The organism is Pseudomonas sp. NFX98, from assembly GCF_047784845.1.
GTDB lineage: Bacteria > Pseudomonadota > Gammaproteobacteria > Pseudomonadales > Pseudomonadaceae > Aquipseudomonas.
This window is the reverse complement of sequence record NZ_JBLNNF010000002.1, coordinates 56081-286766: the sequence shown is the minus strand read 5'-3', so window position 1 is coordinate 286766 and position 230686 is coordinate 56081. Positions and strand designations below refer to the sequence as shown.

The 230686-nt window shown below is 59.0% G+C and carries 208 protein-coding genes, 2 tRNA genes and 8 pseudogenes (1 of these 218 only partly in view); 110 read left to right on the top strand and 108 right to left on the bottom strand.

Going from position 1 to position 230686, the window contains the following annotated elements; all coding sequences use genetic code 11:
* From ACM110_RS03765 to ACM110_RS03755, 3 genes are all read right to left on the bottom strand, one after another.
* A protein-coding gene (locus ACM110_RS03765) for a sensor histidine kinase (protein ID WP_416126626.1) crosses the window boundary here: on the bottom strand, nt 1–793 show its 5' portion. The gene continues 332 nt to the left of window position 1, outside the view; only the first 793 of its 1125 coding nucleotides appear in the window; the start codon lies at nt 791–793; the stop codon falls past the left edge of the window.
* Between the two features lie 37 nt (nt 794–830).
* Nucleotides 831–1649 carry an alpha/beta fold hydrolase gene (locus tag ACM110_RS03760; RefSeq protein ID WP_416126765.1) on the bottom strand — a complete coding sequence of 273 codons (819 nt, stop codon included), beginning with the start codon at nt 1647–1649 and terminating at the stop codon, nt 831–833.
* Between the two features lie 323 nt (nt 1650–1972).
* Nucleotides 1973–2740 carry a metallophosphoesterase gene (locus ACM110_RS03755; protein ID WP_416126625.1) on the bottom strand — a complete coding sequence of 256 codons (768 nt, stop codon included), beginning with the start codon at nt 2738–2740 and terminating at the stop codon, nt 1973–1975.
* A gap of 172 nt (nt 2741–2912) precedes the next feature.
* Here ACM110_RS03755 and ACM110_RS03750 point away from each other — a divergent pair, with 172 nt between their 5' ends.
* Nucleotides 2913–3773: a hypothetical protein gene (locus ACM110_RS03750; RefSeq protein ID WP_416126624.1), complete on the top strand. Its 861-nt coding sequence runs from the start codon at nt 2913–2915 to the stop codon at nt 3771–3773.
* Between the two features lie 51 nt (nt 3774–3824).
* Here the strand turns inward: ACM110_RS03750 and ahr are convergent, their stop codons facing one another.
* From ahr to ACM110_RS03735, 3 genes are all read right to left on the bottom strand, one after another.
* The gene (gene ahr, locus ACM110_RS03745) at nt 3825–4856 is read right to left on the bottom strand and encodes an NADPH-dependent aldehyde reductase Ahr (RefSeq protein ID WP_416126623.1); all 1032 of its coding nucleotides are present in this window, start codon (nt 4854–4856) and stop codon (nt 3825–3827) included.
* Between the two features lie 122 nt (nt 4857–4978).
* Complete coding sequence (locus ACM110_RS03740) at nt 4979–6385, bottom strand: aldehyde dehydrogenase family protein (RefSeq protein WP_416126622.1); 1407 nt, start codon at nt 6383–6385, stop codon at nt 4979–4981.
* A 163-nt stretch (nt 6386–6548) separates the two neighbouring features.
* Nucleotides 6549–7766: an MFS transporter gene (locus tag ACM110_RS03735; RefSeq protein WP_416126621.1), complete on the bottom strand. Its 1218-nt coding sequence runs from the start codon at nt 7764–7766 to the stop codon at nt 6549–6551.
* 132 nt (nt 7767–7898) lie between these two features.
* Here ACM110_RS03735 and ACM110_RS03730 point away from each other — a divergent pair, with 132 nt between their 5' ends.
* On the top strand, nt 7899–8675 hold the full coding sequence (locus tag ACM110_RS03730) for an AraC family transcriptional regulator (RefSeq protein ID WP_416126764.1): 777 nt from the start codon (nt 7899–7901) through the stop codon (nt 8673–8675).
* On the opposite strand, the gene arsH is transcribed toward ACM110_RS03730, so the two are convergent.
* The 11 genes from arsH to ACM110_RS03675 form a co-directional block, all read right to left on the bottom strand.
* Nucleotides 8668–9354, bottom strand: a complete 687-nt coding sequence (gene arsH / locus ACM110_RS03725) for an arsenical resistance protein ArsH (protein WP_416126620.1) — start codon at nt 9352–9354, stop codon at nt 8668–8670. The genes ACM110_RS03730 and arsH overlap by 8 nt on opposite strands.
* Nucleotides 9355–9365: 11 nt before the next feature.
* Entirely contained in the window at nt 9366–9836 is a 471-nt protein-coding gene (locus ACM110_RS03720; RefSeq protein WP_416126619.1) for an arsenate reductase ArsC, read from the bottom strand.
* A 184-nt stretch (nt 9837–10020) separates the two neighbouring features.
* Entirely contained in the window at nt 10021–11088 is a 1068-nt protein-coding gene (locus ACM110_RS03715; RefSeq protein WP_416126618.1) for an alpha/beta fold hydrolase, read from the bottom strand.
* A gap of 183 nt (nt 11089–11271) precedes the next feature.
* The gene (locus ACM110_RS03710; protein WP_416126617.1) at nt 11272–11658 is read right to left on the bottom strand and encodes a DUF1850 domain-containing protein; all 387 of its coding nucleotides are present in this window, start codon (nt 11656–11658) and stop codon (nt 11272–11274) included.
* Nucleotides 11655–13682: a TRAP transporter permease gene (locus tag ACM110_RS03705; protein WP_416126616.1), complete on the bottom strand. Its 2028-nt coding sequence runs from the start codon at nt 13680–13682 to the stop codon at nt 11655–11657. Before ACM110_RS03705 ends, ACM110_RS03710 begins: the two co-directional genes overlap by 4 nt.
* A gap of 75 nt (nt 13683–13757) precedes the next feature.
* A complete protein-coding gene (locus ACM110_RS03700) occupies nt 13758–14708 on the bottom strand; it encodes a TAXI family TRAP transporter solute-binding subunit (RefSeq protein WP_416126615.1) in 951 nt (316 codons plus the stop codon).
* 84 nt (nt 14709–14792) lie between these two features.
* Nucleotides 14793–16076: a C4-dicarboxylate TRAP transporter large permease protein DctM gene (dctM, locus tag ACM110_RS03695; RefSeq protein WP_416126614.1), complete on the bottom strand. Its 1284-nt coding sequence runs from the start codon at nt 16074–16076 to the stop codon at nt 14793–14795.
* Nucleotides 16073–16705, bottom strand: a complete 633-nt coding sequence (locus tag ACM110_RS03690) for a TRAP transporter small permease (protein ID WP_416126613.1) — start codon at nt 16703–16705, stop codon at nt 16073–16075. The genes dctM and ACM110_RS03690 overlap by 4 nt, the downstream gene beginning before the upstream one ends.
* Before the next feature lie 62 nt (nt 16706–16767).
* The gene (dctP, locus tag ACM110_RS03685; RefSeq protein WP_416126612.1) at nt 16768–17763 is read right to left on the bottom strand and encodes a C4-dicarboxylate TRAP substrate-binding protein DctP; all 996 of its coding nucleotides are present in this window, start codon (nt 17761–17763) and stop codon (nt 16768–16770) included.
* Nucleotides 17764–18001: 238 nt separating this feature from the next.
* Nucleotides 18002–19045: an LLM class flavin-dependent oxidoreductase gene (locus ACM110_RS03680; protein ID WP_416126611.1), complete on the bottom strand. Its 1044-nt coding sequence runs from the start codon at nt 19043–19045 to the stop codon at nt 18002–18004.
* 80 nt (nt 19046–19125) lie between these two features.
* Entirely contained in the window at nt 19126–19611 is a 486-nt protein-coding gene (locus ACM110_RS03675; protein ID WP_416126610.1) for a flavin reductase family protein, read from the bottom strand.
* A 324-nt stretch (nt 19612–19935) separates the two neighbouring features.
* Between ACM110_RS03675 and ACM110_RS03670 the strand changes: the two genes are divergently transcribed.
* On the top strand, nt 19936–21342 hold the full coding sequence (locus ACM110_RS03670; RefSeq protein ID WP_416126609.1) for a purine-cytosine permease family protein: 1407 nt from the start codon (nt 19936–19938) through the stop codon (nt 21340–21342).
* Between the two features lie 102 nt (nt 21343–21444).
* Here ACM110_RS03670 and ACM110_RS03665 read toward each other — a convergent pair whose 3' ends face one another.
* Nucleotides 21445–23034, bottom strand: a complete 1590-nt coding sequence (locus tag ACM110_RS03665; RefSeq protein WP_416126608.1) for a hypothetical protein — start codon at nt 23032–23034, stop codon at nt 21445–21447.
* A gap of 174 nt (nt 23035–23208) precedes the next feature.
* Here ACM110_RS03665 and ACM110_RS03660 point away from each other — a divergent pair, with 174 nt between their 5' ends.
* The 5 genes from ACM110_RS03660 (at nt 23209) to ACM110_RS03640 (ending at nt 28123) form a co-directional block, all read left to right on the top strand.
* Nucleotides 23209–24498, top strand: coding sequence for an NAD(P)/FAD-dependent oxidoreductase (locus ACM110_RS03660; RefSeq protein WP_416126607.1), 1290 nt, complete (start codon nt 23209–23211; stop codon nt 24496–24498).
* A 25-nt stretch (nt 24499–24523) separates the two neighbouring features.
* Nucleotides 24524–25078 carry a helix-turn-helix domain-containing protein gene (locus ACM110_RS03655; RefSeq protein WP_416126606.1) on the top strand — a complete coding sequence of 185 codons (555 nt, stop codon included), beginning with the start codon at nt 24524–24526 and terminating at the stop codon, nt 25076–25078.
* Nucleotides 25079–25101: 23 nt separating this feature from the next.
* On the top strand, nt 25102–26448 hold the full coding sequence (locus ACM110_RS03650) for a glutamine synthetase family protein (RefSeq protein ID WP_416126605.1): 1347 nt from the start codon (nt 25102–25104) through the stop codon (nt 26446–26448).
* Nucleotides 26449–26786: 338 nt separating this feature from the next.
* A complete protein-coding gene (locus tag ACM110_RS03645) occupies nt 26787–27002 on the top strand; it encodes a TOBE domain-containing protein (protein WP_007904463.1) in 216 nt (71 codons plus the stop codon).
* A gap of 101 nt (nt 27003–27103) precedes the next feature.
* A complete protein-coding gene (locus ACM110_RS03640) occupies nt 27104–28123 on the top strand; it encodes an ABC transporter substrate-binding protein (RefSeq protein WP_416126604.1) in 1020 nt (339 codons plus the stop codon).
* A gap of 291 nt (nt 28124–28414) precedes the next feature.
* Here the strand turns inward: ACM110_RS03640 and ACM110_RS03635 are convergent, their stop codons facing one another.
* Together ACM110_RS03635 and ACM110_RS03630 are read right to left on the bottom strand one after the other, a co-directional pair.
* Nucleotides 28415–29047: a response regulator transcription factor gene (locus ACM110_RS03635; protein ID WP_338581271.1), complete on the bottom strand. Its 633-nt coding sequence runs from the start codon at nt 29045–29047 to the stop codon at nt 28415–28417.
* 33 nt (nt 29048–29080) lie between these two features.
* The gene (locus ACM110_RS03630) at nt 29081–30448 is read right to left on the bottom strand and encodes a cache domain-containing protein (RefSeq protein ID WP_416126603.1); all 1368 of its coding nucleotides are present in this window, start codon (nt 30446–30448) and stop codon (nt 29081–29083) included.
* Nucleotides 30449–31181: 733 nt separating this feature from the next.
* Here ACM110_RS03630 and ACM110_RS03625 point away from each other — a divergent pair.
* From ACM110_RS03625 to ACM110_RS03610, 4 genes and pseudogenes are all read left to right on the top strand, one after another.
* A complete protein-coding gene (locus ACM110_RS03625; RefSeq protein WP_416126602.1) occupies nt 31182–31988 on the top strand; it encodes an MBL fold metallo-hydrolase in 807 nt (268 codons plus the stop codon).
* Between the two features lie 28 nt (nt 31989–32016).
* Nucleotides 32017–32139 (top strand): annotated as a pseudogene (locus tag ACM110_RS03620) (electron transfer flavoprotein subunit beta/FixA family protein); the annotation flags it as partial.
* Between the two features lie 297 nt (nt 32140–32436).
* Complete coding sequence (locus ACM110_RS03615) at nt 32437–34494, top strand: carbon starvation CstA family protein (protein WP_416126601.1); 2058 nt, start codon at nt 32437–32439, stop codon at nt 34492–34494.
* 2 nt (nt 34495–34496) lie between these two features.
* Nucleotides 34497–34694: a YbdD/YjiX family protein gene (locus tag ACM110_RS03610; protein WP_034150399.1), complete on the top strand. Its 198-nt coding sequence runs from the start codon at nt 34497–34499 to the stop codon at nt 34692–34694.
* 67 nt (nt 34695–34761) lie between these two features.
* On the opposite strand, the gene ACM110_RS03605 is transcribed toward ACM110_RS03610, so the two are convergent.
* From ACM110_RS03605 to ACM110_RS03540, 14 genes and pseudogenes are all read right to left on the bottom strand, one after another.
* A complete protein-coding gene (locus tag ACM110_RS03605) occupies nt 34762–34965 on the bottom strand; it encodes a hypothetical protein (RefSeq protein WP_416126600.1) in 204 nt (67 codons plus the stop codon).
* 119 nt (nt 34966–35084) lie between these two features.
* Nucleotides 35085–35693 carry a methyl-accepting chemotaxis protein gene (locus tag ACM110_RS03600; protein WP_416126763.1) on the bottom strand — a complete coding sequence of 203 codons (609 nt, stop codon included), beginning with the start codon at nt 35691–35693 and terminating at the stop codon, nt 35085–35087.
* Nucleotides 35694–36185: 492 nt separating this feature from the next.
* A pseudogene (locus ACM110_RS03595) lies at nt 36186–36710 on the bottom strand (Tar ligand binding domain-containing protein); the annotation flags it as partial.
* A 267-nt stretch (nt 36711–36977) separates the two neighbouring features.
* Nucleotides 36978–38285, bottom strand: coding sequence for an OprD family porin (locus tag ACM110_RS03590; protein WP_416126599.1), 1308 nt, complete (start codon nt 38283–38285; stop codon nt 36978–36980).
* 95 nt (nt 38286–38380) lie between these two features.
* Nucleotides 38381–38953, bottom strand: coding sequence for a PPC domain-containing DNA-binding protein (locus ACM110_RS03585; RefSeq protein ID WP_416126598.1), 573 nt, complete (start codon nt 38951–38953; stop codon nt 38381–38383).
* Nucleotides 38954–39078: 125 nt separating this feature from the next.
* Nucleotides 39079–40656 (bottom strand): aldehyde dehydrogenase (NADP(+)), encoded by a 1578-nt coding sequence (locus ACM110_RS03580; protein WP_416126597.1) that lies wholly within the window; start codon nt 40654–40656, stop codon nt 39079–39081.
* 21 nt (nt 40657–40677) lie between these two features.
* Entirely contained in the window at nt 40678–41637 is a 960-nt protein-coding gene (locus ACM110_RS03575; RefSeq protein ID WP_416126596.1) for an amidohydrolase family protein, read from the bottom strand.
* Entirely contained in the window at nt 41630–42589 is a 960-nt protein-coding gene (locus ACM110_RS03570) for an amidohydrolase family protein (protein ID WP_416126595.1), read from the bottom strand. Before ACM110_RS03570 ends, ACM110_RS03575 begins: the two co-directional genes overlap by 8 nt.
* 16 nt (nt 42590–42605) lie before the next feature.
* Complete coding sequence (locus ACM110_RS03565; protein ID WP_416126594.1) at nt 42606–43064, bottom strand: thioesterase family protein; 459 nt, start codon at nt 43062–43064, stop codon at nt 42606–42608.
* A gap of 66 nt (nt 43065–43130) precedes the next feature.
* On the bottom strand, nt 43131–45026 hold the full coding sequence (locus ACM110_RS03560) for a TRAP transporter large permease subunit (protein WP_416126593.1): 1896 nt from the start codon (nt 45024–45026) through the stop codon (nt 43131–43133).
* A 15-nt stretch (nt 45027–45041) separates the two neighbouring features.
* Entirely contained in the window at nt 45042–46088 is a 1047-nt protein-coding gene (locus ACM110_RS03555; protein ID WP_416126592.1) for a TRAP transporter substrate-binding protein, read from the bottom strand.
* A gap of 157 nt (nt 46089–46245) precedes the next feature.
* Complete coding sequence (locus ACM110_RS03550; RefSeq protein ID WP_416126591.1) at nt 46246–47454, bottom strand: CaiB/BaiF CoA transferase family protein; 1209 nt, start codon at nt 47452–47454, stop codon at nt 46246–46248.
* A 1-nt stretch (nt 47455) separates the two neighbouring features.
* Nucleotides 47456–48235 carry an enoyl-CoA hydratase-related protein gene (locus ACM110_RS03545; RefSeq protein ID WP_416126590.1) on the bottom strand — a complete coding sequence of 260 codons (780 nt, stop codon included), beginning with the start codon at nt 48233–48235 and terminating at the stop codon, nt 47456–47458.
* A 93-nt stretch (nt 48236–48328) separates the two neighbouring features.
* Nucleotides 48329–49468: an iron-containing alcohol dehydrogenase gene (locus ACM110_RS03540; protein WP_338581253.1), complete on the bottom strand. Its 1140-nt coding sequence runs from the start codon at nt 49466–49468 to the stop codon at nt 48329–48331.
* A 174-nt stretch (nt 49469–49642) separates the two neighbouring features.
* Between ACM110_RS03540 and ACM110_RS03535 the strand changes: the two genes are divergently transcribed.
* The gene (locus ACM110_RS03535; protein ID WP_416126589.1) at nt 49643–50566 is read left to right on the top strand and encodes a LysR family transcriptional regulator; all 924 of its coding nucleotides are present in this window, start codon (nt 49643–49645) and stop codon (nt 50564–50566) included.
* A gap of 225 nt (nt 50567–50791) precedes the next feature.
* Nucleotides 50792–51859 (top strand): GGDEF domain-containing protein, encoded by a 1068-nt coding sequence (locus tag ACM110_RS03530; protein ID WP_416126588.1) that lies wholly within the window; start codon nt 50792–50794, stop codon nt 51857–51859.
* A gap of 24 nt (nt 51860–51883) precedes the next feature.
* On the opposite strand, the gene ACM110_RS03525 is transcribed toward ACM110_RS03530, so the two are convergent.
* Both ACM110_RS03525 and ACM110_RS03520 read right to left on the bottom strand, forming a co-directional pair.
* On the bottom strand, nt 51884–53449 hold the full coding sequence (locus ACM110_RS03525; RefSeq protein WP_416126587.1) for an aldehyde dehydrogenase (NADP(+)): 1566 nt from the start codon (nt 53447–53449) through the stop codon (nt 51884–51886).
* Nucleotides 53450–53456: 7 nt separating this feature from the next.
* Nucleotides 53457–54080, bottom strand: coding sequence for an isochorismatase family cysteine hydrolase (locus ACM110_RS03520; RefSeq protein ID WP_416126586.1), 624 nt, complete (start codon nt 54078–54080; stop codon nt 53457–53459).
* A gap of 98 nt (nt 54081–54178) precedes the next feature.
* On the opposite strand from ACM110_RS03520, the gene ACM110_RS03515 reads away from it, so the two are divergent.
* From ACM110_RS03515 to ACM110_RS03500, 4 genes and pseudogenes are all read left to right on the top strand, one after another.
* Nucleotides 54179–54709, top strand: a complete 531-nt coding sequence (locus ACM110_RS03515) for a winged helix-turn-helix transcriptional regulator (protein ID WP_416126585.1) — start codon at nt 54179–54181, stop codon at nt 54707–54709.
* Between the two features lie 113 nt (nt 54710–54822).
* Nucleotides 54823–55149, top strand: coding sequence for a hypothetical protein (locus ACM110_RS03510; RefSeq protein ID WP_338581247.1), 327 nt, complete (start codon nt 54823–54825; stop codon nt 55147–55149).
* Between the two features lie 246 nt (nt 55150–55395).
* A pseudogene (locus ACM110_RS03505) lies at nt 55396–56523 on the top strand (cache domain-containing protein); the annotation flags it as partial.
* A gap of 324 nt (nt 56524–56847) precedes the next feature.
* Nucleotides 56848–57384, top strand: a pseudogene (locus ACM110_RS03500) (methyl-accepting chemotaxis protein); the annotation flags it as partial.
* A 38-nt stretch (nt 57385–57422) separates the two neighbouring features.
* Here the strand turns inward: ACM110_RS03500 and ACM110_RS03495 are convergent.
* The gene (locus tag ACM110_RS03495) at nt 57423–58421 is read right to left on the bottom strand and encodes a LacI family DNA-binding transcriptional regulator (protein WP_416126584.1); all 999 of its coding nucleotides are present in this window, start codon (nt 58419–58421) and stop codon (nt 57423–57425) included.
* 177 nt (nt 58422–58598) lie between these two features.
* Between ACM110_RS03495 and ACM110_RS03490 the strand changes: the two genes are divergently transcribed.
* The 7 genes from ACM110_RS03490 to ACM110_RS03460 all read left to right on the top strand — a co-directional run bounded on the left by ACM110_RS03490 (nt 58599) and on the right by ACM110_RS03460 (nt 68644).
* On the top strand, nt 58599–59765 hold the full coding sequence (locus ACM110_RS03490) for a Gfo/Idh/MocA family protein (RefSeq protein ID WP_416126583.1): 1167 nt from the start codon (nt 58599–58601) through the stop codon (nt 59763–59765).
* A 44-nt stretch (nt 59766–59809) separates the two neighbouring features.
* On the top strand, nt 59810–60862 hold the full coding sequence (locus ACM110_RS03485; protein ID WP_416126762.1) for a sugar phosphate isomerase/epimerase family protein: 1053 nt from the start codon (nt 59810–59812) through the stop codon (nt 60860–60862).
* A 45-nt stretch (nt 60863–60907) separates the two neighbouring features.
* Nucleotides 60908–62143: a nucleoside permease gene (locus ACM110_RS03480; protein ID WP_416126582.1), complete on the top strand. Its 1236-nt coding sequence runs from the start codon at nt 60908–60910 to the stop codon at nt 62141–62143.
* Nucleotides 62144–62345: 202 nt separating this feature from the next.
* The gene (locus tag ACM110_RS03475) at nt 62346–62624 is read left to right on the top strand and encodes a LysR family transcriptional regulator (RefSeq protein ID WP_416126581.1); all 279 of its coding nucleotides are present in this window, start codon (nt 62346–62348) and stop codon (nt 62622–62624) included.
* 141 nt (nt 62625–62765) lie between these two features.
* Entirely contained in the window at nt 62766–64010 is a 1245-nt protein-coding gene (gene mexE, locus ACM110_RS03470) for a multidrug efflux RND transporter periplasmic adaptor subunit MexE (protein ID WP_416126580.1), read from the top strand.
* Between the two features lie 12 nt (nt 64011–64022).
* Nucleotides 64023–67202, top strand: coding sequence for an efflux RND transporter permease subunit (locus ACM110_RS03465; RefSeq protein ID WP_416126579.1), 3180 nt, complete (start codon nt 64023–64025; stop codon nt 67200–67202).
* Nucleotides 67199–68644, top strand: a complete 1446-nt coding sequence (locus tag ACM110_RS03460; RefSeq protein ID WP_416126578.1) for an efflux transporter outer membrane subunit — start codon at nt 67199–67201, stop codon at nt 68642–68644. Before ACM110_RS03465 ends, ACM110_RS03460 begins: the two co-directional genes overlap by 4 nt.
* Here ACM110_RS03460 and ACM110_RS03455 read toward each other — a convergent pair.
* Nucleotides 68637–69452, bottom strand: coding sequence for a helix-turn-helix transcriptional regulator (locus tag ACM110_RS03455; protein WP_416126761.1), 816 nt, complete (start codon nt 69450–69452; stop codon nt 68637–68639). The genes ACM110_RS03460 and ACM110_RS03455 overlap by 8 nt on opposite strands.
* A 96-nt stretch (nt 69453–69548) precedes the next feature.
* On the opposite strand from ACM110_RS03455, the gene ACM110_RS03450 reads away from it, so the two are divergent.
* A complete protein-coding gene (locus tag ACM110_RS03450) occupies nt 69549–70505 on the top strand; it encodes a threonine dehydratase (RefSeq protein WP_416126577.1) in 957 nt (318 codons plus the stop codon).
* Between the two features lie 30 nt (nt 70506–70535).
* On the opposite strand, the gene ACM110_RS03445 is transcribed toward ACM110_RS03450, so the two are convergent.
* Nucleotides 70536–72662, bottom strand: coding sequence for a TonB-dependent receptor family protein (locus ACM110_RS03445; protein ID WP_416126576.1), 2127 nt, complete (start codon nt 72660–72662; stop codon nt 70536–70538).
* Nucleotides 72663–72786: 124 nt separating this feature from the next.
* Nucleotides 72787–73731 carry a LysR family transcriptional regulator gene (locus tag ACM110_RS03440; RefSeq protein ID WP_416126575.1) on the bottom strand — a complete coding sequence of 315 codons (945 nt, stop codon included), beginning with the start codon at nt 73729–73731 and terminating at the stop codon, nt 72787–72789.
* A 124-nt stretch (nt 73732–73855) separates the two neighbouring features.
* Here ACM110_RS03440 and ACM110_RS03435 point away from each other — a divergent pair, with 124 nt between their 5' ends.
* The gene (locus tag ACM110_RS03435; RefSeq protein WP_416126574.1) at nt 73856–74599 is read left to right on the top strand and encodes an SDR family oxidoreductase; all 744 of its coding nucleotides are present in this window, start codon (nt 73856–73858) and stop codon (nt 74597–74599) included.
* A gap of 127 nt (nt 74600–74726) precedes the next feature.
* Here the strand turns inward: ACM110_RS03435 and ACM110_RS03430 are convergent, their stop codons facing one another.
* The 4 genes from ACM110_RS03430 to ACM110_RS03415 all read right to left on the bottom strand — a co-directional run bounded on the left by ACM110_RS03430 (nt 74727) and on the right by ACM110_RS03415 (nt 80082).
* A complete protein-coding gene (locus tag ACM110_RS03430; RefSeq protein WP_416126573.1) occupies nt 74727–76763 on the bottom strand; it encodes an LTA synthase family protein in 2037 nt (678 codons plus the stop codon).
* 32 nt (nt 76764–76795) lie between these two features.
* A complete protein-coding gene (locus tag ACM110_RS03425; RefSeq protein ID WP_416126572.1) occupies nt 76796–77407 on the bottom strand; it encodes a hypothetical protein in 612 nt (203 codons plus the stop codon).
* Nucleotides 77404–78702, bottom strand: a complete 1299-nt coding sequence (locus ACM110_RS03420; protein WP_416126760.1) for a sialidase family protein — start codon at nt 78700–78702, stop codon at nt 77404–77406. The genes ACM110_RS03425 and ACM110_RS03420 overlap by 4 nt, the downstream gene beginning before the upstream one ends.
* 186 nt (nt 78703–78888) lie before the next feature.
* Nucleotides 78889–80082, bottom strand: coding sequence for an ATP-binding protein (locus tag ACM110_RS03415; RefSeq protein ID WP_416126571.1), 1194 nt, complete (start codon nt 80080–80082; stop codon nt 78889–78891).
* 197 nt (nt 80083–80279) lie between these two features.
* Here ACM110_RS03415 and ACM110_RS03410 point away from each other — a divergent pair, with 197 nt between their 5' ends.
* Entirely contained in the window at nt 80280–80975 is a 696-nt protein-coding gene (locus ACM110_RS03410) for a tRNA (adenine(22)-N(1))-methyltransferase (RefSeq protein ID WP_416126570.1), read from the top strand.
* Between the two features lie 10 nt (nt 80976–80985).
* Here ACM110_RS03410 and ACM110_RS03405 read toward each other — a convergent pair whose 3' ends face one another.
* A complete protein-coding gene (locus ACM110_RS03405; protein WP_416126569.1) occupies nt 80986–81486 on the bottom strand; it encodes a GNAT family N-acetyltransferase in 501 nt (166 codons plus the stop codon).
* 346 nt (nt 81487–81832) lie between these two features.
* Here ACM110_RS03405 and ACM110_RS03400 point away from each other — a divergent pair, with 346 nt between their 5' ends.
* The gene (locus ACM110_RS03400) at nt 81833–82294 is read left to right on the top strand and encodes a hypothetical protein (protein ID WP_338581226.1); all 462 of its coding nucleotides are present in this window, start codon (nt 81833–81835) and stop codon (nt 82292–82294) included.
* A 76-nt stretch (nt 82295–82370) separates the two neighbouring features.
* On the opposite strand, the gene ACM110_RS03395 is transcribed toward ACM110_RS03400, so the two are convergent.
* A complete protein-coding gene (locus tag ACM110_RS03395; RefSeq protein WP_416126568.1) occupies nt 82371–83399 on the bottom strand; it encodes a D-cysteine desulfhydrase family protein in 1029 nt (342 codons plus the stop codon).
* Nucleotides 83400–83748: 349 nt separating this feature from the next.
* Between ACM110_RS03395 and ACM110_RS03390 the strand changes: the two genes are divergently transcribed.
* Nucleotides 83749–84987, top strand: coding sequence for an MFS transporter (locus tag ACM110_RS03390; RefSeq protein WP_416126567.1), 1239 nt, complete (start codon nt 83749–83751; stop codon nt 84985–84987).
* On the opposite strand, the gene ACM110_RS03385 is transcribed toward ACM110_RS03390, so the two are convergent.
* Nucleotides 84951–85838 (bottom strand): LysR family transcriptional regulator, encoded by an 888-nt coding sequence (locus ACM110_RS03385; protein ID WP_416126566.1) that lies wholly within the window; start codon nt 85836–85838, stop codon nt 84951–84953. The genes ACM110_RS03390 and ACM110_RS03385 overlap by 37 nt on opposite strands.
* 260 nt (nt 85839–86098) lie before the next feature.
* On the opposite strand from ACM110_RS03385, the gene ACM110_RS03380 reads away from it, so the two are divergent.
* Genes ACM110_RS03380 through ACM110_RS03365 form a run of 4 tightly spaced genes read left to right on the top strand, consistent with a single transcriptional unit; the run spans nt 86099 to nt 89724 of the window.
* A complete protein-coding gene (locus tag ACM110_RS03380; protein WP_416126565.1) occupies nt 86099–86413 on the top strand; it encodes a DUF485 domain-containing protein in 315 nt (104 codons plus the stop codon).
* Nucleotides 86410–88083 carry a cation acetate symporter gene (locus ACM110_RS03375; RefSeq protein ID WP_416126564.1) on the top strand — a complete coding sequence of 558 codons (1674 nt, stop codon included), beginning with the start codon at nt 86410–86412 and terminating at the stop codon, nt 88081–88083. Before ACM110_RS03380 ends, ACM110_RS03375 begins: the two co-directional genes overlap by 4 nt.
* Before the next feature lie 54 nt (nt 88084–88137).
* On the top strand, nt 88138–88692 hold the full coding sequence (locus tag ACM110_RS03370) for a cytochrome b (RefSeq protein WP_416126563.1): 555 nt from the start codon (nt 88138–88140) through the stop codon (nt 88690–88692).
* A gap of 3 nt (nt 88693–88695) precedes the next feature.
* On the top strand, nt 88696–89724 hold the full coding sequence (locus ACM110_RS03365) for a nitronate monooxygenase (protein ID WP_338581219.1): 1029 nt from the start codon (nt 88696–88698) through the stop codon (nt 89722–89724).
* A gap of 176 nt (nt 89725–89900) precedes the next feature.
* On the opposite strand, the gene ACM110_RS03360 is transcribed toward ACM110_RS03365, so the two are convergent.
* A complete protein-coding gene (locus ACM110_RS03360; protein WP_416126562.1) occupies nt 89901–90782 on the bottom strand; it encodes a LysR substrate-binding domain-containing protein in 882 nt (293 codons plus the stop codon).
* Nucleotides 90783–90951: 169 nt separating this feature from the next.
* Here ACM110_RS03360 and ACM110_RS03355 point away from each other — a divergent pair, with 169 nt between their 5' ends.
* The gene (locus ACM110_RS03355; RefSeq protein WP_416126561.1) at nt 90952–91599 is read left to right on the top strand and encodes an MOSC domain-containing protein; all 648 of its coding nucleotides are present in this window, start codon (nt 90952–90954) and stop codon (nt 91597–91599) included.
* A gap of 713 nt (nt 91600–92312) precedes the next feature.
* Here ACM110_RS03355 and ACM110_RS03350 read toward each other — a convergent pair.
* Nucleotides 92313–93038 (bottom strand): hypothetical protein, encoded by a 726-nt coding sequence (locus tag ACM110_RS03350; protein ID WP_416126560.1) that lies wholly within the window; start codon nt 93036–93038, stop codon nt 92313–92315.
* Between the two features lie 286 nt (nt 93039–93324).
* Between ACM110_RS03350 and ACM110_RS03345 the strand changes: the two genes are divergently transcribed.
* The 3 genes from ACM110_RS03345 to ACM110_RS03335 all read left to right on the top strand — a co-directional run bounded on the left by ACM110_RS03345 (nt 93325) and on the right by ACM110_RS03335 (nt 96405).
* The gene (locus ACM110_RS03345) at nt 93325–94842 is read left to right on the top strand and encodes a CoA-acylating methylmalonate-semialdehyde dehydrogenase (RefSeq protein WP_416126559.1); all 1518 of its coding nucleotides are present in this window, start codon (nt 93325–93327) and stop codon (nt 94840–94842) included.
* A 107-nt stretch (nt 94843–94949) separates the two neighbouring features.
* Nucleotides 94950–95339, top strand: coding sequence for a tautomerase family protein (locus ACM110_RS03340; RefSeq protein ID WP_416126558.1), 390 nt, complete (start codon nt 94950–94952; stop codon nt 95337–95339).
* Between the two features lie 22 nt (nt 95340–95361).
* Nucleotides 95362–96405, top strand: a complete 1044-nt coding sequence (locus ACM110_RS03335; RefSeq protein ID WP_416126557.1) for an NAD(P)H-dependent flavin oxidoreductase — start codon at nt 95362–95364, stop codon at nt 96403–96405.
* Between the two features lie 18 nt (nt 96406–96423).
* Here ACM110_RS03335 and ACM110_RS03330 read toward each other — a convergent pair whose 3' ends face one another.
* Complete coding sequence (locus ACM110_RS03330) at nt 96424–97344, bottom strand: LysR substrate-binding domain-containing protein (RefSeq protein ID WP_416126556.1); 921 nt, start codon at nt 97342–97344, stop codon at nt 96424–96426.
* Between the two features lie 187 nt (nt 97345–97531).
* On the opposite strand from ACM110_RS03330, the gene ACM110_RS03325 reads away from it, so the two are divergent.
* From ACM110_RS03325 to ACM110_RS03310, 4 genes are all read left to right on the top strand, one after another.
* Complete coding sequence (locus ACM110_RS03325) at nt 97532–98284, top strand: SDR family NAD(P)-dependent oxidoreductase (RefSeq protein WP_416126555.1); 753 nt, start codon at nt 97532–97534, stop codon at nt 98282–98284.
* 15 nt (nt 98285–98299) lie between these two features.
* Entirely contained in the window at nt 98300–98839 is a 540-nt protein-coding gene (locus ACM110_RS03320; RefSeq protein ID WP_416126554.1) for a carbonic anhydrase, read from the top strand.
* Between the two features lie 36 nt (nt 98840–98875).
* The gene (locus tag ACM110_RS03315) at nt 98876–99739 is read left to right on the top strand and encodes an NmrA family NAD(P)-binding protein (RefSeq protein WP_416126553.1); all 864 of its coding nucleotides are present in this window, start codon (nt 98876–98878) and stop codon (nt 99737–99739) included.
* Nucleotides 99740–100000: 261 nt separating this feature from the next.
* Nucleotides 100001–100075: transfer RNA gene (locus ACM110_RS03310), tRNA-Gln, on the top strand.
* A 28-nt stretch (nt 100076–100103) separates the two neighbouring features.
* Here ACM110_RS03310 and ACM110_RS03305 read toward each other — a convergent pair.
* Both ACM110_RS03305 and ACM110_RS03300 read right to left on the bottom strand, forming a co-directional pair.
* Nucleotides 100104–101051 carry a Dyp-type peroxidase gene (locus ACM110_RS03305; RefSeq protein ID WP_416126759.1) on the bottom strand — a complete coding sequence of 316 codons (948 nt, stop codon included), beginning with the start codon at nt 101049–101051 and terminating at the stop codon, nt 100104–100106.
* Between the two features lie 152 nt (nt 101052–101203).
* Nucleotides 101204–101977 carry an alpha/beta hydrolase gene (locus ACM110_RS03300; protein ID WP_416126552.1) on the bottom strand — a complete coding sequence of 258 codons (774 nt, stop codon included), beginning with the start codon at nt 101975–101977 and terminating at the stop codon, nt 101204–101206.
* A gap of 113 nt (nt 101978–102090) precedes the next feature.
* On the opposite strand from ACM110_RS03300, the gene ACM110_RS03295 reads away from it, so the two are divergent.
* A complete protein-coding gene (locus ACM110_RS03295; protein WP_416126551.1) occupies nt 102091–103530 on the top strand; it encodes an HD domain-containing phosphohydrolase in 1440 nt (479 codons plus the stop codon).
* A gap of 3 nt (nt 103531–103533) precedes the next feature.
* Here ACM110_RS03295 and ACM110_RS03290 read toward each other — a convergent pair whose 3' ends face one another.
* Nucleotides 103534–104043: an Lrp/AsnC family transcriptional regulator gene (locus tag ACM110_RS03290; protein ID WP_416126550.1), complete on the bottom strand. Its 510-nt coding sequence runs from the start codon at nt 104041–104043 to the stop codon at nt 103534–103536.
* Nucleotides 104044–104207: 164 nt separating this feature from the next.
* On the opposite strand from ACM110_RS03290, the gene ACM110_RS03285 reads away from it, so the two are divergent.
* Together ACM110_RS03285 and ACM110_RS03280 are read left to right on the top strand one after the other, a co-directional pair.
* Nucleotides 104208–105224, top strand: a complete 1017-nt coding sequence (locus ACM110_RS03285) for a 1-aminocyclopropane-1-carboxylate deaminase (protein ID WP_416126549.1) — start codon at nt 104208–104210, stop codon at nt 105222–105224.
* 159 nt (nt 105225–105383) lie between these two features.
* Nucleotides 105384–105848 (top strand): transketolase, encoded by a 465-nt coding sequence (locus ACM110_RS03280; protein ID WP_416126548.1) that lies wholly within the window; start codon nt 105384–105386, stop codon nt 105846–105848.
* 28 nt (nt 105849–105876) lie between these two features.
* Here ACM110_RS03280 and ACM110_RS03275 read toward each other — a convergent pair whose 3' ends face one another.
* Complete coding sequence (locus ACM110_RS03275; protein ID WP_416126547.1) at nt 105877–106260, bottom strand: hypothetical protein; 384 nt, start codon at nt 106258–106260, stop codon at nt 105877–105879.
* Between the two features lie 44 nt (nt 106261–106304).
* Here ACM110_RS03275 and mdeB point away from each other — a divergent pair, with 44 nt between their 5' ends.
* Both mdeB and ACM110_RS03265 read left to right on the top strand, forming a co-directional pair.
* The gene (gene mdeB / locus ACM110_RS03270) at nt 106305–109004 is read left to right on the top strand and encodes an alpha-ketoglutarate dehydrogenase (protein WP_416126546.1); all 2700 of its coding nucleotides are present in this window, start codon (nt 106305–106307) and stop codon (nt 109002–109004) included.
* Nucleotides 109005–109043: 39 nt separating this feature from the next.
* Complete coding sequence (locus ACM110_RS03265; RefSeq protein ID WP_416126545.1) at nt 109044–110279, top strand: dihydrolipoyllysine-residue acetyltransferase; 1236 nt, start codon at nt 109044–109046, stop codon at nt 110277–110279.
* Between the two features lie 47 nt (nt 110280–110326).
* Here ACM110_RS03265 and ACM110_RS03260 read toward each other — a convergent pair whose 3' ends face one another.
* On the bottom strand, nt 110327–111643 hold the full coding sequence (locus ACM110_RS03260) for an L-fuconate dehydratase (protein ID WP_416126544.1): 1317 nt from the start codon (nt 111641–111643) through the stop codon (nt 110327–110329).
* Between the two features lie 101 nt (nt 111644–111744).
* On the opposite strand from ACM110_RS03260, the gene ACM110_RS03255 reads away from it, so the two are divergent.
* The 12 genes from ACM110_RS03255 (at nt 111745) to ACM110_RS03200 (ending at nt 124469) form a co-directional block, all read left to right on the top strand.
* Nucleotides 111745–112692, top strand: coding sequence for a LysR family transcriptional regulator (locus ACM110_RS03255; RefSeq protein WP_416126543.1), 948 nt, complete (start codon nt 111745–111747; stop codon nt 112690–112692).
* Nucleotides 112693–112968: 276 nt separating this feature from the next.
* Nucleotides 112969–113931: a LysR family transcriptional regulator gene (locus ACM110_RS03250; RefSeq protein ID WP_338581199.1), complete on the top strand. Its 963-nt coding sequence runs from the start codon at nt 112969–112971 to the stop codon at nt 113929–113931.
* 164 nt (nt 113932–114095) lie between these two features.
* Nucleotides 114096–115643 carry a UxaA family hydrolase gene (locus ACM110_RS03245; RefSeq protein ID WP_416126542.1) on the top strand — a complete coding sequence of 516 codons (1548 nt, stop codon included), beginning with the start codon at nt 114096–114098 and terminating at the stop codon, nt 115641–115643.
* Nucleotides 115644–115679: 36 nt separating this feature from the next.
* Nucleotides 115680–117260, top strand: a complete 1581-nt coding sequence (locus tag ACM110_RS03240; protein ID WP_416126541.1) for an aldehyde dehydrogenase (NADP(+)) — start codon at nt 115680–115682, stop codon at nt 117258–117260.
* A gap of 16 nt (nt 117261–117276) precedes the next feature.
* Nucleotides 117277–118332 carry an Ldh family oxidoreductase gene (locus ACM110_RS03235; protein ID WP_416126540.1) on the top strand — a complete coding sequence of 352 codons (1056 nt, stop codon included), beginning with the start codon at nt 117277–117279 and terminating at the stop codon, nt 118330–118332.
* Between the two features lie 73 nt (nt 118333–118405).
* Nucleotides 118406–119623, top strand: coding sequence for a fumarylacetoacetate hydrolase family protein (locus ACM110_RS03230; RefSeq protein ID WP_416126539.1), 1218 nt, complete (start codon nt 118406–118408; stop codon nt 119621–119623).
* A gap of 211 nt (nt 119624–119834) precedes the next feature.
* Nucleotides 119835–121151, top strand: coding sequence for an MFS transporter (locus tag ACM110_RS03225; protein ID WP_416126538.1), 1317 nt, complete (start codon nt 119835–119837; stop codon nt 121149–121151).
* 169 nt (nt 121152–121320) lie between these two features.
* Nucleotides 121321–121569: a hypothetical protein gene (locus ACM110_RS03220; RefSeq protein WP_416126537.1), complete on the top strand. Its 249-nt coding sequence runs from the start codon at nt 121321–121323 to the stop codon at nt 121567–121569.
* A gap of 66 nt (nt 121570–121635) precedes the next feature.
* Nucleotides 121636–122136: a CinA family protein gene (locus tag ACM110_RS03215; RefSeq protein WP_416126536.1), complete on the top strand. Its 501-nt coding sequence runs from the start codon at nt 121636–121638 to the stop codon at nt 122134–122136.
* 6 nt (nt 122137–122142) lie between these two features.
* On the top strand, nt 122143–122661 hold the full coding sequence (locus tag ACM110_RS03210) for a hypothetical protein (RefSeq protein WP_416126535.1): 519 nt from the start codon (nt 122143–122145) through the stop codon (nt 122659–122661).
* A 7-nt stretch (nt 122662–122668) separates the two neighbouring features.
* On the top strand, nt 122669–123115 hold the full coding sequence (locus tag ACM110_RS03205) for a DUF421 domain-containing protein (RefSeq protein WP_416126534.1): 447 nt from the start codon (nt 122669–122671) through the stop codon (nt 123113–123115).
* A gap of 112 nt (nt 123116–123227) precedes the next feature.
* Complete coding sequence (locus ACM110_RS03200) at nt 123228–124469, top strand: zinc-dependent alcohol dehydrogenase (RefSeq protein ID WP_416126533.1); 1242 nt, start codon at nt 123228–123230, stop codon at nt 124467–124469.
* A 5-nt stretch (nt 124470–124474) separates the two neighbouring features.
* Here the strand turns inward: ACM110_RS03200 and ACM110_RS03195 are convergent, their stop codons facing one another.
* Entirely contained in the window at nt 124475–125032 is a 558-nt protein-coding gene (locus ACM110_RS03195) for an ATP-dependent Clp protease proteolytic subunit (RefSeq protein WP_416126532.1), read from the bottom strand.
* A gap of 265 nt (nt 125033–125297) precedes the next feature.
* Here ACM110_RS03195 and ACM110_RS03190 point away from each other — a divergent pair, with 265 nt between their 5' ends.
* The 8 genes from ACM110_RS03190 (at nt 125298) to ACM110_RS03155 (ending at nt 133334) form a co-directional block, all read left to right on the top strand.
* Nucleotides 125298–125660: a KGG domain-containing protein gene (locus ACM110_RS03190; RefSeq protein ID WP_416126758.1), complete on the top strand. Its 363-nt coding sequence runs from the start codon at nt 125298–125300 to the stop codon at nt 125658–125660.
* A 175-nt stretch (nt 125661–125835) separates the two neighbouring features.
* Nucleotides 125836–127212 (top strand): cytochrome ubiquinol oxidase subunit I, encoded by a 1377-nt coding sequence (locus tag ACM110_RS03185; protein WP_416126531.1) that lies wholly within the window; start codon nt 125836–125838, stop codon nt 127210–127212.
* A gap of 11 nt (nt 127213–127223) precedes the next feature.
* On the top strand, nt 127224–128225 hold the full coding sequence (gene cydB, locus ACM110_RS03180; protein WP_416126530.1) for a cytochrome d ubiquinol oxidase subunit II: 1002 nt from the start codon (nt 127224–127226) through the stop codon (nt 128223–128225).
* A gap of 147 nt (nt 128226–128372) precedes the next feature.
* The gene (locus ACM110_RS03175; RefSeq protein WP_416126529.1) at nt 128373–130160 is read left to right on the top strand and encodes a thiamine pyrophosphate-requiring protein; all 1788 of its coding nucleotides are present in this window, start codon (nt 128373–128375) and stop codon (nt 130158–130160) included.
* Between the two features lie 13 nt (nt 130161–130173).
* A complete protein-coding gene (locus ACM110_RS03170) occupies nt 130174–130923 on the top strand; it encodes a DUF72 domain-containing protein (protein WP_416126528.1) in 750 nt (249 codons plus the stop codon).
* A 25-nt stretch (nt 130924–130948) separates the two neighbouring features.
* Nucleotides 130949–131977 (top strand): acyl-CoA dehydrogenase family protein, encoded by a 1029-nt coding sequence (locus tag ACM110_RS03165; protein WP_416126527.1) that lies wholly within the window; start codon nt 130949–130951, stop codon nt 131975–131977.
* The gene (locus ACM110_RS03160) at nt 131974–132738 is read left to right on the top strand and encodes a PIG-L deacetylase family protein (protein WP_416126526.1); all 765 of its coding nucleotides are present in this window, start codon (nt 131974–131976) and stop codon (nt 132736–132738) included. The genes ACM110_RS03165 and ACM110_RS03160 overlap by 4 nt, the downstream gene beginning before the upstream one ends.
* Nucleotides 132735–133334, top strand: coding sequence for an SAM-dependent methyltransferase (locus ACM110_RS03155; protein ID WP_416126525.1), 600 nt, complete (start codon nt 132735–132737; stop codon nt 133332–133334). Before ACM110_RS03160 ends, ACM110_RS03155 begins: the two co-directional genes overlap by 4 nt.
* Here ACM110_RS03155 and ACM110_RS03150 read toward each other — a convergent pair whose 3' ends face one another.
* Nucleotides 133335–133985 (bottom strand): glycosyltransferase, encoded by a 651-nt coding sequence (locus ACM110_RS03150; RefSeq protein WP_416126524.1) that lies wholly within the window; start codon nt 133983–133985, stop codon nt 133335–133337.
* Between the two features lie 316 nt (nt 133986–134301).
* On the opposite strand from ACM110_RS03150, the gene ACM110_RS03145 reads away from it, so the two are divergent.
* Entirely contained in the window at nt 134302–134958 is a 657-nt protein-coding gene (locus ACM110_RS03145) for a trypsin-like peptidase domain-containing protein (RefSeq protein ID WP_416126523.1), read from the top strand.
* 43 nt (nt 134959–135001) lie between these two features.
* Here ACM110_RS03145 and ACM110_RS03140 read toward each other — a convergent pair whose 3' ends face one another.
* A complete protein-coding gene (locus ACM110_RS03140) occupies nt 135002–135889 on the bottom strand; it encodes a LysR family transcriptional regulator (protein WP_416126522.1) in 888 nt (295 codons plus the stop codon).
* 124 nt (nt 135890–136013) lie between these two features.
* Between ACM110_RS03140 and ACM110_RS03135 the strand changes: the two genes are divergently transcribed.
* Nucleotides 136014–137444, top strand: coding sequence for an aldehyde dehydrogenase family protein (locus ACM110_RS03135; protein ID WP_416126521.1), 1431 nt, complete (start codon nt 136014–136016; stop codon nt 137442–137444).
* A 71-nt stretch (nt 137445–137515) separates the two neighbouring features.
* Here ACM110_RS03135 and ACM110_RS03130 read toward each other — a convergent pair whose 3' ends face one another.
* Nucleotides 137516–138733 (bottom strand): fumarylacetoacetate hydrolase family protein, encoded by a 1218-nt coding sequence (locus ACM110_RS03130; RefSeq protein ID WP_416126520.1) that lies wholly within the window; start codon nt 138731–138733, stop codon nt 137516–137518.
* Between the two features lie 26 nt (nt 138734–138759).
* Nucleotides 138760–140544 carry an IlvD/Edd family dehydratase gene (locus tag ACM110_RS03125; RefSeq protein WP_416126519.1) on the bottom strand — a complete coding sequence of 595 codons (1785 nt, stop codon included), beginning with the start codon at nt 140542–140544 and terminating at the stop codon, nt 138760–138762.
* Between the two features lie 198 nt (nt 140545–140742).
* On the opposite strand from ACM110_RS03125, the gene ACM110_RS03120 reads away from it, so the two are divergent.
* Together ACM110_RS03120 and ACM110_RS03115 are read left to right on the top strand one after the other, a co-directional pair.
* On the top strand, nt 140743–141858 hold the full coding sequence (locus tag ACM110_RS03120) for a LacI family DNA-binding transcriptional regulator (protein WP_416126757.1): 1116 nt from the start codon (nt 140743–140745) through the stop codon (nt 141856–141858).
* A gap of 183 nt (nt 141859–142041) precedes the next feature.
* Nucleotides 142042–143394, top strand: coding sequence for an MFS transporter (locus ACM110_RS03115; protein WP_416126518.1), 1353 nt, complete (start codon nt 142042–142044; stop codon nt 143392–143394).
* Between the two features lie 142 nt (nt 143395–143536).
* Here ACM110_RS03115 and ACM110_RS03110 read toward each other — a convergent pair whose 3' ends face one another.
* Nucleotides 143537–143878: a hypothetical protein gene (locus ACM110_RS03110; protein ID WP_416126517.1), complete on the bottom strand. Its 342-nt coding sequence runs from the start codon at nt 143876–143878 to the stop codon at nt 143537–143539.
* A complete protein-coding gene (locus ACM110_RS03105; protein ID WP_416126516.1) occupies nt 143875–145227 on the bottom strand; it encodes an SDR family oxidoreductase in 1353 nt (450 codons plus the stop codon). Before ACM110_RS03105 ends, ACM110_RS03110 begins: the two co-directional genes overlap by 4 nt.
* 185 nt (nt 145228–145412) lie before the next feature.
* Between ACM110_RS03105 and ACM110_RS03100 the strand changes: the two genes are divergently transcribed.
* The 4 genes from ACM110_RS03100 (at nt 145413) to ACM110_RS03085 (ending at nt 147704) form a co-directional block, all read left to right on the top strand.
* Complete coding sequence (locus tag ACM110_RS03100) at nt 145413–145652, top strand: hypothetical protein (protein WP_416126515.1); 240 nt, start codon at nt 145413–145415, stop codon at nt 145650–145652.
* Nucleotides 145653–145810: 158 nt separating this feature from the next.
* The gene (locus tag ACM110_RS03095; protein WP_416126514.1) at nt 145811–146461 is read left to right on the top strand and encodes a hypothetical protein; all 651 of its coding nucleotides are present in this window, start codon (nt 145811–145813) and stop codon (nt 146459–146461) included.
* On the top strand, nt 146461–146889 hold the full coding sequence (locus ACM110_RS03090) for a phage holin family protein (RefSeq protein ID WP_416126513.1): 429 nt from the start codon (nt 146461–146463) through the stop codon (nt 146887–146889). The genes ACM110_RS03095 and ACM110_RS03090 overlap by 1 nt, the downstream gene beginning before the upstream one ends.
* Nucleotides 146886–147704 carry a DUF3618 domain-containing protein gene (locus tag ACM110_RS03085; protein ID WP_416126512.1) on the top strand — a complete coding sequence of 273 codons (819 nt, stop codon included), beginning with the start codon at nt 146886–146888 and terminating at the stop codon, nt 147702–147704. The genes ACM110_RS03090 and ACM110_RS03085 overlap by 4 nt, the downstream gene beginning before the upstream one ends.
* A gap of 128 nt (nt 147705–147832) precedes the next feature.
* On the opposite strand, the gene ACM110_RS03080 is transcribed toward ACM110_RS03085, so the two are convergent.
* Entirely contained in the window at nt 147833–149989 is a 2157-nt protein-coding gene (locus tag ACM110_RS03080; RefSeq protein WP_416126511.1) for an ATP-binding protein, read from the bottom strand.
* A 216-nt stretch (nt 149990–150205) separates the two neighbouring features.
* Nucleotides 150206–150660: pseudogene (locus ACM110_RS03075) on the bottom strand (Hsp20 family protein).
* A 445-nt stretch (nt 150661–151105) separates the two neighbouring features.
* On the opposite strand from ACM110_RS03075, the gene ACM110_RS03070 reads away from it, so the two are divergent.
* The 6 genes from ACM110_RS03070 (at nt 151106) to ACM110_RS03045 (ending at nt 156035) form a co-directional block, all read left to right on the top strand.
* Nucleotides 151106–151990, top strand: a complete 885-nt coding sequence (locus ACM110_RS03070) for a manganese catalase family protein (protein ID WP_416126510.1) — start codon at nt 151106–151108, stop codon at nt 151988–151990.
* A 226-nt stretch (nt 151991–152216) separates the two neighbouring features.
* Complete coding sequence (locus tag ACM110_RS03065; protein ID WP_416126509.1) at nt 152217–153146, top strand: ZIP family metal transporter; 930 nt, start codon at nt 152217–152219, stop codon at nt 153144–153146.
* 142 nt (nt 153147–153288) lie between these two features.
* Nucleotides 153289–153786, top strand: coding sequence for a ferritin-like domain-containing protein (locus ACM110_RS03060; RefSeq protein ID WP_338586522.1), 498 nt, complete (start codon nt 153289–153291; stop codon nt 153784–153786).
* A 107-nt stretch (nt 153787–153893) separates the two neighbouring features.
* Nucleotides 153894–154421 carry a hypothetical protein gene (locus tag ACM110_RS03055; protein ID WP_416126756.1) on the top strand — a complete coding sequence of 176 codons (528 nt, stop codon included), beginning with the start codon at nt 153894–153896 and terminating at the stop codon, nt 154419–154421.
* A gap of 282 nt (nt 154422–154703) precedes the next feature.
* On the top strand, nt 154704–155858 hold the full coding sequence (locus ACM110_RS03050; protein ID WP_416126508.1) for a zinc-dependent alcohol dehydrogenase: 1155 nt from the start codon (nt 154704–154706) through the stop codon (nt 155856–155858).
* 12 nt (nt 155859–155870) lie between these two features.
* Nucleotides 155871–156035 (top strand): KGG domain-containing protein, encoded by a 165-nt coding sequence (locus ACM110_RS03045; RefSeq protein WP_416126507.1) that lies wholly within the window; start codon nt 155871–155873, stop codon nt 156033–156035.
* Between the two features lie 85 nt (nt 156036–156120).
* Here ACM110_RS03045 and ACM110_RS03040 read toward each other — a convergent pair whose 3' ends face one another.
* From ACM110_RS03040 to rfaH, 19 genes are all read right to left on the bottom strand, one after another.
* Complete coding sequence (locus ACM110_RS03040) at nt 156121–156378, bottom strand: hypothetical protein (RefSeq protein ID WP_416126506.1); 258 nt, start codon at nt 156376–156378, stop codon at nt 156121–156123.
* Nucleotides 156375–156677 (bottom strand): hypothetical protein, encoded by a 303-nt coding sequence (locus ACM110_RS03035; RefSeq protein WP_416126505.1) that lies wholly within the window; start codon nt 156675–156677, stop codon nt 156375–156377. Before ACM110_RS03035 ends, ACM110_RS03040 begins: the two co-directional genes overlap by 4 nt.
* 265 nt (nt 156678–156942) lie before the next feature.
* Nucleotides 156943–157482 carry a hypothetical protein gene (locus ACM110_RS03030; RefSeq protein ID WP_416126504.1) on the bottom strand — a complete coding sequence of 180 codons (540 nt, stop codon included), beginning with the start codon at nt 157480–157482 and terminating at the stop codon, nt 156943–156945.
* Nucleotides 157483–157508: 26 nt separating this feature from the next.
* Nucleotides 157509–157748: a DUF1652 domain-containing protein gene (locus ACM110_RS03025; RefSeq protein ID WP_416126503.1), complete on the bottom strand. Its 240-nt coding sequence runs from the start codon at nt 157746–157748 to the stop codon at nt 157509–157511.
* Nucleotides 157749–158090: 342 nt separating this feature from the next.
* Nucleotides 158091–159137, bottom strand: coding sequence for an acyltransferase family protein (locus ACM110_RS03020; protein WP_416126502.1), 1047 nt, complete (start codon nt 159135–159137; stop codon nt 158091–158093).
* 155 nt (nt 159138–159292) lie between these two features.
* Nucleotides 159293–160759 carry a family 16 glycosylhydrolase gene (locus ACM110_RS03015; protein WP_416126501.1) on the bottom strand — a complete coding sequence of 489 codons (1467 nt, stop codon included), beginning with the start codon at nt 160757–160759 and terminating at the stop codon, nt 159293–159295.
* On the bottom strand, nt 160756–161811 hold the full coding sequence (gene galE / locus ACM110_RS03010) for a UDP-glucose 4-epimerase GalE (protein ID WP_416126500.1): 1056 nt from the start codon (nt 161809–161811) through the stop codon (nt 160756–160758). Before galE ends, ACM110_RS03015 begins: the two co-directional genes overlap by 4 nt.
* Before the next feature lie 30 nt (nt 161812–161841).
* The gene (locus tag ACM110_RS03005; RefSeq protein ID WP_416126499.1) at nt 161842–163260 is read right to left on the bottom strand and encodes an oligosaccharide flippase family protein; all 1419 of its coding nucleotides are present in this window, start codon (nt 163258–163260) and stop codon (nt 161842–161844) included.
* 13 nt (nt 163261–163273) lie between these two features.
* Nucleotides 163274–164227, bottom strand: coding sequence for a glycosyltransferase family 2 protein (locus tag ACM110_RS03000; protein ID WP_416126498.1), 954 nt, complete (start codon nt 164225–164227; stop codon nt 163274–163276).
* An 18-nt stretch (nt 164228–164245) separates the two neighbouring features.
* On the bottom strand, nt 164246–165559 hold the full coding sequence (locus ACM110_RS02995; protein WP_416126497.1) for an O-antigen ligase family protein: 1314 nt from the start codon (nt 165557–165559) through the stop codon (nt 164246–164248).
* On the bottom strand, nt 165556–166668 hold the full coding sequence (locus ACM110_RS02990) for a glycosyltransferase (RefSeq protein ID WP_416126496.1): 1113 nt from the start codon (nt 166666–166668) through the stop codon (nt 165556–165558). Before ACM110_RS02990 ends, ACM110_RS02995 begins: the two co-directional genes overlap by 4 nt.
* Complete coding sequence (locus ACM110_RS02985) at nt 166665–167744, bottom strand: glycosyltransferase (protein WP_416126495.1); 1080 nt, start codon at nt 167742–167744, stop codon at nt 166665–166667. The genes ACM110_RS02990 and ACM110_RS02985 overlap by 4 nt, the downstream gene beginning before the upstream one ends.
* 2 nt (nt 167745–167746) lie before the next feature.
* Nucleotides 167747–168451, bottom strand: coding sequence for a WecB/TagA/CpsF family glycosyltransferase (locus ACM110_RS02980; protein WP_416126494.1), 705 nt, complete (start codon nt 168449–168451; stop codon nt 167747–167749).
* Between the two features lie 12 nt (nt 168452–168463).
* Complete coding sequence (locus tag ACM110_RS02975; RefSeq protein WP_416126493.1) at nt 168464–169804, bottom strand: UDP-glucose dehydrogenase family protein; 1341 nt, start codon at nt 169802–169804, stop codon at nt 168464–168466.
* A 48-nt stretch (nt 169805–169852) separates the two neighbouring features.
* Nucleotides 169853–171244: an undecaprenyl-phosphate glucose phosphotransferase gene (locus ACM110_RS02970; protein WP_416126755.1), complete on the bottom strand. Its 1392-nt coding sequence runs from the start codon at nt 171242–171244 to the stop codon at nt 169853–169855.
* Between the two features lie 147 nt (nt 171245–171391).
* Nucleotides 171392–173710, bottom strand: a complete 2319-nt coding sequence (locus ACM110_RS02965; RefSeq protein WP_416126492.1) for a GumC family protein — start codon at nt 173708–173710, stop codon at nt 171392–171394.
* Nucleotides 173711–173712: 2 nt separating this feature from the next.
* The gene (locus tag ACM110_RS02960; RefSeq protein ID WP_338581142.1) at nt 173713–174246 is read right to left on the bottom strand and encodes a polysaccharide biosynthesis/export family protein; all 534 of its coding nucleotides are present in this window, start codon (nt 174244–174246) and stop codon (nt 173713–173715) included.
* 12 nt (nt 174247–174258) lie between these two features.
* The gene (locus tag ACM110_RS02955) at nt 174259–175419 is read right to left on the bottom strand and encodes an outer membrane beta-barrel protein (RefSeq protein ID WP_416126491.1); all 1161 of its coding nucleotides are present in this window, start codon (nt 175417–175419) and stop codon (nt 174259–174261) included.
* A gap of 22 nt (nt 175420–175441) precedes the next feature.
* Nucleotides 175442–175978, bottom strand: a complete 537-nt coding sequence (gene rfaH / locus ACM110_RS02950) for a transcription/translation regulatory transformer protein RfaH (RefSeq protein WP_416126490.1) — start codon at nt 175976–175978, stop codon at nt 175442–175444.
* A 609-nt stretch (nt 175979–176587) separates the two neighbouring features.
* Here rfaH and ACM110_RS02945 point away from each other — a divergent pair.
* The 3 genes from ACM110_RS02945 to ACM110_RS02935 all read left to right on the top strand — a co-directional run bounded on the left by ACM110_RS02945 (nt 176588) and on the right by ACM110_RS02935 (nt 178345).
* Nucleotides 176588–177565 carry an NAD-dependent epimerase gene (locus ACM110_RS02945; protein WP_416126489.1) on the top strand — a complete coding sequence of 326 codons (978 nt, stop codon included), beginning with the start codon at nt 176588–176590 and terminating at the stop codon, nt 177563–177565.
* 136 nt (nt 177566–177701) lie between these two features.
* Complete coding sequence (locus ACM110_RS02940; protein WP_416126488.1) at nt 177702–177920, top strand: hypothetical protein; 219 nt, start codon at nt 177702–177704, stop codon at nt 177918–177920.
* A gap of 119 nt (nt 177921–178039) precedes the next feature.
* On the top strand, nt 178040–178345 hold the full coding sequence (locus ACM110_RS02935; protein ID WP_416126487.1) for a hypothetical protein: 306 nt from the start codon (nt 178040–178042) through the stop codon (nt 178343–178345).
* Between the two features lie 221 nt (nt 178346–178566).
* Here the strand turns inward: ACM110_RS02935 and ACM110_RS02930 are convergent.
* The 4 genes and pseudogenes from ACM110_RS02930 to ACM110_RS02915 all read right to left on the bottom strand — a co-directional run.
* Nucleotides 178567–178788, bottom strand: a pseudogene (locus ACM110_RS02930) (maleylacetate reductase); the annotation flags it as partial.
* 405 nt (nt 178789–179193) lie between these two features.
* The gene (locus tag ACM110_RS02925) at nt 179194–179511 is read right to left on the bottom strand and encodes a DUF6966 domain-containing protein (RefSeq protein ID WP_416126486.1); all 318 of its coding nucleotides are present in this window, start codon (nt 179509–179511) and stop codon (nt 179194–179196) included.
* Nucleotides 179512–179698: 187 nt separating this feature from the next.
* Nucleotides 179699–180526, bottom strand: coding sequence for an EamA family transporter (locus tag ACM110_RS02920; protein ID WP_416126485.1), 828 nt, complete (start codon nt 180524–180526; stop codon nt 179699–179701).
* A 280-nt stretch (nt 180527–180806) separates the two neighbouring features.
* Nucleotides 180807–181877, bottom strand: a complete 1071-nt coding sequence (locus ACM110_RS02915) for a LysR family transcriptional regulator (protein ID WP_416126484.1) — start codon at nt 181875–181877, stop codon at nt 180807–180809.
* Nucleotides 181878–181945: 68 nt separating this feature from the next.
* Here ACM110_RS02915 and ACM110_RS02910 point away from each other — a divergent pair, with 68 nt between their 5' ends.
* The 5 genes from ACM110_RS02910 to ACM110_RS02890 are packed head-to-tail and all read left to right on the top strand — an operon-like array spanning nt 181946 to nt 186242.
* Complete coding sequence (locus tag ACM110_RS02910) at nt 181946–182968, top strand: asparaginase (protein WP_416126483.1); 1023 nt, start codon at nt 181946–181948, stop codon at nt 182966–182968.
* A 51-nt stretch (nt 182969–183019) separates the two neighbouring features.
* On the top strand, nt 183020–183784 hold the full coding sequence (locus ACM110_RS02905) for an amino acid ABC transporter ATP-binding protein (protein WP_416126482.1): 765 nt from the start codon (nt 183020–183022) through the stop codon (nt 183782–183784).
* A gap of 38 nt (nt 183785–183822) precedes the next feature.
* On the top strand, nt 183823–184665 hold the full coding sequence (locus ACM110_RS02900) for a glutamate ABC transporter substrate-binding protein (RefSeq protein ID WP_416126481.1): 843 nt from the start codon (nt 183823–183825) through the stop codon (nt 184663–184665).
* 21 nt (nt 184666–184686) lie between these two features.
* Complete coding sequence (locus ACM110_RS02895) at nt 184687–185319, top strand: amino acid ABC transporter permease (RefSeq protein ID WP_339552300.1); 633 nt, start codon at nt 184687–184689, stop codon at nt 185317–185319.
* The gene (locus tag ACM110_RS02890; protein ID WP_416126480.1) at nt 185316–186242 is read left to right on the top strand and encodes an amino acid ABC transporter permease; all 927 of its coding nucleotides are present in this window, start codon (nt 185316–185318) and stop codon (nt 186240–186242) included. The genes ACM110_RS02895 and ACM110_RS02890 overlap by 4 nt, the downstream gene beginning before the upstream one ends.
* Before the next feature lie 184 nt (nt 186243–186426).
* Here the strand turns inward: ACM110_RS02890 and ACM110_RS02885 are convergent, their stop codons facing one another.
* A complete protein-coding gene (locus ACM110_RS02885; RefSeq protein ID WP_416126479.1) occupies nt 186427–187332 on the bottom strand; it encodes an MBL fold metallo-hydrolase in 906 nt (301 codons plus the stop codon).
* A gap of 196 nt (nt 187333–187528) precedes the next feature.
* On the opposite strand from ACM110_RS02885, the gene ACM110_RS02880 reads away from it, so the two are divergent.
* A complete protein-coding gene (locus ACM110_RS02880) occupies nt 187529–188410 on the top strand; it encodes a LysR substrate-binding domain-containing protein (RefSeq protein ID WP_416126478.1) in 882 nt (293 codons plus the stop codon).
* 11 nt (nt 188411–188421) lie between these two features.
* On the opposite strand, the gene ACM110_RS02875 is transcribed toward ACM110_RS02880, so the two are convergent.
* A complete protein-coding gene (locus ACM110_RS02875; protein WP_416126477.1) occupies nt 188422–189297 on the bottom strand; it encodes a LysR family transcriptional regulator ArgP in 876 nt (291 codons plus the stop codon).
* A 122-nt stretch (nt 189298–189419) separates the two neighbouring features.
* Here ACM110_RS02875 and ACM110_RS02870 point away from each other — a divergent pair, with 122 nt between their 5' ends.
* The 5 genes from ACM110_RS02870 to ACM110_RS02850 all read left to right on the top strand — a co-directional run bounded on the left by ACM110_RS02870 (nt 189420) and on the right by ACM110_RS02850 (nt 193404).
* On the top strand, nt 189420–190382 hold the full coding sequence (locus ACM110_RS02870) for an arginase family protein (RefSeq protein WP_416126476.1): 963 nt from the start codon (nt 189420–189422) through the stop codon (nt 190380–190382).
* Nucleotides 190383–190456: 74 nt separating this feature from the next.
* Entirely contained in the window at nt 190457–191239 is a 783-nt protein-coding gene (locus ACM110_RS02865; RefSeq protein WP_416126475.1) for an ABC transporter substrate-binding protein, read from the top strand.
* Nucleotides 191240–191309: 70 nt separating this feature from the next.
* Entirely contained in the window at nt 191310–191669 is a 360-nt protein-coding gene (locus ACM110_RS02860; RefSeq protein WP_416126474.1) for a hypothetical protein, read from the top strand.
* Nucleotides 191670–191741: 72 nt separating this feature from the next.
* Nucleotides 191742–192335: a c-type cytochrome gene (locus tag ACM110_RS02855; RefSeq protein WP_416126473.1), complete on the top strand. Its 594-nt coding sequence runs from the start codon at nt 191742–191744 to the stop codon at nt 192333–192335.
* A gap of 10 nt (nt 192336–192345) precedes the next feature.
* On the top strand, nt 192346–193404 hold the full coding sequence (locus ACM110_RS02850) for a c-type cytochrome (protein WP_416126472.1): 1059 nt from the start codon (nt 192346–192348) through the stop codon (nt 193402–193404).
* Nucleotides 193405–193734: 330 nt separating this feature from the next.
* Here ACM110_RS02850 and ACM110_RS02845 read toward each other — a convergent pair whose 3' ends face one another.
* Together ACM110_RS02845 and ACM110_RS02840 are read right to left on the bottom strand one after the other, a co-directional pair.
* Nucleotides 193735–193956, bottom strand: coding sequence for a hypothetical protein (locus ACM110_RS02845; protein ID WP_416126471.1), 222 nt, complete (start codon nt 193954–193956; stop codon nt 193735–193737).
* A gap of 33 nt (nt 193957–193989) precedes the next feature.
* A complete protein-coding gene (locus tag ACM110_RS02840) occupies nt 193990–194190 on the bottom strand; it encodes a hypothetical protein (protein WP_416126470.1) in 201 nt (66 codons plus the stop codon).
* 197 nt (nt 194191–194387) lie between these two features.
* Here ACM110_RS02840 and ACM110_RS02835 point away from each other — a divergent pair, with 197 nt between their 5' ends.
* Entirely contained in the window at nt 194388–194846 is a 459-nt protein-coding gene (locus tag ACM110_RS02835; protein WP_416126469.1) for a GNAT family N-acetyltransferase, read from the top strand.
* 81 nt (nt 194847–194927) lie between these two features.
* On the opposite strand, the pseudogene ACM110_RS02830 reads toward ACM110_RS02835, so the two are convergent.
* From ACM110_RS02830 to ACM110_RS02810, 5 genes and pseudogenes are all read right to left on the bottom strand, one after another.
* Nucleotides 194928–195071: pseudogene (locus tag ACM110_RS02830) on the bottom strand (VOC family protein); the annotation flags it as partial.
* Nucleotides 195072–195267: 196 nt separating this feature from the next.
* Complete coding sequence (locus ACM110_RS02825; protein ID WP_416126468.1) at nt 195268–196686, bottom strand: efflux transporter outer membrane subunit; 1419 nt, start codon at nt 196684–196686, stop codon at nt 195268–195270.
* Nucleotides 196679–197857 carry an efflux RND transporter periplasmic adaptor subunit gene (locus ACM110_RS02820; protein ID WP_416126467.1) on the bottom strand — a complete coding sequence of 393 codons (1179 nt, stop codon included), beginning with the start codon at nt 197855–197857 and terminating at the stop codon, nt 196679–196681. The genes ACM110_RS02825 and ACM110_RS02820 overlap by 8 nt, the downstream gene beginning before the upstream one ends.
* A 1-nt stretch (nt 197858) precedes the next feature.
* Entirely contained in the window at nt 197859–201041 is a 3183-nt protein-coding gene (locus ACM110_RS02815) for an efflux RND transporter permease subunit (protein ID WP_416126466.1), read from the bottom strand.
* 178 nt (nt 201042–201219) lie between these two features.
* The gene (locus tag ACM110_RS02810) at nt 201220–202446 is read right to left on the bottom strand and encodes an MFS transporter (protein WP_416126465.1); all 1227 of its coding nucleotides are present in this window, start codon (nt 202444–202446) and stop codon (nt 201220–201222) included.
* A 139-nt stretch (nt 202447–202585) separates the two neighbouring features.
* Here ACM110_RS02810 and ACM110_RS02805 point away from each other — a divergent pair, with 139 nt between their 5' ends.
* Nucleotides 202586–203506, top strand: coding sequence for a LysR family transcriptional regulator (locus tag ACM110_RS02805; protein ID WP_416126464.1), 921 nt, complete (start codon nt 202586–202588; stop codon nt 203504–203506).
* Between the two features lie 37 nt (nt 203507–203543).
* On the opposite strand, the gene ACM110_RS02800 is transcribed toward ACM110_RS02805, so the two are convergent.
* The 7 genes and pseudogenes from ACM110_RS02800 to ACM110_RS02770 form a co-directional block, all read right to left on the bottom strand.
* Nucleotides 203544–203954, bottom strand: a complete 411-nt coding sequence (locus ACM110_RS02800; protein WP_338581436.1) for a cupin domain-containing protein — start codon at nt 203952–203954, stop codon at nt 203544–203546.
* Nucleotides 203955–204231: 277 nt separating this feature from the next.
* A pseudogene (locus ACM110_RS02795) lies at nt 204232–204997 on the bottom strand (transposase); the annotation flags it as partial.
* Nucleotides 204998–205221: 224 nt separating this feature from the next.
* Nucleotides 205222–205461: a hypothetical protein gene (locus ACM110_RS02790; protein WP_416126463.1), complete on the bottom strand. Its 240-nt coding sequence runs from the start codon at nt 205459–205461 to the stop codon at nt 205222–205224.
* A 64-nt stretch (nt 205462–205525) separates the two neighbouring features.
* Complete coding sequence (locus ACM110_RS02785) at nt 205526–205738, bottom strand: hypothetical protein (protein WP_416126462.1); 213 nt, start codon at nt 205736–205738, stop codon at nt 205526–205528.
* Between the two features lie 67 nt (nt 205739–205805).
* Complete coding sequence (locus ACM110_RS02780; RefSeq protein ID WP_416126461.1) at nt 205806–207578, bottom strand: ShlB/FhaC/HecB family hemolysin secretion/activation protein; 1773 nt, start codon at nt 207576–207578, stop codon at nt 205806–205808.
* 5 nt (nt 207579–207583) lie between these two features.
* Complete coding sequence (locus ACM110_RS02775) at nt 207584–211096, bottom strand: MBG domain-containing protein (RefSeq protein ID WP_416126460.1); 3513 nt, start codon at nt 211094–211096, stop codon at nt 207584–207586.
* A 144-nt stretch (nt 211097–211240) separates the two neighbouring features.
* Nucleotides 211241–212962 (bottom strand): response regulator, encoded by a 1722-nt coding sequence (locus ACM110_RS02770; protein ID WP_416126459.1) that lies wholly within the window; start codon nt 212960–212962, stop codon nt 211241–211243.
* A gap of 281 nt (nt 212963–213243) precedes the next feature.
* Between ACM110_RS02770 and ACM110_RS02765 the strand changes: the two genes are divergently transcribed.
* Nucleotides 213244–213504, top strand: coding sequence for a hypothetical protein (locus ACM110_RS02765; RefSeq protein WP_416126458.1), 261 nt, complete (start codon nt 213244–213246; stop codon nt 213502–213504).
* Nucleotides 213505–213698: 194 nt separating this feature from the next.
* On the opposite strand, the gene ACM110_RS02760 is transcribed toward ACM110_RS02765, so the two are convergent.
* Both ACM110_RS02760 and ACM110_RS02755 read right to left on the bottom strand, forming a co-directional pair.
* Nucleotides 213699–215246: a class I adenylate-forming enzyme family protein gene (locus ACM110_RS02760; RefSeq protein ID WP_416126457.1), complete on the bottom strand. Its 1548-nt coding sequence runs from the start codon at nt 215244–215246 to the stop codon at nt 213699–213701.
* A gap of 457 nt (nt 215247–215703) precedes the next feature.
* Nucleotides 215704–215791, bottom strand: a tRNA-Ser gene (locus ACM110_RS02755).
* A gap of 123 nt (nt 215792–215914) precedes the next feature.
* Between ACM110_RS02755 and ACM110_RS02750 the strand changes: the two genes are divergently transcribed.
* Nucleotides 215915–216586 carry a Bax inhibitor-1/YccA family protein gene (locus ACM110_RS02750; protein WP_338581136.1) on the top strand — a complete coding sequence of 224 codons (672 nt, stop codon included), beginning with the start codon at nt 215915–215917 and terminating at the stop codon, nt 216584–216586.
* A 66-nt stretch (nt 216587–216652) separates the two neighbouring features.
* Here the strand turns inward: ACM110_RS02750 and ACM110_RS02745 are convergent, their stop codons facing one another.
* Nucleotides 216653–217090, bottom strand: coding sequence for an Lrp/AsnC family transcriptional regulator (locus ACM110_RS02745; protein ID WP_007987480.1), 438 nt, complete (start codon nt 217088–217090; stop codon nt 216653–216655).
* 136 nt (nt 217091–217226) lie between these two features.
* Between ACM110_RS02745 and ACM110_RS02740 the strand changes: the two genes are divergently transcribed.
* On the top strand, nt 217227–218120 hold the full coding sequence (locus ACM110_RS02740) for a DMT family transporter (protein ID WP_416126456.1): 894 nt from the start codon (nt 217227–217229) through the stop codon (nt 218118–218120).
* A gap of 1 nt (nt 218121) precedes the next feature.
* On the opposite strand, the gene ACM110_RS02735 is transcribed toward ACM110_RS02740, so the two are convergent.
* Nucleotides 218122–219102 carry an FUSC family protein gene (locus ACM110_RS02735; protein ID WP_416126455.1) on the bottom strand — a complete coding sequence of 327 codons (981 nt, stop codon included), beginning with the start codon at nt 219100–219102 and terminating at the stop codon, nt 218122–218124.
* A 104-nt stretch (nt 219103–219206) separates the two neighbouring features.
* Nucleotides 219207–220832 (bottom strand): NADP-dependent glyceraldehyde-3-phosphate dehydrogenase, encoded by a 1626-nt coding sequence (locus ACM110_RS02730; RefSeq protein ID WP_416126454.1) that lies wholly within the window; start codon nt 220830–220832, stop codon nt 219207–219209.
* Between the two features lie 303 nt (nt 220833–221135).
* Between ACM110_RS02730 and ACM110_RS02725 the strand changes: the two genes are divergently transcribed.
* The 10 genes from ACM110_RS02725 to ACM110_RS02680 all read left to right on the top strand — a co-directional run bounded on the left by ACM110_RS02725 (nt 221136) and on the right by ACM110_RS02680 (nt 230586).
* Nucleotides 221136–222023, top strand: coding sequence for a Dyp-type peroxidase (locus ACM110_RS02725; protein ID WP_416126453.1), 888 nt, complete (start codon nt 221136–221138; stop codon nt 222021–222023).
* A 16-nt stretch (nt 222024–222039) separates the two neighbouring features.
* Nucleotides 222040–223008: a Gfo/Idh/MocA family protein gene (locus ACM110_RS02720; RefSeq protein ID WP_416126754.1), complete on the top strand. Its 969-nt coding sequence runs from the start codon at nt 222040–222042 to the stop codon at nt 223006–223008.
* Nucleotides 223009–223184: 176 nt separating this feature from the next.
* Entirely contained in the window at nt 223185–223937 is a 753-nt protein-coding gene (locus tag ACM110_RS02715; protein ID WP_416126452.1) for a GntR family transcriptional regulator, read from the top strand.
* Complete coding sequence (locus ACM110_RS02710; protein WP_416126451.1) at nt 223934–225664, top strand: fumarate reductase/succinate dehydrogenase flavoprotein subunit; 1731 nt, start codon at nt 223934–223936, stop codon at nt 225662–225664. Before ACM110_RS02715 ends, ACM110_RS02710 begins: the two co-directional genes overlap by 4 nt.
* Before the next feature lie 26 nt (nt 225665–225690).
* The gene (locus tag ACM110_RS02705) at nt 225691–225936 is read left to right on the top strand and encodes a 4Fe-4S dicluster domain-containing protein (RefSeq protein WP_003180418.1); all 246 of its coding nucleotides are present in this window, start codon (nt 225691–225693) and stop codon (nt 225934–225936) included.
* A gap of 254 nt (nt 225937–226190) precedes the next feature.
* Nucleotides 226191–227597, top strand: a complete 1407-nt coding sequence (locus ACM110_RS02700; RefSeq protein WP_416126450.1) for an ABC transporter substrate-binding protein — start codon at nt 226191–226193, stop codon at nt 227595–227597.
* 127 nt (nt 227598–227724) lie between these two features.
* Nucleotides 227725–228507 carry an ABC transporter permease gene (locus ACM110_RS02695; RefSeq protein ID WP_416126449.1) on the top strand — a complete coding sequence of 261 codons (783 nt, stop codon included), beginning with the start codon at nt 227725–227727 and terminating at the stop codon, nt 228505–228507.
* Nucleotides 228507–229355: an ABC transporter ATP-binding protein gene (locus ACM110_RS02690; protein ID WP_416126448.1), complete on the top strand. Its 849-nt coding sequence runs from the start codon at nt 228507–228509 to the stop codon at nt 229353–229355. Before ACM110_RS02695 ends, ACM110_RS02690 begins: the two co-directional genes overlap by 1 nt.
* Complete coding sequence (locus ACM110_RS02685; protein WP_416126447.1) at nt 229352–230314, top strand: HEAT repeat domain-containing protein; 963 nt, start codon at nt 229352–229354, stop codon at nt 230312–230314. The genes ACM110_RS02690 and ACM110_RS02685 overlap by 4 nt, the downstream gene beginning before the upstream one ends.
* Nucleotides 230311–230586: a DUF971 domain-containing protein gene (locus ACM110_RS02680; RefSeq protein WP_416126446.1), complete on the top strand. Its 276-nt coding sequence runs from the start codon at nt 230311–230313 to the stop codon at nt 230584–230586. Before ACM110_RS02685 ends, ACM110_RS02680 begins: the two co-directional genes overlap by 4 nt.
* Nucleotides 230587–230686 lie beyond the last annotated feature (100 nt).

The following is a 230686-nucleotide window of genomic DNA, read 5'->3' as shown; positions in this document are numbered from 1 at the left end:
CCTGCTGGAGCTGGATCCGGTCGCCCGATACCTTGGGCGACTGATGTTCGAACGTGCACGACAATCGCACCTGATGACTCTGGATTTCCCGGTCAAGCAGGGCGAGCGAGTCCACTACTACGGATTTTAGATCCACTTCTTCGTAGTGCGAATCGCTTTTGCGCGTCAGGTCGCGAATACGCTTGATCACCTCGGCCGCGCGGCGCGCATTACTGGCCGCCCGGGCGATAGCTGTCCCGGCTTCCTTGATGTCGGGGCTGGGGCGGTCGAGCCAGCGCTGGGCCGCTTCGGCACTGGAAGTGATCGCGGCCAAGGGTTGATTCACTTCGTGGGCGATGGACGCTGCCAGCTCGTCCATCGTGGTGTTTCTGCTGATATGAGCGAGTTCGATTTGCGCACGGTGCAGCTGCGCTTCGACATCACGGGTATGGGCTAGCAAACTGAATTGTTCCTGTAGTTCATCGCTGGTGCGGCGGTTTTTCAAGGCCAGCCAAGTGGCAATGCCGATGGCCGTCAGGCTGACGAGGCAGCGGGCCAGCGCGGCGCTGAACGGATGATCGAGGTGGGAAAAGCAGAACGCGGCAGTCGTCAACACCGCGCAGGTCAGTGCAACCCGGCGCAACCCGCGGATCGAGCACGAGTCCATGGCCATCATGATGACCAGGACGTACAGCACCGCCACCGCGATATCGAGCTCCGTGAGGGTATCGACGACGAAGATCGCGAGCGTGGTTGCCCAGAGCGCCAGGCACTTTGCTTTGGCGCACGGAGAGCCGGCCATGATGTTCATCATGAGCCGGCTCTTGCGGTGCAGTCGCAGCCCAAGGAGGTCAAGCCTTGATGAACGCCAGGAGGTCCGCGTTGATCACGTCACCATTGGTCGTGCACAGGCCATGGGGCAGGCCCGGGTAGGTTTTCAGCGTGCCGTGCTTGAGCAGTTTGATCGACAGGTGCGCCGAGTCGGCGATCGGTACGATCTGGTCGTCTTCGCCGTGCAGCACCAACGTCGGCACATCGATGTTTTTCAGGTCATCGGTGAAGTCGGTTTCCGAGAAGGCCTTGATGCAGTCGTACTGCGCCTTGGCGCCGCCGTTCATGCCCTGGCGCCACCAGTTGTCGATGATCGCTTCGGAAACTTTCGCGCCCGGGCGATTGAAACCGTAGAACGGCCCGCTCGGAAAGTCGCGATAGAACTGGGTGCGATTGTCCGCCACGGCTTTGCGCAAGCCATCGAAGACGTCCAATGGAATGCCGCCCGGATTGTTCGCAGTGCGCAGCATGATCGGTGGTACGGCACCGATCAGCACCGCTTTGGCCACGCGGCCGCGACCATGACGCGCCACATAGCGTGCCACTTCACCGCCGCCGGTGGAGTGGCCGACGTGCACGGCGTTCTTGATGTTCAGGTGCGCCATCAGTTCAGCGACGTCGGCGGCGTAGGTGTCCATTTCGTTGCCGACAGCGGTCTGCGACGAACGGCCATGTCCACGGCGGTCGTGGGCGATGACACGGAAGCCCTTGCTGAGGAAAAACAGCATTTGCCCATCCCAGTCATCGCTGGAAAGCGGCCAGCCATGGTGGAACACGATCGGCTGGCCGCTGCCCCAGTCCTTATAGAAAATCTGTGTACCGTCCTTGACTGTGATCATCCCCGAACCACTGGCATTGCCATCGCTTTTGCCTCCGGTGGAAGCGGGCGTCTGTGCCTTGGTTTGCTGCGCCGCCAGCGCAGGTAGTGTCACCGCCAGGGCTGCTGCCATGGCACCGGTCGTGATCAAGCCACGACGTGAGGTTCCGCTTTTCTCGTCAGTCATTTCTCAATACTCATGTGAGTTCTGGAGGTAACGCATGCACGGCCCGAGGCACTTCCCCGGTTGAGGGAAATTTATGGGCAAAGCCGGGCACTGACCACCAGACATGGGTGTTTGAAACTAACGCTTTGGTATAGGCGGAAACTCCCGTACGGCGCGCCTCAGACCGCCAGCTCGATCACCATTGCGCCATCGAATCCGGGATTTTCGTTGACGCCATCCTTGGCATAACCTCGGGCATTGCACACCACGCGGGTATCGCCCACCCGGTAGTCAAAGCTGCCGTGGGTGTGGCCGTGCAGCCATAGGGCCGGTTGCCATTTCCTGATCCGCTCTTCGAGGTCGGAAACAAAACTCGAATTGATCGGTGAATTGGCAAACATCGGGCTGATGCTCGACCGGGTCGGTGCGAAATGGGAAATCACTACCGTGGGCGTGGTGCTGTCGCGGGCAAAGCAGTCTTCCAGCCAGGCGACGGTCTGCAAAAACACAAGCTGGGATACCGCCGGACTGAACAGGTCTTCGAAATCCGGGGAGATTCTGATGCGGCTGAAGTCCCGCACCAGCGCCGTTGCCAGGTCGATGCCATGGGCTCTTTCGTGTGCATCATCGTAAAGACGATAGTCGGACCACAGCGTGCAACCCAGAAACCGCACGCCGTCGTGGACATACTCCGAGCGTTCCAGCACGTGAATCTGCGTGCCTTGCGACAGCCTGTGCAATTGCTCGTAGGTCGAGATCAGATCGCTGCCGTAAAACTCATGGTTGCCAGCCACGTATACGATCGGCGCGGGGCAGGCCTTGGCCCAGTCAATGGCGGCAGCGGGGCGTGAAATGTCGCCGGCGAGAACGACGATATCGGCATCCACTTCGGGAAACGGAATCGCGTTGACGGACAGGTGGATGTCGGACAGCAAGGCGATGCGCATGGGTCAATTCCTCTCTGAATTAAACGTCAGTTCCATCGAGTGCTTGCCGATTCGCCAACAGTATCGCGTGAAGCGACATACAGTTGTCACGACGGTGGTTTATTTACGAGGCCAACGCCAGTAGATTAGGCGGCGGTTTGCCACCATCCAGCCTCACTTACAAGGAAGCAGCATGAACGTTAACTCATCCTCGTCATCATCCGGCGCGTTGATCGCTGCCTATTCCTCTGCCGCCAATACCAGGGTAGATGGCCAAGGCAAAGTGGCCGACAGCGATCAGGCAGCAGGCAATTCGAAGAATGACGATTCGGTGAGTTTTTCCGGCACGGCCACTGACTACAGCGCTTCCATCGCCAGCAACGCGCCGTATTTTCCGGTGCGCCCGGGGATGAACGCCGACGCGTTGATTCTGGGTGTGGCCAAGCCTGGGGCGATTTCCAGCTCCAAGGACAAAACCTTTGCCGACGTGGCCATCGATGCCCGCAAGCGCATGGATGAAAAATACGCGCTGATGAAAGACAGCGGCAAGCCGTACGACAACAAGAACGTTGAGGATCGCAATGCGCTGATGGGCGATCTGGATCGGCGTTCGCTGTACGCCATCTCCACCAATGAAGGCGGCAAGTTCACCAAGGAAGAACAGACTGCGGCCCAAGACCTGATGCGCCAGCAGGCGCAGCTCGCAACGGGCTACTACGTCGGCCCGGAAGACCAGAAGAAGAACTGGCGAGACCCGTTCGCCAACGACCCGGTCGGTCGCGCCAAGGCCGCCCTGAACTTCCTGGACAACATGAGCCCGGAAGAAAAATCCACGCCGCAATGGCTGACCCAACGTTCAACCATCCAGACCGCACTCGACCAGGCCACCGCCGCCGACCCGGTGGAACTGGCGAAGAAAAAGCAGCTGTACTTCCCGATCCTCGCCGAGATCCTGCAGAACGGCACCAGTTGGTTCGACAAGAAAGAGTCGGACGGCAAGAGTGCTGATGATTTGCTGAAGCAGCTTCAGGCGGTGGTTCAGTCGACCAAGTAATCTGCTGTGCGGCGCGCCAGTGGGATCTTTGAGATCTCACTGGCTGCGCTGTCATTTACTGGCATCCAACACCACGCGATATCGCGCCTTGCCACTGCGCAGGTGATCGATGGCTTCGTTGATGCGGCTCATGGGAAACATCTCGACCTGCGGCACGATCTGGTGGCGTGCGCAGAACTCCAGCATGGTCGCCGTGTTGCTCGGTGAGCCGACCGGTGAGGCGGACAGTGTTTTTTGTTGCGGAATCAGGTCGAACACGTGCACCGGGATTGCACTGGGCACGATGCCGACAAAATGCAGGCGACCCTTGCCGCGCAGGGTGGCGAGGATGGTCGTCCAGTCGAGGTTGGCATTGGCGGTGACCAACAGGAAGTCCAGGGTGCCGGCAATGGCTTTCAATGCGTCGCTGTCGGTCGAGGCGATGACCTTGTGCGCACCCAGGCGCTTGGCTTCGTCCTGTTTGCTCAGCGATGAGGTGAACGCGGTGACTTCGCAGCCCCAGGCATTGAGGAAGCGCAGCGCCAGGTGACCGAGGCCGCCGATGCCCACGACGCCGACCCGATCAGTCGGTTTAATGCCGAATTCCACCAGCGGGTTGAACACTGTCGAACCTGCGCAAAACAGCGGGCCGGCCATCGCCGGATCGAGTCCTTCAGGTATTGGCAGGGCCCAGGCCCAATGTGAGCGCAACCGGTCGGCGAAGCCACCATTGCTGCCGATGATGGTCGGTTGGGCCGTGCGGCACATGTTGTGCGAGCCTTCGATGCAGGACGAGCAATGCATGCAGCTGCCCTTGTACCAGCCTATACCCACCCGTTGCCCCATTTCGAGACCGCGCACCTGTGCGCCGACCCGGACGATGCGGCCGACGACCTCGTGACCGGGAATAAACGGGTACTGGCTGATGCCCCAATCGTTATCGATCAGTGACTGGTCGGAGTGACAGACGCCGCAATATTCCACGGCGACTTCTACTTCTTCTTCACCCAAGGGACCGGGGTCGTAGCTGTAACGCTCCAGTGGCGCACCGGCCGCCGTTGCGGCCCAGCCGGTGAATGTCTTGAGTTCGGTATTGTCGCTCATGGAAGACCTCCAGATCAGGAGACGAGGGTTGGCCGCTGGTGCAGCGGCGACGGAGCCAGAAAAGTGTAGCGGCTCTCTTTCCCGGCGCCATCGCCATTGGCGGCAAACCTCTGAGCGGTCTTTTAGCCACGCACCGCCCGAGAGCGCCAGACCATCATTTTCTCGACCTGCATTTCTTTCATGGTGTGAGGAATACCGCCCACGCCATGTCCGGACAGACGCGCGCCGGCGAACGGCATCCAGTCGACACGGAACAGAGTGTTCTCGTTGACCATCACCGCCGTGGCGTCGAGGTCCTGATAGCACTGCATCGCCGTGTCCAGATCCCGGGTGAATACCGCTGCCTGGAAGGCATAGGGCAGGGCGTTAGCCAACTGGATTGCATCTGCCAGATCGTCGTAGGCGTACACCGCGACCACCGGGCCGAACACTTCCTTTTGCATCACATTGGAATCAATGGACGGATTCAACAACACCGTAGGCGCATAGCAGTTGTTGCCGAGTGCGCGACCACCCGAGATCAAACGGGCGCCACCGGCGACGGCGTCATCCACCCATTGGCCCACGCGGTTGACTTCACGTTCAGCGATCAGCGGGCCGACATCGGTACGCGTATCGGTCGGGTCACCGACAACCATGGCGTCGCCCATTTGGCCCAGGCGTTCGGCGACCTGATCGGCGATGCTGCGATGGCAGAAAATCCGCTGCACGCTCACGCAGGCCTGGCCGGCGTGCCAGAAGCCGCCACGGGCGATGCGCGGCAAGGCATCGTCGAGGTCGGCGTCCGCCGCCAGAATCACCGGTGCGACACCGCCGTGTTCCAGCGCGCAGCGAGTGCCCGGTGCAAGCGTCGAACGCAGCATCCAGCCCACCGCCGCCGAACCGATGAAGCTGAAGAAACCTACTCGCGGGTCCGACACCAGTTTGCCGGTGACGGCGTTGTCGGTCGGCAATACCATCTGCGCCCAACCGTCAGGCAAACCGGCTTCGGTGAGGATGTCGAGCAGCGTGCGGCAACTCAGCGGCGTGTTGGCCGCCGGTTTGACGACCACTGGCGCACTCACCGCGATGGCCGGCACCACCTGATGCACGATCAGGTTGAACGGGTGGTTGAACGCCGAGACCGCCGCAACCACGCCGAGCGGCTCGTACTGAGTGAAGGCCACACGGTTGGCCGACGTGGCGTTCAGCCCCATCGGAATCACATGACCACCCTCGGTGCGCAGCACTTCGATGCAGTTGAGGATGCCGTCGATGCCACGCTCGACTTCAGTGATCGAGTCCTTCAGCGGCTTGCCACCTTCGCTGGCCGCCTGGGTGGCGATCTCGACCTTGCGCGCAGCGATCAGCTCGGCGGCACGCTGCAAGATTTCAATGCGGCGAGGCTTGGACAACCACTGGCTGCGGTCACGAAACAGGCCGTGGGCGATGCTCAATGCCTGTTCGACATCGGCCTCGGTGGAAACCGCCACGTGACCGACGACGGCACCGTTGTAAGGGGAGTGCACAGCCAGGGTGTGTTCAGACATGGGACTTACCTCGAGTAATTCTAAAATGACAACCGCTGGCGTTGGGTCACGGGCGATTCAAGCCGTGCCTGCCAAACCTGGCGCCAAGGTAGTCTCGAGTGAGTTTTTCCAAAACTGAATAATTAAGAAGGCTCCGTTCTTTTTTCGAGAAGACCTGCGAGTTCTAAACCCCTTTGGTCGACGGTAGCAGGATAGTCAGGATCCCCAGCAGCGGCAGGAACGAACACAGTGTGTACACGTATTCGATGCCGTGGATATCCGCCAAGTGCCCCAGCAGCGCGGCGCCGATGCCGCCAAAACCGAACATCAGACCGAAGAATACACCCGCGATCATGCCAACGTTACCCGGCACCAGTTCCTGGGCGAAGACCACGATCGCCGAGAACGCCGAGGCGAGGATGAAGCCGATGATCATGCTCAGCACGCCGGTCCAGAACAGGTCGACATAAGGCAGGGCGAGGGTGAAAGGCGCAGCGCCCAGAATGGAAAACCAGATCACTTGCTTGCGACCGATCCGGTCGCCGATAGGGCCGCCGAAGAACGTACCGGCAGCCACCGCGCCGAGAAACAGGAACAGATACAACTGCGAACTGGCGACCGACAGGTCGAACTTCTCGATCAGGTAGAAGGTGAAGTAACTGGTGAAGCTGGCCATGTAGAAATACTTGGAGAACACCAGCATTGCCAGCACCACCAAGGCGAACGTCACCCGGCCTTTGGACAGACCGTGGGTGGCCTTGCTGCCTTGCTTGAGCTTGAACAGGTTCAGGTGGTTGCGGTACCAGCGGCTCAGGCCGTACTGCACGAGAATGGCGAACACCGCGAACAGGCCGAACCAGGCGACGTACCCCTGACCGTAGGGAGTCACGATCGCCGCCGCCAGCAACGGACCGAATGCGCTGCCGGCGTTACCACCGACCTGGAACGTCGACTGAGCAAAGCCATAGCGACCGCCCGACGCCAGGCGTGCGACGCGGGATGTCTCGGGGTGGAAGGTCGACGAGCCAATGCCCACCAGCGCCGAGGCCAGCAGAATCGCCGGGAAGCTGCCGACCATCGACAGCATGAGAATGCCGATCAGGGTGCAGACCATGCCGGCCGGCAACAGCCACGGTTTGGGATGGCGGTCGGTGTAGTAACCGACCCATGGTTGCAGCAGCGAAGCGGTGAGCTGGAAGGTCAGGGTGATCAGGCCGACCTGGGTGAAAGTCAGGCCGTAAGTGGCCTTGAGCATCGGGTAGATCGACGGCAGCACAGCCTGAATCAGGTCGTTGATCAGATGCGCGAGGGCACAGGCGCCGATCACGCGCATCACCAGAGGACTGGCTTGACTGGCCACCGATGCGGTGGCGGCGGGGGAAGCGGTGGTGCTGATGGACATGGGCGGTCTTCCAGACAAAAAACGCACAGCGGGGCGCCAAAAGCGCTACCCATTTTGGGGTTGAGCGCTATGCTAGGTTTCGCCGGATTGCCTGTCTCGCGCAATTCGGGAATCGACTATCGCAAAAAGGGCATGGTGTTGAAGCCGCTGGATGAATTCCTCAGAGAGATCGACGGGCGAGCCTGCGCAGTCAGCAGCAGCGCGACCGACTACCCGGAAAGCTGGGTGATCGAACCTCACTCCCACGAAGCGCATCAACTGATCTACGCGATCGAGGGCGTGATGGTCGTGCATTCAGGATTGAGCCAGTGGACCGTGCCGCCGAGCCGTGGCATCTGGATGCCGAGCGGGCACATTCACTCGATTCGCTGTGTGGGGCCGTTGAAGATGCGCAGCGTGTTCGTGCGTCCCCAGCCGTTTCCGGACCTGCCGAACGAGCCTCGGGCGGTGAGCATTTCTGCGCTGCTGAGTGAGTTGATCAAGGTTTCTGTCAATGTAGCGCCACCCTACGACCAGGACTCGCGCGAGGGCCGGGTCATGCGCCTGATCCTCGATGAACTGCGGATTCTGCCCACCTTGCCTTTGCACCTGCCTCAGCCGACGGATCAACGTATCAAAGCCATTTGTTCGGCCTTGCAGCGTGATCCCGGCGATGGATCGACCTTGGCGCACTGGAGCGCCCGGCTCAGTCTCGACGAGAAAACCATTCAGCGCTTGTTTCACAAGGAAACCGGAATGACCTTCGGCCAGTGGCGCCAGCAAGCGCGGTTGCTGCTGGCTCTGGAGCGGATTGCAGTCGGAGAGAAGATCATCGACATCGCCGGTGAGCTGGGCTACGACAGCCCCAGCGCATTCACGACCATGTTCAAGAAGCAGTTCGGCAAGACGCCCAGTCATTTCTTCAAATAAGGCGCTGATTGACACGCTGAGTCAGCTCTTGCGCTGACTCCTTGCGTTCCGAGTAGCGGTCGACAAGCTCCGGGTGATCCCTGAGCAGCAGCGTGAACTTCACCAGTTCCTCAGTCACATCCACCACCCGGTCATAGAGCGAAGAAGGTTTCATACGGTTGTTTTCGTCAAATTCCAGAAAGGCTTTCGGCACCGAAGACTGATTGGGGATGGTGAACATCCGCATCCAGCGCCCCAGCACGCGCAATTGATTGACCACGTTGAAAGACTGCGAACCACCGCAGACTTGCATCACCGCCAGCGTCTTGCCCTGAGTCGGGCGCACGGCACCCAGCGCCAGCGGAACCCAGTCGAGCTGTGCCTTGAACACGGCAGACATCGAGCCATGACGCTCGGGTGAGCACCAGACCTGGCCTTCCGACCATTGCATCAGTTCGAGTAATTCCTGAACTTTCGGGTGATCTGCCGGGGCGTCGTCGGGCAGTGGCAGGCCGGACGGATTGAAGATGCGCGTCTCGGCGCCGAAATGTTCCAGCAGTCGCGCAGCTTCCTCCACCAGCAGGCGACTGAACGAACGCGGGCGCGTCGATCCGTATAGCAACAGGATTCGTGGCTTGTGCGGGCCACCGACGCCAGGCCGGATCAAGGTTGCGTCGAGGTTGGGCAGTGAGTCGGTCATGGATGCTCCGTTTACAGTGCGCTGATGCGGTCGAGTTCACTCTTCAATGCATCGCGATCCAGTTGGGCGAAGGGCAGGGCGAGGAACGCCCGGCATCGGGTTTCGATACGCGTCAGCGTTGCGTGAAACGCCGCGCTGACAGTCGCCTCATCACCTTTCACGTCAGACGGATCTTCCAGCCCCCAATGGGCCTTCAGCGCCGGCCCGAAGTATACGGGGCAAGTCTCGCCAGCGGCCTTGTCGCAGACAGTGATAACGATATCCGGTGGGTTGGACTCGAAGGCGTCGTTGCCTTTGCTGCTCAAACCGTCAATGGCAATGCCGGCTTCTTGCAACGTGGTCAGGCTACGCGGCAGTACCTCTCCCTTTGGAAAGCTCCCGGCACTGATCGCCTGGAAACCGTTTGGCGCGAGGTGATTGAACATCGCTTCGGACAGGATGCTGCGGCAGCTATTGGCGGTGCACATGAACAGAACGCGCATGGTGGCTCCTCTGTGAATAGGGCGGCAGGATTGAGCACGGGAATGGCTCGATATATATGGTGGTCCGAATATACGGATATTCATATGTATCAGCAAGCACAGGCTCGGCGCCGCTGTCGGAGGAGAGTAAAAACTGTGAGAGCAAGCATGCTCCCACAGTGTCAACGCTGTGCGGACTCAGGACTCAAAGGTGATCCGCATCGATTACAGCCTTGGCGAACGCCTTCGGGGCTTCCTGGGGCAGGTTGTGGCCAATGCCGCCGCTGATCAGGCGGAACTCGTACTTGCCGGTAAAGCGCTTGGCGTAATCGTCAGGGTTAGGGTGCGGTGCGCCGTTGGCGTCGCCTTCCATAGTAATGGTCGGCACGCTGATGGATGGCGCCGTCGCCAGTTTCTGTTCCAGGGCGTCATATTTGCTTTCGCCCTGTACCAGCCCCAGGCGCCAGCGGTAGTTGAACACGGTGATGTCGACATGATCAGGGTTGTCCAGCGCCTTGGCGCTGCGGTCGAAGGTGGCGTCGTCGAACGCCCATTTCGGCGAAGCCAGTTGCCAGATCAGCTTGGCAAAGTCATGGGTGTTTTTCTCGTACCCGGCGCGGCCACGGTCGGTGGCGAAGTAGAACTGATACCACCACTGCAATTCAGCCTTTGGCGGTAGAGGGTTTTGGCCGGCCGCCTGGTTGCCGATCAGATAGCCGCTGACCGAAACCAGCGCCTTGACTCGTTCCGGCCACAGTGCCGAGACGATGTCAGCCGAACGCGCGCCCCAGTCATAGCCGCCGAGCACCGCTTGCTTGATTTTCAGGGCATCCATGAAGTCGATGACATCACTGGCCAGCGCGGCAGGCTGGCCGTTGCGAACGGTTTTGTCAGACAGGAAGTGCGTATCGCCATAACCCCGTGCATACGGCATCAGCACTCGGTAGCCCTTGGCCGCGAGCAAGGGAGCCACTTCGTCGTAGCTGTGAATGTCGTACGGCCAGCCGTGCAGAAGAATCACCACCGGTCCATCGGCCGGGCCGGTTTCGGCGTACGCCACGCTCAGCAGTCCGGCGTTGACATGCTTCAACGGGCCGAACGGAGAGGGCGTCGTATACGTGGCAGCGGCACTGGTCGCGGCGGGTTGCGCGGCGGCGGTCGTTTGCGCGTGGGCGGTGCCGAGCACACTGAACAGAGTGAGCGCGAGGATCGATGGGCCAACCAGGCGGCGGCGAGTATTGCCGGTGCGGTTGTTCTGCAGTGCCATCTTCATGGTGATGTCTCCGTTGCAAGCCATTGGCCAGGAGGTCTGGCTGATCTCCTTCAAACCTGGCAGGCATTTCAACGCGGTGACGTATCTGAGCTGTGTCCGTATCAACGGCCAGATGAAAGTCTGTGTATCGAGATGGGATGCGGATACGTTGTGATACACAGTGAGCGGACGCAATACGCATTTTTATCCCGACGGGCAACTCCACATCTGCATGAAAGGCTGGCTGTCGGTCGGCGGACCGAGCCACTCGCTCATGAAATGGCAGCGGTCATCGAAGCACAATTGGTAGTCACCTGCCTCGGGGGTTCGTCCCAATCGCAGGGGTTGCTGCGCAGGCAGCAGGCGGCGGTAATGCCAACTGCCGTTTTCCAGTCGAGCGTCTTCCGGGATCTCCATTCCCGCGCCATTGCCGCGGATTCGTGCCTCTCCCAGCACCAGGCCTTGTTGAGTGACACGGTAATCCTCCTCCCAGCGAATCTTTTCGATGGTGTGGTTCCACGCCAGCGTGAAGTCCGAAACCGGCAGCTGGGCCCAGACCACACCGGCCAGGCCCAGGCACAAGCCGATCATGCGTTGGCCACCCCGGCCAGTCTGGATCTCCAGACATGCAGGACAATGACCAGTATCCCGAGTGCGAAGCCGATCTCATCGGTCAACGGCAACGCGACAATCAACAATGCACCGGCGCCAAGACTCAACAAGCGTTCCCAAATGGCCATTTTCTGTTGCAGATATCCGGTGGACGCCATTCCCCAGAGGCCAACAGCCAATACGGTCTTGATCAGCATGTAGGCGGTCATCCACAAGTTGCCGCCTTGCAGCATCAACGCCGGGTTATAGACGGCCATGAACGGAATGACGAAGCCGGCCAGCGCAATGCGCACTGCCCACAGGCTGATCTTGAAACCGCTTTCCTTGGCGATCGGTGCCGCGGCAAAGCAGGCAAGGGCGACCGGTGGCGTCAGGTCGGCGAGGATGCCGAAATAGAACACGAACATGTGCGACACGATCAGTGGCACACCGAGTTCCAACAGGGCCGGTGCGGCGATCGAACTGGTGATGATGTAGTTGGGGATGGTTGGAATGCCCATGCCCAGCACCAGGCAGGTGATCATCGTCAATATCAGTGACAGCAGCAGGTTGTCCCGACCGATGGCCAAAATATACCCGGCAAACGTCGAAGCGACCCCCGTGAGTGACACCACGCCGATGATCACGCCGACCAGCGCACAGGCGATACCCACCGGAACCGCATGGCGCGCACCTTCGACCAGCGCGTGCAGGCAGATGAGCAGCGTTTCCCGGCCGCCCTTGATGAACCAGCACATCAGCATCAGCACCGCGATGACCGCAAAAATCACAGCGATGCCCAACTGGAAAAAACCGGTGCACAGGACGCCAAGCGCGATCCAGAATGCGCAGCGCAAGCCGAAGCTTTGTACCCTGAGAATGATCGCCGAGCCGAGAATCACAATGGCGGTCAGTGCCAGGCCGACCATGCCGGAGAACAGTGGGGTTCGTCCGGAAAACAACAGGTAAACCAGCACCAGAAGGGGAATAAGCAAGTACCAGTTTTCTTTTACGGCGCCCAAAGCGCTGGGGCATTGGTCTTTGGGCAAGCCCTTGAGGTTGGAGCGCTTGGCCTCCAGATGAACCATCCAGAACACCGAGCCGAAGTAGAGGATGGCGGGTATCAACGCCGCCTTGGCGATTTCCACGAACGGCACGTTGATGGTTTCGGCCATGATGAAGGCAACGGCGCCCATTACCGGTGGCATTATCTGGCTGCCCATGCTGGAAGTGGCCTCGACCCCGCCGGCAAACGCGGCCCGGTAGCCAAAGCGCTTCATCAGCGGAATGGTGAATTGTCCTGTGGTCACGACGTTGGCAATCCCGGAGCCGGTGATGGTCCCCATCAGCGCCGACGAAGCCACGGCCACCTTCGCCGGGCCACCGAGCTTGTGCCCGAACAATCCCATGGCGAAGTCGGTGAACAGCTTGATCATGCCGGCCTGTTCAAGAAAGGCGCCAAACAGGATGAACAGAAAAATGTAGGTCGCCGAAACGTAGGTCGGCGTCCCGTACAACCCTTCGGTTCCAAAAGACAATTGATTGATGATCTGGTCGAAGCCGTAGCCGCGATGGGCCAGGTCGCCCGGTAGATATTCGCCGAACAAGCCGTATGCCAGGAACAGGCCGCAGATGATGGGCAGCGCAATGCCCATCACGCGCCGGGCGGCTTCGAATACCAGGACGATCAGCAAGACACCTGTCACCGTGTCTGCTGTCGTCAAGTCGCCGGAGCGCTGGATCAGGTCAGCTTCGAACACCCATTGATACAACGCGGTGACGATGCCTGCCAGGCTGAGCAGCCACGCCAGCGGTTGCCAGGGACGAGCCTTGCCGTGAGCGGGGTAACTCAGAAAGACCACCCACAGCAAAAAACCAACGTGTACCGCGCGTAGCACCTGGCTGGAGATAGGGGAAAAGGCCGCGGTGACGATCTGAAAAATCGAAAACAGCAACGCTACGTAAAACAAGGTTTTTGGCCAGTCCCGCGGATTCGCGGAAATGCCGTGATGCTCATCACTCATTGGCTGCCTGCCTCATGACCACACTGGCTAGAGTTTATGGCGCAGTGGTAATCAGGCCCACTGCGCCTGGTGCGGTTACAGCGCGCCTTTTTCCTTGTAGTAGCGTTCGGCGCCCGGATGCAGCGCGATCGGCAGGTTTTTGGCGGCGCTTTCCAGTTTGATGTCCTTGGCTGCCGAATGTGAGTTACCCAAGCGCGTCAGGTTATCGAACAACAATTTGGTCATCTCATAGGCGACTTCATCGGGCACGTCGGCGCGGGTGACCAGAATGTTGGTGATTGCCACGGTCGGCACTGCGTCGGCCTGCCCGTCATAGGTGTTGGCCGGAATCATTGCACTCTGGTAGGCCGGGTTGCCGATCTTCGCGACCACATCGGTCGGGATGGCGATGTAGTTCAATGGCATGACCGAGGAGAGGTCGCGAATGGCCGCCATGCCCAATCCGGAAGATTGCAGCGTCGCATCCAGTTGCCGGTTCTTGATCAGTTCGACCGATTCGGCAAAGGGCAGGTATTGCACTTTACCCATGTCCTCGTAGGTCAAACCCGCCGCTTTGAAGATCGCTCGCGCGTTCAGCTCGGTGCCCGACTTGGGTGCGCCGACCGAAATGGTTTTGCCTTTGAGATCCGCCAGGGTCTTGATGCCCGATTCCTTGCTGGCCACGATCTGGATGTAATTGGGATAGGCACCGCCAATGGCACGCAATTTGGTCAGCGGCGCTTTGAAACCGGCGTCTTCCACGCCGTTTTTGGCGTCGGCAACCGAGTCACCCAGTGCCAGCGCCAGTTCGCCTCGACCGGCTTGCAACAGATTCAGGTTTTCCACCGAAGCCTTGGTGGCCTGGACTGACGTCTTCGCGCCCGGGATGCCATCGCTGTAGATCTGCGACAAGCCAACACCAATCGGGTAGTAAACCCCGCTGGTCCCCCCGGTCAGGATGTTGATGAACACCGGCGCTGCCTGGGCGGCGGTGGTGAATGCCAGCGTGGCGGCGGCCAACAGGGCAAAGCGTTTTGTCACTCGCATGGGGAACCTCTCCGTCTTGTTATGGCTTTATGCAGAGTGATTCCACTGTAGTAGATCCCGGCGCAGAGCGTGGTGAACGAGACGTCAATTCATGCCCAGCCAGTTCGGCAGCACCAGGGAGATCCACGGCACGTAGGTGATCAGCACCAGGAACAGCAGCAGGATCATCAACCAGGGCATGGCCGCTTTGACCGTTGCCGGTAAAGACATGCCCGTCACAGCAGAGGTGACAAACAGGTTCAGGCCCACCGGTGGCGTGATCAGGCCGATTTCGAGGTTGACCACCATGATGATGCCCAGGTGAATCGGGTCGATACCCAGCTTCATGGCAATGGGGAAAAGGATCGGGGCCAGGATCAGGATGATGGCCGAAGGTTCCATAAACGCGCCGGCAACCAGCAACACGATGTTTACCACCAGCAGGAACGTCACCGGCGTCAGCCCGGCCTCGATCACCCAGGCGGTGATTTGTTGCGGCAACTGCTCGGTGGTCAACACATGGGCGAAAAGCATGGCGTTGGCGATGATGAACATCAACATGATGCTCAGCTTGGCTGACTCCAGCAGGACTTTCGGAGTTTCGCTGAACGTCATGTCCTTGTAGACGAACAAGGCGATGAAGGCCGAGTAAACCGCCGCGACCGCTGCCGCCTCGGTGGGGGTAAACATCCCGGAGTAAATGCCGCCCAGGATGATGACCATCAACAGCAGGCCCCAGATCGCTTTGCGTGCCGTAGCCAGAAATTCACGCAGGGTCGCGCGTGGCAATGCCGGCAGGTTTTTCTTAACGGCGACGATGTAGATCGCCACCATCAGTGCGGTGCCCAGCAACAGGCCTGGCACCACACCGGCCATGAACAGCTTGCCGACGGAGGTTTCGGTGGCGGCGGCGTAGACCACCATCACGATCGACGGCGGAATCAGGATGCCCAGGGTCCCCGCGTTGCAGATGATCCCTGCGCCAAAGGCTTGCGGATAACCGGAGCGGACCATGCCGGCAATGGCAATCGAGCCCACCGCAGCCACTGTCGCAGGGCTTGAACCGGAAAGGGCGGCGAACAACATGCACGCCAATACGGCGGCGATGGCCAGGCCGCCGCGAATATGACCGACACAGGCATTGGCAAAGTCGATCAGCCGGCGCGCCACGCCACCGGTGGTCATGAAGGCCCCGGCGAGCAGGAAAAACGGGATCGCCAGCAGTGTGTAATGCTCCGACGTCTCGAACAGTTTGATCGCCAGGGAACGCACGGAATCGGGGCTGAAAAAAATGATGGTCAGCGAGCCGGCCAGCCCCAGGGAAATGGCAATGGGAACACCGATGAACATCAGGACGAACAGGGCCACGAACAGGAAGGCGATGGTCATGGCTTGTCATCCTCGTGTTCAGTCAGCTTCAGGGCATCGGCGGCTTCGTCGGCCAGGCCGAGGCCCGTCTGGCGGTTGCGCAGGATGCGCACGAGAATTTCGGCGAAGCGAATGAAGACCAGGGCAAACCCCAAGGGGACGATCAGCCCGATGTGCCATTGCATGATGCCGAAGTGGCCGAGGTCTTCTGCGCCAATGCCCGCATTCATCAGGGTCTGAATCCATTCGAAGCTGGCAACGCTGAGCAGTCCTGCGTACGCCAGGCAGCACAGGCAGGCGACGATGCCGATGTATTTCTGCACCGATCGGCTGGCCACCCTGACCAGTGCATCGACGCCGATATGCCCGGCCGTGCGCACGCCGTAAGCCAGGCCGAAAAAGATCAGCCAGCCAAACAGGGCCTTGGTCAGTGCGGTACTCCAGGTCATGGCCTGAGCCATCCCCATGATCCCGTCGCCGACGGCGAACAACGGGGCGCTCGCACCCTCCCAACGCTCGGCCAGCCAATAGAAGAGGCTGTAGAGATTGTTGAGAATGACGTAGACGAAGGTGACCAGCGTCATGGCCGCCAGAAGGAAGACAATAAACCCCTCCTCGAAGTGCTCCCAGATTCGCCGAAGTGCTCTCATGGATGGCATCCCCTGTCGAGTGATGATCGGCAGGCACCGCCGCAGCAGTGCCTGCCCGGCGATCATTGAGCCTTGTTGGAGGCTTCGGCTGCGGAGATCAGATCAGGACCGATATCAGCTTCAAACATCTTCCAGACCGGTTTCATCGCGTCTCGCCATTGATTACGCTCCTCGGGCGTCAGGGTGATGATTTCGGTGGTCTTGGCCGCGATGATCCGTTCTTTGTCACCCTGGTTCAGTTGCTCCGCTTGCTTGTTCACCTGAGCGGTGACTTCAACGACAATCTTGTCCAGTTCACTGCGCACATCCGGTGGCAAGCCGTTCCAGAACTTGGTGTTGGTGATCAGCATGTAGTCCAGCACACCGTGGTTGGATTCAGTGATGAACTTCTGCACTTCATGCATCTTCTGGCTGTAAATGTTCGAGTAGGGGTTCTCCGCACCGTTGACCACACCGGTCTGCAAACCCTGATACACCTCGGCGAAGCTCATTTTGCGCGGGTTGGCGCGCACGGCCTTGAATTGTTCCTCAAGTACGGCCGACGCTTGCACCCGGAACTTCAGGCCACGGGCATCGGCGGGGACGCGCAGGGGTTTGTTGGCAGAGAGTTGTTTCATCCCGTTGTGCCAATAGGCCAGGCCGGTGATGTTTTTGCTTTCCATGGACTTGAGCAGCGCTTGGCCTTGCGGGCTCAGCTGGAAGCGGTTGACTGCGTCGATATTGTCAAAAAGGAAGGGCAGGTCGAACAGTTGCACGGACTTTGTGTACTGCTCGAACTTGGCCAGTGACGGTGCAATCAACTGCACATCGCCCAGCAGCAGGGCTTCCATCTCCTTGCCGTCACCAAACAACGAGGAGTTTGGGTAGACCTCGACCTTGACTTTGCCGGGCAGGCGTTCCTCTACCAGTTTCTTGAACAGCAACGCCCCTTGGCCTTTGGGCGTCTGTTCGGCTACCACATGTGAGAACTTGATGATCACCGGATCGGCTGCCATGACACTGGTGATGGCGCCCAGGGCAAGAGTGCAGGCGAACGCTTTGCAGATGGACTTGAACATCTGGGGGGATTCCTCTTGTTTTAGTTGTTCGTACGGTCCCGTGCTGTAACGCTTGTTCGTACGACGGACAGGAGCAAGTCTAGGCAGAAAATTGCGATTTGCAGGGGAGGGTTGAAGCGGGTTGAAAAAGTGCGGGCAAAACGCCGGGTCGGGCAAAGCCTCAACGCCGGCGTTTTGATGAAGGTTCTAGGTGCAAGTGTCGTAAGTCGACCCTTGTGGAAGTGAGGTGTAAGGATCCTCACCGAAACGCTGGCACCACGTGTTTGATGAACAGCTCCAGGGATTTTTTCTTTTCCGCGTGGGGCAGGCTGTTGTCGCACCAGAAACTGAACTCGTCAACGCCCAGTTCCTGGTAGTACTTGATGCGCGGAATGATCTCTTCCGGGGTGCCGATCATCGCGGTCCTGTGCAGGCTTTCCAGTTCGAATTCCGGACGACCGGCGAATTTCTCTTCCGGGCTCGGCGCGAGGAAACCGTTGACCGGTGTGGTTTTGTTGCCGAACCAGGCATCGAAGGTGCGATAGAACTTCGAGATTGCCTTGGCGCCGACTTGCCAGCCTTCTGGATCGTCAACGGTGTGCACGTGGGTATGGCGCAGCACCATCAATTGCGGGCGCGGCACGTCGGGGTTGTTGTCCAGTGCGGCCTGGAATTTGTTCTTCAGGTCGAGGACTTCTTCATCGCCCTTCATCAACGGGGTGACCATCACGTTGCAGCCGTTGGCCACGGCGAAGTTGTGCGAGTCCGGGTCGCGAGCGGCGATCCACATCGGCGGGTTCGGCTTCTGGATCGGCTTGGGTACGCTGGTGGATGTCGGGAATTTCCAGATGTCGCCGTCATGGGCATAGTCGCCTTGCCACAGTGCGCGCACCACCGGCACCATTTCCCGCAACGCCTGGCCGCCGCTCGATGCGGGCATGCCGCCGGCCATGCGGTCGAATTCGACCTGGTAAGCGCCCCGCGCCAAACCGACTTCCATACGGCCGTTACTGATCACGTCGAGCAACGCGCATTCACCCGCCACCCGGATCGGATGCCAGAACGGCGCGATGATGGTGCCGGCGCCGAGGTGAATGGTGGTGGTCTTGCCCGCCAGATAGGCCAGCAAAGGCATCGGGCTTGGCGAGATGGTGTATTCCATCGAGTGGTGTTCGCCGATCCATACGGTGCTGAAACCGCCGGCCTCGGCCATCAGGGTCAGTTCGGTCAAGTCTTCGAACAACTGACGGTGGCTGACGCTTTCGTCCCAACGTTCCATGTGTACGAACAGGGAAAACTTCATGACGCTTACCTCGGATCTTTTGTTGTTGGCCCGTCGACAGCGGGTCTGTTGACTATTGGAATACCTTGTTAAGTAATAGGTCAGGCGAGAACCGGCAGCGCGCCCATCTTGCCGTGGCAGTACACCAGTGGTCCGGCGTTGTGCTGGGGCACGATCAGGTTCTTCACCGCGCCGACCATGATGGCGTGGTCGCCGCCTTCATATTCGCGCCACAGTTCACATTCAATGACCGCCGTGGCGTTGGCCAGGATCGGGTTGCCCAACTCGCTCAACGTCCACTCGATCCCTTGCGCCTTGTCTTTGCCTTTGCGTGCGAAGGCATAGGCTTCGCTCTGCTGGCCGCCGGACAGCACATGAATGGCAAAGCGTTTGTTCTTGATCAGGATCGGGTAGGAATCGGAGCTGTAGTTAGGGCAGAACAGCACCAGCGCCGGGTCCATCGACAACGAACTGAAGGCGCTGGCGGTCAGGCCGACGATTTGGCCGTCGTCATCGAGCGTGGTGATCACGGTTACGCCGGACGGGAACGAGCCCATGACTTGTTTGTATACGGCGGCATCGATCATTGGTCTGTCCTCGGGTGATGTGACGCGATTCTTATGTGTTTGTAGGTCTGATGGTATACCGTAATACACCGTTTGCAAGATCTTTTTGGATGAACCGATAAACGTAAGGGTTTCATCGGAAACTCAATGTCTACGGGGCTTTCAGCTATTCAGCGGTGACAGGCACTAGGCGGGATGGCGTATCAGATGGGCGTCCACACAGCGGATCAGTCTTGTGAAAATGTTGGAATACCATAATATGGTTTGCATCTGAGGGGCGGCCAGAGAGCCCCCCCGGTTTGGCTTCATACAAAGATAAGAACAGACAAACTCGAGTTCATGCATATGTCCCAGATGTCCCGGCAAGACCCGTTGATCGAGAATCACACGGTCGACTACGTTCCACTCGCAGAGCGCCACGGGAAGGCCCGCGATCTTTTCACTTTATGGTTCAGCACCAACATCGCGCCACTGCCTATCGTCACCGGCGCCATGGTGGTTCAGGTGTTCCACCTCGATCTGTTCTGGGGTTTGCTGGCGATTGCCCTGGGGCATATGGTCGGTGGACTTGTGATTGCCCTTGCGTCGGCTCAAGGGCCACGCATGGGGATTCCGCAAATGGTCCAGAGCCGCGGCCAGTTCGGTCGTTATGGCGCGCTGTTGATCGTGTTCTTCGCCGCGCTGATCTACATCGGCTTCTTCATTTCCAACATCGTGCTGGCGGGTAAATCGATCGTCGGTATCGCACCTTCAGTGCCAGTGCCGGCCAGCATCCTGATCGGCGCCCTCAGCGCCACCGCCATCGGCGTGATCGGCTATCGCTTCATCCACACGCTCAACCGTATCGGCACCTGGGTCATGGGCAGTGCGCTGCTCGCCGGGTTCCTCTACATCTTCGCCCATGATCTGCCGGCGGACTTCTTCACTCGCGGCGGTTTCAATCTGTCCGGCTGGCTGGCCACGGTGTCGCTGGGGATCATCTGGCAGATCAGCTTCTCGCCTTATGTCTCGGACTATTCACGTTACCTGCCGGCCGATATCGGCATTACCCGTCCGTTTTTCGCGACCTATCTGGGCGCGACCCTGGGCACGATCCTGTCGTTCACCTTCGGCGCGGTGGCCGTTCTCGCGACCCCGGAAGGCACCGAAGCGATGGCGGCGGTAAAGCAATCCACCGGTTGGCTGGGGCCGATCCTCATGGTCCTGTTTTTGCTCAACATCATCAGCCACAACGCCTTGAATCTGTATGGCGCCGTGCTGTCGATCATCACCTCGATCCAGACCTTCGCCAGTCAATGGACGCCGAGCATCAAGGTGCGCGTGGTGCTGTCGAGCGTGGTGCTGGCGGGCTGCTGTGTGGTGGCGCTGGGTGCGTCGGCGGACTTCATCTCGCAGTTTATCGGCCTGATTCTGGCGCTGTTGCTGGTGCTGGTGCCGTGGGCGTCGATCAACCTGATCGATTTCTATGTGATCAAACGCGGGCACTACGACATCGCCTCGATCTTCAGCGCGGACGGCGGGATCTACGGACGCTTCAACCTGCATGCGATCATCGCGTATTTCATCGGCATCATCGTGCAGCTGCCCTTCGCCAACACTTCGTTGTATGTCGGGCCGTACGCCAATCTGGTCGAAGGCGCGGACCTGTCCTGGCTGGTGGGGTTGGTGGTGACTTGTCCGTTGTATTACTGCCTGGCGACGCGGGGGCAGGGGCAGGAAAAACGGGCGGCGAAACTGGGTTTCACCGACTGAGACCTCATCCGATGCTTCTGGGAATGAAATGACCGCGTCCCTGTAGGAGCGAGCTTGCTCGCGAAGAACGTCAGGGCAATGCGGTCATTCAGGCAGTGCGCGTTATCGTTTACCTCCATCGCGAGCAAGCTCGGCTCCTACAAGAGTCGGGCCTTCATCCCACAACGCGACCAACCCGCCAAAAGTCCCGACATAAGCCGTGCCGTCAGGTGCAAGGGTGATCGGCGACCAGTTATTGTCGAACGCCTGGCCGACGCCGCTCAGTGCCTTGAACCGGGTTTTGCCGGTGTTGAAATCCAGCGCCGTCAGGTACCAGGCGTTCTCGCCGTCGGGCTGTGCCTCAAACGTGTAGAAGTAGGCCAGGCCATTGCGCACCGAGAGCTTGGGCACCACCGATGGCGAGTGCTCCCGTGATTCCCAGACCAGATCACAGCCTGATTCGTCTTCGCGTATATCCACGCGGTTAATGCCGCCACTCACTGCGTGCCAGTCCTTCTGGGCGAAGGCACTGCTGTAGCCGGAATTGTTCTCGGTGATGATCGAACGTCCCCAGCCGATGGACGAGTTGTCGGTGGCCGACGCGTTCTCGCCGAAGATCGGCAGCTTGCAGATCAGCCGCTTGCCGGCGAAGTCCTGCTCGCGACGATAGACCAGCAGGTTGATGCGCCCGTCGCTGTTGTCGGTGATGGTGACGTAGCGACTGCCGAGCAGGGTGGGGGTTGTGCCGCTGCCCTGATTGATCGCGCCGACCTTGCGCCCGGTACCGCGGTCATAGGTTTCGCGCCAGCCCTGCACGGGCTTGCCTTCGGCATCGGTGCTAAAGCGATACATGGCTTGATCGGACACGATGTAAACGCCGTCGGCAGCGACTGACATGCCGTTCTGGATTTCTTCGTTCGCCAGTTGCGTACCCTGGACCGCGCCGGTATCGGGGTTCAGCGTGCCGATGCGACCGCGTCGGGTGATCCACCAGATCAAGCCCTGATGATCGGGCATGACCCCGGTGATGGGATCGCACTCGCCCTTGGGAAACCAGGACGTAGGCCGAACGCAATCGTGCGGGACTTTATCACTCAGGTCCCAGTTATCGATCTCTTCGAACACCCACGCACCGGATTCGTCCTGGCGATGCACGACGCGCTGGATGTGCTGCTCGGCATCGGCAATCACCACGCGATTCTGCTGATCGACATAGAAGTAGGCGCCGGAGGTGTCCGCCATGATCTTGTCCGGGTCCAGGGTAATCAAGGCATGAAACGTCGACGGGCGCGGTGGCAGCGGATAGCGGGCCAACAGTTTCAGGGTGCGCGGTTCGAGCAGTTGCAGTTCGAATTGCATCAGGTTGGCGCACAGCACCACCAGGCGACCCTGTTGATCAAAGGTATGAATCGGACACATGCCGCCCGGTTTGCGACTGCCATCGCGACTGTTCACTTGCGTATCCCGTCCCAATGGCCCCGGCCCCGGATGCGTGTCGGAACTGTAGCCATCGGAATGCATGTAGCTGCTGCCGTTGCTCGCCATGAAGGGGTTGGCGGGAATGGTTCCGCTCAACGGCTGCGCGACCGTAGCGCTACCGATCAGCATGGTCGCGGCGCTGCCGGTGCTGGCCAGCGGCGTCGGGTCATAGGGTTCGGAACAGGCGCTGAGCAGGCCGAGCAGGGGCAGGGCAAACAGGAGTCGAGCACGCATCGAAGCCTCATCATTTTATTGTTGGAAGTGGTGTGCGCAATTAGTAGCAACAGGGCTGCTTTTGACATCGGCTGTTCGGACTAAAAGGAGCTTTCGTCTTCTAAACATTGCCGATATGAAAATCATCGTGTATTTTTTCATGAAATTAGAACTATAAAATTTCATGGAGCCGGAATGTTTCAGCAATCCACGCAGCATGTCGCCAGCTACTACGCCCATACCTGCGCCGATCGACTGGTCAATCGGCCGGCACTGGAAGGCGAGCAGGATACCGAAGTGCTGATCATCGGCGCCGGTTTCAGCGGTTTGCACACGGCATTGCGCCTGGCGCTGGCCGGCAAGCGCGTAACGCTGCTGGAAGCCAGCCGGGTGGCGTGGGCGGCTTCGGGACGTAACGGTGGGCAGGCCATTCTGGGTTGGTCCTGTGACATGCCGCCGCTGGAAGCTGCACTGGGTTATGAGCGCGCGCGAAGGCTGTGGGACGGCATGCGTTGGGCGGCGCGGGAGTTACGTGAACTGCCTGCGCGCCATGGTTTCGATTGCGACTATCGGGGCGGTCACCTCTGGACGTCGGTGATGCCGCGACGGGTCAGCCTGCTGACTGAATGGCAACACGAGGCCAGCCACAAATGGGGTCACGACGCTTTGCAGTTCATCCCGCGTGAGCAACTGCCGGAGTGGGTCGCCAGCGAGCGTTATCAGGCAGGGTTGTTCGATCCCGAAGGTGGGCACTTGAATCCGCTGAAACTTGCGCTCGGTCTGGCCGCCGCCATTGAGCGAGCCGGGGGCGTGATTCATGAACAGAGCAAAGCGCTGAATTATCACGAGGACGCCAACGGTTACGTGGTCACCACTGAACGCGGTCGCATCCGCGCCGACGTGTTGGTGCTGGCCTGCAACGCTTACCTTGATCGGCTCGATCCGCAGCTATCGAGTTGCGTGTTGCCGGTTGGCACTTATCAGGTGTCCACCGCGCCGCTTTCCCAAGCGCAGGCGACGGCGTTGTTACCGAGCAATGTGTGCGTTACCGACAACCAGTTCGTGCTCGATTATTTCCGCCGCACGCCGGATAACCGGCTGCTGTTCGGCGGTGGCTGCACGTATCTGGGCGGGATGCCGAAGGACATCGCCGGCGCAACCCGGCCGTGCCTTGAACGGGTGTTTCCGCAATTGAAAGGCGTCGAGCTGGAGTTTGCCTGGGGCGGTCACATCGACCTGACCCTCAAGCGCACGCCGGACATCGGTCGACGCGGCGACCTGTACTGGTTGCAGGGCTATTCCGGCCACGGCGTACTGCCGACGCTCGCCGGGGCACGCGCCGTTGGCGATGCGATTCTCGGTCAACCGGACGAGTTGGCGTTGTACCAAGGCTTGAGCAACGGCAGCTTTCCCGGCGGCAAATACATGGCGGCGCCACTGGAAGCCATCGGCAAAGCCTGGTATCGGCTGCGCGACAGCATTTGAAGCAGCAATTTCTGGAAGCCTTTAGATGGACATGCAAGAAGAGATTTCGGCGCTGGCGATCCTGATCCAGGACCTGCGCAAGCACAAGAAATACACCCTCAAGGAACTGGCGGACAAAATCGGCCGGTCCGTGGGGTTCCTGTCGCAGGTCGAGCGCGGGTTGTCCCGCCCGACGGTGGCGGACCTGACCGCCATCAGCGAAACCCTGGGCGTGCCAACCACCTATTTCTACAGCCTGCCCAAACCCAAGGCCCTGCCGTGGGTGACTCGCCCGGACGAGCGTCGCACGCTGTACTACGCCGACGGCATCACCGACATCATGGTCTCGCCGAAAATGCGCGCATCTTTTTCCATGCTGGAAAGTCAGCTCGAACCCGGCGCCAGTAGTGGCGATCGGCACATGAAAGACAGCTCGGAGCAGGGTGGCTATGTCCTCGAAGGGGAACTGACGCTGTGGCTGGATAACGACGAGCCGGTGACCCTGCGTGCCGGCGACAGTTTTCAACTGGCCAGCCATGCCCATTGCCGTTACGGCAATCTGTCCGATCAACTCACCCGCGTGCTTTGGGTTTACACCTGATAAAAACAACAAGGAACAAAATGATGGATGCTGTGTGCTCTGATCTGCTGGCCGAAGTGCGTGGGTTTCGTCAGCGCTACCCCGATGTGCGCTACGTCGACCTGATTTCCCTGGACATTCCCGGGCATTTCTACGGCAAGCGCTACCCGATCGAAATGCTCGAAAAAGTCGCTGCCGGTAGTGCGCTCAAGTTGCCGCAAAACTGTGTGTTGCTCGGCACTCAGGGCGGGCTGTTCAAGATCGGCGACTACTGCTTCAACGACGGTGATCCCGATGCTTTGCGTCGCTTGGTGCCCGGTACGCTGAAACTGGTGAGCTGGGAAAAACAGCCGTTGGGGCAAATGTTGATTACCTCGGACGGCACAGCAAAACCGATCGAATTCGAACCGCGCGAAGTGTTGGCACAAGTGTTGGCACGGCTGGGCCGCAAAGGCATTTTTCCGGTGGTGGCGTTCGAGCTAGAGTTCTATCTGTTCGACAGCCAGTTGCGTGATGGCTTGCCGCAGTTCGCCCGCGATCCGCTGACGGGAGATGCCGATGATCAACCGAACATGCACATCGAGCGTCTGTCGCGGTTTGCTCCTGTACTCGATGAAATGGTCGAAACCGCCCGGGCACAAGGCATCGATGCCACGGTGATCACCGCCGAGTTGGGGCCTGGTCAGTTCGAAATCAATTTCGGTCACTTGGATGACGGCCTGCGCGCCGCCGATTGGGCCGCCCTGTTTTGCCGCAGCACTCGCGGCGTCGCGCTGAAGCACAACTACCGCGCCAGTTTCATGGCCAAGCCTTACTTGCAGCACCCCGGCAGCGGCATGCATGTGCATGTGAGCCTTTACGACGAAGCGGGTAACAACTTGCTGGCGGCGAACGGGCAGCAAGCGCTGCGCCATGCAGTCGCGGGTTGCCTGGATGTATTGCCGCACTGCATGCCGATCTTCGCGCCGAACCACAACGCAATGCGTCGCTTGAGCGGCACGGTAAACGTCGCCTCCCGGGCCAGTTGGGGCTTTGAGGATCGGGATGCCTGCCTGCGAGTGCCGGAGTCGGACGCGAAAAACCTGCGGATCGAACATCGCCTCGCGGGTGCCGATGCCAACCCTTATCTGGTGCTCGCCGCGATTCTGGTAGGGCTGGAGCAGGGATTGGAGCGGGGTCGCGAACCGATTGCGCCGCTCAACGAGGACCGCAACAGCGGTATCGACTTCCCGCTGGAAATGCTTGAGGCCGTGCAGTCCATGCAAGGCAACCCGCAGTTGCGCGAAGGACTGGGCGCGGAATTCGTAGATGTGTATTGCGAGAACAAACGCCAGGACCACTTGGCCTTCATGCACGAGATCAGTGCGCGGGAGTATCGCTGGTTTCTGTAGTTAAAGCGGTTTCGAGGTTAACCTTAAAAAATATCTGGATATTTAAAGGCTTAGAGAATTTAGTAACTGACTGGTTAAATAAAATATCTTGTTACAGCGCGAAACATTGCGTAATATTCGCGCCGCGTTCACCACCACGGTTTATGCATTTTTAAGTCCCGGGCGTCCATCAGCTGCCCGGGATTTTTTTTGCCTGCGATTTGGTTGTCAGATTCCAATATATCCAAAAAGAATAATAAGATAATTATATATTCCTTTTAATGTCATCAAAGGCGGTGCACTTTGAAGGCCTGCCCGGTCACGCGAACGGGCCTCGACATCAGACAGGAAGCCTCATCATGACCATCAAAGCGATCAACGTCCGTAACCAGTTCAAGGGCGTCATCAAGGAAATACTGGAAGGCGAAGTTGTTTCCGAGATCGACGTGCAAACGGCGTCCGGCATCGTCACCTCAGTGATTACCACCCGCTCGGTGCGCGACCTTGAGTTGAAGGTCGGGAGCGAAGTCATTGCCTTCGTCAAATCCACCGAAGTCTCGATCGCCAAACTCTGAGTCCGGTCTCAACGCTTTTCTGTAGCAGCCGAACGCAGGCTTCGCCAGCTGCTACGGATCGCGTGAGGACTTTTGTTCGTTAATTTATTGATGAGGTTGTCATGGTGGGTCGTTTCAAGAACTCAGGGTTGACGCTGTTGGCGGCATCCGTTGCAGCGGTGGGTGTATTGCTCAGCCCGGGTGCCCAGGCCGAAGGCAAGATCAGCATCGCCCAGCAATTTGGCATCGGTTACCTGATTCTGGATGTGGTGCGCGATCAGCAGCTCATCGAGAAACATGGCAAGGAGCAGGGCCTGGACATCAAGGTCGACTGGAACAGCATTTCCGGTGCCACGGCGATGAACGAGGCGTTGTTGGCCGGCGCACTGGATGTGGTGTCGGCGGGCGTGCCGCCGATGCTGACGATTTGGGACCGGACCAAGGGCAAACAGAACGTCAAGGCGATCGCGTCGCTCGGCTCGATGCCCAACTACTTGCTGACCAATAACCCGAATGTGAAGAGCCTCAAGGATTTCACCGAAAAGGACCGCATCGCGGTGCCGGCGGCGGGCGTCGGGTTCCAGTCGCGCACCTTGCAGATCGAAACGGCCAAACAGTTTGGCGATGAGCATTTCAAGAAGTTCGACGACATCTCGATCAGCCTTGCGCACCCGGATGCGACGGCGGCGCTGATCGCCGGTGGCTCGGAAATCACCTCTCATTTCTCCAGTCCGCCGTTCCAGTATCAGGAATTGCAGAGTCCCAACGTGCACAAAGTGTTGAGTTCCTACGACGTATTGGGCGGCCAGGCCACGTTTAACGTGCTCTACACCACTGAAAAATTCCACGACGAAAACCCGAAAACCTACAAGGCGTTTTACGACGCACTGGCGGAGGCCGAGAAAATCATCAAGGCCGACAAGTCTGCGGCAGCCGCGACCTACATTCGGGTCGAGCAATCGAAGTTACCGCTGCCGCTGGTTGAGAAAATCGTCAACGATCCCGAAATCGACTTCACGATTACTCCGCAATGCACAGCTGTCTACGCAGAGAAATTGCAGGCGCTGGGCGTGCTGAAAAACAAGGTCGATAGCTGGAAGGACTATTTTTTTGAAGAAGCACACGGTGGCGCGGGGAGCTGAGTGGTCATCGTCCGGCTGAAGACCATAAAAAACCCGGCTGATCAGGCCGGGTTTGGCGTTTCATGATCGTGTGCTCCGGGGTGTTGTTGGTTGGTATGGAGCTGATGTTACGCCCTGGAGTTTTTAAGAGAACTTCATTGAGTTAATGGTGACTATTGACGCAGTCAATGGTTGCACACCGCTAACTGTAGGAGCAGAGCTTGCTCGCGATGAGGCCGGTACATTCAGAATGTATGTCGACTGATACGGCGCCATCGCGAGCAAGCTCAGCTCCTATAGGTTCATCGGTCGCTAGCGAGAAATAAGTCCGTGATCCAGAGCGTATTTGACCAATGCCGCAGGCTTGTCGATGTTGAGCTTGCGCCGGATGCTCAAGCGATGGGTTTCCACCGTGCGCACGCTGATGTCCAGTTCCCGCGCCATTTCCTTGTTGTTCAATCCTTGCGCCATTTTCACTAACACCTGGCTTTCCCGGGGCGTCAGCTCGTTGTCGGTGTTCTTGTCGGCAATCAGTCGCTGGGCGATTTCGGCGCTGTAGAACGTCCCGCCGCTGGTGATGGCCTCGATGGCCGCGATGATTTCCCGTGACGGCGCATTCTTGAGCACATAGCCACTAGCACCGGAACGCACCGATTCACTGACGTACTCGTAATTGTCGTACATGCTCAATACCAACACTTTGAGCGACGGGTACTGGCTGCGCAGTACGCGGGTCAGTTCCAGGCCGTTCATGTCCCGCAGGCTGATGTCGACCAGCAACAGATCCGGCTGGCAACGCCCGACCATCTCGATCGCCTCGGCACCGCTTTCGGCTTCGCCCACCACTTCCAAGGGCGCCATGACGGCCAGCAACGCCTTGATGCCGTCGCGGACCAGAGAGTGATCGTCAACCAAAGCGACGCGGATCGGGGAGGGCAGGTTCATTCAGCTTTCACTCTTGTTGTTTTCGGGGCGATGTCAGCGTTTGCCGCCGGGCAGTTTCATCGGCAACAGAACATCCAGCTCACTGTGTCCGGGAGTCGAGATCAGGTCGAAGCGGCCGCCGAAATGTTCGACCCGTTCACGGATGTTACGCAGGCCGATGCCGGCATGCCGACGTTCGACTTGGGCGACGTTGAATCCTACACCGTCATCGACCACCGTCAGTCGCACGGATTGTTCACAGCCGCGCAGGGTAATGGAAACGTTTTTCGCCCCGGCGTGGCGTTCGATATTGGTCAGACCTTCCTGCACGATGCGGAACAACGAAACAGCGGCGCCATCAACCAGTTGGCAGTCGAATTCATTGTCGTTGTAAGCCACCGTGAGACCGCTGCGCTGTTCGAATTCCGCCGCCAGTTGGCCGATGGCTGCCGACAGGCCGAGGGTGTCGAGCAACGATGAGCGCAAGTCGTGGGACAAGCTGCGAACCTCGCCAATCGCCTCGCCCAAACGCTCGGTGGCGTCTCTTAACGTGTTCAAACCCTTGTCGTGTGCCTGCCCGCTCTCCAGCAAATGGCTGGCCAGTTCGAACTGAAACTTGATCGAGACCAGCACCTGGCTGATCCCGTCGTGCAACTCGCGGGAGACTCGTGATCGTTCTTCCTCCTGCAGGCTGACGATGCGTTGGGTCAGGCGCTGCAGTTTTTTGTCTGCCAGACGATGCTCGCTGACGTTCAGCGTCATGCCCGTGGCGAACACGAACAGCACCGCGACGAGGGCGACTACGGCTATCGCCATCATGGTCTTGCGAATGCCTTGGGCCACTTCGGCGCGGGCCTGCTGAGTGGCGCGCTCGACGTCTTCGAGGTAGATGCCGGTGCCGAGCATCCAGCCCCAACGATCGAGCATCACTACGTAAGCGAGCTTGTCGGTGACCTGACCGGAGGAGGGTTTGTTCCAGGCGTAGCGTTGAAAGCCTTCGCCTGATTGCGCGCTTTTAAGCAACGCCTGAATCACCGGCAGGCCGTGCGGATCTTTCATGTCCCACAGGTATTTGCCCACCAGCTCCGACTGCCGCGCGTGCATCAGGCTGCGGCCTTCGTGGTCGTAGACGAAAAAATAACCGTTGATGCCAAAGCTGAGCTTTCGCAGTTCTTCAAGCACTTGTTGCTGGGCGTGAGCATCGCCGTGGCCATCGTCGTACAGCGGCTCGATCAGGCTTTTCGCCATTTCCACGTAGTTTTTCAACTCCGCACGCTTGCTCATCAGGATGCTGTCTTCGATCAACTGCGCCTGTTGATCGCCCAATTGGCGGTTGAGCGAAATGACCAGTGCACAAATGACGGCAATGGCCAGCACCAGCGGCAGAATCCCGAGGGCGACGATCTTGTGTTTGAGTTGCATGCTGACTCCTGCCCGCGCGAAGGCTCGGCATCATATGCCAAAGATACGCTCAGCCTGTAGCGTTGCAGGACGGAATGACCGAAGGCCGCAAACGACAGTCAGTTGAAATACAAAACCAATGTGGAAACGAAACAACGCCAGCATGCAGGTAGTTGCGGTCTCGTAGGTTGGCGAGACCGTGCTGCTGGCCTGCAACGAGCCAACCGTGCCTCACTCAAATTTTTCAGATTCTCCTGATGGTTTGACGCATCTGCGTAAAGCACAATCCTGCCCATGACAAAAATCAAAGTGGTTTTGGCGGACGACCATCCTGTAGTGCTTTTGGGGCTGAATGAGCTAATTACCACATGCCAGAGGCATCGATTTACGGCGATGGACTGAAACTGATCAGTTATCTGGCGCGCAACTTTCCGGTGGTTGGCATTGTTGTGTTGACGATGATCTCCAACTCAGAGATTTATTCGCGATTGCAAAAGCTAGGCGCCAGTGTTGTGCAAAAAAACAGATGGTGTTCCTGCCGGGCGCACTATCCCAAACGGGACGGGCAGGGATAATCCGGACGTGCCACCCACCCATTCAGGGAGGGGTGATGCGCGGCCTACTCTGGATAAGCTGCCATTACCCCGAACCCCTTTGCGGGTCATCGGGGCGGAAGGCGTCCAGAGAGGTAAACGTGGTGTATCGCAAATTATTTTCGGTAACAGGCAGCCCCCGCAGGCTCGATGGCGGTGCCTTGTTTGGCACGACTGCGCGCAGCGCCTGGATCGAATGGCTGAGCCCTGATTATGACAACGAGGTGGAGTTGGCTTCCCGGGCGCTGCTGGTGCAACAAGACGGCATGAACATCCTGGTCATGGCGGGCAGCGATGCGTTGTTGGCACCCTTGCCGCGCACTTGTCGCTGCCAGCGCCCAGCGCTGGGCGTACTGGAAGGTTTAGCGCGCCTGGGGGTGGAAGAAACGCAGATACACGCCGTGGTGTTTACCCACTTGCACGCCATGCTCGCGCCACAGGTGCGTCAAGCGGTCAATGAGGGCGATGCACCCCGGCTGTTGTTTCCGGTCGCGCATTACATGGTCAGCCGTCAGCACTGGATGCGTGCGAGCCATCCGCACCCGCGTGATCGAGTGTTATTTGTCTCGCAGATAATCAGTCAGATGCGAGCCAGTGGGCGTCTGCACCTGATCGACGAATGCACCAACGATCTATTGGGGGAGGGCTGGCGCTTTCACCTCAGCGATGGCTATACGCCGGGGCAATTGTTGCCCGAGATCGATATGCCCGGCGGCCCGATTGTTTTTGCCGGTGATCTGGTTCCTGGCCGGCAGTGGCTCGCGCTCGATCTGACCACGGCTTTCGACCGCAACCCGGAAAGTCTGATTGATGAAAAGGAGCGCTTGCTTGATCACGTAGTGGCCGAGGGTGGGCGACTGTTCCTGACCCGTGACCCGACTGTCGCCATGATCAAGGTCGCCCGCGACAAGCAGCACCGTTATCAACCTTTCGATCACCACGCCGCGCTGCATCGGCTGGACAGTTGAAAGATAACCCGTTCACCAGGAGATCCCCATGAAAGTAATGGCTGCTGTAAAGCGCGTGGTCGATTACAACGTGAAAGTCCGCGTCAAGGCGGACGGTTCCGACGTCGACCTCGCCAATGTGAAAATGGCGATGAACCCGTTCTGCGAAATCGACGGTGGCGCGCGTCGCTTTGGGCGTTTGGACTGACTCCACCAACAAAACTTTGAACGTCGAAGCGCCTGCTGCGCACAGCGCGGGCATCAAGGCGCTTCACCTACGCAGCCTTCGCGAGCAAGCCAGTTCCCCACAAGGATTGAAGGCATCTACGTAGAACTACGTAGATGCCACGTACGTAGTAACGCGGATTTATTTGTAGACGGCATGCGCGGATATTGGGCCAGCTCCGCACAGCGGACACAATTATAAAAATTACCGCCGCAGTCACGAGCTGTCGGCAGGAGACCCTCTATGCCCCGTCTGGCTAAACACCTCGCCTGGTTTGCCGTGGCTGTCCTGGGAGCGATTGCGCTAAGTGTCGTGGCCTTGCGCCGCGGCGAAGCGATCAACGCCCTGTGGATCGTAGTCGCAGCCGTCGCTATCTACCTCGTTGCATACCGTTATTACAGCCTGTTCATCGCCAATAAAGTGATGCAACTCGACCCCAATCGAGCGACCCCGGCTGTGCTCAACAACGATGGTCTGGACTATGTGCCGACCAACAAACACGTACTCTTCGGTCACCACTTCGCGGCGATCGCCGGCGCGGGGCCGCTGGTCGGTCCGGTATTGGCGGCGCAGATGGGCTACCTGCCCGGCGTGCTCTGGCTGATCGCGGGTGTGGTGCTGGCCGGTGCCGTTCAGGACTTCATGGTCCTGTTCATGTCCACCCGCCGCAACGGTCGCTCCCTTGGCGACATGGTTCGCGAAGAAATGGGCCGCATTCCCGGCACCATCGCGCTGTTCGGCTGCTTCCTGATCATGATCATCATCCTCGCGGTGCTGGCGCTGATCGTGGTCAAAGCCTTGGCCGAGAGCCCGTGGGGCATCTTCACCGTGATGGCGACGATCCCGATCGCGATGTTCATGGGCATCTACATGCGCTACATCCGCCCGGGCCGCATCGGTGAAATCTCCATCATCGGAGTGCTGTTGCTGCTCGGTTCGATCTGGCTCGGTGGGCAGATTGCCGCCGACCCGGTCTGGGCCAAGGCCTTTACCTTCACCGGTATCCAGATCACCTGGATGTTGATCGGATACGGTTTTGTTGCGGCAGTGTTGCCGGTGTGGCTGATCCTGGCACCGCGCGACTACCTGTCGACCTTCCTGAAAATCGGCACCATCGTCGCCTTGGCCATCGGCATCCTGGTGACCATGCCCGAGCTGAGAATGCCGGCGCTGACCCAATTCGTCGACGGCACAGGCCCGGTGTGGAAGGGCGGTCTGTTCCCGTTCCTGTTCATCACCATCGCCTGTGGCGCGGTCTCGGGTTTCCACGCGCTGATCGCTTCCGGCACCACGCCGAAATTGCTGGCCAGCGAAGGTCATGCCCGTTACATCGGTTACGGCGGCATGTTGATGGAATCGTTCGTAGCGATCATGGCCATGGTTGCGGCTTCGGTGATCGATCCGGGCGTGTACTTCGCCATGAACAGCCCGGCCGCCGTCGTCGGTGCCGACGCTGTTACTGTGGCTCAAACCGTCAGCAGCTGGGGCTTTGTAATCACCCCTGAAGCGCTGCAAGCGGTCGCCCATGACATCGGTGAAACCACCATCCTGGCCCGTGCCGGCGGTGCGCCGACCCTGGCGGTCGGTATCGCGCAGATCCTCCACCACGTCCTGCCGGGTGAAAACACCATGGCGTTCTGGTACCACTTCGCGATCCTGTTCGAAGCGCTGTTCATCCTCACCGCTGTGGACGCCGGTACTCGTGCCGGACGTTTCATGCTGCAAGACCTGTTGGGGTCCTTCGTGCCAGCGCTGAAACGCACCGAATCGTGGACTGCCAACCTGGTGGCAACCGCCGGTTGCGTGGCGATGTGGGGTTACTTGCTGTACCAAGGCGTGATCGATCCGCTGGGTGGCATCAACACCTTGTGGCCGCTGTTCGGCATCTCCAACCAGATGCTGGCCGGTATCGCGTTGATGCTCGGCACCGTCGTGCTGATCAAGATGAAGCGCCAGCGTTACGTCTGGGTGACCTTGCTGCCAGCCGTGTGGCTGCTGATCTGCACCACGACCGCAGGCTTCATCAAGCTGTTCGACGCCAACCCGGCGATCGGTTTCCTGGCCCTGGCCAAGAAGTACAGCGATGCCCTGGCTAACGGCCAAGTCCTGGCCCCCGCCAAGAGCATCGACCAGATGCAGCACGTGATCTTCAACGCCTACACCAACGCGACGCTGACTGCTTTGTTCCTGTTCGTGGTGTTCAGCATCCTGTTCTTTGCGCTCAAGGTCGGCATCGCCGCCTGGGGCACCAAGGAACGCACGGATAAAGAAGCGCCATACCAAGCGCTGCCGGAAGCCTGATCATGTTCAATGACCTGAGTCGTCTCGGCAAATACCTCGGTCAGGCCGCGCGCCTGATGGTGGGCATGCCCGACTACGACAACTACGTCGAGCACATGCAAACCAAACACCCGGACAAGCCGTTGATGGACTACGAGGCGTTCTTTCGGGAACGCCAGGAGGCCCGTTACGGCAGCAAGGCTGGACCGAAGTGTTGTTGAGTGAATAAAAAAACCGGCTGAAAAGCCGGTTTTTTTATGGATGAAAATCAGCTGTTGCTCCCGGCGTTCAGGCCACGCGGCGATCAGTCTCTGCGTTACGGCTCACGCCCTTGCCGGCATCGCTGGGTTCTGCCCGCAGAGGCTGTCGATCCGGAGCCTGAATCTCCAGCGCCGCAAGCGCGACCTTGGCGTTATGAACAATACGACACAGGACGACTACGATGGCGATCGACAGCAGCGGCCAATAGATCAGCAGGGTTTTCAGGGCCATGATTTTTCCTCGAACTGCATGCATTCCTCGCGAACGTCGTCGTCTTCGCGGCATTCAATAATGAATGCCGTCAATTCATCGTAGCGCTTGTTCATGACAATGTTGTTGTCGGAAGTCAGTTACAGGCTGAACCGCTGCAAAATAACCCCCAGTCCGTCGGACATGGCTTTGAGCTCCTGGGTTGTGCGCACGATCCCGTCTTGCGCCGTTGCGTTCTCTTCAACGCTTTGCGCGACTTTTTCGACGTTGCTGGCGACCTGGTCGCTGGCGGCGCGTTGTTCTTGCAATGACAACGAAATGAAGCTCACCGCCGCAATCGATTCGTCCAGTGCGCCCTTGATCCGGCTCATGGATTGCCCGGCGCTCTCGACCAGTTTCTGGCCGTGGGTCACACGCTCGCAGCCGGCGGCCATGCTGTCTTTGGCCTTGACCATGCCGTTCTGGATCGCTGCTACCAACGCCACGATCTCGGTGGTGGACTGGGCCGTGCGAGCAGCCAGGCTGCGGACTTCATCGGCGACCACGGCGAAGCCGCGACCTTGTTCACCGGCGCGTGCCGCTTCGATGGCGGCATTGAGGGCCAAGAGATTGGTCTGCTCGGCAATACCGCGAATCACACCGACAATCAGGCTGATGTCGTTCGACTGGATCGCCAGTTGATCGATGTCGGAAGAGCTTTGCGCCACCAGATCGGCAATCTGCCCCATTTCCTCGATGGACGCCTGCATGACCGCCATGCCTTCACCGGTGATGTCGCCCGCTGTCTGCGCGGTGGTTTGCGCCTGTCGGGCATTGTCGGCGATGTGGTTGATGCTCACGGAAAGCTCTTCGACCGTGGCCGCCATGGATGAGGCGGTTTCGCTTTGCAGCGCGGCACTGCTCAAGCCCTGTTCCGAAGACGCGGACAATTGCAGCGTTGCCCCTTCGATCTGTTCCGACGCCTGGCTGATCTTGCCGATCATGTCGCTCAGGCTGTGGCGCATCGCCTGAACCGAGTGCAGGACGCCGGTTGACGGACCTTGCCGGTCATCGTGCGCGCGAGTGAGTTTGCCCTGGGCGATGTTCGAACTGATGGCGGCCAATTCGGAGGGTTCAGCGCCGAGCTGCCGGGTGAGCAACCGGGAGAAGAACAATGAATAGGCGGCGCCCGCAAGCGTCGCCAATGCCAGGATCAACAGGCACAGTTGCAGATTGGAACGGTAGGCGATCTGGTTCTGTTCGAACTGGTTCTTGGCTTCCACCAGTTGAACCTCGATCAACTCGGAAAACTTGTCTGACAGCGGGTCTATCAGCGGATACAACTGGTCAGTGGCGAATCGTGCCAGCCCCGCTTCGTCGTTCTGGCGCAACATGCCCTGCAAACTTTGCAGGGGCCCACGTGTGGCGTCCATCAGTGGATCGATTTGCGCGATCAGCCGTGTTTCCGCAGTAATCAGCCGCGTCGATTTATAGGATTTCCACGTCTGGTCGATTTCTTTTTGGGCCTGCTCGATCCGGCTCAACGATTCGGCTTTGGTGAAGTTGCCGTTGCGCGCCTTGTGGGTGGCATCGACGATGTTTACTGCATACAGGTCGGCGATTTTTTTCAGGTCCCGCAGCGGGACGACTCGATCCATATACACGGTTTCCAGGCTGTGCACGGCAGATTGCATACCCAAGAGTCCAAGGCCACCGACGCACAACAGTCCCAGCAGTAAAGCACTGGTCAGCAGCAGAAGGTGAGTCCTGATTTTCCAGCTTTCCATAGTCCGGTTTTCCTGAGTCATCATAGTGAAGAGGGGGGCGATCGAAGGGTAGGGCAGTGATTACATGATGCAGTGAAGGCAGATTGGCATCATGTACTGTGTCGACAAAAAAAGCCGCTGCGTTACCGGCGAGAATGTACGAATTAGCGACGTCGGACGACGTATTCCGGCGATAGGGCCAGCCTTGGCCGATCGCAGAAAAAAGGACGCTGGAAAAATGAAAACGCCGCTCGATGAGCGGCGTTTGTTTGCAATGCGCAGGAGTGGTCAGAGCAATGGAATGCTGTAGCTGACGATCAAGCGGTTCTGGTCCTGATTGCGCGACGCCTGACTGTGGGACTCGCCGTTGCGCCAGCCGAATCCAACCCCCTTGAGCGGACCGGATTGCAGCGCGTAGTCGAGGCTGATGTCCCGTTCCCATTCCTTCTGGTTCGAGCCGGTAGTGGTCTTGATGTTGTCGCCGCTGAGGTAGATGGCCGAGGCCTTCAGCCCCGGCACACCCAGGGCCGCGAAGTCATAGGCGTATTGGCCGAACGCGGTGCGTTCGCCGGCGCGGGTGAAGGTCTGGATCAGGCGGTCGGTGTACAGATACAGGCTGGCTCCGCCCGCGCCTTTGTCCGGCAGGCCACCCTGGTTGAGTTGGGTGAAGCCGCTGCCGCTGGAGACGCTTTGATAACCGGCCGTGACGGCATGGCCGCCCAAGGTGTAAGTCAGCGCGGCGCTCCAGGTCTTGTTGTCGATCTCACCATCGTTGCCTTCGGTGTAGCCGCTGATTCTGTAACCCGTGCTGCCGTCGCTGTTTTCACCCGACGCGTCTGTCTTGAAATAGCGCAGGTCGGTTTTCAGCGATTGATTGTCGGCGATTGCCAGTGTGTGAGTCAGACCAAAAAACTGTTGGGTGTAATAGTCGTCCAGGTGCGCGTAGTAGTACTGCGCGGTCAGGTCCTTGGTGACTTTCCAGTCGCCGCCGGCGAAGTCGAACTGGTTGCTCTCGCGCAAGCCACCGGTGGCCGTGAGGCCGGTTTGATCGCTGGAGCCACGGCCGGTGGCGTGTTCAATCTGCCCACCGATCAAGGTCAGGTCCTTGAATTCTCCTGAGGTCAACTGGCCGCCCTCGAAGGTCTGCGGCAATAGCCGACCATCGTTCGACACCAGGATCGGCAGCTTCGGCATCAGCGTGCCCAGGCGCAGTTCGGTTTTCGAGATTTTGACTTTGCCGGTCAGGCCCAGGCGGCTCCATTCATCGACGGCGCTGTTGTCGCTGTCCGACGGAATCATGCTGCTGCCGACGTGGCGGCCTTTGCCGCTGTCTAGCGTCACGCCCATCAACCCCAATGCGTCGACCCCAAAACCGACCTGGCCATCGGTATAGCCCGACTTGTAATCGAGCAGGAAACCCTGCGCCCATTCTTCGGTTTTCGAAGGGGCGGCGGTGCCGTCGCGGTTGTCGTTGTTGAAGTAGAAGTTTTTCAGGCCCAGGGTGGCTTTGCTGTCGCTCAGGAAATCCGCCTGTGCCTGGCTGCCGAGCACGATGCCGCCCAGCGCCAGGGTTGCCGCTATGTGTTTGCTGCTCATTGATGTCGCCCGTTTTTTATCATTGGAAGTTGGGAGCTCCCACAGCTCGGCAAACGCAATCTCGAAGACGCTGTGGGAGTAGCAGATCGCAGAAGTTAAATGCCCAGCACGTTGGCGCCGATGCACGGATCAATCCCGCGCTCCAGACGACGCTGGTGAACGATGACGGTGATTTCCATCGAACCGGTGGTCACTTCGAAGTCGAGGATGTGCCCGCCGTAAGCCTGGAACGTGGCGTCCCCGGCTACACCGTGCATGTGGATCGACGGCTGGTCGTTTTTCCACGCCACGGACCCGGTGATGCTGGCCATCTCAACGTTGCTGAAGGTCTTGGCGTCGAAGTCCTTTTTATCCTTGTTCCAGAAACCGAATTTCACGTTGCCGAAACCAATGCCGCTGATCGAGGCGCTGGGGATTTTTTCGGCGATGGCCAGCTTGGTCAGCTCCTTGAAGGCGTTGTCGCCCATGCGCAGGACCATGAGATAACCGGTGGGCGTTTTGGTGTAGCGCGGGGTGGCTTCGGTTGCACATTGCATGGGCGGGGTCGTCGCGGTGGTGGGGGTTTCGGCCATGGCCGATGGGGCAAGGCTTGAGCTGATCAGCACGGCGGCACCTACCGCCAGCATCAGTGTGGACAAGCGGTGTTTCGGTTGACGTTGCACTTGCATGGGACTTCCTCTGTTGTTGTTTTTGTAGGGATGAAGCGTTTTTCAGGCAAAGCGATGCCCGGCGCCTGTTGGGAAACAGGCGCTGCTGTCAAAGGATCAACAGTGGGCTTTGGCGGGTCGCGGGCTTACAGCGCGTCGCGACTCATGACGCCGTCCAGCAGGCGGGCGATGCCCAGCGGATTGGCGTTTTTCAGGGCATCCGGCAGCAGGCTGTCGGGGCAGTTCTGGTAGCAAACCGGGCGCAGGAACCGATCGATCGCCAGTGTCCCGACCGAGGTGCCGCGCGCATCCGAAGTGGCCGGATACGGGCCGCCATGGACCATGGCATCACTGACTTCGACGCCGGTGGGGTAGCCGTTGAACAGTACGCGACCGACCTTCTGTTCCAGCAGGGCGAGGACATCGGCCAAGGAATCGAGCTCGGCGTCTTCGACCAGCAAGGTCGCGGTCAACTGGCCGCGCAAACCGTGCAGGGCCTGAATCAATTCGGCGTGATTTGCCACTTCGACGACGATGGTGGTCGGGCCGAAGACTTCTTCCTGCAGCAGTTCATCACCGTTGATCAGCAGGCTGACATCGGCCTTGAACACCTGTGGCCGAGCCTGGTTGCCCTGTTGCTCGGCGCCGGCCAAATGAGTCACGCCGGGGTGGGCGCTGAGGTTTTCCAGACCGTGGCAGTAGCTTTTTAGCGCGCCGCTGTTGAGCATCGTTTGCGCGGATTGCTCGGCCATCACCGCGGCAAAGCGCTTGAGAAACGCCGAAAACTCGGGTGAACGAATGCCCAGCACCAGCCCAGGGTTGGTACAGAACTGGCCGGCACCCAACACCACGGAAGCCGCCAGTTCAGTGGCGATCTTGTCGCCGCGAGCCTTGAGCGCTTCGGGCATCAGCAGCACCGGGTTGATGCTGCTCATTTCAGCGAACACCGGGATTGGTTGCGGGCGCGCCGCCGCCATATCGCACAGTGCACGGCCACCGCGTAGCGAACCGGTGAAGCCGACTGCCTGAATCGCCGGATGCTTGACCAGCGCTTCACCGACGCTGCCATAGAGCATGTTGAACACGCCTTTGGGCATTGCGGTTTTTTCTGCCGCACGCTGAATCGCGCCGGCCACGTAGTCGGCAGTCGCCATGTGCCCGCTGTGGGCCTTGAACACTACCGGGCAACCGGCGGCGAAGGCGGCAGCGGTGTCGCCGCCGGCAGTAGAGAAGGCCAACGGGAAGTTGCTGGCACCAAACACGGCGACCGGGCCGAGGCCGGTGCGGTACTGACGCAGGTCCGGGCGCGGCAACGGTTGGCGGCCCGGCAAGGCACGATCGATGCGCGCACCGTAGAAATCACCCCGCCGCAACGTTCGGGCGAACAAGCGCATCTGGCCGCTGGTGCGTGCCCGTTCACCTTGAATGCGCCCGGCGGGCAGGGCGGTTTCGCGGCAGACCAGGGCGATGAAGGTGTCGTCCAGTGCATCGAGTTCAGCGGCGACGGCGTCGAGAAACTCGGCGCGACGTTCGGCCGACAGATGACGGAATGTCGGGTAGGCCGTGGCGGCTGCTTCGGCCGCTGCGTTCACTTCTTCGACGGTGGCCGAATGAAAGCGATACGGCAGGGCTTCGCCGCTGCTGGCATCGAAGCTTTGCAGGGTGTTGGTGCCTTGGGCAGAGCGAGTGCCTGCGACGTAGTTGTGGCCTGAAACTTCAAACATGGGAACTCCTGAAGGATGGGGTCAGTTGAGTCGGTAAAGGCGTCGGGCATTGTCATGGAACAGCGCCAGCCGATCAGTCAGAGGACGGTCGCGGACGATTGTCTTGAAGCCGTCGAGAATCTCGCTCATGCCGTTGACCACGCCATCGACCGGGTAATTGGTGGCAAACGCGCAGCGACTGACACCGAAAATCGATATCGCGTCGTTCACTACAACGCGGTTCGCCTCGACGGGCCATGGCTCGCCGGGGATGCAGATGCCGGAAATCTTCAGCGCGACGTTCGGCTCGCGAGCCAGTAATCCAAGGTTGTTGCGCCAACCCGCCAGGCCTTGTGCCGAACGATCCGATGGCAACGCCGTGTGGTTGACAACGATGGTCACGTCGGGAAAGTCCCTGGCCAGTTCGGCCGCTTCCGGCAGATGCCACCAGGACGCCTGCAACTCGAAATGCAGGCCGTTTTCTGCCAACAGGGCGTAGCCGTCCCGCCAACGGGCGTCGCGCATGGAGCCCGGTGCGGCAAAATTCTCGTGCCACGCTTCAAGACTGGTCACAGTTGGTTTGTGGCGGATGCCTCGCACCAGTGGATGCTGCGCGTATTGGCGCAACAGCGCGGGGGCGTCTTCGCGGTCAAGCCAGGCCTGGGCGACCATGGCTGCCAGCGTCGGTTCGTCCTTGACCAGGGACTCGACGAAATGCACTTCGTCGAGCGGCGTGGCCGGGTCCCATTCGCCCTCGATCAGCACGGTCTGGACAATCCGGTGCTGGCCGCTCAGGCGGCGATAGTCCTGAGGCAAGAAGTTGCGGCAAATCGACGAATAGTCGCCATAACGGAATGGGCGCAATGGGCGGTCGTTCAGCCACGGGTAGTAATGCGCCTGCATGTCGAAGTAGTGCTGGTGTGCGTCGACGATGGGCAAGTCCGCGTCGTCGCCGCTGGCGAGAAAACGTGCGCGCCAGTCGATGGCGTGTTGCTCATTCATGCGCGGTCTCCAGGCGATAGAAACGTTGTGCGTTACCGGCGAACACTGCTTCCTGAACGTTGCGGCCCAGCGGCGCGAGCATCGCCGCCACGCCATCGGCAATGGTGTCGTAAGAGGCGCGCAACCCGGCAACCGGAAAATTGCTGGCGAACATGCAGCGCTCGGGGCCGAAAATCTCCAGTGCGTTGAGCACCACGACGCGGTTGTCCTCAAAGCGCCACGGTGAATCCTTGAGGCCGAACTCCGACAGCTTGATATGCACGTTGGGCTGCATGGCCAGTGCTTCCAGGCCTTTGCGCCAGCGCGCCATGCCTTCGGGGCTGCGGTCCCAGGCGAAACCCGTGTGGTTCAGGGCGATCTGTATGTGCGGGAACATCGCCGCCACTGCGGCGGCTTCCACCAGGTGCCACGGCGGCACGCGCAAGTCCCACGACAGGTTGTAGCGGGCCAACAGCGAAAAACCCTCCAGCCATTTCGAGTCTTGCATCGTGCCGGGGGCGCCGGCAATCGAGACGTCCGGCGAAACCGACGTCAGCGGTTTTGAGCGGATGCCCCGGACCAACGGCCGGGCGGCCTGCGCTGCAAGAATCTCGGCGCTGTCTTCGCGATCGAACCAGGCGTGGGCGACGATGGCGTTGGGAAAACCGTAGCGGACATTCACCTGTTCCAGCCAAAGCGTCTCGGCGATTTGCTCGTCGCGGGCACGTTCGGCCTCGACATGCACGGTGCCGATCAACCGTTGTTTTTGCGTCAGGGCGAGGAAATGCTCGGGTAGGAAATCGCGGCGCAGCGAGTGGTAGTCACCAAGGAAAAACTCCTCATGATATTCCTCCTGCAGCCAGGGATAGCGACCGGCGCCGAGGTCCCACAGATGATGATGGGCATCGACGATCGGCAGCGCATCTTCGGCGGCGAAGTTCGGCAAACCGTTGCGTTCATGCAAGGTGATCATGGCGACGTTCCCGGACTCAGCGCGAAGCGGTCAGGCGCGCAGGGCTGAGCGCGCCGTCATCGATTTCGCCAGCCTCGGCCGCCGCAGCCTTGGCCTGCACGCGGCTGCGCAGCTTGGCGACGTTGACCACCACCCGCGTATGCGCCGCCGTTGCCACCAGTTCCACGTCGTCGCGCACTTCGACGTTGAACGTCACGCTGCGCCCCTCAACCCGAGTCACCGTGGCGACAATGCTCACCGACATGCCCATCAGCGTCGCGCCAACGTGGCGGATATCGACCGCCGCGCCGACGGTGTTTTCACCCTCGTCGAGGAATGTCAGCAGGTAGTCGAGACAAGCCTGTTCGATGTCATCCACCAGGCGCGGGGTGGCGTAGATGCGCAGGTCCTCGCCGAGAAACGAGATGGTGCGTGGCTGGTCGACGATCAGTCGGCGCTCGGTGGTGGCACCGGTTTCCAGTGTGGAGAAATTCATAAGCAACCTCGTGTTTGAGTGCCGACAGTCGCGGTGGCGACCGTCGGCGGGGAGTCAAAAAGTGAGTCAGGACGGCAGGAAACCAATCGAAATCCAGGGCACGGCAATCAGCACGCCCAGGGCTACCACCAGCGCCCCGAGGTATGGCCAGACCCGGCGCATGGCACCACTCGGGTCGACCTTGGCGATGGCGCAAGCCGCGTAGAAACCGACGCCGAACGGCGGTGCGAACAGGCCCAGGCCCATGGCGAAGATCGCGACCATGGCGTAGTGCACATCGTTGATGCCCATGGTCTTGGCAATCGGGAACAGCAACGGCCCGAACAGCACGATGGCCGGGATGCCTTCGAGGAAACTGCCAAGCAGGATGAACGCCACCGCGGAGATGATCAGGAAGCCCATCGCGCCACCCGGCACGGTGGACATCACCTGCGCCAGTTGATGGGAGAACCCCGACTGGGTCAGTGCCCAGGCCATGGCGGTGGCGCTGCCGATGATGATCAGGATTGCGCCGGACAGCGACGCGGTGCTGACCAGGATCGGATACAGGCGTTTCCAGTCAAAGCAGCGGTAGCACAGCAAGCCGACGATGAAGGTGTAGGCCACGCCGATGGCGGCCACTTCGGTCGCGGTTGCGACGCCTTCGACCACGGCGGTGCGGATCACGAAGGGCAGGGCCAGCGCCGGTAATGCGACCAGCAGCGAGTGGCCGATTTCCTTGGCGGTAGCGCGTTGGCCGGTGGAGGCATCGCGTTTGCGGTTTTTCCACCAGACCACGGCGGCCATGGCAATCGCACCCACCACGGCGGGCATGAAACCGCCGGTGAACAGCGCGGAAATCGACACGCCGGTGACCGAACCAATGGTGATCAGCACCAGGCTTGGAGGAATGGTTTCCGACATCGCCCCGGAGGCATTGAGCATCGCCACCAGTTCGTTTTCATCCTCGCCGCGTTTCTTCATTTCCGGAAACAGCGCCGGCGCGATGGCGGCCATGTCGGCGGCCTTCGAGCCGGAAATCCCGGAGATCAGGTAAATCGCGCCGATCAACACATACGACAAACCACCGCGCACATGGCCGATCAATGAGCATAGGAAACGGATCATCGCCCGGGCCATGCCCATGGCTTCGATCAGCGCGCCGAGGAACACGAACAACGGAATCGCCAGCAGGATCAGACTGGCCATGCCTTCGTCCATGCGGCCGACCACCAGGGTCAGCGGTGTGCTGGTCATGGTCGACAGGTACGCCACGGTGGCCAGGCCGAACGCAACCATGATCGGCACGCCGATGACGATCATGCCCATCACGCCGATCATGAAGAACACGATCAGGTTCCAGTTGCCCATCAGCAACAGCGTGCCTTCACCGGCCCACAACAACGCGGCCAGCGAGCCGAGCATGGCCACTGACACGGTGAAGTCGATCAGTCGCGCGCTGGTCAACAGCCGTGCGACGCAGGTCAGCAGCATCAGGCTCAGGCCGACGGCGATGGCCGACACGCGAAAGGCGTTGGGGATTTCCAGGGCGGCGGTGGTGATGATCCACTCGTCGCTGACGAACTCCCAGGCCGGCGAGAACAGCATGACGATGAAGGTGATGACGATTACCGCGCCGAAGGTGTCGACGAAGGCGCGTTTTTCCGCCGGTAGCCGGCCGATGAACGAGGTCAGGCGCATGTGCTCGCCGCGTCGCATCGCCACCACCGAGCCAAGCATCGCCAGCCACAGAAACAGCAACGACGCCATTTCGTCGCCCCAGACGATCGGCTGGTTGAGCACGTAGCGAGAGAACACGTTGCAGAACAGCAACGTGACTTCGAGGATCACCAGCAGCGCGGCGCTGCCCTCGGTCGCCCAGCGCAGGCCGGTATCGAGGGCGCGGCCAAGACGCAGCGCGGCGTGGCGTGGGCTGAGTCCGTCAGCGGGGGAAACATCCGTCATAGGCATTTCGTTTTTCATGACCTTGACTCCGGCTTAGGACAATTGACCCGCGTACTGCTCAAGCAAGCCCCAGGCTTCGTCGCCGTACTTTTGTTTCCATTGGGTGTAGAAGCCTTTCTTTTGCAGTTCGGTGCGGAACAGCGAGCGATCGACCTTGTTGAAGGTGACGCCGTGGGCGGTCAGCGAGGGTTCGAGGCTGGCATTCAGGTCGATCACTTGTTGACGCTGGACCAGCGCGGCGGCGTTGATCTGCCGGGAGACGATTTCCTGTACGTCGGCGGGCAGTTTCGGGAAGGTCTTGCCTGAGCCGAGAATCCAGAAACCGCCCCAGATGTGGTCGGTCAGCGAGCAGTATTTCTGCACTTCGTAGAAGCGCGCCGACTCGACCACCACGAGCGGGTTTTCCTGGCCGTCGACGACCTTGGTCTGCAACGCCGAGTAGGTTTCGTTGATGCTGATCCCCGTCGGCGCGGCGCCGAGGGCGCTGAACATTGAGGTCCACAACGGGCTGACCAAGACGCGCAATTTGAAACCGGCGAGGTCTTCCGGGGTGTTGATCGGGCGGGTCGAGCTGGTGATCTGGCGGAAACCGTTGTTCCAGACTTTCTCCATCGGGATCAGGCCGACCTTGGTGGTCTGGGCGCGCACGTAATCGCCCAGTTTTCCATCCAGTGCGGCCCAAACGCTTTCGTAGTCCTTGAAGGCGAACGGCATGCTTTCAATCGACATGGCCGGCACCAGCGTGGAGAGAATCGCTCCGGGCAGGGGAATGAAGTCCACTGCACCGGCGCGCACCTGGGACAGCATGTCGGTGTCGCCGCCCATGGAGGCGTTGGCGTACACCTGCAAATCGACGGCGCCGTTGGTTTCGGCCTTGATCGCCTCGGACGCGGCCTTCATCTGTTTGTTCAGCGGATGGGTGTCGGGCAGGCTGCTGCTGTAGCGCAAGACGATCGGTTTTGTGGCGGCAAACACGCCACCGGTGGGCAGCAGGCTGGCGGCAAAGGCACCGCCCACGGTGACGCCAGCAGAGACCAGGAATGATCGGCGGCTGACGGCTTCGGTCAAGATACGGCTCATGATGGTTACCTTTTTGTTTTTGTTGTTGTTCTACTTGTGGGAGCGAGCTTGCTCGCGATGGTCGTCAACGATTACGCGTGTTTTCTGGATGAACGCGGCAGTTTCAGGTTCATCGCGAGCGAGCTCGCTCCTGCAGGGTGGTGTTCAGCTTGGTGGATCAAAGGGTCAATGCCAGCACCGACTTGCTGCGAATCAGGTCGTCGATTTCGTCATCGGCGTAACCACTTTCCTTGAGCACTTCGCGGGTGTGCTCGCCGAGCAGCGGTGCCGGGCGGCTGGTTTGTGGCGGGGCGTTGTCCATGTCGGAGAAGTGGATCGGCAGGCCCATGCCGCGAACGCGACCTTCAGTCGGGTGCTCGGTTTCCACCACCATGCCCCGGGCTTTTGTTTGTGGATGGGCGAGGGCGGCGGCGATGTCCAGTACCGGACCGGCAGGCAGGCCGAGGCTGTCGAACAGCACCATCCATTCATCGGTGGTGCGCGCGACCAGCACTTCGTTGAGGATTTCCACCAGTGCCAAGCGGTGCTGCATACGCAGGGCGTTGCTGGCGAAACGCGGGTCGGCTTTCAGTTGCGGCACGGCGAGGGCTTCGACCAGCCGTTCGTAGTTGGCCTGGTTGGCGGCGCCGATGTTGATCCAGCCATCGGCGGTGCGGAATACCTGATACGGCGCGCTGGTGGAGTTGGCCGAGCCCATTTTCGGCAGGATGGTGCCATCGGCGAAGTACGCGGCTGCGGGCCAGAACATCTGTTGCAGGCCGGCTTCGAACAACGAGGTGTCGACCATTTGCCCCAACCCGGTTTTCTGTTTGGCAGCGTAGGCCGCGCAAATCCCGAGGGCGGCGAGGATGCCGGAGTTGATGTCGGCCACTGGCGAACCAGCCTTGACCGGCTCACGCCCGGCTTCACCGGTCATGCTCATCATGCCGCTCATGCCTTGGGCGATCAGGTCGAAACCACCCTTGTCGCCGAACGGGCCGCTGCGGCCGTAGCCAGAGATCGCGCAGTAGATCAGCCCTGGATTGAGGGTTTTCAGCGTGTCGTAACCCAGGCCGAATTTTTCCATGGTGCCGGCGCGATAGTTTTCCGTGACCACGTCAGCGTCCATCAGCAAGCGGCGCAACACGTCGCGGCCGCCGTCGGTCTTCAGGTTCAGGCCGATGCCGCGCTTGTTGCGGTTGACCACCATGAACGAAGCGGATTCGCCGCTGGCCATGATCGGCGAGAAGCGTCGCGAGTCATCGCCGTCGGGCACTTTCTCGACCTTGACTACGTCGGCACCCATGTCGGCCAGCATCATTCCGCACACCGGGCCGGACATGATGTGAGCCAGTTCTACCACGCGCATTCCTGTCAGCGGTCCCATGTTATTTCCCCTTGAATTGTGGTTTGGCTTTCGCGATGAAAGCGTTGAGGCCGATCTGGAAGTCTTCGGTGTCGTAGCAGAAGTAGCTGTGGTCGACCTGTTGGGCGGTGGGTGCCTGGCCGGCTTCAAGCTGACGGGCAGCCTGACGGTGCCAGCGCGCTACCAGCGGCGCGCCATTGGCGATGCGTTTGGCGGTGGCGAGGGTTTCGGCCTCGACTTCGGCATCGGCGACGACGCGGGTCACGAGGTTTTTCACGTAAGCGTCCTGGGCATCAAGGATCCGGCCTTCGAGAAGGATTTCCAGGGTGGTCGAACGCCCGGCCAGCGCGACCAGTCCGGCCATTTCGTCATAGGACATGACCAGACCGAGCTTGCCGACCGGGGCGCCGAAGCGGCTGGACGTGCCGCAGATACGCAGGTCGCACAGCGCCGCAATCTCCAGGCCGCCGCCGACGCACACGCCGTGGATCATCGCGATCACCGGGTGCACGCAATCGGCAACCGCGCGCATGGCCATCGAGGTGACTTCGGCATACGTCCGTGCTTGAGCGGCGTTGGCGCGCACGCTGGGGAACTCGCCGACATCGGCACCGGCAGCGAAGGCTTGTTCGCCTTCACCGCGCAATATCACGCAGCGTATGGACGAGTCGGCCGACAGCTCGGTCATGACGTCGCCCAGGTCCTGCCACATGGACAGGTTCAGGGCGTTCATTTTTCCGGGATTGCTGAGGGTGACGATGGCAAGCGTGTCTTGCCGTTCTATAAGGACGGTGGGCTTCATGGTTGTTCTGCCATCGCCGGTTCCGCGTGAACCCGGCGATGCGGCGGCCTCCTGAATTTTTATTGTTGGATAGCTGTAGGGTGCAGCGATGCGTTAAAGCGACTGCCTGAGCATCGTCAGGTAGTCCGCGCTGGATGCCTCGCGGGGGTTGGTCTTGTGGCTGTGGTCGTGCAGCGCGCCCTCGACGATGTGCTCGAACAGGCTTTCGTCGACACCGATTTCGCTGAGACGGGTGGGCAGGCCCAGGCGGCGGGTCATGTCTTCAATGGCCGAGCCGATGTTGGCGTCGGCCGCAAGGCCCATGGCGTGGCGCAGGCGCTCAAGTTTTTGTTCGTCGCGCACGGTGGGCGCGTTGGCGTTGAAGTCGACGACCGCCGGCAGGAAGATCGCGTTCAAGGTGCCGTGGTGCAGCTTCGGATTGATCCCGCCCAAGGCATGGGAAAGGCTGTGCACGCAGCCCAGGCCTTTCTGGAATGCCAGCGCGCCCTGCATCGACGCACTCATCATGTTCATCCGCGCTTCGCGGTCACCGGGTTCGGCGGTGGCGCGTTCGATATGACCCCAGGCACGCCACAGACCGTCGAGAGCTATACCGTCCGCCGCCGGGTTGAAGGCAGGCGCCATGAAGGTTTCGATGCAGTGGGCAATGGCGTCCATGCCGGTGGCGGCCGTCAGCATCGCTGGCAGGCCGAGGGTCAGTTCCGGATCGCAGATGGCCACACGCGGCACCACGTACGGCGAGATGACGCCCACTTTGCGGCCGTCGTCGAGGATCAGGATGGCCCCGCGACCGACTTCGCTGCCGGTGCCGGCGGTGGTCGGAATTGCGATCAGCGGCGCGGTGGCCGAGGTGATGCGGTCCAGTCCGCCTTCAATCACCGCAAAGCTTTGCAGCGGACCTTCATGCGTCGCGCAAACCGCCACGCCCTTGGCCAGATCGATGGAAGAACCGCCGCCAACCGCGATGATGCCGTTGCACTCGCCCAGGCGGTATTGCGCGACGGCTTCACGCACGGCGTGTTCGTTCGGGTTCGGTGGGGTGGCGTCGAAAATCGTGTAGGGACGGTTGGCGCCGAGGGCGGCGATGACCTTGTCGACGATGCCGGCATTGCGCACGCCCAGGTCGGTGACGATCAGCGGACGGGTGATGTTGGCGCGGTCGGCTTCGGCGGCCAGATGTTCCAGGCTGTCATAGCCGAACTGGATTTTGGTGACGTAATTGATGAGGGACATGGTTCACCACAAGTTATACAGGATTGTTATTGTTGCAATCGGCCTGTAGTTGCAGCGCTGCTGAACGCTGGCCAAACCCATTGCATTGCCTGACTGTGGAGCGGACTATAGGGCCGACGTATTGCCCCCGATACTGACAACTTTCGATACCTCTATAACTTTTAGTTAACCCTGATGACGCCCTCACTCAACTCGATCATGTCCCGTTTGCACATCAAGCAGCTGCGTCTTTTGATAGCGCTTGATGAACACGGCTCCCTGCTGGGCGCGGCCAGGCAGGTGGCGCTGACCCAGCCCGGCGCCAGCAAGGCATTGCAGGAAATCGAAACCACGTTCGGCACTTCACTGTTCACCCGGACTAACCGCGGGCTAGAGCCAAACGACGCCGGACGCTCGGTGATTCGTTACGCGCGACTGATCCAGACTGACCTCGCTCACTTGCGCGAAGAGATCATCGGCATCATGAGCGGCGAGGGCGGACGGGTGTCGGTGGGCACCATCATGGGCGCGGTGCCGCTGCTGACCACGGCGATCAGCCGGGTGATTGCCGACAACCCGAAGATGTCCATCGAGATCGTCGAAGACACCAGCGCCGCCTTATTAAGCCAACTCGACGCCGGCCGCCTTGATCTGGCGATCTGCCGCACGACTGTCAGCAGCACACCTTACCTGTACGAAAGCGCATCATTCGTTGAAGAAACCCTGGCGGTGATCGCCAGCACCCAGCATCCGTTCGCCTATGCCAGGAAGCTGTCGTTGAAGGATCTGGTGGATTACCGCTGGGTGGTCTACCGCGCGAACATGCCGATGCGTCTGTTATTGGAGCGCGAATTTCACGAGGCTGACTTGCGGTTCCCGGTGCATCTGCTGGAAACCACCTCGGCGTTCGCGACGTTGTCGTTGTTGCAGGAAAACCCGTCGCTGGTGGCGCTGGTCTCGACGGATGTGGCGAAATTCTGTTCCGGTTACGGCTTTACCACCACGCTGCCCCTGCCGATTACCTCGCGCAGCGAGCCGTACGAGTTAGTTTCGCGCAAAGGCGTGCCGGATTCACCGGCGGCCAGGCTGTTGCGTCAGGCGTTGCTGAATCTGGGTTGAGCTGCTCCGCACCCTTGTGGGAGCGAGCTTGCTCGCGATAGCGGAATATCATTCGACATTTTCGGCGACTGACACGCCCTCATCGCGAGCAAGCTCGCTCCTACTGGGGTACTCGACGTTACATAAATTGTCGTTCCAGCCCATCGCGGGATAGCCGTTTGTCAGGCGTATCGGTATGCTCTGCCGGCTGCCTGAATGCCAATGATTAACAACCACAGTGAAACCATGAGCCAATCAGAATCGCGTGCGAATGTTCTAGCGCTTTATCCGGAAGACTCCCGCGAGGCAGCGGCGTTGCTCAAGCAAGCCGTTCCACTGATGGTTCGCCATAATATTCCGCCCAATCCGGTGCATTACGCGCTGTGGTACACCTACAGCAAAGGCCAGGATCCGGAACTCAATCGTCATCTGGACCGGGTTGTCCGGGACTTCGACGGTTGCCCGCCAGAGTCGGCGACCAGGCTTTTTCGCGAGTACATCATTCGTGACGAGCTGGAAGATGCCCGCGCCGAGCAGCAGCAAGTCATCAGCCTGGTGGATGGTATGGAACGCGACGTTTCGCGCAGCGTGAAGGGCAGCCAGAACTTCCAGAACCGTCTCGGGCAGTGCCTGGAAATGCTCGACGAGCCAGTCAGCGATCGCTTGCCGGGCATTCTCAATGAGCTGCAACAGAGCACTCGGCTGATGCAGAGCCAGCAGGAACAATTCCTCGGCCAGTTGCAGTCTGCGCAAAACGAAATCAAGACCCTGCGCGACAAACTCGAACGCGCCCAACTGGCCGCGACACTCGATGGCCTGACCGAACTGCTCAACCGCACAGCGTTCACGCGGTTGCTGGAGCAGGCGTTGGGCAAAGGCTCCCGACGTGTAGCGCTAGTGATGCTGGACATCGACCACTTCAAGCAATTCAACGATCAGTACGGTCACCCGTTGGGCGACCGGGTGTTGCAGCATGTCGGCCAGGTGTTGCGCGGCGCGCTGGTGCCCAATGCCTTTGCCGGGCGTTACGGCGGCGAGGAGTTTTGCGTGGTGCTTGAAAACTGCGTTGATCTCGACAGTGCCTGCGCCTTCGCCGAGCAGCTGCGGTTGAAGGTCCAGTCATTGCGGATCAAGGCGCGGGGAACCGACACCGTGCTGGATACGATCACCGCGTCTTTCGGCGTCGCCTTCGTTCAACCCGGCGACAACCTGGAAAGCCTGTTGACCCGTGCCGATGACGGCCTGTACCAGGCCAAGCGCAACGGGCGTAACCAGGTGTTCGCCATGCACAAAGGCCCGGCATCAGTGGCGTGAACCACGCCGGGCCTGCGTTGGCGCTTACTGACCGTCCACGCTACGCGGCAGCCCGAGCGGATTGAGGTCGCGCAATGCCTCGGGCAGCAACGCATCCGGGAAACCCTGATAGGTAATCGGGCGCAGGAAGCGTTCGATGGAGGTCATGCCCACCGAGGTGAAGCGGCTGTCCGACGAGGCCGGGAACGGTCCGCCGTGGATGGTCGCGAAGGACACTTCCTGGGGATGCGCAAAAGCGTTGACCACGATGCGTCCGGTCCGCCGCTCCAAAACTGGCAGCACATGCCGGGCCAATTCCAGATCACCGTCCTCAAGATGCAGGGTTGCGCTGAGCTGGCCGCGAAACGCGCGGGCAACCGCGAGCAGCTCAGCCTCATCCTTGACCTTCAATAGCAGCGCTGCCGGACCGAACACTTCGTGCGCCAGTGCCGGTTCGTTGAGGACGCGCTGGCCGTCGACTTCCAGCAAGGCTGACTGGCCCTGTAGATCTGCCGTCGCGACCGAACCTTCGACGACAGCTTTTGCCCCGGCGCTGTGCAACTGGTCCAGACCGCTGAGGTAAGCCGCATGAATCCCCGGCGTCAGCATCGGACGCGCCGGTGCATCGCTCACGCGCTTGATCATCGCGCCGCGTAACGCTTCAAACCCGGTACCTTCAATCGCAATCAGGATCGCCGGTTTGAGGCAGGCCTGGCCGACGTTGACCAGCATGCGTTCGGCAAATCCATCACCGATCTGCGCACCGCGTGCGGCCAGTGCCTGGGGCAAGATGAACGTGGGGTTGACGCTGGTCATCTCGGTAAACACCGGGATCGGATCCGGGCGCCGTTGCGCACGCCGATACAGCGCCATGCCGCCTTGCTCGGAACCGGTGAACGTCACGGCCTTGATCAGCGGATGATCAACCAGCGCTTCGCCAATCGTGTTGTCGCCGCCACGCACCATAGAGAACACGCCTTCGGGAAAGCCGCTTTCCTGCACGGCTTTACGGATGGCCCGCGCCTGAATTTCCGAGGCGCCGGGGTGAGCGTTATGCGCCTTGACGATCACCGTCGCGCCCGCCGCCAGCGCAGAGGCGACATCGCCGCCGGCCACCGAGTAACTGATGGGGAAATTGCTCGCGCCGAAAACAGTCACCGGGCCGATGGCGATTTTTTGCAGGCGATGATCCATGCGTGGTCGTGGTTGACGATCAGGCTGTGCCGGATCGATGGCCAGTTGCAGGAACCGTCCTTTGCGCACCACATCGGCGAACTGGCGAAACTGGGTGGCGGCCTTCGCCGCTTCGCCCTGAAGCTGTGCCTCGGGCAGACCCGTTTCCAGCGCGGCCCGTGCAGCAAGCTCCGGGGTCACGGCATCGAGATTGGCGGCGATGCGCTCAAGGAATGCCGCACGTTCCGCCAGTGAGGTATGGCTGTAATGGTCGAACGCTTCGTCGGCGAGGTTCGCCGCCATGTCCACTTGCGCGCCGCCGCCGAAAGCGAAGTCGGGCTCGATGAGTTGGTTGGTCGCGGGATTGAGCGCTTTCATCGTCCCTTCGCTCGCGGGGACTTCTTTGGCGCCGATCAACAGGTTTCCGGTCAGTTTCATTGTGTGTTCACTGCTTAAGGGTGGCGATGAGTTGCTCGGTGGTCACGATCGAATGCGCGTAGGTCGGGCCGTTCAGTTCGTGGGCGGCGTGCATCATTTCCGGTTTGAACGCGGCGGTGGCATCGCGCACCAGGGTGACGTGGTAGCCGAGTTCCTGGGCGTAACGGGCGGTGGCCTCGATGCAGGTATTGGCCAGCAGGCCGACGATGATCACGTGGGTGATGCCTTTCTGCTTGAGGCGAAAATCCAGGTCGGTGTTGGCAAAGCCGCTCGAACCCCAATGCTCCTGGACGATAGTGTCGCCTTCCTGCGGGGCGAAATCGGGATGCCATTCGCCGCCCCATTCGCCCCGTGCGAAGTGGTGCATGTGCTGGATCTTGCATTGGGTGGGGCTCGGGTGATCCCAGTTTTCGTAGTCGCCGTGTTCCCAGCGACGGTGCGGTACGATGACCACCGGAATGTCGAGGGCGCGGACAGTGCGATCCAGCGTGCGCAGGTTATCGAGCAGGCCGACTTGTTCGGCAATGGGCTTGAGCAGGGGGAAGATCTTGCCGCCTTCGGACAGGAAATCGTTGTAGGGATCGACCAGCAGGTAGGCAGTTCGATCGAGCGGGTAGGCTGCGTTGGACATGACGAATTCTCCAGGAGTTTTGACTGACCTTTGCCAGGGCTTGCCCCGGCATCGTGTTGATATGATAATCATAGTAACTAGGAAAGAGGCAAGCTCGCATGGCGGTAAAGAAGAATAGTCCCGAAACTTTGTGCCCGATTGCACGGGCCGAAGACATCGTCGGCGATCGCTGGACCGTGCTGGTTTTGCGTGAGTTGTTCATGCGCAACCATCGATATGACGAGATCCAGGCGCAGACCGGCGGAACCCCGCAGATGATCGCTACGCGTCTCAAAAGCCTGGAGGCGGACGACATGATTGAGCGCCGCGCCTACAGTGAGCGACCGCCGCGTTACGAGTACCACCTCACCGCCAAAGGGCAGGCGTTTTACTCGGTGGTGTTGGCGTTGCGTGCCTGGGGGGAAACCTGGTGCAAATCCGAAGGGGAAGGGTTGGCAGTGCGCTATACCCACCAGACGTGCAGGCATCACGCCGGACTCGGACCGCTGTGCGAGCATTGCGGCGAGTTGCTGCGCCGGGAAGAGCTGATCAGCGAGCCTGCGCCGGCTTACGCCGAGGAACGTAAGGCACGCCGTGAAGCGTTCAAGGGCAAGCGCGGGGCCGAGCCGATCGAAAACCCTGAGCAATAAGGATTTTTACTATTCGTTCGAGTAATAGTGACCATCACCGATCACAAGTTCTGTTGCTTGCGGGAAACAAGGAAAATCGCGCCCATCTAAACGCTTCTACCGGAACCGGCGCGATGAAAAATTTTACTCGACTGGCCCTTTTCGCACCCTTGCTGTTGGCAGGTTGTGCGTCAACGCCAAACGACCCGACGTTGACCTTGCAGACGAAAAAAGCACCTGAGGATTACGCGCAGTGCGTACTGCCGAAACTGCATGAAGGCGCACTGCATACCACCGTTTCGGAAACCCAGCGCAGCTACCGTATCGTGGTTACGAGCAAGGTCGCTGCCAACGATGTACTCGAAGCCTACAAGGGCAAGGTGTTCCTGTATGAGCGCACCTTATTGGCCTCGACATTCGGACCTTCCAGGCTTGAACGCGCCGCGCAGGAATGCCTTTGATGGGTGTCTAGCCGGCGCGTTTGCGCCGCATCGGTACACCTGAAACAAGTGTGCCGTTGTTGATTGTCGTCCCGGGCTTCTTCCCTCCGTTTTCAAAACTGATCGTACGTTCAATTGTGTTGCGTCGGGGGCGTTTGCCTCGATATAGTGGCCAAATAATATCAATTATAAATCACCTGCCAGCAGGGCTGCGGCACTCTCGTTTTTGCGTGGTCTGTTGCTGGTTGACGAATCGCACCTTCGAGAATGTTCATGCCTAATCGCTCACTGCACTTCAAGTTGTTCTGGACGGCGCTGATTGGCACCGTCGTCGTCATGGCGCTGCTGTTGGGGTCCATCGCCTATATCGCTTATGGCTCGTCGGTCAAAGAGACCTTTGCCCTGGTCGACACCATCGTCAAGGCCAATGCCAAGGAAGTCGAAGTCGAACTCAGTGTCGGTTTTACCGTGGCCGAATCCCTGGCCGGTGTCGCCACCGCGATGCAGCAACAACAGGTCGATCGCAAGACCGCTGATGCCCTGACACGTCAACTGTTCGAAGCCAATCCCAAGTTGTTGGGCCTTGGGCAGTACTGGGAACCGAACGCTTTCGATGGCAAGGACAGTGAGTTTGCCAATCAACCGAACACTGATGCCACGGGTCGTTACCTGACTTACTGGAACCGTGCCAGTGGCTCGGTGAAGTCCGAGGCGTTGAGCGGTTACGAGCCGGAAAATGCCGACAACCAGTATTACTACCGACCGCTGCATACGCGTCAGCCGTGGGCTTCCGAACCCTATGCCTACAGTATCGGCAGTGGGCAGAAGGTGATGCTGGTGTCGATCATGGTGCCGCTGTTGCAAGGTGGCAAAGCCCTGGGTGTGGCGGGGGTCGATATTCCGCTGGAAAGCATCAACCGCCAACTCGCGACCATTGACGCATTCAAAGGCTACGGCGCGCTGATCTCCAGCGATGGCCTGTACGCCAGCCATCCAGATGCCAAGCGTTTAGCCCAGCCTGCCGACGAATTGCCGGCCGCTGCGAAGGACGCGATCAAGGCCGGCCAGCCCTACAGTTTCGAGCACGATGGGTGGGGCTATGTGCTGCAACCGGTGCACATCGGCAAGTCGCCGAACAATTGGGCGTTGATGGTCGCTTATCCGCTGGCTGAAGCCATGGCCGGGATCAATCATTTCCTCTACACCGCCGTGATTATCGGACTGGTCGCGTTGCTGGTCCTGGCCATCGTGCTGTGGCATTTGCTGGCGTGGCAGATTCGTCCGTTGTCAGGCCTGACGGTTGGCATTCAGGCGTGGGGTGGCGAGTTGGGGTTGCGTTTCGAACAGCGCAGCGGCGATGAAACCGGCAAATTGGCCGGGGCGTTCAACCAGTTCATTCAGCGCCTTGGCGATCTGGTGGGCTCGATCCGTCACAGCAGCACGGCGCTGATGCAGATTTCCAATCATCTGGGCGATACCACGCAAGCCGTCGCTGAACGCGCGACTTCGCAACACACCGCCACCGAAGAAATGGCCAGCGGCGTGACGGCACTGGCGCACTCGGTGACCGAGATGTCCCAGCAAGCCGAAGACGTGGAGCAACTGGCACGCAACACTGAAGTGTTGACCAAGAACATTTCCGGGGACATGAGCCAAACTCTCGCAGGCATCACCCACATCGACCAGACCATGGACGTGGTGGCCGGCGCGGTGGGCGATCTGGAAAAACGCTCGCAACAGATCGCCGGGATCATCGCGGTGATTCGTAGCATCGCCGACCAGACCAACCTGCTGGCCCTCAACGCGGCGATTGAAGCGGCGCGGGCCGGGGAGCAGGGGCGTGGTTTTGCCGTGGTGGCCGATGAAGTGCGGCAACTGGCGGAGCGCACCAGTCGCTCGACCGGTGAAATCGGCGAGATGATCGGCGCCATCGGTTCGGACGTGCGCAACACCGTGGCCAACGTTCAGCAGGTCGGCGAAGCGGTGCGCCAGGGTGTGGTGCAACTGACCACTTCGGCCCAGGGCGTGGATCAGATCCGTCAGCATGCCCAGGATATTCTGACGCGCATCAGCGAAGTCGCCCGTCAGACGCAAAGCCAGGCTGCTACCGGCGAGCAACTGTCGGTGGCGATCCAGGGCGTCAGCCGCATCTCCGAACAGAACGATCACGCGATCCGCAGCCTGCTTGAACAGTCGGTGCAACTGCGTGATCAGGCTGGGTCGCTGAGCCAGCAATTGACGCAATTCCGCGATTGACCTGAACCTGTGGGAGCCTGATCGCTCCCACAGGTATTTTACTTTCGCGCCGCCGTGCTGCTGCGTAACGTCAATTCAAACGGCAACACCACATGCCGCTGCGCCAGCGGCTTCTTCTCGATCAGTGCAATCAACATCTCGACGGCTTTCTGGCCGAAGACTTCGGCCGGTTGCGCGATGGTCGTCAGCGGTGGATCGCAGTACGCCGCGAAGGGGATGTCGTCGAACCCCACCAGCGAAATATCCTCCGGTACGCGCAAACCCAGTTGCTTGATGTGCTTCAACGCACCGATGGCCATCTCATCGTTTTCGCAAAACAGTGCCGTTGGACGTTCGGCGAGTTTCAGCATCGCCGCCGCGCCGTCATAACCGGCCTTCAGGCTGAAGTCACCGTGACAGATCAGGACCGGGTCGCTGGCAATACCGGCGTGCTGCAAGGCGTCCTGATAACCGGCCACGCGATCGCGGGTCAGCGGGCTGCTTTTCGGGCCTTTGATCAGGCCGATGCGACGGTGGCCGAGTTCGATCAGGTGTTCGGTCATGGCCTTGGCGGCGGCGCGGTTGTCGAGGCTGATGGTCGGATGGCGACCGCCCTGAATCACCTCGCAGGCGTTGACGATGGGCGGTAGTTCAGCGCTGGGGAAGGGCGCTTCGAACGGATCGTAGGCGCGCAACTGGATCACGCCGTCGGCCTGATGGTTGTACACCAGCTCGGCGAATTCCCGTTCGATTTCCTCGCGACCCTGGGTGTCGCACAGCAGCAAGCGATAGTTGGCAGCCTGTGCAGCTTGTTGTGCGCCGCTAATGACCCGGGCGAAAAAGGTGTTGGCAATGGCCGGCACCAGAATCACCAGGTTGCCGGTCCTGCGCGAGCGGAATTGCACCGCCATCAGGTTCGGGCGATAGCCTGCTTGCTCCACGGCGGCGTTGACCTTGTCGCGGGTTTCGGGGAGCACGCGCTCGGGCGACTTCAGCGTTCGGGACACAGTGGCCACCGAGACACCGGCGAGCCGGGCTACTTCACGGATATTGGACAAGACCACCTCGTTATCGAACAGCGCGGCCGGCGAGCTTACCGCAGGTCGACGCTGCCCTGAAATGTTCGTGGATGTTAATCCGGGGTTTGACAGCACCCCGAACTGAGCCTAAATTTCCGCCACGATGTAACCGGTTACATCATGACCGGATTCCAGTCCAGATAGAGAAAAAATGCAATGAACGCTGTCGTGCCAAAAGTAAGAATGGGATTTGTCGGAGGTGGCGAAGGGGCCTTCATCGCCCAGGCTCATCGTCAAGCCGCAGGGCTCGATGGTCGCTTCGAACTGGTGTGCGGCGCATTCAGCCGTGATGCTCAAAACAACCAGAGCACCGGCGCAGCGCTGGGCTTGCCGGCATCACGCTGCTACAGCGACTGGCGGCAAATGATCGAAGCCGAGCGCGCCTTGCCCACCGAGCAGCGCATGGAGTTGGTGGTCATCGTCACTCCCAATCATCTGCATGCGCCGGTGGCCAGCGAAGCGCTGAACGCCGGTTTTCATGTGTTCAGCGAGAAACCTGCTGCGCTGAATCTGGGCGAGTTGCTGGCCCTGAAAGAGGTAGTCGAGCGCAGCAATTGTCTCTACGGCCTGGCCCACACCTATCTGGGTTACCCGATGGTCTGGCAGGCGCAGGAGATGGTGCGCAGCGGCGTGATTGGCGCGGTGCGCAAGGTGATCGTCGAGTACCCCCAGGGCTGGCTCAGTCAGGACGTGGCCGGGCAGGGCAACAAGCAGGCCGCATGGCGTGATTTGCCCGAGCAGTCCGGGTTGGGCGGTTGCATCGGTGACATTGGCACCCATGCCTTTTCCCTCGCCGAGTTTGTCGCGGATCAACCGATCAAACAGTTGTGCGCCATGTTGGGCGTGCACATCGATGGCCGGCAGTTGGACGATGACGCCTCGATGCTGTTCAAGATGGCGGATGGCGCAAGTGGTGTGTTGATCGCCAGCCAGGTCTGCGCAGGTGAAGAGAACCCGCTGAAAATCCGTGTCTACGGCGACAAGGGTGGGTTGGAGTGGCGTCAGGAGGAGCCCGCCAGCCTGATCCACCGCGCCCTCGATCAACCCATGCGTGTCTTGCGTTCCGGCGTCGGCCAGCCGTGGTTGTGTGAGGCCGCCAGCCAGCGCATGCGTCTGCCCGCCGGGCACCCCGAAGGCTATCTCGAAGCCATGGCCAATCTTTACGGCGACTTTGCCAACGCGATTCGCGCTGACGTTGCTGGCCCTGATGCGCCCGGCGTGCCGGGCATCGGCGTCGGTCTGCGTGGCATGGCATTCATCGAAACGGTCATCGCCAACCATCGCGGCGACGCCAAGTGGACCGAACTGGTCTGCACCCCATGACCCTGGAGACTTCCGTGACCGATACCTCTCAAACCTCAACCGGTATGCGCGGCCCGGGGATTTTCCTCGCGCAGTTCATGTCCGCCGAAGCGCCGTTCGACACCTTGGCCAACATCGCCCGCTGGGCAGCCTCCCAAGGCTACAAGGCCATTCAGTTGCCGACGCTGGGAACGCAATTCATCGACCTTGCGCGTGCCGCCGAAAGCCAGGATTACTGCGACGAATTGAAAGCCGTCTGCGCCGAGGCCGGTGTCGAGATCAGCGAACTGTCGACCCATCTGCAAGGCCAATTGGTGGCGGTGCATCCGGCGTTCGACACACTGTTCGACGACTTCGCGCCGGAGCATTTGCGCGGAAAGCCTGAGGCGCGCACTGCATGGGCCATCGATCAGTTGAAACTGGCCGCGCGCGCCAGTCATCGCCTGGGCTTGAAGGCTCACGCGACATTTTCCGGGGCGCTGCTCTGGCCCTACATGTACCCGTGGCCGCAGCGTCCGGCCGGTTTGGTCGAGCAGGGTTTCGCCGAACTGGCCAAGCGCTGGTTGCCGATTCTCGATTGCTTCGAAGCGGCCGGTGTCGACCTGTGCTACGAAATTCACCCCGGCGAAGACCTGCATGACGGCGCCTCGTTCGAGCGTTTTCTCGAGGCGGTCGATCACCATCCCCGCGCCGCCATCCTTTACGACCCGAGTCATCTGTTGCTGCAGCAGATGGACTATCTGGGTTTCATCGACCGCTACCACGACCGCATCCGCATGTTCCACGTCAAGGATGCCGAGTTCCGCCCGGACGCGCGTTCCGGTGTGTATGGCGGCTATCAAGGCTGGGTCGAGCGGCCGGGGCGTTTCCGCTCACTGGGCGATGGCCAGATCGACTTCAAATCGATCTTCAGCAAACTGACCCAGTACGACTTCGCCGGTTGGGCCGTGCTGGAGTGGGAATGCTGCCTGAAGGACTCCGCACAGGGCGCCGCCGAAGGTGCTGCGTTTATCGAGCGGCACATGATCACCAAGACCCGCAAGGCCTTCGATGATTTCGTCAGCGTGTCGTCCGACGAACAATTCAATCGACGGTTGCTGGGCTTGCCCGACGCCTGATCGCTTCGAACACTCGCAAAAAACAACAATAAGACGGTGACTGTTATGACCACGATGACCGCGCGATTAAGCGCAATGATGTTCCTGCAGTTCTTTATCTGGGGTGGCTGGTTCGTCACCCTCGGTACGTTCCTCGCCAGCAACCTGGGCGCCAGTGGCGGGCAGATCGGCATGGCGTTTTCGACCCAGTCCTGGGGCGCGATCATTGCCCCTTTCGTGATTGGTTTGATCGCTGACCGTTTCTTCAACGCCGAACGGATCCTCGCGGTGTTGCATCTGGTGGGCGCGGTGTTGCTGTATCAACTCTATCGCGCGCCGGACTTCAGCACTTTTTACCCATTCGTGCTGGCCTACATGATGATTTACATGCCGACCCTGGCGCTGGTGAACTCGGTCGCGTTTCGCCAGATGAGCGACCCTGCACTAGAGTTCTCGCGCATTCGCGTGTGGGGCACCATTGGCTGGATCGTGGCCGGTGTAGTGATCAGTTTTGTGTTCGCTTGGGATTCCCAAGCGGCGATTTCCTCCGGCGGGTTGCGCAACACATTCCTGATGTCGGCCATTGCCTCGCTGCTGCTGGGGCTCTATAGCTTCACTTTGCCACGCACCGCGCCACTGAAGCCGGAAGCGGGGCGTGTCGGCCTCAAGCAAATGTTGGGGCTGGATGCGCTGGGATTGCTCAAGGATCGCAGTTATCTGGTGTTCTTCATCGCCTCGATTCTGATCTGCATCCCACTGGCATTTTATTACCAGAACGCCAACCCGTTCCTGGCGGAAATCGGCGTGACCAATCCCACGGCGAAGATGGCCATCGGGCAGGTGTCTGAAGTGCTGTTCATGCTGCTTCTGCCACTGTTCATCCACCGTTTCGGCATCAAGCTTGCGCTTTTGGTGGGCATGCTCGCGTGGGCGTTGCGCTACCTGTTGTTCGCCTACGGCAACAATGGCGACCTGGCGTTCATGCTGTTCACCGGCATCGCCTTGCACGGCATCTGCTACGACTTTTTCTTCGTCTCGGGGCAGATCTATACCGACGCCAAGGCTTCGGAACGCTTCAGAAGTTCGGCTCAGGGTTTGATCACCTTGGCGACTTACGGCTTGGGCATGCTGATCGGATTCTGGGTGGCGGGGCAGGTGACCGATCACTACGCCGCGACAGCCGGCAGCCACGACTGGAAGCACATCTGGCTGTTCCCGGCAGGTTTTGCGTTGGTGATCTTTTTCTGTTTCTCCCTGGCGTTCAAGGGCCGGGAAGCGGCGGTGGTGCAGACATCGCCTTGACCCTGTAGGAGGGAGCCTGCTCGCGAAAAGCGCCCAGACAACGCGTTCATTCAGACAGCGCGTTATCGTTGGCGACCATCGCGAGCAGGCTCGCTCCCACAATGGCTACAAGCAAGTCGTCGGCTGAAGGCTTGTAATGATTATGGACGTAATATATTGTCTGCGCAAATGCCTCGTGGACACTATCTGGCGGGCCTGACTCATGAAAAGAAATGAACTGCGCAACATCGACCTGAACCTGCTGGTGGTGTTCGAAGCCCTGTTCCAGGAGCGCAACGTCACCCGGGCGGCGCACAAGCTTGCGCTGAAACAACCGGCAGTCAGTAATGCCCTCAGCCGCTTGCGCGGTCTGTTCAACGATCCCTTGTTCACGCGCACGGGCCGGACGATGGAGCCGACACCCCGCGCGTTGTGGGTTGCGCAGCTTCTGGGACCGGCGCTGGATTCGGTGTGTCATGCGCTCGCCGATACGCGGGCATAAGCGGGACAAATCCCTTTTTTTGTCCTTATACATGACGCTCATCATTAATAGTAATAGCCAAGTTCACTCAATTCAATTCGTCGCTGCCTCGCGCGAGGCCGAGACTCCGCAAACTTCTCAACCGTCTGGCGGACACCCCTTATGGAACAGTCACTCAAACCTTTTCGTTATCCCTTTGCCGCGTTGGCCCTCACGATGCTCGCCGCTTGCGATCGTGCGCCCGATGTCGCCAAAGCACCGGGGGCGCCGCACGTTACCGTCGCCAAGGTGATCGAACAGCCGATCACCGAATGGGACGAAGTCACCGCGCGCCTGGAAGCTCCGGAAACGGTCGAGGTCCGTCCTCGTGTGTCGGGTCAGATTGAACGTGTCGCCTTCACAGACGGTGCGTTGGTGAAGAAAGGGGATTTGCTGTTCCAGATCGATCCACGGCCGTTCGAGCACGAAGTCGAACGGTTCCAGGCCCAACTGCAACAAGCCCGGGCAACGCTGGTTCGAACCGCCAATGAAGCGCAGCGCGGCCAGCGTCTGCTTGGCAGCAACGCGATTTCCGCCGAACTGGCCGACACCCGCACGACCACCGCGCAGGAAGCCAAAGCCGGGGTCGATGCCATTCAGGCGCAGCTCGACCTTGCACGCCTGAACCTCAGTTTTACCCGCGTCACCGCGCCGATCACCGGTCGCGTCAGCCGTGCGGAAATCACCGCTGGCAACATCGTCACCGCCGACACCACGCCGCTGACCAGCGTCGTCTCCACCGACAAGGTCTACGCCTACTTCGATGCCGACGAACGCCTGTTTCTCAAGTACAGCCAACTGTCTCGTCAAGGCCAGCGCGGCCAGACGACACCGGTTTACATGGGCTTGTCGAACGAGGAGGGCAACAGCCATCAGGGGCAGATGAACTTCGTCGACAACCAGGTCAATCCCAAGACCGGCACCATCCGCGGGCGCGCGGTGTTCGACAACGCCGACGGCCAATACACCCCCGGTTTGTACGCACGCCTGAAACTGGTGGGCAGCGCCGCTTACGCTGGACTGCTGATCAAGGACGAAGCGGTGGGCACTGACCTGGGCAAGAAATTCGTGCTGGTGATCGATCAGGAAAACAAGGCTGTGTACCGCAACGTCGACCTCGGGCCAAAGCTTGAGGGCTTGCGCATCGTGCGCAGCGGTTTACAGAAAGAGGACCGCATTGTCATCAACGGCCTGCAACGGGTTCGTCCCGGCGCCGTGGTCGCCCCTCAGGACGCGCCAATGGCCGATCCGGAAACCGTCGCGACGCTCACCCGCCAACGGCAGGCAATCGAGGCCGGCAATCATCCTGCACCCGTGAAATCACCGGCCCTGGTGAAAACCGATGCGGCTGTCACTCCTCGCGGATAAGGGAACATCGACATGAAATTCTCTCAGTTCTTTATCACGCGACCGATCTTCGCAGCGGTGCTGTCGCTGTTGATCCTGATCGCCGGCGGCATCTCGCTGTTCCAATTACCGATCAGCGAATACCCCGAAGTGGTGCCGCCGACCGTGGTGGTGCACGCCAACTATCCGGGCGCCAACCCCAAGGTCATCGGCGAAACCGTCGCCGCGCCGCTGGAGCAGGCGATCACTGGCGTGGAGAACATGCTGTACATGTCCTCGCAGTCGACGGCGGACGGTCGCTTGACCCTCACCGTGACCTTCGCCCTCGGCACCGATCTGGATAACGCCCAGGTCCAGGTGCAAAACCGCGTGACCCGCACCGAGCCGAAGTTGCCGGAAGAGGTGACGCGCATCGGCATCACCGTCGACAAGGCCTCGCCGGAGCTGACCTTGCTGGTGCACCTGGTGTCGCCGGACAAACGCTACGACATGCTCTACCTGTCCAACTACGCGATCCTCAACGTCAAGGATGAGCTGTCGCGTCTGAACGGTATCGGCGATGTGAAGATGTTCGGCATCGGTGACTACTCGCTGCGGATCTGGCTCGACCCGGACAAGACTGCCTCGCGTAACCTGACTGCCACCGACGTGGTCAACGCCGTGCGCGAGCAGAACCGTCAAGTCGCTGCCGGGCAACTGGGTTCACCGCCCGCACCGAATGCCACCAGCTTCCAGATGTCGATCAACTCCCAAGGGCGATTGGTCACCGAGGAAGAGTTCGAAAACGTGATCATCCGCAGTGGCCCGAACGGCGAGATCACTCGCCTCAAGGACATTGCCCGGATCGAGCTGGGTTCCAACCAATACGCATTGCGCGCCTTGCTCAACAATCAGGAAGCGGTGGCCATGCCGATCTTCCAGCGCCCCGGTTCCAATGCCATCGACGTTTCCGACCAGGTTCGGGCGAAGATGACCGAGCTGAAGAAAAGCTTCCCGGAAGGCATGGACTACGAGATCGTCTACGACCCGACCATCTTCGTGCGCAGCTCGATTGAAGCGGTGGTTCACACCCTGTTCGAAGCGCTGATTCTGGTGGTGCTGGTGGTGATTCTGTTCCTGCAAACCTGGCGCGCCTCGATCATTCCGCTGGTCGCGGTGCCGGTGTCGCTGATCGGCACCTTTGCCGTGATGCACTTGCTCGGCTTCTCACTCAACGCGCTGTCGCTGTTCGGTCTGGTGCTGGCGATCGGCATCGTGGTCGACGATGCGATCGTGGTGGTGGAGAACGTCGAGCGCAATATCGAATCCGGTCTGGAACCGGCTGAAGCGACCAAGAAAGCCATGGGCGAGGTGACCGGGCCGATCATCGCCACGGCGCTGGTGCTGTGCGCGGTGTTTGTTCCTGCGGCGTTCATCTCCGGCCTCACAGGGCAGTTCTATAAACAGTTCGCGTTGACCATTGCCATCTCGACGGTGATCTCGGCCTTCAACTCCCTGACCCTGTCGCCAGCGTTGGCGGCGGTGCTGCTCAAGGCTCACGGCGCGCCGAAGGACCGGTTCTCCAAGGTGTTGGACAAGTTGTTCGGCGGCTGGCTGTTCAAGCCCTTCAACCGTTTCTTCGAAAAGGCCAGCCATGGCTATGTGGTTGCCGTGGCCAAGATCATTCGTGGCAGCAGCGTGGCCTTGCTGGTTTACGCCGGGCTGATCGCCATGACCTACATGGGCTTCAGCACCACGCCGACCGGCTTTGTGCCGACCCAGGACAAAAAGTACCTGGTGACCTTCGCGCAATTGCCGGATGCGGCCAGCCTTGATCGCACGGAATCGGTTATCCGGCGCATGAGTACCATCGCCATGAACGAACCGGGTTTCGACAGCGCCGTGGCGTTCCCCGGCCTGTCGATCAACGGCTTCACCAACAGCCCGAACGCCGGTATCGCCTTCATCGGTTTGCGCCCATTCGATGAGCGCAAGGACCCGAGCCTGTCCGCCGGGGCGATTTCCGCTTCGTTGAACGCCAAGTTCGGCGGCATTCAGGACGCCTACATCGCGGTGTTCCCGCCACCGCCCGTGCAAGGCTTGGGCACCATCGGCGGTTTCCGTTTGCAGATCGAAGACCGGGGTAACCTCGGATACGACGAGCTGTACAAAGAAACCATGAACATCATTACCAAGAGTCGCAGCGTTCCGGAGCTGGCGAATCTGTTCACCAGCTACACGGTCAACGTGCCGCAGGTGGAAGCGGCGATCGACCGCGAGAAAGCCAAGACTCACGGCGTGAAGATCAACGACATCTTCGACACCTTGCAGGTGTACCTGGGCTCGCTGTACGCCAACGACTTCAACCGTTTTGGCCGGACCTATCAGGTCAACGTGCAGGCCGAGCAACAGTTCCGCCAGGAGCCGGAGCAAATTGGTCAGTTGAAGGTGCGCAATGATCGCGGCGAGATGATCCCGCTGGCGACCTTCGTCAAGGTCAGCCCGACGTCGGGGCCAGACCGGGTCTCGCACTACAACGGTTTCGTCACCGCTGAAATCAACGGCAGTGCGGCCCCGGGCTACAGCTCTGGTCAAGCACAGGCTGCGATTGAAAAGCTGCTCAAGGAAGAATTGCCCAACGGCATGACCTACGAATGGACCGACCTGACCTACCAACAGATCCTGTCCGGCAACACCGCGTTGCTGGTGTTCCCGCTCTGCGTGCTGTTGGCGTTCCTGGTGCTGGCGGCGTTGTACGAGAGCTGGAGCCTGCCGCTGGCGGTGATCCTGATCGTGCCGATGACCCTGCTGTCGGCGATTGCCGGGGTGATCATTTCCAAGGGCGACAACAACATCTTCACCCAGATCGGCCTGATCGTACTGGTAGGTTTGGCGTGCAAGAACGCGATCCTGATCGTTGAGTTTGCCAAGGATAAACAAGAGCAAGGCCTGTCGCCGCTGGATGCTGTTCTCGATGCTTGCCGCATGCGTCTGCGGCCGATTCTGATGACCTCGTTCGCCTTCATCATGGGTGTGGTGCCGTTGGTCACGTCCACCGGTGCCGGTTCGGAAATGCGTCGCGCCATGGGTGTGGCGGTGTTCTCCGGAATGCTCGGCGTGACTTTCTTCGGCCTGCTGCTGACCCCGGTGTTCTTCGTCCTGATCCGCCGCTATATCGAACGCAAGCAAGCGCGCAAGCAAACCAAAGCGCTGAATCTGGAGGTGCAACCATGAATGCCCTGAAGTTGTTTCTACCCAGCCTCCTGGTGACTGCACTGGCCGCGTGCACGGTCGGACCGGATTTCAAAACCCCCGATACCACACCGGCAAACAGTGTTTATGCCAAGGCGTCCAACTACGACCAGTCGCACTTCGAACGGGTGTGGTGGCAGCAGTTCGACGACCCAACGCTCAATCAGCTAGTGAGCAAATCCTTTGAGGGCAACCGCGATCTGCGCGTGGCGTTTGCGCGCTGGAAAGCAGCCCGGGCGATTCGTGATGACATCAGCAACGACAATCTGCCGGTGGTCACCAGTCGCGTCAGCAGCCAGCAAGGTCGTTCGCAGGTGCCCGGTCAAACCGAGAGCCGTGTCAATCTCGAACGCTATGACCTGGGGTTGGACATGGCCTGGGAAATCGACCTGTTCGGCCGCATCCAGCGTCAGCTCGAATCCAGCGACGCGCTGGAAGACGCTGCGGCGGCGGATCTCTATCAGTTGCGGGTGACCATGATTGCCGAACTGGTAGATGCCTACGGGCAACTGCGTGGCGCGCAACTGCGGGAAAAAATCGCCTTGGCCAACCTGAAAAACCAAAGCGATTCACGCGCAGTCACGGTCAGCCTGCGCGATGCCGGCGTGGGTAACGAACTCGATGTGGTACGTGCCGACGCGCGCCTGGCGGCGGTTGAGGCGAGTGTGCCGCAGCTGCAAGCGGAACAGGTCCGGCAGAAGAATCGTATCGCGACCTTGCTGGGTGAGCGCCCGGATCAGTTGAGCGTGTCCTTGAGCCCGGCGGATTTGCCGGCGATCGCCAAGGCGCTGCCGATCGGTGATCCGGGCGAGTTGTTGCACCGTCGGCCGGATGTACTGGCGGCGGAGCGCAGACTGGCGTCCGCCACGGCGGATGTCGGCGTGGCCACGGCTGACCTGTTTCCTCGGGTCAGCTTGAGCGGCTTTCTTGGTTTCACCGCCGGGCGCGGTTCACAAATCGGTTCCAGCGCCGCGCGTGCCTGGAGTCTCGGTCCGAGCATCACCTGGGCAGCCTTCGATCTGGGCAGCGTGCGCGCCCGCATCCGTGGGGCGAATGCCGATGCCGAAGGCGCGCTGGCCACCTATGAACAGCAAGTGCTGCTGGCACTGGAAGAATCGGAGAACGCCTTCAGCGACTACGGCAAACGCCAACAACGCTTGCTGTCGCTGATCAAACAAAGCGAATCGAGCCGTGCGGCCGCAGACTTGGCGGGCATCCAGTATCGGGAAGGCTCGGTCGACTATCTGGTGCTGCTCGATGCCGAACGTGAGCGTTTGAATGCCGAGGATGCGCAGGCCCAGGGTGAGATTGATCAGTACCGGGGGATTGTTGCGATCTATAAAGCGCTCGGAGGAGGGTGGGACAGTGGCGGCAACAAGGTCGTGGACGGGAAGCTTTCAACCTTTGCGCACGTTTCTAACTGAACCGCGAACGTAGTTGCGCCGGACTGACGCCAAGGCGTTGTTTGAAGACCGTCGCCATGTGCGCGTGGGAGTTAAAGCCGCAGATGTGGGCGATCTCCGTCAGCGTGGCTGCCGAATCGCGCATCAGGGCACGGGCCTTGGCGAGGCGGCGGTCGATCAGGTAGCTGTGCGGGCTCATGCCTGTCGTGTTCTTGAATGCCCGCATGAAATATCCTTCGGACAATCCCAGCAACTGCGCCATCGCCGGAACAACCAGCGGGCCGTCGAGGCCCGCGTCGATGAATTCATCGAGCAGGCGCATCCGACTGCCGGTTATCGCACCCTGGAACGGAGCCGGCAGCGCCTGGTTAGCCTGCGCCCGTTCAGCCAGTGCGAGCGCCCAGGCTTCCCAATCATCGTCCACCGAGGCCCGTAACAGCGCGCTGCGTATTCGCAGGGCGAGGGCGGTCGCCTGTTGATCGATTTGATTGTTGAACGGACGATTTCCCTCCAGTGCAATACCGTCGGTGCGGATCACCCGCAGGTATTCACCGCCCTTGGGCGACTCGGACAATACGTCACACCCGGTGGGTACGAACGCCAGGCTGTTGGGTACGGCATCGAACGGTTGTATTCGGTCGCTGCCGATAGCATGCAGGCCGCGCTGGCTATCGAAGGCAAAGCCAATCGCCGATTGGGTCGCTACGTATCGGGTTTCGTAAGCGGCGCCCGGCAACAATTCAATCGCCCATGGGCCGGCCTCGACCCGGCGGACCGGTTCGGAGGGGGGCAGCAGAGGCAGGCGGTTTCGATGGCTCATGAATCGCATCATAGTGAAGACGAGACATAAAAGTCAGGTCAGTTTTCTGAAAGCCAGGAGACACTGACCGTGCCTACACTGGGCAAAATCCCAGGGAGACCACTCATGCACAGACTGACTCGCGACGATATCGAACAGGCGGCCCGCAAGGTTTATCAGGTGATGCCTGCCACCGCCCAATACCGTTGGCCCTTGTTGGCTGAGCGGTTGGGTTGCACGGTGTGGGTCAAGCATGAAAACCACACACCGACCGGCGCATTCAAGGTGCGCGGCGGCATTACCTTCATGCACTGGCTCAAACGCGAACAACCCGAGGTGAAGGGCATTGTCACCGCCACGCGCGGCAACCATGGGCAGAGCCTGGCGCTGGCGGCGAGCGCGGTGGGCTTGCAGGCGCTGATTGTCGTTCCGAAAGGCAACTCGCTGGAAAAGAACAATGCCATGCGCGGCTTCGGCGGCGAAGTGGTGGAGTTCGGCCGTGATTTTGATGAGGCCCGCGAAGAGGCCGCACGCCTGGCGCAAGCGCATGGGCTTTATCTGGTTCCGCCGTTTCATACGGAACTGGTCAAAGGCGTGGCGACCTACGCACTGGAACTGTTCAGCGCGGCACCGGACCTGGACACTGTCTATGTGCCGATTGGCTGTGGATCGGGGATTTGCGCGGTGATTGCCGCCCGCGACGCGTTGGGCCTGAAAACCGAGGTGGTGGGAGTGGTTTCCACCGAGGCGGCGGCCGCGAAACTGTCGTTCGAGGCAGGCGCCATTTGTGAAACCCCCTCGGCGAATACCTTCGCGGACGGCCTTGCCGTACGCCGGCCGATTCCTGAAGCCTTTGCCGTCTACATGGCCGGTGCAGCGCGGATCGTGTCGGTCAATGAGGCGCAGATTGCCGAGGCCATGCGCGTGTATTACACCGATACCCACAACCTCGCTGAAGGGGCCGGTGCGGCGGCCCTGGCAGCGCTGATGCAGGAGCGCGAAGCAATGTCAGGAAAAAAGGTGGGGGTGATTCTCTCCGGCGGAAACATTGACCGGTCGGTGTATGCGAAAGTGATTGCGTGAGCGACGGGGGCTGCCGTCACCACCCAAGCCTCAGAGCAGACTCCACGACACGCCGACATACATCGCCATCCCTTCACCCGGCGTGGACCGTGCCGCGTCCAGCCCTTTGTCGTCGTAACCCGGGGTGACGGTGGCGGCGTAGTGCTTGTCGGTCAGGTTGCGCATGTCCAGCCACGTTTGCCAGTCACCCTTGGGCGCGTTGTAGCCGAGGGTGGCGCCGAATATCGCGTAGGGATCGGCGTAGTAGCTGTTGGCGTAATCCACGGCCACCTTGGACACCAGCTGCGTATTGAGCGCGGCGAAGAAGCCTTGGGTCCAGTCGTAGCGCAACTCGCCCTGGTAGTAGTGCATCGGCAGTCCCGGCAAGCGGTTGTCGCCGAAGCGGTCGTCGTCGCGGTAGTGGAAGTCACTGAAGGTATAGCTCTGGCGCAGGCTCAACTGGCCGCCATCGCCCGGCGACCACAGGTTGCTTTGCAGGCTGGCTTCCACGCCCTGGTGCACGGTGGGGCTGGCGTTGAGTTCGTAGGGGGTGACGGCGTTGGCATCCGGCAACACCGAGAGCAGTTCGTTGTGCACTTGGGCGTAATACCAGGCCAGGCTCCATTGTCCCAGCGCACTGTCGCCACGGCCGCCGATTTCCAGAGTGGTCGCCGTCTGGTTTTTCAGCTCGATCGGGTCTCGCTGGGTGCCGGTGGCGGGGCCGCTGCCTGCCGGGAAGCGCTGGTTGGCGCTGTAGATCAGCGACCACGGGTGCGGCGCCTCGACCGAGCGACTGAGGTTGCCGAAGATTTGCAGGTCGGGTGTCAGCTGGTAGCGCAGGCCCAGACGCGGTGCGTAGTCCCAGTCGCCGAGACTGGTCTTGCCACCTCCGTCCGGATACGTCACGGCGCTTTCGCGGCGGGTATAGATGGCGGCGAGGCCAGTGGTCAGCCACAGGTCGTCGGCGATTTCCAGATCATTGCCCACATGCAGAACGGAATCCGAGCCCTGGTAGGTGAAGTTGCGCATGTGCGTGCCCGGCGCGTAGCCGGCAGTGTTGCCGGTGGGGATGCGCACCAGTTCGCTGGCCCCGGCATTGGGCAGGTGCTTGGTCACCCGCAGGCCAACCGTGCTTTGGCTTTGCAGCCCCCACAGGGTGTCGCGACGTTTGTAGTCGAACGTGCCGCTGACATCCGTGTACGCCACTTTCAGGCGGTTGGGGCCTTCGCGCAGGTCCATCGGGTAGTCGTGGTAGACGAGACCGGTCTGGATGCTTGAATCGTCATCGATGTAGTAAGTGGTCTTGTTGCCGATGAAGGTGCTGCCCGGTTGTTCACGGCTGTCGTCCCGCGTCACGTAGGCCGGGTTGGCCGCGCGTGGGTCGTGCTCGATGGAGTGTTTGGTCACCCGACCGGCGAGGTCGTTGTCGGTCTGGCGGTAGCGCAGGTAGAACCGGGTTTCCAGGTTCGGGTTGAAGCGATAACCGAAGTTGGCGATCACACCCTGGCTGTCACTGGCCGTGTGGTCCTGATAGCCATCGGCATTTGAATCGGTCGTCGACAGGTAGTAATCGAAGTCGCCCAACACCTGCCCGGAGCTGACCTGGCGCTGCTGATAACCATGGCTGCCCGTCGCGTAGCGCACTTGCAACTTCGGTGCGTCGTAGCCGGTGTGGCTGACGTAATCAATGGCGCCGCCCAGGGCCAGTGCGCCGCGATCGAAACCGTTGGCGCCGCGCAGCACTTCCACGTGGTCAAGCCACAGCGGCTCCAGCAATTCATAGGGCGTGCCGCCGGGGCCGGTCAAAGGCAGGCCGTCGAGCATGGCGTACAGCCCCGAAGCATGGGCGCCCGGTGCCCGGTTGATCCCCGATCCGCGGATCGAAATCTTCACCCCTTCATTGCCCGCCGACTGGGCATAAACCCCAGGCTGATACGCCAGCACATCCTGATTGCTGGCCACGCGACCCTGCAGCGGGCGGCGCATGTCGACCACGTTGGTGCCGCCGGGCACCTGGGCCAGCCGCGCCTTGGCGTCCTCGATTCTCTGGTCTTCGTCGCTCTGGTCCTCGGCGCCGATCAGCACTTGCCCCAGCTCCAGGCCTTGGGCTTCGGTCATGGCCGGACAGACAAGGGCCAGACCCATCAGCGCGGCGGACAGGGAGTTGGGCGAGGGCATTGAGAATTCTCCAGACGTACAGGAACGGGCAGTGAACACTGCGACGTATGGAAGAACGAAGTGAGCACATCGCAATTTTGTTTTTTTTGCCGAACGCTGCAAGTAATAAGGCGATTGATCCAAATCATCGGCCTGCGTGCGGTTGACGCGCAGTCCGCGCATGATTGGCCTCGTCAAAAGTATCCTTGAGGTATTGGGCCAAGTGGTCATACACCAGCCGTACCCGCGCAGGCACCGGGCCGCGTTGGGGGCGGTAAATGAACAACTCCAACGGAACAGGCGCACAGTGCGGCAGCAGAGCGATCAGTCGTCCGTTGGCAAGGTGTGTGGTGATCAGATAGTCGGGAAGTTGGGAGATGCACAGGCCCGAGAGGACAGCTTCGCACTCGACTTCCTGATCATCGCAGGTAAAGGCGGGTTGACTGGGCACGAACTGTTGCTCATCGGCAAAGTACCAGGGCCAGATGCGGCCGTTATTGCGGTCGACCAGCGCGGATAACGGCAGGCGTTGCAGATCGAGTGGACTGGCGGGGAGACCGCAGCGTTGCACCAGCTCCGGCGTCGCCACGACCTGCAAACCGATGGGCGCGATCACGCGGGCAATGTAGCTGCGGTCGCGGACAAAGCCGACGCGAATGCCTATGTCGATTTTTTCATCGACGGCGTCCACCATCACATCGTTCACACGCAGGTCCAGTTCGATTTCAGGATGTTCACGCAGCAGCGGAGCCAGCAGCGGCACCAACATGCGGTGGCCGATTGACTGCGTCACGGTGATCCGCACCCGACCTTTCACTTCCTGATCACGGGCGCGACTGTGTTGGCTGAATAGCTGCTCGATGCCGCTCAACGCCGGGCGCGCCTGTTCCGCCAGGCGCTCACCGAACGCGCTGATCTGCACCTGGCGGGTGTTGCGATGGAACAAGGGCTCGCCAAACATGCCTTCCAGCTCTTTGATCGCGCGGGTCACGGCCTGCGGTGAGATGCCCAGGGAGTTGGCCGCTTCGCGAAAGCTGCCTGATTCGGCGGCGCAGCAGAATATACGGAGCAGTTCGGTGCGATTGAGCATGGGATTGTTCCTTTTTCTGGAATTCCGAAATCCTATCTATTCCATTCATTTCACTAAAGCTTTTTTCCATACTCCGGGCCATGCAGAAATCGTTCTGCTCTTTTCCAGGTGTAAGGAGATCAACATGAGCAACAACATCAGCGGCAAAGTTGTGGTTATCACTGGCGCCAGCAGCGGACTGGGTGAAAGCACCGCCCGTCACCTGGCCGCTCGCGGCGCCAAGGTCGTATTGGCAGCGCGGCGTGAAGAGCGTTTGCAGGTGATTGCCGAAGAAATTCGTGCGGCCGGTGGTGAAGCGCTGGCCGTTGCCACCGATGTCACGGTGCAGGCACAAGTGCAGGCGCTCGTCGCGGCCACGGTCGAACAGTTCGGCCGTATCGACGTGATGGTCAACAACTCCGGCCTGATGGCGATTGCACCCATGGCTCAGGGGCGCACGGATGAGTGGGACCGGATGATCGACATCAACATCAAGGGTGTGCTCTACGGCATCGCCGCCGCGTTGCCACACATGCAGCAGCAAAACAGCGGGCACATCATCAACATCGCCTCGGTGGCCGGGATCAAGGTGTTCGCGCCGGGCGGCACGGTCTACAGCGGCACCAAGTACGCGGTACGGGCCATCACCGAAGGTCTGCGCATGGAAGTCGGCGGCAACATCCGCACGACCTTGATTTCCCCCGGCGCAGTGGACTCGGAACTCAAGTACGGCAGCGCGGACGAAGCGTCGTCGAACAACGTGAATGAGTTCTACAAGCAGGCTATCCCTGCGGACTCTGTTGCACGGGCCATTGCCTACGCGATCGAACAGCCCGCTGAAGTTGATATCAGCGAAGTGGTGCTGCGCCCGACCGTTCAGGAGTTTTAAAAAAATCTGACCGGTTCAATACAACGCCAAAGGCCCCGGACACTGCGAAGTGCCGGGGCCTTTTGATTTTATGGCTTGTCTGCGCAGGTGTGGCCTTCCATCACCCCGGCTGCGTTGGTACTGGTCGTTACTCGCGCACGTTCTGATACAGCATCAACCTTGAGGTTTCATGCATGGCGCGGGTCAACTCCACCAGGCGCTTGAACTCTTCAGGGTTTTGCTCTGCCACGTTGTCCAGCGGCGTCTTCGAGGCCAGGTCGTGGAGCGAAGGCGAGCTGCCGTCGTGCTCCATTTGCACCATGTAATGCTGCGTCACGCCAGCAATCAACGGGAACGTTCCCTCACGCAATACCAGTGGTACCACACGCTCACCTTCGGGCGCAGGCTGCTGGATATCACGACCCATGCCGCCGTTGCGGAACTCAAGACCGGCCATGCCCGCCACGGTTGGCAGCAAGTCCACCAGGCCAACCGCTTCCTCGACCTTGCGCGTCCCGAGCAAGCCCGGGGCGTGGATGATCATCGGCACCGCGTTGCTTTCCAGGCCCAGTTGTTCATAGGCAGGGGCCAGGAAAGGGATCTGGGCGATACGGGTATTGTGGTCTCCAAACAGCACGAAAATGGTGTTGTCGTAGTAGCCGCCAGCCTTGGCGATTTCCATCAGGCGTCCGATGTTGAAGTCCAGCAGGCGCACGGCGTTGTATTGCTCGACACTGCGCGATCCTGCGGCCTGGACTTCTTCGAGGGTAGGGTGCTTGACCTCGAATCCGTCATTGGTCTTGGGAATGGTGAAAGGGCGATGGTTACCGGCAGTCTGCACATACGCAAAGAACGGTTTGTCCTTGGGCAGCGCTTGCAGGAGCTGATCGGTTTCCTTGAACAGGTCCAGATCGGAGATGCCCCAGACATCCACCACCGGGGATTTCCAGTCCCGCTCTTCGTACAAGCGAACGCCGTCGATGCTTTGCCGGATCAGGGCATTCATGTTGGCCCAGCCGGAGTTGCCGCCGATGGTGTAGATCTTCTCGTAACCGGTGAAGGCATTGATCAGGGAGTGCTGTCTGGTGATCAACGGGTTACGCGTTGCCGATTCCTGGCGCGTGACGTCAGGGATCCCGGTAATGCTGGCCCAGACGGTTTTGGCAGTTCCCGTCACCGGCACATAGAAGTGTTCGAAGAACCAGCTCTGCGTGGCCAGGCGATCGAGATTGGGCGTTGGATTGATCGGGTTGCCGTAGGCGCCGACGGCACTGGTGCCCAGCGATTCAAGCATGACGAACATCACGTTCGGCGGCCGGGAACCCGGTACTTTGTAGGGTTGTGGAGCCTGGTGGCGCACGAAGTTGAGGGTTTGCGGGTCGGGCTGGTCGACGCCCAGGTAGTTGGCCATGACCGGGTAAAGTTCGCGCACCTGCGCTTCGTCATAGCGCGACTGGCCGACCTTGACCGTGTCATAGAGGAAAATCACCGGGTTCAGGCCCAGTGCGGCAATCTGGTTATTGCCTGAGAAGAAAGCATCGCTCCAGCGCAACGGCACAGGGTTTTCCAGGTTCATGTGCTCGACACGACCTAAAATGCCCAGCAACACCACCACAAGCATTACCGCACCACCCCATGTGGCGGAGAGCGGGTGAACCGGCTTGCGGGGGCGGTCCAGCGTCACGCGTTCCAGACGCACCAGCGCCAGTGTCACCAACGCGACCGTTGCCAGCCACCCCAGGGAAATCCAGACAACCGGGTAGGTTTGCCAGACCATGTCGCGGGATATTTGTGCATCGTCGATGAAGCGCAGGACGGTGGCGTTGATCCTCACGCCCAGGTACGCGTAATGCCCGAAATCGATGATGTAGACCAGCAGCAGGGCACCCAGGGCCAGCACAATGTATACGCGTGCGATCAGGCGGAGCAGACGGCTGCCAACGAGGTTCCAGCGAGGAATCGAGGCCAGTAGAGCCAGCGGCAGCATCACCAGGATGGCCAGGCGCAGATCGAAACGAAAGCCGATGCCCAAGGTTTCCAGGACGGCATCCTGGTCGATCAGGGCTTTGGCGTCGAAACCGGAAAAGCCGAAAAAGAACACCACCCGTAGCAGGGCAAACAGCACAAACAGAATCGCTGTTGCGCCCAGCCAATAGTGCAAACGTCTCGAATGCAGCCAACCCATCCATGTTCCCCTGTTAAAAGTGTTGTTGAGTCTCAAGCCGTTCGGTTGCGCACTGAGCCGCGTCGATTGTTCAGGCAGCCATACGTCCAGCGTGTGAAAAGCAGCACAAGTGCCGCGCAGCAATACAGACCCAGTAGCGGATCAACCAGGTAATCCCAATAGTTTTGCGAAGGTTTGATCCCGGCGATGAAAGCGAGGGTCGCGCCGGCCAGCATCACGACGGCCAGGCCATTGCGCAGGTAAAACAGACCCAATGTCAGCAGGGCGAAGAAAATCAGCATCGGACGCGGGCTGTAGCCAAACCGGTAAGGGTCCAGATCACTTAGACCCAGGGTTGCCGGGTATAACACCAGCGCCAACGCGGCGAACAGGATCAATACGCTGGTTCTATTCTGCTGCGCCGGCGGCAAGAAGCCCAGCCGCCGTAGACAACCCCATGCCATGAGTATCAGCGTCGTGATCGCCAGGTCGTCAATGTGGCTGCGCAAATACACGGCCAACGACAACCCGTCCACGGGTATGAAGCTGGCGGCCAGCAAGGCGGCCAGCAGGGCGATTCGCCAGCTCCTGTTCAAACCAAAAGACGGCAGCAGCAGGAAGCTGATCATCGCGAAGCTGACATGGGCTTGCCAGAGGTTAATCATTTAAGACGCTCGGACAGCCACGCTTCGTTGAAGCTGACGTGCTTGATGAACGTGTTATTCCAGGAGTAAACCAAGTGATACATGCCGTCTGGACTACGAATGAAGTAGGGGTATTCATATTCAAACTCGCAGCCTTTGCTTTTGCAGACGCGCTTATCGAGGTTGTCCAGAAATTGCGCCGCCAGCGGTTGGCGCAGCGCTCCACTGGAACCGCGGAACTCATTGCCGATGATTTCCTTGTAGGCCTCGGGCGAGAACGGGTCACCCTCTGGATCAGGCGACTTGTCCAGGTCACGCAACGAGCGCCAATCGTCCATTTTTGCGTCGGTGCCATAAAGACTCAGCTTGAAACGCCCCTCTTGCAGGTCATTGAGCGCTACCAGCAAGCCATGCTCGGGGGTTGCGACGGCCGCCAGCGAGGAATTCGGATTCCATGGCTCGAGCGGATACGGTTCACTCCACGTTTGCCCGGCGTCTTCAGTGCGGGTCGCCAGGACACGGTGGTGGGTGTTGCCCGCATAACGCAACAAGGCGATGCCGCGCTGCCCGTCCAGCGGAACCACGGTAGGTTGCAATGAGTTCTTGCCGTGGCTGATGCGGTACTTGTCGATCACATTGCCGTCAGCGCTCAAGTACAGGTACTCGGCGAACTTGCCCAGGAATTCGTGGTAGACCGGAAGACCGATGGAGCCGTCGGCATGAAACACCGGTGCCGACCGGACCAGGGTGCTGATGTTCAGAAAAGGCGAGGTGATCAGTTGGCGTGGAGCGGACCAATGTTCGCCAAAGTCGTCGGAAACCATCACGTTCACCGCACTCCCGGCCCAGCCACCCATGGACACGGACACGTAGAACAGCCACAGGCGATTGTCCGGCGCGAGTGCGATTACCGGATTGCCCAGCTTGCGAATGTATTTTTGGGTGCCCTGTTGGGTCGAATCCCGAGTCGCCAGTACCTGTTCGGCACCCCATTCGCCGGTTTTTGCATCGAAGCGGGCGGAACGCACCTGCACATCGGCGGCGCCTTCACGCGTGCCGGCGAACCAGGCGGTCATCAAGCTACCATCAGGCAAGGCTGTCACGGCTGAGGAATGCACGAAGTCGACGAGCCCGGAGGAGGCGAATCGGCTGGTATAAATGGGCTTGGCCACTTGGTCGGCCACGGCCAGCACAGGCTTCATCAATGCAAAGGAAGAGTGTGTGTTGGCAGGATTGGCGAACCATGCGGCCGCAAAGAGGCACGACAGTGCCAGATAAGCACCGAGAGCAGGTATACCGGGTAGTTTGATGCGCATTTTAAGGCTAGGCATCTCATGGCCCGATCAGGAGGCGTAACCTATCACTTGTAGTCGCTAACCCGATTTTTAGCGAACGGTTTATTTGTAAGCAAATGTTTGCAGGTCTGATCGCGACGTTGATGAACTGGCTCGCAGCGGGATGAATCACTATTGCAATCAGTGGGATGCACTTGATTGTTTGATTCATGCCCATCGGAATTGAGCCGGGAATCTTGCGACAAAACAGGTTCCCGCCTCCAGCGTCGAGGAGACACTCAACGTTCCGTTATGGGCGGTAGTAATCTGGGAGGCGATGTAAAGGCCCAGTCCCAAGCCTTCACCGCGTTGCCCGGCTTCCGATCGGGTAAAAGGCTCAAACAACAGCGGGATTAATTGAGCAGGAATAGGCGCACCCTGATTGGTGACGGAAATAACCACCTCTTCACCCTCGGTATAGGCCCGCACGTTGACCGGCTCCGCATCGGAACCGTGGGTAAGTGCATTCCCCAGAAGATTGGATAACAACTGGCTGATGCGCAGGGCGTCGCAATAGACGCCCGCCGGCAGGTTCAGTTGCTGTACCAGGTTCGCCTGGGGAAGCGAGGCTTGCACTTCTTCCACAGTCAAGCGCAGGGTGCGCTCCAGGTCATCGACCAGTTTGCGCTGGATCGGTATTCCGCTACCCAGCCGTCCGCGCGCAAAATCGAGAACATTTTCAATCAGCACGCCCATGCGGATCGAGCTGTTGCGAATGGCCGAAATCAGGTTCAGGGATCGCTTGTCTGCTGTTTTGGTTTCCAGCAGATCAGCACTCATGCGGATTGCGCTCAATGGCGTTCGCAGGTCGTGCCCGAGCACCGCGATGAACTGCTCGCGCAGCCGCCCCAGCTCTTTGGCATTGACCAGTTCGGCCTTTGTTTCTGCCAACCGGTGCTGAGTGTCGAGACTCATCGCGATCAATTGGGCGAAAAGCGTGAGGGTCTGGGCAATGGCGGGCTCATCCAGGTTCGCAGGCACCGAGTCAATGGCGCACAAGGTGCCGAAAAAATCGCCGTTGGCCCTGATGATGGGAATGGAGATGTAGCTCTCCAGTCCATAAGTCCTGGGCGTATGGTGCAACGAAAACACAGGATGAGCGCTGGCGTGACCGAAAATCACGGGCTGTCGGTGTTGCCGAATCTCATGACAAATCGTCGACTCAAGCACCAACTCACCACCGGGTTTCAACCCGAAATCGATGGAATCATCGACGGCGCATGCCACCCAACTCCTTTCCGTAACTCTTGCCACCGCCGCGAAACGCATCCCGGTGAGATGTTTGACCATGCTCAAGATCACCGGCACAGCATCAATGCTACTGATGGCGTCAACGTCTACTGAAAACTCTGGGTTGGTCATGGAATAGCGATTCAGAAAGGAGATAGACCAGCGTATCTCTTATTCGCCAACCTGGCCAACCAGCGCGATTTGGATGACGAATTGGGTCAGAACTATGGCCCCGGTCGCATAAAGTTGTAATACGCGGCATTGCTCGACAGAATCGCGTCCCGATCCGGCCAATGGTGCCGGACGTTCGGGGTGAAAAGGGGTTGCAGTTGAACGAACAGACATTGTCCATGCGCCTGGAGCGTGTGGCGGCGCATGTGCCCGCAGGTGCGCGCTTGGCCGATATCGGATCGGATCACGGCTACCTGCCAGTGGCGTTGATGCGCCGTGGCGCCATTACGGCGGCGGTGGCGGGTGAGGTGGCATTGACGCCGTTTAGCGCCGCCGAACGCACGGTGCGTGAGAATGGCCTGGACCAGCAAATCACCGTGCGACTGGCGAGCGGCCTGGCGGCGATCGAGCCGGCAGACGAGATTACCGCGATCAGCATTTGCGGGATGGGCGGCGAGACGATTCGCGACATCCTTGACAGCGGCAAGGCGCGCCTGAGCGGCCAGGAACGCCTGATCCTGCAACCCAACGGCGGCGAGCAGCCACTGCGCCAATGGCTGATGGACAATGGCTACCGCATCCTCTGCGAGGAACTGCTGCGGGAAAACCGCTTCGACTACGAAATCATCGTCGCCGAGCGTGCCGGGCCGGTGGAGTACACCGACGAAGAGCTGTACTTCGGCCCGCTACAGATGCAGGCCCGCAGCCCGGCGTTCCTGGACAAATGGCGGCGCATGCTGCATCAGAAGCACAAGACGCTGGCCAGCTTCGCCCATGCGCGGCAGGCCGTACCCGAGGACAAGGTGCAAGACCTTGCCCGGCAGGCCCGGTGGATTACTGAGCTGCTGGCTTGAGCCCGATTATCTAGATCGAAAGGACGAATCGGCGTTCGTCCCCGGCCTTGGCGCTTGTAGGTGGCGGTTCAAGCAGGAACCCGCACCGACCCAGTACTTTCTTCGAGCCGATATTCGCCTCATAAACATAAGCAACCAATTGCGTAAGCCCCCAACGCATCTGTGCCTTCTGGATCAGATGATTTAGCGCCAGTGTCGCCAGACCCTGCCCGCAAGCGCGCTGATCGATCCGATAGCCTACTTCTGCAGTGCTGTTCGCTGCGTCAATGTTTTTCAAATTGGCTCGACCGACGATTTCGCCACTTGCGTCCTCAATGACAAACGGATGCCAGGCGCCGCAAGCAAAGTCGGACAAGTAACTTTGAATATGCTCGGTGACACCCTGCAGTGTGTAAAAGGCAGGGGCGCGCGCATCGATATGGGATTCGAACCATTCACGGTTCTGAATTTCGAAGGCCAGCAACGCTTCGGTATCCGTACTGTTCAGCTCGCGCACTCTGAATGGCTTCATTGATCACACCTCCTGTGCTTTAGGCCGAACGCAGACGATTGCGACGTCACCTTAGAAAACGCCAGGTGCCTCGTCAATTTTCCTGAGGTGTCATCTCGTGCAGACAGCCTGCGCAGCCCGCTTGTGCAAACAAAGGTCCGGGGCATGTGTATCGCTGTGTATCCGAACCCACTGTACGGAGATTGGCTTACAAATGCCCCTCGAACCGGATACATCCGGGATACACGGCTGCAGTCAAATAGCCCTGCCTTAGCGAGAAAGCAAACGCGCCTCGCACCACGGCTTATCGCCCTTAGTGGCAATGACCTTAGCGGCCTGGCCGCACACAGTAATCCGGAGAATCACCATGTCCCGTATGTCGAACAAATCCCGTATTGGCCTGATCGCTGTTGCACTGGCCGGCAGCATGAACCTCGCTTCCACCGCTTTTGCCGCAGAAGCGCTGCCTCAAGGCTACCAACTGGCCGCCGCCGAAAAGACCGGTGAAGGCAAGTGTGGCGAAGGTAAATGTGGTGCTGAAGAGTCCGGCGCCAAAGTGACCAAGGCTGGCGAAGGCAAATGCGGTGAAGGCAAGTGCGGCGACGCTTCGTTCGCCCGTACCGACACCGACCACGACGGTCGCGTTTCGCTGAAAGAACTGCTGACCGTGGCCCCACAGGGCGGTGAAGAGTTCAAGGCGATGGACACCAACAACGACGGTTTCCTCTCCGAAGGCGAAGTCTACAAATTCCGCACCAACCAGTTCACCTCCAACGGCAAGAAAGTACCGACCGAACTGTTCACCAAAATGAGCAAAGCCCAGGGCTGATCACTCGATACCGATGTAAAAAAACCTCCCCGGGTTCGCGCCCGGGGAGGTTTTTTTATGGCCGCTGAAATACCTGTCAGTCGAATGCGCTGCGATAGGCGAACAGGCCGGGCAGGCCACCGGTCATCACGAACAACAGATTGCTGCCCGCCGGGTAATCGCCCCGGCGCGCGGCGGCCAGCAGTCCGGCGAAGGCTTTGCCGCCGTAGACCGGATCAGTCAGCAAACCTTCCTGGGACGCGAGCAGGCGCACCGCTTCGAGCATCGTTTCGGTCGGCGCGCCATAGGCCTCGCCGCGTTGACTGCCATCCACGCGAATCGCGCTGTCGGCCAGCGTTGTGGACTTATCAAGCAGCTGCAAAACCTGTCGGGTTTTTTCCAGAGTCGTGGACGTGGCCTGCTCCTCGGTCGCCAGCACCGAATAGGCGAGGATCTGCGTCGTCGCCCCGGCCAAGGTGACACCCGCCAGCAGTCCCGAGTGCGTCCCGGCGCTGCCATTGGGCACGATGATTTGCTCGAATTGCACACCCAGCGTGTCTGCCTGGCGCAGGATTTCGGCCGCACAAGCGGCATAACCCAGGCTGCCCCGCGGACTGGAACCGCCCAACGGCATGACAAAGGGTTTTTTACCCAGACTCTTGAGCTGCTCGACCAACTGCGCCGCATAGGCATCCGGCATCACCCCTCGAGGTAGCCGATGAACCTTCGCGCCAAACAGGCCGTCCAGCAGGACGTTGCCGTTGTGGCAAAAGTCGTCATCGGTGCGCACGGCGGACGGGGTCAGAATCAGTTCGCAGGCCAGGCCTTGGCGGGCTGCCACGGCAGCGGTCAGTCGCGCATGGTTGGACTGAAAGCCGCCCCAGGTCACCAGCGTGTCGGCGCCTTCGGCCAGTGCTTCGCCGAGCAGGAATTCCAGTTTACGCAGCTTGTTGCCGCCACCGCCGAGTCCGGTCAGGTCATCGCGTTTGACGTAGAGGTTGCAGCCATTGAGTTCGGGCAACCGGCTCAATCGGGACAGTTTCTGGATCGGTGTCGGGCCTTCGAGCAATGCCACCCGAGGGTAAGCGGCCAGCGCGGCATCAAGATGATTCAAATCGTGGGGCATGAAGGTTCGCTCGTGGAGTGAAAGAACGCAGTGCGTCGGCCACTGTAAAAAGCCCCAAAGTGAAGATATACGGTCATCCGGGAATTACTGTTGATACACCGTGTAATCAAATGACGTGATCCGACGGATGTACCCAAACCCTGTGGGAGCGAGCTTGCTCGCGATGGCGGTGTATCAGGCGCCTTGGTGGTGACTGTTGTGGCCTCATCGCGAGCAAGCTCGCTCCCACAGTTTTGATATCTTTTTTACAGATATCACTTGCCTGATTAATTCGCTACTTGAGATATCTGCTCGCGCGTAGTGTCGGCGGCGAATCACTTCAAATTCGTCCGCCGGAGCACCTGTTCACGTGAATTATGCCGATCGCAATCTTTCCTACTGGCGTCGCAACCTGGCTGTTTGTGTGTTCGGTTCGTTCACCACGCTCGTGAGCCTGAGCATGCTGTTGCCGTTCCTGCCGCTCTATGTGCAACAACTGGGTGTCACCGAACAGGTCGATGTGGTGCAGTGGTCGGCCGTGGCTTTTGGTGCGACGTTCTTTGGCACGGCGATTACCGCGCCACTATGGGGCCGGTTGGCTGATCGTTTCGGGCGTAAACCGATGCTGGTTCGCGCGGCTATCGGCATGGCGATCGTGATGTCGCTGATCGGGCTGGCGCGGGACGTCACTGATCTGGTGGTGTTGCGCCTGATCGCCGGGCTCATTGGCGGCTACGCATCGGCTTCGATCGTGATGATCGGCTCCCAGGTCCCACGGGAAAAAGCCGGATGGGCATTGGGTGTGCTGTCGACGGGAGCGTTGTCCGGTAATCTGATCGGGCCGCTGGTGGGGGGATTTCTCCCGCAGTTGGTGGGTATCCGTGGCACTTTTTTTGTCGGCGGCGCGATGATCGCTGTCGCGGCGATTACCACCATCGCGCTGATCCGCGAGGACTTCGATCGTGGGACGGATGGGGCCCGGCGCGACAAAAAATCCGCGGTCGAAGGCGTCAGTTCTCGCTGGCCGATCATCGGGGCGCTGTTGATGACGGCCATGATGGTGCTGCTGGCCAACATGTCGATCGAGCCGATCATCACCGTCTACATCGGACACTTGGGCGTGGCCTTTGATGATCAGGCGCGGATCGCCGGCGTCGTGATGGCTTGCTCGGCGCTGGGCAGCATTCTGACCGCCGCCAAACTCGGTGCACTGGCGGATCGGGTCGGCAGTTGGAACGTGATCATCGGTTGTTTGGTGTTGACCGGCATCGTCATGGTGCCCCAGGCCTTCGTCACGCAGTGGTGGCAACTGGCGGTGTTGCGTGGGCTGATGGGCATGACCATCGCCGGGTTGCTGCCGGCCATTGCCAAGCTGATCCGGCAATCGGTCGAGGATCACAACACCGGAAAGATCCTCGGCTATCTGCAATCGGCGCAGTTTTCCGGGCAGGTGATCGGGCCGCTGATCGGTGGCCAGATCGGTGCGCATTTCGGATTGCACCACGTGTTCCTGGTGACCGGCGCGCTGCTGGTGGTGTGCGCCGGAATCAACGGCTGGATTAAAAGTCGCTTCTACGCAGTCTCGGCTGCTACGGCGCCCTCCAGATGAACGCTGTGCAGAAAGGTGGCCAGCGCGCTGGAGAGATAGCCGTCGATGCGCCGCACGAACACTGTCTCCACTTCCGCCAATTCGGCGGGTAGTTCGTGCACGGTCACCAATCCCTCGCGTGCAGCGTTCGCGATCACGCCTCTGGGCAACAACGTAACCCCGACCCCGGCCGACACGCAGGCAATAATCGCCTCGATCGAGCCGAATTCCAGCGGCTCGGGCGCCAGTACGCCGAGGCTGGTCAACAGCGTATCCAGACGCTGGCGATAGGAACAGCCGAGGCGAAACACCACGGTCTTCAGGTTGTCGATGCCAGCGACATCTTCCAGTTTTTGCAGGGACGGTGAGGTGACCAGCACCAGTTCTTCGCGAAAGGCGACTTCAGCGTGCAGCTCCGGGTGATTGACCGGTCCGACCACGAACGCACCTTCGAGCTTACAGTCGATGACGCCCTGGATCAGGCTGCACGTGGTGCCGGTGCGCACCACCGGGCGAACCTCGGGATAAGCCTTGGCAAACCGGGCGATCAGGTGCGGCAGACGCAGGGCGAGGGTGGTTTCAAGCGTGCCGATTTCCAGCACGCCTTTGGGATGGCCGTCATCGCGGGCGGCGCTGGAAGCATCGTGCAGCAGTTTCGAAAGCCGGGCGGCGAAGGGCAGGATGCGCCGGCCCGCAGGCGTCACCTGCACACCCTTGGCGCTGCGTTGGAACAGTGCGACGCCGAGCTCGTCCTCCAACGAGCGAATCCGCGCCGACACGTTGGACTGCACGGTGTTCAGCTCGCTGGCGGCCTTGTTCATGCTGCCGTGGCGCGCCACCGCGTCCACCACCTTGAGATCCGTAACATCCATCGAACTCACCTATCTCAAAAAGTAATAGCCAGCTGTGAATCTAAAGCATGGAAAAGATTAGGGCTGGCGTCTTGGAAAGACAAGCAAACGGTCGCTTTTGATTCACCAAAAACGATCAATGGAATCATAAATGATCATTTTACATGATCAAGGGGCGGGCATAGGTTGAAGGGGCACAGATACCGCAGCCAGTGGCGGATCGAGTCTGAATCTGAGGCTGTGGAACAACAATAACGCAACCACTGCTACACGGAGTCAACGTGAATCATGCATCTGAGTCAGCCAGAATCCGTAACCACCCCCGGTACAAGGACTTGGTCTCACGGCAGCGAAGATTCGTCGCCAGTCTTACCGCTGCAACCCTTGTCCCGTACTTCACGTTCATCCTCGTCGCTGCCTTCGCCCCTCAGCTACTAGCGACGAAACTTTCCGCCACCAGCATCATCAGCATCGGTTGGCCTTTAGGCGCCGTGTTCATTGTCGGCGCCTGGTTGTTTACCGGGCTCTACATCCATCGCGCCAATGGCGAGTTCGATGACCTGACCGCAGAAGTCCGCGCGGGGGTCATCGTATGAAGCGCGTCCTTGTGAACCTCATCCTTCCCGTGCTGCTGTGCGTATTCGCCGCTCGCGCCATGGCCGGCGACGTTATCCAGAACGTCGAAAAGCAACCGATCAACATTACTGCCATCAGCATGTTCCTGGTCTTCGTCGTGACGACACTTGGCATCACGTACTGGGCCGCCTCAAAAACCAAATCCATGGACGATTTCTATACGGCCGGCGGTGGCATCAGCGGCTTCCAGAACGGTCTGGCACTGGCCGGTGACTACATGTCGGCGGCGGCATTGCTGGGCGTTACCAGCATGATCTTCTTCAACGGCTTCGATGGCGTGCTGTACTCGATCAGCTTCTTTGTCGCCTGGCCATTGCTGCTGTTTCTATTCGCCGAGCGCATCCGCAATCTGGGGCGCATTACCATCTCTGACATCGCTTCTTTTCGCCTCGATCAAAACCGTATCCGCACGATGACGGCCTTCGGCTCGCTGACGGTGGTGTGTTTTTATCTGGTGGTGCAGATGGTCGGGGCAGGGCAGTTGATTCAGCTATTGTTCGGTCTGCCGTACAACTATGCAGTAATTGCCGTGGGTCTGTTGATGGCGGTCTACGTCACTTTCGGCGGCATGGTCGCTACCACATGGGTGCAGATCATCAAGGCCGGGTTGCTGCTGGTGGGCGGGACGCTGCTGGCGTTTTTGGCGCTGAGCAAGTTCGGTTTTTCGTTCGACTTGCTGTTCGAGAAAGCCGTGGCCGCGCACCGCGATGGCGAGCGGATTCTGCTGCCGAGCAAACTGGTGGCTGACCCGCTGTCGCTGATCTCGTTGTCGCTTGGACTGGTGTTTGGCACGGCAGGACTGCCGCACATCCTCATGCGCTTCTTTACCGTGCCGGATGCCAAGCAGGCGCGCAAATCGGTGTTCGTCGCCACGGGCTTCATCGGCTTTTTCTACCTGATCGTGGCGGTGCTGGGCCTGGCGGCCATTGTCATCGTCGGGCAAGACCCGGCCTTCTACGAGGGCGGCAATCTGGCGGGCAAGTTGATCGGCGGCGGCAACATGCCGGTGATGCACCTGGCCAAAGCCGTGGGTGGCGATCTGCTGCTGGGCTTCATTTCCGCCGTGGCGTTCGCGACGATTCTGGCGGTGGTGTCGGGGCTGACCATGGCCGGCACCTCGGCGATCTCTCACGACCTGTATGTGATGGTGGTCAAAAAGGGCAAGGCCGAGGCCAAGGACGAACGCCGCGTATCGCGCATCGCTTCGGTGGGCATCGGTATTGTCGCGGTGGTGTTGGGGATCTTGTTCAAGGACCAGAACATCGCTTTCCTGGTGGCGCTGACATTCGGTGTGGCGGCCTCGGTCAACTTCCCGATCCTGGTGCTCTCGATGTACTGGAAAGGGCTGACCACTCGCGGCGCGTTGATCGGCGGTGTCGCCGGGCTGGTGAGTGCGGTCGGGCTGGTCATTCTCTCGCCGGCCGTGTGGGTCAAGGTGCTGGGCAATGCCGACGCGATTTTCCCCTATGACTACCCGGCGATCATCTCGATGAACGTGGCGTTCCTGTTCACCTGGCTGGGCTCGGTCACTGATCGCAGCCATGGGGCAGGGCTTGAGCGCGAGCGTTTCGATGATCAGTTGATCCGCGCCCAGACCGGGCTCGGCGCCGCACAGGCGGTCAATCACTAAGACCTTCGCGGTCAATCCTTTCCTGATTTGCACACTCTGCAAAAGGAGTCAGCCATGCAACTTCGAGACAATGGCCTGAGATTTTCACCCATCACCGTCGCCCTGCACTGGGTCGTGGCGTTTGCGCTGCTGGCGATTTTCGGCCTGCAACTGTTGATTGGCCAAGCCTCCAGCGCGGCACAGCAACTGGAACTCGGCAGGCTGCAAAACCTGCTGGGCCTGATTCTGTTCCTCGTCTCGTCTTACCGTTTCTGGGCGCGGATCACCTCTTACCATCCGTTACCGGTGGGCACGCCGAACCCTATCGAAGTGATCATCAGCCGCTCGGTGGCGGTGTCGCTGGCCTTGGCGATGGTGCTGTTGCCGATTGCGGTATGGGCATCACGCTCTGCTGCCGGCGAAGTCGTGGAGCTGCCCGGCGGCTTGTGGATTCCGGCAATCCTACCCGTCAATGAGGCGTTGAAGCATGTGGTCGACGTGCTGTTCAACATCGGCGCCTCGGCGTTTCTCGCCGGGCTCGCGCTGCATATTTTCGGCGCGGTCAAAAATCACTTTCTCCTGAAGAACAACACGCTCAAGCGGATGCTTGGCAAACATGTGGAGCTGTGAGTCATGAACCAGGACAGATTCGATTTTGCCGGCAACGCCATCACCCGGCTCTGCGGCGTGAAGTACCCGATTTTTCTTGGCGGCATGGCGGCGATTTCCGGTCCGCAATTGGTGGGCGCCGTGGCCAATGCCGGCGGCATGGGCGTTATCGGCGGCTTGCGCCTGCCGCCCTTGGCCTTGCGCCGCTGGATACAGGAAACCCGCGCTCTGACCGACCAGCCCTTCGGCGTGAACCTGGTGCCGCAGTTCGGTGGTCCGGATGTGTTCGAAGCGCAGTTTCAGGTGATCCTCAAGGAAAAGCCCAAGCTGCTGTCGCTGTTCTACGCCGAGAAGTATGCCGCCGACATGATTCCCCGGGCCAAGGACGCCGGGCTGATCGTGATGGTGCAAGCGGGGTCGGTAGAGCTGGCCCACATCGCCATCGCCCAAGGCGCGGACATCATCATCGCCCAGGGCAGTGAAAGCGGCGGGCATCTCAATCGAGGCACGATCGGCATCATGCCGTTGCTCACCTCTATCCTTGCCGTCTCGGAAGGGCGACCGGTGCTGGCGGCGGGTGGCATCACCCACGGCGACGACGTGCGGGCGCTGATGTCGCTTGGCGCATCCGGGGTGGTGGTGGGCACGGCGTTCATTGCCACCGATGAGTCCAACGCCCATCCGTTGTACAAACAAAAAATCGTCGAGGCGACCACCGACGACACGGAGTACCGCACCGGTTATTCGTTCGGCTGGACCTACGGCACGCCGCACCGGGTGATCCCCAACCGGGATAAATGGAACCTGCTGCGCTTCATCGGCGGCGGCGCCCGGGCGATCGACAAGCCGCGAATGGCCGAGAAATTGTCGCTGTATGCGGGGCAGGGTGTGGGCAAGATCCACAGCGTTGTGCCGGCGGCGGAACGGGTGGCGGAGCTGGCTCGTGGTTTGTTGGATGTGCCGGATCGGTCGTCGGTCGCGGAGATTGGTGTAACCGACTATGCCGCGACCGGGCGGTTTTTGAATGAGCAGAGAAGGTCGCTCGGCTGGTAGTGAGCCGGCATCCATGTTGAATAGGCCGACCCCTTCGCGGGCAAGCCCGCTCCCACAGGGTTGATGTCGTTCACAAACATTGCGGTCGACACAAAAAACTGTGGGAGCGGGCTTGCCCGCGAAGGCGTCAGGTCAGTCGATAAGAATGTTGACTGACCCGACCCACAGTTTCTGATTTATACCGCCGCCGGCCGGGCAATCTGCTGCTGCGCCAACCCAATGAACGCACTCATCGCCGAAGTAATCATCGTGTCATTGCGGCGAATGAACACCGTGGAAACGTTAGCGAACTCCGGCGGCAACGTGTGGCAGCGAATCGCATGCCGAACGCTGCAATTTTCCGCGATCGACTTGGGCAACAGCGTCACGCCCATGCCCGCCGCGACGCACGACAGAATGCCATCCAGCGTGCCCAGCTCCATGATCTGGTTCGGCACAAGCCCCACTTGATAGAACCAGTTTTCCAGTGTCGAGCGATAGAAGCAGCCGGTGCGAAACACCAGCACGGTTTGCTGGGGCATTTTTTCGATCAGCGCGTGCAGCGTTTCGAATTGGTTGCTGCTGACCAGCACCAGTTCTTCGTTGAACACTTCCTCCTGGGCCAACGCCGAGTTCTGGTGGAAACCGCCGACAAACGCGCCGTCGAGCCGATGCGCTTCAATCGCCTTGATCAGCTCCACCGTGGTGCCGGTCAGCAGCGACAACTGCACCTCGGGAAACTGCTCGCGGTACTTGGTCAGCACTTGCGGCAGGCGAATGGCGGCGGTGGTTTCCATCGAACCCAGGCGCAGCAGGCCGGTCGGGCTGCCAGTGTCCATCAGCGCGTTGCGGCTCTCTTCGGTCAATTGCAGGATGCGCCGCGCGTAGCCGAGAAAGGTTTCGCCCGCGGATGTCAGCACGACCCCGGATTTCTTGCGGATGAACAGCTCGCGGTTGAGTTCGGCTTCCAGCTCTTTCACGCGCATGGTCACGTTGGACTGCACCGTATTCACCTGCACCGCCGCAGCGGTGAAGCTGCCCAGCTCGGCCACGGCGCAGAAAATCTTCAGTTGGCGCATTTCCATTTTCGTTACCACCCATCATTAAAAGTGATTGTGGATATATTTAATGATCACTTTACGAGCTTTTCTGCGGATTAGTAAAGTGCTTGAAACGATATGAAACGAGCGTAGATCGACCATGAAATTGATTTCAAAAATTGACCATGTGTTTGCAGGAGGCCTCGGGTTGTTGAAACCCGAAGGGCAGCAAACGGGCATCTTCAAGCAACGGCATGCAGGACCGGTCCGCGTAGAAAATCATGGAATCGTCGGCGACCAGCATGGCGATACCCGCGTGCACGGCGGTCCGGAAAAAGCAGTCCATCAGTACGCCGCGCAAAACTATGAACGCCTGGCTCAAGCCTTTCTCCACAGCGCACCGGAACTGATGGCGGGCAGCCTCGGGGAGAATATTTCTGCGTTCGGCCTATCGGAACTCAACGTGCACATCGGTGACGTGTTCCAGGTCGGCAGCGCGGTGTTGCAGGTGTCCCAACCGCGCAGCCCGTGCTGGAAAATCAATCACCGCTTCGATGCCGAACACATGTCGATGTTTGTCGCCAAAGAGCGGATCACCGGTTGGTATTACCGGGTCATTCAGCCCGGGTTCATTGAAGCGGGGGACCGGATCGAACTGCTGGAGCGGCACACTGAGCGCTTTTCCATCGACCAGTTCTGGCAGGTGCAGTTGTCGCATCGGCCTGTCATCGACGATCTGCTGGCATTGGCGGCCACTGCTGGGCTAGCTGAGGACTGGAAGCGGCGTCTGGGTGAGCGGGCGAAGTGGCTGCAGAAACGTCCAGACACCAGCCTCGAGTCTAAATTGGATTTGTAGAGGTGAGCGGTGCGGCGATCTGACTTGTCCTCCAAGGCGATCTGATCGTCGACCTGACTTTTGCGGTTGTCCTCGATTCCTGTGGGAGCTGGCTTGCCTGCGATGGCGATCTGACCGTTGACCTGGATGTTGCTGACCGAATACATATCCATTCCTTCGGTAACGGCCACTTATGGTTCCGCTCTTACAGCGGGTCACTTGGAAGAGCCCCAAGTAACCAAGGGCTCTTGCCCCTTTCGTTCGGTGCCTCGCCTAGGCTCGGCATGCCCTCACTCCGGTCCTGCTCCGTGGGCCCGCCGCCATCGGCCATCCATGGCCGGGGGCGGCTAACCCGGCATCCTTGCCGGGTTGCCCACTGCGCAGAACCTGCGCTCGGCCTCTCGAGGGTGCAAGAAGATCAAAAGCCAAAGCAAAAGCGAGGCGGCCTGCCAGCCGACCTGATTCCAAGTGAACGTCAGTAGGCGCTGCCGAGCGCTGCAGCTGTTGACCTTGGCGGGCCAGAAAATCACTAGATGATGCGAAGACGTACCCGTAGGCAACGGCGCAAGGTTTTGTAGCCCTCATGAAGTGAACGTAAACGTTTTTAAACATGCATATCTCATTGGGTGTTTAATGAGTGATAGCTGCTTTCTGCCTCGGCTCAAACATTGGGAGGTCGGGCAGGTATCTGACATGTATCTAGATTAAATATGCACCCACCAATCTCACGTTGCTCAGCAACCCCGCTTTACTTTAGGCGGTCGGACTGCACTGCGCGTACAGCTTGCCTTTGTCGATTGGCTTTGGTCGGTTTTTGTCTCAGCATCGCACCAGATAGGCTCAGGACTAACTGATATCAGGTACCGGCTTGTAGGAACGAGTTCTTCATCGCGCGGCTTTCCCATCCGACCACCTTGCCCCATTGAACACAGCCAATCAGTGAACGCTCGTATGCGCTCTGCATCATGAATGTATTCAAAGCCCTGTCGATCCATGATGAGCCAAGGAAACTGATCAGCAAACTCCAGGAGTGTTGGCATACGGTTGCCTGCGCCGAAATACCAGAAGCGATTTTCGCCTTCGGCCAAATAAACTTTACGGCCCTGATCTTGCTGAAAGGAATCCACACTGTTGTGCTCAGCCGATGGCAAGCGCCGCCAGCGACCATCCTCACGAAAATACATATTGTCGCCATGTTGTTGCTCTACAGTGCCGTAAGGACTGGGGTGCTTCTCAGGGAATTGGCTGAAGTACTCGTTCATGTCGAGCACCCTCGTCAGTCGCATGGCATACACCAGCCGATGCCCAGTGGCTTTGGACGTATGACCAACAATCCAGTCTCCCCGCTCCAGATTTGCATTCATGTGGTTAGGCGTGCAAAGCGCCAGCGAACATACGCCGAAGTACGGATTCGGCGCCAAACCAGAGTCATGTGTCATCACATACTTGAGTAGTTTCATTTAAAGGCTCTTATTGAGTTTGCGCTAACGATGTAAAGCGTTTCTCGCTGGGCGTGCAAGCTTAGCGCGGCGTTGTGCGGAGGGGGCGGCGCTCCCAGCCACTCTCATAAATTCAGACAGCGAAGACGTTGTGAGCTGTATTCACCATTTATGATCCATAAGATCATTAATCATCATTTTACATGATTCATTGGCGGGCCTACTTTGGCGATGTCGGGGCGTTGAACAGCCACCGGCCTCACAACAAAAAGAGATGGCTCTTATCCACCACCAGGGGACACCCGCCATGAGCAACCAGCCAGCAGACATCGCACATTACATTCACGGTCGCGCCGTGCCGGGCAATTCCGGTCGCGCGCAGAACGTCACCAACCCGGCCACCGGTTCGGTTACCGGCATTGTAGCCTTGGCCAATGTTTCGGAAGTCGACGCGGCGGTGCAGTCGGCCGCAGCGGCGTTCCCCGCTTGGTCGGCCACGCCGCCATTGCGCCGCGCGCGCATCATGTTCAAGTTCCTGGCGCTGCTCAACGAGAACCGCGACACCCTGGCGCGGATGATCACCCGCGAGCACGGCAAGGTGTTCACCGATGCCCAGGGCGAAGTGACGCGTGGCATCGAGGTGGTCGAATTCGCTTGCGGTATCCCGCAACTGCTCAAGGGTGACTACACCGAACAGGTCTCGACCAACATCGACAACTGGACCCTGCGCCAGGCCTTGGGTGTGGTGGCCGGCGTCACTCCGTTCAACTTCCCGGTGATGGTGCCGATGTGGATGTTCCCGGTGGCCATCGCCTGCGGCAACACCTTCGTGCTCAAGCCGAGCCCGATCGATCCTTCTCCCTCGCTGCTGATCGCCGAGTTGTTCAAGGAAGCCGGGTTGCCCGACGGCGTATTCAACGTGGTGCAGGGTGATAAAGAAGCAGTGGATGCGCTGCTCGATCACCCTGAAGTCAAAGCCGTGAGCTTTGTCGGCTCGACGCCGATTGCCAACTACATCTACGAAACCGGCGCCCGCCACGGCAAGCGTGTGCAGGCACTGGGCGGGGCGAAGAACCACATGGTGGTGATGCCTGACGCCGATATCGATCAAGTGGTCGACGCCCTGATTGGCGCGGCGTTCGGTTCGGCCGGCGAGCGCTGCATGGCGATTTCGGTGGCGGTGTTTGTCGGCGACGTGGCCGACAAGGTCATGCCGAAACTGGTGGAGCGCACCCGCACGCTGAAGATTCTGGAAGGCATGAATCTGACTGCCGAAATGGGCCCGATCGTGTCGTCCGCCGCGTTGCAGCGCATCACCGGCTACATCGAGCAAGGCATCGCCGAAGGCGCCGAGATGCTGGTGGATGGTCGCGGCTTTGATGGTGCGCAGGCCGGTGCCGATTGCGCCGAAGGCTTCTGGCTCGGCGGCACGATTTTCGATCACGTCACCCCCGAGATGAAAATCTACAAAGAGGAAATCTTCGGGCCGGTGCTGGCATGCATGCGGGTCAAGGATTTCGCCGAGGCGATCGACCTGGTCAACGCCCACGAATTCGGCAACGGCACCGCGTGCTACACCCGCGACGGCCACATCGCCCGAGAATTCGCTACACGCATTCAGGTGGGCATGGTCGGCATCAACGTGCCGATTCCGGTGCCGATGGCGTGGCACGGTTTCGGTGGCTGGAAGCGCTCGCTGTTCGGTGACATGCACGCTTATGGCGAAGAAGGGGTGCGGTTCTACACCAAACAGAAGTCGGTGATGCAGCGCTGGCCGAACAGCATCGCCAAGGGTGCCGAGTTTGCCATGCCGACTTCCAAATAGACTTTGACGTTTTCGGGTTGGAAGGCGTGCTGGCGCGGGCTTGCACGCTGTTCATTTGTCCCGGGGGGCGAGCTCTTCGCTCCCAATTTTTTCCAAGGTGAATCGCGATGCCATTGCTCAAGTTCGACATCATCCAGGGCCGCACCGATGAACAGTTGCGTACCCTGCTGGATGGGGCGCACCAAGCCATGGTCCAGGCGTTTGACGTGCCGTTCAGTGATCGTTACCAAAGCGTCACGCAACACCGTGCGGGGGAGTTGATCCTGCACGACACCGGGTTGGGTTACTCGCGCTCGGACAATGTGGTGTTGCTGACGGTGATTTCCCGACCGCGCTCACAGGCGCAGAAAGTCGAGTTTTACCGTTTGCTGGCCGAACAGCTGCAAGTCGATTGCGACCTGTCGCCGGATGACTTGATTGTTTCGCTGGTGGAAAACAGCGATGCGGACTGGTCGTTCGGCCGTGGCCGGGCGCAATTCTTAACCGCAGAGCTCTAGTCTTCATTTTTCAGGTGCCGTCATGTCCAATCCTCTGTTATCGCTGTTGAACATTGAACTGCCGATCCTTCAGTCGCCAATGGTTGGTGTATCCACACCGAGACTCGCCGCGGCAGTGTCCAATGCCGGCGGCCTCGGTGCCATCGGTATCGGCGCGAGCAATGTCGAGCAGGCGCGGGCGATGTTGCGCGAGACGGCGGCGCTGACGGACAAGCCCTTCAATGTGAATCTGTTCTGTCATGAGCCTGCGGTGCCGGACGCCGAGCGCGAAACGCAATGGCTGAATTTCCTCGCACCGTTCTTTGCCGAGTTCGACGCAGCCGCGCCAGCATCTCTGCGTGAGATCTACACTTCATTCGTCGAAGACACCGACATGCTGCACATGCTGCTGGAAGAACAACCGGCGGTGGTCAGTTTCCACTTCGGCTTGCCGCCGCAACCTGCCATCGATGCGCTCAAGGACGCTGGCATCGTCCTGTTGTGTTCCGTGACCAATCTGGCCGAAGCGCAGGCGGCGGAGCGTGCGGGTGTGCACGCGCTGGTGGCGCAAGGTTATGAAGCCGGTGGACATCGCGGGGTGTTCGATCCGCAGCAGGACAGCGAGATGGGCACGTTTGCCCTGGTGCGTGTGCTGACCGAGGCGTGTGGTCTGCCGGTGATCGCGGCCGGCGGGATCATGGACGGCGCCGGAATCAACGCCGTCATACAACTGGGCGCGAGTGCCGCGCAGTTGGGCACGGCGTTTATCCTGTGCCCCGAATCCTCCGCCAATAACGCCTATCGTGAAGCGCTGAAAGGCCCGCGTGCTCATCAGACTCAAGTCACCAGCGTCATTTCCGGTCGGCCTGCGCGGGGCATGGTCAATCGCAACTTCACCAGCCTTGAGGCGAATGCCCCGGCATTGCCGGACTATCCCATCGCCTACGACGCCAACAAAGCGCTCAACGTCGCGGCAGCGGGTAAGGCCAACACCGAGTTTGCCGTGCAATGGGCCGGGCAGGGCGCGCCACTGGCTCGGGAAATGCCGGCGGCGGCATTGGTGAAGTTGCTGGCGGCCGAGATGTAAGCCGGATTCGATCCACCGTCAGCGTTTATCGGTCGAATCAAAATGCCGAGGATCACTGGCCAGTTCGCTGGCCAGGAACTCGGCAAACGCGCGCGCCGCCAGGCGTGTGGTGCGGCCCATGGGAAAGTAGGCATGCACCGGCAGCTCGGCCATTTTCCACTGCGGCAGAAGCTGTACCAACGACCCGTTCTCCAACTCCAGTCGGCAAGCCCAGGACGTCGTTGAGACGATACCCATCCCCCCTGCGGCGGCTGCCAGCGCACCGGCGGTGTCGTTGGTGGAAAACTGCGGGCTGAGGTTGACCGACGCCATTTGACCGTCGCGCTCCAATTGCCAGGAAGAGACATGCGCACCGGCCGGGCCGCCGACGATGCGATGCCGTTCCAGTTCTTCGGGGGTGATGGGCGTACCGTGGCGCGCCAGGTAGTCCGGCGATGCCACGATCACTCGACGCATTGTGCCGATCAGCCGGGCGGTCCCGGACAGGTCGGGCAGGTTGCCCACCCGAATGCCGACATCGACGGCTTCCTTGACCATGTCCTGCCATTTGTCTTCGAGCATCAGTTCCAGGTGCAGCAAGGGGTGACGTTCGGTGAAGGCAGACAGCCTAGGAATCACCACGCGGATGCCCATGGTCGAAGGCATGCCGATGCGCAGCAAACCTCGTAGCTCACCGGTTTCACGCACGCTGTTTTCGGCATCGTCGAGGGCGGCGAGGATCGGTTCCATGCGCGCCAGAAACTCCAGGCCGGCCTCGGTCGGGACCACCGCGCGGGTGGTGCGTGACAGCAGTCGCGCGCCGAGTCCCGCCTCCAGTTCGGCAATCATTCGCGACACCTGGGATTGTGTGAGTCCGCTCTCCCGTGCAGCCGCCGAGAAGCTGCCCAGGTGAGCCACGCGGGTGTACAGCCGCAAGCTGAGGATGTCTTTCAAAGGCATGCCGTTTCCTGTGCGAGCGAGCCGTGGCGGCGCGTGCGCGTAAGCGTCGATTAATGCGGAATCAGGATAGATGTTAGCCGAAATCGACCGCTACCGGACGTTCCGGCGGGAAGGGATAGTGGGTCCATCGGCGACGAAGCAGCATGCTTCCCCGAGCGGTCCCAACCCTTTCCAACAGGAACCCACCATGAAAATCGCAAACTCCATTGCCCTGGTGACAGGCGCCAATCGCGGCATCGGCCGCACCTTCGTCGAAGAACTGCTCAAGCGCGGTGTGGCCAAAGTCTACGTCGCCGCTCGCGACACCGCCTCGCTGGCCGAGCTGCTCAAGAATGGCGATCGGCGTCTGGTGCCGCTGCCCCTCGACGTGACTGATCCCGATCAGGTCGCTGCGGCGGCCAGCGTCGCCAGCGATATCACGCTCCTGATCAACAACGCCGGGTATGCCGCGTTCGACGGCGCCATTTCCGCCCCGGATATGCAAGACGCCCGGTTGGAAATGGAGGTGAACTACTTCGGCCCTCTGGCGCTGACCCGTGCCTTTGCGCCGGTCCTGGCGCAGACCGGTGGCGCGGTGCTCAACATGCTGTCGATGTTGTCGCTGATCAGCCTGCCGATGGCCGCAACCTACTCGGCGTCCAAGGCAGCTGGCCTGTCGCTGACCCGCAGTCTGCGCGCTGAACTGGCCGGGCAGGGTACGCAAGTCGTCGGTGTGCTGGCGGTACAAACCGAAACCGCCATGGGCGCCAAACTGCCGGAGCCGCGCCTGAGTCCGCTTGAGGTTGTCACTGACGCCCTGAACGCCATCGAAGCCGGGACCAACGACGAGGTCATCGCCGGGGCCCAGACACGCGGCATCTATCAGGCCTTTACCGCTGACCCGCAAAAGGTCCAGTCGATGATGTCCACCCGGCTGCCGCAACGCCATTCGGCTAACTGACCCTTGAGGTGATTCATGGACTTTCTACAGACCCTTGCCCAGCGCAATGCGGCGTTCGCAGATTCGGACTTTTCTGCCGACCTGAAGATTATCCCGTCGCGCAAAACCATGATCATCGGTTGCGTCGACCCCCGCGTCGACCCGATGGATGTTCTTCAGCTCAAGCCCGGTGAGGCCGCGGTAATCCGCAACGTCGGTGGCCGGGTCAACCCGGCGCTGCTGGAAACCATGGCCATCCTGCGCACCGTTTCGCGGGTCGGTGGTTCTGAGGTCGGAGAGGGCTGGAACCTGATTCTCCTGCATCACACCGATTGCGGCATCAGTGGTTGCCTGCACCACGCCGCCGAACTGCTGGCGAAGCACATGGGCGTTGCGCTGCTGGAACTGGCGGCGCTGGAAATCGACGATCCCTACAAAGCGGTCGCGGTGGATGTGGCGGCGCTGAAGGCTAATCCAAACCTGCCGGGCGGCTTCACCGTCACGGGCCTGGTCTACGACGTGGCCACCGGCCGAATCGATACGGTGGTGCCTGCCGGCCCGTTGAGAACCGAATAAACCAACACCCTTACTTTCTAGTATTGGAGACAGACCATGAAAACGTTTTTGATTACCGGATCTACCGGCGATACGGGCACCCCGACCGTGAAGTACCTGCTTGAACAGGGCCATCGCGTCAAGGCTCTGGTTCGTCGTGAAGATGAACGTTCACAGCAATTGAAGGACTTGGGGGCCGAAATTTGCGTCGGCAACCTGCTGGATCTGAAATCCCTGCGTCCGGCCATGGAAGGCGTCGATGGCGCGTACTTCTGTTATCCGTTGAGCGATGGCCTGGTGGAAGCGGCAGCGCTGTTCGCTCAGGCGGCGAAAGAGCAGGGCGTGAAGCACATCGTCAACATGTCCCACAAACAGTCGCGGCCCGACGCCCGCAGTCAGGCGACGTTGAACCACTGGATGTCGGAACAAATCTTTACCTGGTCCGGCATTCCCGCCACGCACCTGCGAGTGACTTTTTTCGCCCAGTGGATGCTCTACATCGCGCCGTTCATTCGTGAAGGCCGCTATCTGACGCCGTTTGACGCCGACAGCCGCTTCGCGCCGCTTGCCGCCAGCGACATCGCGTTGATTGTCGCCAATATCCTGCTCAAACCGGAAGGACACGGCGGCCAGGCCTACCCGCTGCACGGCCCGATCGAATACAGCCATGCAGAATTGGCCGCTTTGTTGAGCGAAACGCTGGGCAAGCCTGTGCGCTATGAACAGGTTTCTGTCGAAGACTTCGTCAAGCAACTTGGCATCGACGCAGATCCTGCATTTGCCGTGCATTTCAATGCAGTCAAGATCGACCAGCGCGAGAAGCGCCTGGAAGGCCTCGACAGCACCGGCACCGCGATCATTGGTCAGGCGTTGCTGACGCCAGGGCAGTTCATCGAACAGCATCGGGAGCAGTTGGCGTAAGCGAAGGCTGTTGAACACGGGTCGGGTTGGCTGCAAGGCTGTCCGGCCCGTTTTTTTCTCGCCGCGAAATCATGGGTGAAACACGCGAGGTGCGAGGTCTCAAGCGGATTCTTAGTAAGTCGCTGTTTTTTCAATAAAATAAATTTCCGTCGGGGCTTCCCAGGCGTAACAAAAGTTGTTAAATTTCCGCCCACTTTCACACAGCGCCAACGGCGCATGCAGTGAAGGGGAGCAAGCGTTCGCATTGCTCGTATCAGATACAGGGGCGTCGCCAAGCGGTAAGGCAGCAGGTTTTGATCCTGCCATGCGTTGGTTCGAATCCAGCCGCCCCTGCCATTTTTCAAAGCTGACTGATGTTCATGCCCTAAGGCTGACGATCCGCCAGTTCTTCCAGCAGATCTGCTGAAGGCACAAAAAACAAACCACCGGTCACAGCCGTGCTGAAATCCAGCAAACGGTCGTAGTTGCCTGGCGGTTTTCCGACGAACATGTTTTCCAGCATCTGCTCAAGCGGAGCGGGCGAGCGTGCGTAGCCGATGAAGTAAGTACCGAACTCTTTGGCGCCGGGGCGACCGAACGGCATGTTGTCGCGCAGGATTTTCACTTCCTGTCCGTCTTCAGTGATGGTCGTCAGCGCGCTGTGCGAGCTGGTCGGTTTGACCGAGTCATCGAGCTCGATATCCGACAGTTTGGTTCGCCCGATGACCCGTTCCTGCGCCTCGACGGACAAGGCGTTCCATGCGTCCATCTTGTGCAGGTACTTTTGCACCAGCACATAGCTGCCGCCGGTGAACGTCGGATCTTCATTGCCGACGATCGTGAAGTCGACGGCCTTGCAACCCACCGGGTTTTCGGTGCCGTCGACGAAGCCGATGATGCTGCGCATGTCGAAGTAGCGAAAACCCTGGACTTCATCGACCACCGATGCCGCATCGCCAAGCGCTGTGAGCAGTTGCGTCGCCAGCTCGAAACACAGGTCCATATGCTCGGCACGAATGTGCAGCAGAATATCGCCGGGCGTCGCGACAGCTCGGCGGCCCTCTACGCCGAACTCACGAAAGGCATGCAACGAAGCCGGGCGCGGGCCGCCGAACAGGCTGTCCCAGGCGCTGGCGCCAAACCCGCAAATACACGACAAATTGCCCGAGGGCACACGCTTGCCCACCGAGCGTGTGAGGCCTGCGATGTCGGCGCACCAGCCGCGCACTTTGTCGGCCGCATCGCTGCCGGGAACCAGGGTTGCGACGATGAAAATCGCGCTGCGGGTGATGGGGCTGCAGATCGATTGTGGCTCGGGTGTCTCGCTATCCATGGGCATCAGCGTTGTCATAGAACGTTTCCATGAGCGTTGGATGAGTAGCAAGACATTAGCAGAAATCGGATTGACGTCAGTTGCTCCACAACACGAAAGACGCACGCGCTCACGCGATGCGTCTTTTTTCGTTTGAGGTTTTGCTTTCGGTGTTATTGAGCTGCCACCTGGCTCTTGTGGACCGCCTGAATGATCACTTTGGCAACATCGCCCGGACGCGATTGCTGAGGTACATGGCTCGATTTCAGCTCGGTGACTTGTGCGCCGATTTTCTTGGCGAATGCGCGCTGCAAGTCGGGCTGGATCATGTGGTCTTCAGCCGCTACGACGTACCACGACGGTTTGCCTTTCCAGGCTGCGACGCTGGTTTTGTCGTCAAACGCCGAGGCGCGAATCGGTCCCTGCGTAGCCGCCATGATTGCGGTCTGCTGTGCAGGCAGGTCCTGGGCAAAACCTGTCGCCATGCCTTGCGGGGTCATATAGAGAAAGCCGTTTTTATCGGCGGCAATGTCTTTCACGCCAGACGGCGCCGGGTAGTCCTTGCCCAGGTCTTTACTGGCTTGACCGGCATCCGGCGCGAACGCGGCGACGTACACCAGGCCGCTGACCTTCTTGTCGGTGCCGGCCTGACTGATTACCGTACCGCCCCAGGAGTGCCCGACCAGGACCACGTTGTCGCCCTGGTTGTTCAAGACGCGCTGGGTCGCCGCCACATCGTCGGCCAGTGAGGTCAGCGGGTTTTGCACCACGGTGACTTTGATACCTTCAGCCTGCAACAGGGGTACGACTTTGGCCCAGTCGGAGCCATCGGCGAAGGCGCCGTGTACGATGACCACCGAAGGTTGCGCGGTGGCGGCATGGCTTGCAGCGGTAAACAGCGAAGCGGTCATGGCGAGAGCGAGGGCAAGCGTCTTGGGTTTGAACATGGTCAAATCTCCTGTTTTTGGTGAGGTCCAGTTTCATCAATGCCCGCAGGTTCAGGTATCGGTCGTTTATCCGAGGCGAGCGAATAATTTTCAGCGATTGTATGGAGTGCGTTATGCCGGACCGTGACTGCATCGAGCTCGAAGGCGCCATCCTGGCCTTGTCCATGGTCGGTGACTTGAGCATGGGGCAGCCCTTCGACCAGTCACGTCGCACCGCGCGACTGGCCCGATTGCTCGCGCAGTCCTGCGATGGGGCAGGCGATCATCTGGAGGTTGCGCGGCAGGTGGCGCTGTTGCGCTGGTCGGGGTGTACCGCCAACGCCGAGGGCTTCACGCGGTTGCTGGGCGATGATGTCGGCGGGCGTAACGCCATGCTCAGCCAGACACTGAATGCCGCCGGGCAACAGGCGATGCGCAAAACCACGCCCCTGGCGCAAATCCATTGCGAAGTGTCCGGGGATATCGCCCGTACGCTGGGTTTGAATGCAGCGGCTGAACACGGGCTGCGGCATGTGTTCGAACAGTTTGATGGCGAAGGCCGGCCGTTTGGGCTGCGACACCCCGAGGTGCCGGAGGTGGTGTATCAGGTGTTGCTGGCTGGCGATCTGGAAATCATGTCCCGGGTTCACGGGCTGGAGGCTGCGCTGGAGTGGATCACGACCCAGGCTGATCGTCGTTATCCGGCCTCGCTGGCCGCCGAGATTTCGCGCCATGCCGAGGACTGGCTGCAACAACTGCGCACACCGCAAGCCTCTGCATCAGGCTCGACTGGCAGTGGCGCGACAGTCTCGCTCACGCTGGTCAGTGACGTGATCGATCTCAAGCTGTCGTGGCTCGCGGGCTATTCGCGGCGTGCATCGGAACTGGTGCGGGAGGCCGGCAGATTGTCGGGGCTCACAGAGTCATCGGTTGATCAGTTGGGCAAGGCCGCGCTGATTCACGGCATCGGCCGGGCTGCGGTGCCCAATCGAATCTGGAACACCCCAGGTGCATTGCTTGAAGGTGATCTCGAACAGGTACGGCTCGTGCCTTACTGGACATTGCGGGCCAGCACCCAGGTGCCTGAATTGGTCGCACCGGGTCAACTGGCCGCCCACGCTTATGAACGCCTCGATGGCAGCGGCTATTTCCGCAGCCTGAACGGCGATGCCCTACAAACCGAACATTGCCTGTTGGCAGCGGCCCTGGCCTGGCAAGCGCTGATCGCCGACCGACCGTGGCGACCGGCACTCAGTGCGCAACAAGCAGAACAACTGTTGCTCGACGAAGCGGCACAGGGGCGTTTCGATGCGCGTGCCTGTCAGGCCGTCATGGCGGCGGCCCGTGGTGAAAGCAGCGTGGCCCCCGGCAAGGCCAGCGGTGGTCCGCTGTCCGAGCGGGAGACGGAAATCCTGCGGCGTATCAGCATGGGCGGCAGCAACAAGGAAGTTGCGCGCCAGCTCGGCATCAGCCCAAGCACGGTGCGGACCCACGTCGAGAGCGTGTTCCGCAAACTGCAATGCACCACCCGTGCGGCGGCGACGCTCAAGGCGCTGACGCTGGGGCTGATCTGAGTTTCAAAGAGGGATTTGCGGCGTCGACAGCACTTGACGCAATCCCATGAACGAACGGATCTGCCGGACACCCGGCAGGTACAGCAACTGTTCTGCATGCAGGCGGTTGAAGCTCTGGCTGTCCTTGGTCCGCAGCAACATGAAGTAGTCGAACTCCCCAGTCACCACGTGACATTCCATGCAGCCCGAGACCTTTTGCGCGGCGGCCTCGAAGGCGGCAAACGATTCCGGCGTGGAGCGGTCCAGCACCACGCCGATCAACACCACCATTCCCGCATCCAGCGCTTCGGGGTCGAGCAGGGCGACGATGCCCTTGATCAGGCCGGTCTGTTTGAGTCGGTCGACGCGCCGCAGGCAGGCCGGCGGACTCAGTTTCACCTTCTCCGCCAAGGCCACGTTGGAGATCGAAGCATCTCGCTGCAGCGCCTTGAGGATGGCGCGGTCGGTGCGATCAAGCTGCATCGGCTCTGCGGCTTTCTCGCTGGCTTTCTTGTGTTTGTTTGTTGCGTTCATGGTCGTATACACGCAATTAAGTAAAGTTCTGGTTTGATCTGCAATAATAATGCTTCATTTATTGGTGGAAACTTGCAACACAAATTTTCAGGTTTTTTCTTAAGATTGATTCATCGAAGCCCGCTGAAAGAGCTTGGATATCTCAACTTATAAGGAACAACGCCATGAACCTGAATCGCTTCAAACGTTATCCGCTGACCTTCGGTCCATCTCCCATCACGCCCCTCAAACGCCTCAGCGAACACTTGGGCGGCAAGGTGGAGTTGTATGCCAAACGTGAAGATTGCAACAGTGGCCTGGCCTTCGGCGGGAACAAGACACGCAAGCTCGAATACCTGATTCCCGAAGCCATCGATCAGGGCTGCGACACTCTGGTTTCGATTGGCGGCATCCAGTCCAACCAGACCCGCCAGGTCGCTGCGGTCGCTGCCCACCTGGGCATGAAGTGTGTGCTGGTGCAGGAAAACTGGGTGAACTACTCCGACGCCGTGTACGACCGCGTCGGCAACATCGAGATGTCGCGGATCATGGGCGCCGATGTGCGACTGGATGCAGCAGGCTTCGACATCGGCATTCGACCTAGTTGGGAGAAAGCCATGAGCGATGTCGTGGAGCGCGGCGGCAAACCGTTTCCGATCCCCGCAGGCTGTTCCGAGCATCCCTACGGCGGCCTCGGGTTCGTCGGTTTCGCTGAAGAAGTGCGGCAGCAGGAACAGGAACTGGGCTTCAAGTTTGACTACATCGTGGTCTGTTCCGTGACCGGCAGCACCCAGGCCGGCATGATTGTGGGGTTTGCGGCGGACGGTCGTTCGAAGAACGTCATCGGTATCGATGCCTCGGCCAAACCGGAAAAAACCAAGGCGCAAATCCTGCGCATCGCTCGCCATACCGCCGAACTAGTGGATCTGGGCCGCGAAATCACCGAAGACGATGTGGTGCTCGATACGCGCTTCGCCTATCCCGAATATGGCCTGCCCAACGACGGGACACTGGAAGCGATCCGCCTGTGCGGCAGCCTCGAAGGGGTGCTGACCGACCCGGTGTACGAGGGCAAATCGATGCACGGCATGATCGAAATGGTCCGTCGCGGTGAATTCCCCGAAGGGTCAAAAGTGCTTTACGCCCACCTCGGTGGCGCTCCGGCGCTGAACGCCTACAGCTTCCTGTTTCGTAACGGCTGAACCGAGCTTCGGGATTAAACGCAGGTCGGGTGGGAGCGGGCTTGCCCGCGATGGCGGTGGATCAGCCAACCTTGATGTTGAATGTGATGACCCCATCGCGGGCAAGCCCGCTCCCACAGGGCCGAGACTTGGCCCACTAACTAAACCGGGAGTACCGCCATGCATGCCATTTCGCAATCCGCAACCTGGATCAAAGAGCCTCTGGCGGATGTCGGGGTAGTGATCGTCACCAGCGCCGCGCTGCCCAAGTACATGATTGACCGGTTGCACGTGGCAATCGACGACTGGGATCAGGTCGCTTACCTGGTGGTGACGCAACCCAAGGTGTTGATGCACGACTGGTTGCAAGTCAGTTCCGAACTGACGGAGCAGGTTCCGGCCTCCACCTGCCAGGCCACTCGATTGTTGAGTGGCGTATCCAAAGGCTGTTTTTTACTGGATGTCGAGATCACCCCGATACCCGGCCTGACCTGGCTGGGTTCGGTGTGCGGCCACCCGCTGCGTGTGATCAATCCGGGAACGCCGGCGCTATCCGGCGCCGCTATGGATAAGCAGGTGGAGGCCATTTTATCGATGGCCCGGACGCTGGCCAAAAGCGTGCTGCAAGAGCGTTGCGCCCTCTAGAAATCCCGCTGCCCATTCAACGGCTGAATCAACTATTCAAACAAGAAAGACAACGCCTATGAACCGATCCGCCGACTACCGTCATCAAACCATGAAATGGATGCGTGAGCCGTCCAGCTGCACGCGCATCGTGGTCATCGCGTCCGGGCTTGATAGCGACCATATTGACTTGATGCATCATGGTTTCAGCTGTTTCGACAACATCGCCCTTATGCAGGTAGACAAGGCTGACACAGGACCCGAGAAGCTTGTCGAGGTGCAAGCCGACTACAGTTTTGTAGTGTTCGGTCAGCTGGATGAACGCTTGCTGCACGGTAAGCCATGCGTCTACCACGTCACCCACGACACCTGGGCGGAGCGTTCCGTCATTGACGCGGTAGAGCACGTCAAAAGCCTCGCCCGAGTCAGCCATTCACGCCACCTTGAAGCGTTACCCGACAGTTGCAGGAGATGCTCATGAACCCGTCCGATCATCATGCCCAATTGCCGGGCCAGGCCGCAGAAGACAGCGAGGAAGTCGCCGAATGGCGTGACGCCTTGCTGTCGGTCATCGCCCATGGCGGCACTGCCCAGGCCAGACAGATCCTCGACATGCTGGTGGCGGTGGCGAGCAGCGCGGACATCGGCTGGCGGCCCAGCCACGGCACGCCATACATCAACACCATCAGTGTCGAACGCCAGCCGGTCTTCCCCGGGGACCTGGCCATCGAGGAGCGTCTGGCGTCGATCATGCGCTGGAATGCCTTGGCCATGGTCGCCCGTGCCAACCACGCGTATGGCGAATTGGGTGGCCACATCGCCAGTTATGCCAGCGCCGCCGATTTGTTCGAAGTGGGCTTCAACCATTTCTTCAACGCGCGCACCGAAAGCAGTGGCGGTGACCTGGTGTTTTATCAACCGCATTCGGCACCGGGCGTCTATGCCCGCGCCTTTCTCGAAGGACGGCTCGACGAGCAGGACTTGCAGCACTATCGGCAGGAAATCGGCGCCCGCGCCAATGGTGCACGGGGTTTGTCGAGTTATCCGCACCCGTGGTTGATGCCGGACTTCTGGCAATTCCCGACCGGCTCCATGGGCATCGGCCCGATCAGCTCGATCTACCAGGCGCGATTCATGCGTTACCTGGACCACCGGGGCCTGCAAGACACCAAGGGTCGAACCGTCTGGGGCGTGTTCGGCGACGGTGAAATGGACGAGCCGGAAAGCATGTCGGCGCTGACCCTGGCCGCGCGCGAAGGGTTGGACAATCTGGTGTGGGTGGTCAACTGCAACCTGCAACGGCTGGACGGGCCGGTGCGCGGCAATGGTCGCATCATCGACGAGCTGGAAGCGCTGTTCGGCGGCGCCGGGTGGAACGTGATCAAACTGGTCTGGGGTTCCGATTGGGACGGCCTGTTTGCACGGGATGCCGATGGTGCGCTGGTCAAGGCGTTGTCCAGCACCGTCGACGGTCAGTTCCAGACGTTCGCGGCAAAAGACGGGCGCTTCAACCGCGACCATTTCTTCGGCCAGAACGAGGCATTGGCGCATCTGGCCCAAGGCTTGAGCGATGAGCAGATCGATCGCCTCAAGCGCGGCGGCCACGACATCGTGAAAATCCATGCGGCGTATCAAAGCGCGCTGCTCGAAGGCAAGAAACCCACGGTGATTCTGGCGCAGACCAAGAAGGGTTTCGGCATGGGCGATGCCGGGCAAGGCAAGATGACCGTGCACCAGCAGAAGAAACTCGACAAGGACGCGTTGATCGCCTTCCGCAACCGCTTCAACTTGCCGCTGACCGACGAGCAGGCAGAATCCCTGAGCTTCTTCAAACCCGAAGAAGACAGCGCCGAAATGCGTTACCTGCATGAGCGACGCCAGGCATTGGGCGGCTACATGCCTGCACGGCCCACCACCAGCGAGTCATTGGCCGTCCCCGAGATCAACAGTTATGCCGGGTTCGCCATTGCCGCCGAAGGCAAGGAAATGTCCACCACCATGGCGTTCGTGCGGATGCTCAGTGGTTTGCTGCGGGACAAACAATTGGGGCCGCGCATCGTGCCGATCGTGGCGGATGAAGCGCGGACGTTCGGCATGGCCAGCCTGTTCAAGCAGATCGGGATTTATTCCAGCGTCGGCCAGCGCTATGAGCCGGAAGACATCGGTTCGATTCTCAGCTATCGGGAAGCGCTCGACGGCCAGATTCTGGAGGAGGGCATCAGCGAGGCCGGGGCGATCAGTTCCTGGGTCGCCGCCGCGACCAGTTACTCGGTGCATGGCCTGCCGATGTTGCCGTTCTACATCTATTACTCGATGTTCGGCTTCCAGCGCATCGGCGACCTGATCTGGGCGGCGGCGGATCAACGGGCCCGGGGCTTTCTGCTGGGGGCCACGGCAGGGCGCACGACATTGGGCGGGGAAGGGTTGCAGCATCAGGATGGCAATAGCCACCTGATGGCGGCGATGGTCCCCAACTGCCGTGCCTACGACCCGGCGTTCGCCGGCGAATTCGCGGTGATTCTCGATCACGGCATGCGTCAGATGCTGGAACGTCAGGTGGACGAGTTCTACTACGTCACCCTGATGAACGAAAACTACCCGCAACCCAACCTTCCTGACGGCGTCGAGCAGGCGATCATCAAGGGCATGTACCTGTTTGCCCGGCATGAATTCGAGGATGCCCGTGGCCGCGTGCAGTTGCTGGGTTCCGGGGCCATCCTGCGCGAAGTGATTGCCGCCGCCGAATTGCTCGCCAGCGACTGGAACATCGACAGCCAGGTGTGGAGCGTCACCAGTTTCACCGAGTTGGCCCGTGATGCCCGTGAAGTGGAGCGCTGGAATCGACTGCATCCGCAACAACCGGCACGGCAGAGCCATGTGCAAGCGTCGCTCAACGACTCGGCGCCGATCATCGCCTGCACTGATTACGTTCGCGCCTTGCCGCAGTTGATCGGCAGTTATCTGGATGCCCACTACACCGTGCTCGGCACCGACGGTTTTGGCCGCAGCGACACTCGCCACAGGCTGCGCGAGTTCTTCGAAGTGGACCGCCATCAGATCGTCTTGAGTGCGCTGACGGCACTGGTTCACGAGGGAACGCTGGACGCGAGCGTGTGTGCCGAGGCCATCGCCAGGTACGCCATTGACGTTGACGGCGTGGCGCCCTGGGAAGCCTGAAACCGGGCTTGGTGTGAGTCGATTTTTCAGGAAGTGTTTATGAAGAATGTGCGTGAAATTCGTCTGCCCGATATCGGGGACGCCAAGGATGTGGGCGTCATAGAAATCCTCGCCAAGGCGGGCGACACCGTGGTCGAAGGACAGACCCTGATCATTGTCGAGACCGACAAGGCGTCCATGGAAATTCCATCGCCCCATGGGGGTGTGTTGCAGTCATTGGCGGTCAGGCTGGACGACAAGGTCAGCGAAGGCTCGGCGATTGCCAGTATCGAGGTTGATCAGCCAGCGGCACAGCCCGTTGTCGAACCCGCTGATATTCCTGATGAGCCTGCGGTAGTGGCGCCATTCGAGATTGTTGTCTCAACAACGGACTTGCCCCTGGCATCGCCTTCGGTGCGCAAGTTCTCACGGGAACTGGGTGTTTCGCTGCAAAGCATCCGAGGGACCGGCCTGCGCAATCGCATCACCAAGGCTGACGTGTTGGCCCATGTAAAAGCAGCGCTGAGTGCCTTGCCTCAAACCGCCACGGCAACTCAACCCTTGGGTGATTTGCTGCCGTGGCCGGTGGTCGATTTCGCCAAATTCGGGCCGGTGGCAAGCAGGCCGCTGTCGCGAATCAGGAAAATAAGCGGCGCCAATCTGCATCGCAATTGGGTGATGATCCCTCACGTCACCAATCACGACGATGCCGATATCACCCAACTCGAACAATTTCGCGTGCAGGTGAACAAGGAAAATGCCTCGACCGGGGTGAAGATCACGTTGCTGGCGTTGCTGATGAAAGCCTGTGCGGCGGCGCTGAAGCAATTCCCCGAGTTCAATGCGAGCCTCAATGGCGATGGACTGGTGCTCAAAGGTTACGTGCATATAGGTTTCGCCGCCGATACGCCGCAAGGGCTGGTGGTGCCGGTGATCAGGGATGTCGACCAGAAAGGTATTCGAGCAATTGCAACGGAAATGTCGGAACTGGCGGCCAAGGCCCGGGAGGGCAAATTGAGCGCCGCCGACATGAGTGGTGGCTGCTTCTCGATTTCATCGTTGGGCGGCATCGGTGGAACCTACTTCACACCGATCATCAATGCACCGGAAGTGGCGATTCTGGGCGTGGGCAAGAGTGTCGAACGACTGGCCCTGGAGCAGGGCGAGGTGGTCACGCGCAACATGCTGCCGTTGAGCCTGAGTTGGGATCATCGGGTCATCGATGGCGCGGCGGCGGGGCGTTTCAATGCTTATCTGACAGGGGTGTTGGCTGATTATCGTCGGCTGGTTTTGTAGCGGTCAGGTGCCACGCTGCAACAGCAGCGGGCACCGTGGTTCGGCGGTCAGGCGCGGCGGATGTCGACCCACACCGGACCGTCGGGATACTGGTAACGTTCCAGGGTTTCGGCGGTCATTTCGATGCTGTAGCCAGGACGCTGCGGCGGCATATAGCGGCCACGGCGGATCACCACCGGATCGAGGAAGTGTTCGTGCAGGTGGTCGACGTATTCCAGAACACGGTTGTGCAGCGAGGCCGAGACGGCGATGTAGTCGAACAGGGCGATGTTCTGCACGTATTCGCACAAGCCGACACCGCCGCCATGGGGGCAGACCGGCACGTCGAACTTGGCGGCCATCAGCAGCACGATCAGCACCTCGTTGAGCCCGCCCAGACGTGCCGCGTCCAGTTGGCAGAAATCCACCGCGCCGGCCTGGAACATCTGCTTGAACATCACCCGGTTGTGGCAATGCTCTCCGGTGGCGACGCCGATCGGTGCGATGCGCTGGCGGATACTGGCATGGCCGAGAATGTCGTCGGGGCTGGTCGGCTCCTCGATCCACAGCGGTTCGAACGCGGCGAGGCGGCGCATGTTGGCGACCGATTCATCGACGTCCCAGACCTGATTGGCGTCCATCATCAGCGTCCGCTCCCAGCCGATTTCTTCACGTAGAATCGTGGCGCGACGGATGTCGTCTTCGAGATTCGCGCCGATTTTCTGCTTGATGTGGATCCAGCCATCCTCGACCGCTTCGCGGGCCAATTGACGCATTTTTTCTTCGCTGTAGCCGAGCCAGCCGGGCGCGGTGGTGTAGCCGGGATAGCCTTCGCGCAGCATGTGCGCCTCACGCTGGGCCTTGCCCGGCACCTGGCGGCGCAGCAGGGCGATGGCTTCTTCAGGGGTGAGCACGTCGGTGACGTAGCTGAAGTCCAGGCAGCGCACCAGTTGTTCCGGCGTCATGTCGGCCAGCAATTTCCACACGGGTTTGCCTTCGTGCTTGGCCCACAGGTCCCAGACGGCGTTGACGATCGCCGCGGTGGCGAGGTGGATCACGCCTTTTTCCGGGCCCAGCCAGCGCAGTTGGCTGTCGCCGACGGTGATGTTGTGCCAGAAAGCGCCCATGTCGGCGACGATCTCTTCCAGCGACAAACCGACCACCATCGGCGCCAGGGATTGCACCGCCGCCACACAGATTTCATTGCCACGGCCGATGGTGAAGGTCAGGCCGTGGCCTTCAAGATTGGCCGGGGCGTCGGTGTGTAGAACGACGTAGGACGCGGAGTAATCCGGTGCGCTGTTCATCGCATCGGAGCCGTCAAGGGACAGGGAAGTGGGGAAGCGGATGTCGCGAACGCTCAGATGGGTGATTCGAATAGGCATGGCGGGCTCTTGTTCTTGAAGACCATTTGGAGACTCGACTGTAGGTCGACGAGCGATATGTGCATAATCGCGATTTCCTAAGCAGGGATACCGGATTTGATATGTCTTCCAGCCCAGAAGTCGCCACGCTCACGCCGAATAATTTTGGCGCCCTGAAAATTTCCAGCCGACAGATCACCTTGCTTCATGCCTTGGGTGAGTTCGGCAACCTGCGCCGGGCGGCTGCGGCGATGCACACCACGCAACCTGCCGCCAGCTTGCTGTTGCAGCAATTGGAAGAGCGTCTTGGTGTGCGTCTGTTCGAGCGCTTGCCGCGCGGCATGCAGCCAACCTTGTATGGCGAAGTGATGATCCGCTACGCCCAGGGCGCGCTGCATGAGTTCGAGCATGCCCAGGCGCAGATCGCGGAACTGGCACGCGGGGCTGCGGGGTTGGTGCGCATCGGCAGTGTGATGGGGCCGGTGCCCCGACTTCTGACGAAAGCGGTGCTGGCGTACAAGCGCGATTACCCCAAGGTGCGCATTTCGATTGAGGTCGGTACCAGCGATACCTTGCTGCCGGCCTTGCTGCGCGGTGATTTTGATGTGGTATTGGGGCGCTTGCCGGATCAGAGCGACAGCCAGGATCTGCATATCGAGCTGTTCGATCAGGGTGAGCAGATGCGCGTGATCGCCCGGGCCGGTCACCCGTTGGCGGGTTCTTCGCCATTGCAGTTGGCCGACTTGATCACGATGACCTGGATCCTGCATCCCATCGGCAGCCCCATGCGTCGGCGGGTGGAAAGTGCCCTTAAGGCTGGCGGTATGGTGCAGGCGCTGGACATTGTCGAGACCGCTTCGATCCTGGCGACCACGGCGATGCTTGAGGCGTCAGACATGATCGCGGTGGTGCCCAATGATGTGGCCGAGCATTATGCGCGCTACGGGATGGTCACGGTTTTGCCGGTGGAGTTGCCGATTTCCATGGTCAACATTGGTTTGCTGACGTTGCGGTCTCGGCCTAGATCCGTGGTTTTGGATAGGTTGTTGAATTATTTGCGTGAGCAATAATTTTGAGTCGCCGAGGGGCGGGCGGATCAAAAGCAACTGCGCAGATGTATCACACCAAAATGTAGGAGCTGTCGAGTGCAACGAGGCTGCGATCTTTTGACGTTGTTTTTTAAAGGCAAGATCAAAAGATCGCAGCCTCGTTGCACTCGACAGCTCCTACAGAGAATGCGGTTTTTCCAAGTAACCCGCAGCAACGGATATGTACACTGTCCGAGCGCTGGCAAGCCAACTCTCGCAAATAGAACCCTTCACCTTCTAAAGAGGCAACGCCCCCCGATGCCATCGGACATCACCCATTCCAGTTTCTGCAACTGGGTGCGCTTCAAGCACCTGGTGCTGATCGACACCCTGGCGCGCACGCGCAACATGCACGCCACCGCCATCCGGATGAATCTCAGTCAGCCAGCCTTGAGCAAGATGCTGCGTGATCTGGAGGAGCAGTTCGGCTTTGCCCTGTTCGAGCGTCTGCCGCGCAGCATGCCGCCCACGGAGCTGGGCGAGCATGTGGTGCGGTATGCCCAGGGTGCGTTGGCCGATTCACACAAGTTTGTCGATCAGGTCAATCGGCTGCGCAAGGGCGGGCATGGCTTTCTCAAGGTGGGCGGGATTTTTGCGGCGACCTCGGTGGTGCTGCCCCAGGCTATCGCCGCGATCAAGGCGCGCAGTCCTTTGCTGTCGATCGAAGTAGTTGAACAGTCCAGCGACCATCTGCTGGCCATGCTTGAGCAAAACAAACTGGACCTGATGATCGGTCGCTTTACCGAAGAGCGTTACAGCCAGGTCTTCGATTTTCAGCCCTTGGAACCCGAGCCCTTCAGCCTGGTGGTCAACAGTAGTCATCCGCTCAATGAGCTGGACTTCACGCCGCTGGAAGCGCTCGGCGAGTGGCCGTGGGTGCTATATCCGGTCGGTACGCCGATTCGCGATCGCCTGGAGTTGGCGTTCAAGGCCGCAGGCATCACATCGCCGGCGGACAGCGTCAATACCATCTCCATGCAGATGTTCCTGCAACTGCTGCACTCGGGACCGATGATCGCCATGTTGCCCCGATCGATGGTGGCGGCACAGCTGGATAGCGGTCAGTTCAAGGAGCTGAAAACTCCATTGCATCTGGCGCCGCTGGAGTACGGGATCATTACCCGCAAGGACGAGCCGCTCACCGGTTCGGCCCGGGAATTCGCCGACATCCTGCTCGATTTCGCGCGTCAGCGGCAGGAGGCAGAATCGGCGAGCGATTGATTAGTCTCGCGCATTAAGCCAATTCGATAACGTCAGGTTATCGATTGATCGGATCATCTCATTGGGAATGTTGGGGCTGGCTCCCTACAGTTATCGCAGATTCGCCCGTCACGAAACGGGCGACGCCATAACAAGAAGTCAGCCGTACTGCCCTGAGAGGTCCCATGCAACTGATTGCCAGAACCCGGACCGGCGACTCTGCCGTGATCCGCCTCAATCCCCTGGACAACGTACTGATTGCACGGCAGGTCTTGCCTGAAGGCTTGGTCCTGGAAGCCGAAGCGATCACCGTGCGTCAGCCGATTCCCTCCGGGCACAAAGTCGCCACTCAGCGCGTAGAGCAGGGCCAACCCCTGCGTCGTTACGGACAAATCATCGGGTTTGCTTCGCAGGTCATCGAGGCCGGCGAGCATGTGCATGTGCACAATGTGGAGATGGGCGATTTTGCCCGTGACTACGCCTTCGGCGTCGATGCCCACACCACGCCCAGTACCGAAGCCGTGTTCCAGGGCATCGTGCGTGCCGATGGCCGCGTGGCGACCCGCAACTATGTCGGCATTCTCACCTCGGTGAACTGCTCGGCGACCGTGGCCCGGGCCGTGGCCGATCACTTTCGCCGGGACATTCATCCTGAGGCGCTGGCGGCTTTTCCGAACATCGACGGCGTCGTGGCGCTGACCCACGGCGCCGGTTGCGCAGTCGACCCGAGCGGCGAGGCTCTGGGACTGTTGCGCCGCACCCTCGGTGGGTACGCCGTGCACCCCAATTTCGCTGCCGTGCTGATCATCGGCCTGGGTTGTGAAACCAACCAGATCGAGAGCCTGCTCGAGACGCAAGGGCTCACCGCCAGCGACCAGTTGCGCACTTTCACCATTCAAGGCGTCGGCGGCACGTCGAAAACCATCGCCAGTGGCATCGAGCAGGTCAAGGCTTTGCTGCCTCAGGCCAATCAGGTGCAACGCGAGCCGGTCAGCGCTCGCCACTTGATCGTCGGCTTGCAATGCGGCGGCTCGGACGGCTACTCGGGCATCACCGCCAACCCGGCGCTGGGCAATGCCGTTGACCGTTTGGTCGCGGCGGGCGGCACCGCGATTCTTTCGGAAACCCCGGAAATCTACGGTGCCGAACACTTGCTGACGCGTCGTGCCGTGAGCCGCGAGGTGGGGGAGAAACTCATCGCGCGCATCCATTGGTGGGAAGACTACTGCCAGCGCATGAACGCCGAACTGAACAACAACCCTTCGGCCGGCAACAAGGCCGGTGGCCTGACCACGATTCTGGAGAAGTCCCTGGGCGCGGTGGCCAAGGCCGGTTCCAGCAATCTGGTGGATGTCTACCAATACGCCGAAGCGGTCCGGGCCAAGGGGCTGGTGTTCATGGACACGCCGGGCTACGACCCGGTCTCGGCTACAGGGCAGGTCGCCGGTGGCGCCAACCTGATCGCCTTCACCACCGGCAGAGGCTCGGCCTACGGCTGCGCGCCGGCGCCGTCGATCAAGTTGGCAACCAACAACCGGGTGTTCGAACACCAGGAAGAAGACATGGACGTGAACTGCGGCGGCATCGCCGACGGTTCCACCAGCATTGAAGAGCGCGGCGCGTACATCTTCGAACAGATGCTGCGCATCGCTTCCGGCGAGCGCAGCAAGAGCGAACAGCACGGTTATGGGCAGAACGAGTTCGTGCCCTGGCAGATCGGTGCCGTGACCTGATTGACAGCCCTGCAACCTCCACAAGGCGAAAAGCACATGCAAGTTTCCGGATTCAACTTTATCGCGGGCCAACGTAGCGCCCTGGGCGACACTCTGGTTTATAGCGTCGACGCTCACACCGGCGAACAACTGCCCGGCGCATTCCATCAGGCGACTCTGGCCGAGGTCGATACAGCGGTGGTGGCTGCCAGTGCGGCGTTCCCGTTGTTTCGCAATTTGCCCGCAGTACGCCGGGCTGAATTCCTCGAAGCCATCGCCGATGAACTCGACGATCTGGGCGAGGATTTCATCGCGTTGACCTGCCGCGAAACCGCTCTGCCGAGCGCCCGCATTCAGGGTGAGCGCGGCCGTACCAGCGGCCAGATGCGTTTGTTTGCGCAAGTCCTGCGCCGTGGCGATTTCTATGGTGCACGCATCGATCAGGCACTGCCGGAGCGCACTCCGTTGCCGCGTCCTGACTTGCGTCAGTACCGCATCGGTGTTGGCCCGGTGGCGGTCTTCGGCGCCAGCAACTTTCCGCTGGCGTTCTCCACGGCTGGCGGCGACACCGCCGCCGCTCTGGCCGCCGGTTGCCCGGTGGTGTTCAAGGCCCACAGCGGCCACATGGCCACGGCCGAGCGCGTCGCCGAAGCGCTGATCCGCGCTGCCGAACGCACCGGCATGCCGGCCGGCGTGTTCAACATGATCTTCGGCGCCGGCGTCGGCGAGGCGCTGGTCAAACACCCTGGCATCCAGGCCGTGGGCTTTACCGGTTCGCTGAAGGGCGGCGGTGCCCTGTGCAATATGGCGGCGGCAAGGCCACAACCGATTCCGGTGTTCGCCGAGATGTCGAGCATCAACCCGGTGCTGGTCTTGCCACAAGCCTTGGCTAACCGCAGCGCGTTGATTGCCAAGGAACTGAGCGCTTCGGTGGTGCAGGGCTGTGGCCAGTTCTGCACCAACCCCGGCCTGGTCATCGGCATTCGCTCGCCGGCGTTCAGCGCTTTCATCGAGCAACTGACCGGGCACATGGCCGCGCAAGCTCCGCAAACCATGCTCAATGCCGGCACCTTGAACAGCTACGGAAAAGGCTTGCAGGCGCTGCTGGCCCACCCGGGCATCAAGCATTTGAGCGGCCTGGCGCAGAAGGGCAACCAGGCGCAGCCGCAATTGTTCGAGGCCGATATCAGTCTGTTGCTGGAAAACGATGAACTACTACAGGAAGAGGTCTTCGGCCCTTGCACGGTGGTGGTTCAAGTGGCGGACAAGGCTGAACTGTTGCGCGCCGTCGGCGCCTTGCGCGGCCAGCTCACGGCCACGTTGCTGGCTGACAACGAGGACCTGACGGCCTTCGGTGAAGTGTTCGGTGCGCTGGAAGTGAAGGTCGGTCGAGTGCTGCTCAACGGCTACCCGACCGGCGTCGAAGTGTGCGATGCGATGGTCCATGGCGGCCCGTACCCGGCCACGTCCGATAGCCGCGGCACGTCGGTCGGCACCCTGGCGATCGATCGTTTCCTGCGTCCGGTGTGCTACCAGAACGTGCCCGACGCGTTGCTGCCCGATGCCTTGAAAAACGCCAACCCGCTGGGCATTCAACGGCTGGTCGATGGCAAGCACAGCACAGCGACCCTGAACTGAACACGGAGCAGCAAGCATGACTGAAGCAAACCGCTACGACGCGCAAACGCTGACCGCGTTCGTCGAGCAACTGTTCGAAAAAGCCGGGGCCGATGCCGAGGTCGCCCAAGTGGTGACCCGGGTGCTGCTCGAAGGTGAGCTGCTGGGTCATCGCACCCACGGCCTCAACCTGGTTAGCCGCTATCTCGGCGGCGTGCTCAGCGGGCAGGTCAAGGCCAGTGCCGGGTTACTGGAACAGGTCTCCGACAGCGGCATTTCGGCGCTGTTCGACGGCCACTATGTGCTCGGCCCGTATTGCGTCAGCCGCGCCCTGGACTGCGCGGCCAAGGGCGCCACGGCGCAGGGCATCGGCATCGCCGTGGTGCGCCGCGCCTCGCACATCGGTTGCCTCGCCGCTTACCTGAAGCCTTTTACCGACCGTGGCCTGGTGGCGATGGTTTATTCCTCGGACCCGTCGGTTGGTTTGGTCTGCGCTCATGGCGGGATCGACCCGATCTACACGCCCAACCCGATTGCCGCAGGCATCCCGACTCGGGGCGAGCCGATTCTGCTGGATGTGAGCATGTCCACCGTCACATTGGGCCTGATCGGCCAGTGTCGCGATGCCGGCAGCACGCTGCCGCACCCGGTGCTGATGAGCAACGAAGGCCAACTGAGCGACAACCCGGCTGATTTCTTCACCACCCCACCGGGCAGCATCCTGCCGCTGGGTGGCCAGGCCTTCGGCCATAAAGGCTTTGCCCTGGCCATTCTGGTCGAGGCCCTGACCTCGGGGCTGGCCGGTCATGGACGCAAGGACGGCCCGGACCAATGGGGCGCATCGGCTACGGCCGTGGTGATCGACCCGCGTTTCTTCGGCGGGCTGGACGCCTTCACCGACGAGAGTTCGTTCCTGAGCAAGCTGATCCTGGCCAGCCGCCCGGTAGACCCCGAGCGCCCGGTGCGCTTGCCGGGCCAGGCCGGCCTGAAACTGCGTGAGCAAGCCCTGCGCGAAGGCGTGAGTCTGTCGCAGAAAGTGATCGACGACCTCAATCAGAGCGCCGCGCAGTTGCAGCTGCCAGCTCTTTCCTGACAACCCCGCGGTGTTCTCAGGTTTTTCGCGAGCAAGCTCGCTCCTACATACACACAACAACAAGAGTGCAGACATGACAAACCAATCCACAGCACAAGCACCGCTGCCATTGAGCAACAACGCCGCCGTCTTCAACACCGGCAGTTGGGTCGGGCGTGTCTGGCTGCCCGGCGAGGGACCGGCCGTGGTGCTGGTCAAGGCGGGCGCCGTGCACGATATCAGCGCCCATGTTGCGACCGTCTCGGCCTTGCTTGAAGTGACGGACCCGGTGGCGTATCTGCGTGCGTTGCCCTTGGCCGAGGCGTTGATCGAGTTGTCGGCATTGCTGGACAACAGCGACCCAAACCGCCGCGACGAAAGCTTGCCATGGCTGCTGGCGCCAATCGATTTGCAGGCAGTCAAGGCTGCTGGCGTGACGTTCGCCGCCAGTCTGCTGGAGCGGGTGGTGGAAGAGCAGGCCAAGGGCGACCCGGCCAAGGCTGACGCAATTCGCGACACCCTGGCCAGCCGCATTGGCGCCGACCTTTCGCAAATCGTCCCAGGCTCGGCCCAGGCTGAAGCCTTGCGCAAAGTGCTGGTGGAGCAGGGGTTGTGGTCGCAGTATCTGGAAGTGGGCATCGGCCCGGATGCCGAAATCTTCACCAAGGCCCAGCCGCTGTCGTCGGTCGGCCATGGCGCAGACATTGGTATTCACCCCAAGTCGAGCTGGAACAACCCGGAACCGGAAGTGGTGCTGGCGGTGTCGAGCAACGGCACCATTCAGGGCGCCATGCTCGGTAACGACGTCAACCTGCGTGACTTCGAAGGGCGCAGTGCCCTGTTGCTGGGCAAAGCCAAGGACAACAACGCGTCGACCTCGCTGGGCCCCTTGCTGCGCCTGTTCGACGAAACCTTCAACCTGGATGACGTACGTAACGCGCAAGTGGATTTGCGCGTCGAAGGCCAGGACGGTTTCATCCTCGAAGGCCGCAGTTCCATGAGCCAGATCAGCCGCGACCCGCTCGACCTGGTTCAGCAGACGCTCAACGAAAACCATCAATACCCTGACGGCCTGGTGCTGTTTCTCGGTACCTTGTTCGCCCCCAAGCAGGATCGCGATCAACCGGGTAACGGTTTCACCCACAAATTGGGCGATGTGGTGGTGATCAGCAACCCGCAATTGGGCAGCCTGAGCAACCGCGTGACCACCAGCGATCAGGCGCCGCAATGGGACTTCGGCCTGCGCTCGCTGATCGACAGCCTGAGCCGGCGCGGTCTGCTTGAGGCAGCGGTGACGGCGCGCCAACCCTGATGCCAACAACTGAAGGAGCGAGCCTGCTCGCGAAAAACCTGAAGGCGCCGCTGGTTATCTGGCTTTACGCGTTTTCGTTCAAGACCATCGCGAGCAGGCTCGCTCCTACAAGGGTTGCGTGCCAGCCCTGATTTTTCGGTACCGGGGATAAGGATCGCCGCGGCGCTGAAACCGCTGAAACCGCTGAAACAACAATAATAAAGGCCATCAGATGAACTCACTGAAGAAGTATCAAAGCATCACGGTTGTCTTCCTGCTATTGATCGGCATCGTCAATTATCTGGACCGTAGTGCGCTGTCGATTGCCAACACCTCGATCCAGAAGGACATGATGATCAGCCCTTCGCAAATGGGCATTCTGTTGTCGGCCTTCTCCATCGCCTATGCGTTCGCGCAGTTGCCGATGGGCCTGATCATCGACCGCCTGGGCAGCAAGATCGCACTGGGCGCGTCGTTGCTGGCCTGGTCGGTGGCGCAGTCGACGTTCGGCATGGTCAACAGCTTCGCCGGCTTCATGGGCCTGCGCGTGCTGCTGGGGATTGGCGAGGCGCCGATGTTTCCTTCGGCGGCCAAGGCGCTGTCCGAATGGTTCGATGCGAACGAGCGCGGCACGCCGACCGGGATTGTCTGGTCGTCGACCTGCCTGGGTCCATGCCTGGCGCCGCCGTTGCTGACGCTGTTCATGGTCAACTTCGGTTGGCGCGGGATGTTCATCATCACCGGTGCCATCGGTATCGTCCTGGCCTTGTGCTGGCTGACCTTCTACAAGAGCAAGGCGCAGTACCTGGCCGAACTCGCGGCTGAAGGCAAGCCATTGCCGACCGAGAAAAAGCCTCAAGTGCAAACCGTCGATTCGCAGGCACCGAAGGTCTCGTACTTCGCCGGCTGGCTCGACCTGTTCAAACACCGCAGCACCTGGGGTGCGGTGCTGGGCTTCATGGGTGTGATCTACATGCTGTGGCTGCACCTGACCTGGCTGCCCGGTTACTTCGAGCGCGAGCACGGCATGAACCTGTACAAGACCGCGTGGCTGGTGTCGCTGGCCTATGGTTTCGGCGCGGTGGGCACCATCGTCGCCGGGCGTTTCTGCGACATGTTGGTCCGCCGTGGCATGAGCATTCTGGCCAGTCGCAAGTTCGGCGTGATCACCGGCCTGGTGCTGGCGGCGCTATTCACCTTGCCGCTGTCGTTTGTCACCGGCCTGACCGGTTGCATCATCCTGCTGTGCCTGGCGCTGTTCAGCATCAACATGGCCAGTGCCACGGCCTGGATGATCGTCAACACCATCGTCGATAGCCGCCGTGTCGCCTCGTTCGGTTCGATCCAGAACTTCGGCGGCTACATCGCCGGTTCCGTCGCGCCGATCGTCACCGGTTTCAGCATCCAGTACTCGGGCTCGTTCAACACCGCGTTCATGATCAGTGCGGTGGTCGCGCTGTGCTCGGCGCTGGCTTACTACCTGTTGCTCAACGCACCGATCGGCAGTGCCGAACCTGCACCTGAGCACATTGTGGGGGTGACGGAGTAAGACGTTTCGGCCAACCAGCCCCGAAATGACAAAGCCCTGTGTATCAGGGCTTTGTCGTTTTTGGGGCAGGTCGATTGTCGGGGAGAAGTTCGCCTGCTTCTCGTCAGACGTTGTGAACCTATTCTGAAACTGACCGCTCCACCAAGAAATATCCGGGTGGGCCAATGTGATGAACGCCTTCAAAGACCTGCTGACACCTGCTCAAGAGGTGAGACTGCGTGCCCTTGATGCCTGGCATCGCGCTCTGGAAAACAGACAGCTGCGCATGGATTGTCCTGACGCCTACCATGACGAACTGCTTCGTCAGTCCGACGAGATGGATCGGCTGGGTATCGTGTCCTGGACTGAGTGGCGAGATCTGCGCATGGAAGCCGATCAGGCCTATCTGCGTGCAGTCGCCGGTGAGGACTATCACTGAGGCGTTCTCTTGGAATGTTCGGCGTCTTCACCTGTCAACCGAGCAACAACTTCGTGAGTTCTGCTCATGTCCATCGCTGAAGAAACTGTTGACTACCTGCGTGAAAACGCTTTGTTGCTGACAACTGCCGAGTCCTGTACTGCCGGAAAAATCGTGACGCTATTGTCCGGGATCGAAGGCAGCGGTGAGTTCATCGAGTGCGGTTACGTGGTTTATTCACCGCAGGCCAAGCAACGTGTTTTGCACGTCAGCCCGCGCACCATCGAAACCTTCAACCTGACGAGTGTGGAGGTCGCCAGGGAGATGGCGATGGGCGCCCTGCGAGACAGCACCGCCAATGCCGCCATCGCCACAACCGGGATTCTTGGTCCGGAGGATATCGACGGTATTCCCGCAGGCACCATCTGCTTTGCCTGGGCTTTCCAGTCGCATGGGGAGCGTTGCGTGTTCAGCCATGAGCACCGGTTTTTCGGTACTCGCTGCCAGGTGCAAACAGAAGCTACCGAGTACGCCATGCAATGGCTGCCGCACTTCCATCGCCGCGCGCTCCTTGGCGAGCAAGGTTGAAACATAATGAACGACGATGCCGAACATCCGGACTTGCACAGTCGTAAATACCCGGTACGCGAGGACATGGCTTTCCAGTTGCGGGTCTGGCGTTTTGAGCGCTGCGGGTGGTATCTGCTGGTTTTACTGATGGTATTGGGTTTGATGGGCCTGTTTTCTCGCGGTGTCCTGAGCTCCAGAGATGTTCGCAGCGAGGATGGCAGGGTCAGAGTGGAATACGAGATGTTCCACCGCAACGGCTCGACCAACGCCATGAAAATCAGCGTCAGCGGCTCTCCGGAATCCACTGTCGAGCTGGAACTGGTCGGGGAGATCCTGGAGGGTTTCAGCATCGAGACGCTTCAGCCTGAGCCGGCGCGCACCCGCAGTTCTGCTCAAGGCATTCGGTTATGGGTACAGACCGACACCCAGGGACAGGCGGACTTATTTCTCACTCTGCGAGGGGATGGCCTTGGGTTGTTCCACAGCCGCATTGTTTTGCCCGGCACCAGTGACGTGCGACTCGATCAGTTCATTTTCCCCTAGGTGACCTATGGATTCAGTATTGCGTGCGGCAGCGATGTATATGGCGCTCATGGTGCTGTTCAAGATTGCCGGCCGACGCTCATTGGCCGAGCTGACGACCTTTGACTTTGTCTTGTTGATGATGATTGGCGAGGCTACCCAGCAAGCGCTGCTTGGGGATGATTTTTCGCTGACCAATTCGATGCTGGTGATTGTGACCCTGATCGCCATCGACGTCGGGCTCTCGCTGCTCAAGCAGCGTTCCGGCTGGTTATCACGGCTGATCGACGGTGAACCCACGATTATCGTGGAAAACGGCAAGCTCCTGCATCGGCGCCTGCGTCACGCCCGCCTGGTGGAAGCCGATATCATGGAGGCCGCGCGCTCCAGCCAGGGAATCGAGAAGCTGGAAGAGATCAAGTTCGCGATCATTGAGCGCAACGGCAAGATCTCCATCATTGCGCGAGAAAACTGATCGGCAACGGCAACAACCATTGATCAGTTGCCATGGATGGAAAAGGAACCGTTGTTCGCAGGTCATTGCCCTTATTCAAAAGCGATCTCTACGTTAACCGAGGAGTGACGACATGCGAGCAATGACTTATCACGGCGCCCACAAGGTCAGGATTGAAACCGTTCCGGATCCGATCATCGAGCAACCCGACGACATTATTCTGCGTGTCACGGCCACTGCAATTTGCGGTTCCGATCTGCACCTGTATCGCGGCAAGATTCCCACCGTCGAACACGGCGACATTTTCGGCCATGAATTCATGGGCATCGTCGAAGACACCGGACCGTCTGTGACCCAGGTGCAACGCGGGGATCGTGTCGTCATTCCTTTTGTCATCGCTTGTGGTGACTGTTTCTTTTGCCAGCAGCAACTGTACGCAGCCTGCGAAACCACCAACGATGGACGCGGTGCCATTCTGAACAAGAAATCCATCCCGCCGGGTGCCGCACTATTTGGCTACAGCCGGTTGTATGGAGGCGTTCCCGGCGGACAGGCCGAACTGGTCCGGGTGCCGAAAGCCAACACCGGCCCGTTCAAGGTGCCCGGTACGCTGGCAGACGAAAAGGTGCTTTTTCTATCCGACATTCTACCCACCGCCTGGCAGGCGGTGATCAATGCGCAGATCGGCAAAGGGTCGAGTCTGGCGATTTTCGGCGCCGGGCCGGTTGGGTTGTTGAGCGCAGCGTGCGCGCGAATGCTCGGCGCCGAACAGATCTTCATGATTGATCACCATGAATACCGACTCGCCTATGCCAGGAAAACCTACGGAGTCATCCCGATCAACTTCGATGACGATGATGATCCGGCTGACTCCTTGATTCGGCAGACACCGGGTATGCGCGGCGTGGATGCGGTGATCGATGCGGTGGGCTTCGAAGCCAAGGGCAGCACGACCGAAACCGTGCTGGCGACGCTGAAACTAGAAGGCAGTAGCGGAAAAGCGTTGCGCCAATGCATTGCCGCTGTAAGGCGCGGTGGCGTGGTGAGTGTGCCGGGGGTCTACGCGGGATTCATCCATGGCTTTCTGTTCGGAGATGCGTTCGATAAAGGGCTGACATTCAAGATGGGCCAGACGCACGTCCAACGGTATCTGCCCGAACTGCTTGAGCATATTGAGCTGGGTCATCTGCGTCCTGAAGAAATCATCACTCACAGAATGTCTCTGGAGAGCGTCGCCGAAGGCTATGAAATATTCGACAAACGCCAGGAGGACTGTCGCAAGGTCATACTGATTCCCGGCGCGCCAGTGGAACCGTTGACTGAGTCAATCGAACCGGGTGTGGGATTCGCCGATCGCGGGGTTCCCAGTTTGTAGACTTGTCAGCCACCACTGACTTTCCAGTGTTTGACATCATCGGCAAAGACCATCTGCTTCATCTCGTGGGCAATGCCGTAGGCCAGGGACTCGTGCGCGGCGATCACTTTTTCCTCGGCTGACAGGCAGTGGAAAATATCGAGTTTGGTCGCCGCATCAGCGGTTTCCAGTGCGTAGATCTGGACGTAACGCGCGAGGTCGTTGTCGAGACTCGACAGGTATTCGCGCAGGCGTTGGTGATCAACGGATTTCTGGCTGAAATACCAGTTCATCGGGTGAATCAGGAAGCGCGAATGGGGTGAAGTGATGCGACGTCCCGCAGCCAGAAACATGATGATGCCCATCGACTCGATGTTCCCGGCGTTGATCGCACACAGTGGCACAGGCAATGACTTCAGGAAGGTGTAGAGAGTGAACCCGAAGTTTGTGCTGCCGCCGGACGTTGACAGGTTCAGCAGCAACGACGTGGCGCCTTGATCGATGGCTTCAAGACAACAATCCCTGAAGCGTTCGGTCGTTGCCTGGTCGATCTGACAGTGAAAGTGCACGATATGCTCGGTCATCGATTGATCTCCGAAATTCGGCGTTTGTAAACCTTCTTTTGAGCTAGTGAGTCTAGTAAATATTCACCGTTTTCAGAGAAAAAAACGGCTTGAATCGCGCACTCCGACGAATCACACCGCCAGTCTAAAGCCTTTGTTTTCAATGGAACTAACGATGCGAATCCGCTCGTCGCAAGCTTGCTGTTTTTTCCAAACTTTCGATTTTCTGCATCCTCCGAATTACACGGGCGAACGCTCGTACTAACGATGTAAGAGGTGAATGAAAATGGCCAATACAGGAAACAACAATCCCGGCAATTTTTCCAATGACCGAGACAAGGCTTCTGAAGCTGGCAAGAAAGGCGGCCAGGCTTCAGGCGGACAACAATCGCGCGATGCCGATCGTATGTCAGGAGGTGGGCAAGGCAATCGCGGAGGCGAATTTGCTGACGATAAGGAAAACATGAACAAACCCGGGCAAAAAGGTGGTCAGGCATCGGGTGGGCGGCAATCAACCGGCGCTGATCAATCCACTGGCGGTGGTCAGGGAACCGGGCGCGGCGGCAATTTTGCCGATGACCGCGACAAAGCCTCTGAAGCTGGGCGTAAGGGCGGCGAACACAGCGGCGGCGGAGGCCGTAAATCCTGATGCCGTGTGAGTCTGGTCAAGCCCCGATTTATTTCGGGGCTTGATTGAATATGCATAACCTCGATCTGAAGATATTTGCAAAAGAAGCTTTCGTTGCCTGCCTCATGTCGCGTGGCTTGAACATTCAGGCATTTGCGATGTTCTACCGTGACACTGCTCAACACGAGTGACCTCTATGGAAGCTGTCGAGTCGGCGCTTCTGGCTGCGCGTGCCCAGTTCGCGATCACCATCAGTTTTCATATCGTACTGGCAGCACTGACCATCGGTCTGGCCAATTTTCTCATGGTGCTTGAAGGCTTGTGGCTGTTGCGTGGAAGAAAGATCTACCTGGATGTCTATCGTTACTGGTTGAAGATATTTGCCCTTACCGTGGCGGTGGGCACGGCCTCGGGGCTGATTCTGGAATACCAGTTCGGGCTCAACTGGTCGCGGCTTTCGACCCAGGCCGGAGATATCCTTGGCCCGTTGATGTTCTACGAAGTGCTGGCCGCTTTTTTCCTGGAGGCTGGCTTCCTGGGAATCATGCTGTTCGGGTTGAAGAAAGTAGGCCCGCGCGTGCATTTCTTCGCCACCTGCGCCGTCGCAGCCGGGTCGTTGATAAGTGCTTTCTGGATCCTCTCGGCCAATTCCTGGATGCAGACCCCGGCCGGTTTCGCTATCGGCGCCGATGGCCGTTTTATAGCGCAGGATTGGTGGGCGATTATCTTCAATCCATCGTTTCCGTATCGACTAGTGCACATGACATTGGCCGCGATGCTTGGCACCGCCACGCTGGTGGCCGGAGCCAGTGCATGGCAGTTGCTGAAGGAACCTGAAAACCCGCGAGCTCGCCTTCAATACTCCATGGCGCTATGGACGATCCTCTCGCTTGCCCCCGCGCAAATCGTCGTCGGGCATTTCCACGCTGAACACAGCCTCGTCGTACAGCCGCAGAAGGTGGCCGCAATCGAAGGTTCCTGGACACGTCCGCCAGAAGGAGCGGGCGAGCCGATGCGTCTGTTTGCCGTGCCGGATATGGATGAGAGGCGCAATCACTGGGAATTGGCGATCCCTCGAGTTGGCTCGCTGTATCTGCGCTACAACCTGACGGGCACCATCGCTGCGCTGGATGAATTCGCGCCCCAGGATATCCCGCCCGTGCCGATTGTATTTTTCGCGTTTCGACTCATGGTCGGGCTGGGTCTGCTGATGCTGGGGCAGGGCTTGGTCAGTTGGGTGCTGCGTCGCGGGCAACGGCTGTTCAGTGCTCGCTGGATGATGCGAGGTTGCGTGTTGTTGGCTCCCGCCGGTTTTCTGGCCATGCTCAGTGGCTGGGTGGTGACGGAGGTGGGCCGCCAACCGTTCACGGTTTACGGTTTGCTGCGTACGGCTGAGAGTCTGTCTTCGATTTCGCATCGACAGGTGATTGCATCGACGTGGTCGATCCTCGGGTTTTATCTGTTGATCTTCGGCATCGGGCTTTGGGTGCTTTTACGAATCCTGCGCAAACCTGCGCAGGAGGACGAACCCGGACCGCAACCCACGCTGGCGGATGAGACCGGCGACTCCTGAGGGGCGAATCCATGTTGGGCAATGACTGGATCACACTGCTATCCACCGCAGCCCTGGCGTTCTCGGTGTTGAACTATGTCTTGCTCGACGGCACGGATCTTGGGGTGGGAGTTCTTCTAGGGTTCACCCGTTGTAGCAAACAACGGCGGGCCATGGCGGTGACCATCTTGCCGATCTGGGACGCCAACGAGACCTGGCTGGTGCTGGGCGGCGGTGGTCTGCTGGCGCTTTTTCCAATGGCCTATGCGATCTTGCTCCCGGCGCTGTATCTGCCATTCATTGTGATGTTTCTGGCCTTGATTCTTCGTGCGGTCGCCCTGGAGTTTCGCGACTATGCGCCTGATCAAACCATCAAGCGTTGTGTTGACGGTTTGCACATGTGCGGCTCGTTACTCGTCGGCGGAACACAGGGAATTGTGCTCGGTACGCTGGTTCAAGGGCTGCCGAACAACGGCACGCAATACACCGGGGACGGGCGTGAGTGGTTGAGTCCGTTTCCACTGTTTTGTGGCGTTGTGCTGGTGGCGGGTTACACATGGCTGGGGGCGTGCTGGCTTTATTGGCGCACTGAGGATGAACTCCAGCAGCGTTCGAAGCGCCAGGCAAAAAGCCTGGCCGTCGTGACCATCGTGCTGCTGGCGGTGTTGGTCGTCTGGACGGCGAAACTCGATGTTCGGTATGCGCAGCGGCTTTCCGACACGTTTGTCTGGCTGCCCGGCGCCGCGTTGTTTGTCAGCCTGACGGTCGGCTTCATCATCGGCTGTTGGAGCCGGCGAGATTATTTGCCGTTGTTTGCCGCGCTGGGCATCTTTGTCCTGGCCTTCGCCATGATGATTGCAGCGCTTTTTCCACTGATTGTTCCGCCGAACCTGACCCTGCAAGCCGCTGCCTCCAGTCCCGTCAGTCAGGTATTCATGTTGGTTGGATTTGCCGTATTGATTCCGGTAACGCTCATTTACAACACCTATGGATTCAAGGTGTTCAGTGGCAAGGTTCATCCCGTTCGGGATTGAAGGTTGAACACTGACCCATCCGGCAGAGGTCGGTTTCAGGCGTTTTTGTTCGAACTTCAAAGTTGGCCTGATTGTCCAGACCTTTACATCTCCCGCTGGCATGTCCCGACGGGAACGTTTATGGATCGGTAACAGGCGAACAACGACATGACGATGACAGTGGGGGATTTTCTGGTCGAGCGGCTCAGCCAATGGGGCGTGACGAGGATTTTTGGTTATCCCGGTGATGGCATAAACGGGGTGTTCGGCGCGCTGAGCCGAGCGCAGGGGAAAATCGAATTCATCCAGGCCCGGCACGAAGAAATGGCCGCGTTCATGGCGTCGGCGCATGCCAAGTTCACCGGTGAGCTTGGCGTGTGTATCGCCACTTCCGGCCCTGGCGCTTCACACCTGATCACCGGGCTCTACGATGCGCGGATGGATCACATGCCCGTCTTGGCGATTGTCGGCCAGCAGGCTCGCGCGGCGCTCGGCGGTCACTATCAGCAAGAGCTTGATCTGCTATCGATGTTCAAGGATGTCGCCGGTGCTTTCGTGCAACAAGCTTCGGTGCCCGCGCAAGTCCAACACCTGGTTGACCGCGCGGTACGCACCGCGATTGGCGAGCGTCGCGTCACCGCGATCATCTTGCCCAATGACCTGCAGGACGCCGAGTATGAAGCGCCGGGCAGGGCGCATGGCACCGTGCATTCCGGGGTCGGTTACAGCAAGCCGAAAGTGCTGCCTTATGAAGCGGATTTGCAACGGGCAGCCGAAGTACTCAATGCAGGGGAGAAGGTTGCAATATTGGTCGGCGCCGGTGCCTTGCAGGCAACCGATCAAGTGATCGCGGTCGCGGAAAAACTCGGAGCCGGCGTGGCCAAGGCCTTGCTCGGCAAAGCGGCGCTGCCTGACGAACTGCCTTGGGTCACCGGCAGCATCGGGTTGCTCGGCACCGAGCCCAGCTACAAGTTGATGACCGAATGCGACACCTTGCTGATGATCGGTTCCGGATTTCCCTATTCGGAATTCTTGCCGAAAGAAGGCCAGGCACGCGGGGTGCAGATCGACTTACAGCCTGACATGCTCAGCTTGCGTTATCCGATGGAAGTGAATCTGGTGGGCGATGCCGGCGAGACACTCTCGGCGTTACTGCCCTTGCTGGAACACAAGACGTCCCGCAAATGGCGGAAAAAGGTCGAAGGCTGGCGCAGCAGCTGGGAGAAAACCCTGGAAAAACGCGCGATGGTAAAAGCCTCGCCGATCAACCCTCAGCGGGTGGTGTTCGAACTTTCACCACGGCTTCCGGAGCTGGCGATCATCACCAGCGATTCGGGCTCATGTGCCAATTGGTACGCCCGTGACCTGAAGATCCGTCGTGGCATGAAATGTTCGCTTTCGGGTGGGCTGGCCTCGATGGGCGCCGCCGTGCCTTATGCGATTGCCGCAAAGTTTGCCTACCCGCAACGCGCAGTAATTGCCTTGGTCGGCGATGGTGCGATGCAAATGAGCAATATGGCCGAGCTCATCACCGTGGCCAAATACTGGCGGCAATGGGAAAGCCCCAAATGGATCTGTGCCGTGTTCAATAACGAAGACCTCAATCAGGTGACGTGGGAGCAGCGGGTGATGGAAGGCGATCCGAAGTTTGAAGCCTCGCAAAACATTCCTGACGTCCCGTATCACCTTTTCGCCATTTCCATCGGCTTGAAGGGCATTTTTGTCGAGCGCGAAGAAGACGTTGCGGGTGCTTGGGAACAGGCGCTGGCGTCCGACGTACCCGTGTTGATCGAGTTCAAGACCGATCCGAATGTGCCGCCGCTCCCGCCGCACATCAAGCTTGAGCAAGCGAAAAAGTTCGCCACGACGTTGCTCAGGGGCGATCCGGATGAGGCCGGTGTGATTGTGCAAACCGCCAAGCAGGTATTGGGAGCCGTGTTGCCGCGCAAAAAATAGCGAGGGTCATCCTTTGAGCCATCTGCCGATCTACATTGGCTGCGCAGGCTGGAGTGTCGGGCGCGAACAGGCGGCGGCGTTTCCGGTTGAAGGCACGCATCTGCAACGCTATGGCTCGCAATTGAATTGCGTAGAAATCAACAGCTCGTTTTATAGACCGCACCGTCATCAGACTTACGCCCGCTGGGCCGAGTCGGTGCCGCAAGCGTTTCGATTTTGCGTAAAAATACCCAAGCGAATCACCCACGAACTGCGTTTAGTGAACTGTGAACAGCCGCTGGACGAATTTCTCGGTCAATGCTGCGGATTGGGTGGGCGTTTGGGTGGCTTGCTGGTACAGCTACCGCCGTCGCTGGTATTTGACGATGCGATTGCAGAAAGCTTCTTCAGGGCGCTGAAGGCGCAATATTCCGGAGCGGTCATTCTGGAGCCCCGGCACGAATCCTGGGTGGATGCCGCCTCTTTGCTGATGGAGTATCGGATTACCCAGGCGGCAGTCGATCCGTCACGCATCAGCACCGACTCGTCACCGGTCGGAGCACCTGAAGTGCAGTATTGGCGACTGCATGGTTCGCCGCGCATTTATTACAGCGCCTATGACCAACCCTATTTGAAGAACCTTGCCAATCAACTGCGGCTTGCAGCTGCCGAGGGCGTGACCGTCTGGTGCATTTTCGACAATACGGCGAGCGGTGCAGCGATGCGCAATGCGTTGGAACTGTCGACGTGTCACTTGCCTCTGAACATCAGGGACACCCCATAGCAAGTTCAGAACCGGAGAATGGGCCATGAGCAGCTCCGCCATCTTTGAAAATCTGCTGGACACGTTTGCCTCTCGGCCCGTGACTCCCGTGCCGGACAGTGCGCTACAACAGATGATGCAGGAACTCATCGACTGCGGATCAACAATCCTGCCCATGCCTGGACGAGGTCAAACGCTGGAACGATGGCGGATGTTGGCCGCTGTCTCCGCAAGCGACCTGGCCTTGGTCAAGTTGTTCGAAGGCCATACCGATGCGCTGGCGATCATGACGGAGCTTGAACCCGACGCACCCATTGCCACCGGTGCCTGGGGCACTTGGGCTGCCGAACCGTATTTTGCCCGGGTCAACATCGTTGATCGGCAGGGAGATCAGGTGTACTTGCAGGGGCGCAAAGCCTGGTGCTCCGGTGCGCCCATGCTTGATCGGGCCCTGTTGACCGCGCGGGATGAGCAACATCGACCACAACTGGTCGCGGTGGATTTGCGTCAGTCGGGCGTCAGCACAGCGGAAGATAGTTGGCAGGCGGTTGGCATGGGCAGTACAGCCAGCGTTGATGTCGCGTTCGAAGGTGCGCTGGGTCGATGTGTCGGGTTGCCCGGCCAGTATGTGGATCGACCCGGTTTTTGGCAGGGCGGCGGGGGCATTGCTGCCTGTTGGTACGGAGCGGCTTGTACGCTTGCCGGTTATCTTCGGGAGCATTGTCGTCAGCCCCATCACGATGCGCATGCCGCCGCTCACCTTGGCGCTGTCGACGCAGCGTTGTGCGCAGCCTCGGCGTCCCTGAGGGAAACCGCAACGTGGATCGATGCCAACCCTCGGCGGTCGGCTGAGATACCTGTGCGGCGATTACGTGCCCAAGTGGAAACAACGGTCAATAGCGTGCTTGAGCATGTGGGGCGCGCACTGGGGGCTACGCCATTTTGTCGTAACGCTCACTTCGCCCGGCTCGCCGCCGATCTGCCGGTGTTCATCCGGCAAAGTCATGCGGAGAAAGATCTAGCGGCGCTCGGCGAACTGATCGCAGCGCAAGCCGTTGATGGGTGGATATTGTGAAGTGCGCTGAAGCCGAAAATCTCATCCGTGGCGCGGGTACGACGCTGGCTGAATGGCAGGCCAGCCCCTCGCTGGCGTGTGTGCCGACCATAACCCACCCGCAACTGATCCCCACGGGCCATCGCCTGATTGTGGTCGCTCCTCACCCAGACGATGAAGTCCTCGGCTGCGCAGGCATCCTGGCCGGGATGAGGGGCCGGGAGGCCGATGTGGTGATGCTTGCGGTCACCGATGGCGAAGCCAGTCATCCGCGTTCGCAAAAGTGGACACCGTCACGGCTTCGTCAAGAGCGTCCGCTGGAAAGCTTGCGCGCTGTCGACTGCTTGGGGCTCGATGCCAATGCCTTGAGCTGGGAACGATTGGGATTGCCGGATAGCGCTGTAGCGGGGCAGGAAGATCAGTTGGTCGAGCGACTGCTGGAAGTCATTCGCCCAGGAGATCGGTTGATATCGACCTGGCGACTCGACGGGCATTGCGACCACGAAGCGACCGGCAGGGCTGCGGCCTGTGCGGCATTACAACGCAAAGCCTGTTTGATCGAAATGCCGATCTGGGCATGGCACTGGGCACGGCCACAGGACCCAAGGATTCCCTGGGCGCGAGCACGCAAGTTGATGCTCGATGTGCCGGTAGTGGCGAAAAAGCGCCGTGCCATCAACGCCCATGTCTCTCAGGTCACTACAGATGGCCAGACCCCGGCAGTGCTTGATCAACAAACTATCGAACGACTCTTGCTGCCCTTTGAATTGGTGTTTATATGAGCATGTCGCCTGACTACTTCCAGCAATTGTTCAGCGCCAGTGACGACCCTTGGTCTTTCCGGACTCGCTGGTATGAGAAACGCAAGCGTGACCTGGTGCTGGCCACGCTGCCGCGCCAGCGTTATCAACGCGTTTTCGAACCCGCCTGCGCCAACGGTGAACTGAGTGCGTTGCTGGCCGAGCGCAGTGAGTCGCTGCTGTGTCAGGATCTCAATGAGAAAGCGGTGATGCTTGCGCGTACGCGACTGAGTCAACTGCCCCATGTCAGTGTCGAGCAGGCGAGCATTCCAGATGACTGGCCCGACGGTATGTTTGACCTGATCGTATTGAGCGAAATCGGGTATTTTCTGGATGCCAGGGCGTGGCATCAGGTGATCGAAAAAACATTGCTCAGTCTGAGCCCGGAGGGTGGCGTGCTGGCCTGTCATTGGTTGCACCCGATTGACGGGTGTTCGCAGGATGGCCGCGACGTTCATTCGGCACTTGCGGAGCGCCTGCACCTGCATCGTCTGGTTCGTCATGAAGAAGCAGATTTTGTCCTCGAATACTGGAGCCGCTCGCCGACCTCGATTGACCTTGCCGAGACCTGCGACTAGTTACAGCGCCAACGACTTCAGGTAATCGCCAAAACCTTCCCGGCAGCGGCAGTTTTTGCGCGCGCTGGTGGTCACCCGATTGCTCGCTGTCCACATGATGCTCGCGCCGCTACGCTCCAGATCGGCCACCAGTTGAACGTCTTCGTGAGCGGGCAGGGACTGAAAGCCTCCAGCCTTGCGATAAGCCGCCGAGGAGACGCCAAGATTCGCGCCATGGATATGCCGGTGTCCGTCAACGGTGTGGTAACTGGCGTGGTAGCGCTCACGCACCCGTTGTGGATGTTCAGACCAGTCGCTGACTTCAACCAGACCGCAAACAGCATCCACGTTGAACCTGATTTGGTCGGCCAGCCAGGCATCGGGAACGACGCTATCGGCATCGGTGAACGCCAGCCAGCGAGCGTCCGCTCCCAACAGGTGCTCGGCTCCGTGCGCCCGGGCTTTTCCGACGTTGCGATGTGTGCAGGTCAACGTCATCACACCGTAGGATTGGGCGATGTGCAGCGAGGTGTCCGTGCAGTCGTCGAGAACGATCAGGATCTTTACTTCTTCATTGCTCAGGTCCTGGTGAAAAGCCGCCTCCAGCAGTGATTCGATGCATCTGTTCAACAGCCGCTCTTCATTGTGTACCGGGACAATGACTCCGATCATTTGACGATCTCCATGCTGCCTGCAGTTATTACCTGGCTATCCGATGTCGACCGGCACGCATGACGATTGGTTGCAATGAATGTGAAGAGGGGAGTGATGGTTTCTCAGGCGTAGGCGCCGGATATTTGAATCTGTGAAGTTGATCAAAAAGCGATGGGGCTTAGTGCGATTTATTCATACGCGTCATGGCAAACTCAGCCATAAATAAAACAACGTCGAACTGGAGCAAGCGGCGAGTAGTGCTGCAACCCGGCAAAAGACAAAATAATGACAACAAAAAACTGTCGTACTCTCTCTATTAAGTCGGTGATCCATCATGATCAAGGTCATGGCCTGCTTTCTAATAGGAGCTTTAACTGCAGGATGCAATGGCTTCGTTAAGCCCGACTTATCGGGACCTGTTAATGATTCATACTTCCTGGTCTATTCAGGTTTTCCTCTGCCTTATGTATACATGGCCTCTGCCGTGCAATGGAACGATGACTACGCCGTCACCATCCGCCACGTGCCATTCATCCCCAACGTGAAATACAGTTGCAGCACAGGCTGTGACCTGGTCTTCATCCAGCACAAGGCCAACGGTCGCTACCCGTCCTGGCGCGCACCGCGTGCGGGCGAAAGCATAACGGCCGTGGGGGTGAGCCCTTACCTCGTGACCACGACCGGGAAAGGCAAGGTCTATCAAACGCCGTTCGTCAACGCCGATGAGCGCAGCGGTGAGCTCTATGCCATCCATGATGCCCCGCTGATCAAAGGCATGTCTGGAGGGCCGGTCATCACCAGTGACGGCAGTGTCGTCGGCATCAATATCGGTTTCCACTCAACCACGCTAAACGACGTGAGCAATCACTCCGGTATAAATAAAGCTGAAAGGATCAGCATCTTCATTCCTTACTCGATCATTCAACGCGAGTGGGGGATGTTGCAGGCAAAGCTTGGGGATTCGCGGGGCACGAAGTATGTGGCGAAGTAGCTTTCAGTGATCGGTCGGTTCGGTAGCGCCATGATCGCGGCCGTCACAACGCGTGTGCCAGATCAATCAGCGCGCGCAATCGCGCCGGCACGAAGCGATGGCCCGAGTAATAAAGCCTCAGACCGCCAAACGACGGGCACCACGGCATCAGCATCGGCACCAGGGCGCCGCTGGCCAGTTCATCCAGGATGAATGACTCGGAAATGAAACCGATGCCAAGGCCCAACAGCACGGCCTGTTTGATGGCCAGCATCTCGTTGAAGGTGAAGCGCGTCGGCAGGTCCATCTGCAACTTCTCACCGTCTCGCTCCAGTTCCCACTGGTACAGGCCACCGTGGGCCATGCGCATGCCGATGCTCTGGTGAGTGAGCAGGTCTCGCGGGTGCTCGGGGATGCCATGGCGGTCGAGATACTCCGGCGTTGCCACCACCAGCATCCGGATGTCATCTGACAGCCTCACGGCAATCATGTCTTGCGGTACGGACTCTGCCAGGCGAATCCCGGCATCGAAGCCTGCGGCGACGATGTCGACCATGTTTGATTCGCTGACGATGTCGATGCGCACCTTGGGATAGCGCTCAGCGTACAGCTTGAACAACGGCTCCAGTAGCAAATAGGCCGCGCCGTGCGGTGCATTGATACGCAGGGTGCCGCTGGGTTCATCGGGGCCGACGCTGGCCTCTTCACCGGCACTTTTGATCTGCGCCAACGCAGGGGCGATGCGCTCCACATAGCGTTGCCCGATGTCTGTGAGGGCCACGCTGCGCGTGGAGCGATTGAACAGGCGCACCTTCAGGCGCGTTTCCAGGCCGGCCACCGCGCTGCTCACAGCGGTGGTGGACATACCCAATTCCTGTGCCGCGCCACGAAAACTGCTGCGGCGCGCAACGGCCAGCACCACTTCCAGCTCGGTCATTCCTGTTCTGTGCATGCATTGTCCTGAAAATAAGGATGCGTCATGCGCAAAAGGATAGCTTATCGGAACAATCAGTCGCTCATAGACTTCGCTGCATACAGGCTTGATTCAGGCCAGTCGTTTTCAACGAGGAGGCGCCATGCAGCGCATTGATCACATCTACATCAACGGCGAATTTGTCATCCCGCACGGTCAGGAATGGTTCGACCTCCACAACCCGAGCACCGAAGCCGTCATCGGTCAGGTTCGGTTGGGCGATGCACTGGATGCACAGCGTGCCATCGCAGCCGCCAAGGCTGCGTTCCCGGCCTGGTCTCGTACCCGTCGGGAGGAGCGTATCGCGGCACTGCAACGCATGCACCGGGCCGTGGCGGCGAGGGAAGAGGAACTGCTGGAAGCGATTCTCGTGGAATACGGCGCGCCTTCGGTTCGCGGACGCTGGATGGCGACTTACCCGGCAGATGTGATTGCACAAGCGATCGATGCATTACAGGCGTTCGATTTTGAGGAACAGGTCGGCATGGCCAGGGTCATTCTCACGCCCGTGGGCGTTACCGGTCTGATCACGCCCTGGAACAGCAATGCGGGCTTCATCTGCAACAAGCTGGCCACCGCGCTGGCGACAGGTTGCACCGCCGTCATCAAGCCCAGCGAGATGAGCGCGTTGCAGACGCAGGTCGTGGTCAGTGCGTTGCACGAAGCGGGGCTGCCGCCGGGCGTATTCAATGTCGTCAACGGACGGGGCGATGTGGTTGGCGAGGAAATCGCCCGCCATCCCGATGTTGCCAAGATCTCATTCACGGGGTCGTCCGCAGTCGGACAGCATTTGGTCAAGACCGGCGCGGACACCATGAAGCGCGTAACGCTCGAACTGGGCGGCAAGTCTCCCACCGTGGTGCTGGACGATGCGGATTTCCAGGCGGTCATGCCCTTGGTCCTGCAAGCCGGATTTCTCAACAGCGGCCAGGCTTGCGTCGCGGGCACTCGCATCCTTGTGCCGCGCGGGCGGCTGGCAGAGTTCGAGCGGATCGCCACGCAGGGCGTCTCACAGTTTCAATCGGGCGATCCGCGCAACGCCGACACCGACATCGGCCCGATGGTGAGCCAGAAACAATGGGAGCGGGTACAGCGCTACATCCGCATCGGCCTGGAAGAAGGCGCGAGGTTGCTGGCGGGTGGCGAAGGTCGTCCGGAAGGCTTGCATGCCGGCTGGTTCGTCAAGCCCACGATCTTCACTGATGCCAACAATCGGATGCGCATCGCGCGGGAGGAAATCTTCGGCCCCGTGCTGACCATCATTCCCTACGAGGATGACGCTGATGCGATCAGCATTGCCAACGATACGGACTATGGGCTGAGCGCCCTGGTGCTGGGGAAGAGTCCCGAACGCTGTGTGAATGTCGCACGGCAGATCGATTCGGGACGAGTGCTCATCAACACGTTGGCCCATGAGCCGCGTGCTCCCTTCGGTGGCTTCAAACATTCAGGCCTTGGACGCGAAATGGGCAAGTGGGGGATGAGCGCATATCTGGAGCCGAAAACATTGATCACGAATGACCTGTTGCAATGACCATGTGGGATCAGGAAGCAGATCGACCGCAGGAAACGGTTGATCTGCGCCCATGGAAGTTGTGGTTTTGGCTAACGTGGCTTGATCGCGGCAGAAACCAACCCACGGCCCTGCAAGTTGTCGAGCAGGGCGCGATAACCCATTTGCCAGGCCGGAGCGCGATCGCTTGTTGTCACCCGGTTGACCAGCGTGCCGAACTTGGCGCTGCTGATGGCTACCATGTCACCCTTTTTATGGGTAAAGCCTCCGCCGGGCAGGTCGCGATCTTGCTTGGGCGCAAACAGGGTGGCGAGAAACAGCACGAAACCATCCGGGTACTGATGGTTCTCGTTGAGTGTTTGAGCGACCAGATCCAGCGGGTCGCGGCTGATCTGGTTCATGGAGCTGCTGCCATCCATGATGAAACCATCCTCGCCGACGACACGCAGTGCGACTTCTGCTGCGCGTACATCTTCGATGCCGAAGGTTTCATCGAACAGCCGGATAAATGGCCCAAGCGCGGTCGACGCATTGTTGTCTTTGGCTTTGGAAAGCAGCAACGCACTGCGCCCTTCGAAATCGCAAAGGTTGACGTCATTACCCAGCGTTGCACCCTGTACCTTGCCGCGACTGGAAACTGCCAGTACCACTTCAGGCTCAGGATTGTTCCAGCTGGGTTTCGGGTGAATACCGATGTCTGATCCGTAGCCCACCGCTGACAGCGGCTGAGCCTTGGTGAATATCTCGGCATCCGGACCAATCCCCACTTCGAGGTACTGCGACCACATGCCTTGGCTTATCAGCACTTCCTTGAGAGCGGCGGCTTGGGAAGAGCCCGGCACGATTTGCCCGAGGTCAGCACCGATGCTCTCTATGAGGGTTGCGCGAATGCTATCGGCCTTGGCCGGGTCGCCCTTGGCCTGCTCTTCGACCACTCGCTCAAGCATGCTGGTGGCGAAGGTAACCCCGGCAGCTTTTACGGCTTGCAAGTCGATCGGAGCCAACAACCACGGCCGTGTTTCGTCGCGAACGGATGCGTCACTGTTGCTGAGCAGATCGTCAAGACTGATCAACGGATCTTTCAACGGCAAGCTGCGCAGGTAAGCAACGGGATCATCAAGCTCAAGCAACGCCGAAACGGTCGCCACTCGGGTACTGATGTCATGAACCTGCCCGTCTTTGAGCAGCACGACGGCGGGTCCTGCACTGGCGCCAGGAATCCAGGCGCGACTGATCCATGTGCCTTGAGCGAGGTCTTGGGCCGGAGCGTTGAGATCCGACAATGACGTTACAGCGGATGTTTGGGACATGGGCGTTAACCTTTGCAAAGAGCGAATCAGTGGGAGTGGCGTGGATCGCCGCTGCGTGCGATGACCCGCAAGTGCAAGGTCGCGGGCTCCAGGCAACCGCCGGTGGAGAGCTGGCCGACCTGCTGTCGGTAGAGTTCCTGCCACGGGGTTTGCGAAGCCGGGATGGAAGGTTTGAACGCCGCCTGGCGACGCGCCATTTCGCTTTCATCCACTAGCAGATCGACTCGACGGGCATTGAGGTCGACGCGAAGACGATCGTTGGTCTCCAGCAGTCCTATTCCTCCACCCACGGCGGCTTCCGGGGACATGTTAAGAATCGACGGACTTGCCGATGTACCGCTTTGGCGCCCGTCACCCAGGCAGGGAAGGGAATCGATGCCACGTTTGATCAGTGCCGCGGGTGGTGCCATGTTGACCACTTCGGCGCTGCCCGGATAACCCACGGTGCCGCAGCCCCGAATAACCAGAATGCAGCGCTCGTCGATGTCCAGAGCGGGGTCGTTGATGCGGGCCTGATAATCCTCAGGGCCTTCGAAAACGATGGCCCTGGCCTCGAAACTGTTTTCCGCGCCGGGTTCGGACAGATAGGTTTTACGGAACGCTTCGCCCACCACCGACATCTTCATGATGGCGCTGTCGAAGAAATTACCGCTCAACACGATGAAGCCGGCGCGTTGAATCAACGGGTCTTCGTAAGCGTGAATCACATCGGTATCGCTGGCGGCCGCGTTGCTGACGATCTCGCCAATAGTCTTGCCGGAGACCGTGGCGCAATCTTCATGCAGCCGTCCGGCGTTCTTCAGTTCGTGCATCACGGCAGGCACGCCGCCTGCGCGGTGGAAACCTTCACCGAGGTATTTGCCGGCGGGCATGCAGTTGACCAGCAGGGGCACGTCTTCGCCGACGCGCTGCCAGTCTTCCAGGCTGAGGTCGATGCCGGTATGCCGCGCGATAGCGATGAGGTGCGGCGGGCAATTGGTCGAGGCACCCAGTGCCGACGCCACGGCGATGGCATTCTCAAAGGCTTCGCGGGTCATGATTTGCGAAGGACGGATATCCTGACGAACCATGTCGACGATGCGCTTGCCAGTGGCATAAGCCATCTGGCCGCGTTCACGATAGGCTGCCGGAATGCTCGCGCAGCCTGGCAGCGACATGCCCAGCGCTTCGGCCAGCGCGTTCATCGACAACGCGGTGCCCATGGTGTTGCAGTGACCGATCGAAGGAGAGGCCGCAGTGGTCATCTCCATGAAGCCTTCGTAATCGATCTCACCGCTGGCCAGCAGGTTGCGCGCATGCCACAGCACCGTGCCGGACCCAATCAACTGGCCCTTGTGGTGTCCATCGAGCATTGGCCCGCCCGACAATACGATCGCCGGAATATCAACCGTCGCCGCTGCCATGAGACAGGCGGGAGTGGTCTTGTCGCAGCCAGTCGTCAGCACCACTCCATCCAGCGGGTACCCATGAAGAATCTCGACCAGACCCAGGTAAGCCAGGTTGCGATCCAGTGCCGCAGTGGGGCGCCGGGTTTGTTCGGCCATCGGGTGCACGGGGAATTCCATGGGAATGCCCCCGGCATCGCGAATGCCCGCTTTGGTTCGCTGCGAAAGTTCGAGGTGATGGCGGTTGCACGGCGCGAGATCACTACCGGTTTGGGCGATACCGATGATGGGACGGCCCGATTGCAACTCCTCGCGCGTCATGCCGTAGTTCATGAAGCGTTCGACGTAGAGCGCGGTCATGTCCGCATGACTGGGATCGTCAAACCATTGTTGACTTCGCAGGGACCGAGGAGTGTTTTCAGGCATGGTTTTATCTCTTGTTAGGGGCGTATCAGCGGTAAGTGAACAGCCGAAGGAGGCGAGGAAGCCGGTTTTGAAAAGCATCCCTGGGCGTTCGAATGACCTGATGTTACCGGTAACATTTTTTTTGTAAAGGCCCAATATCGATTGTGGAATGGGCGCGGTAATCGCTTTCAACGAGCAGAGGTGGGCCTGTCAGTGGCCATGTATAATCAGCGACCATCCGTGTTGGTGGCGTTGATTTCCATGTCCGCCGGTCATTTTCAGGAAAACAGGACGTTCATGAGTTACGAGGATTCAGGCAAGACCACCACGCCGCCGCGAATGGCCGACGTCGCCAAACTGGCCGGTGTTTCGAAGATGACGGTTTCCCGGGTCCTGGCCGGTCGTGACGTGTCAGAGCGCACGCAAAAGCTTGTCCACGAAGCCATTGAAACGCTCGGCTATCTGCCCGACGCCTCTGCGGGAACCCTGGCCACCGGACGTTCGGAATTTATTGTGGCGCTGGTGCCGTCATTGGCGAGCTCGAACTTTGCCGACACCGTGCGCGGCCTGAATGATGCCGTTAGCGAACACGGTCTGTGCCTGTTGTTGGGGGACACGGATTACCACCTGGAGCAAGAGGCATTGCTGGTGCGTACGCTGCTGCGCCATCGGCCGGTGGGGGTGATGTTGACGGGCAGCGCGCATCTGGACGAAACCCGTAAGCTGCTGCGCCAGGCGCAAGTGCCGGTTGTCGAGACCTGGGACATTCCAGCCGACCCGATCGAGCAATCGGTCGGGTTCAGTAACGTGGCCGCTGCTGCGGCACTGTACGAACACCTCTATCAGCAAGGCTACCGACGAATTGGCTACATCGGCGGTGCGTCGGTACTCGACCACCGTGGTCAGCAACGTCAGCAAGGCTACCTTCAGGCTGTCGCGGCATTGGGGGCAGGGGAGCCCAGGGTGATGGAGTATGGCGAGTCGCCCATCACCATGAGCCATGGCGGAGAGTCCGTGAAGCGGCTGCTGGAAAAGTGGCCGGACACAGACGCGGTGATGTGCGTCAGCGACCTGTCGGCGTTCGGGGCAATCATGGAATGCCATCGACAAGGGCGAGGGGTGCCCGAGGACATCGCGATCGCCGGGTTCGGTGATTTCGAAGTATCACGGTATTGCACGCCGACCATCACCACCGTCTCGGTTGATCCCTATCGAATCGGCCGGCGCGCCGGTGAATTACTGGTGGCCAGCGCTGCTGCACAGCGCCTTGGGCTGCCACGTCCGCGGGAGTTCGATGTCGTCGAATTCAAAATCCTGGCGCGCGAAAGCACCTGATTTTTTTAACCGGGCCCGCTTGCTTTGCTCCGAAACTAATTGCTACATTAAAAATGTTACCGGTAACAGAGTCACTTGCAGATTCCTTTTCCCTTGCGGATTGGCTTAGGTCAGCCCAAGGAACTCAAGGTCGCAAGCCAAAACAAAAACAATCGGCATGACGACATGCCTTGAGGTCAACACATGGAATCAGTATCTCAGCGTCCTCTCGAAGGAGAGGGCTCGGCGGAGCTTACCTCCGAGGATCGTACCTACCGCAAAGTCATCCTGCGTATCCTGCCGATCCTGCTGTTCTGCTACATGGCGGCGTACCTGGATCGGGTCAATATCGGTTTTGCCAAGCTGGACATGCTTAACGACCTGCAATTCAGCAACACCGTCTACGCGCTGGGTGCGAGCATTTTCTTCTGGGGCTATTTCCTCTTCGAAGTGCCCAGCAACCTGTTCCTCCATCGCTTTGGCGCGCGCCTGTGGATTGCCCGCATCATGATCACCTGGAGCATTGTCTCCATGGCTGTAGCGTTTACCGTACCGCTGGCCAGGTTCTTTCACATCGAATCGGAAACCATGTTTTACGTACTGCGCTTCCTGCTGGGGATATGCGAAGCCGGTTTCTTCCCAGGGGTAATTCTCTACCTCAACTACTGGTTTCCGACGCACCGGCAAAGCCGGGTCATGGCGGGCTTCCTGATGGCCATGCCGATCAGCCTGACCTTGGGCGGGATTTTGTCAGGTTGGTTGATGGGGGCGACGCAGGGTGTCCACGGTATGGCCGGTTGGCAGTGGATGCTGATCATCGAAGGCATCCCGTCGTTGATCATGGCCGTTGTCGTGGTGACTTTGCTGGTCGATAAAATCGACAACGCCAAGTGGCTGACGACGGCAGAAAAGAACATGCTCAAAAACAACCTCGATCGAGAAAACACCACAAAGGCGTCGAGCCTTCGGGATGTGATCTTCAATGGTCGGGTGTGGTTGTTGGTGCTGATCCTGCTGACATTCAATACTGGCTTTTACGGGCTGGCGTTCTGGATGCCGACGATCATCAAGGCCACGGGTATCTCCAATACCCTGCACATCGGTTTACTGACGGCAATTCCGTACTCCACCGCCATCGTGGCCATGACACTCAATGCCTGGCATTCCAACAAAACCGGCGAGCGCCGGTTGCATGCGGCTATTCCTGCATTCATCGGCGGTATCGGGCTGATTTGCAGCGCCGTCTTTGCCCATAACCTGCCGGTGTCCATTTTCTTCCTCAGCGTCTCCGCCTCAGGCTTGCTGAGCCTGATGCCAATTTTCTGGACATTGCCAGGCACGGTGTTGTCCGGGGTGGCCGCAGCGGCGGGCATTGGCATGATCAACGCAATCGGCAACCTTTCAGGGTTCACCGGTTCCATGATTACGGCCACCGCTGAGACACTGACGGGCGACATGAACAACGGCACCTACGTGCTGGGCGGTTGCCTGCTCGTTAGCTGTGTGCTGATCCTGCTGATTCCGAAAGCCATGCTTTCCAAAGACATAAAGGGCTGACTGTCGATGGGCTCGACCCTGATCGATGACCAGGGTCGAGGGCGGGGGCGATGTCCTCAATGTCGACTCGTATTGACGTCTATTGGTGGTCTGTCCTTGGCGTAAGGTTTCTTCATAAACAGGTGCTTATAAATTTTTGTTTTTATTGCGTTCCGCCTGCAGCCACGGAACGCCAGGATCCAGTAACGAACCAATCTGCGTAGGGTGAGTTCAAGACCTGTCGCCTATTGAGGTCAGGACTGCCGTCGCTCCACCACACGGGGCCTCGTTCTCCAAGCGCTACCTTGGCTGTCTGGACATGGGCTCTGGCAAGCCTCAACTGGTCAGGATCGCCCGAGGCTTTCGCTGCCTTTACTTCTCGGCGTGCGGACATCAGGTCATTGACGAGGTATTGCCGCACATCTTCATGCAGTGATGGATTGGTGCACCGCCACAGCTGCCCGTTGACTATGAAATATCGGCCATCAGGTGTCGTGAGATTCATTTGTAGATCCCACGTTTATGGTCAGGCCGACCCGATTGCGGGCCACGGCGATTCAAGGCGAACATCAAGCCACCCACCAAAAGCGTCGCACCCACCACGATCGCGAGCGAGGGTCGATGCGCTTTCGCTCGCCACCCACCTTCAACCTGACGTTGAGCGTTTGACGGGATAAACAGATTGCCCGATGTCGAGGTAGCCTGCGGACTGTGTTGCAAACCCAGGCGAGTCAACCATCCAGATAGATACGGAAAACCAGGCAGCAAAAAATGCGCTATCCGTGCCAGGGTTGCAGCTGCGCCCACGGTGGTACTCGGTCTCGGACGTAGCGCGCAAGCCACCATGGCCTCGGCGACGAGATGCGGGTCATAAATGGGAGGCGGGGGTTTCAGTGCATGGCCTGTGAAGTTGCCACCGTCACGAAATCCTGGCGTGTCCATGACCGCTGGATAGATGTCGCAGACATGGATTTGCGGATAGTCATACAGTTCACCGCGCAATGCTTCGCTCAGGCCACGCAAACCGTATTTGCTGGCGGAATAGGCAGCGGCATACGGCTGTGCGACCCAGCTACCCAGTGACAGGGTATTGATCAGGATTCCTCGTTTTTGTTTCTTGAAATATGGCCATGCCACATAGGCGCCGCGCAGGTAACCCAATAGATCTGTCTGCAACACTTGTTCATGCGCTTCAAGCGGCGTCTCCTCGAAGCTACCGACCGCACCAACACCAGCATTGTTGATCCAGATGTCGATACGTCCGTCTCCGAAGGCAGCAGCTTGCTCTGCCAAAGCGCGCATCTGCTCGCTATCGGTGACATCGGTGCGCACGGCCATGGCTGAAGCGCCACGTGCTGTGCATTCTTCGACAACTTCATCAAGTGCGGCCTTGTCACGCGCACCCAACACCAGGCGAGCGCCTTTGTCAGCAAATGCATGAGCCGCTGCGCGGCCTATCCCGCTTGACGCCCCGGTGATCACCACCAGTTTGTTATTGAGCCGCAGACAGTCTTGGCGACCGAGCGGCGTGGGGCGGTTATCGACCTCGGATGCCATTAGTTCTTCCCGAGCGTGATATCGCACCTCGTACAGGTTCAGACGCGCGCCGTCTGCGAGGTTTAGTGTCAGATTTTCAATCGTACCTGCGACTCGATCCGGGAATACCGGCTCTCCGGCAGGATCGAGTTCGTCGTAAAAAAACGTCTGTCCTTCCAGCCATCCGACTGCCGTCATCAACTCGGGGCCCAGGTAGTATTTTCCATCAAGGAAAAAACCTGGAAAGTGTTTCGTGCGCTCCAGACTTTCGACAGCGTACCGCTCGCCTGGCTTCATACCGGTTGATGGATCGAACATGGCGGCATCCTCAATGTGCACTGGTGTTGCGATAGAGGACGACGCTGAGCGCAATGTTCCATCGGGATGACTAAAAGGTTATCTGCAAAGACGTCGACGATCGGTACTGCGATAAATCGAACACTCGAAACTGCAAGCATCTCCAACCTGCATACCCTCAACGTCGAGGGTACTGAGAGGTGTGTATGAACAACGATCCAAAGTTGCAGGGCGGGATGAGTCAAGACGACCCGATGCCAACATCCCCCGATCCTTTGAGTCCTGGCCGCACTGAAGTCGACCCGATGAAGGAGGAGGGCATTGACGAGTTGCCTGAAAACGAAGGTGAGCGTCCGCTTGATGATGACAGCACCGGACTGGATCCCGACCGGGTGCGTGAAGAAACCGATAACGCGGTAATGGATAGGCAGCAGGATCCACGATAGAAACACGTGAAATCGATAAGGAGCCCTATCCCCTCGTCGCATCCATCAATAGCTTCTTTGAACTCCCTACCGGGTGTTCTCGTCCTCTGCTATGAGGGGCTCGGGCAATCCGCCGCGAAGTCCCGTGACGCGTTTTCAACCAGAAGGCGAGCGACGATATGGACACTTCAGATAGCAGGGCTGGAACCAGCAACTGTAATCCAGAGAGCGGCAAACCTGAGCCGGGTTTTCAACATTTAAAAGATGACGTCACGGAGGCGCTAGGCGGCGCAAGGCAACAGGCTGACGCTCAGTTCGGGCAGTACCGTGACACGGCTGCCGATCAGATCGAAGCTTTGGCCCAAGGGGCGAAAAGCTTTGTTTCCGAGTTGGAGGATAAAGACACGCTCGGCATGTCCGACTACCTCACCGACATGGCGGAATCCATGAGCGGGCTGGCGGGAAATCTGCGCGGTAAAAGCGCCGAGCAGCTTTTGCATGACGGCGCCGAACTGGCTCGCAGCAATCCCGCACTGTTCATTGCCGGCAGTATTGCGTTGGGCTTTGGCCTGTCGCGCTTTCTCAAGGCGGGCAGTTCTGCGGCCATGACCATGCAGGGTGAACACGACCCGGCGGCCGGGAGGCCAACACCGCCTGCAGGTGGGTTTGGCGCTCAGCGTCCTTATGAAACGTCCGTTCCGTCTCATACCGACCCGGCGCCGGAATTGGCCTCCGGCTTCATACCGACCTCGCAAAATCCGCACGATCATCCTTCCGACTTCGCTGCGGCAATGCCGCCGGCTTCACCCCACGCCAAAGGAGAACTGTGATGAACAGAGACGACTCAGACCTTCCGGGCACAAGACCGGCCACACCACCTGACGACGCTTCCGTCGTCGGCTTGCTGCGGCAGTTATCCCGCGAGGTACCAGCCTTGTTCACCAAGGAACTGGCGTTGGCCAAGGCGGAACTTCAAGCCAGCCTCAATACGCTCAAGGCGGGCATTGCGGCAGTGGCGGGTGGCGCCATTGTGCTCTTGGCCGGCTTCATCATTCTGTTGATGTCGGCTGTCTACGGCTTGAGCATGTTCATGGCACCCTGGCTGGCTGCGCTGATCGTCGGTGTGGTGGTGATGATCATTGGCTTCGCCATGTTGCAATCGGGGAAAAAACAATTCGAGCCGTCCCACTTCAAGCCTGACCGGACGCTGGACGCTCTGAATAAAGATCAGGAAGCGCTGCGGAGGAAAGTCACATGAAAAGCGAATTGGAGATCGAAGCGGAAAAAAGCCCCGAACAGATCGAGCGCGAGATCGATGCCCAGCGGGCCAGTATTGGCAACATCGTCGATCGGCTGGAAAGCAAATTCACCCCCGGCCAAATGATTGATCAAGCGTGGGGCATGATGCAGAACAACGGCTCGACTTTCCTGAACAACCTGGGCACCAGTGTGCGTAACAACCCTGTACCGGCGGTGCTGACCTCGGTCGGCTTGTTGTGGTTGATAATGAGTCAGAACCGGCCGCCAGTACCACAAACAGGCTATCGAACGGGGCCGGATCAGGTTGGCGAATGGGTCGATGATATCGCCGAGGGCTATGACAGCGTCCGTGGACAAATGCATCAGACCTCCGACTCGCTGAAGGAGGGCTATCAGTCATTGAAGGACAAGGCCACTCACCTGAGCGAAAACGTCGGTGCGGCCACCGAGACCGTGAGCCATGCCATGCATAACGCCGGTGATCGATTGGCGCGAAATAGCCAGATGCTGGGGCAGCAGTTCAATCACTTGCTCAAGGAACAACCATTGGTGGTTGCCGCGGCGGGCATCGCCCTGGGCGCGCTGATTGGCGCGGCATTGCCTGCAACCGCGACCGAGCAGCGTTACATGGGACGTACCAGTGCAGGCTTGGTCGACAAGGTGAAAAGGCAGGCCCAGGAAGGCTATGAAACAGTACGCGACACCGTCACCAAAACGACCGATCAGATGGACGTGACAGCCAGGTCGGATTCACAACAAAACAGCGAAACGGGTGCTTCGGCGGATCTCTCTCGGGGGTTAGGGACTTCCTGATGGTCGCTGCAAATGGGAGGTCTTCATCGGGCCTCCCTGTCGCTCAGCGATGGCAGTCAGCTTGAGTAGAGACTTTTTTCACTTTCATCATTTTGACTACGAGCATCCATCGTCAGGCGTGCTGCAATTCAGGGAGTGTTCAGCAACGAATGCACTCGCGAAGTGAGCTCATTCAGACTAAAGGGTTTGGTTAGTATTCGGGTTGTACTATCGACAGAGACCAGTCGTGAACCTCCAGCAAAGCCGGTAATGAAAAGCACCTTGAGCTGTGGAAATTTTCCCTTGAGTTCGGCCGCTAGGCTCACCCCATTCATCAGTCCTGGTAAACCAACATCGCTCAGCAATAAATCCAGGTGCTCCAGCTTCTGCGCCTCGCTGATTGCAGAAACGCTATCTACCGCTTCAATCACTCGATAACCGATTTCGGACAAAAGCTCCGACGCCATTTGCCGGATAGCCGCTTCGTCGTCCACCAGTAATATGGTTTCGTTCTTCCCCGATGACTCAAGCTTCTGAGTATCAACCAGGTCTACCTCCTTATGTTCCGGCGGAGAATCGTCTACCGGAAAATAAAGAGTCACAGTGGTGCCGACACCAAGACTGCTATGTACTCTGACTTGGCCACCAGATTGCTGAGTGAAACCATAAATCATTGAAAGGCCCAGACCGGTTCCTTCGCCAATTTTCTTGGTAGTGAAAAAAGGGTCGAATATGCGAGACAGGTCTTGCGGAGAAATTCCAGTGCCTGAGTCTGTTACAGAGATGCTCACATAAGAACCAGGTGGCAGCGCGTTTTCGGCGAGGGTCTCAACAATAACGCATCGATCTACCTGAAGGTCGAGCCTCCCACCACCTGGCATTGCATCTCGTGCATTGATCACAAGATTGAGCAAGGCATTTTCCAACTGGTTAAGGTCGCATCTGATTCGATCGGTTGTTCTGAATGAGCACTCGACAGTGATGCTTGGCCCAACCGAGCGCCGAATCATCTCTTCAAGACCCGCAAGCACCTTCCGGGGATCGAGCAGCTCAGGAGTCAGTGATTGCTGCCGGGAGAACGTTAATAGTCGTTGTGTCAATGCAGCCGCTCGCGATGCGGAGGTCATGGCGATGGCGTTATATCTAGTCAGGTCATTGTAACGCCCCGCATCGATGCGTCGCTGCATCAGCTCCAGGCTGCCAATGATGCCCGCCAGCAAATTATTAAAGTCATGAGCGATTCCGCCAGTGAGTTGGCCGACCGCCTCCATTTTTTGGCTTTGTCTTAACTTGGATTCCGTTACAGCGCGTTCACGCTGTTCGTCTTCGAGCTGTTGGGTGCGTTCTGCTATCCGAACTTCGAGCAGAACGTTCCAGTCACGCAGAGCACTCTCCAGCTGCACCCTGTCGTCTATGTCCTCGATGGTGCCATACCATTGTTCGCATTTCCCGGCGACGTCGAGGCTGCACAGCGCAAGGACTCTAAACCAACGGTAATCGCCAGTGTGTTTTCGTAATCGCACTTGCAGATCGAATGGCTGCAGCGTGGCCAGAGATTGATCCCAAAGAGCAGCAATCGACACTTGATCCGCCTCATAGGCAGCATTGGCCCACTGACGCTCTAATGTCTGCTCGAGCGATAGACCGGTGTATTCGTACCAACGCGGATCGATAGAAATAAGGTTACCGCCCTTGTCGGCAGTCCAGGGCCAGAGTGGATTTAGCTCAGCTGCAATGCGGTAATGCCTTTCGCTTTCACGAAGGCGTTTTTCTGTTTCGCGCATAACGTCGAAATTCTTGAAGCGCTTCAAAGCGGCACCAAGCAGGTTGCTATATCCCCGGAGGAAGTCGATATCGCTGTCGGTAAATTGACGAGGGCGTCGACTGTCCACCTCAAATATTCCGAAAGGACGTTCCCCGTTGGCGCCATGTACAAGTACGTTGACGAAGGCTTTCACTCCATTGTTCTTTTGAAAATCGTGATAGCGAAAGCGTGTTTCTGCTGCGATGTCTGTCGAAATGACGGGTGCATTGGTGTTGAGTGAGAAGATTTCCGGACTTCCTTCGCATGCTTGCACACGAACCTTTCCTACCACGTCTGGCGCCCAGCCCACGCCATTTCTCACGAAGAAAGTGACGTCGTCTTCTTCGAGCTGCATGAATTTGGCCAGATTGGTTTCGAGGGCATCCCCGACTAATCGACATGCCTCGTCGAGGATTTGTTCAAGGTCATCTGACGCCAAGGCCAGCTCGCCAAATTTGGCAAGCACCTTACGCTGGCGTAACAACGTGTCCTCGATTTTCATAGACTCACCAGAGGCGTTTCAATATCCGAGGCTTGGGTTTCAGCTAGGTTCAATCGGCTTGGGGTTGCCTGTCCGCTGTCGACGATTGGTAGGTGAGCGTCCGCTTGATGATGACAGCACCGGACTGGATCCTGACCGGATGCGTGAAGAAACCGATAATTCGGTTACAGCTTGGTCGTACAAAAAAGGCGCTCCGAAGAGCGCCTCGTTGGGCTGTTAATTGAGCTGTTTCAGATCAGACTTTCCCGAGCTATCGATGTTGATGCGCTTGGGTTTGGCTTCCTCTGGAACAACCCGCAGCAGATCAATGCTCAACAACCCATTGGCCAGCGATGCATTTTGAACCTCGATGTGATCCGCTAAACGGAAAGAAAGTCGAAATGCCCGTTGCGCAATACCTTGATGTAGGTAAATGCCTCCTTGTCGCTTTCTCGCTTGCCGCCGGCGATGGTCAAAACCTCCTTCTCAACTTGAATGTCCAGATCCTCCTCAGTCAAACCCGCCGCCGCTATGACGATTCGATAGTGATCATCGCCATGCTTTTCGACGTTATGAGGTGGATAGGTAGTCGAGGCCGCCTCGCTGCGAAGCGCGGATTCAAAAAGGTCGTTGAATCGGTCGAAGCCTACCGACTGACGGAACAGGGGGGCCAACGAAAAGGTAGTAGCCATAGCTAAATCTCCTGAGGTTTCTCCAAGTGATTTATGACGCGACCCGGGTTTGGCATCGCGTACAAAATATATAGCGACGACAGAAAACGATTCAAGAAGGGCAAAAATAATTTTTTGTTCTCAAACGGCGAACATTTCAACGAAGTGATTCATATGTCCATGCATCACTCACTAGCGCCACGCCGCCATCTGACCGAGCTGATGCCTGCGCGAATTATTGTTATCTGCAGGATCAACCGAGCGCTATTTTTTGGTGATCGTCTGAGGTGTAGCCGGGCCTCGCGGTATTAAGGATGGGCCAACGTCACCGGAGCACAGCAAAGGTTGATTTTATCCGTCTGTCGTCAGCGTCGAAGGTTTTTGAAATTAACTGCAGGGCAATCGCTTCTCAAACATGTGGGCCCGACATCGGTTTGGTCGAGCCCCTTCACCTGAGGAGATTGTCATGTTCCTACATAACAAAAGGCTTCAATACACCGTGCGTGTTGCCCAGCCCAATCCTGGATTGGCCAATCTTTTACTTGAACAATTCGGAGGCGCACAAGGCGAGCTGGCAGCCGCCTCGCGTTACTTCACCCAAGCCCTGGCGGAAGACGATCCTGGCAGAAAGGATCTGTTGATGGATATCGCGACGGAGGAGCTCAGCCACCTGGAGATCGTCGGCTCAATCATCGTCATGTTGAACAAGGGCGCCAAAGGCCAAATGGCCGAAGGTGTCGAAGAAGAAGGGGAGCTTTATCGCGCCATCAACGGTGCGGGTAACGACTCTCACATCACCAGCCTGTTGTACGGCGCCGGCGCCCCTCTGACTAACTCGGCAGGCGTTCCGTGGTCGGCAGCTTATGTCGACACCATTGGCGAGCCCACAGCTGACATGCGCTCAAATATTGCCGCTGAAGCGCGGGCAAAAATCGTCTACGAACGGCTGATGAATGTCACCGACGATCCAGGTGTGAAGGAAGCGCTTGGGTTCCTGATGACGCGAGAGATCGCCCACCAACTGTCGTTCGAAAAAGCGCTGCATGCCATCCAGCCAAATTTCCCGCAGGGCAAGCTACCGGGTATGCCCGAATTCACCAATGTGTACTTCAACATGTCTCAAGGGGAGGGCAGCACGCGTGGCCCTTGGAACCAGGGAGACGATTGGGAATTCGTGGAAGAACCCACGCCGGCGGTCGATGGCGGGGATGGTATGGCCAGCGTGAAATTAAGTGCTGAAGACGATGCGCTGCTGATGGACCTGAAAGCCAGAACAATGTCCGATCCGGACAGCAACCCGGTGACCGGTGCCGATCTTGGCGCGGGTGTACAGATCGAACCTGGAGCATGAAGAACTCACCGCGTACCGCTTTGGTACGCGGTGCTCCTTAACTCAGCTTGTCGAGGTGAACGTGATGGCCAGCTATTCCAGAACTCAGCGATTCGATGTGGATTCGCCAAACCTGTTTTTTGCGACGGCATTGTCCTTTGAACGTGAGGCCATGCGTGTCTCCAGAGAGCTACGCATTAACCTCAACAGATCTGTGTTCCGTATGGCTAACAGTTAGGAGAGGCGTATGTCTGAACCGTCCGCTCCGCTTCGGTCACCGGAAAGATCCTGGTTTGTCCAGATTTCTCAGTCGGGATGGATGGGCTGGGTCTTTTGGTGCGTGCTCGCAGGCGTCGTCGTTCTGCTGATCATTAGCGGCTACGGCGCTTTCGTGGGTGCCAGAAGAGATTTTTTGCATCTGGCTTTTTTGGGCGGCCTGGCAGGGTTCGCTGCCACGGCATTGGGGGCAATCGCCGCGATCATCCTGCGCGACATTGCCTCCCGCACTCAAGACATTATGTTGGGCTTCGCCGCTGGCATGATGCTCGCCGCCAGTTCGTTCTCGCTCATCCTTCCAGGGATCGAAGCGGCCCGGCAGATATCGAACAACCAGTTGCTGGCGGCAAGCATTGTTGTGCTCGGCCTGGGGCTGGGTGTGGCGTTGATGATTGGTCTGGATCGCTTTGTGCCGCATGAACACGTGGAAAGCGGAAAGCGCGGCCCCGAGGTTCGACGCATCAATCGCATTTGGCTGTTTGTACTTGCCATTACGCTGCACAACCTGCCGGAAGGCATGGCGATTGGCGTCAGTTTTGCGACCGGTGACATGAAGGTAGGACTGCCATTGACGACCGCGATTGCCATCCAGGACATTCCTGAAGGGCTGGCGATTGCCCTGGCTTTGAGAGTGACCGGCATCTCGACGCTCCGTGCAGCACTGATTGCAGTCTGCTCAGGGTTGATGGAGCCGTTAGGAGCCGTTATCGGTTTGGGTATTTCAAGCAGTTTTGCCTTGGGTTATCCCATTGCGCTCGGCCTCGCGGCAGGCGCGATGATCTTCGTGGTTTCGCACGAAGTCATCCCGGAGACCCATCGTAACGGTCACGAAACGCCGGCGACGCTCGGGCTCATGCTGGGCTTTGGGGTAATGATGTTTCTCGATACGGCGTTGGGATGAACACGCAGGTACCACTGTCGCAAAAAATTTTGAACACGTTCCGATGGCCATCGGTCATTTCTTCATGCAGGCCACAAGTGTGGATATGCAAATGATGCGTTCCGCTACGGTGACGCGTACTCAGTGGAGAGGAGTATTTCAAATGGCGAGAAAAACTGTTGAAGACCTGTTTATCCACGAGCTGTCGGACATGTACAGCGCCGAAAAACAGATCACCCGAGCATTGCCTCGTATGGCCAGAGCCGCGACCAACCCTTTGCTCGCTGACGCCTTTACCTCCCATCTGGAGGAAACCCAAGGTCAGATCGAACGCATTGATCAACTGGTGGAGTTGACCGGTATCAAACTCAAAAGAATGAAGTGCGTGGCCATGGAGGGATTGGTCGAAGAATCGAAAGAGTTACTCGAAGAAATAGAGAAGGGGGCCGTGCTGGACGCCGGTTTGATTGGCGCGGCGCAGAAAGTCGAGCATTACGAAATCGCCAGCTACGGCACGCTGATCGCAATGGCCAAGCACCTCAAACTGGATGACGCCGTGACGCTTCTGGCCGCTACGCTGGCCGAAGAAAAGGGTGCAGACGAAAAGCTGACGAAGATCGCGGAGCAGGGCGGCAATCAAGCGGCAACGCTGGAGAAATAATCGCAGAAAGACTGCGTGATCTTCTGTACTACCTGCACGGCGGCGGGTTGTTGGCTGCCGTGTTTTTTTTCAAGCTGCTGCCCCTCATATTTCAGGACTTTATCGTTTTGCCAAGAATATTAACGTCGCAGCCAAGTGACGCCGAGCTGACTGAACACAACGCCAAACTGTTTGGATCGCCTAAAGAGCGCCTCGATTTTTATCGACGGGAAATCCAGTACGAAACCAGCATCCTGGCAAACCGGACGGATGCTTATCTGGCGGCTCAATCCTTCCTGGTCATAGCCTTTGCTTCCTGCATGGCCAACCTGAACCCGCAGTGGGGCAAGCTGTTCACGCTGGTGGTACCGCCATTTCTAGCGCTGCTGGGCGTGCTGAGTTCGTTGAACGCATGGCCTGGTATACGTGCGGCGTACGACATCATCGACCACTGGTATTTCAAACAGAGCGAGCTTCTGCGCAGCGAGCCCATCATGGGCATGGCCTACGATGAATCGCCACTGTTTTGCGAACGTGAATCTACGCATAAGGGCTATCGCAAGGCTTTGCTTTTCTCGGTACGAACACCTTGGATGTTTGCGGCCTTCTGGGTAGTTCTTGGTGGCTGGGCCATTTACATTCAACTCGCGCCCTGAGGTATGCCCTTCTTCGAGCCTTACACCGCGATACACGAATAACTCACTTGGAATTTGCCATTCATGGCGATACCTCCGTCCATTCCAACGCGGCGGTTTCGCGCCATTTCACGTCGGTGATTCCGTACTTTTCAGTCTGCGGCTTGGAAATGACCTTAAGCGGTGGTCGTCCGGGTTCTTGAGTAAACGCCGTTTGTCAGCCTTCCGCTGTTTTTAATGAAACCTTGGCAGCGCCAATTTCTCAACCATCTATGTACTTCACAAAGATGCCGAGGTGAGAAAATGAAAGCTGTCGTGTTTCATGGTGTGGGAGACATCAGACTGGATGATGTACCCGATCCAACCATTCAGTCGCCCACTGATGCCATCGTCAAACTGACTGCCTCGGCTATCTGCGGGACGGATCTGCACTTCATCCGTGGCAGCGCCCCAGACATGCAGCCCGGCACAATTCTCGGTCATGAGGGTGTAGGCATCATTGAGGCCATTGGCGACGACGTGCGCAATCTGAAGATCGGCGATCGGGTACTGATTCCTTCCACCATCGCTTGCGGGAATTGCTCCTATTGTCGCGCCGGATATTTTTCGCAATGTGACGTGGCCAACCCCAACGGCAAAACAGCGGGCACGGCTTTCTTTGGCGGACCTAAAACCACTGGCCCGTTCGATGGATTGCAGGCAGAAAAAGCGCGCATCCCGTTTGCCAACATCGGTCTGATAAAACTCCCTGAACAGATCACCGATGACCAGGCGATCGCCATGTCAGATATTTTTCCGACCGCCTGGTTTGGCGCGGAAATGGCTGAGATCAAGGATGGCGACACAGTCGCAGTGTTTGGTTGCGGCCCGGTGGGTCTTTTCGCCATTGTCAGTGCCAAATTGATGGGCGCTGCCAGGGTGTTCGCCATTGATGGTTTGGAAGACAGACTGGCCCGCGCAAAAGAGCTGGGTGCCGAGTGCATCAACTTCGAAAGCGAAGACCCGGTAAAAACGATCGCTCGACTGACGGGCGACATTGGTGTTGATCGGGCGATAGACGCCGTCGGTATTGATGCCAATCATGCGCATCATGGCGGAACTCACGAGCAAGCGCAGTGGCAGCCAGGGGATGAACCGGCCCAGGCACTGCAATGGGCCGTCGAGGCGGTGGCGAAGGCAGGGACGATTTCCATTATTGGGGTGTACCCGGCGGGATTCGACAGCTTCCCGATTGGCGCAGCAATGAACAAGAATGTCCGAATGAATATGGGCAACTGCCATCACCGTAAATACATTCCAAGGCTTATCGAAATGACCCTCGCAGGTCGCGTCGACCCATCGAAAATTCTCACCCAGACCGAACCGTTGACCGATGCGATCTCTGCTTTCAGGTCGTTCGATAAACATGAGACTGGCTGGATTAAAGTCAAGCTCGAACCGATTACAAGGTGTACGTAAAGGAGATCAGCCATGACCAAACGACAGGAAACCCATCACGGATTTTCCGACGACCCTCAAAAAGTCAAAGAGGCCGGACGCAAAGGCGAATCCAAGACTAACGTGGCCACCGACAAAGCCGAGAAGGCTCGTATCGGTGGGCAGCATAGCCATGGAGGGACGCGTGGCGAACAATAATGCCTCTGCTCGAACTGCTGACCTGCCTGGGTCAGCAGTTCGATATCCGCAAGACATTTTCTGAGTACAAAAGTGTCAATGGGCTTCATACATCAATCTGTAATTCCAGATCACCATTGGCCAATTTACGAGTGTGGACAAGGGTGCCGGTCAAGTGCTGTTTTGACGGCTGAATGACCGTCACCGTGTGTGCCTTATGAAGATCCTCCGGGAAGGGTGCTTGCACCTGCAGTTGAAAGGCACCAGGCGTAATCGGGATGATCACTGCCTCGCATTCCACGCTTTTTGCGATGGGGCCAAGAAATGTATCCAGCAGATAATCCAGGCGTATGCGGCAGCTCATGAACAGACTCCGTCTTTCACCCTGACTTTCGAGTGTGCCCGACTGTGTGTATTTTGCAGCTCCGGTGAGGGGAAATGCTCGTTCAGTAAAGTGATATGGTCCAGCGCTTCTCTGAATTGGTTTTTTGCCTTTTCTCGTAGCAGCAAATAGACAAGAAACATTTCATTATCGAAGTCACTGCGGTCCAGGAGGTCGAGTGCTGACCGATTGATGGCATTTGCCTCCTCGAACAGCTTTTTGTTTTGCTCCATTGCTACGCGGCGGCAGGCAATAATCTGGTCGGCTGAATAGTTAGACATGATGGTTTCTACCTTTAAATCATCCCTGTCATTTAGCAGAACACCCAAATCCCGAAATGGGTGTAGGTTTTAATTCACAGATATTCAGACCGTACGGTCGGCAGGAATGATCAAAGAAGTTGTATTTGAAAAATCGATCATTGCGGCTGGAACACGCAAAAAAACCACTTTTTTAAGCGGGCAGGGCGACGCAGGAATGAGCGAAGGATTGATTGCGTAGCAGCGCTGCCTTGTGTATTCACAGGCTTCTCAATGACTGCAACTTCTATGGCAAGTAAGTACGCAAGAGGTTAATTCTACGGTCAATGGCCTGCTGCAAACGAACGCGATGCGCGTCCCAGACGCCGGAGTCAACAGAGTCAGAGCGCATCAGGGTCAACATTGCCGTTTTGGCAGCAGCATATTCCGCATTGGCATCAAGCATCTTGAGCTTGCGCTGCTCTTGCTCCGTCATCTCCAGGCGTCTGAGTGCAAGCACTGCGTCGTCCGTAATGACTGGACCCAGAGTCAACTGCGGACGGTGGGGTGCACGGAAGGGCTCGCGCTCCAACAGAATTTTCCGTGCACGCTGAAGCCCCCAATTCAATGCGCTATCCAGCCGTTCCAGGCGTTGTCGGTCATGGAACTCCTCGTGCATCGGGACGCCATTTTCGTGATAGATCCCGACAAATATTTGCACTTTCCTGCTGTGCGATACACGTGCTTGTATTTCCACTTGCCGCCCATCCTTGAGCCTCTCTTCGTGCATTTTTGTAGGAAGCTGTTTATTCATCCAAAGCCAGAACTGCGGGCTTCTACGACGCATTCATTGTCCTCCGCGCCTTAATTTCCCTAGGCAAAATGCGCCTGTCTGACGGCTATCTCACTACGTAACTCAACAATGAGATCGGCTATGGCTTGGCTTGACGTCAGTTTGTCTGTCGTCACGCCAGTGACCAACAATTCAACCTGACCGGACGATGGATCGAACACTTCGATCATCAACGAACCATCCGAATTTGCTGTACAGATACAGGAAAACGGAAGAAAGCCGCACTCAATGATGTGGCGTAATTCAAGCATCGATATCATGACCTGCGTCCTCAGAGTCAAGTGAATTGGTCCCCCTGAAATCATAGTAGGCAGCCTGCGACTTGCATGACGCAGGAACAGTCGGTCCGATACCGCTCGTCGATATTCGCTATGAGCGTTCATCCTTCCGATGGTGGCAATGTCATTTCATTTGTCGGGTTTCATGGAGGAAGTCTCGGATTGTCCATCGATTGAGAGGTCAATGTAGCAGCGGTCGGGGGGGATATATCGGCAGAACGCCGTGGAGGGACCGAAAAAGAGTGGGGATTTTTTCGGGTATTCGTTATTACCTGTTCAACTCGGTAAGACTGTTTGCAGCGAGCGCCGGGGTGTCGCGACTAATCAGCTTCGGACGCGGGCGAAGGATAATGAAAGGAATTTCTTGAGGAAGCTGGCCATGGGAGCTTCTATTTTTTTGTGGACCATGTAAGACCCACCTACCATCAAGGCGATGGTGCCCCATAGCAATATGTGCGGGTTCACAGCCGGGTAGGCAACGTTGAAGATCATGAATCCGATCATTTGATGTAACAGATAAAGTGGATAGGTTAGCGCGCCTAACGCAGTCCAGTTCACCAGGCCTATGGTTCCCGTTTTATTCGTTGCGATCAATGAGAACGTCATGAAAAACAGAACAATCATGCCGCATACGATGAGTGGGTTGTAATCGGTCGAGTATTTTGTTTCGAGCAGTTCGGCCCATACAATTGCGGTGTAGCAGGCTAATGCCAACGCACCCAGCAAAAGAAAGGTGCGTGTTTTCGTGACGCCCTTGGCCCATATAATGTAGAACGTTGCGCCTGCGATGAAATAAGCGGCGTAATCGGTAATCAAGATCGAGCGCAATTGTTCAAAGCCCAGTATTTCTGCTGTGGCGGAAATTATTAGCCAGAACACGAGATAAGTTTCTATTTTTTCTATTTTCCTGAAGCCCAATAGAATGGAAATCATCAAGTAGAATTGAATTTCTACAAAGAGCGACCAATAAACGCCATCTATCGCCGGAACGTCCGTCAAGTTGCTAAGGAAAGTCATGTTAATAAGGTATTGATAAAGAGTTGCCGTATATCTTGGCTGTCCGATGGCAAGGGTCACCAGGTAGGTGATAGTGCAGCACACCCAGAAGGCAGGGCAAAGGCGAACGACGCGGGATATGAAAAATACTCTAAGACTATTACCTGACGCGGTCATCAGAATGACAAACCCACTGATCATGAAAAACAATTCGACGCCCAGATAACCGTATTTGGCGGGTTCAGCCAATAGCGGGTAGGGCATTGTCGACATGTCGCCCTTTGCATATCCGCGAAACGCATAGTGAAAAAACACTACGGCGATAGCGGCAAGAAAGCGCAGCAAATCCAGTTCTTTCAGCCGTCGTTTGATCATGACTATGCGCTCCAGACTTGTTAGCCCTGGGTGAAAACCGACCTCCCTATCGATTGAAATCTTGCCCAGGGAATGCTGTAACAGACGTTACGTCTCTTGGGCTTAACTGAAGGTGGCATGCAGATCAGGCTGCAAGAGAGGCGGCTGAATCTTGACTATTGGCGACGTTGCCACACGTAGACATAGTCCACTTCGAAGGTGGAGGGCAGGTCGGCATCGTCGACCACACCGAACCATTTCCACATGGCTTCGCTATCAAAGATCACCTGCATCGGAAAGAAGAAATGCAAGTTCCTTGATTCCCTGACCAGAACACCATCGACGTACCAACGCAGGGTGTCGCGCTGCCAGTCGAAGCCGTAGATATGGAAGTCATCCGCCAGGCGCCATGGACTGATCCAAATGCTGCCATCGGCGATGTGCTCGGTGCTTTGCGGCGTCGCCCACAGGTGGGCATTCATGTTGTACGAGCGGTCGAGAGCTGCGTTTTTGGTTTTGCCGCCGATCTCGAAGATGTCGATTTCGGTGGCGTTGTCCTCCATGCCCGTCCACGCCAGCCAGAAAGCGCTGGAGCCTGCGGAGTTCATGGGTTTGGCGCGGGCTTCATAGTATCCGTAGAGCCCACGTTCATTGGTTCGGACCATGGCTGAGGTGTAGTCCTTGAAGCCCAGCTGGACGTACTTCTGCGGCAAGGTTTCCTTGCGAAAAACAATGTTCAGATTGCCATTGTTGACCGATGCATTGTTTGGCGTGAACAGCGCCGGTTTGCGTCCCAGCGACTCGTTCCCTATGGCGTTGTTGACGTGCCAGCGTTCGCGGTCGAGGGTGGTGCCATTGAAGTCGTCGGACAGTTTGGTGTTGAGAATCCACTGTCCGGAATTGGCTTGATCGGACAGTGGCAGCTTGGGGTTAGTCCGCTGCGGCAATGTGCCCAGTGGCCCGACGCGAGTCCAGGTGTCGGCTTGCTTGGGAATGGCAACGGCCCATTTATCCGCCAGGTACTGAAATGCTTGTTGGCGTTCTGCGAGGGAGCCAAATGCACGGTCGTACACCAACACTTCCGCGATGTCGCCGCGAAAGTTTTCGGAATGGCCGATGGCATTGCGCCCGACTCCATACGGACCAATCGGCACATCGTAAAGCTCCAGGACGGAAACGGTCGCCGCATACGCGGTGGTCTGCTGCAGGCTGATGGCGAAATTCGGCAACACGTTATCGTTGTGGGCGGATTGCGGGCGTGAACTGAACAGGCGCTGCCAGGGATCAACCTCGGCTTGTTCCGGCATTCGACGGGATACGATCAATACCGTTACAGGGCCTTTGGCGCTGCGGATGGTTTTACCCAGAAATCCCGATGCACCACTGAAACGAATCACCGGATGACCGTTGAGGGCGTTTGCCATCCGTTGTGGCTGTGACGCGCCATCGTCGACTGTGGCGTGATTGGATTTGCCGGATTTGTCTTTCCATTGCTGGACAAAGTTCTGTGCATTCAGGGTCATTGTTGACGCATCAGCCGCATCCAGCCACAGCACGAGCCCCGTAGCGGGGGCACCCGATTTTGCGTTGCACACCATCGAAACCGACAGCAGCAGTACCAGCAAAGACACTTTGAATATCATTTGACCGCCATCAGCGCTTGGATCTCGAATGTAGATTGATACCCCTGCGGATTACATGACTGCCACCGCCAGGTATCGACGATCATCTGATGGAGATCGCGTTGTGCGGTCCAGCCCAGCTCCCTTCCGGCCTTGCCAGGGTCGGCCCAGCATTGGGCAATGTCACCTTCGCGTCGCGGTGCGAAGCGGTAGGGAATGGTGATGCCGGTGATGTCCTCGAAACTATGGATGATTTGCAGCACGCTGTAGCCAATGCCGGTGCCGAGGTTCCAGAAATTGATGCCGCTGCTGTGCTGCAACACTTGAAGCGCCTTGAGGTGGCCGATGGCGAGATCGACCACATGGATGTAGTCGCGCACGCAAGTCCCGTCCACGGTGGGATAGTCGTTGCCGTACACCGTGAGCTCGGGCATCCGGCCAATGGCGACCTGCGTCAGGCACGGCAACAGATTGTTGGGGCGGCCTCTGGGATCTTCTCCGATCATCCCGCTTTCGTGAGCGCCAATCGGGTTGAAGTAACGTAATAACCCGATGCTCCAGCGGGGATCGGAGTGGCACAGATCGGTGAGCAACTCTTCGATCATCAGCTTGGTGCGACCATAGGCATTGACCGGTTTGCCGGTGCCGAAATCTTCGGCAATCGGTGTTCGTGTGGGTTCGCCGTAAACCGTTGCCGATGAGCTGAACACCAGTTTGAAGATATTGTTGCGCGCCATGGCCTGGCACAGGTCAAGCGTGCCGGCGACATTGTTGGCGTAGTATTCCAGGGGTTTGCGCATGCTTTCTTCGACGGATTTGAGGCTGGCAAAATGCACCACTGCATCGATGTCGTACCGCCTGAAAATGTCGTCCAGCAGGGTCGAATCACGGATGTCGCCATTGATGAAATCCACCCGGGACAGAGTCAGTTGCTCAAGGCGCGCGATGCACTCGCGACAGCTGTTACACAGGTTGTCGAGCACCAGCACATTGTGTCCGGCATTGATGAGCGCCAAAGCAGTGTGGGAGCCGATGTAGCCGGCCCCGCCAGTAATCAACGTAGTTTTGCGCATGGTGAAGTCTTCCTGTCTCGGGGACTGAACTCAGCGGGCGGTGAAAACCGATTTGAATTCTTGCGGCCAACGCGGATGCATGACGCTGTACGCAACGGCATAGCTCAGCGCACCCACCACAATGTTGCAGATCAGGTGCAGGTAGCCTTGAAAACCCAGCTGCGGTGACACATACAAAACGACTGCTGCCATGACCAGCGAGGCAATCACGCTGCGGTAGTTGGAGTCGAAAAACCGGTGCCAGCCGTAGCCGATAGCCGCGTTCAGTCCGCGGATTTGCAACGGTGTGATGATCAGCATTCGCACCAGCAGAGCGATGGCCGCGGCCATGCCGCCATAAGCGCTGCCGAAGCAGTAGACCAGTGCCAGTGCCAGCGCCGTGGTTGCCACTTCAGCCTTGATCGTGAGGTGGCTACGGTTGACCGCCACCAGTGCGGTGGTGGCGTACATGGCGGTGTTGCCAATGGCCGCCGTGCAGGCCAGCACTTGTAGCAGGGGAATGGCCTCGACCCATTTGGTGCCGAAAATCAACAGAATGAGGTCGTTGGCCGTGAGTGCGATGCCAATGAACAGGGGCGTCAACAGAAAGCTGCTGATGGCAGTTGAATCGCCAATGATCCCGAGAAGTCGCAGCGGCTCTGCGCTGCGCCGCGCGAACGCCGGCAGCGCGTAGCTCAGTAGGCCGTTATAGATGGCCGTGCGCGGCAGTTCGATGATGCGCATTGCCATGTTGAACATGCCGACCGCGTTCGCGCCGGCTGCCATCCCGAGCACCACGTTGACCCCACGCTGCAGTGTCTGGGAACTCAGGGCGTTGATTGCAACCGGTGCGCCGGCTTTCAATAGTTCGCGCAAGAACGGCCCGTCAATGTAAAAGGCAATGCGTCGCGGATCTGCGCGCATCAATACGATGATGGACACCAGTTCCATGATCACGGCCTGGGCAACGACCGCCCAGGCCCCCAACCCCCAAAGCGCAACAGCGATGCCGCCAACGCCACCCAGCACCTTGCCCAGTAATGTGCGCGAGGCCAGCGTCCTGAAGTCGCCGCTGCGGCGCATTTGCGCCACATAGACACGGGCCATCATGGTGAAAAGAATCTTCACCGAGGCCACCGCCGTCATCCATCGCAACACCGGCTCGGAGGTGTACAGCACCACCGCGACCGAGACGACGACGATGGACGCCAGGCTGACCAGTACCGATGCCCAGAACGCCGTGCTGATGTGTTTGTCTTCCAGCCGTTCGAGTCGTACCAGTGGGTCTTCCAGTACCGATGAATAAACCAGGCCGATCAACTCGACAATGGCAATGATGACCGTGCCCACACCCAGCTCGGCGGGCGACAGCAGCCTGGCATAGACAACAAAGGTAATCATCGACAGGAAGATCAGGCCGAATTTCTCGGTGAAGATCCACGTCAATGTAACCAGTCGATGATTGGCCATGGCGAATACCGGTTCAATGAGCGGTGGTTGATGCCGTTGCCTTTCGCAATGTCCGGGCGCGGGCATAGAGGTAGCGCAAGGTCGATTTGCCGTTGTTGAAGATCAGGGTTTGCCAGGAGCACTCAAGCATTCGCCGGTACACGTCGATTACCTCGGCATGCTCGTCGCGTCGGGAAAACGCATTGAGAAAGTCTGAGTGGTTGCCCAGCACGAAATCGATCCGTTGCTGCTTGCTTAACTGCGCGCCGTAGCGGGCGAGGTACACCTCGATGAAGCGGATCTTGTTCTGGTAATACTTTTTCGGTTGCGCGGTCATGTTGCCGCTGTTGACCGTGCGTTCCAGCAGCACCTGGGGCACCGTGTGGATCTCCCAGTGTTCGGCGATGCGCGTCCACATGAAGCGGTCTTCGGAATAACGCAGGCTGGCATCGAAGCCCCCTAGTTGCATGATCACGTCGCGCTTGACCAGCGCGGTGGATACGCCGTTGACGACGTTGGCGTGGATGAAGTCGTAGAAATGCCTGCCGTTCTTGAGAATGTTGTCCAGTTGCCGTCTGCCGTCGCTGTAATTGACCTGGGTGTAGCAGTCGATCAATCCCACGGGGCGGCCCTGTTGACTGAGTTCTTCATACAGGGCCAGCTGCAGTTCCAGCTTTTGCGGACGAAATTGATCATCGGCATCGAGCATTGCTACAAAAGTCTCTTGGGAGTGCCGCATGCCGTGGTTACGGGCGCTGGCCTGGCCTTCGTTGGCTTGCTGCAACAGCGTGAGGCGAAACGGTGCCACGAAATCCCGGACCCGTTGTGGTCCGTCATCGGTGGACCCGTCGTCGACGACGATGACGTGGTCGGGCAGTCGGGTTTGCTCGGCCAGGGACGACAAGGTTTGCTCAATGCTGCCGGCGCCGTTGTACATCGGGATCACGACGCACACGGAATGCGCAAAGGGGGTGGCTTGGTTTGGCACGGGTGGTTCTCCTTTTTGTTACGCCTTGGCTGAATCGCGCTGGAATTCTCGGCCAGCCTGACGCTGGCGCAGGGTTGTCGGTGATGGCTCGGGGTATGTCGCGTGGTGATGCCGAAAGGACAGGGCCAGGGTGCAAAACACCAAAAACTCGGCGGAGCGGTAATTGGGAATCACGTACGCCACATAATTGGTGACGATGAACAAGCCGATGATCACCAGGGCGCTGGCGCGAAACTGTGCGGCCTGGTTGGCCGTTACGGCGCGGTATTGTTTGAGCAGCGCTTCGGCCAGCAGCAAGACGAGCGCAGCCAGCTGGATAGCGCCGCCATTGAGCAGGGTTTCCACGTAACCGCTGTGGGCATTGCCTATATAGCCCCAGCGACGGATGAAAGCATCAGCGTCGGGGCTGGCCCAGAAGGCACCAAAGCCGTAGCCTTTGAGCCATTGATCGTCGATAAATGGCGCGAGCAGCTCCCAGATCAATGTGCGGTCAGTGAGCGACGGATCACGACCGGCCATCTCCAGCAGCCACGAAAGATGGTTGTACAGCAACAGGCAAACCAGCAGGAACGCCAGCGTGCAACCGAAAAACAGCCACTGCGAGCGGTTGATCCGGAGCCGGATCAAGGTGAGGAAATACCAGTAGCTCAGCGTACCGGAAACGATCAATGCCACGCCGGTTGCCGATTGCGCGAGCAGGATGGCGATCAGCGAAAAAAACGAGCAGAAGAGGGCCCAGCGATTGCGTTGGCGGATCGACGGTATCAACAACAGGATGGCGATTGCGTTGAGCCGGGCTCCAGCGTTCTTTTCAGCAAAAACCCCCTTGAATGCACCGTCGCGAATGCCACCGGACAAGAACGCGACGTCAGGCATGACCACGGCGAGTATCAATCCGATCATCGCCGCCACGCCGATGGCACAGCCGAGCATGTAGGTGATTTTTTCAAGTGGGTAGTTATAGGCGATGAAACCGGCAAAAAACATCACGCTGAGCAGTGCGATAAACCGCTTGAGACTCAGCATCGGATCGTTGGACCAACCGATCGATGCAACGACACAGACTATGAACACCAGTAGAAAGAAGTTGCTGCGGTAAAAGGTTTTGCTCAGGAACACTTTGTTGCGGATGAAGAAGAACAGGGGCACCAACAGTGTGATGAGGCCGCAGATCTGATTGGCGACGTTGCCTTCGAGGTCTTTGCTGATGTCACCGAAGCTGGATGCGCCACCCAGACTCAGGACAAACGTGATGACCTGGATGTAGAACAGCACGCCGAACAGAGTGAAGGCGTCGCGCAGGGTGCTATATCTGATCTCCAGCGTACTCATGGCGATGGTCTCCGGAGCAACGCCGCAAGGTAGGTTTCGACTGCGCGGCCATTCATGAAGCGCGCTGCGGCATCGATGCGGGACAGCCGCTGCAAATCTCGTGGTGTCGAGAGTTGCAGAGCAATCGCTTGGGCCAGGGCGGCCGGGTCGTCGACGGCCACCAGTGGCGCGACGATGCCTCCGAGGAGAATGTCTTGCGGGCCATGGGGGCAGCGAGTCGACACCACCGGAGTGCCGGTGGACAAGGCTTCGACCAGCGCATTGGGACTGCCCTCGAAGCGCGACGACAGCACAAAGCAGTCGGCTGCTGCCACTTCAGCCACAGGGTCGCTGGCATAGCCCGGCAGATCGACTCGATCCGCCACGCCGAGGGTTCGGGCCAGGTCTTGCAACGGGACCCTCAGCGCGCCTTCGCCAAAAATGATCAGGCGCGTGTTGGTGTCCGGCAACAAGGCGAAGGCGCTGATCAAGGTGTCGAAGCCTTTTTGCGCCGCCAGGCGCCCCACGGCGACAATCACCTGTCCGGACTTTTCCAGGAGCCAGTGGTGACTGGGCCGCTGCGGCGCTTTGTTGCGAAAGTCGTCATCAAGGACCGGGTTGTCGGCAATGGTCACGTCCCGGCCACGTGCAATGGTGGTGTCGACCAGATCCTGGGCGACACCTCGCGAGACGCAGATCACCGGATTGGGAATCAGCCGATACAGCAGCGGCGCCACCAGATACGCCAGACGCACCATGAAGTCGGGATTGACATGCTTGTCATGGGAAAACGCATTGCGCTCGCTGACATGCAACCGTGTCAGTGTTCCCGACAGCAATGCGGCGACGATGGCCACTACGTTGACGTGAGTCAGGGCGGCCAATTGCGCGTCGAAGCGATTTGTACGCAGAAATCGCGCGAGCGCCGGTACGGCACGCGCGGTACGCGGGCTGCGCAATTCAACCTGTTTGACCCGCGGGTCGAGGTGCGCCGCATGCAGGCCGCCACCGGTGAGCATCAGCAAGGTCACGTCATTGCCGGCGTCCACCAGTGCGCTGGCGAGGCGCGCCATCATTTTCTCGGCCCCGCCTGCGCTGAGGTCATGCAGGATTATCAGCAACTTTTTCATTGGTTCCATACCTGGTAGTACGTTTTCGCAGCGTACTGGCTGGTGTACGGATGGATGGCATCGGCGAGCATTTTTGCGCTCGGCGCAACGCAATCCGGTGAAGTCAGGCTGCGCAGCATTCCATTTGCCAGGGCGGGTACGTCGTTGACGTTGACCAGTTGACCCAGCCGGCCGTTGTCCAGCAATTCCCTCGGCCCGCTCTCGCAGTCGCACGCCAGTACGTGCGTACCCAGCGCCAGCGCTTCGATCAGTACGGTCGGCATGCCTTCCTGCAGAGAGCTCAGAATGAACAGCCGTGCGTGCCTGAGCAGCGGATAGGGATTGCTCAGATATCCGCTGAAGTGCACGCGGTCCGAGATGCCCAATTGCCTGGCCTGGGCGGTCAATGCATCGAGCAAGGGACCGTCGCCGGCGATCACCAGGTCCGGCAGTGCTTTGCTACGCAGCGCCAGAGCGTAGGCATCGAGCAACAGATGAAACCCTTTGGGCTCGACGAGGCGGCCCAACCCCAACCAATAGTCGCGGGGTATGCCGTCGGGCAGCGGCGCCTTTGAGGCTTGCAGCAGTTGGTCGGTGACCACGGCGTTGGGGCAATAACGGATGCGTTGGCGACCCCAGGGCATCAGGTCGACAAGCGACTGGCGCAGGGCCGTTGAAACCGTTACGACCTTGCCGCTGCCGCAGAGGTACAGCGCATAGAGCAGGCGCAAGCTTGAGGGGCCGGTTTTCTGTTCGGAGCAATCCAGTGTCGCGTGGCGGCTATAGATGACCTTGCAAGGAAGGCCCAGCGTGGCGAACCAGGTGCAAAGGTTGGCCTGCTCCTTGGCCGAAATCAGGTGGGTTATGCCCTCACGGCGAATGAGTCGGCGCAACAGCACGATGGACTTGAGCAAGCCCACGATGCCGCCGCCAGCGCCGTTGAGCGTTTGCACACCCGCGGTGTTCGCCGTGTCACCATTCATGACGAAAAAGCTCACGCGTTGGCCGTCCTTGAGAAACTGCTCGGACAACCGTTGCTGGACGCGCTCGATACCGCCTCCCACTCTGAAATCCTTGAGAATGAACAGGATGTGCATGGTCATTCCCCCACGCTGATGGCGACTTTGCGCTGAACGAGTAGCCTCAGCAGGTGTAAAAAATTGCTCGGATAATCGAGGAGGTAGCGTTTGATCGTATGGGGCTCGCGATACATCCGGTAAAACGCGCGCAGATGCAGTTGATTGATCACCGGGGGGTAGTAATTGTGGGTAGCCATGGCTTCCTGGTGAATGAATCCGCCACAGGTAAAGGCGACTCCACGAAAGCCTGCACGCAACGCATCCAGTTCGAACCGTTCCTGTAGCCCGGCACCAAGGCCGACGATCAGGATGTTCGCTTCGCTGCGGCGGATGTCGGCCTGAATGTCTTCGGCCCGGGATGCATCGAAGTAGCCGTTGTGATAACCGGCGATGGTCAGCCGCGGATAGAGCGTCCTGATCTTGCCGATGAACAGCTCCAGCTCAGCCTGCCGGGCGCCAACGAAATACACGCGTTTGCGCTGTTGCTCGGCGCTACCCAGTACCGCGTCGGCAATAGAGGTGAAGTCGAAACTGACTCGGTCGATCGCACAGCCGGTCACTCGGGACATGAACAGCGACATCAGCATACCGTCGCAAAAATAGGCGACGGTGCTCGGCGTCTGCTCGATAAAACTGCCGATGGACGCAAAGTTGATGAACGAATACGCCTGGTTTGCGTCGAGCAATGACGGTGAGTAATGCCGGACTATCTGCAGACTGATCATGGGCAGCTCCTGTCAGTAGACCGGGTGGGTTTGGCGGCCAACGGAGACGTAGGTAATGCCGCGCTTGCTCAACCGCTGTGGATCGAACAAATTGCGCCCGTCAAAAATCAACGGTTGCTTGAGCTGCCGGATGAGCAGGTCGAAGTCCGGTGCCCGAAACGATTGCCACTCGGTGACGATGATCAGCGCGTCGGCATTCTTCAGCGCCGCCTCTTTGGTGCCCGCCAGTACCAGGTCATCGCGCGAGCCATAAAGGCGTTGGGCTTCTTCCATGGCTTTGGGGTCGTACGCCTGGACGCTGGCGCCGGCATGCCACAACGCTTCCATCAAGACCCGGCTGGGGGCTTCGCGCATGTCGTCGGTGTTGGGTTTGAAACTCAGGCCCCACAAGGCGAACGTCTTGCCGCGAAGGGCCCCATCGAAGTGATCGAAAATCCGGGTGTACAGGCTGGCTTTCTGTTCGTGGTTGCGCGACTCGACGGCTTTGAGTACCCGGGCGTCTATGTCGACGCTGGTGGCCACCTGGATCAGTGCCTGCACGTCCTTGGGAAAACACGACCCGCCATAGCCCAGGCCCGGGTAAATGAATTGATACCCGATGCGCGGATCGGAGCCGATGCCGTGTCGAACCATCTCGATATCGGCGCCAAGTTTTTCGGCCAGGCAGGCCATTTCGTTCATGAAACTGATCTTGGTCGCCAGCATGCAATTGGCCGCGTACTTGGTGAGCTCGGCGCTGCGCATGTCCATGACGATGATTTTTTCGCGATTGCGATTGAACGGCTCGTACAGCTCGCGCATGACCGCTTCGGCGTGCGGGCTGTCGGTGCCGATGATTATCCGGTCGGGACGTATGCAGTCCTCGACCGCGCAGCCTTCCTTGAGAAACTCGGGGTTTGAAACCACATCGAAGGTCAGATGGCTGCGACCGTTGTCGGCCAGCACCTGCTCGATCTGTGCGCGCACCCGGTCACCGGTGCCGACCGGAACGGTGGATTTGTCGACGATGATCTGATGGCGGTCCATGTTCAGCGCGATGGTTTGCGCTACCTCCAGCACGTATTTAAGGTCTGCCGAGCCATCTTCATCAGGCGGCGTGCCCACAGCGATCAACAGCACATCCCCATGGTGGACGGCGCTGACAAGGTCAGTGGCGAACTGCAGTCGACCACTTTGATAATTTTCACGTACCAGATTTTTCAGACCCGGCTCGTAGAGGGGCAGCGTGCCGTCCTTCAGCGCCTGGACCTTGGCAATGTCGACATCCACGCAGAGGACGTGGTGTCCGACTTCCGCCAGCGCGGCGCCTTGTACCAGGCCCACATAACCAATACCGAATACGCTCACATTCATGATCTAACCTCGGGTCGTCGTGGCACAGGTCCACGATTGGGCAGGGCGTCAATAGATGTTTTTGGAGAACAGCGTGAAGGGGGTTTTGATGAGGATTTTGATGTCCAGCCACAGCGACCATTGGTTGATGTAATTGAGGTCCTGGGCGACGCGCAGCTGCATCTTTTCCACCGTTTCGGTTTCGCCTCGATGCCCGGTGATCTGGGCCAACCCGGTAATTCCTGGTTTGAGGCGGTGACGAGCCATGTAGGCGCGCACTTTGCCGGTGTAATAAATGTTGTGTGTAACGGCATGGGGCCGGGGGCCGACCAGGGCCATCTGGCCGAACAATACGTTGAACAACTGTGGCAATTCGTCGATGGAACTGCGACGCAGGAAGCGTCCGAGCGGCGTGACACGATCATCGTCACGGGTGGCCTGGCGTACGTCACGGTCGTCGTGGAGGCGCATCGAACGAAACTTCCAGACCGTGATCACTTCGCCGTTGCAGCCATGTCGGTTTTGCGTGAACAGCACCGGGCCGGCGGAGGTCATCTTGACGGCAATCGCTACGCCTACCAGCAACGGGCTGAGGACAATAATGGCGATGGCCGCCAGGCTGCGTTCGAACAGGTCCTTGCAAAAAAGACTGGCGGGATGCGAGCTGATCAGGCTCTCGTTGAGATAGATGGCCGGCATTCGTTCTATTTCGGAAATCGAATGATTGAGCAGCACCATGCTGCCGAAATCCGGGATCCACACCACGTCAACGTTCATGTCCAGCAGATCGATGTACAGCGCTTCGATGGTGGCTGCGTGCGCCATCGTCAGGACGATGTAGACGCGGCGTACTTCCAGTCGGGTGATGATCTCGCGGATCTCATCGACATGGCCCAGCAACGGCAAAATGCTCGGTGCCGGCCCGCTGTCATCGGCTGCGGCGATGAAACCCAATGCCAGGGCACGGTTCGGTCGGGTCAGTTTTTTCGCAAGTTCATGGGCCGTCGGACACGTGCCGATGATCACCGAGCGACGTTCCCTGCAGATCATCCGCGAATGCAGCCGGGCGAAGTAGTGCAGGGGCAGAAAGCTCCCGGCCTGGACGACAAAACCCAAAACCGCCCAGACCATAATGACCTGGCGCGAGTAAATCGCACTGGTCTGGGTGAAGAACGCAATGGCCGCCAGGACCGCCAGCAGGATCAGCCAGGCAACCAGTAGCCGACCGAGCCCGACCACCAGGCCATGACGCTTGTGGTAAACCTGCATCATGCTGTAGATCGGCACTGAACCGAGCACAGTCAGGATTATCAGAATGCGGTATCCGCTGGTCAGACTGCCGACTCGCCAATACACGAGAAGCATCAACAGCGCGATCGCCAGCGTCATCGCACACAACCATTGCCCCCAGAACGTCAGGCCTCGGCGGTGTGCCATTTGATTGGTGTAGAGCGGTGTCATGGGCTTGACCTCAAGGGAGGAAGAATGCATCAGCGCTGAGGGAGCAGACACGGCGTGGCTCCCGCAGGCTTTCCGTAGCTCGGCAGAGGTGAAGCTAATTGTTGTGATGGATGAAACAGGTCCGGTGACAGACCGAGGGACCGGGTTTTACCGGGGTGCGAAGTCGTAGTTATAAAACGACTTGGAATGGTGGTAGCCGTACTTGCGCGCCTTGCGCAGGTCTACCTGATTGAGCACTGCGCCAAATACCGGCACGTGGCTTTGTTTCAATGTGGCTATGCCCCTCTGGACCTGGCTGATCGGCGTGCTGTCGGCCTTGACCACATAGATCACCGCGTCTGAATGCCTGGCCAGCAATAGCGCGTCGCTGATCATCTCCGCAGGGGGTGAATCGATAATGATGTGGCGGTAACGCGATTTCAGCGCCTCAAGCATGCGCTCCATGCGCGGTGAGCTGAGCAGATCCTGCGGCGGAGGCTGGCGGGACGGGTTAAGGGCCTCGGCCGGGGAAGGCAGGCGCGGTGCAGTGAACAGATCCGAGGAAGACGGCATGACCATTCCGGCCGGCAGCATGTCCAGATTGCCCACCGAAACGATGCAGTCTTCGAGCCTCGCAGTGCCTGCAATCACATTGGCCAGCCCCGGACTGTCAGGCGCAAAGTCAAAGTTCAGCGAAAGGGTTGGCTGACGCATATCCGCATCGATCAGCAACACACGCTCCAGCGGAGTGAGCGAGCTGGCCAGGTTATTGGCAATGGTGCTTTTGCCTTCACCGGAAACGGTTGAAGTGACCAGTACCACCTGCGACGGCATATCACTGCTTTGCAACATCAGCCAGGTGCGCAAGTTGCGAATGGTCTCGGAGAAGCGCGGGTTCTCATTGTCCTCGAACAATCGCGCCAATTGCCGCCGGCTTTTTTTCAGGACCAGCGGTACCACGCTGAGCAGCGGAACGTTCAACGTGCTTTCAATCGATTCATCAGTCTTGAAGGTGTTGCTCAGTTTGTCCATGAGCAAGGCCAGCGCCATGCCAAACACCGCCGCGACTAATCCGACGATCCCCACAATCAATTTTTTACGAGGCTTGCTTGCTTCTACGGGAACAATGGCCGAGTCGACAATGCGTACTTTGGTGGAGTCCATGTCGGCGGTGGCGGCGGTTTCCTTCAAGCGGGTGACGAAGGTTTCATACAGCGCGCGGGTGCTGTCGACTTCACGCTGGAACTCGCGCAGCTGGAACTCTTTGCGGGCAATGTCCTGGATCTGCGCCTTGTTGCTATTGAAGGATTGGCGCAGCGAGGCTTCACTGGCCGAGGCGAGCTGGTACTGCCGTTCGATCCCGGCGACCACCTGCTGCACTTGCAATTGCAGGCTCGTGGTGGCCGCGCGCAATTCGGACTGCGCGGAAATCAGGCTCGGGTGTTTCGGCCCATAGCGTCCTGCCAGCTCATCGACCTTGGCTTGAGCCTTGGCCCGATCCGCCTGAAATTGCTGGACCAACGGGTTACTCAAGACTGCCGGCACGCTGGAGAGTCGACTCAGATCGCCGTTGCTCAGGGCTTTCGCCTGACGGTACTCGCTCTCGGCTTCGGCGCGGTTACGACGGGCATCAACCATGCGATTGCCGGTCATCTCCAGTTCGTTGGCGCTGATAGTGGCAACACCGCCGACGTCGACGAGCCCTTGCTCTTCCCGATAGCCCTGGAGCTTTTTCTCGGCGACACGCAAGTTGTCGCGCAGCTTGACCAGTCGTGTGTTCATCCAGGCTGTGGTGGCCTGCGAGGATTTCTCGCTGGTGTCCAATTGACTGTCGGTAAAGCCCTGAGCCAGCGCGTTGGCCGCCGCTGCCGCGAGAACCGGGTCCGGCAGTTCGACCTCGATTTCCAGCAGCTGGCTTTTCCCTACGAATTTGACGCTGGTATTGAGCATGAGATTTTGCGTGACCTGATTGAACACGTCGTCTTCGCTGGGCGCGTTTTTTATCGGTACCCATGTGCTCAGTCCCGGCAGCCATTGGTCTAGCTCGAGCTGTGCCAGCCATTTGCGCGGTGTGAACCAAGATGTCGGTTGCTGGCGCGGGTCGGTGATCGGGTTGGTGGTCAGGCCGAGTTTTTTCACCGCGCGTTCGGCAAGCTCTCGCGATTGCAGCAGCGCTTGTTGCGTCTGCAAGTATTCCGTAGCGTTGCTGCCCGAGTCCTTGACTTGCTGGAAAGACATCAGTGGCGGTGTTTTATCGTTGAACAGCAGGGTGGTACTGCCGATGTATTGCGGGGTAATGGCCGAAACCGCGAGGGCCGCCAACGCACAGCAAAGCAGGACCAGTAAGGCGATGTTCCATTTGGCGCGCCAGATCACCCTCCAGAGCGCGAGCAGGTCAATGGTGTCCTTGTCTTCGCTGTACTGTTGATGCTGATGTACATGCGTTTGAAGAGGACGTTCGACGTAGGTGCTAGGGCTGTTGTCCATGATTAGAAAAAGCCTTGTGCAATGGAAATGGTGTCACCGGGGCCAATCGTGGTGTTTCGGGTCACTTCATCGGTGAGCGTGGCGCCGCCATCACCGCGCACGATGGTTACGCGCTTGATCGAAGCCCGTTCGGTCAAGCCACCGCCCAGGGCAATGGCTTTCTCCAGGGTCAGCCCGGGTATGAATGGATAATTACCGGGTTTTTTCACTTCGCCGTTGATGTAGAACGCACGGTATTCGATCTGGCTCAAGCTGACTTTCGGGTCGGTCAGGTACCCTTGTTTAAGTCCGTCGACGATGATTTTTTCGACTTGGTTGGGGGTCAGTCCTTTCGCGGAAATCTCTCCCAGAAAGGGGTAGGAAAACGTCCCGGCATCGCTCAGGCGGATCTTTTTCATGCTCAACTCCGGCTCGCCGAACACGATGATGCGCAAGACGTCGCCGGCAGCCAGTTTGTACTGAGTGTCGGGATCGGCTGCATAGCTATTGGGTAGAACCGCCAGTGCGAACAACAGGCCAAGAGTATGCGATTTCATGGCGAAACCCTCTTAGAGGCTTACGTTGAAGCTGATCTGAACTACGTTGCGGGTAAAACTTTCGTTGTCGGCATCCGAGTCGTTGTCGCGGAACCGATAGCCGAGTTCGATATCCAGCCACCGGCGCATCGCATAAATCACCGCCAGGTTGTAGTCCTGTAAATCGTCCGTGCGGCTCTGGCCTTCGTAGACATACCGACCGAACCCGGCCTGTGCCACGGTGGTGATCCGGTCCGTCCAGCCATGGCGCCAACCGACCTGGGTAAAGGTCGACTTCACGGCATCGGCACCGTCGTCGCCTTCGGCGAGTGCCTGGCGGGCGACAAAGGTGAACGTTGAATAGGTGCGTGGCTTCCATTGCATGTCCACTTGCCAAGTCGGGTTGTCGAGATCCTTGGATTCGCTGCTGTCGAAGTCTTTTTTCTCGTAACCGAGGCGTACTTTACCGGTGGTCTTGGCCGTGATGTCCCAGGCGGCACCGGCGTATAGCGCGTTGGATTTGCTGCTGCGCGTGCTGTTGGGTTCCTGGTAGTCAAAATCGGTATGGTCGTATTCCAGCAGGCCACGGGTATTGCTGCCGATGCGGTGATACCAGGTACTGGTGAGTGCGGTGGTATTTCGTTCTTTGTCGTCGTTGATGCCGTCGGAATTGTCTGAACGAAGCTCCGCGTAGCTGGCGCCCAAATCGATCTGGTTGTCCGCGCTCTTGGCGCCGAAGGTGTACAGACCACCCACCCGTTTGTTGTTGAACTTGTCATTTTCGCCTTCGACCGCCGTCGATTCGGTGCGCTCCCATTTGCGGTACTCGGCTTCGAGTTTCAAACGGTGCCGGTCGGTGAACTCCATGATGCTGTCCGCCCGCACCCGTTGTGCGGTGTACGAGGCATCTGATTCATCGTGGTAAATGTAGCGGGCGGGCTGCCAGATCAGCCGGGTGGCGCTGTTGCGATCTTCGGCCTTGAGCTCGAAATTGGGCACCAGCTTGGTGACCATCGAGGACTGCTTATCGTTCTCCAGCTCCCGGAAGTTATCGTCATAGCTTTCTGAAACCAGAAAGGTCGGAGTGAAATCGAATCCGTAAACATTGATAGGCGCCGGATCGAGACTCCAGGCCACTCCCGGGTAAAGAGAGACCATAAGCAGTGCAAAAGGGCAGCGTGAACTCAAGGCCATGTCATGGCTCCTAGACAAACAGTCAGATATTGGGGTGAAACGAGGATAGCTGACGTTCGAGATCACGTAGTGGCATGCAAATCGTTTGGTTCCGATTCAGAAATTGAAGCAGGATCATGACGCGCTCCGGCCCCTGCGAAGTAATGAAAACTCCCTCGAGTGATGACAGTGGCCCACGGATTATCTGCAAGTGGTCACCGGGTGTAAGCGGCGGGCCATCGCGAGATATCGATGATTCGAAACAGCGCGCACGCAGATGCTCGATGACGTTCTCGGCCACCGTCGCTGGACCATGATTGAATTCGACGAAACGACTGACGCCACGGGTGGAGCGTATGGGCGCCCAATTGTCGTTACCTCCAAGATGGATAAACAGATAACCGGGAAAAAGGGATTCCCGTACCTGCTGTCGTTTTCCACGAATCACGCGCTCACTCAGCACCTGAGGATGAAAAACGGCATAGTGTTGTTGAAGCAGATTGAGATGGGCACGTTCGTCCTGGTGAGGTTTGCATTGCAACAGGTACCAGTTGGAACGCTCGGAGCTGATTGCGGGCATGCTGGTAAACTCCGTAAAAATCGAAAGTTTAGGCAGGCAGTGGCTCTACTGAGGGCCGATAAGTAATTAAGTCAGGCAGAGTTATTGTTATATGCGATGCTCGTAAGTGTGTATCAGTAATGAGTCACAACTGTTGCATGGATGTAACAGTGAACTTGTCTAGTGCGTTATATCTGACAGTCTTTCGGGTATAACCATTGAGTGGTTTTTTAAAGACAAAGCTACCGCACGGTCCTTGTCAGGGAGCAGGATCAAAACAATGAATTCGTAAGTTGCCTAAGGAATAGAGACTACGAAGAAAACTGTATTCGTATTCTATTTCAACAGACCCGTGTAGTTATTGACCACTCTCGACAAGCTGTCAAACGTTCCTTGTCAAAAAAAATGCCATCCATCCAAAAGTAAAGTTGATTTATTTCAAATATTTGATTTTAAAGACGAATTTTTTTCCGTCGAACGGATTAAACTTTTTTATCTGTCCGTAGTCATGGGTTTGGCTAGTTGCCAAGAGGACACTACCCAATATTGGGGCATGGTTATATGAACTGGATCTTGTGATTAAGCGACGCTATAAATAGCTGCCTGAGGTTCAACAAGCGGGTGGGTATTATGACCATTCTGGTGACAGGTGCGGCAGGATTTATTGGACATCACACGGCTAAACGATTGTGCGAGGAAGGTGTTGAAGTTGTCGGTATCGACAACCTCAACGATTACTATAGCGTAAAACTGAAGCTGGCCCGACTCGCGCAACTGAATGAGTTGCCCGGTTTCCGTTTTCAGACGATGGACATTGTCGACAAACCGGCCTTGATGGCGTTATTCAAAGAAGAGGGGTTCACCGAAGTCATTCACCTGGCCGCGCAGGCAGGGGTTCGTCACTCACTGGAAAATCCGGATGTCTACGCGCAATCGAACCTGGTCGGGTTTTTGAATGTGCTGGAAGCCTGTCGACACTATCGACCTGCGCACCTGATATATGCGTCCAGCAGTTCTGTGTACGGCGCTAACAGCAAATTGCCATTCAGCGTCGACGATGCAGTCGAGCAACCCGTTTCCTTGTACGCCGCCACCAAACGCGCCAATGAGTTACTTGCCCACAGCTACTGCCATCTCTACGGGCTGAAAGCCAGCGGGCTTCGTTTTTTTACCGTCTACGGACCTTGGGGCAGGCCGGACATGGCGCTGTTCAAGTTCACCGAAGCAATACTTCAAGGCTGGCCGATCGATATTTACCATCATGGTCAGATGGCGCGGGATTTCACTTACGTTGACGACATTGTCGAAAGCATTGTCCGACTGTGCCCGAGGCCCCCGGTCCCGGAAACCGAGACCGAAGGCGTCAACCGAATATTCAACATAGGGCGCGGCAAGCCGGTCGCGCTGCTGGACTTTGTCGAGTGTCTGGAATCGGCATTGGGCATTAAAGCTCAGCGCAATTTTTTGCCGATGCAGGCTGGCGATGTCATCAATACATGGGCCGATGTTTCGGCGCTGGCAGACTGGGTCGGTTTTTCTCCGCAAGTGGAGATTGAAGCCGGTGTGCCGCAATTTGTGAATTGGTATCGCCACTTTTATCGGGTATGAGTCTCGCTGGCGTTACGGTTTTCTTGAGTTCTCAGCGGCACATGTCGAGATTACAGCAACCGTTCGTCGGGGCTCGCGCACGAATAAAAGAATGGCAAGTCGATGCAATAGCCCCAAAAAAAGAAGGCAGGTTTCCATGCGACCACTGATCCTTGATTTGCCGAATGGGCGTGAGCTCGCCAATGAGCTTGATCTTGCGATCGAGCAGATGATGTGCATCCCGGTTGAGCACATCGGTGGCGCCTTGTGGCTGGAAGCTTCCAACAGACAGCAGCAAGCTTTCAAAAAATGGCGTGAATATCTGCAGCTCATGGCGGATGGGCGTGTACGTGTCGATACGCTGAAAGTCGCGTGAATCATCAGTGTTCAGGGTTTTTCGTTTTCTGCCATTCGTCCAATGCCGGGCACTCGAACGTGGTGTGACTCTCTCACGTTTAAGCACCGAATTTCCGGGCATGAAGACGGAGAGCCACCATGGAAATTGACGAGAACGCCCCTGGCAACAAATCGCAGCAACCGGAAACACGTATGACCGACAACGAAACCGGTCATGACTCCGAGAGGGATGCGCCCGAGGTCCCACTGCCCCCAGACGACGAGGCACCGGTCGACGAAGATTTGACCGATGTATATGCCAATCGCTCGGTGTCGGATGAGCATCCAGAAACGGGTCCTGACAACCGCGTCGACGATCCCGACCCAGCCCGGATGAACGAACTTGACGACGATGAAAGGGAGCAGCGCAATATGCCGGCTAGCGATCCTGAGTCAGGTGCCTGACCACGTTCGAAACATTCCGATTGCCCCCTTGTCGCGGGCTTCTCTAAGGCGACGCAATCCCGTGTCCCACCCCTGACCGGCAATTCTGTCTGGTCCCATTACTGAAAATCAGACGCTGAGGCAAATTTTCAGAACTCAGCGTAGAACTTCCCGGATTTAATCTTTGCATCACACGGCAAAGCCGAGTGCTTCATCACTCGGTTTGCCTTTTTCTATTTGGATTATTTAGGACGGACACCCTCATAAGCGTCTTGCAGCAATTGACGGATCGCCACCGCTTCAATGGGCCTCGGGTTCCAGTAGGGATTAGACAGTGCGATATCGGTGGCGCGATCCAGGTCGGCTTCGGTCAGACCGAGATCTTTGAGTCGGGTCGGTGCGCCGAGAGAGTTGGACAGATCGAAAAGCGCCGCGGCAGGACTGCAGTCATTCACGTTCAGCGCTGGCTAGCATTCCCAGTCAGCGGAGCGAATGACTTGAGTCGCCTGTCAGGATCGGAGCTGGTCGAAGAGCTTTTGCAGAAAAACATCGCCCGCCACTGAGTCTGAAAGCAAGTAATGCCCAGACCAGTTGTCCCAGCCGGCTGCGAGGCTGAATTCAGAACATTGGAAATTCTGGTGAATACTTTCATCAACGCCTATGACAGGTGACCCCAATCGTTTGAACCCTTGAAGTTGGATCAGGTTTTCAGCTAACGATAGCCAACAAGAGTCTGACAACTCGTTGAAACTGGGTGTCAGTTGTCTATTAGCTGCCGTGTCGAGAATTGGGTTCATCTACCGCCGTCTAAGGATTGACACGAAGGGAATGCACAAACGCGGCTGCAGGGGCGTTGTTTAGGTGCCAGATCAAGCTTGAGACCGTTTTATTGCGTTAGCGAGCTGCTCGGCTTTGTTGCGCAACTCAATGAATCTCTCGTTTAGCTCGACATGACCTGGCTTCCAGGAAAGGGCGCCGTCGACGTAGCTTTGACCAAGAACGAGATCATTTAATGAGCCCATTCCGCCGTAGGCTGACAATAGGTACTCAATTCCAAAGTAATCAGAATCCAGCAATAGTGCCCTTGCCTTACGTATCCAAAAGCTCCAATGGGTGTCTCCATCGCTTTCGAGCAGGATTGTAAGCTGAGCAAGAATGCAGATCAGCTCTTCAGTTTTCGGTCCCATTTCTCGACATCGTCCATAGTGAAGCGCGGCATGGGCGGGGTGAACCGCTGTTGAGTATTTCTCGCCGCTAGCTACATAAGCTACTGTTTCGCCATTAGGGTGTCCACAGGCCCCTTCTGGCCGGTAGTTGCCTGTCGCGAAGGGCGGTAACCGACCCCAAGCTGACCTCGGCTTTGCGCCCTTGCCGTCAGCCAATGATGATCGTGCCGACAGCAATCACCGCGCATGCCAATACCTTTCGGACAGTCAGTGTTTCGCCCAAGAAAAAATATCCAATCAATGCCGCGAACAACACGCTGGTTTCGCGCAATGCCGACACCGCTCCCATGGGCGCGGCGGACATGGCGTAGATGACGATGCCATAGGCCAGAAGTGAAACCAGACCTCCAATGAAGGCCGACATGAACCCCGGTCGCAAGGAACATAAACTTTTCGCGTCGCGCACACCGACATACACCAAAGGCATCAGGACGCCCCACAAGGCGCACATCCATACCGTGTATGCCATCGGCGCGCCGGACAGGCGGACGCCAATGCCATCCGTCACGCTATAAGCCGCAATGAAGCAACCGGTTCCCAGGGCGTAAGGCAGACTGGGAACGGCAAGTTTGCGCCCTCTAAAGGCCAGCGAGATGATGCCGCCTGACACCAGTAAAATGCCGATCATCGCCACTGGCCCAACCGTTTCTCCGGCAAAAAGCGAAGCGGCGAGGGTAATCAGGACAGGCGAGGAGCCCCGTGAGATAGGGTAAGTTTGCCCAAGGTCTCCAACCTTATAGCTGCGTACCAGGAACAAGTTGTAGCCAACGTGCAGCACCGCTGAAAGCGCCGCGTAGAACCAGCTGGCTTGGGCCGGAGCTTCCAAAAACAAGGCTATTGTGCCGCTGGCGATGGCTACCGCCACGCACATGATCGTCATCGACCAAAGTCTGTCGGCGCCACCGCGCAATGCGGCATTCCAACTGGCATGCAAGAGTGCTGCGAAAAGTACGAGCAAGATAATGTGATAGGGCATGTGCCATCCTGAGCAATTGGGCGCCACGACTAAAGCGAAGTCCTCGCATCACTTGAAGAGTAATTCCTCATCCCTCATCGATATCTTTTTCCGAATCGTTTCCGGGCGATCGTCCAGAACTATGACTCACTGGTTTTGGCGTAATAAGTAGCGCATAAGATGATTGATATGCAAAGGCAGCTTCCCTGGTAGACGCGTTCCAGCATTTGCTCGACATCTTCGGACGGGCCCGAATCAGCATCTTTGCCGGAAGCTCGCTCATTTAACCGTGAGCACCTGCTCATGACCGACACTTGAAAAGCTCGGGAGGCAGTTCGCTTATGCCCTTGAGTCGGTCTTGAAGAAAGTCGCGCAGCACCCTGACTTTTGTCGAGTAACGTCGATTGGGAAGGTAAGCCATGTAGATTTGATTCCCGGTCAGTGAATTAACAAACCGATATTCAGGCAACACGATTTGCAATTCACCGCTCAAGAGCTGGTCACGCACCAGCCAGATTTCAAATTCTGCAATACCCAGGCCGCCACAGACGGCTTCAAGCAGCAGCTCCGAGTTGTCCGATTGCAGATTACCCTTGGGGAAAATCGAGTGCTTTACGTCATCCTTGGTGAAGTACCAATGCGGGTCGCTGTCAGGGTGCAGGTAGATCAGGCAATTATGTGAGCTGAGTTCGGCGGGGGTGGCTGGAGGGCCGTTGCGTCTGAGATAGTCGGGTGTGGCACACAGCAATGAATCGTTGCGGCAGATTGGATAGGCAACCAGGTTCGCCAGATGATTTTCGCCCTCGTGAATATCGAGATCAAAGCCGCCTACGATCATGTCATTGTGGTTGTCGGTCAACCGCAGATCCATTTGAATACCCGGATACATCTGGAGGAATGGCGCGATCAGCGGTGCGAGGAACCGTCTGCCGAATGCCACCGGCGATACGAGTTTCAACGGGCCGCTGGGCGCCAGGTTGAGGTCGCTGACGACACGCAAGGTGTCGTCCAGATCCGCGATCATCGACAACGCCCGCGCGTGATAGATCTGGCCCGCTTCCGTGAGGGCGACGATGTGTGTGGTGCGGTGCAGCAGGGTCGTGCCCAGGGATTTTTCCAGCGTCGTGATCATGCGGGTCAGGGTTGAAGGGGAGACGTGCATCTCCCGGGCCGCTGCGGAAAAGGTGCCCAGTTCGACCACTTTGACCAGTGCTCTCATGACCCCCAAGTGATCGATACGTGCCGTTTCAGACGTCATGTTGGAAGTGGTTGCCTTTGCGCTGGATGCAAAACCGAATTCTGTTTCGCGATATTCCATCAGTATTTGACTGAATATAGACTCATTTTTGATCGAAGTGCGCACGTCGTTCATCCAACCGACCACGTATTTGCGATAGGGACGTAGACCCCTGTAGCGAACTTTGGAGTATCGAGATCACCATGGATTTCCCCGCACACGTTCCATTGGCCATTGCTACCCGAAACGAACACGTGGAGCGCATCCACTGGGGATCGGTGGCTGTCGTTGATAACGAAGGAAGTTTGCTGGCCTATGCCGGCGACCCCGGTTCGATGATGTTTTCCCGCTCCACGCTCAAGCCATTCCAGGCCATTCCGTTCGTCCGGGATGGCGGAGTCGAGCACTTCGGCTTCTCCGATGAACAAGTGGCCATAATGTGCGCCAGTCACTCGGGCGAAACCGCACACGTGAATGCTGTGAGTGGCATGCTCTCAAAAATCCAGCGAGCGTCCACTGACTTGGGGTGTGGTTGCCATCTGCCCGATTTCTACACGGCGGACAATCTGCCGCCCCAGGGTTTTCGCTACGATCAGCGCCACCACAACTGTTCCGGCAAGCACAGCGGTTTCCTCGCGTATTGCCGCCTGCATGGTTTGCCCAACGAAACCTATCTGTCCCCCGAACATGCCTTGCAGCGCGACATCCAGCGGGTAGTCGCGGCGTTGACAGGGGTTGCGGAGAATCAGCTCTGGACCGGAATCGACGGCTGCAACGCGCCAAACCTGGGCATGCCGTTGTCGCGCCTGGCCCTGTTGTGGGCGCGGTTGGCCAGTGCCGAGGCGGGGGGTGACGCCAGCCTCGATCCCGTATTGCGGCGGCTGTTCGATGCCATGCGCAGCCATCCGGAAATGGTCTCGGGGACCGGTCGCGCCGACTTGGGCATCACGATGTCTTCGAATGGTGACTGGGTTGCGAAAACCGGTGCCGATGGCGTGCAGACGGTCGGTATCCGCAGTCGTGGCTTGGGCGTGGCGGTCAAGATCAGTGACGGCGATTTCGCCAGCGTGTTCGCGGTGACCATTGCCGTGCTCAAACAACTGGGGGTGCTGGATCAGGACAGCGACAATCCGCTGCTGACGCCCTGGGCCGATCCGGTGTTGAGAAGTTACAACGGTTCGCGAGCCGGTCAATTGAAAGCCACGGTGAATTTGAATTTCGTCTAGTTCGGGGTGCCTGCCGGGCACGTGTCAGATCATTGAGGCAGACCAGAAACCATGCAATCGGCTCAATCGTTCACTCAAAAAACGCCTGCCATTTCACTGCGTGCCGTCAACAAGTTTTTCGGCAGTCAGCAAGTGCTGTTTGATGTCGACCTGGAGGTACAGCCTGGTGAGGTGGTGGTGATCATCGGCCCGTCGGGCTCTGGGAAATCGACCCTCTGTCGTTGCATCAACCGCCTGGAAACCGTCACCGATGGCGATATCTTTCTGCACGGCGAGCGCCTGCCGGAAGAGGGTGGGGCGCTGGCCAGGATGCGCGCAAAGGTCGGAATGGTCTTCCAGAGTTTCAACCTGTTTTCCCATCGCACCGCGTTGCAGAACGTCGCGATGGGCCCGCGAAAAGTCCTCGGCATGCGCGGCGCGGATGCAGACGCATGGGCCTTGCAACTGCTTGATCAGGTCGGCCTGGCACACAAGGGCAAGTCCTATCCCGCTGAATTGTCAGGCGGCCAGCAACAGCGTGTGGCATTGGCCCGGTCACTGGCGATGAAACCCAGCGTGATGCTGTTCGACGAACCGACCTCGGCGCTTGATCCGGAAATGGTCAACGAGGTGCTCAAGGTCATGGTCGATCTGGCCCGCACCGGGATGACCATGGTGGTCGTCACCCATGAAATGGGCTTCGCACGCTCCGCCGCCGATCGCATCATTTTCATGGACGCCGGTCGGATCGTCGAAAGTGCTCCGCCCGAGACATTTTTCAGCGCCCCTCGCTCGGAGCGCGCCCGTGAGTTTCTGTCCAAGGTCCTTGCACACTGATTCACTCAACAACATCACAAGAACAAGAGAAAACAACCATGCGCTTAAAACGAATCGCTTCCCTCGGCGTCTCCCTCCTGGCTACCTGCATGTTCGCCTCGGCCGCGTCGGCCTCTACCGTTGAGCAGTTCCCGGCCGATTCGACCATGGCCAAGGTCCAGAAGCGCGGCAAGCTGGTCGTTGGCAGCTCGCTCAATACCCTGATGTTTTCGTCGCGCAACCCCATGACGGGGGATGTTGAAGGTTTCGAGGCTGACCTGGCCCGAATGCTGGCGAAAAGGCTCACCGGTTCCGAAGACAACATCGAATGGGTCAGCACCACACCGGAAAACCGCATTCCGCTGGTCGAAAACAAACGCGTCGACATGGTCATCGCGACCATGACCGTGACCGATGAGCGCAAGAAGGTCATTGGTTTCGCGGGCCCGTACTACCTCGCCGGCCAGGATTCTCTGGTCCGCGCGGATGACGATTCGATCAAAAAGACCGCCGACCTGGATGGCAAGACGGTCTGCGTTCTGAGTGGCACCACCGTAGAGCGCAACCTCAAGCCATTGGCGCCTGCGGCCAAGATCGTGACGTTCAGCGATGCCTCGGCGTGCGTCGAGGGGCTGATCGACAAGCGCTTCGACGCATACGTCGACGACGGTGCGACGCTGGTCGGTGAGTCCATGCGTCAACCCGGAAAAATGCGCGTGGTCGGCACGCCGTTCACCGAAGAACCGTACGGCATTGCCGTCATCAAGGAGGATACGACCTGGCGTGACTGGCTCAACAGCCAACTGAGCGCCGCCATCGAGAATGGCCAGTGGAAGGAAATGTACGGTAAGGATCTGCAAGAGGGACTCGGTGCGCCTCAGGTGCCAGTGATCGAACAGTAAAGAGAGGCAGAGGTGAGCCTGATGTCTTATATCGAACGCTTCCTGGGGGGCATTGCAGTCAGCGTGCAGCTGACCCTGCTGTCCTTTGCCATTGCGATCGTTCTCGGACTGCTTCTGGCGATCATGAGGGTGAGCCCATGGCCACCCTTTCGCTGGTTTGCCAGCAGTTACGTAGAACTCATGCGGATGATGCCGCTGCTGGCGTTATTGTTGTTGTTCACGTTCGGCTTGCCGAAGCTGGGCTTCATGTACTCGCTGTTCACCTCGACGGTCCTGGTACTCGGGCTGTACAGCGCGGCCTGGATCTGCGAGGTGGTGCGGTCGGGCATCAACACCGTGCCCATCGGGCAGATCGAAGCAGCCCGCAGTATCGGCATGCGGTTTGATCAGATACTGGGCGAGGTGGTTTTGCCGCAAGCGGTGCAGTCGGTGATCGCCCCGCTGGGCAATCTGTTCATCATTCAGATCAAGGCGTCCGCTATCGGTGCTGCGATCGGTGTCGCCGACATCACCTATACCGCGCAAAAAATAAACTTCGACACCGCCTTGGCCGTGCCGACGTTCCTCGGTGCAATGGCGGCCTATTTCCTGTTGACCCTTCCCGCGGGCCTGTTCTTCCGCGTCCTTGAGCAAAAAATGGCGGTGCTGCGATGAGCGCGGACAATCTGCTCTACGAACCGCCGGGTCCTGTTGCAAGGCGGCGGAACCGGATCATCTCGGTGGTTGGCGTGGCCCTGTTGTTCTGCTTTATGTACGCGGTCGGGCATCGCCTGGAGGCGAGTGGTCAGTTCGATGCCCATCGCTGGAAAATTTTCCTGCATCCGGGCACCTTGAAGTTCCTGTTTGACGGACTGATGGCGACCTTGCTGGCTGCGGTGATCAGTACGGTACTCGCCTTCAGCCTTGCAGTACCTCTGGCGATGGCGCGGTTGTCGAACCGATTTTGGGTGCGCACGCTGGCGGCGGGCTACATCGGTTGTTTTCGCGCGGTACCGCTGCTGTTGCTGATTCTGTTTACCGTCATCCTGCTGCCTTCGATCGGGTTGCACTGGTCGGCACTGGGCTACCTGATTTTCGGCATGGTGCTGCATCACAGCGCGATGACAGCGGAGGTTGTACGTGCGGGCATTCTTTCGTTGGGGCGCGGGCAGAAGGAGGCCGCGCTTTCCATAGGCATGCGCGATCATCAAGCGATGATGTGGGTGGTATTGCCACAGGCGCTGAAGCTGATGTTGCCAACGCTGGTCAGTGCCGTTCTGGCGATCGTCCAGGACACGTCTTTGGGGTACATCATTCCGTATGAAGAATTGTTGCGACGTTCACAGCAGATATCGAGCTTCGCGCCGCAGTCGTTGTTGCAATCGGCGTTTATTGTCACGGTGATGTACGGGTTTGTCAGTGCGTTGCTGTTGGCACTGCGTCGCTGGATTGAACGTCGACAGGCTTATGATTCTCGCGGTCAGCGAACGAAGACAACTATCACAGAGGGCAACTTTGTCGAAGCGGTTTCGGCTGCTCCAGTCATGCAGTCGGGATTGCGCTCTGCGCCTGATCGAATGTCGGGACGGGATCAATAGCAGCGCTATCTATTCAGCACTGTTCATCCTGTCAGTCCGCAAGACCGGAGCGGCCGCACCTGTCTTTGAAATACAAAACGCCCGATGCGATGCATCGGGCGTTGGGGTGAAACAGGTGTAAACCTATTTCAGGGCTAGACAGGGTCGCAAGCACAGGCTCAACCCCAAATGCCTGCGTTGGTAATCAGTAGCCATACTTCCTGCCATCCTTGAATTCAATATCCGAAAGAATACTCACCTCTTTATCAACGTTATAAAGATTAGTGTTCTTGACCAAATCAGAGCCAGGGAATGGATCAGGTTTAACAGTTTTGTTCTCAGCCGCTTTCAACTTGTCGCGAATCAGCACAATCTCTTCATAGGTCATCTTTGGAACCAGATTAGGATCTGAGCCCGCGTGAGCGCCATAAATGGCAGTGTCTTTATTAATGACATTCAGCGTTGCCGAAACCGAGGCCACGTAATCTTTCATGTTGCCCACAAAAAGCGACGATGGATAAAGATGGTCGCCTGACAACAGCACGTTGTTCTTTTCATCATAAAGCGCCACTTCATCCTGGGTGTGGCCAGGCATGCTGAGCAGCTTCAGTTTGACCCCACCCAGGTCGATCACTTCATTGGGCTCGACCAGGCGGGACACCTTAAACGGTTCGAGCACAAACTTATCGAAATCCCCTAGATACACGGACTCCGGCACATGGTAGAGCCCATCGTCCTGCTTGAATTTGCGCGTGAATTCGGTATCCAGCAGATAGATGCTGTCGAAGTTGTGCAGGCCGGCGATATGGTCGAAATGCAGGTGCGAGGGCAGCACGGACAGCGGTTTTTGCGTGATGCTCTTGACGATTTTGGTGATGTCTTCTTTTTGCTCGGCGCCGGCATCGAGCATCAAGGCCTTGTCATTGCCGATAATCAGATAAGAATAATTGGCTTGGTAATAAGTCGGTTCGCCAATGGCGTAAAGGTTGTCGCTTAGTTTATGCACGACGAAATTGGATTTCTCTTTTGGGGCGTCTTCGGCGTTAGCGTTTAAAACAAAGGCCGCAGCCAGGGTGAGGGCAAAGGCTATTTTTTTATTATTGATTTTCATGGGTGAAACTTCCTCGTGGTGGAGCGCTCAGTCAAAACCAATACGAGGTCGCCAATCAATCGATAAGTATTAAAGTGTTTATCGTTAGAAAATCTAAACATTGGTCGAAAACGGCGCGGGCCTTTCATTGACGGAGTCTACGGGATCAGTTATTACCTGCCGAACCATCACGATCGACTAACCTGGGCCGTCACCAATGAGCTTGCCACCCCTCCACAGTTTCAAGGTGTTCGAGTGCGTTGCGCGGCTGGGCAACATCAGTGCGGCGGCGGATGAACTGCATGTCACCTCCGGCGCTGTAAGCCAGCAGTTGAAAGCACTTCAAGCCAGCCTGGGCGTGGAATTGTTGGTCAAACAGGGGCGGCAATTGGTGCTGACCGACAGCGGCAGGGTGTTGCAGAAACACGTGGCCAGCGCGATCAGGGAGATCGGCGGGGCGGTTTCGGTCCTGCGCAACGCCACCGTCAGGCCTGATGAGGTCAAGCCGCTGACCCTGTCCATTCCGGGAGCCTATGGTCTTTCCTGGCTGGCGGCGCGGCTGTTTACCTTTATGGATGAGAACCGTCACATCAAGCTCAATGTCATCAGCGAGGTCAGCTACGGTCTGGTTGACTGGCGTCGTGCGGATGTTGCCGTGACCTATGGAACGCCGCCCGGTGCCGGTTTCTGGTGGCGCCTGCTGCACGGCATTCGCATGACGCCCGTATGCAGTCCGCAGTTGTTGCGTGGCGACCGGGCCATTCGTCAACTGTCCGACCTTACCCATCATCGCCTGTTGCATGAAGACGACGGGGCGCAGTGGCGGCGCTGGCTGACCGAAGCCCGTTGTCATGAGCGCGAATACACGGATGTCCATTTCGACGATTTTGGCATGGTGCTTCAGGGTGCTATCGACGGCTTTGGCGTCGCCCTCAGCGATGAACTCGTGTCGGCCAGGGACCTGGATGACGGCCGGCTGGTTCAGCCCTTCACGCTGAGCGTTCCGGCCCTGCATAACTACTACTGTGTGTGTAATGACAGCAGCCGGGGCCGCCCCGAAGTCGATGAGTTTATCGAATGGCTCGGCTCCAGTACCTGATCAGTGCCCCATCAGGCATCGACGGGAATGCTGATGCTTTTGGTGAGCTCTTTCAGCAGTTGGGTATTGAGCTTGAACGCCTGCCAGAACAACTGGATGTCCAGCATCTGCTCAGGGGCCAATTCGATTAGATGACCACTTTCACAGGCTTCGCGAATCAGTTTTTCCGGCGCCATGCACCAGCCCAATCCCATCATTGCCGCTTCGATCAAGCCTCGCGAACTGGGTATGTAGTGCACCGGCATTTGCACTGACTGGCCGAACTGTTGCTGGCAGAAGCGCTCGCTCATGGTGTCTTGCCGATCAAACAGAATGGTCGGCGCACGCTCCAGCGCCTGCCGGGTAAAACCCTTGGCAAAGTACTCTTCCTGGAACGCGCGGGTCGCGACGGCCTTGTAGCGCATGGCCCCGATCGCCTTGATCTCGCAGCCTCTGACAGGCTTGGGATCGGTTGTTATCGCGGCAATGGCGGTGCCATCACGCAACAGTTGATTGGTGTGTTCGTGATCGCCCATGCGCAGGTCCAGCGACACGTCATGGGCCTTGATCACCGGCAGGATAGCCGGCAGGAACCAGGCGGAGAGTGAGTCATCGTTCAAGGCAATCGTCAGCCGGGTACTGACCGTATTATTGGCCTCGCTCAATTCCTGGCGGGCGTCCATTTGCAGCATCCGAACCTGTTGCGCCAAGCGCAGCACGACTTCCCCCGCTGGCGTGACTTGGGTCGGCAGCAAGCGCTTGACCAGCAGCGTGCCGACACTCTCTTCCAATTGCTTGATCCGATGGGATACCGCCCCCGGCGTGACATGCAGCACTCGGGCGGCTGCCTCGAAGCTTTCTTCCTCGATGACGGCCAGGAATGTCATCAGATCACGGGTGTCGAGCATGGTGCCTCTGGTTTAGTTTTTTTAAAGATAGGCTAATTTATTTAGCTTGAGGATACCTGCGGCGTTGAGTCTACTCAATGGGCCGGGCTAACGCGCCACGGCTTCTACAGGAGTCTTCGACCATGAATACGCACACCACCCACGCCCCGGTTCGGCCCTTTCTGAACTGGCCCATCGCAACCAATCCGAGGGCCCAGCCAACCCAAGTGGCGCTGCTCGGGCTGCCGCACAGCGAGCCATATCCGGGCAACCCGCATCCCAATGACCAGGCCCGTGCCCCGGACGCCATTCGCTGGCAATCCGGTCAGTTCTGCGATGGGCAGGAACATTGGGATTTCGATCTGGGCGCCGAATTGTCCAGCGTGCTGCCGCCTCACTGCGTCGACTACGGCAACATGCCCTGGGCCAACGGAAGCTACGACGAACACGCCGCACAGGTCACCGAATTGCTGGCCAGCCTCTGGGGTGATGGGGCGCAGGTGTTCATCCTGGGGGGCGATCATGGTGTGACCATTCCGGCGCTGGATGCCCTGTCGGTACTGCAGACCCCTGTTCACATTCTGCACATCGATGCGCATCTGGACTGGCGGGCCGAGGTCAATGGCGTGCGTCGCGGCTACAGCAGCCCGCTGCGCTGGGCTGGTGAGAAGCCGTGGATTTCCGGAATGACCCAAATCGGTATGCGCGGCACCGGTAGCGCCCGACGCGAAGAGTTCGCCGCGGCACAGGCCTACGGATCGCGGATCTTCACCGCAGAACAGGTTCACGCGGGCGGCATCGAGCCGGTACTGGCCACGATCCCCAAAGGCGCTGCGGTGTATATCACCGTCGACGCCGACGGGCTGGACCCTTCCGGCATGCCAGGTGTGCTGGCACCGTCACCGGGGGGCCTGCGTTTCGACCAGATAGCACCGCTATTGCGGGCCGTTTCGCGCGATTGCACCGTGGTGGGGATGGATGTCGTGGAAGTGGCGCCCAGCTTCGATGCCAGCAATGCCATCACCTGCATCACCGCCGGCAGAATGATCCTGAACGTGCTGGGTGCTTCATGGGGTCATGGCGGCGCTTACCGTCATCGCAAGTGAGTCATCGATTTAAAACCGACGCAGTTGCATCTGCTTACTTTCCCCAAGTCCAATAAAAAACAGGAATATCCATCATGAGTATGATCAAGTTGATCGGACTCTTCGCGCTCGCCCTGACGTCGACGCTGGCAGTTTCGGAAGAGTCCAGAACAGTGCGCATCGGGATAGAACCCAGCTATCCACCGTTCTCCTACAAGACAGCCGATGGCGGCACGGCGGGTTTTGATTTTGATATCGGCAATGCAATCTGCGAGCAGATGAAAGTCAAGTGCGTGTGGGTCGATCAGGAGTTCGACGGGCTGATCCCTTCACTTAAAGTTAGAAAGATAGATGCCATTCTTTCTTCGATGTTGATTACCTCGGAACGCTTGAAGTCCGTGGATTTCACTCAGCAATACTATCGAAGCATGCCGGCCAACCTGGTCATGAAATCGGGATCGGTCATCAATAATCCTCTGGTCGATCTCAAGGGGAAAAAGGTCGGTGTACAGCAAGGCACTACCAACGACCGTTTTGCCTCCGAGGTACTGACCCCAGCCGGGGTCGATGTGGTGCGTTACGGCTCTCAGGGCCAGTTGTTTCTGGATCTGGTGGCGGGGCGACTGGATGCCGGGCTGGCCGATGTCGTGAATATCTACGAAGGCTTCCTCAATACCGACTCCGGTAAAGGTTTCGCAGTGGTCGGGCCTGACTTCGATGACCCGAAATACTTTGGCGATGGCAACGGCATTGCGGTGCGCAAGGGTGATAAAGCGCTGCTGGAACAGCTCAATTCGGCGATTGCTGCGGTTCACGCCAATGGCACCTGCAAACGTCTGCAGGAGAAGTATTTCAAGTTTGAAGTGTGCGGTAATTGAGGGTGTTTAGTTAGCAGAGGCCCCCTGGAACTATGGTTTCAGGGGGTTCTTAACCAAACAAGAGGAATATATGCAGCTCGATGAAGTTGAGTTGTTCGCGCTGGAGCATTTGTTCGACGCGAGCAACACAGGTAATCCGGTTCCGGCGGTCAACGCTGATCACTACAGGGTGCAGGAGCGGGCTATCACCACCGCCGGATTCTTTTCAATCCTCAAGTGCATTCAGCCCTCGGGCGCGGTACCGCCGATACAGGAAACCTGCAAACCGTTCAGTCATCCACGGTTACGAAAAGGCGGCGTGTTTATCTGTTGGGTGGAGAGTGATCTAACGATTTGTCTGGAGGGCGTCGCTGAACGGAAAAAATGGCCATCAGAACTATTGCCGCTTGCTTTGCATCGGTTTGGTAATCATGGCAGTCCCCTTGGGTGATCAATAGAGCGGCCAACTCCCACTACCTGTACTAGGTTGACAGTGACTTCGCTCGTGAGCTGGAGAAACGATATGCCGATTTCAAAGGTGATCGTGCTTTTAGGGGTGTGGGTGATAACGGAGGCCAGTGCTTTGGATGCGCCGCCAGAAGTTCAGGCGTGCGTTGCCTGTCATGGCGCAAAGGGTGAGGGAACGCCCCAAGGTCCAATGCTGGCTGGACTTTCCGAGCCCTACCTCAGTGCCCAGATCGAGAACTTCATTGCCGGCCGGCGTAGCAATGCAGTGATGTCTGCCATTGCGCAAGGCTACAGCGATGTGAAATTACGCAATCAAGTCACAACATATTTCGCCGGGCAGGGCACAACGCTCACGTTGCGCTTACGTGGGGCGCAAGTCGATACGCTGCTTGCTGAGCAACTTTACTACCAGGGTGACTTGCGGCGCGATCTCCCGGCTTGTTACAGCTGCCACGGTCCAAGCGCTATCGGTAGCGGTCCGTTTCCTCGGTTGGCCGGACAACAGGCTGCTTATTTGAAAGAGCAGCTATTGGCCTGGAAAAGTCGTCAGCGAAGCGGTGATCCGGACAACATGATGGGCAACATCGCTCAGAAGTTGAGTGCGCAGGACATCGATGCGTTGTCTGGCTACCTTTCAGGTATTCGATAAGGAGAAGTCGATGATGACCGGGCACAGGTTGATGGCGGTGTGGATGTTTTTTCCCTTGCAGGCCATGGCAGAGGGGCCAGACATGAATGTGCAAGTCCAGGGACAGGCCAAGAGTGTCACGCCCATCGACTTCGCGCCTCGCGCGCTGACAAGCATCCCCAAAGGGGTTTTTGGTGACAAGGTGCGGCGAGGATATGAACTGTTTGTCGATACTCAACAATTGAAAGGAAGTTATGTCGGCAACCAGCTCAACTGTACCAATTGTCATCTGGGCAACGGCGCAAAAGCCTATTCGGCTCCATTGTGGGCAGCCTATCTCGCGTATCCGGTCTTTCGCGTGAAAGATAATCACGTCGACACTTTTGCAGAGCGAGTTCAAGCCTGTTTCAACTACTCAATAAACGGCAAGGCACCTGCCCTGGATTCGCCGGAACTGGTGGCGATATCCGCTTATTCGTACTGGATGCTGATGGGGGGATTGCTGGATAAGTCCGGTATGACTGACGCACCAGTGCCTGAACTGACTGACACGGAGCTTCAGCTGGGTGGCAGCGACAACTCATTTGAACTGCCTGAGCCGATAGCGCAAACGATAAATACTGTCGGCCGTCGGAACATGCCCGGTCGGGGGTTCGCAACGATTCCCGCACCACAGTCCCCACCTTCTCCGGATCGAGGACATCCGGTTTACGTTCAGCACTGTGCTGTTTGTCATGGCGCGAAAGGAGAGGGCACCAAGATGGGGGGCGCGCCGATCATGCCTGCACTATGGGGTGATGATTCCTATAATTGGGGGGCTGGCATGCATCGAATCAATACAGCGGCTCAATTCATTTTCGAGAACATGCCGCTGGGTAAATCCGTCCAGCTCAGTGCGCAACAGGCCTGGGATGTAGCCGCCTATGTAAACAGTCAGGAGCGCCCGCAAGATCCGCGGTTTAAAGGCAACGTTGCCAGCACGGCTAAAACGTTTCATAGCGGGGAGCAATGCTTCTATGGGCAAACTGTGGATGGCGAGATTTTAGGGCGTGAAGCGCTTCCGCTGACGAGTAAACCGAAGGGCAATTAATCGATTTCACTTTAAGACGGTTCGGCAGTGGACTCACAGACTATGGCGAAGCACATTCACGGCTCCTGATTTTGCAGCTGGCGTTCACTGCCCTGTGATCGAGAATTTCTATCCGGGTGGACGACGGCCCTCAGTGCTGCGGCGTAATCCATCAGCAGGCCAGGTGTCCAGGCCATGGTCAGCGCCCTTTTGCGTACTTGCGCTGCACCCAAAGCTCAGGCATGAAAAGAGTGCGCAGGCTGGCTCGCCAATGCTTGCCCCGTGAGGCCAGTACTCCATCGAGAGAGGCCTCCAGTGTGTAGGCGACACTGCTGGAGCAGTTGCGATAAGTCAGGTTGTAGCTTTCATTGCGGCTGTACGTGCGCCAGAAACGTTCCAAGGCGTGATTGTTGTACTGACGAAACAGAATCTTTCGGTCCGAGTCGCACCAATGAGCAGGTCGATCAGTACCCCGGCGCTTCTCAGGCTCCAAAGCAAACCCATCAGCGCGATGAATTTGGCTTTCGTGCGCACGAACTCGGCTCCAAACAACAGCAACGCGATTTGTATCATGCTGATTACCTTTTCGCGTCTTGCAGGAGGGTGTCATAACATGGGCAGTAAAGGCGCAACGGCAAAGACACCCACTGCCTGCATCGCCGCGTTGATTCCAACATACAGCTCGCTGAAACCCGCGGCGGTCAACTTTATGGCGATCAAAGGAGCGCTCAAGCCGTAGCTCAGACCAAATATCATCACGGTCAGGATTATGAGTGACTTGCCATTTCCCGGGTTTGACAAGCTCATCCCTCCTTCGGCTTTGTTCCAGCGGCCAATGCGCCAAGCATCTGTAGTTTCGAGATACTTGCGGGACAGGCCAAGGATGCAGGACGCAATTTTTAGTATAACGTTGGCCGCGCCGTGTCGATGGGCATGCTTGCGGTACTTCTACGGTTACGTTTATTCCAAGCCAGAATCACATAGTTTTTTCATCAGGATTTGCCATGAACGAACGACATATGATCCGCCAGGCAGTTGCAGACGATGAGGTCGCTGTGCGCGCTTGTGCCGAGCAAGCGTATGCCCAGTATGTTTGCGTGATAGGACAAAAGCCTGCACCGATGCTGGCGGATTTCAGGGCACAGATTGCGGCAGGCTACGTTTACCTATCCACTGGAGAACAAGAAGAACTGCGAGGCTTCATAGTCTTCTTTCCGGTGGATCAGCATATGTTTCTCGAAAACGTGGCCGTGTCTGAAGCCGGGCGTGGGAAAGGTATCGGCAAGTCACTCGTTCAATTTTGCGAGGCCCAAGCGTTGCGCTTGGGCCTTGGCAGCGTTCATCTCTACACGAATGTGAAGATGACCGACAATCTGTCTATTTATCCACGACTGGGTTATGTGGAAGTCGAGCGGCGTTCGGAGGATGGATTCGATCGCGTCTACTTTGAAAAAACGCTTTGATTGAGAGGTTTAGCCGACCAAGGGGCGTTGTAGCGAATGAGCGCATATGGCCCAAAGCGGACGCTCGCCTCCAGCCAGTGCTCAGTTTGAACAAACCGGTCGCTCACCCAAACGTTCTACCAATCTTACGAGATAGCCATCGGGATCCTGGACGATGAACTCGCGCTGGCCGACTTCTACATTATCAGCCCGATACCAAGTGTCTTTGCATTCTCGATAGAGTGGTTGCTTACCGGCATTTTCGCAGTTGGGCCTATGGGCACCAACATTATCGGTGCTGTTGCGCTTTCTCCAGGGATTTGGCATTGCGCCGTCCTTTCACACTAACGAGCCCGCGGTTCATTATTCGGCGGTTCAGAAGACCCAGGTAACCGGTTTTTCATATCCGCATTACTGCAGGCTGCACTGGATGAGCCGGACATCACTTGGCTGACAGCTCCTGGGTGTCCCATCCACCACCCAATGCCTTGATCAGGGCGACGCTCGCCGCCAACTGTTGCGTCTGCAAGTCGAGCACGTTGCGCTGGGTCTGCAACGAAGCGGTCTGCGCCACCACGACATCGAGGTAACGGACCGCACCCTGTTTGTAACGGGCCATCGACAGGTTTTCCGTGAACTGCGCAGCCTCTGCCGCCGCGCGCTGATCGTCCAGCGCCGAGCCCAGGCCGTCGATGATCGACAGGTTGTTTTCCACCTGCTGGAACGCGGCCAGGACCTGGGCACGGTATTTGCCCGCCGCTTCGGCGGTGGCGGCCGTGGCCGAATCGATTTGTGCCTTACGCAGACCACCGTCCAACAGCGTAACGGCCAACGACGGGCCGATGGCCCAAAACAGGTTGGGTGCGCTCAGGAGATTGGCGAATTCATTGCTCTGGTAACCCCCTTGAGCACTTAACGTCAGTGCCGGAAACCAGGCACTGCGCGCCACGCCGATGCGCGCATTGGCTGCCTCCACACGCCGTTCGGCCGCGGCAACGTCTGGACGGCGTTGCAACAACGCCGACGGAACCCCGGGGGGCACCATTGGCACCAGCAGCGTGGCGGCCCGTTGTTCAAGACTGAAGGTCGACGCCGAGGTTCCCACCAGCGCGGCGATCGCGTGCTCCAGCAAAGCGCGCTGCACCTGGTTCTGTTTAAGCAGCGATTTTGCCGAGGACAGTTGTGCGTTGGCGCGAGAGACGTCCAGTCCGGACACAATGCCACCGTCATGAAGACCCTGGGTCAGCTCCAATGCCCGGGAAAACGCCGCGCTGGTTTCGCTGAGCAGCCTCGTTTGCTGGTCCAGCCCGCGCAGGCGGATGTAGTTGTCAGCCAGTTGCGCCTGCAGGCTCAGGCGTACCGAGGCCAGATCGGCGCGCGATGCCTGCTCTTCATCGGTGCCGGCGGCCACCGAATCGCGTACGCGTCCCCATAGATCGATTTCATAGTCCACCTGCAGGCCCAGCGTACCGGCGTTGTAAACGTCCCCGGTGCTGCTGGCACGCAGCGGTCGGGTATCGGACTGGCGATTGCGTTGGGCACTGCCGATGCCTTTGACCGTTGGCAACTCAGCGGAGCTGACCTGGCTGACATAGGCCTGCGCCTGCTGATAGTGGGCGAGCGCGGCACTGAGGTTCGGGTTGTTGGCCAGCAACTGCTGTTGCAGGGCGTCCAATTGCGGGTCCTTGTAGACCTGCCACCAGCCGTCGCGGTTGATGTGATCGCTGGGGGTGGCGGTGCTCCAGATACCACGGGTCTTGAATTGCTCCGGCGTCGGCACGGGCGGCGTTTCATAGTGCGGCGCCAACGAGCAGGCGCCGATGACCAACAGCGCGGCGAACAGCAGGCTGTGCTTAACCATGGGGATTGCCCTCGGCGCTGGCCGATGAGATCTGCACCGCGTCCTGGTCGCTCAGGGCATCGGGTGGCGTGTCGATGATCCGGTCGGTCGCGCTGAGACCGCTGCCGATTTCAACGCTGTCACCGAAATCCCGGGCGATGGTCACGGTCTTGAACAACACGCGATCCTGAGCATCCAGAGTCGCGACCCGCAGGCCGCGATCGTCGTATTGCAAGGCGCTGGCGGGAATCCGCAGCGCATCGGCTTGCGCCGGCAGTGCAAAGCGCACGCTGGTGTAAGCCCCTGGCAGCAGACGGGCGGGCTGGTTATCGACTTGCAGTTGCACCAGCGTGGTACCGGACGCCGCACTGACCGAATCGGCGGACGCGATGACCGTGGCCAGGAACACTTCCTTCGGGTATTCCGGCACGCTGATTTGCGCGCTGCTGCCGAGTTTGATCTGCGCCGCATAGGACTGCGGCACCTGCACATAGACCCGCAGGCGACTGACCTCGGACACGGCGAACAACTCTTGTCCGCCACTGCTGTTGCCAGCGTTGATCAGCGCGCCGACATCGGTGGTGCGTGCGGTGACCACCCCGTCAAACGGCGCGACCAGGCGCTGAAAACCCTTGGTCGCGGTCAGTCGTTCAACGTTGGCCTGGGCCGCCATCACCTGTGCCTGTTTCGCCGCCAGATCGCCGTTGCGCTCGTCGACTTCCTGTTTCGAAACCGAGTCCGACGCCAGCATTGCCTGCCAGCGCTTGGCACTGGTGCCGGCCAGGGTCGCATTGGCTTTGGCGGTGGCCAGGTCGGCGCGGGCCTGCAACAGCTGCTGGTCCAGTTCCGGGGTATCGATTTCAGCGAGTAGCTGCCCGGTCTTGACCCGGGTACCGATGTCGGCTTTCCACGACTTCAGGTAACCGCCGACCCTGGCAAAGATCGCCGCCCGCGACCAGGCTTCCAGGCGTCCGGGCAATACCAGCGCAGGCGCCTGGGGCACGGCCAGTGCCTTGACCAACAGGACATTGGGCAGCGCCTGTTTTTCGGTCCAGGTCTGCAAGGCCGCGGACTCACTGGCGCGCCCGGTCATGCCGAACGCAACGATGGCGATCAGGACAATCAGCGTCAACAACAGGCCAATGCGAGCGCGGCTTTTGCGAGGATGAGATGGAGCAGTGTCGGTATGCATGTCAAAACCCTTCAATAGCAGTGGTCTGAACGCGGGCATGACCCTGGCGCGCGTGGACAAGACTGAAAATGAGCGGCACCAGGAACAGGGTCGCGGCGGTGGCAAAGCTCAGCCCGCCGATCACGGCACGGCCCAGCGGCGCGTTCTGCTCGCCGCCTTCACCCAGGCTCATCGCCATGGGCGACATGCCGATGATCATCGAGATCGCGGTCATCAGTACCGGACGGAAACGGCTGAACCCGGCTTCCAGCGCCGCCATCACCGGATCGCCATGTTCGGCCAGGCATTCGCGGCAGAAACTCACCACCAGGATCGCGTTGGCGGTGGCCACCCCCATGCACATGATTGCCCCGGTCAGGGCGGGTACCGACAACGGCGTGTGGGTGACGAACAGGATCCAGACGATGCCGGCCAGCGCCGCCGGCAGCGCGGTGATGATCACGAACGGGTCGCTCCAGGACTGGAAGTTGACCACGATCAACAGGTAGATCAGCACCACCGCGCCGAGCAGGCCGAACAGCATGCCGCTGAACGCACTGTTCATCGTGGTGATCTGCCCTTGCAACGCTACCTTCGAACCCTTCGGCAGGTCATTGACGTGGGCGGCGAGGATCTTCTGGATATCGGCGGCGACACCGCCCAGGTCACGGCCCTGGATCGAGGTCAGGATTTGCACCATCGGCTGGATGTCCGACTGCGTTACCACCGAATGGTTGCGGGTCCGCTCCACTGTAGCCAACCCGCCGAGGATCTGCCCGTTGCTGCCCGCTGCGGTAGAGGCCGATGAGAGCGGCAGGTTGCGCAGCGCCGCCAGCGTGTCGAGGCTCGACTGCGGCGTCTGCAGCACGATCGGGTACGACACGCCGTTGGCGGTGTTGAGCCAGAACGTCGGCGCCACCTGGCTGGAACCGGCCAGGTTGACCACCAGGCTATTGGTCACATCGCGCTCGCTGATCCCCACCAGTTGCGCCCGCGTACGGTCAACGTTGATGTTGAAGGTCGGCAATTGCTGCGACTGCTGGATCCGCGCATCGACAACGCCAGGGACCCGACGAATCTCCCGCAACAGGGTGTCGGCGTAGGCGTAGTTGGCCGGCAGGTTGCCGCCGATGATTTCCAGATCGATCGGCGCCGGGGTGCCGAAATTGAGAATCTGCCCGACGATGTCCGCCGGCGGGAACGAAAACACCACCTCGGGGAACTGCCGTGGCAGTTGTTCGCGCAAATGGCGGACGTAGTCGGCGGTCGGCCCGTGGCCCTCCGTGAGGCTGATCTGCACATCGCCGTCCTGGGCGCCGATGGTGCCGGTGTTGTTGTAGGCCATATTGATGCCGCTGATGGGCTGGCCGATGTTGTCCACCAGGGCATTGAGCTCCTCGGCCGGGATGATCCGGCGAATCGCTTCTTCGACCTGCGCGATGGTGCGGTTGGTGGTCTCCAGGCGCGTGCCGACCGGGGTGCGGACGTGCATCAGGATCTGCCCGGAATCCACCGCCGGGAAGAAGTTTCGACCCAGGGACGGCACCAGCGCAAAGGACACGAAGATGAAGCCGAACACCGTGAGCAGCACGATCTTGCGATGCTCCAGCGCCACCTGCAGCAGGCCGTGATAGCTCTGGCGGATGCGCTCGAAACGCACCTCGAACCCACGCTGGAAAAGCACCAGCGGATTGCGACTGCGTGTGCTGCCTTCACCCGGCACATGGGGTTTGAGCAGGTAGTTGGCCATGGTCGGTACCAGGGTCCGCGACAGGATGAACGAAGCGATCATGGCGAAGATCACCGCCAGGGCCATCGGCACGAACAGGAAACGCGCCACCCCTTCGAGGAAGAACATCGGCACGAACACGATGCAGATACACAGCAGCGAGACGAACGCCGGGGTCACGATCTGCGCGGCGCCGTCCATGATCGCGTCCTCGACGGATTTGCCCTGTTCCAGGTGCCAATTGATGTTTTCGATGGTCACCGTGGCATCGTCCACCAGGATCCCGACGGCCAGCGCCAGCCCCCCCAGGGTCATGATGTTGAGGGTTTCACCCAAGGCTGAGAGCGCGGTGATCGAGGCCAGGATTGCCAGGGGGATCGACACCGCGATGATCACCGTCGAACGCCAGCTGCCGAGGAACAGCAGAATCATCAGGCTGGTCAAACCGGCCGCAATCAACCCTTCCCGGGCCACTCCACTGATCGCCGCGCGGACGAACAGCGATTGGTCGCCGATCGGTTCGATGCTGAGGTTTTCCGGGAACTGCGCCTTGACGTCGGAAAGCTTGCTCTTGATTCCGGCGATCACCCCGAGGGTCGAGGCCGAACCGGTCTTGAACACCGGAATCAGCACCGAACGGCTGCCGTTGACATTGACGATGTTGGTCTGAGGCGGGTTGCCGTCCTTGACCGTGCCGATATCGCGAATCAACACCGTGGTGCCGTTGGCGGTCTTGATCGGCAGGTCTTCCAGGTCCTTGAAGGCCACGGGCGAGTTGTTCAATTGCAGGGTGTATTCGTAGCTGCCGATCTTCTGCGTGCCCACGGGTGTAATCTGGTTTTGCTGCGCCAGCGCCGTGGCGACGTCCTGCGCCGACAGCCCTCGCGCCTGCATCTGGGCCGGGTCGAGATCAATCTGCACTTGTCGAGACTTGCCGCCGTACGGAAATGGCACTGACGCGCCGGGCACCGTGGTCAATGGCAGGCGCACGCTGTTCAGGCCCAGGTCGCCCAGCTTCTGCTCGCTGAGGTTCTTGCCCGACAGGGCCAGTTGCACAATGGGCACTGTCGAGGCGCTGTAACTGAGGATCAACGGTGGCACCGTGCCCGGCGGCAGATTACGCAACATGAACTGCGACACCGAGGTCAGTTGCGCATTAGCCGTGGCAATGTTCACTCCCGGCTGGAAAAACACCTTGACGATGCCATAGCCATTGAACGACTGCGCTTCGAGATGGCGAATGTCGCTGACCGTGGTGGTCAATACCCGCTGGAACGGCGAGGTAATGCGGCCCGCCATCTGATCCGGTGACAGCCCGGTGTATTGCCAGATGACCGCAATCACCGGAATGCGGATTTCCGGAAAAATATCCGTGGGTGTCCGCAGGGCCGCCAGAGGCCCGACGATGAGGATCAGGATGGCGAGCACGACAAAGGTATACGGCCGTCTCAAAGCAACGCGCACAAGGCCTAGCATGGGAGGATTCCGGATAAGCGTTATAAGAAATCGAGGCGCGGGGGAGAAGCCCATACCTCGACATTCAGGACAACGCGTTTGTGGGTGTTATGCAGCAAGAAGGTGTAAGCCGACCAAGCCCATAGGAGCGGCTCGCGTACAAACCCTGTTCCTACGGGTATCGGTAATCTGATTTTCCTTATCGCACGCCGACGTCCGCGCTTGCCTGACGGCGCGGCGCACCGAGCCAGTGGATGGCCAACGCAATCAGCCCTAGCGCAATACCGAAGACCACGATGCCCGGCCAGCCGTAATGGGTCATCAGCCAGCCGCTGATGGTCACGCCTAGCGCGCCGCCGAGGAAGGTGGCGGTCATATAGAGGCTGTTGATGCGACCTTGTGCTTTTGGATCGACTGCGAAGGCGCGAGTCTGGTTGGACACCAGTCCCGACTGCACGCCGATATCGAGAACAATAACGCCGATTACCAGGAAAATAATCGAGGACTGCGCCCCAGCGAGGAGCAGGAAAGCCAGGGTAACGATGCCGATGCTTGCCCCAATCACAGTCCGCGAGCCCAGCCGGTCAGTGGCGCGACCACCCAGTGAAGCTGCAAGCGCACCGGCTGCTCCGATGATGCCGAAGCCGCCCGCCCACGCACTGCCAAGGTGCCAGGGACCATCGCTCAGGAGCGCAGCAAGGTTGACCCAAAAGGCGTTAAAACATGCCCACAACAGCGCCTGGACCATCATTGATTCGCGGATCGAGCGATTGTCGCGCGCCAGTGGCCAGAGCGACGCGAGCAGTTTTCCGTAGGACAGGGTGGTGGTAGGCACCCCCCGCGGCAGAAGCATCGCCGCAGCTATAAACACCGGGATCATGAACGCTGCTTCCACGCCGTAGACCGCGCGCCATCCCCAGGCTTCCCCAACTACGCCGCTGATTGTGCGCCCAAGCAGGATGCCAACCATGATGCCGCTGACCACGGTGCCGACCGAGCGCCCGCGCTCTTGCGGCCGCGACATCACCGCGGCGAAGGGCACGAGTTGTTGGGGCACGCAACTGACGACGCCAAGGCCAAAAGACGCAGCGATGAGCGCCCAGATGCCAGGCGCAAACGCCGCCGCGAGGCCGAATAAAAAAGCGACCGCAATCTGCCCAAGCACTAGCTTGCGCCGATCAAAACGGTCACCCAGCGGCAACAGAAAGGCTAGCCCGAATGCGAAGCCAAGCAGCGCTGCGCCGGCGACGAGATCGACCGTCGTCAGGCCGATCCCCAGGTCCGACGAGATCAACGGCAGGATCGGTTGAGTGGCGTAGATGTTAGTGATCACCGCGCCAGCGATGATCGCCATCATGATGATCTTGCCGCGCGACGCTACCGCGGGCGCAGGTGAACTAGCAGATATATTGGGCAGGCCGCTCACGGCACTCTCCTTTCAATCTCCCCAATTTGTGCAGCGGGACGCCACGGGCGGGAGGTCAGGGTTGAACCTTACCTACTCGTATTTATCAAGAGAATCCCATAAGCTTGGGAAGCATCCTTCCAGAATTTGGTAGAGTCTGATGAATCGTCTTGAATCCATGTCTATCCTCATCGCCGTCGTTGATGCGGGCAGTCTGTCGGCGGCCGCGCGTCGCCTCGGCATGCCCCTGACAACCGTCAGCCGGAAGGTGGCGGAACTGGAAGCACATCTGCACACACGCCTGTTGCATCGGACGACGCGACAGCTTTCGTTAACCGAAGCCGGCGACTCCTATGTGGCGGCCTGCAGACGCATTCTCGAAGACATTGGCGAAGCCGAACGCGCAGCGACGGGTGAATACGCCAGCCCTAAAGGCGAACTGGTGGTCACCGCCCCGGTCGTGTTCGGGCGCTTGCACGTGGTGCCAGTTGTGGCGGAATTTCTGGCGCACTACCCGGAGATTGACATCAACCTGGTGTTGACCGATCGCGTCGTGCATCTGATGGACGAACACGCTGATGTCGCAGTGCGAATTGGCGAACTGCCGGACAGCATGCTCATGGCCACGGAAGTCGGAACAGTGCGCCGTGTTGTCTGCGCGAGTCCGGCCTACCTGGCAACCCATGGCGTGCCGACCACACCACAAGATCTCGCCGGGCATGACTGCATCACCTTTGAAGTCCTCGCGTCCATGCGCGCCTGGGTGTTTGGCGCTGGCAAGTCAGAGCTGTCCGTGCCCGTGCATTCACGGTTTACCGTCAATACCGCTGAAGCGGCTATCGCAGCGGCGATTCTTGGGGTTGGCGTGATCCGTGTGCTGTCCTACCAGGTCGCAGACTCGGTACGAGACAATGAACTAAGTATCGTGCTCGATGAATTTGAATCAGCGCCCTTGCCCATCAACCTCGTGCACAAAGGGCAAACACCGCTGCCGTTGAAGCTGCGCGCGTTCTTTGATTTTGTGACGCCGCGGTTGCGGATTCGTACGTCGCGGGTGGGGCAACACACAGTGATCCTCTGACAGTATGTAAAACGTCGCTGTCATGAATGGCGTCAAATCATTCGCCAGGCGGGCCGACGTTATATTCCTCGTCGGTGACTTTTTCCATCCAGACGACACTCACACCGTCCAATGCTTCCTGGACGCCAATGTGGGTCATGGCAGTGGTTGCGCTTGCTCCGTGCCAGTGTTTGTGGCCCGGTGGGCACCAGATGACATCGCCGGCACGAATTTCTACGATCGGTTCGCCTTCACACTGCGTCCAGCCACAGCCTGCGGTGACAATCAGCGTCTGGCCCAGCGGATGGGTATGCCAGGCGCTACGAGCACCGGGTTCAAAGGTGACGCTGACGATGGACGCTCGGGCGGGTTCAGGAGGGGAGTTGAGTGGGTCCATACGGACGGTGCCCGTGAAGTACGCTTCAGGGGCTTTTATCGATGGCTGCGAGCCTATGCGCTTTAGGATCATGATTCAGTCCTATTGATAAATGAACAGGTGACCGTGGGGGCTTCATGCTCCGCATACACTCGATGCATGCCCTGGAGTAAAGCTACACGGGGAAGCCAGCAGATTTGGTGAGATCGTTGCATTTGTCTACACGGTGTAGCCTGGAAGCTTAACCGCAGCGGCCGCCTCTCTCGGTGTGACCCGATCGACAGTGAGAAAAAAAGTATAGTTGGCCTGGAAATCCGGATGGAAGCTAGGAGCTCCGCCGTCACATTCACCGATAAAATCGGGCCAACATCGGGCAGCACTTGGCTTTCATCGGACATGTCGCGCAGTCGGTCTGTCTTGATCGGAAGATGATGGTGTTGGCTTTGGTGACGTGCGAACGCTCGTTCTTGAAGGCTCGCCATTCGCTACGTAATGCATTGCCAGCCGGGCAGCAGTATTCCTCAGTCTCTTCATTCCAGCGGAAATCGTTACTCGAAAAGCTGTCGTTCTTGCGCTCGGTTTTGTCCCACACCGGCACATGCGGCTCGATGTCTTTTTCCTCCACCATCCAGGCCAGCATCGGCGCGGTACCGTAAGCGGTGTCGCCAATGAGGCGTTCCGGCTTGATGTCGAACTGCGCCTCAACGCGATCGATCATCGTCTTGGTGCTCTCGACTTCTGCGGTTCGATGAACCGGTGTGGGTTCCACAGCGAAACAGATCGCTGTCCAGAAAACGGCCGTGTCGGTTTTTGGAAAAGGTCGAGTGATTGGGGACTTCATCTTCAAGGCTCAATCGGCAGAACCAGCGATACGCCAAGTTCAAATGGGCCTCTTCGCACAACCGCCGCTCTGAGCGAATGCCGTAGCAATAGCCCACGATCAACATGCGGATCATCAATTCAGGATCAATCGACGGGCGCCCAATCGGGCTGTAGAAGTCGGCGAGGTGATGGCGCAAATCGCTCAGATCGAGACACCGATCAATGCTGCGCAGAAGGTGATTGGCGGGGATGTGATCTTCAAGGTTGAACGAGTAAAACAGTCGCTCCTGCCCACTCGATAACTGTCCCATCATGCAGTGTGATCCCCGCCGGCCAATGAAGCAATTTTGCCGCAGGCGAGACAGGGGAGCTACTTTCAACAGAATCGGCCGAACATTGCCGGTCACGAATGGCTTCTAATGCCGATTGTTGCCTGCCGCGACCGATTGAATCCACAACCCATAGCGTTCACCCGGTGAGTCTAGAAGCTGACACTTTAAGGCTCAGCCACCGTCCTTCCCCTGCCGCATAACTTGTTTTAGCTGTCCAACAACGATGGCGACAGTATGAAGAAATGATTGGATGTGACGTCCTTTGAGAGCCCTTTCAAGACATCGGACTCGCCTTTCAGCAGATCAATAATGCCCAGAACATTCCTGGCCTCGGTGGCCGTTAATCTGGGGATGATCGCCAGCAGATCGACGGCACAGCTTTCATTGATTGAGGCTGATTCAAGAAGCTTCAACTGAAGTTGCTGGATTCGGTGCAAGGCGTCCATCGATCGAGGTCTCGTTAGATTTGCTGATGGAAAAAGGTGCTTTTCAACGTCTTTCGGTGGCTGGTCATAACGTGCTCCTTTCGATCATGTTGCGTTGAGTCCGTCTGCAACTCACGGGCAGGCTGTGCAGCTGCATGACCCAGACAAGACTTTCTTCTTCCTGTGCTTCCAGTACTTCGACGAGTGCCTGGGTTGGGTTGCAATTGATGACGTTCGAGGCGTGGCCTGTCACCAACTTCCGGGCCTTGTTCCAGATCACGCAAAATCGATTATTCATGATTGATCTCCTGGAAAAGGGTCCACCGGTTACGGGGCGGATGTCTCATAACCGGTAGACGTTACTGCTAGAACAGCTTGAGGAAGTTGATGTAGAGGCGAGGTTCCTTGCCGTTATTGTCCTCCAGCTCTTCGGCACTCACTGAACGGGTCAGGGGAAAGGCCACCTCTGGGGATATGAACAAATCCCTGGCTACCTGGACATGAGCACCCACGCCGGCGGAGGACAGGCTTTCCGATCCTGTGTAGCGGGGCTTTTCGCTCCACACCTTGCCGATGTCCCAATAGCCGTAGTACTGAGTCGGTACGATAAAGTCCTTGATCTGGTGCTGGCGGTTGTACTGCAACTCAACCTTGCCGGCGAGGCCGTTGTCGCCAGTGATTTCCGACGGGTCATAGCCACGGCCGAACTGGCTGCCACCTACACCGAACTGTTCGGGCGTGAGCAGGCGATTGCCGAAGGCTGTTTGTCCGGTCAGCGCCAGGTACAGGTCAAGGCCTGGAGTGATGGCGCTGAGGTCTTGAATACGTTGAGCATCGAGCTGTAGCTTGGTGAAGTCCGTCTCACCACCTTCCCGTGAAGGATTGATGCGGCTTTCCGAGCTGGCACCCATCACATTCAAGCCACGGCTGACTTCGCCCTTGAGCAGATTGCGGCCGCCATGGCGGTCGGTGAAGTCCCAACTGGCACCCAGGCGCACGGCACGAATGCGATCATCGCTCGAAGGCGGCAGGTCCGGGTCGTCCAGGTACTCGGATTTACCGTTGAACCAGGTGAAGGCGGCCGAGGTCTTGACAGTCTGTGCGCGAGTGCGGATCCATGGATGGGTCACCCTTACGGCCACGGTATCGCCCGAGCTGTTGGCATTGAGAATGGAAGCCACATCGGGCTCGCCGTCGTTGTGTTGTGCCAGAACGCTGAGCATGGTGCCCTGACTGCCAAGAGGCATCTCGTACTGGCCTTCGTAGAAGGACATTTTGTCGCTCTCGATCGACCGGCCATAGCGCAGGGAAATCTGGTCACCGATCTCGAAGGGATCATTCAATGCCACACCACCGTAGGCCTGCCATGGGCCGAAATAACGGCTGTCACGGTTGTCCGCACCGACGAACCCTTCCCAGCGACGGCGTTCGGTCTGCACATTGAGGTCAGTGCCTTCGCGCACTGGCGAAGCCGACAGTACGCCTCGGGCTTCATAGCCGGGCAAGTCATTCATCAGCAGCAGGTTGCGTTCCAGGGTTTCGCCTTTGAGCGGTACTTCGTTGCTGATGTTTTTGGCGTAGCCGTCGATGGCACGATTGCTGGCGCCGCTGACATTGATACGGTTGACGCGTCCCTCGATGACCTGCAAGTGCAACTCGCCATTATCGACGCGCTGGGCAGGAACAAAAGTCCGTACCAGTAGAAAGCCAGCTGCGCGGTAGCGCTGAGTGATCGCATCGGTGATCGCGTTCACTTGGGCCAGCGTGACCTCGCGACCTTCCAGTTGGCTCAGCAATGGCCTGAAAGTCGTAGCGGGGTAGCTGTGGACGCCATCAAGCGTCACCTTGCTCACCTTGAACGGTACCTGGCTTGTCATGACGGAGGCCTGGGCCTGTTTGTCTTCTACCAATTGCTCCTGAGGGTTTACGGTCGTGGCGGGCAGTTCAAGCGTGCCCGGCATGCTATTGGGAGTGGTCCGCAGACCTTGCTCGTTGGGCAACTCGATCCGGCCCGGATCCAGTGGTTTGAGGGGCGCTGGAGTAGCCGCGAAACCTGTTGTGGCGAACGATGCGCCGGCCATGCAGACGCACAGTACGATGGCCAAAGGACGCAGGGAAAATGGGGTTGAAGTTTTCATGATATTCACAGGCCTCCCTTGGCTTGTTGGTCAATGGTTCTGGGCATCACGCTGCGGTTCCACTCGGGGAACGGGTAGGTGCCGTGGTCGATCAGGCGGTTGGCGTAGTCCAGCAACTCGGCTTTATCGGGCAGTTGCTGCTGCGCGGAACCGTGGGAACGGGGCTTGCAGATCAGTTGCACGCTGTAGGTGCGCACGATCGCCGGGCTCGCGGTATGGTTGGCGATGACCGCCGACGGCGATTCCAGTGGGCTGCAGCGTTCGTCGCCAGAAGCCTGCGCAACGGCTGCCGGATCGGTGCGGTTGGCGGAAGGCTGCACTGGCGCGGTTTCCGGCGTTGGCAATGGCTGATCGGGTACTTGGGGAACGTCTGGAGCCGGGGTAACCGAGTCTTCAGCGACTGGCCCCTTGATCGTCAGAACTCCGTTGATGAAGGTCACGTCATAATTGGCGCTGACCAGCCGCTGGCCATCTTTCTCGAAAATGCTGTAATTGCCGGGTTTTTCACCGGGTGCCCGGTCGAGGCCGAAGGGGTGTTCGTCGTCGCTGAATTTCCAGCCTTTGGCATCGTAGGTGAGGGCGGGATCCTGTTGACCCGCTTCCTTGGCCTGGTCGTGAGCGGTCACCACCAGCGGCGCAGGCTTGATCACCAAGGTCCCGGCGTGGGTGTCGAGCACATAACGTTTGCTGACGTACTCATCAACGGCCACTTGGCCATTGATCGAATAGTTGCCAACGCTGGAGCGCTCATTGGCCGCGGTGCTGTAGCTGACGTTGGGTATGAACCGGTCCTGCGCCAGTTGCCGATCGACGAAGCTGTCCACTTCCTTGACTGCCGTGGCGTTTTGTTGGGCCACAAGACCCGAGTTGCCGAACGCAGCATTGTCATCGCCGTACTGGCGGCTCTGGTCATTGACCTTAAGATCGAGACTGGCCTGTTGCGCCTGCAGCACAATGGCCGACTCCGGCGCCTGCTGGGTCTGCAGGAAGTGCACACGGGCACGTTCGAGCAGCGGCCGGTTCGGGGCATCGCCGATGGGTTGCGCCCAGTTCTGGTCGTTCATCAACCAGCCGAACAGCACGTTGGCGGAAGTGACTGTGTCGCCGAGCCCTACCACCAACTGTTCAGACGCACCGGTTTGGCTGTTGTGTTGAATTTCGGCAGGGTTCAACGGACCCGCGATGTTGTATTCGGCCACACCCCAACCGGCGTTGGGCGCGTAATCGGGGTCGGCGACAACCACCATGCCTTTGTTGGCATCGAAACTGAAACCGATGGGCATCTCGCTGACCAACTGACCATTACGGATGACAGTGGTCAGATTGCTGTTGGCCGCATTGGGTTTGAGTTCCCAGTTCACGCCGGCGTTGTCGGTGAACTTCAAGCCACTGACCAAGTAGTCGGAACTGTCCAGGTAGCGCAGCAGTTCACCAGGAGGAATTTCCTTGCCTTGGGCATCGACAAAACCGGTGGCTTCAAACACCAGGTAATCGAAGCCCTGACCGTTCTGTCCAAGGACTACTTCCTTGTACATATTGCTGTCGGCAATCACGTCTTGAGAGCCGATGTATTTGATCTGTTGAGCCTTCACACCGTCCAGGGATTCACCGGAGTAGGGTGCACTGACCGTACCCACGTTGGTGCCGCCGGCATTGGTTTGATTGAAGGTGAAAATGCCGTTAGTGGCTTTGCCGGCGAGGGTCCCGGCATGGTTCAGCGGGCTGTCGAGGCGAACGCTGGCGCCTTGCACGGCAACCTGTTTGCCGATCAAAGCCGTATTGGCCTCTTGGGTGACGGACGCAGTATTGGACGTTTTGATCCAGACCACGCCTTTGCCAACGTCGATGATCGCCCGGCGATTCCACGCGGCGTCACCGGTCTGGCCCGCGAGCGCGTCATCGATCAGTTTGACGTCACCTGTGGCGCTGATGAACAGGTTGCCATCCTTGAGCAGGATCGGTGCCTTGATGTAGACCGAGCCACTGTCATTGCTTTTGTCGGTGCCTTCATAAGTGCTGACTTGGCCCACGTTACCGCTGGCGATCAGCGCCAGGCTTTTGCCGGCGGCCACGTCTTTGGCGACGATAGGGGCATTGACGTTGATGCGTCCGCTGGCCTCGATGCGTACGTCGTTATTGGCCAGGCTATCGACGATGGACTGAGCACTGATGTCGGTACCGTTCTCGATATCAGAGATGGTCGCTACCACAGGATCGAGCAACCAGAGGCCGGCCTGTTTACCGCCAGAAGCAATGATGCTGGCGTCTTTACTGATACTGAGGATCTTGCCGGAGGTTTCGACAATGCCGCCCTTGTCGCCACCCTTGGCGCTGGCCTTTCCGGCAAAACGCGTGGTGCCGTCGGACCACACCACCACCTGGCCGCCGTCGCGGGCACCGTCGGCGACCAGTTTTGCGCCTTTTTCGACGGAGGTGGCGGAGGAAGCCGGGGTGCTGCCTTTACCCTGGAAACTGCCGCCGACAGCGATCGAGCCACCTTTGCCCTCGGAGCCGGAGGCATTGAGGTCGGCGCTCGAGGACAGGATCACGTCCTTGCCCGAAACGCTGATGTTGCCGCCATCGCTGCCTTGGGCGGAAAGCTTGCCACTGACCACGATGCGATCAGCGTTACCCAGCACGATACTGCCGCCTTGATTGCTGACCGAGTCGGCAATTACCGCGCCACCGACGCCGATGACCGAATCCAGATGTTTGGCCGCGCGTTGTGCGCTCATTGCCACGACGCCTTCACCGACTTCGATATGGCCGTTGTTCTGCACGCCACCGGTCAGCGAGGAATCAACCGATTCTTTTTCGCCAGCGGTGCCACCGATGGCCAGGCTGATCAAGCCATCGCCCTGGAAGTCGAGCGATGCTTGTGGGCCGGTGGCCAGGGTTACCTGACCTTTGCGGGCCTGAATCACACCATTGTTTTCAACCTGCGCGCCCAGCAGTGCCACGATGCCATTGTCATGGACGGAAATTTGTCCGTCGTTGCGCACCAGGCCTTTGAGCTGGATGTCGAGTTTGCCGCTGTCGGCGAAGGCCTTGAGTTGTTCGTCGGTGATCATGCCGGCGCCGGCAACCAGAGCACTGGCGGAAATCCGCGAATTGGGGGCAAACCAGATACCGGCTGGGTTGAGCAGGATCAGTTTGCCGTTGGAAGTGAGCATCCCGTAGATGTTTGATGGGTTGCCGCCCGTCACCCGGTTGAGGGTCACGGAAGTGCCATCGGGTTGCTGGAAGTGCACTTTGTTGTCAGGGCCGATGGAGAATTTCTGCCAGCTGATGCCGGTACGTGGCGTCTGGGTCTGGATGTGCAGGCTGTTGCCGTCTTGCGAGATCTTCGCCGCACCGGAAATCACTTCACCTTGTTGGGGCAAGGCGTCCATGGCAAAAGCGACGGGGCAACTCAGGCTCAGGCCGGCGAGGCCAAGGGCGATCACGATGGCCTGGCTCAGGCGTTTGATCGAAAAATCGGGGTGTTGAAGGGGGCTGCATCCCTGGGTATTTTTCATGTCCGGAACTCCTCGAAGAAGATGGCGCATCGCGTTATCGCCGATGCAGTCATTCTTGCGAGGAGGGCAGTACGAAGAGGATCAGGGAATCATGAGAACGCTGTAGTGCTATCACTACAGCAAGGGGGCATGGAGGAGAAAGGATTAGAGCGCCTGAGATAATCGCAGGCGAATGATGGCCAGCGACCCTTCGGCCGAAGGAGGTTCGAGCAGCAGTTCTCCGCTCATCAAAATGATCAGGCGCGTACAGAGCGCCAGTTGCGGGTTGATATCGTTTTGCGTGAGGTAGTCCGCCAGGCCTTCGGCCCGCGACGCCGGCCCGGGAGCGACGCTCAGTTGCCAGAGCAATTCCGCCTGGGGCGACGGCGTCAGCTGAACCTGCAAAGTGATGTCCTGCAGTCCCAGGTCCAGGCAGTACTTGAACATCGATCGCAGCATTTGCCGGAAGCGGTTCGGGTCCACCCAGACATTGGCGGGAGGCGAATCGGGGTGCAGCACGATCAGCGGCTGTGCAGCGGGATACTTTCGGTTGAAGTCATCCACCTCATGACGGGTCAGCTCATTCAGCTCATCGGCACGGGGCATCAGAACCAGGGTTCCCCGCTCGATGCGCACCACGTCCAGCAATACTTGAATATGTTCTTGCACGGCCAGGACGGTGGACTGGATACCGCTTAATAGCGCGTTATCCGGTTGTTGATGGCAGACCCGATGCACTGACTTGATGACGTCGCCCAACTGCGCCATGAGTTGCTCGCCGGCATCGTGCAGGAACAACGTGCGGGTTCGGCTCAAGGAGCGGCGCTGCTCCCTCGCTCGGGTCAAGGATGAAATCTGTTGGTCCTGCTCGGTGATATCCACCGTGGAGCAGAGCATGCCGGTCAGTGCGCCCTGAGCGTCGTGCAAGGGCACGCCCCAGCTGCGCACCGTCATTTGCCGGTCGCGGTAGCGCAAAACCAGCTGGGTACTGAAAGGCTGGCCGAGTGCGACAGCCTGCAGGTAGTCCTGATGCAGCCTCAGGGCTTCTTCAGGGGCGAGCACGCTGCTGTCGATGATGCGCATCCCCACGGCCTGCTCCCGGGTGACGCCGTGAAATTCAAGGTACTGACGATTGCAGGCCAGCAGATAACCTTGAACATCTCGCAGGGAAACCGGCATGGGCATGGCGTCGAATATCTGGTGGAAGCGTTCCTGCTCGGAATTGTTCGCGCCGGTCACCTCGGCAACCGAATCGATGCTGGCGATCATGCCCTGACGCCAGGCTATTTCCAGCACCTCGGCCAGCGAATCGACATTGAGTTTGCGCTGCAGGCGCGCCTTGTAGGTGCTGACCGTGCGATCACTGAGCGCCAATTCATCGGCGATGTCTTTGTTGCTGCGGCCGCTGGCCAGGTAACGCAGCACAGTGAGTTCCCGGGCAGAAAGACTGCCCAGCTGCGCTTCCTCGGCCTTTATACCGATCTGCGGTGCAACATTGCCCACCAGCCGGCTCGGGAAATAGCTGTGACCGTGGAGCAATGTCCGCACAGCCTCGCGCAACTCACTCGAATCGTCCTGTTTGCTGATGAATCCCGTTCCGCCAGCTTGCAGGCTCAAACCGGCAAAGTGCTCGCTGTTCTGCGCGGTCAGCACGAGGATAGGGATCTTGCTGGCCTGCTTTCGCAGGCGACGGATGACTTCCAGACCACCGAGGCGAGGTAGTGCCAGGTCAAGGATCAGCAGCGAGGGGGCGAGATTCAACGTTTGCCGCAAAGCATCCGCGCCATCGTCCAGCTCGGCGACAATCGAGTGCCCCTGTGCTTCGAGTATCTGACGTACGCCATGTCGAAACAGCGGTTGTTCATCCGCAATCACGATTTTGCTCATCCCGGGATGCCCCTGGCAGGAGATCCGATGAGTCTAGCCGCATCTAGTCCCATGGCTGAAGACACTGGAGATTGTCAGCGAACCGCACGTGCATCACTGGTTAGTCTGGTGCCGCCCGCATTGTCGTATTTACCTTCACCAATCCCTGAATTGGACCCATCGTTTTGTCTGGTACAACCCGGCGCGCATGCATGTAACCACCGTGTTCTCGCCCAAGTATGAAGCGATGCTGGGCGAATCATGGCTGGCAAATACCCCCACAGCAGTACGGCTGGGCGCAGGTGCAAAATATCCGCAGGGATCCGTTCGAACAGGCCGTAGGCGAAGAGCAGAAGTCGGTACTGTCTATTGGCGGTGCATTGGCTGCACCCAGCACGGCCTATCTCTACAACTGGAACCTGTTGCCGGTTGGCCAGCAGTTATGGCTACAGGAACTGGAGTCCTTTGCGGAGTTTCCACCACTGCATTCGCCGGAATCCTACAACCTCGTGCAGGTCCTGGACCAAGTCAAGGCAATGAACAAGCAGCATCCAGGCCAGTAGGCGATTGAAGTGAAGAAGCCAGGGCCCCATGGTCCTGGCTTTCTCTGCTGCAGATGATCTAATCCCCCGATTCTGTTGCCAAAAATGGCGCTGTTTGAATTGGCGTTGTTTCCACAATTCGCAGCCATCGGATTTCCTATACGCCTTGTGCCCCGGAAATCAGAACTACCTGGCACACTGGTAACTGATAGCGTTTAGTCTGTCGTGACGGTTTTTGAGTAACGTTCGACAAGGCGAAATTTCTGTACTTTGCCGGTTGGTGTGCGTGGCAACGGGTCGTTTTGTTGCAGGACTGTCTTAGGCGTCTTGAAGCCGGCCAGGCGGGCATGGCAGAACTTGATCAAGGCCTCGTCGTCGATGGGCTCGTCTTTTGGCACCACTACTGCCGTCACCGTTTCACCCCACAATGGGTCTGGCAAGCCGATCACTGCGCAGTCGGCGACACCTGCAAAAGTCAGGATCAGGTCTTCGATTTCGGCGGCGTGAACGTTTTGGCCTCCCGTCACAATGACTTCCTTTAGCCGGCCGCTGATGAAAAGGTATCCCTCTTCATCGAGATAGCCGATATCGCCGGTATGGACCCAACCGCCTTGAAATGTTTCCGCTGTTTTCGCCGGACTATCGTAATAGGCGGTTACCGAATTAGGCGAGCGACCGTAAATTTCACCGGGCTGGCCGCAAGGAAGATCGCATCCATGTCCGTCGACGATGCGCAATTCCGAAAACAATACCTGACGGCCGGCAGACGCCGGGTTGCGCTGGCGGTCTTCGGGGGTACTCAATGTCAGCGCGCCGGTTTCCTGCATGCCGTAGTACTCGTACACGTTTGGGCAGAGCTTCAGCTGTACGTTTTCGCGAATCGATTCGGGCACTGATGAGCCGGCGAACACCAGCGCCCGCAGCGAGGTCAGCTGGCGGGTCGCCAGGCTGGGGCAAGCCAGCAGCATCGCCGCCATGGTCGGTACCACATTCACCACGGTAACGCCTTGCTCGTCGATGAGGCGCAGCACGGTTTGGCTTTCGAAATTGGCCAGCACATTACACAGACCAAGCTGTATCGAGGCTATGGTCCAACCGAAACCGATCCGGCCAAACATCGGGAACACAGTCAGTGCCACGTCGCGACTGGTCAGGTCGAAACTGGTGAAAATGCTATTGCTGGCGGTGCAGTTGTAGTGATTGATTACATAGCATTTGGGTAGGCCGGTTGTGCCCGAGGTGAGGTTGAAATAGAACGGCTCGTCTTCGTTGATATCGACCTTCGGCTCACTGATCGAGGAGCGAGCCAGCAATGCCTCGTAGTCAATGCCAAGGGCGTTGCCATCGCCGAAGCTTACGCAATGCGCGACTTGCGGCAGATCGACCAACATTGGCGCCAGTGTTTCGCTGAAACGGCGTTCAGCTATCAACGCGACAGCGCCAACGGCACGCATTAGTTCGATCATTTCCAGGGGCGCCAGGCGGTAGTTGAGCGGCAGGCCGACAATCCCGTTTTTAGCCAGCGCGAAATAGATCTCCACCATCTCTGCGCGATTACTGCTCAGGAAGGCTACCCGGTCGCCTTTACGAAGGCCAATATCGGTGAGGCCGTTGGCGAGGCGATTGCAGCGCTGGTTGGTCTGAACGAAGCTGAAGTTGCGCCCCGTAGAAGAGCATATGAAGGACTTTCGTTCGGGAAATCGAATGGCAGCATTGCTAAGTATTTGCCCAACTAACATTTTGCCCATGGCTTGACTGGTCATTGAGCTTCTCCCTGGATTTTCCGGTGCCTGCGCATTGGCTGGTCCGCGCGGCATTGATTTTGTTATTGGCCGAAGTAAGCAGCACGCTGAGTCAGGCAGTGGACGTGCAGCCAGCATCTTATTTCCGGGATTGTTCACCGATCCCCCCCGCGAGGAGGGGTAAAAGGGGGGATTGGTCCATGTGGGGCGGTTGCTGGAAATCTGCTTATGGCTGATTGCCGCCGGTCACGAATGGCGGCCATTGGCCGGCAGCGACCTGAAGGAATAGACGAACCCGATGCAATAGATTGGGAAATGCAGCGCTTCAGACTGATCAGTCTGAAGGCAACTAGCGGCAAGCCGTTTCAGGAAGGCAATTGCGGAAACAGTTTCAAGCTGTCGCAAAATGCGGAGTGGGGGAACAGAGCTGCAGAAAGCAAAAAGGCCCCAATAAATTGGGGCCTTTTCGATACGAATATGGCGGAGGCGATGGGATTCGAACTCATGGACCTGTTACAGTCGACGGTTTTCAAGACCGTTGCCTTAAACCACTCGGCCACACCTCCGTTTGCGTTGCGGGCGCCATAATACCTGAATGAAACACACTGTCAAACTCTCTGCATAGCTTGTTACAGAGCGTCTGTTATTATCTTTGCGACTGAACGTTTCAAACCAACAGGAGTGTCGCCATGCGCGAACAGGATTACGCAGTTAATAACAGCTTGCAGGCTGAGCAGCTAGAGGTTAGCCGCGTCCTGCGCAACACATACGGCTTGCTCGCACTCACCCTCGCTTTCAGCGGTGTGATGGCCTTCGTCGCACAGCAGATGCGCGTCGGTTACCCGAACATCTTCGTGGTGCTGATCGGCTTCTATGGCCTTTTCTTCCTCACCAACAAACTCCGTGATTCCGCCTGGGGCCTGGTGTCGGCATTTGCCCTGACCGGTTTCATGGGTTTCCTGCTCGGCCCGATCCTCAACCGTTACCTGGGCATGCAGGGCGGCGCTGAAGTGGTCAGCTCGGCCTTCGCGATGACGGCACTGGTGTTCGGTGGCCTGTCGGCCTACGTGCTGATCACCCGCAAGGACATGAGCTTCCTCGGCGGTTTCATCACTGCGGGCTTCTTTGTCCTGCTGGGCGCGACGCTGGCGAGCTTCTTCTTCCAGATCAGCGGCCTGCAACTGGCGATCAGCGCAGGTTTCGTACTGTTCTCGTCGGTCTGCATTCTGTTCCAGACCAGCGCCATCATTCATGGCGGCGAGCGTAACTACATCATGGCGACCATCAGCCTGTATGTATCGATCTACAACCTGTTCATCAGCTTGTTGCAGCTGTTCGGCATCATGAGCCGCGATGATTGATCGTCGGCACTGAGTTAAAAAACCCGCTTTGGCGGGTTTTTTCTTGCCTGCGATTTGGCCGTGCGGTCACGCCATCGGCGGCAATCGGCGTTTGACCGGAGTTTTCTTGACGATCGCGGTATTGGTTTCCGCATGGGTATTGAGACGGTCGAGCAGGGTGTCCAGTTGTTCCATCGAGCGCACGTGCAGGCGGGCGATGAAGCAGTCGTCGCCAGTCACTTTGTCGCACTCGGTGAACTCGGGAATGGCCATGATCTGCCGTTCGACCTCTTGCAACTGACCTGGCAAGGGGCGAATGCGCACGATGGCCTGGAGTTGATAGCCGAAGCATTTCGGGTCGATTTCCACGGTGTAGCCCTTGAGCACGCCGCGCTCTTCAAGGCGACGCAAGCGTTCGGCAACGCTGGGCGAAGACAGGCCGCTGATTTGCGCCAGGGCCTTGAGCGAACGTCGCGAGTCTTCCATCAATGCCGTAATCAGCACTTGGTCGATATCATCGGTCATGGCCAAAACCTCAATTAGGCAGTTTTTCAAAATTGCCTTCGCATTAAAGGCAGATTTCGAGTTTAACCTGCTTTTTGCGCTGGAGAAGCCCCTCGGCTGATCGGCATAATTTGCCCATCAACAAAGGAGTCTGAAGATGGACAACACAATACGTCGCGGCTCGTTCGAAATGACCGCCGCCATGCTGATCTCCGGAACCATCGGCTGGTTTGTGCTGGTGTCCGGGCAACCGGTGCTGGACGTGGTGTTCTGGCGCTGCCTGTTCGGCGCCGGCACACTGCTGCTGATTTGCGCGGCATTCGGCTTCCTGCGCCCCGACATTCTGACCCGTACCACGTTCCTGTTGGCCGTGCTCAGCGGGGTGGCGATTGTCGGCAACTGGGTGCTGTTGTTCGCGTCCTATTCCCGCGCCTCGATTGCCATCGGCACCGCGGTCTACAATGTTCAGCCTTTCATGCTGGTGGGTCTGGCCGCGGTGTTTCTCAACGAGAAGATCACCCTGCAGAAAATGGCGTGGCTGGGTGTCTCGTTTCTCGGGATGCTGGCGATTGTCAGTGCCCATGGCGGGCAGGGCGAGAGCGGCAACGAGTACTTGCTGGGTATTGCTCTGGCGCTGGGCGCTGCGTTCCTTTACGCGATTGCCGCGTTGATCATCAAGCGCCTGACCGGCACACCGCCGCATCTGATCGCGTTGATCCAGGTGAGTACCGGCGTGCTGTTGCTCGCTCCGTTCGCGCACTTTTCAGCACTGCCGCAAGCACCGAGTGCCTGGGCCAGCCTGATCACGCTGGGTATCGTGCACACGGGCGTGATGTATGTGCTGTTGTATGGCGCGATCCAGAAGTTGCCGACCGCATTGACTGGCGCGCTGTCGTTCATTTATCCGATCGCAGCGATTTTCGTCGACTGGTTTGCCTTCGGCCATCGTCTGGAACCACTGCAATGGCTCGGAGTTGCGGCGATTCTGTTGGCGGCTGCGGGCATGCAGCAGGGCTGGAGCTTGAAGTTTCGACGGGCGGCAACCCAATGAATCAGATGTTCCAGCGCGGCGCAGTTTTAGCCAGTCGCTGGCGCATCTCGCCAATGTTCGCGGCCAGTTGTTGAGTCAACAAACGGTAACCGTCGAGGGCGTTGTAGACCGGAGCATCGAGGCTGACGATCGGCAACTCCATAGGACGATTCAAGCGATGGACGACGCCGGTCTTCAGCGCCCGGGCCATGCCGATCAGTTGCACGTGGATCAACTGGTGCTCTGCTTTCAATGCCGAGCGCAGGCGAGCCACGGTCTCGGGGTCACTGGTATCCGGTCGGGCATTGGCAAGAATCTCCAGCGTACTGACACACAGGCGTAGCTGACGCTGAATGGCATCGAGTTCGTTCATGGAAATCTTCACCTCCTTGGATACCGATGGCATCAGCGAACGCAGTTGCACCATCACGGTATTCAGGCGCCCCATCAGCTTGAGGTGTTCGTCAGCGGTGACGGGTTGGCCGTTGATAATGCGCCCATAGATCGTCGCGCAATCACGCAAGGCATCGGCCAGGTTGTAGCGCCAGGAATAGACCGCATACAGCGGCAGGGCAAAGGAAAACGCCAGGGCCAGGGCAATGCCGATCAGGATGTCCACCCCGCGCCATAAGCCGTCAGCGACTGGATTGTCACCATGCCCTGCGACGATGAATACGGTAATTCCCGCTAGCAGCGCGGTGTAGCCACCTTTGCCGATGGCGTGGTACGAGAAAAAACCGCACACCCCGGCCATGGCGAAATAGGTCAGCCACGGCATGCCGAGCCAGGATTGCTGGACCACCAGGACCAGGCCGACAGCCGCTCCAACCAGGGTGCCGATCGCCCGTTCCGCAGCTTTTTTGCCGATGTTGCCGTGGTGCTGCAAGCCGCCGATCACCACCAGCATCGTCACCGACGCCCACTCACCGTGAGGCAGGTTGATGCCGGTGGTCAGCGCGATCGACGCCAATAACCCGAGCGACACACGCACCGCATGGATCATCCGCGCATGGCGATAGCGCTGGTACGGGTCCAGCAGCGGACGCAGTAACCGGCGCAGTAGCGGTGGCAGGCGAAGCGTGGTGGGTGTGCTCAGGTTTGCGCTCCTCAGAAGATGTAATCAGTGGTCAGGAAGCTCGAACTGCGGCCGCTGATGATCTCGCTGATCAGATCCTTGTTGGTCTCCTGGAATTTGGTCGCCACCAATGTACGGATCGAAAACACCCGTAAGGCGTCATGCACCGACAAGGTGCCCTCGGCGGAGTTTTTGCGGCCGTTGAACGGATACGTGTCGGGGCCGCGCTGGCACTGGGCGTTGAGATTGATGCGCCCGACCTGGTTGGCAAAGGTGTCGACCAGGCGGCCAACCGCGACCGGGTTGGTACCGAAGATGCTCAGTTGCTGGCCGAAGTCTGACTCCAGGACGTAATCGATCACCGTGTCCAGATGACGGTACGGCACGATCGGCACCACCGGGCCGAACTGTTCTTCCTGATAGACACGCATCTGCGGCGTCACCGGATACAGCACGGCGGGATAGAAGAACGAGGCGCGAGCCTCGCCGCCATTGGGGTTCACCACTTTCGCCCCTTTGCCCACGGCGTCGGCCACCAGCGAATGCAAATAATCGACCTTGCCCGATTCCGGCAGCGGCGTCAGGGCCACGCCACTTTCCCACGGCATGCCCGGTTTGAGGGTGGCGAGTTTGGCGTTGAATTTCTCGATGAAGGCATCGACCACATCTTCATGGACGAAGAGTATTTTCAACGCGGTGCAGCGCTGGCCGTTGAATGACAGGGAACCGGTAACGGCCTCGTTCACGGCGTTGTCCAGATCCACCTCCGGCAGGACGATGCCGGGGTTCTTCGCATCCAGCCCCAGCGCCGCACGCAAGCGGTGAGGGCGTGGATGCAATTTCTTCAGGTCACTGGCGGCTTTGTTGGTGCCGATGAACGCAAAGATGTCGATCTTGCCGCTGGCCATCAGCGCGCTGACCGTTTCGCGACCGCTGCCGTAGATCACGTTGATCACTCCGGCCGGGAAGCTGTCGCGGAAGGCCTCCAGCAACGGACGAATCAACAGCACGCCGAGTTTCGCCGGTTTGAACACCACGGTGTTGCCCATGATCAGCGCCGGAATCAGCGTGGTGAAGGTTTCGTTCAACGGATAGTTGTAAGGCCCCATGCACAGCGCCACGCCCATCGGTACGCGGCGGATCTGCCCGAGAGTGTCCTGCTCCAGTTCGAAGCGGCTGGAGCGGCGGTCGAGTTCCTTCAGGGCGTTGATCGTGTCGACGATGTAATCGCAGGTGCGGTCGAACTCTTTTTCCGAATCCTTGAGGTTCTTGCCGATTTCCCACATCAGCAACTTGACCACGGCCTCGCGTTGCTCACGCATGCGCCCGAGGAAGGTTTCGACGTGCTGGATACGCTCGGCCACGCGCATCGTCGGCCACAATCCCTGGCCACGATCATAGGCGCGCACGGCGGCGTCGAGGGCGGTTAAAGCCGTTTCGGCGTCGAGCAGCGGCGTACTGCCGAGGATCACTTGTTCGTCGCCATTCGCGCCGCTCAGGTATACCGGGCTGCGCACTTGGGCGAGGGCGCCGGGCCAGGTGTTCAGGACGCCGTCGACCAGGTATTCGCGTTGCTCGATCTGGCCGTCGAGACGGTATTTTTCCGGGATGCTGCCGGCCTCGGGAAACAGGTTGCCAAGGAGATCTGCTGTGCTCATGTCGCTACCCCGTTTGAGATGGCGGCGAGTCTCGCCCACTGTAGGAGCGAGCTCGCTCGCGAAGGTCGTGAACGATAACGCGTAAAATCAGACGCCCGCTGTGGTTTTGAGTTTTTCGCGAGCAAGCTCGCTCCTACATACGTCAATCAAGTGGCGATGGGCAGAGTAGAGGGGTCAAGGGTTTGGATCTTGTGCTTCAAGCGTAGACCGCTTTACCCGGTTCTTGAAACGCGACTTTTGACCTTTGAGCACACAACAGCCGGTGCTGCGGTTAAACTTCGCGCTCTTTCTAAAGGAGTTCACATGAGTCACTACCAGCCGGGCATTCTCGCCACCCCTGTTCCGCCTCACGCCCGCCACATGTTCTTTGCTCTCGAATCTGCTGCTGAACTGCCAGCGGCACTCGACAAGTTGATGCAGCTGGTGGACGGCAAGTCGGCAGTGGTGGGTTTCGGTGAATCCCTGGTCAAGGCGCTTGATTGCAATATTGAAGGTCTGCGAGTGTTCCCGGCGTTGACTGGCGTCGGCGTGGACAATCCGTCGACGCAACAGGCGCTGTGGTGCTGGTTGCACGGCACTGATCGTGGCGAGTTGCTCAATCGCAGCAACGCCTTTGCCGCCGCACTGGCACCGGCGTTGCGCCTGGTACAGGTGACCGAAGGTTTCCGCCACCGCGATGGCCACGACCTGACCGGCTATGAAGACGGCACCGAGAACCCTCGCGATGAAGCCGCTGCGGCTGCCGCGCTGGTGGTCCAAGGCCCTGAAGGCATGATCGGCGGCAGCTTCGCTGCGATCCAGCAATGGCAGCATGACCTCCAGCGCTTTCACGCGATGCCATCCCATGAAACGGACGACATCATGGGTCGCCGCCTGAGCGACAACGAAGAACTCGATGACGCGCCGATCTCTGCCCACGTCAAACGCACCGCCCAGGAAAGCTTCGCACCTGAGGCATTCGTGGTCCGTCGTTCGATGCCGTGGATCGAAGACGAGCGTGCCGGCCTGATGTTCCTCGCCTTCGGTTTCTCCCTCGACGCCTTCGAAGTTCAGCTGCGACGCATGAGCGGTCTGGAAGACGGTATCACCGACGGTTTGTACCGCATCAGCCGGCCGATCACCGGTGGCTACTACTGGTGCCCGCCGTTGAAGGACGGTCGACTGGATCTGCGTGCACTGCGCCTCAGTTAATGATCAGGGAATGACTATGAACGTGGTGCGTTGGGGCATGATCGGTTGCGGCAGCGTCGCCGAGCGCAAGAGCGGGCCGGCCTTCTACAAGGCACCCGGCTCGGCGCTGGTGGCGGTGATGGGGCGGCGGCTGGAGGCGGTCAGCGACTATGCCGCGCGTCACGGCATCGCCCGGGTCTACACCGATGTCGACGCGTTGATCAACGATCCCGAAGTGGATGCGGTGTACATCGCCACGCCACCCGACAGTCATCACGCTTACGCCCTGAAGGTCGCCGCTGCGGGCAAGCATTGCTGCGTCGAAAAACCGATGTCGCTGAATGCCGGGCAAAGTCGCGAGATGCAAAAGATCTTTGCCGATGCCGGGCTGCACCTGTTCGTTTCCTACTACCGACGTTCACTGCCGCGCTTCCAGCAAGTGCGGCAGTGGCTGGAACAGGGGCGGATCGGCGAGGTCCGGCACCTGACCTGGACCCTGACCAAAGCGCCGTCGGCGACGGATCTGCAGGGCGCGGGCAACTGGCGAACCGATCCGGCGATTGCCGGCGGCGGTTACTTCGCCGATCTGGCCAGTCACGGCTTTGACCTCTTCCAATACCTGCTGGGCGATATCGTCGAAGTCGCCGGCTTCACTGCGCGGCAGGCCAGTTTGTATGCCGCCGAAGATGCCGTCAGCGCCAGTTGGCGGTTTGCTTCGGGAGCGATGGGCATGGGCTGCTGGAACTTCGTTGCCGATCGCCGCGAAGACCGCGTTGAAGTGATCGGCAGCAAAGGCCGGATCAGTTTTTCGGTATTCGATGAGTATCCGGTTGAGTTGCATGCCGATGAACAGCTCAGCCTGAATATCCAAAACCATGAGCATATCCAGTGGCATCACGTGTTGGGCATGAATGCACATATCCGTGGTGAAGCGCAGCATCCGGCGGTGGCTGGGGAAGCGCTGAAAACCGATTGGGTGATGGACCAGATCCTCAAGCGCGGTTAAAGAAAAGATCAAAAGATCGCAGCCTTCGGCAGCTCCTACACAGATTGCATTCCTGTAGGAGCCGCCGAAGGCTGCGATCTTTTGATTCTGCTTAACCTTATGCCCAAACAATATTTCTCAAGCCCGTTATTAGAACTCTAAGATCACGTCATAACTCGTTATAACAAGTGATCGTCATGACCGATAACGTTCTATCCCTCAGCAGCGTCCCACTGCACACCCAACTGCGCGACGTACTACGTGCGCGCATTCTCGACGGCGAATACCCGCAAGACAGCCAAATGCCTTCCGAAAGCGAGCTCGGCGCGTTGTTCAAGGTCAGCCGCATCACCGTGCGCCAGGCGCTTGGTGATCTGCAAAAGGAAGGGCTGATCTTCAAGATCCACGGCAAGGGCACGTTCGTCGCCAAGCCGAAAACCTTCCAGAACGTCAGCACCCTGCAAGGCCTTGCCGAGTCGATGACCGGGCGCGGCTACGAGGTGATCAACCGGCTGCGCAGTTTCAAATTCATCGCCGCCGACAAACTGGTCGCCGAGCGTTTGCAGGTCGCCGAAGGCGAGACCGTGGCGCAGATCAAACGCGTGCGTTTGATCAACCGCGAGCCGATTTCGCTGGAAATCACCTACCTGCCCAAAGCCATCGGCGAGCGTCTGGAGAAAGCTGATCTGGTGACTCGCGACATTTTCCTGATCCTGGAAAACGACTGCGGCGTAGCACTCGGTCATGCCGATCTTGCAATCGATGCAGTGCTGGCCGACAGCGACTTGACCCAGGCGCTGAACGTCGAACCGGGCTCACCGATCATGCGCATCGAGCGTCTGACCCACGATGCCGCAGGCCAGCCGCTGGACTTCGAACACCTTTACTACCGTGGCGATGCCTTCCAGTACCGCCTGCGGATCGACCGGCAAAAAGGGGAGCAGGCATGACGCGAAACACCCTCGAACAGGAATACGACATCGTCGTCATCGGCGGCGGCACGGCCGGCCCGATGGCAGCGATCAAGGCCAAGGAACGCAACCGCGATCTGCGGGTGTTGTTGATCGACAAGGCCAACGTCAAGCGCAGCGGTGCGATCAGCATGGGCATGGATGGTCTGAACAACGCGATCATTCCCGGCCACTCGACACCGGAGCAGTACACCAAGGAAATCACCATCGCCAACGACGGCATCGTCAATCAGGCGGCGGTGTATGCCTACGCCACCCACAGTTTTGAGACCATCGAACAACTGGACCGCTGGGGCGTGAAATTCGAGAAGGACGAAACCGGCGACTACGCGGTGAAGAAGGTTCACCACATGGGCGCCTACGTGTTGCCGATGCCGGAAGGACACGACATCAAGAAAGTCCTGTACCGGCAGCTGAAACGGGCGCGGGTGAGCATCACCAATCGCCTGGTCTGCACCCGTTTGCTCACGGATGAAGAGGGCGCGGTCAACGGCGTGATGGGTTTCGATTGCCGCACGGCCGACTTCCATGTGATCAAGGCCAAGGCAGTGATCCTCGCCTGCGGCGCTGCAGGGCGCTTGGGCCTGCCGTCTTCAGGTTACTTGATGGGCACCTACGAAAACCCGACCAACGCCGGCGACGGTTACTCGATGGCCTACCACGCCGGGGCCGAACTGGCGAACCTGGAATGCTTCCAGATCAACCCGCTGATCAAGGATTACAACGGCCCGGCCTGCGCCTACGTCACCGGTCCCTTGGGCGGTTATACCGCCAACAACAAGGGCGAACGCTTCATCGAGTGTGACTACTGGAGCGGGCAGATGATGTGGGAGTTCCACCAGGAACTGGAAAGCGGCAACGGCCCGGTGTTCCTCAAGCTCGATCACCTGGCCGAAGAAACCATCCAGAACATCGAGGAGATCCTGCACAGCAACGAGCGTCCGAGTCGGGGGCAGTTCCACGCCAATCGCGGCACCGACTACCGCACGCAGATGGTCGAGATGCACATCTCCGAAATCGGTTTTTGCAGCGGGCATTCGGCGTCCGGCGTGTGGGTCAACGAGAAGGCCGAGACCTCGGTCAAGGGTTTGTACTCGGCGGGCGACATGGCTGCCGTGCCGCATAACTACATGCTCGGCGCGTTCACCTATGGCTGGTTTGCCGGTAACAACGCGGCGGACTTTGTCGCCGGTCGCGAGTTTTCAGCGCTGGATGCCCAACAAATCGAAACCGAAAAACAACGGGTCTACGCACCGCTGGATCGTGAACACGGACTGCCACCGGCTCAGGTCGAATACAAGCTGCGACGCTTCGTCAACGACTACCTGCAACCGCCGAAAGTGACCAAGAAGATGCAAATCGGCCTGCAACGTTTCAGCGACATCCAGCGCGATCTCGATCAGATCAAGGCCCACAACGCCCACGAACTGATGCGCGCCATGGAAGTCAGCATGATCCGCGACTGCGCCGAAATGGCCGCCCGGGCCTCGCTGTTCCGTGCCGAAAGTCGCTGGGGGCTTTACCACTATCGGGTCGATCACCCGCAACGCAACGACAACGACTGGTTCTGCCATTGCCACCTGAAGAAGGGAGAAAACGGCCTGATGACCAGTTTCAAGAAAGCCGTCGAGCCTTACATCATCCCGCTCGACGTGGACGAAATGCAGGCTTACGACCGGTTGCGCGTCGGTGCCGATGCGGCTTGATCAAGACACTAGAGGGAAACCGTGAAATGGCCTACCAACCTCAGGAAATCTTCTTCCGCTCCAACGCCCCCGTCACGGTCGACGAGGACAAATGCATCGCCCACAAAGGCTGCACCGTGTGCGTCGACGTCTGCCCGATGGACTTGCTGGCGATCAACCCGGCCACGCAAAAGGCCTACATGGCTTTCGATGAATGCTGGTACTGCATGCCCTGTGAAAAGGACTGCCCGACCGGGGCGGTGAAAGTCGAAATCCCGTATTTATTGCGCTAAATGAAAGGACGCCATCGCTGCGATGCGGCGACCCGACAAGCCAGCTCCCACAGGGATTTGCAGTGGGACACAGATTTCGCAGGCACCAGAGAACCTTGTGGGAGCTGGCTTGCCAGCGATGAGGCCCGCACAAACACCCCAAAAAACGCCATCCGGCAACACCGGACGCCTGATTCACAACACCCCTCGTTTCCCACCACGCCCTGATCGTGGCGGAGACGAACATCCTATAAATGATTCGAGGGGAAACACTCATGATGTTGCGTGCAGCTTTGGCCGGTCTGGTACTGGCTTCATTCACCTTGTCGGCCTCGGCCGAAACCATCCGCATTGCCATCGGCACCCAGGACACCACGATCAACTGCGCCGCTGGCGGCCTGTTGATTCGCGAACTCGGGCTGCTGGACAAATACCTGCCCCACGACGGCCAATACAAAGACGCCAAATATGAGGTGGAGTGGAAGAACTTCACCAGTGGCGCGCCGCTGACCAATGAAATGGTCGCCGGCAAACTCGACTTCGGCGCCATGGCTGATTTCCCGGGTTCATTCAACGGCGTGGCGTTTGAAGCGGCGGGCAAGCACAGTCTGTTTATCAGCGTGTTGTCGGGCAGCACCAAGGGCAGTGGCAACGGCATCGTGGTGCCGAGCGCATCGGGCGTGCAGTCGCTGGCCGAGCTCAAGGGCAAGACCATTTCCGTGCCGTTCGCTTCCACCGCCCACGGCATGTTGCTGCGTGCCGTGGCGGCTCAAGGCTGGGACCCGCTCAAGGATGTGAACATCATTGCCCAGCCGCCGGAAGTCGCTGGTTCTGCGTTGCAGGCCGGCAAGATCGATGCCCACGCCGACTTCGTGCCGTTCGCCGAACTGTTCCCGAGCCGGGGCTTCGCACGCAAGATCTACGACGGCTCCCAGGCCGGCGCGCCAACCTTCCACGGTGCATTGGTCGATCAGGCCTACGCGAAAAAGTATCCGGAGATTGTGGTCGCTTATCTGCGCGCCAGCATCGAAGCCAATCAACTGCTCGCCGCCGAGCCTGAGAAGTACAGCGAGCTGATCGCCAAAGTCACCGGCGTCGACGCCGAGGTCAACTACCTGTTCCACGGCCCGCTGGGCGTGCAGACCCGCGACCTGAGCTGGAAACCGGAATACCGTCAGGCTGTGGGCACTGCGATCGACACCCTCAAGCTGTTGAAGAAGGCTGATCGCGGTCTCGATCTGAACACCTTCATCGACGATCAGTACATCCGCGCCGCCTTCAAGGCGTCGAACCTCGACTACACCGCGCAACTGGCGAACTACGCCCAGACGCCGCTCAAAGCCGTGGATGCTTCCAGCGGCAAGGCCATCACCGACTTCAGCCATGTGGCCGAAATCTGGGTGCGCGGCGAGCCGAAAGTCCGTCAATACGCCTCGGCGCAAGCGGCGTTTGCTGCGCTGAACACCCTGAAACAGGAAGGCAAGAACATCCGCGCGGTGTACACCCAGGCCAGCGACAGCGGGATCAAGCTGCTGGCCGATCAGGCGTGGTTTGCCAGTGATGCCAAGGGCCGTCTGAGTGCGTTCCTGCTCAAGGGCCAGGCCCAGCAATTTGCCTCGGCGCAGGGCGGCAAGGTGTTCGATTTCACGGATGCCACTGCGCAGGCTGTGGCGGTGCGCTAACCCCCCAACACCACGGTCCCCCTGTAGGAGCTGTCGAGTGAAACGAGGCTGCGATCTTTTTAAAGACAAGATCAAAAGATCGCAGCCTTCGGCAGCTCCTACAGGGGGACGTCATCGGGAAATGTGTATGTCTGGATCATATTCACGCTGGATTCCAAGAGCCGCATCCTTGCTGTTATGCCTCGTATTCTGGCAACTCGCCGCCAGCCACCACTGGAACCTCGGCCTCGTCACCTTCGCCAACGTGCCCACGCCGCTGTCAGTGATCGAAGCCGCATTCGGCCTCGGCGACTCCGGCAAACTCGCCCGGCACCTGAGCAGCAGCCTGAGCCGGGTCTTCGCCGGTTACCTCGCGGCGCTGATCATCGGCGTCGCGTTGGGCCTGGCGATCGGCCGCTCGAAATGGGCCGAGGATTTGTTGCTGCCGCCGCTGGAAGTGTTGCGTCCGATACCGGCCGTGGCGTGGATTCCACTGGCGATCCTGATGTTCCCGTCGTCGGAACTGTCGATGGTGTTCATCACCTTTACCGGCGCCTTGTTTCCGATCCTGCTCAACACCGTACACGGTGTGGAAGGCGTTGATCCACGGTTGATCGCTTCGGCAAAAAGCCTCGGGGCAGGGCGCCGGGCGATGTTGCTGGAAGTGATTCTGCCGGGCGCCGCGCCGAGCATCATCACCGGCCTCGCCATCGGCATGGGCACCTCGTGGTTCTGCCTGGTGACCGCCGAGATGATCTCCGGGCAATACGGCATCGGCTATTACATTTGGGAGTCCTACACCATCCAGAACTACCCCGACATCGTGGTCGGCATGTTGCTGATCGGCGTACTCGGGATGGGCAGCAGTCTGTTGATCAAACGCCTGGGCGGGTTGTTCACGCCTTGGCATCGACCACGAGGAAAAGCCTGATGAGCGTTTTTCAACACCCGGAGGGGCGGATCGATATTCGCGGTCTGTCGATCAGCCTGGGCGAGGGCAATGCGGCCTTCGAAGCCGTGCAGGGTCTCGACTGCCAGATCGAACCGGGGCAGTTCGTGTGCATTCTCGGGCCGTCCGGTTGCGGCAAATCCACGTTGCTCGGCGCCTTGGCCGGCCATCTGCAACCGCGCACCGGCAGCCTCAACGTCGATGGCGCGGCGGTGTCTGGCCCGTCGCCGCAGCGTGGCATGGTGTTCCAGCAGCACACGTTGTTTCCCTGGCGCACGGTGCGCGACAACGTCGCCTTCGGCCTGAAAATGCGCGGCGTCGGCAAGGCCGAACGGCACCGGGCCGCCGACGAAATCCTCGCCCTGGTCGGCCTCGAAGGTTTTACCGAGCGCTGGCCGGATCAACTCTCCGGCGGCATGCAGCAACGGGTGGAAATCGCCCGGGTGCTGGTCAATCGGCCACGGCTGTTGCTGATGGACGAACCCTTTGGCGCCCTCGATGCCTTGACCCGGTTGAACATGCAGGAACTGTTGCTGGACATCTGGACGCGCATTCGCACCACCGTGGTGTTTGTCACCCACGACATCGACGAAGCGCTGTTCCTCGCCGATCGCCTGCTGGTCATGAGTACACGGCCCGGCCGGATCATCGAAGACCTGCGCCTGGATTTCCCACGGCCACGCACCACTGAACTGGTGACGAGCCATGAATTTTCCCGTTTGAAGCGTCACTGCCTCGAACTGTTGCGTCACGAAGACGGTCGGCAGCTGCCTCGCCTGAACCCTCTCGGACTTCCCCCAGAAAACAAACTGCCGCGATTTGCCCTATGACCTCACTATTCGATGTAACCGATAACGAAGACATTCTCGCCCTGCAACCGCGCCTGACCGATGACGATGCCGGCGTGCGCCGCATCGCGCTGATCGAGCTGGCCGACCTGGAAGAGCCGGACGGCCTGCTGTGGCTGGTCAATCGATTGGCCGAAGACCCGACCCCGGAAGTCCGCTCCGAGGCCGCGCGGTTGCTCGAAGCCTGGGAGGACGCGCCGGTGGTCGAGGCGCTGTGCCAGGCACTCACCGATCCATCGGACGCCGTGCGGGCCGCCGCCGCGCAAAGCCTGAGCCTGCTCAAGAGTGAAGCGGCGGGGAAGGTGATTCTGCCGTGGACCGGGCATGCCGACATCGGTGTGCGTATCGCGGCGTTCAGGGCCTTGCGCGAATTGCGCTTTGCCGAGGCTTCGCCAGCGGCGTTGCTCGCGTTGGACGACAAGGACGCCAGCGTCCGGCGTGAGGCGGTCGGTGTGCTGGGCTGGCTCAAACAGCTCGATGCCTTGCCGGCGCTGGCGCGTCTGGCCAGCGCCGATACGGACGTCGAAGTTCGCCGCGCCGCCACCGGGGCATTGGGCCTTGCCTCCGACGAACAAGTCTTGCCGGCGCTGCGTCAGGCGCTGCGGGACGAAGCCTGGCAAGTGCGCGAGGAAGCCGCCACCACGCTGGGCAAGGTCGGGCACGTTGATGCGGGTTCGGCGTTGGTCGACGCCTTGACCGACGATTACTGGCAAGTGCGCCTGCGGGCCACCCGCAGTCTTGGTCGCTTGCGTTACGCCCCGGCCCTCGATCCGCTGATCGAAACCCTCGGCCATCGCATCAGCAACCTGCGCAAGGAAGCGGCGTTGGCCTTGGGCGAATTGAATGAACGCGGCGCCATCGCGCCATTGCAGGCCGCACAGGATGACGGCGATCCGGAAGTGCGCAAAGCCGTGCGCATCGCCTTGAGTCAGCTGCAATGAACCCGGTGGCGATTGGCAATTCCCGCAGCAAACAGCAGTTGCGATTGGGCTGGCCGGATGGTCGTGAACAACTGCTCGGCCACGCTGAACTGCGCCGACAGTGTCCGTGTTCGCAATGCCGGGCGTTTCGTTTGCGCGGGATGACGCCGCTGGTCGATGAGCGTGTGAGCGTGGTCGAACTGAATCCGCAGGGATATGGTTTGCAGCTGGTGTTCAGTGACGGGCATGAGCGCGGGATTTATCCGTGGGATTATCTCTCCAGCCTGACCTGAATCCTGTAGGAGCTGTCGATACCCGGCGCATCGGCGGAGTAATAGGCCGCCAGTTTGACCCCGTAGACGCTGAGAATGCCGTAGGCCTCGCTCTGATTGA

Coding starts and splice junctions, on each gene's coding strand:
- ACM110_RS03760 (WP_416126765.1), bottom strand. CDS start 1,649: ATGATCACAGTCAAGGACGGTACACAGATTTTCTATAAGGACTGGGGC.
- ACM110_RS03755 (WP_416126625.1), bottom strand. CDS start 2,740: ATGCGCATCGCCTTGCTGTCCGACATCCACCTGTCCGTCAACGCGATT.
- ACM110_RS03750 (WP_416126624.1), top strand. CDS start 2,913: ATGAACGTTAACTCATCCTCGTCATCATCCGGCGCGTTGATCGCTGCC.
- ahr (WP_416126623.1), bottom strand. CDS start 4,856: ATGAGCGACAATACCGAACTCAAGACATTCACCGGCTGGGCCGCAACG.
- ACM110_RS03740 (WP_416126622.1), bottom strand. CDS start 6,385: ATGTCTGAACACACCCTGGCTGTGCACTCCCCTTACAACGGTGCCGTC.
- ACM110_RS03735 (WP_416126621.1), bottom strand. CDS start 7,766: ATGTCCATCAGCACCACCGCTTCCCCCGCCGCCACCGCATCGGTGGCC.
- ACM110_RS03730 (WP_416126764.1), top strand. CDS start 7,899: ATGGTGTTGAAGCCGCTGGATGAATTCCTCAGAGAGATCGACGGGCGA.
- arsH (WP_416126620.1), bottom strand. CDS start 9,354: ATGACCGACTCACTGCCCAACCTCGACGCAACCTTGATCCGGCCTGGC.
- ACM110_RS03720 (WP_416126619.1), bottom strand. CDS start 9,836: ATGCGCGTTCTGTTCATGTGCACCGCCAATAGCTGCCGCAGCATCCTG.
- ACM110_RS03715 (WP_416126618.1), bottom strand. CDS start 11,088: ATGAAGATGGCACTGCAGAACAACCGCACCGGCAATACTCGCCGCCGC.
- ACM110_RS03710 (WP_416126617.1), bottom strand. CDS start 11,658: ATGATCGGCTTGTGCCTGGGCCTGGCCGGTGTGGTCTGGGCCCAGCTG.
- ACM110_RS03705 (WP_416126616.1), bottom strand. CDS start 13,682: ATGAGTGATGAGCATCACGGCATTTCCGCGAATCCGCGGGACTGGCCA.
- ACM110_RS03700 (WP_416126615.1), bottom strand. CDS start 14,708: ATGCGAGTGACAAAACGCTTTGCCCTGTTGGCCGCCGCCACGCTGGCA.
- dctM (WP_416126614.1), bottom strand. CDS start 16,076: ATGACCATCGCCTTCCTGTTCGTGGCCCTGTTCGTCCTGATGTTCATC.
- ACM110_RS03690 (WP_416126613.1), bottom strand. CDS start 16,705: ATGAGAGCACTTCGGCGAATCTGGGAGCACTTCGAGGAGGGGTTTATT.
- dctP (WP_416126612.1), bottom strand. CDS start 17,763: ATGTTCAAGTCCATCTGCAAAGCGTTCGCCTGCACTCTTGCCCTGGGC.
- ACM110_RS03680 (WP_416126611.1), bottom strand. CDS start 19,045: ATGAAGTTTTCCCTGTTCGTACACATGGAACGTTGGGACGAAAGCGTC.
- ACM110_RS03675 (WP_416126610.1), bottom strand. CDS start 19,611: ATGATCGATGCCGCCGTATACAAACAAGTCATGGGCTCGTTCCCGTCC.
- ACM110_RS03670 (WP_416126609.1), top strand. CDS start 19,936: ATGTCCCAGATGTCCCGGCAAGACCCGTTGATCGAGAATCACACGGTC.
- ACM110_RS03665 (WP_416126608.1), bottom strand. CDS start 23,034: ATGCGTGCTCGACTCCTGTTTGCCCTGCCCCTGCTCGGCCTGCTCAGC.
- ACM110_RS03660 (WP_416126607.1), top strand. CDS start 23,209: ATGTTTCAGCAATCCACGCAGCATGTCGCCAGCTACTACGCCCATACC.
- ACM110_RS03655 (WP_416126606.1), top strand. CDS start 24,524: ATGGACATGCAAGAAGAGATTTCGGCGCTGGCGATCCTGATCCAGGAC.
- ACM110_RS03650 (WP_416126605.1), top strand. CDS start 25,102: ATGGATGCTGTGTGCTCTGATCTGCTGGCCGAAGTGCGTGGGTTTCGT.
- ACM110_RS03645 (WP_007904463.1), top strand. CDS start 26,787: ATGACCATCAAAGCGATCAACGTCCGTAACCAGTTCAAGGGCGTCATC.
- ACM110_RS03640 (WP_416126604.1), top strand. CDS start 27,104: ATGGTGGGTCGTTTCAAGAACTCAGGGTTGACGCTGTTGGCGGCATCC.
- ACM110_RS03635 (WP_338581271.1), bottom strand. CDS start 29,047: ATGAACCTGCCCTCCCCGATCCGCGTCGCTTTGGTTGACGATCACTCT.
- ACM110_RS03630 (WP_416126603.1), bottom strand. CDS start 30,448: ATGCAACTCAAACACAAGATCGTCGCCCTCGGGATTCTGCCGCTGGTG.
- ACM110_RS03615 (WP_416126601.1), top strand. CDS start 32,437: ATGCCCCGTCTGGCTAAACACCTCGCCTGGTTTGCCGTGGCTGTCCTG.
- ACM110_RS03610 (WP_034150399.1), top strand. CDS start 34,497: ATGTTCAATGACCTGAGTCGTCTCGGCAAATACCTCGGTCAGGCCGCG.
- ACM110_RS03605 (WP_416126600.1), bottom strand. CDS start 34,965: ATGGCCCTGAAAACCCTGCTGATCTATTGGCCGCTGCTGTCGATCGCC.
- ACM110_RS03600 (WP_416126763.1), bottom strand. CDS start 35,693: ATGCAGGCGTCCATCGAGGAAATGGGGCAGATTGCCGATCTGGTGGCG.
- ACM110_RS03590 (WP_416126599.1), bottom strand. CDS start 38,285: ATGAGCAGCAAACACATAGCGGCAACCCTGGCGCTGGGCGGCATCGTG.
- ACM110_RS03585 (WP_416126598.1), bottom strand. CDS start 38,953: ATGCAAGTGCAACGTCAACCGAAACACCGCTTGTCCACACTGATGCTG.
- ACM110_RS03580 (WP_416126597.1), bottom strand. CDS start 40,656: ATGTTTGAAGTTTCAGGCCACAACTACGTCGCAGGCACTCGCTCTGCC.
- ACM110_RS03575 (WP_416126596.1), bottom strand. CDS start 41,637: ATGAATGAGCAACACGCCATCGACTGGCGCGCACGTTTTCTCGCCAGC.
- ACM110_RS03570 (WP_416126595.1), bottom strand. CDS start 42,589: ATGATCACCTTGCATGAACGCAACGGTTTGCCGAACTTCGCCGCCGAA.
- ACM110_RS03565 (WP_416126594.1), bottom strand. CDS start 43,064: ATGAATTTCTCCACACTGGAAACCGGTGCCACCACCGAGCGCCGACTG.
- ACM110_RS03560 (WP_416126593.1), bottom strand. CDS start 45,026: ATGAAAAACGAAATGCCTATGACGGATGTTTCCCCCGCTGACGGACTC.
- ACM110_RS03555 (WP_416126592.1), bottom strand. CDS start 46,088: ATGAGCCGTATCTTGACCGAAGCCGTCAGCCGCCGATCATTCCTGGTC.
- ACM110_RS03550 (WP_416126591.1), bottom strand. CDS start 47,454: ATGGGACCGCTGACAGGAATGCGCGTGGTAGAACTGGCTCACATCATG.
- ACM110_RS03545 (WP_416126590.1), bottom strand. CDS start 48,235: ATGAAGCCCACCGTCCTTATAGAACGGCAAGACACGCTTGCCATCGTC.
- ACM110_RS03540 (WP_338581253.1), bottom strand. CDS start 49,468: ATGTCCCTCATCAATTACGTCACCAAAATCCAGTTCGGCTATGACAGC.
- ACM110_RS03535 (WP_416126589.1), top strand. CDS start 49,643: ATGACGCCCTCACTCAACTCGATCATGTCCCGTTTGCACATCAAGCAG.
- ACM110_RS03530 (WP_416126588.1), top strand. CDS start 50,792: ATGAGCCAATCAGAATCGCGTGCGAATGTTCTAGCGCTTTATCCGGAA.
- ACM110_RS03525 (WP_416126587.1), bottom strand. CDS start 53,449: ATGAAACTGACCGGAAACCTGTTGATCGGCGCCAAAGAAGTCCCCGCG.
- ACM110_RS03520 (WP_416126586.1), bottom strand. CDS start 54,080: ATGTCCAACGCAGCCTACCCGCTCGATCGAACTGCCTACCTGCTGGTC.
- ACM110_RS03515 (WP_416126585.1), top strand. CDS start 54,179: ATGGCGGTAAAGAAGAATAGTCCCGAAACTTTGTGCCCGATTGCACGG.
- ACM110_RS03510 (WP_338581247.1), top strand. CDS start 54,823: ATGAAAAATTTTACTCGACTGGCCCTTTTCGCACCCTTGCTGTTGGCA.
- ACM110_RS03490 (WP_416126583.1), top strand. CDS start 58,599: ATGAACGCTGTCGTGCCAAAAGTAAGAATGGGATTTGTCGGAGGTGGC.
- ACM110_RS03485 (WP_416126762.1), top strand. CDS start 59,810: ATGCGCGGCCCGGGGATTTTCCTCGCGCAGTTCATGTCCGCCGAAGCG.
- ACM110_RS03480 (WP_416126582.1), top strand. CDS start 60,908: ATGACCACGATGACCGCGCGATTAAGCGCAATGATGTTCCTGCAGTTC.
- ACM110_RS03475 (WP_416126581.1), top strand. CDS start 62,346: ATGAAAAGAAATGAACTGCGCAACATCGACCTGAACCTGCTGGTGGTG.
- mexE (WP_416126580.1), top strand. CDS start 62,766: ATGGAACAGTCACTCAAACCTTTTCGTTATCCCTTTGCCGCGTTGGCC.
- ACM110_RS03465 (WP_416126579.1), top strand. CDS start 64,023: ATGAAATTCTCTCAGTTCTTTATCACGCGACCGATCTTCGCAGCGGTG.
- ACM110_RS03460 (WP_416126578.1), top strand. CDS start 67,199: ATGAATGCCCTGAAGTTGTTTCTACCCAGCCTCCTGGTGACTGCACTG.
- ACM110_RS03455 (WP_416126761.1), bottom strand. CDS start 69,452: ATGCGATTCATGAGCCATCGAAACCGCCTGCCTCTGCTGCCCCCCTCC.
- ACM110_RS03450 (WP_416126577.1), top strand. CDS start 69,549: ATGCACAGACTGACTCGCGACGATATCGAACAGGCGGCCCGCAAGGTT.
- ACM110_RS03445 (WP_416126576.1), bottom strand. CDS start 72,662: ATGCCCTCGCCCAACTCCCTGTCCGCCGCGCTGATGGGTCTGGCCCTT.
- ACM110_RS03440 (WP_416126575.1), bottom strand. CDS start 73,731: ATGCTCAATCGCACCGAACTGCTCCGTATATTCTGCTGCGCCGCCGAA.
- ACM110_RS03435 (WP_416126574.1), top strand. CDS start 73,856: ATGAGCAACAACATCAGCGGCAAAGTTGTGGTTATCACTGGCGCCAGC.
- ACM110_RS03430 (WP_416126573.1), bottom strand. CDS start 76,763: ATGGGTTGGCTGCATTCGAGACGTTTGCACTATTGGCTGGGCGCAACA.
- ACM110_RS03425 (WP_416126572.1), bottom strand. CDS start 77,407: ATGATTAACCTCTGGCAAGCCCATGTCAGCTTCGCGATGATCAGCTTC.
- ACM110_RS03420 (WP_416126760.1), bottom strand. CDS start 78,702: ATGCGCATCAAACTACCCGGTATACCTGCTCTCGGTGCTTATCTGGCA.
- ACM110_RS03415 (WP_416126571.1), bottom strand. CDS start 80,082: ATGACCAACCCAGAGTTTTCAGTAGACGTTGACGCCATCAGTAGCATT.
- ACM110_RS03405 (WP_416126569.1), bottom strand. CDS start 81,486: ATGAAGCCATTCAGAGTGCGCGAGCTGAACAGTACGGATACCGAAGCG.
- ACM110_RS03400 (WP_338581226.1), top strand. CDS start 81,833: ATGTCCCGTATGTCGAACAAATCCCGTATTGGCCTGATCGCTGTTGCA.
- ACM110_RS03395 (WP_416126568.1), bottom strand. CDS start 83,399: ATGCCCCACGATTTGAATCATCTTGATGCCGCGCTGGCCGCTTACCCT.
- ACM110_RS03385 (WP_416126566.1), bottom strand. CDS start 85,838: ATGGATGTTACGGATCTCAAGGTGGTGGACGCGGTGGCGCGCCACGGC.
- ACM110_RS03375 (WP_416126564.1), top strand. CDS start 86,410: ATGAAGCGCGTCCTTGTGAACCTCATCCTTCCCGTGCTGCTGTGCGTA.
- ACM110_RS03370 (WP_416126563.1), top strand. CDS start 88,138: ATGCAACTTCGAGACAATGGCCTGAGATTTTCACCCATCACCGTCGCC.
- ACM110_RS03365 (WP_338581219.1), top strand. CDS start 88,696: ATGAACCAGGACAGATTCGATTTTGCCGGCAACGCCATCACCCGGCTC.
- ACM110_RS03360 (WP_416126562.1), bottom strand. CDS start 90,782: ATGCGCCAACTGAAGATTTTCTGCGCCGTGGCCGAGCTGGGCAGCTTC.
- ACM110_RS03350 (WP_416126560.1), bottom strand. CDS start 93,038: ATGAAACTACTCAAGTATGTGATGACACATGACTCTGGTTTGGCGCCG.
- ACM110_RS03345 (WP_416126559.1), top strand. CDS start 93,325: ATGAGCAACCAGCCAGCAGACATCGCACATTACATTCACGGTCGCGCC.
- ACM110_RS03340 (WP_416126558.1), top strand. CDS start 94,950: ATGCCATTGCTCAAGTTCGACATCATCCAGGGCCGCACCGATGAACAG.
- ACM110_RS03335 (WP_416126557.1), top strand. CDS start 95,362: ATGTCCAATCCTCTGTTATCGCTGTTGAACATTGAACTGCCGATCCTT.
- ACM110_RS03330 (WP_416126556.1), bottom strand. CDS start 97,344: ATGCCTTTGAAAGACATCCTCAGCTTGCGGCTGTACACCCGCGTGGCT.
- ACM110_RS03325 (WP_416126555.1), top strand. CDS start 97,532: ATGAAAATCGCAAACTCCATTGCCCTGGTGACAGGCGCCAATCGCGGC.
- ACM110_RS03320 (WP_416126554.1), top strand. CDS start 98,300: ATGGACTTTCTACAGACCCTTGCCCAGCGCAATGCGGCGTTCGCAGAT.
- ACM110_RS03315 (WP_416126553.1), top strand. CDS start 98,876: ATGAAAACGTTTTTGATTACCGGATCTACCGGCGATACGGGCACCCCG.
- ACM110_RS03305 (WP_416126759.1), bottom strand. CDS start 101,051: ATGGATAGCGAGACACCCGAGCCACAATCGATCTGCAGCCCCATCACC.
- ACM110_RS03300 (WP_416126552.1), bottom strand. CDS start 101,977: ATGTTCAAACCCAAGACGCTTGCCCTCGCTCTCGCCATGACCGCTTCG.
- ACM110_RS03295 (WP_416126551.1), top strand. CDS start 102,091: ATGCCGGACCGTGACTGCATCGAGCTCGAAGGCGCCATCCTGGCCTTG.
- ACM110_RS03290 (WP_416126550.1), bottom strand. CDS start 104,043: ATGAACGCAACAAACAAACACAAGAAAGCCAGCGAGAAAGCCGCAGAG.
- ACM110_RS03285 (WP_416126549.1), top strand. CDS start 104,208: ATGAACCTGAATCGCTTCAAACGTTATCCGCTGACCTTCGGTCCATCT.
- ACM110_RS03280 (WP_416126548.1), top strand. CDS start 105,384: ATGCATGCCATTTCGCAATCCGCAACCTGGATCAAAGAGCCTCTGGCG.
- ACM110_RS03275 (WP_416126547.1), bottom strand. CDS start 106,260: ATGGCTGACTCGGGCGAGGCTTTTGACGTGCTCTACCGCGTCAATGAC.
- mdeB (WP_416126546.1), top strand. CDS start 106,305: ATGAACCCGTCCGATCATCATGCCCAATTGCCGGGCCAGGCCGCAGAA.
- ACM110_RS03265 (WP_416126545.1), top strand. CDS start 109,044: ATGAAGAATGTGCGTGAAATTCGTCTGCCCGATATCGGGGACGCCAAG.
- ACM110_RS03260 (WP_416126544.1), bottom strand. CDS start 111,643: ATGCCTATTCGAATCACCCATCTGAGCGTTCGCGACATCCGCTTCCCC.
- ACM110_RS03255 (WP_416126543.1), top strand. CDS start 111,745: ATGTCTTCCAGCCCAGAAGTCGCCACGCTCACGCCGAATAATTTTGGC.
- ACM110_RS03250 (WP_338581199.1), top strand. CDS start 112,969: ATGCCATCGGACATCACCCATTCCAGTTTCTGCAACTGGGTGCGCTTC.
- ACM110_RS03245 (WP_416126542.1), top strand. CDS start 114,096: ATGCAACTGATTGCCAGAACCCGGACCGGCGACTCTGCCGTGATCCGC.
- ACM110_RS03240 (WP_416126541.1), top strand. CDS start 115,680: ATGCAAGTTTCCGGATTCAACTTTATCGCGGGCCAACGTAGCGCCCTG.
- ACM110_RS03235 (WP_416126540.1), top strand. CDS start 117,277: ATGACTGAAGCAAACCGCTACGACGCGCAAACGCTGACCGCGTTCGTC.
- ACM110_RS03230 (WP_416126539.1), top strand. CDS start 118,406: ATGACAAACCAATCCACAGCACAAGCACCGCTGCCATTGAGCAACAAC.
- ACM110_RS03225 (WP_416126538.1), top strand. CDS start 119,835: ATGAACTCACTGAAGAAGTATCAAAGCATCACGGTTGTCTTCCTGCTA.
- ACM110_RS03220 (WP_416126537.1), top strand. CDS start 121,321: ATGAACGCCTTCAAAGACCTGCTGACACCTGCTCAAGAGGTGAGACTG.
- ACM110_RS03215 (WP_416126536.1), top strand. CDS start 121,636: ATGTCCATCGCTGAAGAAACTGTTGACTACCTGCGTGAAAACGCTTTG.
- ACM110_RS03210 (WP_416126535.1), top strand. CDS start 122,143: ATGAACGACGATGCCGAACATCCGGACTTGCACAGTCGTAAATACCCG.
- ACM110_RS03205 (WP_416126534.1), top strand. CDS start 122,669: ATGGATTCAGTATTGCGTGCGGCAGCGATGTATATGGCGCTCATGGTG.
- ACM110_RS03200 (WP_416126533.1), top strand. CDS start 123,228: ATGCGAGCAATGACTTATCACGGCGCCCACAAGGTCAGGATTGAAACC.
- ACM110_RS03195 (WP_416126532.1), bottom strand. CDS start 125,032: ATGACCGAGCATATCGTGCACTTTCACTGTCAGATCGACCAGGCAACG.
- ACM110_RS03190 (WP_416126758.1), top strand. CDS start 125,298: ATGGCCAATACAGGAAACAACAATCCCGGCAATTTTTCCAATGACCGA.
- ACM110_RS03185 (WP_416126531.1), top strand. CDS start 125,836: ATGGAAGCTGTCGAGTCGGCGCTTCTGGCTGCGCGTGCCCAGTTCGCG.
- cydB (WP_416126530.1), top strand. CDS start 127,224: ATGTTGGGCAATGACTGGATCACACTGCTATCCACCGCAGCCCTGGCG.
- ACM110_RS03175 (WP_416126529.1), top strand. CDS start 128,373: ATGACGATGACAGTGGGGGATTTTCTGGTCGAGCGGCTCAGCCAATGG.
- ACM110_RS03165 (WP_416126527.1), top strand. CDS start 130,949: ATGAGCAGCTCCGCCATCTTTGAAAATCTGCTGGACACGTTTGCCTCT.
- ACM110_RS03155 (WP_416126525.1), top strand. CDS start 132,735: ATGAGCATGTCGCCTGACTACTTCCAGCAATTGTTCAGCGCCAGTGAC.
- ACM110_RS03150 (WP_416126524.1), bottom strand. CDS start 133,985: ATGATCGGAGTCATTGTCCCGGTACACAATGAAGAGCGGCTGTTGAAC.
- ACM110_RS03145 (WP_416126523.1), top strand. CDS start 134,302: ATGATCAAGGTCATGGCCTGCTTTCTAATAGGAGCTTTAACTGCAGGA.
- ACM110_RS03140 (WP_416126522.1), bottom strand. CDS start 135,889: ATGCACAGAACAGGAATGACCGAGCTGGAAGTGGTGCTGGCCGTTGCG.
- ACM110_RS03135 (WP_416126521.1), top strand. CDS start 136,014: ATGCAGCGCATTGATCACATCTACATCAACGGCGAATTTGTCATCCCG.
- ACM110_RS03130 (WP_416126520.1), bottom strand. CDS start 138,733: ATGTCCCAAACATCCGCTGTAACGTCATTGTCGGATCTCAACGCTCCG.
- ACM110_RS03125 (WP_416126519.1), bottom strand. CDS start 140,544: ATGCCTGAAAACACTCCTCGGTCCCTGCGAAGTCAACAATGGTTTGAC.
- ACM110_RS03120 (WP_416126757.1), top strand. CDS start 140,743: ATGTATAATCAGCGACCATCCGTGTTGGTGGCGTTGATTTCCATGTCC.
- ACM110_RS03115 (WP_416126518.1), top strand. CDS start 142,042: ATGGAATCAGTATCTCAGCGTCCTCTCGAAGGAGAGGGCTCGGCGGAG.
- ACM110_RS03110 (WP_416126517.1), bottom strand. CDS start 143,878: ATGAATCTCACGACACCTGATGGCCGATATTTCATAGTCAACGGGCAG.
- ACM110_RS03105 (WP_416126516.1), bottom strand. CDS start 145,227: ATGTTCGATCCATCAACCGGTATGAAGCCAGGCGAGCGGTACGCTGTC.
- ACM110_RS03100 (WP_416126515.1), top strand. CDS start 145,413: ATGAACAACGATCCAAAGTTGCAGGGCGGGATGAGTCAAGACGACCCG.
- ACM110_RS03095 (WP_416126514.1), top strand. CDS start 145,811: ATGGACACTTCAGATAGCAGGGCTGGAACCAGCAACTGTAATCCAGAG.
- ACM110_RS03090 (WP_416126513.1), top strand. CDS start 146,461: ATGAACAGAGACGACTCAGACCTTCCGGGCACAAGACCGGCCACACCA.
- ACM110_RS03085 (WP_416126512.1), top strand. CDS start 146,886: ATGAAAAGCGAATTGGAGATCGAAGCGGAAAAAAGCCCCGAACAGATC.
- ACM110_RS03080 (WP_416126511.1), bottom strand. CDS start 149,989: ATGAAAATCGAGGACACGTTGTTACGCCAGCGTAAGGTGCTTGCCAAA.
- ACM110_RS03070 (WP_416126510.1), top strand. CDS start 151,106: ATGTTCCTACATAACAAAAGGCTTCAATACACCGTGCGTGTTGCCCAG.
- ACM110_RS03065 (WP_416126509.1), top strand. CDS start 152,217: ATGTCTGAACCGTCCGCTCCGCTTCGGTCACCGGAAAGATCCTGGTTT.
- ACM110_RS03060 (WP_338586522.1), top strand. CDS start 153,289: ATGGCGAGAAAAACTGTTGAAGACCTGTTTATCCACGAGCTGTCGGAC.
- ACM110_RS03050 (WP_416126508.1), top strand. CDS start 154,704: ATGAAAGCTGTCGTGTTTCATGGTGTGGGAGACATCAGACTGGATGAT.
- ACM110_RS03045 (WP_416126507.1), top strand. CDS start 155,871: ATGACCAAACGACAGGAAACCCATCACGGATTTTCCGACGACCCTCAA.
- ACM110_RS03040 (WP_416126506.1), bottom strand. CDS start 156,378: ATGAGCTGCCGCATACGCCTGGATTATCTGCTGGATACATTTCTTGGC.
- ACM110_RS03035 (WP_416126505.1), bottom strand. CDS start 156,677: ATGTCTAACTATTCAGCCGACCAGATTATTGCCTGCCGCCGCGTAGCA.
- ACM110_RS03030 (WP_416126504.1), bottom strand. CDS start 157,482: ATGCGTCGTAGAAGCCCGCAGTTCTGGCTTTGGATGAATAAACAGCTT.
- ACM110_RS03025 (WP_416126503.1), bottom strand. CDS start 157,748: ATGATATCGATGCTTGAATTACGCCACATCATTGAGTGCGGCTTTCTT.
- ACM110_RS03020 (WP_416126502.1), bottom strand. CDS start 159,137: ATGATCAAACGACGGCTGAAAGAACTGGATTTGCTGCGCTTTCTTGCC.
- ACM110_RS03015 (WP_416126501.1), bottom strand. CDS start 160,759: ATGATATTCAAAGTGTCTTTGCTGGTACTGCTGCTGTCGGTTTCGATG.
- galE (WP_416126500.1), bottom strand. CDS start 161,811: ATGCGCAAAACTACGTTGATTACTGGCGGGGCCGGCTACATCGGCTCC.
- ACM110_RS03005 (WP_416126499.1), bottom strand. CDS start 163,260: ATGGCCAATCATCGACTGGTTACATTGACGTGGATCTTCACCGAGAAA.
- ACM110_RS02995 (WP_416126497.1), bottom strand. CDS start 165,559: ATGAGTACGCTGGAGATCAGATATAGCACCCTGCGCGACGCCTTCACT.
- ACM110_RS02990 (WP_416126496.1), bottom strand. CDS start 166,668: ATGAAAAAGTTGCTGATAATCCTGCATGACCTCAGCGCAGGCGGGGCC.
- ACM110_RS02985 (WP_416126495.1), bottom strand. CDS start 167,744: ATGCACATCCTGTTCATTCTCAAGGATTTCAGAGTGGGAGGCGGTATC.
- ACM110_RS02980 (WP_416126494.1), bottom strand. CDS start 168,451: ATGATCAGTCTGCAGATAGTCCGGCATTACTCACCGTCATTGCTCGAC.
- ACM110_RS02975 (WP_416126493.1), bottom strand. CDS start 169,804: ATGAATGTGAGCGTATTCGGTATTGGTTATGTGGGCCTGGTACAAGGC.
- ACM110_RS02970 (WP_416126755.1), bottom strand. CDS start 171,244: ATGACACCGCTCTACACCAATCAAATGGCACACCGCCGAGGCCTGACG.
- ACM110_RS02965 (WP_416126492.1), bottom strand. CDS start 173,710: ATGGACAACAGCCCTAGCACCTACGTCGAACGTCCTCTTCAAACGCAT.
- ACM110_RS02960 (WP_338581142.1), bottom strand. CDS start 174,246: ATGAAATCGCATACTCTTGGCCTGTTGTTCGCACTGGCGGTTCTACCC.
- ACM110_RS02955 (WP_416126491.1), bottom strand. CDS start 175,419: ATGGCCTTGAGTTCACGCTGCCCTTTTGCACTGCTTATGGTCTCTCTT.
- rfaH (WP_416126490.1), bottom strand. CDS start 175,978: ATGCCCGCAATCAGCTCCGAGCGTTCCAACTGGTACCTGTTGCAATGC.
- ACM110_RS02945 (WP_416126489.1), top strand. CDS start 176,588: ATGACCATTCTGGTGACAGGTGCGGCAGGATTTATTGGACATCACACG.
- ACM110_RS02940 (WP_416126488.1), top strand. CDS start 177,702: ATGCGACCACTGATCCTTGATTTGCCGAATGGGCGTGAGCTCGCCAAT.
- ACM110_RS02935 (WP_416126487.1), top strand. CDS start 178,040: ATGGAAATTGACGAGAACGCCCCTGGCAACAAATCGCAGCAACCGGAA.
- ACM110_RS02925 (WP_416126486.1), bottom strand. CDS start 179,511: ATGGGACCGAAAACTGAAGAGCTGATCTGCATTCTTGCTCAGCTTACA.
- ACM110_RS02920 (WP_416126485.1), bottom strand. CDS start 180,526: ATGCCCTATCACATTATCTTGCTCGTACTTTTCGCAGCACTCTTGCAT.
- ACM110_RS02915 (WP_416126484.1), bottom strand. CDS start 181,877: ATGAACGACGTGCGCACTTCGATCAAAAATGAGTCTATATTCAGTCAA.
- ACM110_RS02910 (WP_416126483.1), top strand. CDS start 181,946: ATGGATTTCCCCGCACACGTTCCATTGGCCATTGCTACCCGAAACGAA.
- ACM110_RS02905 (WP_416126482.1), top strand. CDS start 183,020: ATGCAATCGGCTCAATCGTTCACTCAAAAAACGCCTGCCATTTCACTG.
- ACM110_RS02900 (WP_416126481.1), top strand. CDS start 183,823: ATGCGCTTAAAACGAATCGCTTCCCTCGGCGTCTCCCTCCTGGCTACC.
- ACM110_RS02895 (WP_339552300.1), top strand. CDS start 184,687: ATGTCTTATATCGAACGCTTCCTGGGGGGCATTGCAGTCAGCGTGCAG.
- ACM110_RS02890 (WP_416126480.1), top strand. CDS start 185,316: ATGAGCGCGGACAATCTGCTCTACGAACCGCCGGGTCCTGTTGCAAGG.
- ACM110_RS02885 (WP_416126479.1), bottom strand. CDS start 187,332: ATGAAAATCAATAATAAAAAAATAGCCTTTGCCCTCACCCTGGCTGCG.
- ACM110_RS02880 (WP_416126478.1), top strand. CDS start 187,529: ATGAGCTTGCCACCCCTCCACAGTTTCAAGGTGTTCGAGTGCGTTGCG.
- ACM110_RS02875 (WP_416126477.1), bottom strand. CDS start 189,297: ATGCTCGACACCCGTGATCTGATGACATTCCTGGCCGTCATCGAGGAA.
- ACM110_RS02870 (WP_416126476.1), top strand. CDS start 189,420: ATGAATACGCACACCACCCACGCCCCGGTTCGGCCCTTTCTGAACTGG.
- ACM110_RS02865 (WP_416126475.1), top strand. CDS start 190,457: ATGAGTATGATCAAGTTGATCGGACTCTTCGCGCTCGCCCTGACGTCG.
- ACM110_RS02860 (WP_416126474.1), top strand. CDS start 191,310: ATGCAGCTCGATGAAGTTGAGTTGTTCGCGCTGGAGCATTTGTTCGAC.
- ACM110_RS02855 (WP_416126473.1), top strand. CDS start 191,742: ATGCCGATTTCAAAGGTGATCGTGCTTTTAGGGGTGTGGGTGATAACG.
- ACM110_RS02850 (WP_416126472.1), top strand. CDS start 192,346: ATGATGACCGGGCACAGGTTGATGGCGGTGTGGATGTTTTTTCCCTTG.
- ACM110_RS02845 (WP_416126471.1), bottom strand. CDS start 193,956: ATGATACAAATCGCGTTGCTGTTGTTTGGAGCCGAGTTCGTGCGCACG.
- ACM110_RS02840 (WP_416126470.1), bottom strand. CDS start 194,190: ATGAGCTTGTCAAACCCGGGAAATGGCAAGTCACTCATAATCCTGACC.
- ACM110_RS02835 (WP_416126469.1), top strand. CDS start 194,388: ATGAACGAACGACATATGATCCGCCAGGCAGTTGCAGACGATGAGGTC.
- ACM110_RS02825 (WP_416126468.1), bottom strand. CDS start 196,686: ATGGTTAAGCACAGCCTGCTGTTCGCCGCGCTGTTGGTCATCGGCGCC.
- ACM110_RS02820 (WP_416126467.1), bottom strand. CDS start 197,857: ATGCATACCGACACTGCTCCATCTCATCCTCGCAAAAGCCGCGCTCGC.
- ACM110_RS02815 (WP_416126466.1), bottom strand. CDS start 201,041: ATGCTAGGCCTTGTGCGCGTTGCTTTGAGACGGCCGTATACCTTTGTC.
- ACM110_RS02805 (WP_416126464.1), top strand. CDS start 202,586: ATGAATCGTCTTGAATCCATGTCTATCCTCATCGCCGTCGTTGATGCG.
- ACM110_RS02800 (WP_338581436.1), bottom strand. CDS start 203,954: ATGATCCTAAAGCGCATAGGCTCGCAGCCATCGATAAAAGCCCCTGAA.
- ACM110_RS02790 (WP_416126463.1), bottom strand. CDS start 205,461: ATGGACGCCTTGCACCGAATCCAGCAACTTCAGTTGAAGCTTCTTGAA.
- ACM110_RS02785 (WP_416126462.1), bottom strand. CDS start 205,738: ATGAATAATCGATTTTGCGTGATCTGGAACAAGGCCCGGAAGTTGGTG.
- ACM110_RS02780 (WP_416126461.1), bottom strand. CDS start 207,578: ATGAAAACTTCAACCCCATTTTCCCTGCGTCCTTTGGCCATCGTACTG.
- ACM110_RS02775 (WP_416126460.1), bottom strand. CDS start 211,096: ATGAAAAATACCCAGGGATGCAGCCCCCTTCAACACCCCGATTTTTCG.
- ACM110_RS02770 (WP_416126459.1), bottom strand. CDS start 212,962: ATGAGCAAAATCGTGATTGCGGATGAACAACCGCTGTTTCGACATGGC.
- ACM110_RS02760 (WP_416126457.1), bottom strand. CDS start 215,246: ATGACCAGTCAAGCCATGGGCAAAATGTTAGTTGGGCAAATACTTAGC.
- ACM110_RS02750 (WP_338581136.1), top strand. CDS start 215,915: ATGCGCGAACAGGATTACGCAGTTAATAACAGCTTGCAGGCTGAGCAG.
- ACM110_RS02745 (WP_007987480.1), bottom strand. CDS start 217,090: ATGACCGATGATATCGACCAAGTGCTGATTACGGCATTGATGGAAGAC.
- ACM110_RS02740 (WP_416126456.1), top strand. CDS start 217,227: ATGGACAACACAATACGTCGCGGCTCGTTCGAAATGACCGCCGCCATG.
- ACM110_RS02735 (WP_416126455.1), bottom strand. CDS start 219,102: ATGATCCATGCGGTGCGTGTGTCGCTCGGGTTATTGGCGTCGATCGCG.
- ACM110_RS02730 (WP_416126454.1), bottom strand. CDS start 220,832: ATGAGCACAGCAGATCTCCTTGGCAACCTGTTTCCCGAGGCCGGCAGC.
- ACM110_RS02725 (WP_416126453.1), top strand. CDS start 221,136: ATGAGTCACTACCAGCCGGGCATTCTCGCCACCCCTGTTCCGCCTCAC.
- ACM110_RS02720 (WP_416126754.1), top strand. CDS start 222,040: ATGAACGTGGTGCGTTGGGGCATGATCGGTTGCGGCAGCGTCGCCGAG.
- ACM110_RS02715 (WP_416126452.1), top strand. CDS start 223,185: ATGACCGATAACGTTCTATCCCTCAGCAGCGTCCCACTGCACACCCAA.
- ACM110_RS02710 (WP_416126451.1), top strand. CDS start 223,934: ATGACGCGAAACACCCTCGAACAGGAATACGACATCGTCGTCATCGGC.
- ACM110_RS02705 (WP_003180418.1), top strand. CDS start 225,691: ATGGCCTACCAACCTCAGGAAATCTTCTTCCGCTCCAACGCCCCCGTC.
- ACM110_RS02700 (WP_416126450.1), top strand. CDS start 226,191: ATGATGTTGCGTGCAGCTTTGGCCGGTCTGGTACTGGCTTCATTCACC.
- ACM110_RS02695 (WP_416126449.1), top strand. CDS start 227,725: ATGTCTGGATCATATTCACGCTGGATTCCAAGAGCCGCATCCTTGCTG.
- ACM110_RS02690 (WP_416126448.1), top strand. CDS start 228,507: ATGAGCGTTTTTCAACACCCGGAGGGGCGGATCGATATTCGCGGTCTG.
- ACM110_RS02685 (WP_416126447.1), top strand. CDS start 229,352: ATGACCTCACTATTCGATGTAACCGATAACGAAGACATTCTCGCCCTG.
- ACM110_RS02680 (WP_416126446.1), top strand. CDS start 230,311: ATGAACCCGGTGGCGATTGGCAATTCCCGCAGCAAACAGCAGTTGCGA.